Here is a 161,504-nt window from a genome sequence, read left to right as displayed (position 1 = left end):
AGCTGTGTGTGCAAATATGCGAAAGCTCATTCATATATGTTTTGGTGTAATAAAAAACCAAGAAGCGTTTAAGCTTCAAGAAAGTTAAATACGGCCTTGAAGCTTAAAATGAGAGATGGTATCTAATACTGCTCGACATGAACTTCTCGCGCGATACAACGTCTGGTAATGAAGGAATGGCTTTTTTACAGTATGTACAAAAAAAACAATTAGCGATTCCTGTTATAGCAATGACTGCCTGGTCAAGCGTTGACTTAGCTGTACGTGCAATGCAACAAGGGGCATGTGACTTTATTGAAAAGCCTTGGCAAAATCAGCGGCTATTAAAGTTACTTCAGCAACAGCTAACACTTAATGATCTCACTAAGAAAAATAAAAAGTTACAGCAGCAATTAAACGATCATCCCTCGCAGCCTTTTATTTATAACTCAACAGCAATGCAACAACTGATTGAGCAACTAGAAAAAGTAGCCAAAACTGATGCTAATATATTACTAACCGGAGAAAATGGCACAGGTAAAAGTCAGTTAGCCCAATGGATACATCTACAATCAGCTCGTAAAACTCAGCCTTTTATTGCAGTAAATATGGGCGCAATTGTAGAGTCGTTATTTGAAAGTGAAATGTTTGGACATAAAAAAGGGGCGTTTACAGATGCTAAAAGTGAACGTATTGGTCGCTTTGAACTCGCTGAAAATGGCAGTTTATTTCTAGATGAAATTGCTAATATTCCGCTACCCCAGCAGGCTAAATTACTGCGAGTACTTGAAAGCCAAGAGTACGAAATGGTAGGTGCAAGTTACACTAAAAAAGCTAATGTTAGGCTGATAAGTGCTACCAATGGGGATTTTAGTAGGCTCATCGCTACTAGCGCATTTAGGGAAGATTTATATTACCGATTAAATACGCTTGAATTTGTTATTCCACCATTACGAGAACGTGTAGAGGATATAATCCCGCTATGTGAGCACTTTATAAGTCATCACGCCAAAAAGTATAACCATAATTTAATAAAGCTTACTGATTGTGCCAAACTTGCATTATTACACTACTCTTGGCCAGGCAATGTACGTGAGTTAAGCCACATTATTGAACGTGCTGTTTTATTAGCAACTACAGATACTTTAAGTGCGAGTCACCTTAATCTAAATAGTAATCAAGCTAATAATACGCTACCGTTAATGACCCTAGAAAGCGCTGAACGCCAACTTATTGATTTAGCATTAAAACAAACTCAAGGTCACATTCCTAACGCAGCAAAGTTATTAGGGTTAGGTAAATCATCTATGTACCGTCGTCTTGAAAAGTACGGCATTACGGTATGAAAGCACGCTGGCTTTTTAGCTCTTCATTAGAGCGCAGTTTAATAAGCTTTGCTGCACTAAGCGGTTGTTTATCTGCACTTGGTTGCTACTTCATTTGCCAATACTTTACCTTGTCGACAGCAACTTCAGCAGCAATTACAGTGCTATTTTTAATTATTTATTTTAAGTTATTTATGAGTACTTATAACAAAGTTATAAGTAGCTTTAATCGTAACCATGCTCACCTAGATGCTATTTTGAATGAGGATTACAACCAACTCGTTAAACCAAGTTATCAAGGCGGAAGCATCAAGCAATTACAACAAAGCTTAATTACTTTGAGTGAAGAATTATTTAAAAAGAAATCACGCTATGATCAACATGTATTTTTGGTTTATCAGCTAATTGAGCACTTTAATGTGCCAATAATGGTGCTCGATCAAAACAACAAACTAAGTTATGCCAACAACGCATATAGCGAATTTAAAAATACGCCATGGCAAACTCTGCGCTACTCAAGCGCAGAGGCATTAGGACTTATAAAGCACGATGCTCATTGGCAACTTAGCGATGCGATTACTGCGCAGCAATGGCAAATACGCCACAGTGAATTTATAGAGCAAGGCAGTTGCCATCAACTTATTGTAATGATTAATATCACCTCTGCTCTTCGCGAAAACCAGCTACAAGCATGGCAACAAATAATTCGCGTACTTGGCCACGAAATTCGTAATTCGCTCACTCCGGTGATTGGTATGGCCGAAAACCTCGCGATAAAGCTTACCGAGCCACGTCAGGCCCAAGCGTTAAACGTAATAAGTGAGCGTTGTAATTACCTAAATGAGTTTGTAACCCGCTACGGTGATATAAATAAAGCCCTTTCACTCAATATTGTTACGATAGACAGTAAGGCTTTTTTTAATCAAGTTTGCGCTATTTACCCTAATGTTGAGTTTACTCGTAGCATTAACTGCCCAACTTTTAATGCCGATCGTACATTTTTACATCAAGTAATTATTAACCTGATAAAAAATGCCATAGAAGCCAGTTCCTGCCCGGTTAAAATAGCATTGAAAATTGACACTCAAAACACGGTGAACTGCATTACTATTTCTGACAACGGACATGGCCTTGCAAACCCGGATAATATATTTGTGCCGTTTTACACCACTAAACAACAAGGCCAGGGCATTGGTCTCAGCTTTTGTCGTAACGTAATTGAGCAACACCACGGCAGCTTGAGTTTAGTAAACAAAAGTAATGGCTTAGGTTCTGTAGCAACTATTTTGTTACCGGTATAATTAATTTTAACAAGAGTTTGCGGGTATTTGTGGGTATAAGTTTTGGTATGTAAAACTTAAAACCTAATAACACAAGTATTAGAGCAGGTTAAAGTTTGAAGTACATAATCGATACGTTTTTCCATTATACAAACTAGTTTAGTGTTTAATGCCTTAACCACAACTATAAACGATTAATTATCAACCAGTTGTTTGTGCAAATAAAAGAAAAGGCTTGCCGCCCCCTCTTTTGTTTGTATAATGCGGATACAGAATAAGAGGTATATAAGTATCCTTTTTATTTTAAGTGGTTTTTCTTTATCTTTTTATGCTTAAAAGATTAAAGAAAAATTATGCCAGCGTGATGAAATTGGTAGACATGGGGGATTCAAAATCCCCTTCCGAAAGGAGTGCCGGTTCGAGTCCGGCCGCTGGTACCACTTTTTGAACCTCAGCTAATTATTGGCTGAGGTTTTTTTATGCCTAAAATTTAACTAGTAATCTATACCAATTCGCTTTACTAAGTGAGCTACTTTTAGGTAAAAACGGTTTCGATAACAAGATCAAACCTAGATGAGCTTAAGCAAAAGCTACAAGCCTTTCATTAAAGCCGTCAACGTAATTAGGAAGGTACATAAATCTAATTAGCATGATAGTTATGCGTCTTGCTCTTGATTTGTTATATTCCCAATTCGATTATTTAACTCTTCGTCACTAACATCTTCTTTGTGTGTACCAATGATCCATATATGACCAAATGGGTCTTGTAGCGTGCCGGTCCTATCACCATAAAACTGATCATGTACGGGTCTTATTTCTGTTGCACCAAGCTCAATTGCTTTTTTAAACACTGTATCAACATCTTCAACATAAAGCATAAGGCTTAGCGCTGTACCACCGAGCTCTTTTGGGTTTTTTAAATGCTCTTCAGAACCATTATCTGAAAGCATAATATGCGAATCACCAATTATTATTTCTGCATGTGCTATTCCACCATCAGGTAAAGGCATCTGCATTACGTGTTCAGCACTAAATGCATCACAATAAAAATCTATCGCTTTTTGTGCGTCATTCATAATTAAATAAGGTGTAACTGAATGAAACCCTTTTGGTATTGCTGAGACTGCCATAATATTCTCCTTTACTTACGCGGTGATTTTTAATATTTAATTAACTAAATATGCGCTTAATTGCCCCTAAATTTAAGCTTAGCTCATACAAAAAATTGCGTTACTTTTCGAGGTTTAGACGTTTATGCCAAGCAGCAATACTTTCATCAGGGTATTCTTCAAACTGCTTGTCACCTTCATTAATGGGCGCATTTACCCAATTTGCTTTACTACCAAGCATTAAATGAGTGCGCTCTGGCGGTATGGGTAACTCACTATCTATTGCACCAGCAAAGGGATGAACTTGCTCGGGCCAACGTGCATCGTATAACCACAAGTTAGCACTACAATGCTTACAAAAATGACGCTCTGCAGGGCTGATTTTATCGCCTATTTTTGCATGATAAATAGTTATGTGTTCACGCCCTGTAACCTCAAGCGTGCTGTATTGCGCGTTTAAATTAATAACAAACCCGCCGCTCCCTGCGGTTTTACGACATATAGAGCAGTAACATAAATTGTAAGGATAAGGGTGTTTTGAGTTGACCGTAAATACCACTTTGCCACAGTGACAAGCGCCATTAAGCTTTATAATATATCCAATTTTTTATTGTTGGCTTGAACTAATACCTTAACTAGGTGAGCTAAAAAAAACCACAACTATTACATGCTGTGGTTTTTTTAATTATTGAGCTTACTAACGCTCCCAATATCTTAAATTACGCAATGTATTTATAAATTTATCGCCTGAATGTGCCTCTAAATCTATCCAACCATCATCTACTTTTCCATCAAGGCCTGCCGCTTTAAATAAAGGCTTAGCCTCATTTGTAAAGCCTATAAATTTCATATGTGCGTACGCATCACTTACAAAGTCTTTAGCTTCTGCTATGGCAGCTAGTTTTTCAGCTCCATCTTCGGTGGTGAGTACAAGTACCGCATCGTATAAAACCGATGGACCACCATTAATAACCTGATCAGCTTTAAAATGCTTACCTTTACTGCATTTAGCACCGCCAACTTGCGGGGCAATAATTTCAAAGTTTGCACCTTCACTTTTAAGTGCATTGGTAACCGATTCAAAAATTTCTGCATTAAAGCCATCACTTACTAAAATACCTAATTTACGGCCTTTGAAGGTGTTGGGCGCATTTTTCAAAATACTTAACGCATCAGATACAGGTAAGTCTTTACGTGTTGGCATTGCAGCTTCAGCTGGAGCTGGCATTTCTTGCAAGCCAAGTCCTTCGGCAACTTTATTTGCGAGGGTTTCGTCAATATTTAACAAGTGCGATACCAAACGTTCTCGTATTGGCAAATGCTCAACTTTAGACAGCTCAAACACGTACGCAGATTGAATATGCGCCTGCTCTACCTCTGTTTGACTTAAATAAAATTGACGAGCTTGACTGTAATGATCGCTGAATGTTTCTGAGCGATAACGCAGTTTATCACCGCCATTTACTTCAGGTTCCTTTGAGCTTTTAAAGCCATGTACTGGGCATTCGCGCGGGTTGTTTTCGTCGCCGCTCCATGAGTTTGGCTCATAATTAACACGCCCTTTTGGATTGTGCATTGCCATGTGGCCATCTTGCTGAAAATGACGCATTGGACATTTAGGCGCATTGACCGGAATATGCGTAAAGTTAGGACCACCTAAACGCTTGGTTTGAGTATCTAAGTATGAAAAGTTACGACCTTGCAGTAGCGGGTCAGGTGTAAAGTCGAGCCCCGGTACAATGTTTTGAGTACAAAATGCTACTTGCTCTGTTTCTGCAAAAAAGTTGTCTACAACACGGTCAAGCACCATACGGCCAACAATTTGCACTGGTACTTGCTCTTCAGGTATAAGCTTGGTGGCATCAAAAACATCAAATTCAAATTCATCAGCAAATTGCTGATCAAACACCTGTACACCTAGTTCCCACTCAGGGAAGTCGCCGTTGCCAATAGATTCCCACATGTCTCTGCGATGAAAATCAGGGTCCGCGCCGTTTAGCTTAAGTGCTTCGTTCCATACTACAGATTGCATTCCGCCTTTTGGTTTCCAATGAAATTTAACAAATTTCTCATCACCTTTGGCATTAATAAATTTAAAGGTATGAACACCAAAACCTTCCATAAAGCGTAAAGAGCGTGGAATAGCTCTATCAGACATTGCCCACATAACCATGTGCATTGACTCAGGCGATAAACTTACAAAGTCCCAAAAGTTATCATGTGCTGTTTGCGCTTGGGGGAAACCACGATCTGGCTCGGCTTTAGCTGAATGAACTAAGTCTGGAAACTTCATTGCATCCTGAATAAAGAATACCGGTATATTGTTACCCACTAAATCCCAGTTTCCTTCTTGGGTATAAAATTTCACCGCAAAACCACGTACATCACGTGCTAAATCTGGAGACCCTTTATTACCTGCAACCGTAGAGAAACGAGTAAATACTGGGGTTTTTTCACCTTTTCGCTGAAAAATATCTGCACAGGTTAAATCTTCAAGCGTGTCGTAAGTTTCAAAATATCCGTGTGCACCATAGCCTCTAGCGTGCACTACACGCTCAGGAATGCGCTCGTGATCAAAGTGAAAGATCTTCTCGCGCATTATGTGATCTTCTAATAATCCTGGGCCACGCTTTCCTGCACGTAATGAATTTTGATCGTCACTTACAGGGCAGCCCTGCGCGGTGGTCATGGTAGGGTGTTCATTCGATGCTTTTTGATGCAATTCACCGCCATGCCCTTTATTACCTGAGTATTTAAATGATTCAGCCATGTTTAGTCCTTCATACAGTTTGATTTAATGGGTCAATAGTTTTTATGAGCTTTAAAGCTAAAAGCGACTATGCAAATGCAAAATAAAGACCAGCCATCCAACCTAGCAAAAAAGGGCTGTACAGATAACAATGTAGTATTTGAAGTGGTTTATAAAAGAAAAGGTTACACAGGTATGTAACTTTTTCACACAAAAAAAGAGCACTTAAAAGTGCTCTTGCGTTTAAACCGTTTTAAATTTAGTTAATCTTTGCTTTCGTTAACTAAAATAACTTTACGATGTGGGAAAGGTATTTCGATGTTGTTTTCATCCAGTGCTTTTTTAATTAACTCTGGCACAGTGTAAAGAATATCGAAGTAATGCTCGCCCTTACAAAAAGGTCTTACTAAAAAGTCTACTGAGCTGCTGTTAAGTGTTTCTACTTCAACAAAAGGCGCTGGATCTTTTAGTATGTGTGGGTGCGCTGCAAGTACGCCATCTATAACTTTACGTACAGCCGTTGTATCTTCACCGTAAGCAACACCAAAATGCATATCAACACCACGAATTGGATGATGTGAATGGTTTATAATTTGCGCGCCCCAAATTTGACTATTTGGTATAATAACCTGTTGGTTATCGAACGTTTGTAAAATAGTAGTAAACATATCTACTTCTGTTACTTTACCAAAACGCCCTGCAGCCTCAATAAAGTCATTCACTTTATAAGGTCTAAATATTAGCAACATAACGCCTGCGGCAAGGTTCGACATTGCACCTTGTAACGCCAAGCCTATAGCAAGTCCCGCAGCACCGAGTAAAGCAATAATAGAGGCTGTTTGAACACCAAAGCGATTTAACACAGCAATAATAACGAACGCTAATATGATGTAGCGAGCCATGCTGCCTAAAAAGCGAAAAAGCGTATCGTCAAGATGAGTGTATTTATGACACAAGCCAATAATTAAATTGCGTACTTTGCCCGCTAACCATAAGCCCGCAAGTAAAATTGCAATTGCTAGTAATATGTTGGTTGCCCACGTAATTGCAGCGGGTAAATATTGATTAATATCAATGTTGTTTATTATGTCTTCCATTGTTTTTCCTGTTTTAAAAACTTTTAGCTAGTTTTGCTATACCAAGCGCAACAGCTTAACAAAAAATTAACTAAAGTACGGATATAGGAGTATTTTAAAACATAACGAAAGAGCGTTCCCCTCAAAACATGTCATCGCTCATGTAAATCTTTCAACACATAATTTTGCTTTACCCTTTGGTTTATAGCTTAAATAATTAAACTTTAACTAGTTCATAAATAAAGCTAATACCCGAAATAAACCTCGGTTAACTCTCTTAATTTTCTAATTATTGCTGGCACTCATCTATAAATTTACCGATAATCTCACCTAAGCGCGCATATATTGGCGAGACATCACAATTGGATGAAATTAAAACAAAGGATTATTATGAAAAAGTACTCAATTTTAGTTACAGCGGCAGCACTTACTATTCTTGCTGGTTGTTCAACATCTGTTGCAGTAAGAGACTTTGAACAAAACCCTATTCCGCAAACATCAACAATTACCAACAGTGAAGCTGACGTAGAAAAAGGTATTATAAAGGCATGTATTCAGCTTGGTTGGAAGTGTACGCCTTTGAGTGAAGGTAAAATAAAAGGTGTACTGGATATTCGCACACATCAATTAACTGTCGATATTGCGTATGACAAAACGGCATACTCAATCAACTATAAAGACTCTATTAACTTAAACTACAACGGCAAAAAAATTCACCGCCAATATGTTAATTGGGTATCAAACCTAATACGCCATATAGATGCTGAAATGATTTAGCAGCGCGTTAACCTGCTTTACATATTATAAAAAAACACTAAATATGAATAATAAAAGTGGAGAAGTTACCTATAGCTACTCCATTTTTTAGTTGAGATTTAAACAGTAATAATTACGTCAAAAATATTACTAACTTTCAACCAGCTAAAAGTCAAAAAGTACCAAACCTTATACTATTAGTAAAAGTACTCTCCCATCTTTCCACTCTTTAATGAATGAGTAATTTTTTACTTATCCCCCTTCGTAAAAGCATATTTTATATCTTGCTATAACGCAGTTTGGCTCATATAGTCAGCAAATTATCACACCTTATTTTGAACATCTTTGTTTATGAAACCTTCTGCTCCTGCTAGTGATTTTGGTACTTTATTAGGTTATGCACCTGGTAATGTTGCTGTTTACTCATCTGATTATGATACGGCTGATGAAAGCATTTATCCTAATCGTAGTGCCTATCGTAGTTACCTAGACGGTATTTACATGGGCTATAAATGGCAATGCGTTGAATTTGCCCGAAGATGGATGTACCTCAATCATGGTTATATTTTTGATGACATAGCTATGGCTTACGATATTTTTGAGTTGCGTTCAGTGCGCGATGTAAATAGCCAAAATAGACTGCCACTAAACGCGTTTAAAAATGGTGCTAAACATCATCCTCAAGTAGGTAGTTTACTTATTTGGGAAGAAGGCGGCGAGTTTGAAGAAACAGGCCATGTTGCTGTCATTGTTGAAGTGCATGAAGATAAAATACGTCTTGCTGAGCAAAATGTAGGGCATCAAATATGGCCAACAAATCAAAACTGGTGCCGTGAACTAAAAGCAAAAGTAACTAAAGATGGCGACTATTGGATTGAGTGCTCTTACAGCGACGCCACTATTTTAGGTTGGATGACACAAACTGATGAAACAGAATATGCTGAGCCAACGTTTGAGCTAAACACTGACTTATTTACTATAGAAGCCCATAAAGCAGCAGATACAGGCCAAGCAAACAAGTCATGGTTAAATATTGCGAATGACGATGAAGCTGCCTACGTAGAAATGATGCAAGGCCATAAACTTACATCCGTAGATGAAGATCAGCATAATTACTTTGCAATATCTCAAACGGCGCAGCAAAGCATTGAGCATGCAACAAATGAGCTGCATGGTTTATTTATGCATGCAACCGACTATGTACTGCAGCACCCTGAGTTATTAAAAAAGTTTAATTTACCCGATGTTGTGCTTAATAAAATTCGCCAATCGTGGGATAACCGCTTAAACCAATTAATTACCAGCCGGTTTGACTTTGCCTTAACAGCAGCAGGTTTAAAAGTTTACGAATACAATTGCGATTCGGCATCGTGTTACATGGAAAGCGGCAAAGTTCAGGGAAAGTGGGCAAAACACTTTGGTGTTAAAACAGGTGTAGATGCAGGCCAAAATTTATTTAAAGATCTCGTAAAAGCATGGCGCAAAAGTGAGGTAAAAGGTCTTGTTCATATTCTGCAAGATGATGAACCAGAAGAACATTACCACGCATTATTTATGAAAGAAGCTATTGAAGCCGCAGGCTTTGAGTGTAAGCTAGTAATTGGCTTAAGCACACTTCGCTGGAATGAGTCAGGCAACATAGTAGATACAGATGGCGCACAACTGAGTTACGTATGGAAAACCTGGTCGTGGGAAACCGCACTTGATCAAATTCGTGAAGAATGCGAAGCCGACCAATCATTAGGTGATAACTTTGAACCACAATTCAAAGCTGGTGAAATGCCACGCTTAGTCGATGTATTACTGCGTAAAAATGTCATGGTGTTTGAACCGCTGTGGACATTAATTCCTAGTAACAAGGCTATTTTGCCAATACTGTGGAGCTTATTCCCTAATCATAAATATTTACTTAATACCGCGTTTGAGCTTAACGACGAGTTATTACAAACCGGATATGTAGTTAAACCAATAGTGGGACGCTGTGGCGCTAATATTCAACTTGTTGATGAACAGCAGCAAGTTATAGAAAAGACAATGGGGCACTTTGCCGAGCAAGACCAAATATACCAACAACTATTTGCACTGCCTAAAGTAGATGACTACTTTGTACAAATATGTAGTTTTACAGCCGCCGGTAAATACTCCGGTGGTGGCGTGCGTGTTGATAAAAGCATGATCATAAACGGCCATAGCGATTGTATGGCGCTGCGTATGAAATAATAAACAATACTAAGCCCGCAATTTGCTGCGGGCTTAAGTTTGTGTAGACCCCCTCCCTCTTTTAAGTTTTATAGCTATCTCAAGCGAGTTACTCCTGATAGAGTAAATTTATTAAACACCACAAACTAAGGTATTTCATGGCGAATCAATTTAATGTACTTGGCACACGTTTAAAACTATGTTGCGGTAATGGTGGCTACACACGTGAAGGGTTTTGTTATGTACCAGAATCAGATCTTGGCAATCACAGTGTGTGTGCAATTATGACTGATGAGTTTTTACAATTTTCAAAATCACAAGGTAACGATTTAATAACCCCGAACCCTCTTTACGATTTCGAAGGTTTAAAAGCCGGTGATAAATGGTGCTTGTGTTCAGTAAGATGGCTTCATGCTATTTCAGCAAACGTTGCGCCACCAGTGGTACTTGAAGCCACAAATAAAAAATCATTAGAAATAGTGCCGCTCGATGTTTTAAAAGCGCACGAATATAAAGCCAACGTTTAAATACACCTAAAAGTAACTAAATCGAAGTCTGCATATTTTACAAATATATGCAGGCTTTTCAAAAATCCAATCTCCTCTGCAGCCTTAAAAACTTTAATTTAAAATATAACCAATTGTTTTTTAATCACTTTAAAAATAAAGCAACTTACGGCATAGCAGTTGCTTTATTAAGCTTAAGTCACGCTCATCACGCAACACATTATATGAGCTACACATTACTTAAGTAGGAGAAATTATGAGTAACAATAACGAATCAAACAAAACAACTAAATTTACCGCGCCAGGTATGAGTGACGAATCAGCCCAAAAAACAATAGCTACGTTAGATAACCGCATGGTTGCATTGATAGATTTACAGCTTACTTTAAAGCATATTCACTGGAACGTAGTGGGACCTAACTTTATTGGCGTACATGAAATGATAGACCCGCAAGTAGACATTGTACGCGAAATGACAGATACAATTGCAGAGCGAATTGCGACACTTGGTGCAGTACCTGTTGGCACACCAAAATCAATTGTAGATCGCCGTACTTGGGACGAATACTCTGTAGGCAAAGGCCTAGTCACCGAGCATTTGGCTGCGCTTGATAAAGTATATAACGGCGTTAATGCCGATCACCGTAAAGCAATTGAGACTCTTTCTGAGCTAGATCCGGTCTCTGAAGATATGATCACCAGCCAACTAGCCGATTTAGAGCAATTTCAGTGGTTCATACGAGCACATTTAGAATCATCTACAGGCGAATTACAGAGCTAATACATCTAAAGTAAGAAAGCCCAGCATTATTATGCTGGGCTTTTTTTTTGCGTAAAAATCTATTTATCGCTACCTAGTGTATCGCCCCCACCCCAGCTAGTACAAAATCAATATAAAAACAATAGAAAATTGGTATTACCAAAATAATTTTTAATTATTTTAACCTCTCCACTATTTCGCAAATTTATAAATCATTTAGAACTTTTAATGGTCGCTCTTCCAAGTCAATATCACTTAAAAAGTAAACTAAACACGTATAAAAGTACGCATAAAATTTAAAAATAGTACAAATAATATATAAAAATGCCTTTGGTAAAGATACTTCAATAAAATTCATTCAAAATACAAAAAATAAAAACACACTATAAGCCTTTAAATTTATTAAATATAAGAAAAATAAAAGAGGTTTTTGTAATACACATTGTGAAATTTTGGTAAACAAAGGTTGTAAATAAAGTTGAATTGGATTAATTTCAACCATACCACCTGTATGACACACCACAGGAAACAAACAGTTAAATTGGTTAACCAAACCAAGTAACAACACACACAATGACGCAAGTCGTACCCAAACGGGAGAGATACATGAAACTCAATCAAATTACTTCAACATTAATTAATAAACATAAAAGAAGTAACTCTACAGCAATCAGTGCCGCAGCCCTTTTATTAATGGCTTCTTCAAATATTGCAGCGCAAGAGGCTCCCACAGCTTCAGAAACGGCAGCTGCAGACATTGAAGTTATTGAAGTAAAAGGCATGCTAGGTAGTATGAAAGCCGCCGCTATGCTTAAGCGTACTGACGGACGTATTGTAGATGCAATTGTTGCTGAAGACATTGGTAAGTTACCTGATAATAATATTGCAGAAGCACTGCAACGAATTACTGGCGTATCTATTAATACCGATTTTGGTGTGGGTGACAGTGTTTCGATTCGTGGCTTACCTCAAAACCGTGTTGAATTAAATGGTCGCTCTACTATTGGTGACTCTCGTGACGGCATTAGCTTGCAAGATTACCCATCAAGCTTCTTAAAAACAGTAGAAGTAGTTAAGTCTCCTACTGCCGATATGATTGAGGGTGCATTAGGCGGAACAGTTAGTTTAAAGACAGTTCGCCCACTAGAGTTAGATAAACTAACTGGCGCAGTTTCATTAGATGGCGAATACGCTGATAAAACAGAAAATGTAGCTCCTATTTTTAGTGGTTCAATTGGTAACAACTGGGACTTTGATGAAATGGGTACCTTTGGTGCCATTGCTATGTTTTCATTCCAAGATCGCGAAATTCGCCAAGATGAAACATCTAGCCGTGTTAAACCTCAAGATATCGAAATTAATGGCCAAGAAGGTAATACACCTAGTGGCAACGCTATCGTAAGAGACGAGCACAGTGTTGAACAATATGTAGAACAACGTAAACGAACTGCTGTAAATTTATCTCTTCAATGGGCACCACAATCAGGTAATGGCATGGTGTATCTTGATTTAAGCGGCACAAAGCGCTCAGGTGAACAAGCTGGTAACTCTATTTTAGGTGTCGCAGGTTCACTATCAACAGATGCAAATACAACTCAAGATGCTAACGGCGTAAATAATTACACGTTAACAAACGAATTTGGTATTCCTAAAACATACAGTGACTTTCGTGAAACTGACTCGTTTTCAAATGCACTTGGTGTAGAGTGGAACCTTACTGACAGCATCAAAATCTCTGGTGAAATTGCGGTAGCATCATCAGAAAGCGTAAGACCTGATTCTGAATTTACACTTCGCCCAATCGAAAAATCAACATTTGAAGCAAGTGGTGGAACTCAGCTAACAAATCATTTATATGATGGTGCATTCTCTCAAGACGGTAATAAATTACCAAGCATCATTCATTCAGATCCTAATGCATTTACTGACCCACAAAACTTAGCACTTCGTACGTTTAAAAGTGAAGATAGAAGAACAGACAATGACGAAACAGCTATTCGTTTTGATGTTGAAATGTTTGAGCCACTCAGCAGCTTAAGCTGGGTATCTAAAGTAAAAGCGGGTGTACGTGTTACTAACCGCGATTACGAATATGAGCAATACAAAGTAGAAATTAAAGACATTTATAAAAATGCATTTAACGACTCAGACGGTTCGTTAGCCACTTTATGGGTTGATGACTACAACGCTGCTTTTTCAAATAGCTTTACAACAGTTAGCCACGACAACTCTTTTGACCAACTAGATCATTCGGGACAAAATGACCTACTAACCTTTTTAAGCTACAACGGTTTATCTAACCCGGCCAATACTTACGCTCAACTTCAGCAGTTACTTGCAGGTACGAACTTAGCGTCAACAGGTAGTCTTTCAGATAACCAAGAGTTCCAAGAAAGCGCATACCGTAACGTAGTTGAAGATACAGCTGCCGTGTATATATCAGCCTACTTAGACTTTGATAACATCACTGCAATTGTGGGTGGTCGTTATGTAACTACGGATTTAGAATCAAGCGTATTTCTTAATGGCGAAAAAGTAACTGGCGACAATGACTACAGCGACTTTTTACCAAGCTTAAACGTAACGTATAACTACTCAGACGAAACATTATTCCGCTTTGCTGCTGCAAAAGTTATGCGCCGCGCTGACTTTAGCGAACTAAGCCCTGCATTTGACGTTAATAACGACATTACAGGTGCAACGCAAGGCTCTATTGATTTAGAACCATATCGTGCAACGCAATACGACTTATCTGTAGAGCATTACTTTGACCAAGGTAACGTAATTTCTTTCGCAGTATTTTATAAAGATGTTGAATCTTTCTTAAGTAACGAAAGTAGCTGTGTGGCGGCATCAAGCACTTCAACAGGCCAAAACGTAACTCAATGGAACCAAGTATGTCAGCTTGACGTTGCAGGTGTTTCACAAGATAACCTAGTTTACTCGGATGCAACTGACTTCCCAGTAGATGCTGATGGCTTTAACCATGTAGCAGGCTTACGTGACGCAGGACTAACGGGTATCGATACTGTTAAAAATGTAAACGGTGAAAACGGCTCAGTACAAGGCTTTGAAGTTGGTTATCAACAGTTCTTTACAGACCTACCTGGCGCATTTTCTGGCTTAGGCATTAACGCAAACTACACATACGCAGACAGCGAGCAACCAAACGGTAACCCGTTATTAGATATTTCTAAAAATACGTATAACTTACAAGTATTTTGGGAATACGAAGGTTTCTCTACTCGTCTAGCTTATAACTACCGTGACACTTTCTTAGATACTGAAAACGAGAAACGTGTAGAAAATATTAACTCAGACGGCAGTATTTCAGCAGAAGGTACTGTTTACGGTAATAACTACCGTGACGACAGAGGCCAGTTAGACTTCTCTGCAAGCTGGGATATTAACGAAAACGTGACCTTAGTAGGTAATGCGACCAACTTAACGGGTGAGCCTTCTATTTACCTATCTGAACTAGGTGGTGCTTGGAAGTACACTGAAGCGGATCGCCGTTACAGCTTTGGTATTCGCGCTAAATTTTAATTTTCCCTAAAAACTAAAGCCTGCTTTTATGCAGGCTTTTTTACGTCTATAAAAAAGTGGCACTTGTGTTAAAACATCGCACAATTTTTATAACTAAATATTTAATTAAAGCAATAAAATTATCATTGAATAATACTTCAAACTAAAATTTAGATACCGCGTAAACAATATCAACCTCCTGCACTTCACTTTTAGCGCACAAACTAAGCACCATACATTGCACTAAAAACCAGCAACCTTGCAGCTTGGTTATAAAATGTCTAGTATTCTAAAGCCGTACTTATAATTGGTACGAAAAAAGGATTAACAATGTTTCTAAAATACATAACAACAATATCAATCACATTATCATTACTATTATTAACAGCATGCGGCTCTGGGGGAAGTAAAACAAAAGAGGCTGAAAGCATTGAAATACCAAAATCAAAAGCGGTTATTAATAACAGTCCCTTAAGTGACTACAAAATAATTATCTATGGTAATAGCCATAGTTCACAGTTAGGGGGCTTATTAGAAATAATTATTACAAGTCAGTTACCTAGCACTTCAGTCAAAATAACGACTGTTAGTGGTCGATTTTTAGATGAAATAGTCGCAGTAAATGCGAATGTCGATAAATTAAAAAGTGATAACTGGAGTCATGCAATTTTTCAAGGCCAAAAGTACTCACAATCAGGTTCGACTGACTACCCTACAAGCGCAACTGAGCGATTAATCTCGAACGCAAAAGAGCATAAAATTACACCTATTTTATTTCCAGAGCATCCTCAAAAAGGGGATCCCGCAGAAGCAAAGCAGGTTTACGACCTCCATTTAGCAATCAGTCAAAAACAACCTAGCTGCATAGCGCCTGTTGGCTTTGTATGGAATCGAGTATTAGAAATAATGCCTAGTATAAACCTTCATAGTGCCGACGGTAATCATGCATCCTATGCTGGGAATGTCCTTACAGCGATGACCTTTTATCAAATCATTACCTCGGAATTAACAGACACAATGCCATTTATTCCTGCTATAGATTTAACACAGCAAGAACAAGCTTTATTTGGACAAGTAGTAACAGAAGTACTTGAGTTATATCCGGCATGTGGTGCTAAATAATCTTAAAAAATTTAAAACTAGATTTTAGATTTAGTGATTTCCTGAGGTGCTCAATATCAGTACATTAATACTACGCACATAAGCTGATTAAAAGACACCTCAGGAAAATTCAATTTTCACTTTTTTGCCAAATTATAAATTTAATATCTTGATAAATAATCACCTGCAATTTATTAAAATAACCGCCGTCCTAGCTATACTTATTTGAATATTAAATTTACTATCAAAACGTTGTAACTATTAGCAGGAAAACTAAAGTGCTGTCGCGTTTATATAATTTTATGCCCGGTTTAAATACATTGCTGCACTATGAACGCCAATGGTTTGCTGATGATGTAAGGGCGGCGCTATCAGTAGCGGCAGTGGCTTTACCTGTTGCCATTGCTTACGCACAACTAACCGGTGTTAACGCCGCCGTAGGGTTATACTCTTGCATACTGCCAATGATGCTATATGCACTTTTTGGTACTTCAAAACAATTAATAGTCGGCCCTGATGCCGCAACCTGCGCCGTTATTGCCGCTGTAGTAACACCTCTTGCTGCAGGTGACAGCTTTAAGCATTGGCAACTTGTTGTCACCATGACCGCTATGACCGGCTTTTGGTGCTTTATAGCCAGTAAATTTAAGTTAGGTGTATTAGCCGACTTTTTATCTAAACCTATTTTAATGGGCTTACTAAACGGCGTAGCCATCACTATTATTGTTGGTCAATTTTCTAAAGTATTTGGTTTTACTTTTGATGAGCGCTACTTACTTGAACGGCTCGGTGGTGTGCCCACATACCTAGCGCAAACACATGCTCCCACCTTATTAATGGCTTTGTTTACACTGGCGATCTATTTTGCCATGAAGCGTATAAGACCCACGTGGCCTGCATCTATGTTCGCCATTGCATTTGGTGCGCTTTTGGTATGGATTTTTGATTTAAAACAGTTTGATATAAAAACCATTGGCACCGTAACTGGCGGGCTTCCCGTTTTTAATACCCCTGTTTTTGATTTAGGGATTATTCGTGAGCTGGTGGTACCCGCACTTAACTTAGCCATCGTGAGCTTTGTTAGTATGATGCTAACTGCCCGCAGCTTTGCTGCTAAAAATGGCTACGACATAGACGCCGATAAAGAATTTAGAGCGTTGGGTATTGCCAATATAGCGTCAGCTCTATCGCAAGGTTTTGCAGTCAGTGGCGCCGACTCACGCACCGCGGTTAACGATGCAACCGGTGGTAAAACACAGTTAGTATCAATAATTGCAGCAGCTATTATTGCGCTCATAGCTGTATTTTTAACAGCCCCACTTGAATTTATTCCAAGCGCAGCGCTAGGTATTGTACTTATTATTGCCTCTGTACACTTACTCGATTTAAAAGCTGTTTGGCAATTAAAACGAAAAGACAAACACGCATTTTATCTCGCCTCAGCCACCTTACTTGCGGTGTTATTTATTGGCGTTATACCAGGGATCACACTTGCTGTATTACTGGGGTTATTTCAATTTATTCGCACTGTTATGCGCCCAACAGACAACATATTAGGCGTAGATGTTAACGGTGTAGTAAGAAGTTTAGACGCCACAGATAAAGCAAAAGCAGTGCAAGGTGTGTTCATCTATCGCTTTAATTCACCTTTAACTTACTTTAATGCCAGCTACTTTAAACGCAGATTACTTGAGCAATACGCAAGGCAAAAAGACGATACACAATGTGTAATAATTGACGCTGTGCCCTGCTTTACTCATTTAGATTTAAGCGTAATGGCCATGCTTGCAGATCTCGACGTTATATTTAAAAAGCGTGATATAAGGCTTGAGCTTGCAGGTAGAAAACGTCAGTTACTTTCGTGGTTTGATATTGCAGGAATGAAGTCAGGAAAAGAAGGTATATATATTCACTCAGACTTATACATCGCCCTAAAAAGAAATAGCGTAAGGCAGCACACGCAAGAGGTTAGCTTGTTTGAGTCAGACGAAAATAAAGAACCGCTCACACAGCAATAAAATACAATAAGCAGATCAGCTAACTGATCTGCTGTTTAGTATTAATTACTTTTTATACTTTTGGGTAGTTTGAAGGAAAAAACGCTTTTTTAGCGTCTTCATCAAACTCTTTTTTAAAGGCTATATCAGTACCAATTGCGCGTGCACGTGCAACCGCTGGGCGGCTATCAATGCTTTCAAACCAACGCTTAAGATTTGGGTATGGTGCTAAACCCTCTTCACCTAATACAACCGGTGCTTTATCAATCCAGCCCCATGCAGATACATCAGCAATGGTATATGTATCACCCACTATAAAGTCACGACCTTCAAGGTGAGTATCAAGTACTTCGTAATGGCGCTGCGCTTCACGTAAATAACGATTAACCGCGTAATCAAGCCCTTCTGGCGCCATGTGTCTAAAGTGAACACTTTGCCCTGAATACGGACCTAAACCCGATGCGATAAACATTAACCACGACAGCATTTCAGCGCGGTCCTCGCCCTTGCCTTCAAGCTTCCCATACTTTTCAGAAAGGTACATTAAAATAGCATTCGAATCGAACACACGTGTTTCACCATCAACAATTGCTGGCGCTTTAGCGTTTGGATTAATCGCTTTAAATTCAGGTGTATGTTGCTCACCTTTTAAAGTATCAAGAGGAACAAGTTCAAACGGTAAGCCTGTTTCTTCTAAAAAGAGCGCAACCTTCATTGGGTTAGGCGTATGGTGAAAATAAAATTTAATCATGTAAAGTTCCTCAATAATTGAGCAACGATTAAAGCACAACTTGAGCGGGTGTTCAAATTAAGTTTTAACTAAGTAAAATACACAGTTAAAACGTGATTTAACTGTAAGTATTTCGTGATACTTCAATCTTTAAAATTACTTATGCTAAAGAAAAAATAAACTTTTGTATGAAGTAATATGCTTAAAAATTAATTGCAGAAGCAACAAACTAAAAGCATGGCAAGTATTAGCACTACTCATATTTGGCCCATTAAATAAAAAGCCGATATTGAGCAACGCTCAATATCGGCTTTATTAATCATTTAATTTTGTCTAAATTAATCGGCTAAAGTTGGAACTGTAATAGGAATTACAACCCTTCTTACAACTGCGCTACCATCACCTCTTATCCAAAGTATCACTTCGTAATTTAATTCCTCAAGAGAGGCATTTTTAATCCCTTTCAAATTAATTTCAAAGGTCACTTCTTCATTTGGTTTAACATTCTCAATTAATACAGGGGTAATAGTTTCAACCCACTGCTCTCCTGAAATCACTTCAATTGAGAGATCGATTTCTTTTAAAGCCTCATCAAGAGCTGAAGAAATAGCCGCTGCAATTTCGTTACTATCATACGACAATAAAAATGTTTGTCCTTTGGTAGCTAACACAATTGAATCTAAATCATCTGTAGCTAAGCCAATTGAGCCGCTTTGCAATCCAAATACCGTCACACCTTTTTCTTGTAATACATTGATGACCTCAGTTTTGCCCGCACCCGGGTAATTCTCATCTATATCTGAATCATGAAATGGCGCGTCTGTCGCTAATAAAATAACTTTTAAAGCACCTTCACGCCAACCAATATTCATAGGTTCAATATCACCTAAACTAGTATAATTTCCATCGTTGTCTATATCTCTACCAGCTCCAGTTACAGCTTGGTACAAACCTTCTAACTGTGATTCTTGATAATCATTACCTGAATAAATGGTTAAATTATTGATTCCTGTTTTTGCGGCATCTATATCTGTAGTCACCGACTGTAATAAATAGAACGCTTCATCACCATCGTATTCATGGCCGTATCCATCAATAGGAAAGTCTGAGAAAGCAGAAACCCCAAAAGCAACATTAATTCCACGACCAGATAAGTTTTCTAATATATTGTCAGCTTGCTCTTTTAAGCTGGCTATATCATCAGTATAACTACCGCTAACATCAATTAAAAACATGACATCAATTGCTGTCACAGTAGTCTCAGGTAAGGTAAAGCTTAACTGCGAAGTAGTTTTATCCCCTTTAGGTAAAGCAATTGGTGCCTTAACATCTAAAACAGAATCAACAGTTAAATCGGCTGTTTGTATTGCAGAGTGAATATTTAGTAACTGCGTAGGACCGGTTGTGCCTAGCGCTTTTGACTCTTCAGAAAGCGTTAAATTAGAAGATGTAGCAACTAAAATATCTTTAATCTCCGCTGCTTTTAATGAACTATTAATTCCTTTCACAATCCCTGCAGAGCCTGTTACTAAAGCAGCTGAAAATGATGTACCTACGCCTAAGCTACCATCAGTATTCCCCCACCCCATTTGATCACCAGGAGCCGCAATATTTACGACGTTACCCATACGTGTAAAATCAGTTTCTTTATCATCTGCATCTGTTGCCGCTACAATCAATGTATTTGTTTGCCAAGCATCTTGGGCGATATCATTGATATCAACTAAAAGTTGATCATCATTTTTTTCACAGTTATTACCAGCCGAATAAACTAGTAATACATCTTTTTCTTTTGCGTATTCCACTAAGTTAGTTTGTTGTAGACGCCAATTTCTATTACTTTTTAATCTAACTTGTGAGTCGTCAGCACAAGTGCTTGTATCACCCCAAGATATATTTACAATGCTCGCACCGCTATCTATAGTCGCCTTAGTTCCTGCTATTAAATCTGTTATATAAGTTTTAATAGGAGATTCAGATGAACACTCTTCAGTAGTTGATCCATCCTTACAACGCTTAACATAAATATCGGTATGTATTAAGTTGGCACTGTGATCAACACCATACACAGCACTGCCTTCACTCGTGTTATGTCCAGCAATAAAGCTAGATACCCACAACCCATGAGAACTATCAGTTTCTGTATCATCACCTTCAACAACACCAAATTGGCCATTCTCTTGTGCGCGTAGACGAGTTAAGCGAGAGCTTTCAATGCTAATTTGTCCCGCACCTATACCGGTATCAACAACACCTAATGTCACTGGCGCTAAAGTACGTTCTTGTAATGCATCCCATGCTTTATCTGCGGCTACAGCTTTAACCCAATAATCTCCAGAAAAAAGAGACTCATCAGTGCTTTCCTCTGCAATATATTGTATTACAGTGTTTTTATTTTTGATTACATGATTATAATTACTAATCAGACTTAAGTTTTTTGACTCTATAACAGTATTTAAACCTGCATGCCTAACGCCACCCATTTCCCCAATTTTTGTTATCAAGCTATTTTCAGAAGCGCCTTCTCTAACTCTTATCTGTAATACTTTTAATGCATCATCAAAACTTGCGATTCCAGCATCATTATTACTAATCTCATCAAAAACAGCTTCTAATTCAGCTTCTGTAACATCATCGTTTAAATGTACTAATACTTCATTCAGCGCTGCTTCAACGGTTTGCCCATCTATAACAATATTTTCACTACCACCAGGTATAGACATAACACTTGCGGCAACATTAGTCACATCAACAAAAACACTACTTGTAGCTGTTTGACCATCATTATCTGTCACTGTTAAGTCAAAAGTTAACGTTGTATCAAAATCAACTTCTGGAGCAATAAATTTTAAAGAATCATTAGTTAAGTTATCAATTTCAATGATAATGCCGTCAGTTTGTTGCCAAGCATACGACACTATTGAGCCATTAGAATCTTCTGCTATGCTTGTAATTTCTACTTCTGTATTTTCTTCAACAGTGACTCTTTCGTTTAAGCTCAATGTTGGTTTTACTAGTACATTTTTAATAGTAATTGAAATAGAGTCAGATGCAGTCAAACCACCATCATCAGTAGCAACTAATTCAAATACAACAACTTGCTCTTCATCTACTTCTGGCGCTGTAAAAGAAAGGGTGCTTGTATCTAAGCCGCTAAGCTCTAAATAAATCCCAGAGGTTTGCTGCCATGCATAGCTTACTATTGTACCGGTTGAGTCTTCAGCTGTTCCTGTAAATGAAATAGATTGATTTTCATCTACGATAAGATCAGCTCCTGCATTTACTGAAGGTGCTGTATTGGCTACTACTTTAGGTGTTTCACTAGTACTAGATGGGTCTTTATCACTGCCACACGCAGTTAAAATAGAGGTTGCGATTAAACACAATGCAAAGCACTTTGTCTTTTTCATTTAATAAATCCTTTTGAAATTTACTGATTTTTAGTAAATCAAACATCCGTTTAAAACTAAAATCGGGTGTTTTGACCCAATAAAAAGTTATACTGAAACCTTATTTTAACTAAATGACACTTAAAGGCAACAATTAAAAGTCAAATAAAACAACAGGATAGCAACTTAAGCAACACAATACCGTACCACTTATCAGAACAATAAAAAATAAAACACAAATAATTAACTTAATTAAAATAATAAAACGAAGCGATACTTCCTAAAACAACTCACTCCCCCCTTATTTCTAGATAAAAAAGGCTAAAAAACTAATTAGCATAATATTTATTAGGTAAATATAACCTTGATAAATATCGCAACTTTTATTGCCAATAACTAAATAAAAACTCAAAATTTGATAACCTCTATATAAAAAAAACACTTACACACTAAAGGTTGACGCTTTTAACTAACAAACCATCAAATTAAGTATAATATTTCCTAAAAATAAAATTTAGTCATGTAAAGTATTTCAATAATTGAGCAGCTAAATAAAATACACAGTTAAAACGTGATTTAATTGTGAGTATTTCGTGATACTTCATTCGTAAATATCATTTAGGCTGAATGCAATATCAGCCTTTGCGAGAAGTAACATGCCTTTTAAAGCACTATCCCATCCATTTTTAATCTCACTTGTTGGGTTAATAATTTTTTGCTTTCAAAGCCAAGCTGCTGAGCAAGTAACTATTTCCAGTACAGCTAATCCGACTACCTTTTTAGAGCTTTACACATCGCAAGGTTGCAGTAGTTGCCCACCAGCAGAGCGCTGGATTTCAACGTTTACAGATGATGAAAAACTATGGACTGATTTAATCCCTATTAATTTTCATGTTACTTATTGGGATTATTTAGGATGGAAAGACCCGTTTGCCTCTGCTGTTTTTAGTAAAAGACAACGCACGTATAAGGCACTCGGTAAAAGTAGGATTGTAGCTACTCCAGGATTTATGGTTAACGGCAACGGGTGGCAAGGTTGGTTTTATAAACAAGCTATTCCTGTAGCTAAAGCCCGTTATTCAGGTAATTTAAAAGCGACTATAAACAACAGTAAAATTAATCTCGAATACGATACTGTTAATACCGAAGATAATACTAACCAAAACTTAATAGCCCATGTAGCTCTATTAGGCTTTGGCATAGAAACACAAATACACAGCGGCGAAAACGCAGGCCATAAGTTAAAACACGACTTTGTTGTTATTGGCTACGAGCAAAGTGACATGCAGACCAAGCAGCAATTATCATTAACTGACTTAACCATGCCTCGCGCTAAAAAAATATCGCCAACAAAGCAAGCCTTAGTGTTTTGGGTATCTAAAAAAGGCGACCCTACTCCACTACAAGTTGCAGCCGATTGGTTTTAAAAATTAAAGTTAATTGAATAAAATTACTAATTAACAACTCAGCGCGCAATAAATGTCCTTGTATATCAACTATAGAAAAAGGCTTTCAATAATTTAAAAACTAATGAATTAGCATTGTTATTACAAAGAATTTATTCTTTTTTATTGTGTGCATCTGTATAAAACATAAATAACATTGTATTTACATCGACTTTTGTTTATAAAGTAAGTTGAATGGACTCTTGAAATAAGTAATTGACTTATAAGTATAAAAATCAAGCGCCTATCAATAAAAACTTCTGCAATTATCTATATGGACAAAAATTTATGCGAATTAACCAAAGCCACATTAAAACAATTGTAATCGCTGCAATTACAGCTTCGTCTTTAGCTGGGTGTGCTACAACATCATCAAAAGTAGTAGAAACACCAACTGTTGCTAGCTATAACACAACCTACTCAGGTACAAAAAGCAAACTAGTCGTAGGTCAGTTTGTAAACCGTTCGAGCTTTCAAAATGGTATATTTTCATCAGGCCAAGACCGTTTAGGCAGCCAAGCAAAAACAACACTAATGAGCCACTTACAACAAACAAATCGCTTTAGTGTGCTTGATCGCGACAATATGGCAGCCCTTGCAGAAGAAGCAAAGTTAACAGGTACAAAACAAGTTCTTAGCGGTGCTAAATTTGTTGTAACTGGTGATGTAACAGAGTTTGGCCGTAAAGCCATTGGCGATCGCCAGCTTTTTGGTTTATTGGGTAAAGGTAAATCGCAAATTGCTTATGCTAAAGTAACGCTTAATGTTGTTGATGTTACTACATCAGAAGTTATTTATTCAGTGCAAGGTGCTGGTGAATACAGCCTATCAGAACGTGAAGTTATTGGTTTTGGTAGCACAGCTTCATACGATGCCACATTAAATGGCAAAGTACTTGACCTAGCTATTCGCGAAGTCGTTAACAAGTTAGTTACTGGTCTTGAAGCTGGCCAATGGGGCAATAAATAATGAAAAAGCTAATTACCTTAGCATTTGTTTGTATAGCCCTAACGGGTTGTAACTCAACGAAAGAACCTATTTACTATTACGGCGACTATAGCACTGCCGTATACGCCTATTTAAAAGCAGATGACGTAACAGCCGAAGAGCAAATTAGTATGCTTGAGCAAATTATTGCCGATGCCGCAAACAAAAGTAAGAATGTTGCACCTGGCCTACATGCTCACCTAGGTATGCTGTACTTTGAAACGGGTAATCCTTCATTAGGCACTACTCACTTCGAAACTGAGAAATCACTTTTCCCAGAATCAGTTCATTACATCGACTTCCTTCTAAAATCTGCGAAAGGCGCTTAATATGCTTAATTTAAAATCATACACAGCGATCGCATTAGTCGCATTACTCGCTGGTTGTGTTTCACCTCCACCAGCACATGACTACACAGCATTTAAACAAGCAGACCCTCACTCAGTTATTATTTTACCTCCGCTAAATAATACACCTGAAGTAATTGCACCATACAGTGTGATGACTCAAATGGTCGCGCCTATAGCTGAGTCGGGTTTTTATGTTTTTCCTGTAGCTTTAGTTGATCAAACCTTTAAAGGTAATGGCCTCACTGTTGCAAGCGACGTACACCAAGTACCGGTGAATAAATTACATGAAATTTTTGGTGCAGACTCTGCGCTTTACATAACTATTGAAGAATACGGCACTAGCTATGTTGTAATTTCTAGCGAAACAGCTGTAACTGTGTCAGCCTCACTAGTTGATTTACGCACTGGCGAGCAATTATGGCAAGGCAAAGCAAGAGCCTCTTCAGCTGAACAACAAAGTAATGGCGGTGGTGGCCTTGTAGGTATGCTTGTTATTGCAGCAATCAATCAAATTGCTGAAACGGTAACCGATAAAGGCTTTGAAATCGCAGCAATGACTTCAACACGCTTACTTTCTTCAGATGTTTACAACGGCTTATTATATGGACCTCGTTCACCTAATTATGGCCAACCAGCACCAAGCGAAAAGAAAAAATAACTCTTATTGTTATTAACCTAAATCTTAAAAAGGCCGAATCATTAAATGGGATTCGGCCTTTTTAATAAAAGCTTACCTAGCTAAAAACCTTAGCAAAGTTACTTTTAAGTATTTAGAGCAGATTTTAAAAACTAAAATTAATAGCAACAGAAAAAATAGTTTTTATAATAATACTAACTAAAAAAGCCACCATAAAAAACATAGCAAATGCAGAAACAGCCCCGCCACCGGTATACCCTGCTTTAGCTTTTTCCACCATCAATACATAAATTCCTAATCCTACGCTTACCTTAAACCATAGCCAGTAATCGTTGCTAAAAAGAGGAATTGCAGCAAAACCTATTATGGGCACTAATATTTTGCCCTCTTCGTTTTTGTGTAATAAATAAAAAGCCATAATCGCAATATAAAATAGAGCCGTTATATCAGGCATATAAATAACTTCCTTGTAAGAAAATAATAAAAACCAATAAACGCGGCGATTATACCTATTACTGAGTCCCTATAAAATCTGATAATTGTGTTTACTTTTTAGCTGTGCAATATTAATTCACTAATAAGTACAAGGATTGCTAAACCTATTTACAGGTTTGGTATAAAAACTAAAAGGATGAATATGATTAAGCCATTTTACGCTAGCTGTTTGTTAGCCCTCTTGCTATTAACACCCAGCCTTGTAAAAGCAAACCCGACGGCCTCGCAGTATCAGGAAATTCTTAACGAGAGCCTAGTTGAAAACGAGCCTGGGGTATCGGTAATTATAAGCAAAAATGGCAAAGTACTTTTTAAAGGAGCGCGCGGGCTTACCAACCTCGAACATAACATTGCACTTAATGAGCAAAGCGTTTTACGTTTAGGTTCTATTTCAAAACAATTTACTGCAGCTGCAATTATGATGCTGCAAGAGCAAGGTAAGCTAGCGGTTACCGATGATATTCATAAGTATGTTGCAAGCTTTCCTACGGAGGGCAACCTCGTCACAATCGAAAACTTATTAACCCACACCTCAGGCATCGCCAACTACACAGATGACGACGATCTCTTTGATAAAGAAATACAAGTACCCACCAGCGTTGACGATGCGCTCACGAGATTTGCCAAACACCCAATGGTGTTTAAACCCGGCGAAGCGATGGCTTATTCAAATACCGGCTATTCACTGCTTGGTAAAATAATTGAAGTGGCAAGTGGCCAGTCTTACAAAGACTTTATTGAACAATACATATTTAAAAAGCTAAAAATGAACCAGAGTAGTTATGAAGGGCAAGAACTTGTTGCCCATCGCGCATCTGGCTATGAGCAAACAGAGCAAGGATTTATCAACACCAGCTACATTAATATGGATTGGCCATATGCCGCTGGTGCGCTTATATCTACTCCAACTGACTTAAACATTTGGTTTAGTGCCCTATCGTCTGGCAGGCTCATTAGTAAAGCAAGTTATGAGAAGATGGTCAGCCCTTTTAAACTCAATGACGGCAGCTTTTCATCCTATGGTTACGGATTAATTATTAAGCCTTTGAATGAATACACCGTAATTAAACACACTGGCGGAATAAATGGCTTTTTAGCACATGCACGCTATATTCCAGAGCAAAAGCTATATGTTGCAGTACTGGCTAATTCAAACCACATAAACCCTATTTTTATCAACGAAAAACTCACAGCCAAAGCACTGGGTATTGCGCTCCCCGAGTTTAAAAAAGCAGATGTAACAGCGCAGCAGTTAGCGCCCGTATTGGGTGATTACCGTATTGATAAAAACACCTTACGCAGCCTAATTTTTGAAAATGACGTTTTGTACTCTAAGCGCACCGGTGGCGATAAAACAAAACTTATTACGATGTCTAAAAATAGCTTTTACTATCCTAATTCAAACAATTACTTAGTAATAGAAAAAGATAGCCAAGGCCAATTGGTAATGAAGTATTTTAGTGGATTATCAACAACGCCCACTGAGGCGATTAAAATTTAGCGACAAGTTTGAGCGAGGCACACAATGCTTCGCTCTTGCTAAATAGCTCTCTCTAAAGCTACTTTGATTTATTAAGCATCGCTTTTAAATCGGCAAATGGAGAATGTGTTGCAGCCTCAACTTTTCGCTCTGTAGTCGACCCGCCATACATAATATGTTCGTGGTATTTATTGTGCTCATTGTCGTGGCAATAAATACACAATAACTCCCAGTTACTGCCATCCTCTGGATTATTACTATGGTTATGATCTATATGATGCACCGTTAACTCTCGTAAATTAGAGTACTCAAACTCACGGGCACAACGCCCGCATACCCAAGGGTATAATCTTAAGGCTTTAATTCGGTAACCTTCCTCTTGCTTCACATAAGCCTGAGGTACTGCGTTATTCTTACTCATAGTATTCCTGGTAAATTTACTATTTCGGTGATCAATACTAAAAAAACTTAATTACTGACAAATCACCAAAAGACGTATCTATATGCCGGCCTGTTTGCTCCCACGCACGTAGTACGACCATAAGTTTTTTATTGTCGGAAGCCCAAGAAATTCCACCGCCGTATGCTTCAACTTTTTCGGCGCCCGAATCTTTTAACCCCAACCCAGGGTTTGTGTTTTGAATATGCCCTTTACCTACTTTGTATTCAGCAAATACGTGAACATTATGCGGTAACGAAAATGATAAAAGCGAGCCAATACTCGCCCCGTACGAATTAGAAATTAACTTAGTGACCTGTGGTGCAGACGAATTTAAAAAATCAGCCTGAAACACAATATTATCTTTATTCTCAAGAGATACATGCTTGAAAGACCACGCGCCAACAATACTTAACGACATATCAAATTTGTTACTTAGCTTTGGCCTATTAAGAAAAAAATGCTCAAACAAAGACTCTTTATTATTAAAGGTATAAAAGTTGTGTTGGCCAGATAGCTCAAACTTGGTTGAACGTGTATTTTGCGAGAAAATTTGATCCGTTTGATTGCCGCTTAAATTGCTAGCCGTGCTTTGCAGCCCTTCAAGCGTTTGATAGTTAAATGTGATTTTAGAATTTTTAAATTTTCTATACGAGAGCAGTATATCTTGTGTTTTTGTTTCAACATCATCTTCAAAAATATCGGCAGAGTAACCAATTTCAATGTCGTTAATATCAAAAAATACACCCACACGCTGGTTATTTATGGGCTCTAACGAAAACAGTGTTTTTTGATTACTGCCCGCCAAGTCATCATATATTAGCGCGTGGTTAGTGCTTGGGTTTGAAATAGTTGTGCGTACTGATTTTAGGTCAAAGTCGAAAGCCAATACAGCACCAGATTGAAATGCCGCTAAAACAGCAAAGCCCACAATAACCAAGTAATTGCGATTCATTAAAAACACTCAAAAATTAATTTGTATTAGAGTAGCGTTTTTTTTACCTTAAATTATCACAAAAGGTTAACAATTGATGAAAACTTTAAATAATGCGCTTTATGCCATTTTTTGAGGTGCTTTCAAGGTCAAACTCACTTACATGCTTAATTAGCTCCGGGAAGAACGTTAAAAACACGTTTTCTAATTCATTGTAATTACGCTTTATATCATCAGCCGCGCCCGCAAAAGTGTTCGTAAAACGAATGCGTTTGGCTATGTTATCGAGCGCAAGCCCTACTCCCTCAACGGTTTCGTATTCTTTAAACCAATCGTTTTTAGTCATACTTGTTACAACATGCTGCATTCGCGCTGGCATAACAGGTATACGGTTATTTAAAAGCTGATAGCTGGTGTACTTAAAATCACTTAAAGGTTGCTTGCTAAATCGTTGCCAATGCACAATTAAAAAATGATCAAACACCACATCAATAGCTACACCAGCAAAGCGCTTACGCTTAGGTGAAAAGTACTGTTTAGCGTGTTTTACTGCGCGGTGAGAGTCGGTAAATTTATCGACTAAATAGTGGTTATCGAGCCCGTTTATAACCGTGTTTGGTAAGTGTTCTATATGCCTTTTACCACCAAAGTCGCCCAACAAGTTCCCAAAGTGAGAATCGGCTGTAGGCTGTGCTAAATAAAGGTGAGCTAAATAATTCAAAGTGTTCTCTGATTGGCTAATACAAATAAATAATAACGCAAATTTAAACCAAACTCACATTCGTGTTTAAAGCAGTACTTATGGTTTTGCTTACCAGTTTTTACTCTAACATAATGCAAAGTATTGTATAAACAGCGCAACTATAAAACGAGTATATAAAAAGCCGCTATATCAGCTACAGCGGCTATTTAATGCGTTAGCTTTGTTATTAGTTTGATCAAAGCTAGTTACTCGACTTTACCCAATTTCCATTATCATTTTTGCTATAACTATTTTTAACCGCCGACCAAGCTACTTTGTGCGCTGTTGTTTCGCGGCCATCATCGTTTTTTCTATCGCTTGGGTCTTCATAGGTATCCCATGCACTATTAAACGCCTCTTGATATATCTCTTGAGCATGTTTAGGTAAGTTACTTTTTACCGACTCAGGTAATTCATCACGATTTTTATATGGCATAACTTTCTCCTTATATTTACTCAATTACACCACAAGCAACACGTTTGCCACCGCCACCTAATGGCTTTGGCTTATCTGCATAGTTATCACTTCCTTCATGAATCATTACTGCGTGTTGTTTAAGTTTTTCAAGCGTGAGCCTTGGCGCTAAAACGGGCGATTTAGCTTGGCCACTTTCATTTACATACAACGCCGGTAAATCGCCTAAATGGCCATCCCCCCAAGGAGAATCGTGATGCTCGCTAGCTTTTGGGTCGAAATGCCCACCAGCGGCGCCTCCCGGTACAACCTTATCGCCTTTTTTCTTGGGTTCACAACTAGCAAATTGGTGAACATGAAAACCATGCTGCCCCGGTGTTAAACCTTTTAAACTTGGTGAAAAAACAACACCGTTATCATTTTCTGTTAGTGTAATAGTACCTAGTGATTGCCCTTGGCCTGATTTAGTAACTTGGTGCATTTGAACTTTTACATTAGCCAGTGCGCTATTTTGTAGTAACACGCCAGTAAGTAATATTGCAAAAGTGGGTTTTAAAGCGCGGGTTAAAGATCTTTTAGCGTTTGAATCAAACTGTAAACAACTCATCATCATCTCCTCGTTTAGTATCAAATTAATAAAACAATAACGCTAAATTAAGCGACTATTAGACAAGTAGTTTCAATGTATATACCAGCCCTACGCGAAAACATTATTTATGAATAATTTATTTTTAATTTATTGATTAGAAAGTAAATTTATAGTTTTTATTAAACTTAAATAAGTAGCTAATTAACTAACAAAACTGACTTTCAGCCAAAGATTGAGCAAAAACCAAGGCATATTTACAAACAAAATGGCAACTTTACAAAACTCATAAAAGGAGATTACCAACGATCCAGCTCAAAAAACCAAGTTAAAAAAACGAAAAAAAAGGTGAAACTAAGTTCCACCTTTATAATTAATTTTGAAATTAATTAGTTAGCGTTAAGCCGTAGAAACGTTACTTGCGCCTGCATTGTTAAGTATTTCTTCAATAGCGTTTTTGTTGTCACTATCGTACTTAACACCAATTAATATAGAACCCTTTTCAATGGCATCTTCATAATATTTAATTTCGTGCTCAGGAATAAACGCACCAATTGCAGCACCTAAAGTACCACCAACTGCGGCGCCTGCGCCACCAGCTGCAAATGCTGCGACTAATGGTCCGGCAACTAATAAGCCAGTACCACCTGTTGCTACAGTCCCTACGGCAGTGAATCCGCCAATAATTGCAGCAAGAATACCACCCGAAGCCGCGCCAATAAGGCCACCTTCAGAAGCCTTAGTACCTTCGTCTACAGCAAAATCTTCCTTTGCGTATGAGTCGTTGGCTACAATACTAATATCAGCTTCATTAATACCTAAAGCTTCTAATCTATAAATTGCGAGTGTTGCTTGTGATGCACTTTCGAATAACCCAGTAATAACGGTACTCATAATAACTCCTTTATTTATTTAAGAAAATACACTTACTACCAAGCAAAACTCAAACCAAATAAATTATCATTTAAAATCAATGATATAAAATAAAACCAGTACTAACACTCTTATTGTTAGAGTAAAAATTGCTAAATTTTGTAAAAAACTCCTATCTACATAAACAAAATTTCTTGCGAAATAAAGAGTGGTTTTTATCACTCTCTTGTTTATGGTTATTACCGTGCTTACCAATAAATTAAAAATACCAACCGAGAATTATTTTTCATGCGATTTGAAGGTTAAAACAAAGACGCTTATCCTCTTCAATTCCCCTACCCAGTTACAATTGTGTTTTATTAATTCAGTAAAGAGTCAGTCTAATTTTGTTATCACTGTGGTTCATTTTTCGGTGCGCATGAATCGTAAAATACTGTGCTAAATCTTCTTTTTATATTGCCCTGCTATCAGCAGATATAGGCTGCCCATGGATTACGAAAACAACTTTTTAAGTCAATCACAGCAAGCTGCACTGCAACAAGTGATGGTCAATACCAAGCTTTTAAACAGCTCTTTAATAAATACTAACAACATGCCAACACCTGAACAGCAAGCTTATGGTGTTATTGCTGTCGCGCTTTACCGCTTTAATTTACAAAAAATAAAATGGTCATCATTTTTAAAAACAGCAATAAATACAGCTAGCAACGCCTGCCAATGGCTAGCCACCGAGCTTACAAGATGCCAACAAGAATACAAAGCCCAACCTAATGACACTATAATAATTGAGCAAAACGCTTTTTTGAATGGCATTTTTAGCGAAGAGCTCGCCTATATTGACGCCTTACTAGGTACTGAGTTATTAACTTAAGAAATACCCTAACAACAGTAGAGTAATCTTTAACCTAATATTCTAACTAATGCCACGGTATTGGTTGCTCTGCAACCACCAACCCTCAACTAAGTTAGCATCAGGCTCATGCTTCAAATTGATTAGTATTATTGCGGGTAGATATAAATGCTTTGTGTTTCTCGTAATACCTATTTTGAGCCTATCGGTATATAAATTGCTGTTACTACTGTTCTTACTTAAAGAGTTACCTATTAATAACTCAAGTTACAACTAAATAATCGAGGATAATATGAGTAATAAACAGCTAATTACGACAATAGGTATAGGTCTCGCCGCTGCATCTGCAGGTATGTTAACAAGGAAAACTTTACAAAAATCGTGGGAAAAGGTTACCAACGAACCAGCCCCAAAAGATAGACCAAGCGAAGAAACAGATCTTAAAGAGGCCGTTACATGGGCTGTAGTCTCAGGTATTGGTGCGGGTGTTGCAAGAATGGCCGTACGCTACGTACTAGACAAGCGCCGCTCCAAATAAACCGTCCCTATTGATACCTCTTATAAGTATTAAACGTAATACGGAGAGGCTCAAAAGGCGGCTTGCGACAGCTAATCCTGTATTGTCGCAAGCTACTTAAAAAAACCTCAAACAAGGTTATTTAACCATAGAGTTAAAATACATTAATATTAATGTCCAAATTAAGGTCCTGCGATGAAGTTTGAAATGTCGGATGGCACGGCTACGCCGCTTATACGACCTACATAAGTTAGAAAAGCCGAAGGTGCCTTGCGACATGCACTCCTAAATTTTAAGCAGATACACTCTATTAAATATTAACTCCCTTTCAAAGTTGTTGCCTGCCTACAAGCTTGCGTATAATGCCCGCATTCCGGCTGCATTTTTTAGCCGCTAACTTGGATTTTAATAATGAAAAAACTCTCTGCAGTGCAAATAAAACAGCAAGCACTTGTACTTAATACTGCTGAAAAATTAGAAGAGCAAGGCCGCGCTGAGCTCCCTGGTATGTTGCAATGCTGGTTTGATGTGGAATATCACTTATTTCCAAGTTCACTACTGCTGTGCTTTCAGTTTGAAAACGAGCAAGCCTTAGCAGCCGCAGAGCCAGATTTATTAAAATGGCAAAAACGCTTAAGCGGCGCAATGCTTAAAAAAGGCGTGATTTTAAAGGATATGCGTAAACATTTAGTGTTTACCTTAAAAGGGCCAGATGATTAATAGAGGGTTTTAAAGGACTATAAAGCCTTTCGCTCGTATCGTCGAAGCGCATAAAACCATAATGAAAAGCCGTTGCATTGCTGTAACGGCTTTTTACTTTTATTAGAACTTAAAGTAGAACCTATAAAGATCAATTTTTGACTCAGGGATTTTTATTAGCCGATGATACTAATTGGCCGTTAAACAATACTAATGCACGGCAAAAGCAAATTTCAGTCGATTCAACGTTAATTGGTTGCCCTAAGTTAGCAATAGTAGGATAGTAAATTACATATAAAACAATAACCTTATATTAGGAATATTATGATCAAAGTATTATTAGCGACCAGCTTAATTGCTTCTTCATTCGCTGCTTTAAGTAATCCTTTAACTGTTGAAGAACAGCGTATCAACAAAGCCCAATCAGCAATGCCAAATGTTTTAAAAGCATTTACCCCACAAGTATCAAATTTTGAGCAACAATTTAAAGAGCTTAACAACTTTAAAAGTGCAAAAACATTAGTACAAAGCTTTAGTTTTGAACTGTGGGAAAGCGCCAAGCAACGCATAATAAAAACCAATAACTACGACGACCGAGAGCTTTACTGGGCGCGCCTACTTTCAAGCAAAGTAATACGCACAACATCGCCTAAGTTTTCAATTACGCAGGCTCAACTAAATACTTTACTAACCCTACTTGAGGAAGGCAGCAGAGGCCGCACCGACCTTGCTTTTTCATCAGGCAGCACTAAAAAAATATTACTTACGGGCTTTGACCCATTCTTACTCGATAGAAACATAAACCAAAGTAACCCCTCAGGTGTTGCAGCGTTATTACTCGACGGCCAAGTTATTAATTACAACGGCGTGAGCGCCGAAATTAACACCGTTATGGTGCCTGTGCGCTACGAAGACTTCGATCAAGGTATAATAGAATCACTACTTGCCCCCTACTACGCACTTAATAATGTAGACATGGTAGTAACCGTAAGTATGGGCAGAACAGAATTTGATTTAGAGCACTTTCCGGGTAAACGCCGCAGTGTAACCGCCCCCGATAATGCCAATATTGTGTATGGTGGAACGCAAACAAACCCAGTAATACCAAAGCTTAATGGCCGACCGCTCCCGGGCAACGAGTTCGTAAAATTTAGCTTGCCTGTAAGTTACATGCAACAAGCCAAAGGCCCTTATAAAGTTATCGACAATCACGAAGTCACCACGCTTGAAAAAACCTATAAAGCGCCTTCGTACGGGGATCTTAAAAATAGTATTGCGGTAAATGGCGGCGGCGGTGGTTACTTGTCTAACGAAATATCGTACCGAAGTATTCGCCTGCGCGATACGCTTAATTCAAGTGTACCTACAGGGCATATTCATACCCCACGTATACAACAATTCGAACCTGAAACAGAAGCTAAAATAGTAAAACAAATAAAGGCAATGCTAGAGCAAAGCTTAGTAGCGCTATAGTTTAAAACTACCAATTTAAGCACATAATAAAGGGCAATAACATTGCCCTTTATTTAAATGGGGTTACTAGGGGCTGGCTTTGCATTTTTCCTTAATCACAAAAGGCAAAAAGAAAGACCTGGCCTTGCTGATTTTTATTGCTCGTAATCGAATTAAGTTAAGCCCAAGATAAAACATTTCACTGAAATTTTTTTATCAACTGATTTGCATTATTTATATGTATTTGGCACTTTTCTGTAGTTAATAAGCTTTCATCTAAAGATTTATCTTTATCTGCATTTTCAAATGAATTTATGAAATCAACCTGCGCACTATAAAATCGATTACTTAAGTCAGAGTTTGACTCTAACTCAGAGCTTAAATAACTATTGAGCTCATTATATAACTTGCTATATTTTTTTGTGTTTTCGACAGTGGCTTTATTATTTAAATTTTCACAAAGTATTAAGCCTGCCGAAGTTTTTCCAGCAAGATGAAAGTCCGCACTTAGCGAAGCTATTAGAAAAAAGCTAAGCATCATTTAAAACTCCTTTTTAAATATATAAAAATAAATTGTGATAAACTCGGATAATATAGCAAGAAACATAACGAGCAATACAAGCCATTCAGAAACAGGAAACATAGCTATTATTGGTAGTATAAAACCCAAACCTAAGGCTATTCCATTATGAATACCATAAAGAATTAAAGTTTTATTAACCCCAAATTTAACAGCTTCGCTTGTAGGCTTAAAAAGCTTAATTCTTCCATAGTAAATTAATAGAACTGCGCCTAATATTATAAGCCCTATCATTTTGGTTCAATTAAACCTCTGAGATATAATTCATTTAAAGCTTTTTCTTCATCAACCATAGCCATAGTTCGTACTCCACTTGCAAGTACTGTAACTAAAGCTGCGAACATACCGAGCTTAGCAGCTGTTGTGGTTCTAATTTTTGCTTGAGCAGCTATATCAGCAGTTAACTTACTATTTGAAACAGAATTAAAAGCAGCTTTTCCTCCTGCTTTAACTCCATTTTTAGAGATCTCCAGTAATATTCCTCCAATTACTGGGGCTTGACCAACAAGTGTTCTCATATCTAAACCAATAAAACTTAAAGCAGATGATACTCCATTGCTACTTTCGTAATGTGCTTTTAACTCCGAATTACTTAATGACCATTTAAATTTATACTTATCAGCAACTAGCTGCGGAGGTATTGAAAACAATGTACCATGTAGCTTCGGGTTTTTTTCTCGAACACTAGCGATTGCCTTCATAACTTGCATGCGCTCTATATGGTTTAATTGGTTATATACTACTATGCCTGTCAATATATAATAAATATTATCAACTTTACGTAGCTCTTTTTCTTGCGACTTCAACCCTATTAACTTGATGTAAAAGCCTAATGGATCTGATTGTGCTAATTTAGTTGCGTAATTCCTTTCACTCATGTTTATCCCTAGATTATTTTAAGATGCTTCATTAAACTATAAATTACCTTATATAAAATAAAACTACAACATCAATGTAAGCTAATAAGTTCAATATGATAATTATTAAAACCTGTGGGAAATAGAACTTCCAAAAAATCTTTTTAACATTAACAATCTGTATTATTCCCGAATTCAGATAGTAAGTTCACCAATCATGGTTTAACGAACCGAAAGGGGTCCAAGCGATGGGGTCGGTCCGGGGTGTAGTGACATAGTTAATTTGGCCACCCATTAATAAAGCGTGAAACACGAGGTCAGGCCTTGTATCTTGCCAAGACCAAACAGCAATCTCACGTTTAACACCCTTCCCCGTCATCACGCCCTGAAAATAAGCAATTGATGAATAATTCATTTCATGGATGAAATGTAAGCCATGCTTGCACATGGACGTGCTTTCATGGTGTTTACGTTCACATCGATTGTGGTTTGAAGGATTAAGCGTGATGCTCGGGTGCGCTGAGAGCGTCCAGAGAGGGACCAGCGGCAGCCCCTCTTTGGCTGCTGTCGCCAGCGCGACAAAACCTAGAATAAGGTTTCTAATCATTAGAAAGTACCAAACGTATTCGCGTTATCTGTAATAGTAACCTCAAACACCTATTCAAATACTTATTCGGGCTGTCGCCCGCGCGTCAGCAAGCTGTACGCCTACAATAAATAATACATATTCCTGGTTTGTGAGCGAGTAAGTATATTTGTGATTTGTTGAGTTTCGTTTCCCTCTACCCAGCCTAGGGAAATAAAGAGAAAATGCAGAGAGTCAGGTCTTGTTTCTTACCAAGACCAAACACCAACCTCACGTTTAACACCCTTCCCCCGTCATCACGCCCTGAAAATAAGCAATTGATGAGTAATGTCGCGCATGGATGCGCGATAAGGCGAAACTAGGCCATGGATGGCCTATCTTCGCCGTTTACGTTCACATCAATTGTGGTTTGAAGGATTAAGCGTGATACTCGGGTGCGCTGAGAGTGTCCAGAGAGGGACCAGCGGCAGCCCCTCTTTGGCTGCTGTCGCCAGCGCGACAAAACCTTGAATAAGGTTTCTAATTTCTAGAAGTACCAAACGCATTCGCGTTATCGGTGATGATAACCTCAAACACCTATTCAAATACTTATTCGGGCTATCGCCCGCGCGTCAGCAAGCTAAACGCCTACAATAAATAACACATACTCTTGGCTTTTGAGCGAGTAAGTATATTTGTGGTTTGTTTGATTTCGTTGCACTCTACCTAGCCTATGCAACTTGTGTTGTAAGGCGAAAGTTCAGTGCTTTCATCACTTTAAAAATAGTTTCCCAACGTGGCTTGGTTTTACCGTTAACTGCTTTATATAAGCTTTCACGGTTTAATCCCGTTGCTTTAGCAATATCACTCACGCCATGCTTTTTAACTAATAAGCCAAGTGCTTCAATAAAGGTATTTGGATCATCATCAGCTAAACACTCTTCTAAAAATGTATTAATTTCTTGCTGTGTTTCCATATAATCAAACGGATTAAAATCTGATGTTTGTAGCGCCATAATAATTACTCCAATTTATTCAACTTGCCAAATAAATGTAGCCTAAAGGCTACGAGTGCACAATGTTATTTATAACTTTAAGGCTATCGCCCGCGCGTCAGCAAGCTAAACGCCTACATTAAATAACACATACTCTTGGCTTTTGAGGGAGTAAGTATATTTGTGATTCGTTGGGCTTCGTTGCACTCTTCCCAACCTACGTTCATATGATTAATGGCGAATCACCACACACAAAAAAGCCGTTACATTACTGCAACGGCTTTTTTAATTTTGATAAATTCCCAAACAATAATGGAACTTACTACCCATTAAAGTTCAAAGATTAATCGCAACTCTTAGTCACGGTAAGTCTCTACTGCTGGGCATGAACATACTAAGTTACGGTCGCCGTACACGTCATCAATACGTGTAACGGTTGGCCAGAACTTGTTTTTAGCTACTGCAGGCACTGGGAATGCAGCGTAAAAACGGTCGTACGCGCGGTCCCATTCGTTACCTAACACATCGCCTTGTGTGTGCGGTGCAAACACTAGCGGGTTGTTTTCGATTGACCATTCGCCAGAGATTACTTTTTCAATTTCGCCTTTAATCGACACCATTGCTTCGATAAAGCGGTCAATCTCACCTTTTGATTCAGACTCAGTTGGCTCAATCATTAATGTACCAGCTACTGGGAACGACATAGTTGGTGAATGGAAGCCGTAATCTTGCAAGCGCTTAGCTACGTCCATTTCAGTAATGCCTGATTGCTCTTTAAGCGGGCGTAAGTCAACAATACATTCGTGAGCAACACGGTTGTTACGACCACGGTATAAAATTGGGAAGTGCTTGCTTAGCTCATGCGTTAAGTAGTTAGCATTAACGATTGCCATTTCAGTGGCTTGTTTTAAGCCCTCTGAACCCATCATGGTGATGTAAGCCCATGAAATAGGTAAAATAGCGGCTGAGCCGTAAGGCGCTGCCGATACCGCACCGTTACCAATGTTAGTACCTGGTACGTTAATTACGCTGTGGTTTGGCATAAACGGCGCAAGGTGCGATTTAACACCAATTGGGCCAACACCTGGACCACCGCCACCGTGTGGAATACAAAACGTTTTATGCAAGTTTAAATGCGATACGTCTGAGCCAATAAAGCCTGGGCTTGTTACGCCCACTTGTGCGTTCATGTTTGCGCCGTCCATGTAAACTTGGCCGCCGTGCTCATGAATAATGTCACAAATTTCGCGAATTGTTTCTTCGTATACACCGTGAGTAGACGGGTATGTGATCATAATGCACGATAAGTTTTCAGACACTTCCTCAGCTTTCGCTTTAAGGTCTGCCATGTCTACGTTACCGTTTTTGTCGCAGTTAACTACCACAATTTTCATGCTCGCCATTTGCGCTGATGCAGGGTTAGTACCGTGCGCAGAGCTTGGGATTAAACATACATTACGGTGTGCATCCCCTCGTGATTCGTGGTATTTACGAATCGCGATTAAGCCTGCATATTCACCTTGCGCGCCAGAGTTTGGCTGTAGTGATACTGCATCGTAACCGGTAATGTTTACTAGCCAGTCGTGTAGCTCGCCAATCATTATTTGGTAACCTTCTGCTTGATCTAGCGGGCAGAATGGGTGAAGGTTTGCAAACTCAGGCCACGTAATTGGGATCATCTCGGCGGTCGCGTTTAGTTTCATGGTACATGAGCCTAACGAGATCATTGAGTGATTAAGCGATAAGTCTTTGCTTTCTAGTCGCTTAATGTAGCGAAGCATGTCTGTTTCGCTGTGGTAGCTGTTAAAGTTTGGATGCGTTAGTACTTCGTCGTCACGTACTAAACTTGCAGGAATTGACTCGCTGCCGTTTGCTTCAACGTCGGCGGCAATAGCGTCAACACTTAGGCCATGACCTTCGCCTAAAATAATATCGAATAACTGTGCAATATCGGCACGTGTTGTTGTCTCTGATACCGAAATTGAGTACTCGCCTTCGTGGTTTGTTGCAAAGTTTACGCCTTTTGCAATTGCACGTGCTATTACGTCGTCTTTGCTATCGCTTACTACTGTTAGCGTATCAAACCAAGTGCTGTGCTTAAGTGCGATGCCTTTAGCTTTAAGGCCACTTGCTAAAATATCAGCAAAGCGATGTATACGCTGCGCGATAGTTTTTAAGCCTTGTGGACCGTGGTACACCGCGTAAAACGCTGCCATGTTGGCAAGTAATACTTGCGCTGTACAAATGTTTGAGTTGGCTTTGTCGCGACGAATGTGTTGTTCGCGCGTTTGCATTGCCATACGTAGTGCGTCGTTACCTAAACGGTCTTTAGATACACCAATAATACGACCTGGTAATGAACGTTTGTATGCGTCACGTGTTGCAAAAAATGCAGCATGTGGGCCGCCGTAACCCATAGGTACGCCAAAACGCTGAGCCGAACCAAGTACTACGTCTGCACCTAGCTTACCCGGTGCTTTTAATAGTAATAAACTCATTATGTCGGCAGCAACACAGGCAATGGCCTTTTTGCTTTGTACGCCAGCAATTAGGTCAGTTATGTCGACCACTTCGCCTGATGTAGTTGGGTATTGGAACAATGCGCCAAAAATATCAAAGTTAACGGCATCTTCTGCTTTACCTACAATTATTTCAAAACCAAACTGCTCGGCACGCGTTGTTACTACGTCGATTGTTTGTGTGTGTACGTCGTCTGCAATAAAAAAGGCATTGGCTTTTTTTGCTTTTGATACGCGTTTTGCAAGGCCCATAGCCTCTGCAGCCGCTGTTGATTCGTCAAGTAGTGATGCACTTGCTAAATCAAGACCTGTTAAATCTAGGGTCATAGTTTGGAAGTTTAATAATGATTCTAAACGCCCTTGAGCAATCTCTGGCTGATACGGTGTGTACGCTGTATACCAACCTGGATTTTCTAGTACGTTACGTAAAATTACGTGCGGTACGTTAGTTGGGTGGTAGCCTTGGCCAATGTACGATTTGAAAACTTTATTTTTGCTTGCTACTGATTTTAAGTAGCTTAGTGTTTCAACTTCAGTACGGCTTTGCCCAACTGTTAGCGGTTGTTCTAGACGAATGCTAGCCGGTACAGTTTGGTCAATGAGCTCTTGCACACTCGATACTTCTAAAGCACTTAGCATATCGCTTACTTGTGCTGGGCTTGGCCCAATATGGCGGCGAATAAAATCTTGCTTTTGCTCTAGTTCTTCAAGAGATTTGGCGTTTGACATGAATCCAGATTCCTATGATCCTAAATGCTAATGGGTAACTAGCATTAATTAAAATATTTGACGATTTAACAGTTCACTCAGTATGGGGTTGTGAGCTGTAAAATCATAAAAGCCCCATTTTTATACATTAAACGGGGCTTTTAGTTATCTACAAAGAATAATTATTCTTCGTCGATAGTGTGCGAGTAACCTTCAGCGTCTAATAAGTTGTCTAGCTCAGACTCGTCAGATGCTTTAATACGGAATAACCAACCGTCGCCGTAAGCGTCGTTGTTTACTGTTTCTGGTGAGTCTTCAAGTTCTTCGTTAATAGCAACAATTTCGCCACTGATAGGTGCGTAAATGTCTGATGCTGCTTTAACTGACTCTGCTACTGCACAGTCTTCGCCAGCGTCTACTTCGTCGCCAACTTCTGGTAATTCAACAAATACCATGTCGCCAAGAAGTTCTTGTGCATGCTCAGAAATACCAACAGTAAATGTACCGTCGCCTTCGTTACGAACCCACTCGTGTGAAGGTGCGTATTTTAACTCGCTAGGAATGTTGCTCATTTTATTTGTCCTTTGGTTTATATTGGGAGGATATCAATCACTGTAATTACACTGATTGATATAACCAAATTATTTAAATTATTGATTTACCGTTACGTACAAAGCTAGGCTTTACTACTTTAACGTTTACTAATTTTTTACGCATTTCTACTTGAGCTGTATCGCCTGTTGAACGTGGTACACGTGCAAGGGCTACACTAAAACCAAGTGTTGGTGAGAAAGTACCTGAGGTAATAACCCCTTCACCACCATCAACAATTACTTTAGAACCGCTACGCAAAACGCCTTTTTCTTCAAACACTAAGCCAACTAGTTTGTCAGTGCTTTTTTCTGCGCGTTGCTTAACAAGTACGTCACGGCCAATAAAGTCACGATCTTCTGGTTCCCATGCAATGGTCCATGCCATGTTAGCTGCAAGTGGTGATACGCTTTCGTCCATATCTAGGCCGTAAAGGTTCATACCTGCTTCTAAACGTAGCGTGTCGCGTGCACCTAAACCAGCAGGCTTAACACCTGCGTCTAGCAGTTGTTGCCATAAATCGGCTGCTTGGTCGTTCGGTACTACTATTTCGTAACCGTCTTCGCCAGTATAACCCGTTGTGGCAATAAATAAATCACCTACTTGAACACCAAAAAATGGCTTCATACCTTCAACAGCGGCTTGTTGCTCAGCATTTAAAAGAGTGGCTGTTTTTGCTTTAGCGTTAGGGCCTTGTACTGCAACCATTGCAAACTCTGGGCGCTCTGTAACAGTTACGTCAAAGTCGCTCGATACGTTAGCTAAATGCGCTAGGTCTTTTTCGCGCGTTGCTGAGTTAACAACTAGGCGGTAAAACGTTTCACTAAAGAAATAAATAATTAAGTCGTCTATTACACCGCCTTGCTCGTTAAGCATGCCTGTGTAAAGCGCTTTGCCTGGTACGGTTAATTTTGCAACGTCGTTAGCTACTAGCTTACGTAAAAATGCTTTTGCTTGAGGCCCTTCAATATCAACAATAGTCATGTGTGATACGTCAAACATACCAGCGTCGGTACGCACGCTATTGTGCTCTTCTATTTGTGAGCCGTAGTTGATTGGCATTTCCCAGCCATGAAAATCAACCATTTTTGCGCCCGCTTCTAGGTGCTTAGCATGTAGTACAGTTTTAGAAGTCATAACATTCCTTCACGTTTAAATTAACCCTGTTTAGGGCGTGGCTTAAATAGATATAAAAACAGGCAAGCATTGTTATGCTTACCTGTTGTTTGTATTCGTTATGCGGCTTCACTATGCATAAGTGCAAAACCTTGCGCTTGCATGTAGCTTTGCCATTTTTGTAATTTTTGTTGTTTAGCTACTAATACAAAGTGTTGTTCGTCGTTTTTATCAATGGCGGTAATAAATACATCACCGCTTTGTGCACCGTAGCAAAGTTGCGCGTCAGAAAGGCGCAAACCTGGTGTTAATTTAAAAGCATTAACTAGGGTATCAAATGCGTTGTCGCCACTTAAAATAAAGCTTGCCAGATCGGTGCGTACTACATAATCAATATCAAAACGTAATTGCTGCTCGTTTATAAGCGCTTGTAGTTGAAGGCTTGCGTTGTGTGGTAGTACGAATCTAAAGGCGGTTTCGCTAAAGTAATAAACAGCAAAACTGTAGTCAGAATTATAGTCGCCATCAAGCGTGCCTTTTAAGCCTAAACCGCTGGCGGTAAGCTTAGTTAAATCAAGGCCTAAAATAGTGCTTAAAAATACACTGGTTTCGGTGCCGCTAAAATCCATTACAACGTGATTGTTGTTAGTTTGCAAAGCGTTAGTAACCGCACTACTTGCGTTGCTGTGGCGGGCAAACATTATTGGGTTAAAAGTCATAACAAACACCTATGTATTTTCGATTATAAAAGTATATTGCCCACGCCTATCAACAACAAATTGTAATTATTTATCAATTGATAAATAATACTTATATATATAGCCATATAAATTGTAATTTTAAATATGAAAAACATATCAACAGACGGTTTACGTACTTTTGTGATGGTAGTTGAGGTAGGTGGTTTTGCTAAAGCAGGCGATTTACTTGGCCTGTCGCAACCTGCTGTAAGTTTGCAAATAAAGCGCTTAGAAGACGTGCTTGGCTATAAACTATTTAAAAAACAAGGGCAGCGCCAAGTATTAAACCAGTACGGCGAGCTATTATTGCCTATGGCAAAACAAATGATGCAACACAACGATGCTATTTTGCAGCAGTTCACCTCAGAAAACATTGCAGGTAAAGTGCGCTTGGGTATTCCGAGCGAATTTGCAGCGCGTATTTTACCTTCTATTATTGGCGACTTTGTGGCGCTCTACCCTGAGGTGTCGTTAGAGGTTAAGTCGCGTTTAAGTAAGCATTTGCTTTCGGCTTCTCGCCAAGATCAGTTCGATTTAGTACTTGCGCTAAATGAGCGACTCAACTCAGATAAGTTCCCTATTTTTATGCAAGACGAACTAGTGTGGGTGGGCGACCTGTCACTTGCGCATAATGAGGTGGTTACCCTAGTTACCGCACCAGAGGGGTGTATTTATCGTCGCCGTGCTACTGATGCATTAAAAAGTGCAGGCATTAAATACCGAATAGTTTATAGCAACGCCGATTTAACCGGCCTTATTGCTGCATTAAAAGAAGGCTTAGGTATTACGGTACTTGCCAAAAGTACAGTACCGAGTGAGCTTAACTATCAGGTTCAAACCAAGCATTTACCAGCTCTTGGTAATATTGGTATTAGCTTGGTTAAAAGTTCGGGTGAGTCGGAAAATGCGGTAGATAAACTCGCTGAATTTATAGCTCTACGCTTGGGCTAGCGCTTACGTAGCACATATAATTCGTTCAGCCTTTATAGTTAGTAAAGCAATTACAAAATAATACAAAAGAAACAATTTAGTTAATTAAGTTGCATAAGCAGGTGTTTTTAGTTCTATTAAACTGAATAATTAAATAGTTAATAACATTGATTCGTATTCGTTAACGTGTTCAAATTGCGCCAATTAAGATAATTGACATGATTAGGAACACAATGAACCCTAAGTTTTTAGTATCTACTTTGGCAACTGCGGTTGCTTTGTCTTTTAGTGCTACTGCAATAGCAAAAGACACCAGCAATAAAGAACAACGCTTTGAACAAATTACTGTTATTGGCTCTCAGCAGGCAATTAACGATATCCCTGGTTCGGCTACGTTTATTTCTGAAGAAGAGCTTCAAAAATTCCAGTTTACCGATATTTCTCGCGTTTTAGCGTCTGTTCCGGGCGTTTACGTGCAAGAAGAAGACGGTTATGGCCTTCGTCCTAATATTGGTATGCGCGGTACAGGTACTGGCCGTAACGATAAAATATCAGTAATGGAAGACGGTGTATTAGTTGCACCAGCACCATATTCAGCACCTTCTGCATACTACTTCCCTACTATGGGTCGTATGGAATCTATTGAGGTATTAAAAGGCGCAGCCTCAGTTAAGTACGGCCCGCGTACTACGGGTGGTGTTTTAAACTTACTTTCGCGCAGCTTACCAACTGAGCCAAATAGCTCAAAAGGTATGGTAGATGCAGCCCTTGGTAGCGACGGTTACTACAAAGGCCACGCTTACTTTGGTAAAGAAAAAAATAACACAGCAGGTTTAATTGAAGTATTTACTTACGGCGCAGACGGCTTTAAAGAGCTGCCAGTAGGCAATGACAACACCGGCTTTGAAAAAACAGATTTACTATTAAAGTTTGGCCATACGTTTGGTCAAAACGATGCGCATAATCTTGAGCTAAAAATTAAGTACTCTGACGAAACATCAGACGAAACATACATGGGCTTAACTGACGAAGACTATAAACAAAGTCCTTACCGTCGTTATGCTGCATCGCAAAACGATGAAATGAATACGCGCCACAACGCATACCAACTTAACTATGCATACCGTTTTGGTGATGGCTATGAGTTTTTAGCTACGGCTTACTTAAACGATTTTCATCGTAACTGGTATAAAGCCAGCAAAGTAAGCGAAAGCTACCTTGAGCAATACAGTGAATTTGAAGCAAACCCAACAAGCGAAGGTATTGAAGGTATTGGTATTAAAGCTAATAACCGCGATTACCAAGCCAAAGGTATTCAGTCTGAATTACATATTCCGGCAGGCGATCACTATGTGACTGTTGGCGTACGTTACCACGAAGACGAAATGGATCGTTTTCAATGGGAAGACAAATACACACTTAATCAAGACCTAAGCTTAACGCTTACAGAGCAAGGCGTTCCGGGCTCTGATAGCAACCGCGTAGATAGCGCAGAAGCAAGCACCTTGTTTATTCAAGATGAGTGGACAATTGATGCATTAGTAGTAAGTGCAGGCCTTCGTTATGAAGACATTACTATTACGCGTGAAGAGTGGTCTAAATCAGATCCAACACGCAGCAACGGTTTAACTAAAGATGTGTCGAACGACGCTGAAATTTTAGTCCCGTCACTAGGTGCTACTTACACGCTTAACGAAAACGTAACGCTACTTGCGGGCATTCAAAAAGGTTATGCACCAGCAGCACCTGGTAATGCAGACCAAGAAGAAGAAGAAAGTGTAAACATTGAGTTTGGCTCTCGCTTTAATATGGATGGCTTTAGCGGTGAAGTAATTGCCTTTTACTCAGACTACGACAACATGCACGGTAACTGTACTGCAGCGGTTGGTTGTAGCGACGACAACATTGGCGACCAATACAACTACGGTGAAGTAGAAGTAGCGGGTTTTGAATTTAGTGCAGCACGTACTTTTGCAACTGATACAGCGATGTTCCCAGTTAAATTAACGTACACCTACACAGACTCTGAGTTTAAAAACGATTTTGATTCAGAAATTTGGGGCGCGGTAGAAAAAGGCGATGCAATGCCTTACGTACCAGAAAACCAAGTAGCGTTATCGTTAGGTGCTGAGTTTTCTGCGTTTGTAGTTAACAGCCAAATACGTTACGTATCTGATGCGCATGCTAACTTAACTGAGGCGGGCTTAAACGCAATTGATAGCCGCGTAGTATGGGATTTAGCTGCTAAATACTTAATCGATGAGAATCAAAAAGTATACCTAAGCGTTGATAACTTGTTTGATAAAACATACGTTGCTAACCGCTCAAACGGTGGCATTCAACCAGGTAAGCCGCGTACTGTACAGATGGGCTACACTTACTCATTCTAAATTGAAAGCTGGTTAAACGGTTCACTAACAGCGTTAATAATTTTTTATGTAAGAACACTACACGTCTAAATTATTGCCTTGTTATTAAACCGTTTACCTGCGCTTTATATAGGAGAAATGGTTCACTAACAGCGTTAATAATTTTTTATGTAAGAACACTACACATCTAAATTATTGCCTTGTTATTAAACCGTTTACCTGCGCTTTGTATAGGAGAAATCGTTCACTAGCTGCGTTAAAAATAACTCATATAAGAACAACTATATTGCGTTATTTTTGCCTTGCTATAGAGTTATTTTCCTATCGCTATAATAGAGTATCAATTGGTGCAAAGTTAAAAGCGTAAATTACAGACACAAAAAAGCCGAGATTGAATTTCAATCTCGGCTTTTTAATACATAAAACTTATCGTTTTATATATTAGTTATTTGCGTTACGTTGGCGTAATACTTCAAACAAACAAATACCCGTGGCTACCGATACGTTTAAGCTTGAAACAGTACCCGCCATTGGGATTTTAACAAGCATATCGCAATGCTCACGCGTTAAGCGTCGCATGCCCTCGCCCTCTGCGCCCATAACAATAGCCATTGGCCCCGTTAAGCTTGCATCAAATACGTGGTTATCAGTTTCGCCAGCGGTACCTACAACCCATACGCCTGCATCTTTAATTTCGCGAAGCGTACGCGCAAGGTTAGTCACTTGAATAAGCGGTACTGTTTCGGCTGCGCCACAGGCCACTTTACGTGCGGTACCGTTAAGCTTAGCCGACTTATCTTTAGGTACAATTACAGCGTGAACACCTGCCGCGTCTGCACTACGTAGGCATGCGCCTAAGTTATGCGGATCGGTAATACCATCAAGCACAAGTAAAAACGGTGTGTCTTCACGAGCGATTATCGCATCAAGATCTTTTTCGTTAAACGTTGGCGCTGCTTTTACGTTGGCAATAATACCTTGATGCTGCTCACCTTTTGATTTGCTATCAAGGGCTTTACGCTGCATAAACTGTACTGAAATACCAAATTTACGTGCTTCATCAATAATCGGAGTTGAGCGTTTGTCGTCACGACCTTTAAGGGCGTAAATTTCTACAAAGCGCTCTGGTTCGCTTTCTAAAATTGCTTCAACAGAATGAAAGCCAAAAATTAATTCATTACTCACGTATTGTCTGCTCCTGGGCTAGTACGTTTGCGGGCATTTTTGCCTGCTCTTTTAGGCTTTTTAACGGCCTTCTTCTTTGGTTTTTTCTTTACGGCAGAGTCTGCTGCTTTTTTATCTACGGGTTTAGTTGCAGACTTATTTGCAGGCTTGCCTTTATTTTTATTTGCTGGCTTTTTTTTACCTTTTGGTTTGTCATCGCTGTGCGACTTTTTACCTGGTACTTTGCCTGCTTTTAATTGCGAACGCACACTTGCTGGCGCATGCTCAGACTTACCTGAGCCTTTTTTTGGTGCACGACGACGTGAGTATCTGTCTTGTGCAACATCGCCTTTAAGCGTTAAGTTTATACGGCGATCGTCTAAACTAACCGACGCAACTTTTACTGTTACTTTATCGCCAAGGCGATAAACTTTGTGAGAGTGCTCACCTATTAGGGTGTGTTTTGCAGCATCATGCGCAAAAAACTCGTCGCCTAAATTAGTAACGTGAATAAGCCCATCAATTTGTAAATCATCTAAACGAATAAACAAACCAAAATTGGTAACCGATGAAATAACACCATCAAACTCTTCACCTACATGGTCTTGCATAAACTCACATTTAAGCCAATCAGCTACTTCGCGAGTTGCATCGTCAGCGCGACGCTCTGTTGTAGAACACTGCTCACCTAGTTGATCAACTTCGTCGTCGGTGTAAGCATATTCGCCAGACGTTTGCTGACCTTGTGCTTTTATTACTGCTTTAATAGCACGATGCACTACTAAATCTGGGTAACGACGTATTGGCGATGTAAAATGCGCGTAAGCCGATAACGCTAAACCAAAGTGACCAATGTTATCTGGCTGATATACAGCTTGTTTCATTGAACGCAGTAACATAGTTTGAATAAGTTCAGCTTCTGGGCGCTCACCCAATCGCGCTAATACTTGCGTTATTTCTTTTGGTGTTGGCTCGTCGCTTAATGTACTTTCAATACCTAACTCGCCTAAAAACTTAGTAAAGTTACCTAGTTTTTCTTGGTCTGGTTCGTCATGCACGCGATAAAGCGCGCTTGCTTCGTGCTTTTCAAGAATTTTAGCCGCTGATACGTTGGCTAAAATCATACATTCTTCAATGAGTTTGTGCGCGTCGTTACGAATAACAGGCACTATTGATTCTATTTTACGCTGAGCGTTAAATACAAAACGTGTTTCTAGGGTTTCAAACTCTATGGCACCACGGTCTTGGCGTGCAGCTTTAAGTGCCATGTACATTTGCTGTAAATCAGTTAAATGTGGCACAACGGCTGAGTATTCTTCGCGTAGTTTTTCGTCGTTTTGTAAAATGGCATTTACTTTGGTGTAAGTTAAACGTGCATGCGAGTTCATTATCGCTTCGTAAAACTTATAACCCGAAAGTTTACCCGCACTCGACACGGTCATTTCGGCAACCATACATAAGCGATCTACTTTTGGATTAAGCGAACATAATCCGTTAGAAAGCACTTTTGGTAGCATCGGAATTACTTGCTCAGGGAAATACACTGAGTTACCACGCAAAATTGCTTCTTTGTTAAGCGGCGTGTTCATTCCTACGTAATGCGATACATCAGCAATAGCAACCCATAAGCGCCAGCCACCTGATTTTTTAGGTTCACAATATACGGCGTCATCAAAGTCGCGTGCATCTTCGCCATCAATAGTTACAAGTGGTAAATCACGTAAATCTACGCGACCTTGTTTGTCGGCTTCTTCAACAAATTCCCCTAGGTGAGCAACTTGTGCTTCAACTTCTTCTGGCCATACATGTGGAATATCGTGATTGCGAAGTGCAACTTCAATTTCCATACCTGGGGCTAAATGCTCACCAAGTACATCTATAACTTTACCTACCGCGTTCATGTTACGGCTTGGGTTTTGCGTAATTTTAACCTGCACCATTTGGTTATGGCGGGCACCGTTTTCGTTGCCTGGTAAAATCATTATATCTTGCGTTATGCGCGGGTCTTCAGCGACTACAACAGCAACACCGTGCTCAACAAAGTAACGGCCAACAATTGGCGCGCGCTCGTTAGTAAGCACTTTTATAATACGTGCATCGCATTTTGAGCCAGAACCACGTTTAGTGCCTTTAGCTAGTACAATGTCGCCATGTAACACCATATTCATTTGGTGCTTAGCAATAAACCAATCTTTACTCTCGCCTTCAACTTCTAAAAAGCCGAAACCGTCTCTGTGGCCTATTACTTTGCCTTTGGTTAAACCGGCTTCGTCAATTAGGGCGTAGCATTTAAATTTATTAAAATACAGCTGTCCGTCACGCTCCATAGCGCGAAGGCGGCGTTTAAATGCTATTTGGCGTTCGTCATCATTTACTGCTAGTTCTTCACATAATTGCGCGTAGTTAGCAGGCTTTGAACGCTCTTGAAGGTGAGTAAGTATAAACTCACGACTAGGGACTGGGTTTTCGTACTTTTCTTGTTCTCGACTGAGATTTGGATCTTGGTTTGACATTCACTATCTTGTTAGTTGGTTATGTAGGTATTTTAACCCATATAGTTATAATGAGACAGGTAAAAGCTATTAAACTTTTAAGAAAGCACTTTTACCTTGCTGTTTACCTTGGTGTATAGTTTAAAAATTTAGCGCATTGGGGCTTAACGATCCCTTAACTGCAAAGTGTTTTCATCTGGTAGCAATACTAAGACTTATACTATTTTTTTTGTAGATTTTTCCACAACAGTTTACTTATATTATCAATAAAGCTTGGATCTTCTTCTTTCATAGTAAGTAAAATCTGCTTATTCATTTGTGTTTTATTTTGAGCGTAAATCCAACGATTTTTATTAAACTGCTGAGCAAACTCAAGTACACCTGCTTGCAGTTCGTCGTTATTTGCAAACACAGCTTCAACTACTTTGTTCTCTAGCAACTGCTGTGCACCTGCACGCTCTCCTGACATAGCTAGGCGATTAAAGAAGGTTTGCGAAATTGCCTTATTAATTATAGGAAACATCGACGGAACAAACGGCACCATTACATCCACTTCAGGAAAACAAAAAAAGCCTTTGTCTGATTTCATAAATCTAAAGTCGCACGCACACGCAAGTACAGAACCATTACCATAGGTATGCCCGTTTAACGCAGCAATAATAGGCATAGGAAAAGTAACTATACGTTTAAATAAGTTACTTATTTGAATCATAAAGTCTGAAATTGCTGCAGGTAAAATACTTGGATTAGACATCCATTGAAGGTCGATACCCAATGACCAGTTTTTATCACTTGAAGACGTTAAAATAACTGACTTAATGTTTTGATCTGCTTCAATGTGGTCTAGGTGTAAATTAAACTCAGCCAAAAACGCTGGGTTATGGCGGTTTTCAGCGGTATTCATGGTGAGTATAGCGATATTATTTTTAGTTGTTAGTTCTATTAAATTTGCCATTAAAACCTCTTTTAGCGCTTTTTAAGCTAATTTTAAGCGCTGTTCGTTACTTTTATGCATAACATAATAATACTTTGCTTATAATTTATAAACCCACTAATTAAAGCCACCCTTTTTGTTTAGCTATACGCGCAGCATCTATGCGGTTAGTGGCATTTAATTTTGCAATAGCGTCTGATAGGTAGTTACGCGTAGTCCCTTCGCTTATAAATAGCTGCTTGGCTATGTCGCTTGTTTTAAGGCCGTCGCTTGCAAGTTTAAGCGCTTTGCGTTCTTTATCAGTAAGCGGATCGGCGTCGTCTAATGCATTAATAGCAAGCTCTGGGTCTATCACTTTTTGCCCCTGCATTACTTTTTTAAGCGCATTTATTAACTCTTCACTGGGTGCTTCTTTTAAAATAAAACCTTTAACACCTGCCGTAAGCGCTCGCCTAATATAACCTGCACGAGAAAATGTGGTCATAATAACCATTTTTATAGCAGGGAACTTAGCGGCTATTTTTTCGCTAAGCTCTATACCATTCATGGTCGGCATTTCTATATCAGTTAAAATTATATCGGGGTGTAAATCACTATCAAGCGCCTCAATTGCATTGAGTGCATCTTGCCCGTTACTTGCTTGCCCAATAATCTCAATATTAAAATCAAGCCCTAACAATGCTGCTACTGCGTCGCGCACAAGCGCCTGATCTTCCACTAAATACACTCTGATCATTATAAATCCTTAGCTGTAATTGGCAGCACTACTTTTAAAGTAAAATTATCGCCACAGGTAAATGCTGCACTGCCATTTAGTTGCTCTGCTCGCTCTTTAATACCATTTAGACCATTGCCCGAATTCAATGTACTGCACGGACCATGGTCAATTACGGTTATAAGTAACTGCTGCGCTGTTTGTTCTATATTTATTTCGCAATTTTTTGTATTGCTATGGCGTAATAAGTTAGTTACTGCCTCTTTAATTATAAGGCCTGCTATACCCTCTACTTTAGCGGGCAGAGCATTTAAAACCACATTAAATGAAACGTTAAACCCTTGCTCTATTAACCTTTGCTTTAACTGTGCTACTTGGCTGACAAGATTAAGCTGTTTTAAATCACTTACGGCGCTTCTTACATCGCTAAGTAACTGCCTTGCCAAATCGGCCACTTGTGCAATTTCGCTATTTGCTTGAGCGTAGCGCTCTCCTTGGTTTAACTTATTAGCAAGCTCAGCCTTTAGAGCAATAGATGAAAGTGAATGGCCTAAAATATCATGCAAGTCGCGAGCTATTCGTTCTCGCTCTGCAATAGCTGCTAGTTGCTCTAGTTGGTTAGCGCTTTCTTGTTCGCGCTTTTTGTATAAGCTTTCTCTTTTTGCTGCAATACCGTAACTAAATAATGTGGCGCAAAGAATCAAAGCAACGCCTAAAAAGTATTGAACCTTACCTATATCTCCAATATATGTGCTTAATAAAACCGTGAATATAATTGCGATCGCAGCATAAATTCTTTGACGGTAGCTGTAAGAGTAGCCTGCTATATAGGCTACGAAACCAAATAAAGTAGGAGTACCTGTGGTGTAAAAAGTAGCGCAAAAACAAATTAAGAGCATGGCTACAAATAACTTAGTCACCCCTGCGCTTTTACAGTTTATTGCTTTTATATACAAAAGAATAAAAGCAATATAGAAGGCTAAAGACATAACAATTTGGTTAACTGTAAAGCTCGCAAAATTAATTATTAGCGGGAGTAAATAAAAGCCGGTAAAAATTAAATGTCCATATTTCCAAAAACCTTTATCGCTTTGTTGAGAAAAGCTGCTTAACGAGCTCATACTAATACCTCAGGTATATTATTTTTACTTATAGCACTATTTTTATTAATAAATATAAATAACATAAAAATGCATACCAGCATAAAGCAATCTGCGTACGTAATCGTAAAACTTAACGCCTCTAGCACTTCATTAATAGTTAAGCTGGTTAAAATTAAAGAATTCATAATTACCTCCTGTTGAGTAAGGTAACTATGCCCGCGTACAAAAATAATAAGAGTGTGAAGTGTCATCAACTTTAATGACTTTTGTCATGCGGTAAAAAATTCATCTTAAGAATTTTTAAGCAATGTTAATATATTCAAAAAGTACAACAAGGAAACTAAATGCAGCCTCAGCAACAAAGTTTAATTTATTTACACATAGCGGTATTACTTTTTGGCGGGACCGCTCTATTTGCCAAACTTATTGGTTTAAATGCTTTAGATATTACCGTTTACAGAACTGCAATTGCAGGAATGGCTATTTTAGCCATGCTTTATTTTCAAAAAAAACAAATTAAACTCAACAAACCTAAAGACTATCTTATTGCGTTATTTTTAGGTGTTGCGGTGGGTATTCACTGGGTTACCTATTTTGCTGGTATGCAAATGGCCGGTATAACTATTGGAATGCTGGCATTTTTTAGCTACCCCGTAATGACGGTGTTTTTAGAACCCTTATTTAATAAAAGCAGGCCAAAAGCAAAAGATATAATAAGTGCAGCGGTGGTTGTTTTAGGTATTTACTTATTAGTACCAAGTGCAAACTTGGGCGATGATGTAACCCTAGGTGTAATAACAGGTGTGATATCAGCATTGTTTTTTTCAATAAGAAACATTACTCATAAGCGCTACTTTAGCCAATATGGCGGGCCGCAAACGATGTTTTATCAAACCTTAGTGGCAAGCATTATGTTGTGTGCATTTATAGAAGTACCAGTGTATGAGGTTAGTAATCACGACCTGATTTTAATTGCTGTAGCGGGTGTTATATTTACAGCTACACCGCACTCGTTATTTGCAGCAAGTTTAAAGCATTTATCAGCGGCAACCGCGGGGTTAATTTCTTGCTTGCAGCCACTTTATGGCACCATACTGGCTATAGTAATTATTCATGAACGTCCTACTATTATGACGTTAGTTGGTGGTGCACTCATAGTGAGTGCCGCTTGTTTTGAAACGTGGTCAATCACTAAAAAGGCTCGACAATGAAAGTATTTGCACACCGTGGTGCCAGTGGGGATTTTCCTGAAAACACCAAAAGCGCTATTTTAGAAGCGTTAAAAGTAGGTGTTGATGGTATTGAAGTAGATATTCAAAGTTCCTTAGATGATTACATGGTAATACATGACTCATGGCTTGATAGAACCACCAGCGGTCAAGGTAGGGTGAGTAACTTTACCGCTCATGAGCTCTCTAAGCTTGATGCTGGAAATGGTGAAAAAATTCCTACTCTTCAACAGCTGTTTGATTGGAATAACAATAAATCTTTATTAAATATAGAGCTTAAACACACGTTTGCACTAGAAAGGTTTGTGGCTCAATTAGAACAAAACATTGAAGCTAAAAAAATATCGAAAGCCAATATTTTAGTATCATCGTTTGATCATCATCAACTACAGTGGCTTAAAAACAAGCTACCATGGCTTAAAATAGGCGCCCTTACTTCTTCTATTCCAATTAACTATGCAAAGTTTGCTAGTGATTTAAACGCTTTTAGCGTGCATGTAGATAAAACCTTTATAAATAAGGCTTTTGCAGATGATGCAAAAAAAAGAGGCCTAAAGATTTATGCTTATACAGTCGATAGGGAAGAAGATATAGCGCTAATGATTGAGTATGGCATAGACGGAATTTTTACAAATTACCCAGCGCGAACCAAAGCTTACTTGTTGTCGTTACAAAAGAGCTAACTTACATTCCCCTCACTTAAATAACAATCGTAGGGCTTGAGCATAATGAGTGGTTTTATGAAAATTTATAACTATATAGAGCAAACATTCTTTTTTACGTTAACGCGTAAAATAGTCGGTAATTTAAGTTTTGTATTATTGTTCCAAGCAATTACGTTATTTTGGCTGCATCAGAGTTTAAGCGAACAACAGCAAAGTACAGGGCTATTTTGGCTGCTTACGCTTGTGATCATATCTGGTTTTATTTTTACTCTTTTTTATATGCGTTTTTTAATTGTTCGCCCTGTTACTGCTATGCGCGATACTTTGATAGATATAAACCAACAAGATGCAAATTTAGCAGCAAAACTTCCCCACTTTTCGTATGACGAATTTAAAGATTTAAGTTCACAATACAATATATTTACTGCCCATTTAAGTGAGTTACTCAGCACAACATATAACAGTGCTCAAGCTAGTGCACACAGCAATACACAAGTCACTGAATCAATGAAAAATACTGAGCAATCAAGTGAGCAACAAATACAGTTAAGCCACAGTATTATTAATGCCAGTATGCAAATAACCCAAAGCTTACAAGACATAGTAAATAATACAGATAGCGTACATAACGTTAATAATGAACACCTTAACTTTGTAAAACTATCTGCATCAGAACTCGCTGCTTTAGTAGAGCAGGTGAAACTTATTACTAATATGCTAGGTAGCTTTTCAAATACAATTGCGGGACTAAAAGAGAACAGTGAAAACATTCGTAGTATTTTAAAAATGGTTGAAGAGTTTTCTGATCAAACTAATTTGTTAGCCCTCAACGCCGCAATAGAAGCAGCTAGAGCGGGTGAAGCTGGCAGAGGATTTGCCGTAGTTGCAGACGAAGTACGCACGCTTTCAATAAAGGTAAGTGGCGCAACTAGGCAGATTAGCGACTTTATAAATCAGATGAATCATTTGGTAAACGAGACAAATAAAGAGTCAGAGCAATTAATGACTCACTCTAATAACGCACAAAGCTCAATTAGTGCAACCTGTGATGGCTTTACTAAAATGCTTAGTGAGTTTGAGCACAACCAGCAGCAGCTGCAACAAATAGCCAGTGCTGTGCATTTGCTTGAGGGCACCCAAAGTACGACTCACCAATCGGTAGAGCAAATCGTAGCTTTAGGGGAGCAAGCTAAACAGCAAATAGATACGGCATTAGCCGATAGCGAGCAATCTCAACAGCTAAGCTTGCAAACCCAACAACAGTTAAAACGCTTTGTGCACTAAGAAGCGTTTTCGGGCTCAGAGAAATATGGTAAATTACGCAGCTATTAATTTAAGTGTGTAAAGCGTGTGAGCAACCCTACCCCAGACTATGAAAAATTAGCCCTGCAAATAAAAACCTGGGGGCAAGAGCTTGGCTTTAGCGAAGTGGGCATTACTGATATTGACTTATCTAAGCACGAAGCCCAATTGCAACGTTGGCTTGATGCAGGCTACCACGGCTCGATGGATTATATGGCTACCCACGGTATGAAACGCGCCCGCCCTGCTGAATTAGTACCTGGTACACAGCGTGTTATATCTGTAAAAATGAATTATCTGCCTCCCGATGCTGGCTTTGCAAAAACCTTAAAAAATAAAGAAAAAGCATATATAAGCCGCTATGCATTAGGTCGCGATTACCATAAATTAATGCGTAATCGTTTAAAAAAACTCGGCCAAAAAATAGAGCAAGAAGTTGGCGAGTATGGCTTTAGACCCTTTGTAGATTCAGCCCCTGTACTTGAGCGTCAACTTGCCGAAAAAGCCGGTTTAGGGTGGCGTGGTAAGCATTCGTTATTAATTAACCAAGAAGCGGGGTCGTGGTTTTTTTTAGGCGAGCTATTTATTGATTTACCTCTACCAATTGATGCAGAAAACAGCTTTGAAGGCTGCGGTAAATGCGTTGCTTGTATTACTCTTTGCCCAACAGGTGCAATTGTAGAGCCCTACGTTGTTGATGCACGTAAATGTATATCGTATTTAACCATAGAACACCAAGGGCCAATACCAGAGCAGTACCGTTCTTTATTAGGCAATCGTGTTTATGGTTGTGATGATTGTCAGTTGGTATGTCCTTGGAATCGTTATGGACAAATAACTGACGAAAATGACTTTCATCCTCGCACTCAATTAAAAGATAAAGATTTACTTGAGCTGTTTGCTTGGGATGAGCCTACATTTTTAAAAAATACCGAAGGCAGCCCTATTCGTCGCATTGGCCACGAACGTTGGTTACGTAATTTAGCAGTTGGTTTAGGTAATGCAGAGTTTAGTCCCGCTATTATTAATGCCCTACAAGATAAAAGCCAAATATGCAGCGAACTTGTTTTAGAGCATATTGAATGGGCACTTGCTCAGCAAAACGATAAACAACGATTACAAATTCGTAAAACAGCTAGGTTAATTAGAATTGTAGAAAAAGGCTTACCAAGGGATGCATAGCACCGCTTAAGTAAACCTTTATATTGCGAAGTAACTAGTTTTTCAAAAGTAACGATAGATCTTGTTCTATCTCTGTAAAGGCTGCTTTGACTTGTTTAACAGACTCTTCTCTTGCTACTGAGTTTTGGATAGTTTCATCTACTTTTTTATAAATAAACACCTCCTGATCTTCATCCAGTCCCATTGATGGGATACGTTCTTCGAGCTCTTCTTGTAACTGTTTAAACACTTTTTCGTTGTTTTGACGGTTTTCATTCAACAAGCTAATTAAGCTATGAAACTTACTATGAACAGTACTTGCTACGGCATTAAGTTTCGCTCGTTGTGATTCAAGCATTTTCTTGGTCATGATGGCGCGTAGCTGCTGCTCGGTAACACTGACAATAAAACATACGTGGTCGCGTATACGACCATGCTTATCAGGGTCATGATCGGGCATATTTAAAATAAGTAAGCTAATCAATTCATAGTTAACTAAAATTCGGTGCGAAAACTCATGTAAGCGCCCTTTGTTTTTCAGCATTTCAAATAGCTCCACCACAATAGGTGAACACACGCCGTTTAGCGCAAAGTGGCTAATTTCATTATTTTCTCTAAATTCTACATTGCTTTGTAAATCAAAAGACTGCAGGCAATCTACAAGCGCTTTACCTAGCTCTTGAGGATCGTTAATAAAGCCTATGTTTTCAACGTAGTTAACTATTTGCCCCATTTCACTGCTATTGGCCATTGCATTAAATGCAGTTGATGTTGCATCTTCAACTTGCTTTTCTAGGCTTTGTTTTTCAACGAGTACTTGATTTAAATTTTTAAGCTTTGACTTAAGTTCATCATGGCCAAAGGGTTTTACAATATAGTCTTCTGCACCAACCGAGTAGCCTTCCATGCGCTCTTCAACTGTGCCACGAGCAGACACAAACATAACAATAATGTGTGCTGTATTTGGGTTTGCTTTAAGTGCCTTACATACTTCATAGCCGTTCATTTGCGGCATACTTACGTCGAGCAATATAACCTGAGGCATATAGCCCTCAACCATGTTTAAACACTCAGGACCATTCGTTGCTACTTGTAATTCAAAATCAAGATCCTCTAAAATTTCCTCAATAATTTCAAGGTTAAAGGGTTCGTCATCAACGGCAAGTATTTTAGTTAAGGCCATAATTTATCATCCATTTAAATTCTTTAAAAAGTTACTTGGTATGCCAAAAAACAATTAATTAGTGTGTTGTATTAACTGATCTTCAGCTAAATGCTCGTCTAAGTTTATTTCTAATGGCACTTGTATAGATATAGTTGCACCACCATTTTCGTTGTTACGTGCAGTGATTTCACCTTGGTGTAAAGATACAAACTCTCTACACAATGCAAGGCCTAACCCTGTGCCACCAGCACCACTATTTGTTTTACTGCTTTGCACAAACTTAGTAAAAATATGCTCCAACTCATCTTCTGGTATACCGACCCCATTATCGGTAACCTCTATAGTAGCAAGCTTATTATCTGACTCTAAATTTACCCGTATTTTACTTTTAGGTTCGCTAAATTTAAGTGCGTTACCTAGTACGTTTCGAAGTAACTGGTTTATTTGCTCTTCATCACATTGTGCAATTACAGGTAATGGCTGTGCGGTAAATATAATCTCAATTTCTTTTTCCATTGCCGTACCAGACACATCATCAATACTTGTTTTAATAATATTCGCTAAATTATAGGGACGAGGGTTAAATGGAAACTTGCCTACATCTAGCTTAGATAGGTCGAGTAAATTATTTAGTAACGACAGTAAACGCTCACCACTACTCTCTATTCGCGATAAATACTTAATGAGTTTTTCTTTTGCAAAATCTCCAGCTTCTAATTTACTTAAACCAAAACGAGAAAAGCTTAAAATAGAGTGCATAGGTGTTCGAAGTTCATGCGACATGTTTGCTAAAAATTCTGATTTACTTAAGTTTGCAGCCTCAGCCACATTTTTAGCATGCTCGAGTTGTGAAGTACGTGCTCTTACTTGCTCTTCAAGAACATCTTTTGCTTCAAGTAATAAATCCTCTTTTTGCTTAAGATGGGTTACATTTTTAAATATGACCGCAAGTGCTATTTCGCCATGGTGATCTATCTCATTAAAAGAGCCAACTAAGGGTATATAACCTCCTGCTGTTTTAGATAAACGTAAATCGCAGCTAAATTGTCGATTACTATTTAATGTCGAAATTTTATTTTTAATACCTAACGTTGAATCATCATCTAAAAAGCTAAATACTGATTTACCTTCTAGTTCGTTAAACGGTAAGTTAAATAGTTTTAAACAAGCATCATTAGCTTCTATCACTCTACCGCATTTCTCAAACAACATAATTGCATCGGGCGTATGCTTATAAATAACCTGAAGTAGGCTGTCTTTTTCAATCAGGGCATCAACTGTATCTTGTAGCCTTTCGACAAGTTCTGCGTTATGGCGTTTTAATAGCTCTGTTTGCCACAGTTTATGTATTGATTGTAATAGTGAGCTGTCGTTCAATGGCTTAATAAGTACGTCTTCTACACCTTGACGAATAGCTTCAATCATTGAAACTTGATCGGGACGTGAGGTAAATAATAAGCAACGGCAATGTGGTTGCATTATTTTTAAGTTTGAAAAAATTTCTAAACCGGTTCCGTCATCTAAAATAAAATCGCTTATCAGTATATCTATTTGCTTTTCTTTCGTAATTTCTAAAGCTTCTGCAGAGGTGGTTGCTGTATGGGTCTCGATATGAGCACCGATTAAGCTATTTTTCATTTTTTCGAGACGCTCAGGAACATGATCGACGAGTAAAATAGCGGGTAATTGCAAAATATGATTAGAGCCTAATTCTAGTAGGCTCTCTAAAAGAGAAGTAATTTCTTTATTAGAAAAAAATGGATATATCACGGTTGCGTCAGGCGCAACATGATTTAGCTCACTAAACGCAGTTAGTTGCTCACCACTTTGTGCTTTTGGAGCAAGCAGCATAAAACGCTCTTGCGCTACTTCGCTTACAAGCGGTTTTATAGAATCAACAGGCACACCATTGGCAACAACAACTAAGTCGTAGTCGCCTATATTGGTATACATGTCTAGCATGCTGAAATGAATTAATTCGACTTCACATCCTATTAATTCTAAAAGCACTTTCACACGCATTGCGATGACACTGCTACTATCAACAATTAATATTTTTCGAATCATCAAGCTACACTTCAAATTAATAAACTTAATATGTTAATAGCGTAGACTATTTTTATTTAATTGGCATAAACCCTTCGTCTTATTTTGTAAAAAAATATTACAACATTATGAAAAATAATTTATTCCAGATGTTTTCCAAAAATAGTAAGGCTATACGCCTTATCATCCATTATGGCAACGCTTGGCAACTCACCCCATATTGCAAAATCAAAATGCTTAAACAATTTAACACTCGGTAAGTTATGACTAAAAATAAAACCAAGCAATACTTTAATATTTAATTGCTTAGCTTGTGTTTGAGCAAATATCATTAGCTTTTTACCAAGCCCTTTACCTTGTGCTTTACGGGTAATGTAAATGCTCATCTCTACTGTGCCATCGTAAGCAGGACGCCCATAAAACGATTTATAACTTACCCAAGCAAGTACTTGGTTATTTTCGCAGTAAACATAAATAGGCCTTTTATCGTTATGGCTATTAAACCAGTCACGCTTTTCGTCAACAGTAACTTCTTGCGTATCTGCAGTTACCATTCGCCCTGCAATGGTTTCGTTATAAATGGCTACAATTTCACTAAGATCATCAATAGTTGCTAAACGGGTTGTCATAGGTCATTCAAAGGTTGATCAATTTGTTTCATATTAGCGTATGATTATCCAATCAAACAATTGAAAAGTTTAGGTAATGTAATGCTAAAAAAAATTATAATAGGATTAATGGCTTTATTTACTAATGCCCCACTCCACGCTGAAACATCATCAACTATAAACCAAACCTCTACCCAAGACTGTCAAGATTTTACCAATGTCGATATTCGAAAGCTGCGCTCAAAAGAATCTATTAATTTATGCCAATTTAAAAATAAGCCTTTATTAATAGTAAACACGGCAAGCAACTGCGGTTTTACACCCCAATTTAAAGGCCTTGAAGCGCTATATCAGCGATACAAAGAACAAGGTTTAGTCGTATTAGGCTTCCCTTCTGATGATTTTTTTCAAGAAGAGGATAGTGAAAAAGAAACTGCAAAAGTATGCTTTGTAAATTATGGTGTAACCTTCCCTATGTTTGCTACAAGCGAAGTGCGTGGTAGTAAAGCGAATCCAATTTTTAAATATTTGAATGAGCAAACTAGCTCTCCAAATTGGAACTTTTATAAGTATTTAGTGTCTGCTGATCGTGAGACGGTTTTACGGTTTAACAGCAAAGCAGCACCTGATTCAGAACAAATGATTGCTGCAATTGAAACTGTGCTTTCTGATAAATAAGTTTATACTGGTACAATTAGTTCAAACTAACTAGAATGATATTTTAACTCGGTTAAAAAAACACCACACTATACTCGGGAGATTTTATGACAGTAGCAAGCGCACGACATATACTTGTAGACAGTGAAGCACAATGCTTAGACTTAAAAACAAAAATTGAGCAAGGCGAAGACTTTGCTGAATTAGCCAAAGCGCATTCAAACTGCCCATCAGGTCAAGATGGCGGTGCTCTTGGTGAGTTTGGTCCTGGTATGATGGTTCCAGAGTTTGATAAAGTTGTGTTTTCAGCTCCAATTAACCAAGTACAAGGCCCTGTGCAAACTCAATTTGGTTATCATTTACTTGAAGTTACTAGCCGTTCAGAATAAATTTAACTGTATCGTAAGTAACGTTTTATAAAAGCCGCTTATGCGGCTTTTTTATGGAGTAATTATGCAATTAATTGGTTCTGTACCTTCACCTTACGTGCGCCGAATTAGAATTTGGGCACAACAAAACAACTGTAAACTAGAGCTTGTGAGTCTTGATATATTTTCTGAGCAAGATCGCCCTACTATGGCCAGTAAAAATCCAGCTCGAAAGATTCCCATTCTGGTAGATGGCGACTTAACACTTAGTGACTCTAATTCTATATTGCGCTATTTACTTGAAAAAACAGGACAACCAAAACTAACGTGGCCGCAAGAGCACTTACTTACGACTATAAATGCCTGTAACGATTCGCTAGTAGAAATGCTGCTATGTGAACGCTCTGGATTTGACACCAAAAGCGATAAACTCTTTTTTAATTTGCAAAACGAACGAATTGAACAAACATTAAGCTTTTTAAATACCCATTTAAGTGATGAAGAATTTAAAAGCTGTGAATACCTCAACATCAGTTTATACTGCCTGCTTGATTGGATTTGCTTTCGTGAATTAACTGACTTTAGTCAGTATTCAGAGCTTGTTGCTTTTCATAAGCAATATGGCAAGCGTCAAGCAGCAATAGATACTAATCCTCGTCACTAATTTAAAAAGGTAAACACATGAGCGATATCGAAATTGAATCACAACTAGTTAACTTTGTAGAAAAAGTACGTGTTAGCGAAGTAATTTGGGCACTTGGTGCAGAAGATAATGGCTTTGTAGTGTGCGATTCTAACCAATTTGACGAAACTGACGTACTACTGCTTTGGGAAAGTGAAGAAGCAGCTAAAGCGCAATGTAAAGAAGAGTGGAAAGACTACAGCCCTGTAGAAATAAATCTTGATGAATTTTTAGATGCATGGGTTGAAGATTTAAATGAAGATAACGCACTTGTTGGCATTAACTGGAATGATGACCAAGTATGTACAGAGATTGAACCTACTGGTTTAGCTCGCGCATTAAGTGAGTAATACTTTATACGCTTTATTTTAAGAGCGGATAAAACCCGACTAGCATCTACTGCTAGTTGGGTATAAAATAAAACACATCATTATTTTCAAGGTATTACGTTGAAAACCCATCTTGGTCGCCGACCCTTTTCAGCCATGGAACTGCACACTCTTTATAATGGATATATATACGGTGATTTTAAAGTTGCACGTGAGCAACCAAAACACTGGCATTTTTGGCTTCCTTTAATTGCATATTACAGTGGTGCTTATAGCGATGAAATTGGCTATCTAACGCTTGATGATCTGTCTCTTGAAAAAGATGTCTTATGTTTTAATTTTCATACTCACGGTAAGATAAAACCTCGCTTAGTTCCAGTGCATCAGGCACTTATAGATGCCGGGTTTAATGAATACTTAGCATTCATGAAATCACAAAATCAACAACGATTAATGTTCGACTTACCCGCTAAAACTGGCAGATACAGTGAAAAAGTCCGTATTTGGTTTTCAGGTGAAGGTGAGCGAGCCGGCTATTTACAAAAGTGTGATATACCAAACGTTGATCAACTCGGTATGAAAACAGCCATAAGCAGCCTTCGTCTTAACTTTGAGCAACAAGTGCGTATACATGCTCTGCAAGCCAACTCTAAAGACGCCTTTAATTACCTCATGGGATTTAACGAATACCCACACAATGAATTTAAGGACGTGCTTTTATTAAATAACGTGATCCAAAAAATACGTATTATTAACTCACACCTGCATTGGCAGCGTTTTATAACACGCGAAAGCCACTGACAAACTTTGTTACTATTTCCCCTTAAAGTCACCGTTATAATCAATTACTCTATTAAAAAAAACTGTTAGGATATCTAACCCCCTAATAATATGAGCATAAAAGCCTATTTAGGGTAGTTTCTAACAACAACAATCTAGGGATCACTATGTTTCTTAAAAGCCTCTTAACAGTGAGCGTTGCTTTGGCAATGGGTGCTGCAAACGCTAACGAATTCGTTATTGAAAAACTCGCAAAACCAAGTTCTCAACAGGTATCGTTAACACTCGATCCGAGCCAAGATACATTCACAGGGATGACTGAGATTTCCCTAGAAGTACTAAAACCAACAAAATACATTGAGTTAAATGGCGTAGCTTACGCTGTTAAAATGGCGCAGCTGCTTGGCGACGAAAACTGTGACTTAAACAACGAGATGCTTAAAACAGGTAAAGTTAAATTTAGCTGTGATGAGCAAATTCAACCAGGTAAATACACCCTTAAAGTTGATTTTTCAGCGCCATATAATCGTCAAAGCGTTGGTTTATACAAAACGTTAGATCAAGGTACACCTTACTTATTTACTCAATTTGAAATGAGTGATGCACGACGTGCATTTCCTGTTTTTGACGAGCCAAGTTACAAAATCCCATTTCAGCTAACAATCACTGCGCCTACATCACAAAAAGTATATTCAAATACGCCTGAGCTAAAAACAACAGTTAATGGCGATATGACCACACACTATTTTGATAAAACGCCGCCAATCCCTTCATACTTAGTCGCTATGGCTGTTGGCCCGTTTGAAGAATTAGATATTAAAGGCATGCCAATTCCTGGCCGTGTAATTACCCCTCAAGGTAAAATTCACTTAGCTGAATATGCAAAAGAAAACATGCCAAAAGTACTGGGCGCACTTGAAGCGTATTTTGGTATTCCTTACGTTTACAAAAAATTAGACTCAGTAGCAGTACCAGAGTTTCCCTTTGGCGCAATGGAAAACTCCGGCTTAGTAACCTACCGAGAAGATATTTTATTAGTTGATTTAGCTGCCGCAACCCGCAGTAAAAAACAACGTAATGTATCAATTATTGCTCACGAACTTGCTCACCAATGGTACGGTAATTTAGTAACCATGAAATGGTGGAACGACTTATGGTTAAACGAAGCATTTGCTAGCTGGATGGCTGCAAAAATTACTAAGCAGCTTAACCCTGAGTTTGAATCGCACTTAGACCTGCCACAAAACAACGTAATGGCACTTGATGCACGTTTAAGTACTAAGCCTATTCGTAAGCCAATTAAAACCGAAGCCGACATTATGGATGGTTTAGGTCTTGCTTACAGTAAAGGTAGCTCAGTACTTGCTATGGTCGAAAATTGGATTGGCGAAGATGCATTTCAAAAAGGTATACAAAGCTACTTAAAAGAGTTTTCGTATAAAAATGCGGAAGCGGCCGACTTATGGGAAGCACTGGGTAAAGCGTCAAATAAAGACGTAGCGAGTGTTTTAAAATCGTTTATTGAGCAATCTTCTTTTCCGCTCGTTAAAGTAACTCAACAAGGTAGCAAAGTAACTATTTCACAAAGCCGCTTTGTAAACGCAGGCGTTGATGCGCCAGAGCAGTTATGGAATGTACCAGTTGCAATTAAATATGGTGCTGGCGATAAAGTAAAAACAGCAAACGTATTACTTAATAAACAAAGCCAAACACTAGATTTAGACTTTGAACCAGAGTGGATTTATCCTGACCAAGGTGCACTAGGCTACTATCGCTGGGTAATGGATGATGCACAATTTAGCGCACTTGTTAAAAAGGCGCCAAGCGTACTGAGTGACCGTGAACGCTTGGCGTTGTTATCGGCTACTGACGCACTACTTGATGCTGGTGTTATATCTGCAGCTAAATTAATGCAAACTCTTGAAGTATTCATAAGCGATAGCCATCCTCGCGTAGCAAATACCGCGCTAGGTTACTTAGTATCGCAACAACGTACTTTTAAAGACGATAGCAATAAAGACCTATGGCCAGAATTTATTCGCGGTGCAGTAACGCCTGCGGCTAAAAAATATGGCCTAGAAGCTAAAGCTGGAGAAGACGGTGCTGTTGCACAACTTCGAGCAGCCGTGGTGTCACTATTAGGTTTTGATGGTGAAGATCAAAATGTAATCAAAAAAGCGAAAGAACAAACACAAGCTTATTTAAATGATCCACAAAAAGTAGACCCTTACTTAGCGGGTACGTACTTAACTCTTGCTGCTTTTCATGGCGATAAAGCACTGCTTGATCAATTCATGACTACGTTTAAAACGACTAAAGATCCACAAGTACGTACTAACATGCTTGCAGCTATGGGCTTTTTTGGTAAACCTGAATTACAAAAAGCGGTATTAGCTTACAGCTTAACGGATGAAGTAACAGCATCTGACATGCGTACTATTTTATCGGGTCAAAGTTACACAGATGAGCGCCAAGCATTATTTATTGATTGGGTTTACAGTAACTACGATAAAGTAACAGCAAGCTTACCGCCGTTCTTTATACCTAACTTACCGTACTTTACAACGGCGAGTTGTAATGCAGAAAGCTTAGCTAAAACGAAGACCTTCTTTAACGAAAAAGTAGCAGATGTAGCTGGCTACGCGCGTACATTAAGTAAGCTTGAAGAAAGCACAAACGATTGTATTGCGCTTAAAACACGCGAACTTGAATCGGTTAATAGTTTCTTAAAAAGTAAGTAATTATTAGGCTTATTAAGCTATAAAAATACAAAAGCCGCTGAATATAAATTCAGCGGCTTTTTACGTTTATGTTTACGTTTATATTTTTGCTTTATTAATTACCAATAATCATCGTAAGTTTAGCTATAAAATCTTTTGCTGCTTGCTCAGAGTTTATTTTAAACGCAACACCGTAGTGAATAGGTTGAGCGCTTTTAAAAATGCGCGTAGGAAAACGTGTCATCTCACTGCTATGAAAATACCCTTGCGCACGCGTTACGCCATCAATATCATTAAAATCATCGCTAAATACTTCAAATGCCGGGCGAATTACTATTTTACCCTTGCCGCTTTCGCTGTGAGTATAAAATGCTTCTTTAGAGTTTACTAACATGTACTCTGCAATGTTTTTAATTTTAAAATTACTTCTACACTGTAATTTAATAAGCTGTTCTGTCAGCTCGTCTGCACTATAAGCCACGTGTAATCCCTATTAGTTAATTTGCGTATTAGATTAACGCATACACACAATAAAATCTGAATTTATTTGTCTGCTTTACTTTGTTATATCACATACAAAAGCGAGTTTTTCATTGTTGTAACTCATTCTTGTTATATTTGCTTCGCAGTAGGTGCTTAAATTAAGCCATTGCGATACTTCATCACTTCCATCAAGTTTACGCTGATAAACGCGGTTTTTAATAGCATAAGCAATGGTCGTATTATCTTTTAAAATAAAATCTTGAACTTGAGCCGGTAACCTTAATAGGTCTTCAACTTGTTTATCTTGTGGATTAAAACTCGCTAAAATATGTTGCTCGTTTTTAGTGTAAGTAAATAAAAATGCAGCCATTGAGTTGTTATAAATAAGCGTTCGGCCAATATTACTGGCAGCTATTTCCCCCTTCGCTTGTGCAACAGAAGTATATTGAAGAGTGTGAGGCTTTCCTAAAATAAACATCACTAAATCATTTTGAACACCCCATGCATGGTATCCAACAGGTTCAATCCAATCAAAAATACGACTTGGCGCATCTTCATTTTTGAGTGGGTATTGCCACAATTTTTGCTTACCGTCAGCTTCTACAACAATCGCTGATATCGCATCACCACTTGGCATAACTGTTGGTGAATATTCGCTTACGGGAGAGTTAGTTATATTGGTAACTTTTTTTGACGTGAAATCATAATAAGCAATATCAGTTTGGCTTTGCCCTTTATTAATTACTTCATGAGTAAAGTATAGACCTGTACTTGTTAAGTGCGGTTGGTTGTTATAACTATTTTTATCGCTCACTATACTAACTTGTACCCCGAAAGGTGTATTTAAATCAGCAAGTAATACTTGGCTTTTTGGCATGCTAGCCTGCACCACTATTGGGTTCAGCGCTGCTATAGAAAATAATCCAAGTAATGGTTTAATAAGTTTCATGCTTTCTCTCGTTTTAATTTTAAGCACCTCATGATAACGTTATTTGCTGATGGCGTCACTTGAGCTAAGTCAGTCAACTCTTAAGATACCCAAACGACTTAAAATAATGTTAAGTTTAGTCTGGTTATAAAACCTGGTCCTAAAAAAGAGAATTAACATGTCAGCTAAAAATCCTATTATTGCGATTACGGGTTCATCTGGTGCGGGTACAACCACCACAACGAATGCAATTAAACATATTTTCCGTAGCCTTAATATTCAAGCGGCTTTTGTCGAAGGAGATAGCTTTCATCGTTACACTCGCCCCGAAATGGATAAAAAAGTTCGAGAAGCACAACAAGAAGGTAAACATATTAGTTACTTTGGCCGAGAGGCCAATGACTTTGGCGCTTTAAAAACGTTGTTTGAAAACTATAGCGAAACAGGTCAAGGAAAGTTACGCCGCTACTTACACACCTTTGATGAAGCCGTACCGTACAATCAATTACCAGGTACATTTACACCTTGGCAAGATCTTGATCATAATACTGACATTTTGTTTTATGAAGGATTACACGGTGGTGTAGTTGATCAAGATGTAGACGTTGCAAAGCATGTCGATTTATTAATAGGCATGGTTCCAATTATTAACCTTGAGTGGATTCAAAAATTAATACGCGATACATCCGAACGAGGCCATTCTCGCGAAGCGGTTATGGGCTCTATTGTGCGCAGTATGGATGACTATATAAATCATATTACCCCACAGTTTTCTCGTACCCATATTAATTTTCAACGCGTGCCGACTGTTGATACATCAAACCCATTTAGCGCCAAAGATATTCCATCGCTTGATGAAAGCTTTGTAGTTATTCGCTTTAGGGGTATTGATGATGTTGATTTTCCTTATTATTTACGGATGATCGAAGGCAGTTTTATGTCTCGTATTAATACGCTTGTAGTTCCAGGGGGCAAAATGGGCTTAGCTATGGAGCTGGTTCTTACTCCACTTATTAAAGATATTATTTTGAAAAAGCGTGCACTGGAAAACTTAGCACCTTTGGATATACCTATTTAACTCCTCTTCTAAGATTGAGCTCTCTCACGTACACTGCTGATTTTAGTAACAATAAGGGACATTGTGTTGTACTCATTAAAAATTATTGTGGGTTCTAAAAACCCTGTCAAAATTAACGCGGCTAAACATATTTTTGCAATGTATTTCCCTGAACATGAAATTGATTGCCAAGGTGTTGATGCTCCATCCAATGTGCCAGATCAACCTATTGGCGAAGAAGAAACACGTGTTGGCGCACAAAACCGTGTTAATTATTGCAAAGAGCATTACCAAGCTCACTACTACGTGGCAATGGAAGGCGGTGCAGAGCAATTTAGCTATGGTGCAGCAACCTTTGCTTACGTAGTTATTGATAATGCCTTAAATCAGGTTGTAGGGCGCAGCAGCAACCTCCCCTTGCCTCAAGTGCTTTTTAACGCCTTACTTAATGGCGAAGAGCTTGGCGATGTAATGGACAAAGCATTTAATACCACCAACGTTAAACAAAAAGGGGGCGCTATTGGGTTACTTACAAACAATCACGCCACGCGCGAAAGCACCTACACACAAGCACTCACTTTAGCTATGGCGCCCTTTCTACACGTAGATCTCTACAGCCAAACAAATTAATTTAGGAAGTTTAATGAAATACAACTATGTATTGTTTGATGCAGACGAAACCTTATTTAGGTTTGATATTTTAGCGGGCATGACTCGCATGTTTAAAGCTTACAACGTAGATTTTAGCCAAGACGATTATGTTCATTATCAAAAAACCAATAAGCAGCTGTGGGTTGATTATCAAAATGGCACTATTAGCGCAGATTACTTACAAGTAACACGCTTTAATGAGTGGGCTTCAAAACTTAATGTGCCCGCAAAAGAGCTAAACGATGCTTTTTTAGATGCTATGGCGCAAATTTGCGAGCCATTACCTGGTGCTATTGAGCTTTTAAATAAACTTAAGCCAAATGCTCGATTAGGTATTATTACTAACGGATTTGCCCGCTTACAAACCGTACGCCTTGAGCATACTGGCTTAAAAGATATGTTTGAATGGTTAGTAATATCTGAACTTGTGGGTATAGCAAAACCAAATAAAGCGATTTTTGAGCACACATTTGAGCTAATGGGTAACCCAGATAAAAGCGAGATACTTATGGTGGGTGATACTGCTGCAAGCGACATACTTGGCGGCAACAATGCAGGTATTGATACTTGCTGGTTACAACACCCTGGTGAACAATTAGCCGATGGAATAAAACCAACCTATACAGTAACTCATTTAAATCAGTTACAAGATCTTTTAGAGTTATAATAGAGTAAATTTTACGCAAAAAAAAATGACGCTAATTAGCGTCATTTTTTATAACTGTTTGTGAGCTGTTCTTTTACTGCTTTTAGGCTGGAGCTAACTCAAGACCGGGTGCAGGCATCGTCACAGGCGTTTCAAATGTTGCCCACTCCCATGCTGACTCTGTAGCCATAATTTTACGAAGTAATTTATTATTTAAATCATGACCCGATTTAAATGCTGTTACTTTACCTAAAAGGTTATGACCTGTCATAAACATGTCACCAACACAGTCTAATATCTTGTGCTTAACAAACTCATCGCTATAACGTAAGCCATTAGGATTTAAAACTTTGAATTCATCAAGTACCACAGCACTATCCATGCTACCACCTAGCGCTAGGTTGTTTGCATGCATGTATTCAATATCTTTCATAAATCCAAAAGTACGCGCACGGCTAATTTCTTCAATAAAGCTTTGCGTTGTTATATCCAACCCAATACGTTGGCGACTTTCATTGATAGCTGGGTGGTTAAATGCAATCTCAAAGTCGATATGAAAACCATCATATGGTTCAACTTCAGCCCACTTACCATCTTCTTCAATGCGTACTTTTTCTTTAATACGGATAAAGCGTTTAGCAACGTTTTGTTCTTCAATTCCGCCTTTTTGTAACAGATATATGAATGGTAATGCACTACCATCCATAATCGGCACTTCTGAGCTGTCCAATTCTACAATTAGATTATCAATGCCCATTGCAGCAACAGCTGCAATAAGATGCTCAGTAGTTGATAAGCGAACACCATCTTTGTTAATTAAACAGGTACACAACTGCGTATCACCAACGGCTTCAGGTGTTGTTTCAAAATCAACAACCGGATCAAGGTCGACACGACGAAATACAATCCCAGTATTTGCGCTCGCAGGTCGGAGAGTTATTGTGACCTTCTCACCTTTATGAAGTCCAATTCCTATGGCTTTGACTACTTGTGCAATCGTACGCTGTTTAATCATAGGTATGCTCACTTTTAAATCAGTTACAGTTAGACGGCGGAGTTTAACATAAATCCTTTTGCCTTTCAATATTTGTACATATTTCAAACAAAAGTATTATTAAATGTTAATCTGCCTGCTTACGTAAAAAAGCGGGAATATCAAAATAATCACCACCTTCTGATTTATCTGCTTTTTTACTATTTTGCGCTGAAGAACTTGAACTACTTGAACTCGTTGAAGGCGCTTTTTCTTTGCTTTGCGCTTGCTCTTTAGTCGTGTTTTCTTCAGCGTTTGTATCTTGGCTTGCAAAGCTTGGTACGTACATGCTGCTCGTTTGGTTTGATGTGCTTGCAACATCAGAACCTGATGCTTTTTTAAAGCCGTTATCAACAATACCAAACTGTGGACGGCGATCGCCGCCTAAACCAGTTGCAACAACCGTTACACGTAGCTCATCAGTCATTTCTGGGTCGATTACCGCACCAACAACAACCGTTGCGTTTTCTGACGCAAGTGCTTTAACGTGATTACCAACAATTTCAAATTCTTCAATCGCAATGTCCATACCAGCGGTAATATTAACTAAGATACCTTTAGCACCTGTTAAATCAACGTCTTCTAGTAGTGGGCTTGAGATAGCGGCTTCTGCAGCTTCTTGTGCACGATCAGGGCCTGACGCAGACGCCGTTCCCATCATTGCAGTACCCATTGCAGACATTACAGTTCTAACATCGGCGAAATCCACGTTAATTAAACCAGAACGTGTAATTAGCTCTGCTATACCTTGTACCGCACCAAATAATACGTCATTAGCTTTAGCGAAGGCATCTAGAAGTGTAGTCCCTTTCCCTAAAACTTTAAGCAATTTATTGTTAGGAATTGTAATAAGTGAATCTACAATTTCTGACAATTCATTAATGCCTTGTTCAGCGGCTGCTGCACGTTTTTTACCTTCAAAATCAAAAGGACGTGTTACAACTGCAACAGTTAAAATACCGAGTTCTTTAGCAATTTTAGCAACTACCGGTGCTGCACCAGTACCTGTACCACCGCCCATACCGGCTGCAATAAATACCATATCGGCGCCTTCAAGGCTGGCACGAATTGTATCTGCATCTTCTTCAGCCGACTTACGGCCTACTTCAGGGTTTGCGCCCGCACCCAACCCAGAGGTTATTTGCGTGCCTAGTTGAACTGTGATATCGGCAGCAGAGTTACGTAATGCTTGCGCATCCGTATTAGCGGCTATAAAACGCACGCCTTCTATTTGTTGTTTTACCATGTGCTCAACAGCGTTACCGCCACCACCGCCCACGCCGATTACTTTTATTACAGCTTCTTCGCTGTGTTGTTCCATTATATCAAACATGTTTACTCTCCGACTTGAGTCTTAAAACTCGCCTTGGAACCATTTAGTAATGCGGTTCCACCAATTATTGTTATCCTCTGCTTTCGACTTTTGTGCATTCATCGATTGCATGGTACGCCCGTATTGTAACAAACCAACAGCGGTTGCGTACGAAGGATCATCTACATAGTCTGTCAAACCAACCATCCCGATTGGTTTGCCTATTCTTACTGGCATTTGGAAGATGTCTTCTGCCACTTCCATAGCGCCAGTCATTTTAGCAGTTCCGCCTGTTATAACGAGACCTGCCGCAATTTGGTCTTCTAAGTCTGAACGACGAATTTCTTCCATCGCAAGCTCAAATAACTCTCTAAAACGAGGCTCTACCACCTCAGATAATGTATGGCGCGACATTAACCTTGCTGGTCGTCCGCCTACACTTGGTACTTCAATTGTGTCTTCGCTACTTGCCATTTGGCTACTAGCACATGCGTATTGTACTTTGAGTGACTCTGCATGTGATATAGGTGTGCGAAATATTTTTGCAATATCACCAGTAACTTGGTTACCCGCCACTGGAATAACCGCAGAGTGACGAAGTGCGCCATTGATATAAATGGTGATATCCATAGTACCGCCACCAATATCAAGTACTGCAACACCTAGCTCTTTTTCGTCATCAGTTAGTACAGAATAGCAAGACGCAAGTGCAGTAAAGATAAGTTGATCGACTTCAAGACCACAGCGTTCTACACATTTTTCGATATTTTTTGCCATATCGTTTGAGCACGTAATGATATGTGCACGCGCTTCCATACGAACGCCGCTCATGCCTAGTGGGTTTTTAATGCCCTCTTGCATATCAATGCTGTATTCTTGCGGCAATGCATGCAGCATTTTACGCTCTGCTGAAATAGGCACAGAACGCGCAATATGTATTACGTTTTCAATATCTTCGTCAGTGACTTCGGTGTTATTGATTGCCACCACACCACTTTCGTTTTGACACTGTATATGTTTGCCAGAAATACCCAAATACACAGAGCTTATACGACAATCAGCCATTAACTCGGCCTCGTCTATTGCTCGTCGAATAGACTCAGACACTAAGTTTAAATCGTTAACGCCGCCTTTATCCATACCATGAGATACTTGGCTGCCCACACCAACAATGCTGAGCTTGTTATCTGCGGTGATTTCACCTACCGTGGCAACCACTTTCGAGGTGCCAACGTCTAATCCTATTACTAGGTTTCTTTCTGCTGACTTAGTCATGCCTTACTCTTATTTTGTAATTGTTCTTCTTGCATTGGCTTAAAGCTTACTGCAAGGCCGGTATCATACCGTAAATCGATTGTATCTACTTGTGCATCTGCACGTTGTTCCATTCGTGGATAAACGTCTATAAAACGTTGTACACGCTTGGCTTTATCTTTACGCCCTAAATTTAAGCGAATCCCGTTATCTAGCCAAAGTTGCCACGAAAAACGTTCCGATAATGCCAAACTTGTTAATGTTAAACCATTAACTCTGAGCATTTCATCAAATTGCTTAAAAGCAACCCACGCCTCTTCTTCGCTACCTTCTGGGCCATATAACTGTGGTAAGTTATCATCTAACTTATCGCTGCTGGCTTGAAATGCTTGGCCACTTTGGTTGAGCAACAAGTCGCTATTCCAGTGAGCAACTACTTCATGTTCAACTACATACACCTGTATAGTATCAGGCCATTGTTTACGTACCGAAGCGGTAGCAACCCAAGGCAAGTCTTGAACTAGCTGCTGCACGTGCTTAACATTAAGTTCAAAAAAACTACTTAAATCGGCTTTTTTAATTGCTTTTATAATTGCCGTTTCATCTGTGTATTTGGGATGCCCTTGCACTGTAAGGTGCTTAATTTGAGCATCTTTATTTTCAACTAACCAATCAGATACACCTGTGGTTATTTGTACTAAGCCTATAACCACAACCAGAAAAAAACTCACTCCAAAAATCAGCGACCAATTAAAGTTAAGTTGCTGTTTTAGTTGTTGAGCTTTTTCTAAAAGGGGATGCATATTAAAGCGTTTGCTCTAAAATGCGAACAACTAATTGCTCAAAAGTTGCCCCGTTCGCTTTTGCAGCCATCGGTACTAGTGACTTTTCAGTCATGCCTGGTACTGTATTTACTTCAAGCAGGTAAAAATTCCCTTGCTCGTCTTGCATAGCATCAACACGACCCCAACCACTTGCACCCACTAAATCAAACGCATCTAGCGATATGGCTTGTAAGTACTTAGTATCTTGCTCTGATAAATCTGCAGGGCAATGATACTGGGTTGTATTTGATTGATACTTAGCTTGGTAATCGTAAAAACCATTAGGTGTCGTCATCTCAATGACTGGTTGTACATCGTCGCCAAGCACCGTAATTGTAAACTCACGTCCCGTGATCCACTGCTCTACAAGTACTTGGTTATCAAACTTAAATGCATTAGCTAGTGCATCTTCAAGCTCTTGTGTTGTACTTGCTTGCGCCATACCTATGCTTGAACCTTCATGCGATGGCTTAACCATTACCTTTTTAAACTCATCCATAATGGCTTTAGCATCAAAGCCTTTTTTAGCATCAACTACGGTATAAGGTGCAGTGCTTAAACCCGCTGATTTAAATAAGTGCTTACAACGTACTTTATCCATAGCAAGTGCTGAACCTAGTACATTACTGCCCGTGTAAGGCAAGTTCATAAATTCAAGTGCACCCTGCACTGTGCCGTCTTCGCCACCACGGCCATGCAAAGCAATAAAAACGCGATCTACATTTAATTCTTTTAACTCCCACAAAGAACGACTTTGTGGGTCAAATGCAATTGCATCAATACCACTATTTTGCAGCGCATTTAAAACAGCCTGACCCGATCGTAAAGACACTTCACGCTCTGCTGAGTTACCACCTAGCAGTACCGCTACTTTACCAAATTGTGTGTTTACCTGAGTCATACTTCACCTTGCTTAAGTTTTTCTATCGACATACCCGTTGCAGCTAATGTTTTAACTAACTGACCTATATTACCAGCGCCTTGGGTTAATACTAAATCATTGTTTTGTAAATTTGCGGCCAAAACACCTGCAAGCTCAGCATTTGTTGCTACGTGCAGCGGCTCTTTGCCACGTTGGCGAAGGCTACGGCATAAACTTTTGCTGTCGGCCCCTACAATAGGATCTTCACCAGCGCTGTACACATCAAGTAATAGCAACTGATCTACATCAGCAAGTACTTTTACAAAATCTTCGTATAAGTCGCGTGTACGAGAAAACCTATGAGGTTGATATACCATTACTAAACGCTTATCAGGCCAACCTTCACGCACTGCTGCAATTGTTGCTGCAACTTCTGAAGGGTGATGCCCGTAATCATCAACTAACATCACATTGCCCCGCTCGTTTTCAAATTCACCATAGTGCTGAAAACGACGACCAATGCCTTCAAACTTCTGCAGCGCTTCTAAAATTGCATGATTCGCAATGTTTTGATCTTTTGCCACAGCAATCGCAGCGGTTGCATTAAGTGCGTTGTGTCTACCTGGCATATTCAATGTGGCAGTTAAACACTCACCTTGTTTGTTAGTTACTGTAAATGTGCACGTATTAGCTGATTGGCTAAAGTCGCTCATGCGATAATCAGCATCTTTCGATTCGCCATACGTAATAACTGGGCGACCAAAGCGAGGAATAAGCTCAGCTGCAACTTCAGAATCAATACATACAACAGCTAAACCATAAAACGGCAAGTTATGAATAAAATCGACATACGTGTCTTTCATTTTTTCAAGACTGCCGCCATAAGTATCCATGTGATCTTCTTCAATATTTGTGATCACCGAGACCATTGGCTGCAAGTGTAAAAACGACGCATCGCTTTCATCAGCTTCTGCTATTAAAAAATCACTTTTACCTACTTTTGCGTTACTACCTGCGCTATTTAACAAGCCACCAATAATAAAAGTTGGATCAAGTCCTGCTTGTCCATAAATACTTGCAATTAGGCTTGTTGTCGTTGTTTTACCATGCGTCCCCGCAATCGCTATACCGTGGCGAAAACGCATTAGCTCTGCGAGCATTTCTGCGCGGCGCACAACAGGGATTCTTGCGGCTTTAGCTGCAATAATTTCAGGATTTGTTTCATCAATCGCGCTTGAAACAACCACTACATTGGCATCTTTCACGTTATTTTCATGATGGCCAATAAATACCTCAGCACCGGCTTTAATTAAGCGATCTGTCATAGCGCTATGAGCAATGTCAGAACCTGTAATACGGTAGCCTTCAAAAGCGAGTACTTCAGCAATACCGCCCATACCGGCTCCACCAATACCAATAAAGTGAATGGTTTCTATTCGGCGCATTGCTGGGCGCGTGTGTTTTTCTTGTACTGACGTTTCTTTCACTTATTTTCTCTTATTTGTTACTTGCTCACAGTGCGTTGCTACGCTTGCTGTGGCATCTAAAATGGCTTGTTTTTTTGCATTTGTAGCCATTTCAGTAATTAATGAAGGTTGGGCTAAATATGGGCTTAATAGTTCAACAATTGATTGTTTATTAAACTGCCCTTGTGGCATTAATAATGCGCCATTAGCCATCACTAAATATTGTGCGTTTGCTGTTTGATGGTCATCCACGGCATGTGGAAAGGGAACAAAAACAGCCATTTTACCTGCTGCTGCAATTTCGCTAACAGTTAATGCACCAGCGCGGCAAACAACAATATCAGCCCAGCTATACGCCGCGTCCATATCATCAATAAATTCAGCTATTTTTGTATTACCATCCGCAAAGCCATGCATTTTATAAGCTGTTTCTACAGTAGATAAATGACCTTTACCTGTTTGATGCCATACGCTTATAGGAGCTGTATTATTTAGTACTTTAAATGCTTCTGGTAATGTTTGATTAAGCACTTGTGCACCGAGCGAGCCCCCTACCACTAAAATATTAATAGGGCTTGATACATCGCGTTTGGCTATATTCATAACGCTTTGGCGAACTGGGTTACCTACTAGCTCGGCTTGACCCTGTGCAAAAGCACTTGGAAATGCTGCTAATACACGTGTAGCCACCTTAGCTAGCAGTTTATTGCTCATACCCGCTACAGCGTTTTGCTCGTGAATAACCAGCGGAATACCTAAACTCTTTGCGGCAATTCCCGTGGGTCCCGTAACATAACCGCCCATTGCGAGTACTACATCAGGACGCTGTTCTTTCAATACCTTACGCGCTTGCAATACTGCATTAACTACCATGAATGGGGCTTTAATAAGACGTTTTAATCCGTTACCACGAACACCTTTTACATTAATAAAATCAATATCTATATTATGCTTAGGTACAACGCTTGCTTCCATTCGATCTGGTGTGCCAATCCAGCTAACTTGCCAGCCCTGCTGTTTTAAATAATCAGCCACTGCAATACCAGGAAAAATGTGTCCGCCAGTTCCACCAGCCACTACTACTAATTTTTTACTCATCGCTTGCCTCCACGTGAGGTGGCTTGTTTGGTTGCCATTTTGGTTTCAAAATCAACACGCAATAAAATGCCCGTGGCAATGGTCATAATTAACAAGCTTGAACCACCATAAGAAATAAATGGCAGGGTTAAACCCTTAGTTGGCAAAATACCCGCGCTCGCACCTACATTCACCATGGTTTGAAATGCAAACCAAATACCAATGGCAAACGAAAAATAGCCTTCGTATTCTTTGCCACACTTAAGCGCTTGTTGGCCTATTAATAACGCTCTAAATACTAAAGTAGCTAATACCATTAAAATACTTACAACGCCTATTAAACCAAGTTCTTCACCTATTACAGCAAAAATAAAATCGTTATGCGCTTCAGGTAAATATTGCAGTTTTTGTACACTGTTACCTAAGCCTTGGCCAAACCAACCACCTTGGCTATAAGCCATTAGCGATTGAACCAACTGATAACCTTTACCAAAAGGATCATCCCAAGGGTCTAAAAAGCCGACAACACGCGCCATTCGATATGGTTCAACAATAATCAGTAATACAACCAAACCGACGCCAGTTAGAATAAGTACAAAGAACTGCCATAATTTAGCGCCAGCTAAAAACAGTAAACCAACTGTTGTTACAAACATAACAACCACTGTTCCTAAATCAGGTTGCAGCAAAATAAGCAGCGCATACACTGCAAATACAGCTATTGGCTTTGCAAAGCCTTTAATATTTTCTTGTACTTCTTCGCGTTTTCTTACCAAATAACCCGCAATATAACTAAAAAAGTATAATTTAGCGGCCTCAGCCACCTGAAAACCAACAGGTCCAATAGGTATCCATCGTTTAGCACCATTCACTTCACGCCCAACAATCAATACCGCTATTAACAGCACCATGCCTAGTATTAATAAATAAGGGTTGGATCGCTTCCACCAATCCATTGGCACACAAACACTTATCCAAAAAAGCACAAAAGACATTGCCAAAAACATGCTGTGGCGAATAGTAATATGGTATGGGTCATCAAATAACCGCTCAGCGGTCGGCATTGAAGCGCTGGTTACCATGATAAAACCAACACCAATTAACATAATTACGCAGTACAGCAGCGGTACATCATACAACTGACCTGAAGGTTTTGGTGTTAATGCATCTCTTATATCGGCAAAAGCAATCATAGTTGCCCTGCCATAACACATTGAATAAAGTCATCACCGCGTTGCATATAGTTGTTATACATATCAATGCTGGCACATGCAGGTGCTAACAAAACAACATTGCCTGTACTACTAAGTACGTTGGCCAAAGCAACGGCTTCTTCCATGTTGTTAGTTAAATAGCTCTTATTGGTAATCGCAGCTAAGTCACTTGCATCTTTACCAAAACAAATTAATGCTTTTACATGCTGTTCTATGTAGGGTTTAAGTGCGTTTAAATCAGCGCCTTTAGCATCGCCACCTGCAATAACAATCAGGTTTTCACCATTACTAGCCAAACTATCTATTGCAGCAATGGTCGCTCCAACATTCGTTGCCTTTGAATCGTTAAAATACTTTACACCGTTAAGCTCAGCTACAAATTGGCAGCGGTGAGCCAATCCATTAAATTGACCTAACGCGTTCTTATATTGCTCTTTACTTACTTCAAACGGACTTAAAAGCGCCATTACTGCAAGCGTATTTAAATAATTGTGTTTACCCACTACTGCAAGCGTATCAACAGGTAAAAAGGTATCGCCTTTAAGCATAAAATGAGTTTCGCCATTATGCTGCGCTAAATGGTAATCACCTTGTTGAGCACCAAAGCTGATTAGGGGGGTTGTACCACGCTCAACTGGATGTGTTTGAATATCGTCGGCATTGACAACAATAAGCTCTGCACCGTCATAAATACTTAGCTTTGAGTCTATATAAGCTTGGTAACTATCGTATCGGTCAAGGTGATCTTCTGACACATTTAATACCGTTGCACTTACAGGTTTTAAACTCGTTGTGGTATCTAGCTGAAAACTAGATAACTCAAGTACATACACATCAAAATCATCGTTGAGTAAATCAAGCACCGCTGTGCCAATATTCCCACCCAAAGCAACTTTATAGCCGGCTTCTTTTAATACTTCATAAGCGAGCGTAACCACGGTTGATTTACCGTTAGAGCCCGTAACAGCAACAACCGGTTTTGTATTAATACGTGCAAATAACTCAACGTCGCCAATCACTTCAACACCTGCGTTAATTGCATTTGCAACAGCTGGTATTTTTAAGCTAAGCCCAGGGCTTATAATAATCACATTGCTTGAACAAAGCTCAGCGTCATCTAAATTACCAAAGTGGGTATCTAGATTTGGCGCATGCTCTTTTAACCAATCAATCCCCGGCGGGGTTGCTCGGCTATCAACGACCTTGGGGGCGAGGCCATGAGATAATAGAAAACGCACAATGCCCAGACCGGTTACACCGAGTCCGAGCACTGTTATTTGTTTGTTTTTTATCTCGTTTAAATACTGCATTTATCGAATCTTTAAAGTAGCTAAGCCAGCAAGCACTAGCACAACAGAAATAATCCAAAAGCGCACAATAACCCGAGGCTCTGGCCAACCTTTTAATTCATAATGATGATGAATCGGCGCCATTCTAAAAATGCGTTGTCCGCGTAATTTATACGACCCCACTTGTAATATTACCGATAGTGCTTCCATTACAAATACACCACCCATAATAATAAGTAGTAACTCTTGGCGTACTAAAACAGCAATAATACCTAATGCGCCACCAAGTGCTAATGAGCCAACATCGCCCATAAATACTTGTGCTGGGTAAGTGTTAAACCATAAAAAGCCAAGCCCTGCGCCCACAATGGCAGTACACACAACTACAAGCTCACTCGCCAGCGGTAAATGTGGAATATGTAAGTAAGCCGAAAAATTAATATTACCTGTTAAGTAAGCAATAATTGCCAATGCTGCAGCCACCAAAATAATTGGCACAATCGCCAAGCCATCTAAGCCATCGGTCAGGTTTACTGCGTTTGATGTACCTACTATGGCAAAATACGTAAGCACAATATAAAACAAACCTAATTGCGGTAATACGTCTTTAAAAAATGGAACAACAAGAGATGTCTCAGATGCTTGAGCACTAGTAAAGTACAAAGCAGTAGCTACAACTAATGCAATGACCGATTGCCAAAAGTACTTCCACTTAGCAATTAAACCTTTTGGGTCTTTACGAATAACTTTACGGTAATCATCAACAAAGCCAACAATACCTAATGAGCCAATTACAAACAGTGTTGCCCACACATATTTATTTGATAAATCGGCCCAAAGTAGCGTGCTGGTAAAAATAGCCGCTAAAATAAGTAAGCCACCCATAGTCGGTGTACCCGACTTAGACAAATGCGATTGCGGACCATCGTCGCGAACTGTTTGACCTATTTGCATACGTTGCAAACCACGAATTAACTTAGGCCCCAAATAAAGAGACATAATTAGCGCAGTTAAAATACCTAAAATGGCACGTAGCGTTAAATACGAGAAAACATGAAAACCACTAAAATACTGTGTTAAATACTCTGCCAGCCAAACTAACATTATGATACTCCATTGATGGCTTGTTGCTGGCCATTAACTAAATCGGTTACTAATAATTCCATGCGAGAACTGCGCGATCCTTTCACTACTATTGTTGTTTTTTTATTCACTTTATTAATGCTTTCTTGAATTTTTTGCTGCATCTGTTCGCGGCTCGAAAAGTGACGATTAGGGAGTTCAAACACATCACTTGCGTATTTACTTAACACGCCTAATGTAAATAACTCATCAATCCCTTGTTCAAGTGCATACTCGCCAACTTCTTTATGGTACTTACGTGCATCTTCACCAAGCTCACCCATATCTCCGAGTGCTAAAATGCGGTGACCTTGCATATCACTTAACAAGTCAATCGCAGCCTTTACCGACTTAACATTGGCATTATAGGTGTCATCAACCACGGTAAGTAAATCAGACACTTCAATTAAATTAACGCGCCCTTTTACATCACCCATTGTGGCAAGTGCATTGGCTATTTCTTCAAGGGTTACATCAAATTCACTGGTCAGCGCCGCAGCGATAAGTGCATTACTAATATTATGCTTACCAGGTAGTGCCAAAGTAACAGGCACTTGCTTGTTTTTAGTGCAAAGCGTAAAGCTTGCACGTGCATTGGCATCAAGCGTGATGTTCTCTGCCCAAATGTCTAGTTTTTCGGTTGTAGAAAAGCGTTTAACATTACGCCCTTCAAGTTTATCTAACCAATACTGGCTAAATTCACTATCGCAATTAACAATGGCAACACCGTCATCTTTTAGGCCATCAAAAATCTCACCTTTAGCTTTTGCAACGCCCATTAAGCTACCAAAACCTTCCAAGTGAGCTGCTGCAACATTACATACAACGGCCACATCTGGTTTTGTCATTGCAGTGGTGTAGGCAATTTCACCTAAGTGGTTGGCACCTAGCTCAATAACAGCAAAACGATGTTGAGGCTCTAAGCGCAATAACGTAAGAGGGACGCCAATATCGTTGTTAAAATTACCTTTAGTAGCTAATACATCACCGTGAACCGACAAAATTGCCGCACACATTTCTTTTACGGTGGTTTTGCCTACACTCCCTGTAATTGCAATTGTTTTAGGCGCCACTTGGGCCATAACAGCGGTGCCAATTGTACCTAGTGCAATACGTGTATCGCTTACTATAAATTGTGGAATATCCACATCAACTTTGTGCTGAACAATAACGCCTATAGCGCCTTTTTGTTTAGCCTCAGCTATAAATTTATGGCCATCAAAATTTGGCCCTTTAAGTGCTAAAAACACTTCGCCATCGCACACTGTGCGAGTATCAGTATTTATATTAAGCACGTGTTGATTATCACCTTGATAATCGGTTGTTAGCACATTAGCTAACCAATCAAAATCCATTGGGATCATTGTGTTATCCCTCTTACTGCTTTTTTTAGTTGTTCTTGTACATAGCGGCGATCGCAAAAGTTGATGCGCTTATCGCCTATAATTTGATAATCTTCGTGGCCTTTACCTGCAATCAAAATAACATCATCAGCTGTAGCGTTTTCTATAGCAAAACGAATTGCAGTTGCTCTATCAGCCTCTAAATGTGCATTTTGAGGATGGGTTAGACCGCCTGCTACATCTGCAATAATGTCATCAGGATTTTCTGTTCGAGGGTTATCGCTGGTAATAATCACTTTATTAGCGTTTTGCTCTGCAGCTTGCGCCATTAATGCGCGCTTACCTTTGTCTCTGTCGCCACCGCAACCAAATACACAACTTACACCACCTGGCACATGCAACTGCAATGCTTGTAATGCAAGTGCAAGTGCATCGGGTGTATGGGCGTAATCAACAACACACGTTGGCATGCCAGCTTGACTAAAAGCTTGCATTCGACCAGCGACTGGCTGTAACTGCGCACAACCAGCAACTAGCTGCTCAAGCGGATAACCTAGCCCTAGTAATGTAGCGAGCGCTGCCGTTAAGTTATATAAGTTGAATTCGCCAAACAGAGGCGATTTAATTGAAATATCACCCCAACTCGTCGATAACTGTGCTGAAATACCTTCACTTGAATATTCAACATCAGAAAAATAAACATATCGGGCATTCTTAGGAGCCAAGTTTTTGCGGCCATAACAAATTAGGTTATTAAAATCATACTTTTCAAGCCATTGCTCAGCTTGAAAGTCATCTTGATTGAGCACTACAACTTGCGGTTCAAAATCACGGAAAAGCATTAATTTCGCATCACCGTAACTTGCCATATCACCATGGTAATCTAAGTGATCGCGCGAAAGATTAGTAAACACAGCCGCTTTAAACTGACATTTAGCAACGCGTTGTTGCACTAGCCCATGAGATGATACTTCCATGGCTACCAGCTTTTTATGCTGCGAATTTAAATCGCTTAAAATATGCTGTAAATCAACTGTTGAAGGAGTAGTATTTATCAGTGGAATTAAGTTATCAGGATGGCCATAACCTAAAGTACCTATAATAGCCGACTCAGTACTACAAAATTGTGCTAAGTGGGCAATCATTGCTGTGGTGGTAGATTTACCATTTGTACCTGTCACACCAATTAAATCAAGAGTCTGACTTGGTTGGCTATAAAAGCGACTAGCTAATTCTGGAAGCTTTTTATCAAGCTCTGAGACTAAATACAGTGGCTCAAAACTGCTTTCAAATTCACATAATCTGTCAGCAATGATAGCTATTGCGCCATTTTCAATTGCTTTAGCAATAAATTGTCCGCCATCAAGTGTATGGCCTTTAATAGCAACAAATACATCACCTGGCGTTACTTCACGGCTATCAAGGCGTAAATGCTTTACCAGTTGCGAGGGCGCATCTATTTCGATGTATTTTAAAATATCCTTTAAATCACGCATCGTTATCTTTACCTTGTACGTACGCAACCTCTTCCTTGTCAGGCGCTACGTTTAATATTCTTAATGCGTTAGAGATGATTTCTGCAAATGCAGGGCCAGCGGTGGCACCTCCATAGTACACATCACCACCTGGTTCATTAATCATAACTACCACGGCTAAACGAGGATTACTTGCCGGTGCTACACCTGCAAAGTAACCTACATATTCATCACCATAACCACCTGCTACGGCTTTTTTAGATGTACCTGTTTTACCGGCAGCACGATACCCATCAACTTTTATGTTGCGAGCAGTACCGTCTTTTTCAAATACACTTTCCATCATGTGGACTACGGCTTCTACGTCTTTTTGTTTAAAAATACGTTCGCCTTCAGGTATATTATCTTGCTTTAAAATAGTCAGTGGTCGATTAACTCCACCAGCGCCTAACATGGTATAAAAGCGCGCCATTTGCGCAGTACTTACCGAAATTGCATAACCAAATGATAAAGTTGCAATTTCAAAGTCAGACCAACGACGATTTGGATAAAACAAACCGCTGCTTTCACCTACCATTCCAGTACCGGTGTCACTGCCAAAGCCTACTTTTTGATATAAGCCAACAAGGTAATCTTTAGGCACTAACTGAGTAACCTTCGCAACCCCCATATTTGAGGAGTACTTTAGTATTTCGCGCAGTGTTAGTTCGCCGTGATTACGAGTATCTCTAACTAAACTACCACCTAAACGCATCCAACCTGGGTAGGTATCAATCGTGTCATCTGCCTGAATGGCGCCGTAGTCTAGCCCAGCTAAAATGGCTAGAGGCTTAACAGTTGAGCCTGGTTCAAACAAATCTGTAATTGCGCGATTACGACGCTTATGAGGTGCAGCATCGCTTAAGTTATTTGGATTAAATGAAGGACTATTTACCATTGCCAGCACTTCACCGGTTTTAACATCAACTACCATAGCTGAGCCCGATGTGGCTTTGTAAGTCAGTACAGCTGATTTTACAGCTTTGTAGGCAATAGCTTGAATTCGTTGGTCGATACTTAATTCTATACTTTCTGGCTCTACGCGCTCACGCTCGTCAAGCACTTCTACTTCACGCCCTTGTGCGTCTTTACGTATAGTGCGGCGGCCTTCCTCGCCTGTTAAAGCATTTTCGTATAGCTTTTCAATGCCTTCAATGCCTTTACCGTCTATATTAGTAAAACCAATAACATGCGCGGTAACCTCACCGGCGGGGTAATAGCGTTTAGATTCATCTAGTAAATGAATACCTGGTAGGCGTAAATCGCCAATATAATTTGCTACAGCAGGAGTAACTTGGCGCTTTAAATAAACAAAGCGACGCGAGGGATCGTTTAAAAGTCGAGAGTTAATCTTCTTAGGATCAATACGCAGCACATCTGCAAGCTCACGCCAGCGTAAATCGTTTTTATAATAAAGTGCAGTACGCTTATCAAGCTCGGCGGTATTTTCAGCTAAAGATAAATGATCTTCGCCGCTTTTACGTGCTTGTTTAATTACTTTAGAGACTAGCGACTTGTGCAATGCTTTAGGATCAGCATATACACTTACAACAGGCACACTTACCGCTAACTCTTTACCATTACGGTCAAAAATCATCCCGCGTTGCACATGTAGTTTTTCAACGCGCACGGTACGTTTGTCACTTTCTGAACGTGCTTTATCAGGTTCTATTACTTGTAAATAAGCAGCGCGAGATACGAGTGTTACAAACACCATAAACACAACTGCACACACCAGCATAAAGCGCCATGTGATTAAATTAGTGACTGGTTTTTTGCCTCTATTTCTCATTGTACTATTATTACCTGCTCATCTTGACTCGTAGGTCTTTTCATTTTCAATTGTGATGTAGCTACTTCTTCAATGCGTGCATGTTGCGAATAAAATTCTTCTTCAACAAGTAAGTAGCGCCACTCTAAATCGAGCTCATCGCGTTCTTGTAATAATTGATCTTGCTGTATAAGTTGGCCACGAGCTAAGTGGGTTGTTTGCACAACAGCTAAACTAGAAGCGAATATCACAACCAACAAGGCCGAGGTTAGCTTATTAGCTCCTAGGCCTTTTAATATTTCAAAGAATAAATTAGGTTGCCGATAGCTCGCTTTTTTACTCATCCCAACCTCTGTGCAATCCTAAGTACAGAACTACGAGAACGTGGATTACGCTCTACTTCTGCAGCACTTGGCTTAATAGCTTTACCCACTGCTTTTAACGTCAGATTTTTATTTATTTGTGCATCAGTTAAAGGCAGACCTCTGGGTAATGCTTCTCCCTTACTCTGTTTTCTAATAAACTGTTTTACAATACGGTCTTCTAAAGAATGAAACGAAATCACCACTAAACGTCCGCCTGGCTTTAGCACTTTAACTGCAGACTGAAGCGCAGTTTGAATTTCTTCAAGCTCACTATTAATGTAAATACGAATAGCCTGAAAAGTACGGGTAGCTGGGTGTTTAAACTTATCTTTTACCGGTACAGCTTCATCAACAAGGTCAGCAAGCTGCTTGGTAGTTGTGATTGGCGTGTGCTCACGAACTTCAAGTACTTTGTGTGCAATGCGTTTACCAAACTTTTCTTCGCCCAATTTTTTAATTACGTGGGTAATATCATCCAACTCAGCCTCTGCTAACCACTGTGCTGCACTGCGACCTGTTGTAGGGTCCATACGCATATCGAGTGGGCCGTCTTTCATAAAACTAAAGCCACGCTCAGCGTCATCTAGTTGTGGTGACGAAACACCAATGTCTAATAAAATGCCATCGACTTTACCAATTAGATCGTTTTGCTGTGCTACTTCGTATAAGTTTGAAAAGCGAGTGTGTGCAATTGCAAAACGTGGGTCATCAGCAAATTTTTCAGCTGATTGTATTGCTTGTGGATCTTGGTCAATTGCTTGCAGGCGACCTTCATCACCAAGGCGTGCTAAAATTTGCCCAGAGTGGCCACCACGTCCAAATGTACCATCCATGTATATACCGTCTGGCTTAATTGCAAGAGCATCGATGGTCTCATCCATTAATACGGATACGTGTTCAAATTGAGCTGTCATTAGCTATTGTGTGCCTTTTTTTGTGCCGTTAGAGTGTAAAATTATCTAAATCTTGGTTAGGTTCAAAATCACCAAGCCTTTCAAGCTCAGTATCTTGCTGCATTTGCTCGTGCCAACGCGCCTCGTCCCAAATTTCAAACTTATTCATCAAACCAACCAGCATGATTTTTTTGCCAAGAGATGCATGGGCACGTAATGACGGCGCAAGCAAAATTCGACCATTTTTATCAAGTTGATACTCTGTAGCGTTACCTAGCAACATACGTTGCATTCGTCGAGCTCGTGGATTCATATTAGATATTTTCGCTAAACGGCTTTCTATTTCGAGCCACTCAGCTAATGGATATAACCATAAACACGGTTCATTTAATGCGACGGTACAAATAACTGTCCCCTGATCTTCAGACAACAGAGATTCTCGGTACTTTGTCGGTACCGCAAAACGCCCCTTATCATCCAAACTCAGTGAACTCGCGCCACGAAACATAAAAAACCTACTTTGAAATTGTTTTATTCAATTTTTTGTTTATTTTATCCAATGAGATCCACTAAAAACCACTTTTTACCACAGTGCTCCAGTTTAGGGCTTGACAAGCCATTTTGTCAAGTAAGCTGACCAGCTTTAGTGAGTCTCAAAGCTAGAAAAAATAAGGGCTCAAGCGAAGCGTTTGAATTACGTGGGAAAAAGTGGGATTGAGGTAAAGAAAAATATCAGCTTTGCTTTTATAACTTTCTGTTTACATGCATTGCTTACTGAATAACCAATGAATATTTACAATTTTTAAGGCGTTTTTATCCTCTTTGTAAAATTTACCTAGCCGTGTAGTAATAGTTACTGTTTATTTTAAAATACTAATTATCAAAAATTAAAAAACACAAACAAAACCTATCAAATTCAGTAAGTTATAATGAATAACAAGTTTGGTTTAATCATTGCATCATCTAAATCACTATTTAAATTTTTAACTTATTAAGGATTGATTATGGCTACTGCAACGAATACGAAACCAAATACAACTTCAGATGTTAAGCCTGACGTTAAACTAACAAATACTGAGTCTCCTCTTACAGAGAAAGCAACATCAGCGGCGCACGATGCTGTAGATGCACTTTCTAGCAAAGCTGCAACAGCTGAAAGCAGTGTGCGTAAAGGAGCTTCTAGCTCAGCAGATGCATTAAGCGAAAAACAACTTATTGCACGTGAAAAATTAAGTGAATGTACTGCAAAAACTCGCGCTTTTGCTTCTGAAAACCCATTAGCAACGGCGGGTATTGCTTTTGCTGCGGGTATGCTAATCACATCACTACTTCGCCGTAAGTAATTAGTGATGAATAACCCACAAACAACAGCAACCAAGGATGGTAATGTGCAAGACCAAACTACTGAGCAACATAGCCAAAAGGACGATTGGCAAGATCATGTTGCAATGCTTTTAGAGTATTCTAAGCAGCTCAAGGATGATTACCAAACTCAAGGAAAGATCACCCACCAGCTTGCTAAAGCTGAATGGCGGTTATCGCTTAGATCGCTTGCATTGATCACTATATTTTTAGGATGCTTTGCCAGTGGTTTGGTTTTGTTGTGGGCAGGATTTCTAGGTGCTGTTGGATACGGTGTATACGATGTTTTTGGGTCGGTATGGCTAAGTATTGCAACAGCTACTTTGCTACAAGTTGCTTGTTTAATATGGCTTTGGAAAAATACAGTTTACTTAAGCAATAAAATTGGCTTTAGTAAAACGCTTAAAAGTTTAAAGCAGCTATTTAACCTACAAGGAAATTAGTATGTTAGTTAACTACTTAATTAAAGCACCTAATGAAAACGTTGATGCTCTAAGTAAGCAAATGGATACGCGCAGTGAATTGAAACGCCAACATCATGCAGCGTTCCAATATAGACTAAAGCGTTTTGCCGTAACCAAAGTTGGGCTTTCAAGTGCCTTTATCGCAGGTGCAGCAGTACAAGCGGGTAAAAGCGAAACCAGCTTCGTAAGAAAATACGGCTGGCTAGTGAACTTGATAGCTTAAGCGCTAAACATTTCTACCGTGATCAGATAAGTAATCAATACTTGGACCCCTTGGCACAACTTGTGTTGGGTTGATCATTGTGTGACTAAAATAGTAATGACGCTTAATATGATAAAAATCAACTGTTTCAGCCACTCCTTTAACTTGATATAGCTCCCTAAGGTATCCACTTAATGCAGGATAGCTTTCAATTGTGCGTAAATTACATTTAAAATGGCCAACGTACACACTATCAAACCGAATGAGTGTAGTGAATAGTCGCCAATCTGCCTCGGTGAGCCTATTACCTGTTAAATAACGCTGCTTGCTCAGTATCCCTTCTACTTTATCGAGTGCTTTGAATAAATCGTTAAACGCCTCTTCGTATGCATCTTGAGTTGTTGCGAATCCCGTACGATAAACACCATTATTTATATTTGGATAAATCAACGCATTTAATTCATCAATTTTTGGTCGTAGTGCCTCTGGGTAGTAATCATCGTTATTACCTGTTAATTCATTAAATGCACTATTGAACATACGTATAATATCGGCAGACTCATTACTGACAATTTTATTTAGCTTTTTATCCCACAATACGGGTACGGTAACTCGCCCGGAATACTTAGGATTATTTTTTATATACACTTGATGTAAGTAGTTACTATTAAATAAAGCATCACCAGTACTGTGGTTTTGCGTATCAAAAGCCCAACCACTATCAAGCATATCAGGGCTAACAACCGACACCGTAATTAAATCTTGCAACCCTTTTAACGCTCTAAATATAAGCGTTCGATGCGCCCAAGGACACGCAAGTGACACATATAAATGATACCTGTTCGCTTGTGCTTTAAATCCGGCCTCGCCCGTTATTCCAGCGCTACCATCAACAGTTACCCAGTGACGTAACTGCGCCGTTTCGCGTTCAAACTTACCGTTACTTGAATCTGTGTCGTACCATTTATCTTGCCATTGGCCGTTAACTAATAATCCCATAAAACTCTCCTAAAAATACCGTTATATTTTGCCAAACTCACCGTTTTGATAATCACGCACTGCTTGCTGTACTTCTGCTTGCGTCGTCATTACAAACGGCCCCATATGAGCAATAGGTTGATTAAGTGGATCGCCTGCTAAAACCAAAACACCAGCGCCGTGCTCAGAGCTAATATTAATATCACTGCCTGGTTCTAAAATAAGTAACTTACCCGCTGGTATTGTTTGATTGTCGCTCATTATTAGTGAGCCGCTATGAATATAAAGCATTACTTTTTGTTGGCTAAAAGGCTCTAAATAAGTGCTTTTACCAGCAGGTAATGTAATATCAGCGAGCGCCGCATTAGCAGCTAAACTTTGCAGCTCGCTTGCAAGCGTTTCACTTTCGAACTGCCACGATCCCGCAAGTGCTTTTAACGTCACGCCTTGCGTATTTGTAAAACTAGGAGCTGGGTTTTTAGTCGTATCTTGATAACGTGAATCACGCATTTTTTCTGCGCTTGGCATGTTTATCCAAATTTGAAAGCCATGCAGACCATCTATAGCATCAGCGAGTGGCATTTCACTGTGCATGACGCCGCGCCCTGTGCTCATCCATTGCACATCGCCTGCTTTAATTGCTTCTTTGTTACCCATTTGGTCACGATGTTCAAAGCCACCTTTTAGAATATAAGTAAACGTTTCAATTCCTCGGTGCGGATGCTCAGGAAAGCCTCCCATATAATCTTTTTTGTCATCTGACTTAAGTTCATCAATCATCAAAAATGGATCTAAATATTTACCATCAAACCCAGGTATACGGCTAATGTTCACGCCATCGCCATCTTGAGTTGCATAAGCTGTAAGTATTTTTGATATTTTCATTTTTTAATTCACTCTAAAGAATAAGTTTATGAGGCTATTAAATCATTCATTAAACAAAACAACTATGTCTTTAAATCGAGCTTAAGGTTCTAAAAAATAGAACGACATTGATTCATTGGTTACATTTTCAACCTTATAATTACTATGGTTATTTGGAGTGAATTTGGCTACAATTGTTATTGCAAAATACGAAACTAAGGAATGGTTATTTTTACTTATTCTCTCAAACATCAGCTTTATCGTTTGCTTATATTGCTAAGTATTCCGGGCACCGCTGTAATTATTTTTACTCTGCTGCTTGAACGCCACCACTCTATTGAGCAAAGTGAAAAAAAAGTAGAAAACATTGCTAAGCAATTAATTTTACAGCAAAAGCACTTAGTCGATGATATTGACCGTTTAGCGCGTTATTTGGCTAAAGAGGAAAGTAAGAAAGAAAATTTAGCAACGTCCTGCCCTTATTATTTTAATCAATTTAGAGCTATTTATGCCCATGTTGCCAATATCGGGATTATAGATCCAAATGGCATTGTTATGTGTACAACAAGCGGATTAACCAAAACAATAAGTATTGCAGATCGTGCGTATTTTCAAAATGCCTTAAAAAGTAACCAATTGTCAGTAGGTTATTTTCAGCACGATAGAAACTTGCAAAAAAACACCCTTAACTTTGCGTTACCTATCATTAATAAAAAAAATGTAATTCAGGGCGTTGTAGTTATCGTTGTTGCGCTTGACTGGTGGAACAATGCTTTTAATAATATTGAATTGCCACCTGGCTCTATTGCTGCAATCGCTGATTCTAATGGAAAAATTTTAGCGCGTTACCCACCAACAACTGCAGCCCTTGGCGATAATATTGCAAAGACTTTATTAGCAACTGATTCTTCGATTGATAATGAGGCATCAACAAAAATAAAATCTATTAAGGGTGAAGATCGAATGCTTCATCACTCTATTATTTATAAAGATCCAAGTAATAACAGCTTAAATATACATATTGCACTTCCTATTACACATGCTTTAAAGCAAATAAATAATAATTTTTTTATAGCGATTGGTGTGTTTATTTTATCACTGCTAGTGCTATGTTTAATTGCACGTAAGCTGCTTAAAACCAGCATTATCGACCCAATTAATAATCTAACAAATGCAACAAACGTATTGGCTAAGGGCGAAATGCCGTCACAAAAAATACAGCCAAATAATCCAGAGCTCAATACTCTCTATCAGCGTTTTAAATCAATGGCGCAAACTAGGTTAACCGCCGAGGCCAATTTAAAAAACAAGCATGATGAGCTTACCAGCTTGCTTAATACTCTACCCGACAGTTACGTTAGAATTAACATCCATGGCGATATTCTCAACATAACGGGGCAATTTAAGCCTCAAGTAAACCCAAACAGCACTGCAGCACCTCATTTATCATCAATACTTTCTCACAACAATGTGCAGCTTTTGTTATCGCAGTTATCTAAGCTTGATGTTTCGAGTAATTTAGAATTTACACTCGAAAAATCAGATCCTAAACGTAGCTTTGAAGCACGTATTAGTGCAATGCAAAGTAAAAATGAATACGTTGTTGTGCTAAGGGATATAACACAACGAAAAATAAATGAAGAAGCACTTCACCTTGCCTTGCTAGTGTATAACAACAGTAGTGAAGGCATGGCAATCACCGATCCAGCGGGTATAATATTTGATGTAAACCCTGCGTTTTGCAAAACGACTTTATATAATAAAGAAGAAGTTATTGGGCGCTCCTCTTCAATTCTTTCATCAGGAAAACATGATAAGAATTTTTACAATAAAATGTGGTCTGAATTACAGCAAACGGGCCGCTGGCAAGGCGAGGTTATTAACCGTAAAAAGAACGGGCAGCTATACTCTGAGTGGCTCACAATCGATACGGTTTATGATACAAACAACGCACCTATTCGTCGAATCGCGATATTTACAGACCTCACTGAGAAAAAACAAGCCGATGAAACAATTTGGCGACAAGCCCACTATGATCACCTAACTGACTTACCAAATCGTTTAGAGTTAAAGGAGCGATTAAATCAACGATTTTCAAATGTTGTTACTCCCGACAATCAATTGGTTGTCATGCTTTTAGATATTGATCACTTTAAAGATATTAATGACACATTAGGCCATCACTATGGCGATAACTTATTAAAACTCGTATCGCAACGCATAGTCCAGTCGGCAAAAAATGCTGAGTTTGTGGCACGTATTGGTGGTGATGAGTTTGTTATTGTGTTTAATCGTATAAAAAGTACGCGTCATATTAATCAAATTGCCAGTAATATTTTGCTTAGCCTATCGTCGGCTTTACATCTTGAAAACGAAGAGTTATTTATTAGCGCCAGCATGGGCATAGCATGCGCCCCTAATGATGGTGAAAATACTGAACAGCTTTTAAAAGCAGCCGATCAGGCTATGTATAAAGCAAAAAGTAATGGTCGTAACTGTTTTGAGTTTTTCTCTGCTGACATGCGCGAATATGCACACGCACGCATGGTGCTATTAAAAGACTTACGAAGTGCCATAGAACTTGAGCAGTTTGAGTTGTTTTATCAGCCCATTGTTGCTTTGAATGATTTACATATTCATAAAGCTGAAGCACTTATTCGTTGGCAACATCCCGAAAAAGGCCTAATTAGCCCTGTCGTATTTATTTCACTTGCTGAGGAAACCAGGCAAATAAATGCAATTGGCCAATTTGTATTTGCTCAAACCTTGCAAACGCTTAAAGATATAAAAACCCTAACCGATGACACTTTTCAAATAAGTGTAAACGTGTCGCCAGTGCAGTTATCCACGCCAGAGAGTGGTATAGATGAATGGTACGATATGCTTAAAGCTGCAAAATTACCTGCATCCTCAATTGTGGCAGAAATAACTGAAGGCCTAATGATTAACCCCGAAGCATTAACGCAACGTCGCTTAAAAGAAATAGTAAAATCAGGTATGCAGCTTGCCCTTGATGATTTTGGCACCGGATATTCGTCGCTCGCTTACTTACAAGAAATGGATACCGATTATTTAAAAATAGATAAACGTTTTGTTGATAATATCCAAGTAGGCAGTCAAGAACTTGCACTGTGTGAAGCAATAATTGTTATGGCGCATCAACTGGGCTTAAAAGTAATCGCTGAAGGAATTGAAACTAAATTACAAATGCAGCTATTACTTGAAGCAGGATGTGATTACGGACAAGGTTATTTATTTTCAAGACCTTTAAATAAAAGCAGTTTTATGGCACTTCTAGCTGATAAAAAAGTCGCTTTATTAAAATAAATAAACAAAAAATTACTGTTACGCAATAAATAATGCGTCTGCGCGGTCAAGTTAAACAATCAGATATAAGTAGTAACAGGATTTTAAAATGGCAAAAGCAACATTAGAGCAATGGCGAATGTTTAAAGCGGTTGTGGATCACGGCGGATTTGCAGGCGCAAGTGCGGCTGTACATAAAAGTCAGTCAACCGTACACCATGCTGTTCAAAAACTTGAAGCCGCCTTGCAAATTAAGTTGCTTGAAGTAAAAGGTCGTAAAGCATTTTTAACCGATAGCGGTAAACTAATTTTACGCAGAGCTGAATTTTTAATTGAAGAAGCAACTAAAATAGAATCGGTAGCGAGCACACTAAGCGAAGGCGTAGAAAGCACATTAAAAATAGCTGTTGATGAAGTTTTTCCACACACCATTTTATACCAGGCACTTGCTAAAACGAGTGAACTTTACCCGCTTTTAAAGATTGATTTAGTAGAAAGCGTGCTAACCGGTGCAAACGAATTACTACATAACTCAGTGGTTGATTTAGCCATTTCATCAATTCCTATCTATGGAATTAGTTGCAGTACGTTATGCGATATAGAGTTTATAGCCGTTGCGCATAAAGACCATGTATTACACCAACAAACTGAACAACTCAACTTTCGCGATTTAAAGCTACACCGGCAAATAGTAGTTCGCGACTCAGCAACCCACACCAGTCACAATGATGGCTGGTTAGGTGCTGATATGCGCTGGACAGTCAGCCATTTACGCAACTCTATTGATATGGTTAGTCAAAATTTGGGTTACGCTTGGCTGCCAAAAACACAAATAGCACATTTAATTGAAGATAAAACGCTCATCCCACTTAATTTAGACCAAGGTACAACCCGCACCCTTAATTTACATTTAATGTGCAACGACAACGACAGGCTTGGTCCTGCAGCACAAGAGTTTAAAGAGCAGCTAACGGCTCTCACTAACTTAGCTAGCTAATGGCTATTCATTTTTTACATCGAGGTGATCTGCCACATAGGCGCCTCGCTGCCCACGCTCTTTAGCTGGGCCTATAGTACTGTCTTTACCTGTTTGCTGCTCAGTAGCTGCATTAATAACAGCACCTAATGTGATTATATAAGCGCTGATATACAACCACATCAACATGATCACTACACCACCTAGTGAGCCGTAAGTTTCGTTGTAACTAGAAAAACGCGACACATAAAAAGAAAAACCTATAGATGCCAAAATCCAAAGTACAGTAGCAATAGACGAACCCATCGTGATCCAACGCCATTTGGCCGGTTTACGGTGTGGGGCATAACGATATAAAAGTACCAATGCAAAATTAAAGGTAAAAGCTAATAATGGCCAAGAGATGAGTTTAATTAATAAATCTATACTTTCTTTTAGCCCCACTAAATTAAGCACAATAGGTAAAATACCAATAATTAATAACGCAAAAATTGCGACAACAATCGCCCCTACCGAAAATAAAAAGCGTACTAATTGAGCTTTAAAAAATGAACGTTTTTCATATTCACGATAACTAATATTACACGCAGTAATAAGTGCTTGGCTGCCCTTAGAACTACTCCAAATAGTAAGTATAAGCGTACCGATTGCACTTAAGCTCAAGCTGGCACTTGATGTTTTTGCAAGGCTAGAAACCTGAGATAAAATTAGTTCACTGGTACTTGGTGGGAGCAAAGTAACTATTTTACTTAAATGATCACTAATATCTGCAGGGGATGAAAAGTACGCATACACAGATACCATCGCCGCAATGGCCGGAAAAATAGCAAGTAACGCATAAAATGCCACACCCGCTGCCACTATAGATAAGTTATCTTCACTCATTTGCTTAAAAATGCGCTTAACAATATCCCACCAACCTATAAAAGGTATATGTGCAGGCTGCTCAGCTTGCTGTCCTCGTTTAGCTTCTTTCATTCTGAACCTCAATATTTGTATTACATTACTACAGCAAAATGTTTGCCAAGTTAAATAAAGTATTTGGTACTAAACTTGCTATTACCTAATATTAACGATTATAAAAACCAAACACGGACGATAAGCCATGCCTAGTAGCCAATCAAACATTATAGCTTTAAACAATACGCCTCCCAGCACGCAAAGTTTTCAAGGCGATGTGTTTACGTGGCAGTTTTTTCATGAACAAGCTGTGCAATTACTTCATGCAACAGCGCAAATATTACCCACACTATTACTCGGTATAATACTTTTAGCATTAAGCTATTTAATTGCAGGGCCACTTTCTCGATTGCTTATAAAGCCTATTGACTACATGACTGACAGTAAACTAGTTCATCTAGTTGTTAGGCGCAGTATAAGCACTTTAATTATTTTATTTGGCGTGTACTTATTCCTGCGCTTAGCAGGGCTTACCGAGTTTGCTGTTGCCATTATGAGTGGCACGGGACTAATAGGACTTATATTAGGTTTTGCCTTTAGAGACATAGCTGAGAACTTTATCGCTAGTTTATTACTGAGCATACAAAGGCCTTTTAAAATCGACGATGTAATTGAAGTAGACAATCGTTTAGGTGTTGTTAAAAAAGTAACCGCAAGAGCAACCACACTTGTTGATTACGATGGCAATCATATTCAAATACCAAATGCGACGGTATATAAAAATACTATTAAAAACCTGACTGCCAATCCAAAAATGCGCGGAAAAGTAGAAATTGGTATTGGCTATGATAATGATATACGCAGCGCACAGACCCTCGCCCTAGATATTGCCAATCAACAAAATGCGATGCTTAGCGATCCACCTGCGCAGGTTTTAATAAAAAACTTAGGCTCATCTACTATTAACTTCGTTTTGTATTTTTGGGTTAATAGCGAGCAACACAGCCCATTAAAAGTAGCTTCCCAGCTTATGCGCAAATTAGTCAATGAGTTCACAAAACAAAACATCAGCATGCCTGATGACGCACGAGAAAGAATTATACTCACCGACCCTAGTAAAAATGTTTCTAGTTTAGAGGAAAAACAACCATCGCAAGTACAAAGCGAAAAAAATGAAACGGTTGATCAAACTAAAACACTTGATGATGTAAGCAGTGATACCGACGAAATACGTGAACAAGCAGAACAATCAAGAGACCCAGAACAAGGTAAAAATATTATTTAATAATGCTGAAGTTGTATTAACTAAAATTTAGACACAAAAAAGCCCGCAGCGTTAACTGCGGGCTTTTTATTGAATGAGTGAGTCAGCCGGTAAGCCGGGTTTTGTCCTTTCCGAAGAAAGTGATAATCATTCGTCTAGGCCATAAATCGCTCTATGGCTCAAGCAACCTACCCGGTTCTCACGTGGGCCACGCGTTCATTATTTAAAATGATAGAACCCTATTTGGTCTTGCTCCGAGTGGAGTTTACCTTGCAACCGACTATTACTAGCGGCCCGGTGCGCTCTTACCGCACCCTTTCACCCTTACCAATCGAGATTGGCGGTCTCCTCTCTGCTGCACTTGTCGTGGGCTCACGCCCCCCAGCCGTTAGCTGGCACTCTGCCCTATGGAGCCCGGACTTTCCTCCCCCTGATCATTTTCGTCACAGGCAGCGATCATCTTGGCTGACTCGGCGCGCAGTATACATGAGGCTAATACCAAGCGCAGTAAAATTTACTCTTTTTCTTCAATAATTGTTTTATATAAAGCGTTTTTCTTCATACCAAAGTATTCGGCTACAACGCCACAGGCTTTTTTCATTGGCATTTCACTCTCAAGCAGTGCCAACATTTTGCGCGCTTCAGGCGGAACATCGTCTATTTGCTTTGGTTTGCCCGCAAGCATCAGCACTATTTCGCCGCGCTGCTTGGTAGGATCATCTGTTAAAAACTGTTTAAGCTCACTTACACTACCATTAAAAAATGTTTCAAAGGTTTTGGTTAGCTCTTTAGCAAACACGACTTGCTGCTCATCACCAAGGGCTAGTGCTAAATCATCAAGGCTTGCCATAATACGGTGCGTACTTTCGTACATTATGCTGGTAATGCCTGAGTTAACAGCTTCGGTAAAAAAGTCTTGGCGAGCTTTGCTTTTAGCTGGCGTGAAACCAATAAACTGAAAGCGGTCAGTTGGTAAGCCTGAACAACATACGGCTGTAATTGCAGCACATGCACCTGGAACAGGTGTAACATGAGCGCCTTGTTCGCGACATAGATTTACCACAGCGTAGCCTGGATCACTAATTAGCGGTGTACCAGCGTCAGATACTAAAGCAATATTTAAACCTTGATTAAGTTGATCAATAATTTGCTGTGCTTTTTGCTTTTCGTTGTGGTCGTGTAATGCAAACGTTTTTGCCTTAATTCCAAAGTGGCTAAGTAGCTTGCCGGTATGGCGAGTGTCTTCAGCAGCTATTAAGTCAACTTGCGATAATGTCGCAATGGCACGGTGACTTAAGTCGTCATAATTGCCAATTGGGGTGGCAACAATGTAAAGAGTGCCAATTTTCTGTGAATTCTCCTCATTTAACATTGAGGTCTCCTGCGTCAGTCAGTAATATAAGCAAATCGCGTTAACGTATTGGGAAATCATTGTGCGACTTAAACTAGTTAGTCTATTAATTATATTGTCAGGGTTATCGGCGTGTAGCACAACCGAAAAACCAACTAAAAACAGAGATAACGTAAGTAACCGCACTAATGCACCGCAAAATCAGGCAACCAGTGCGCAATCTATCTACCAATTGGCGCAAAACCGCCAAGGTGCCGATAAAATACAGTTATTGTATAGCGCCCGTGATGCCGCAATTAGTGAGCAAAACTGGCCTTTGTTAGAGAAAATAGGTAATGAGCTTGAATTAACCGCAAGTGTTGATCAAATCCAAAACCGTCTTTATATAGCATTTGCACAAAAACAACAGAATAAGAATGATCAAGCTTTGGTGATTTTACAATCGCTAGACGGACAACTTACTCAACCTGAGCATTTTGCTTGGCATCAGTTTTTAACAGCCAGTATTTATGCATCGCAAAATTTTCCAAAAAAAGCTGCCCCTTATTTCTTTAGAGCTTCTGAGACAGCCACAAAAAATAATATAGAAATCCCTCAGCTCAATCAAAATTTGTGGGATAACTTAAAACAGCTCTCTTCATATGCGCTTGAACGTTTTAACCGTGGTTCGGTTATCCAGCAAGGCTGGGTAAACCTTGGTCTATACTATCAAGTATATGCAAGTAGTGGCGTGGAGCTAGACCAAGCAATTAATAATTGGCGCAGGCGCTATATTGGGCATCCGGCTTCTTCTGTATTACCTGAACAAGACGAAATGCTTACTGAGCTCGCCCCTATTAATATAGAGCGTTTAGTTGTGTTGTTTCCACAATCAGGCCCTAACGAACGCTTAGGTGATGCGCTTAAAGCCGGTGTGTTAGCTGCACTTGATACGCAAACGATCAACGACACTATTTTTATTGATGAAAACCTAAGCACTGAGGAAATCGCAGCGCAACTTGAAGAAATAAAGCCTGATTTTGTAATTGGTCCTCTACTTAAAGCAAATATTGATAAACTAGCCAATGCACAAACTCTTATTGATACTCCGGTACTGCATTTAAACACCTTTGATGGTGAGCGCATTTCGCTTCAGCATTATTACTTTGCATTGAACCCTGAGCACGAAGTACAACAAGCTCTGGAACACTTTTTAACTAAGGGCTATCAAAAGCCTATGCTGCTTGCGCCAAATAATGCAAATGGCCAACGTTTAGTTGATTATTTTAACCTACAGTGGCAACGCTACAGCGAAACCAAGCCGCAAATCGGTTTTTATAACGATAAAAAAGATATGCCGAACACAATTACCAGCTTATTAGAGGTTGATAAGTCAAAAGATCGCATACAAACAGTTAAAGCATTATTTAAGCAAGAAGTAGAAAACGAAACGCGTTCACGCAGTGATATAGACGTTATTTATATTTTGGGTGATGCAATAGAAACTCGCTTAATTAAACCTTACCTTGATGTAAACGTCAGTACATTTGCTGATCGCATTCCACTTTATGCAAGCTCTAAAAGTCATAGTAAACAAATTGACAGTACAGACAAAGGCGACTTAGACGGCCTATACTTCACTGAATTACCGTGGATGCTTGATTCACAAATTAAACAACATAATTTACGCCAGCAGTACAACTCTCTATGGCCAGAGCAAATTGATATTAGCCAACGCTTATTTGCAATGGCATACGATGCAGTATCAATATTACATGACATTAGACAGTTAAGCGTAATGCCAGGCAACCAATATAGTGGTTTAAGCGGTAAGCTATCTGTTAATACCAGCGGCCATATAGAACGTATGCTCGACTGGGCTCAATATACAAACCGTCGCATTAAGCCTGTGCAATTAGAAACACAACGCCCGGTACCATTGTTTATGCAATCAGCGGGTGATATACAAACTATAAATTAAACTTTATTAAGTTAAGGGGGCGGCATGTCGTGGTTTAAAGAGCTGTGGCACAATAGTCGCGAAAAAGGCCAGTATTATGAGCTTGAAGCGCAAAAATACTTAGTTACTCAGGGCTTAACACCCATTGAACGTAATTATTACTGCCCCTTTGGCGAGCTTGATGTCATTATGAAAGAAGGCGACACCCTTGTATTCATTGAGGTCAAGTTTCGCAAAAATAATGCCCGTGGCGGTGCCAACTATGCACTTAGCCCACAAAAACAAGCTCGATTGAAACGTAGTATTTATCATTACTTAGCAGCTAAAAATTTAACTAACCAAGCACTAAGAATTGATTATGTAGCCATTACAGGAGAAGCATCTCCTAATATTAATTGGCTTAAAAATGTATTTTAAACGCAAATACAAAGATAAATTATTGGTAGGCTATGCAAGACACAATTAAAGAAATTTTTACAGAAAGCATTCAAGTTCAAATCGCTGCTGGTGAAGTGCTACCTAGTGCGCTTGAGTCAGCTGCATTTACTATTGCACAAAGTCTGATCAACGGAAATAAACTCATTTGCTGCGGTACTGCAAATTGCCACATGCTCGCCCAGCACATGGCGGGTGTATTGGTTAATCACTATGAAACCGAGCGTCCTTGTTTACCCGCAATTGCTCTATCGCAAGAAAACGTTAACCTTGGACAAAGTACTCAAGTAGACGATCACGATACATTTGCTCGTCAAGTCCGCGCTTTTGCCCAGCAAGGCGACTTATTGCTCGTACTGGCTATTAACGGTAACGAAAAACATGTTATTTCTGCCGTTGAAGCTGCACTAACTAAAGATATGAAGGTCATAGTTATGGTTGGTGATGATGGTGGTGAGTTGGTTGGCCTACTTGGCCCTAACGATGTTGAAATTAGATCCCCATCTAAACGCCCTAGCCGCATTATCGAATCCCATTTAGTTAACTTACATTGTTTAAGCGAACTTGTTGATTTAACGCTTTTCCCTCAGGATGAAAATTATGTTTAAACGCTCTCTTATTGTTTTAGGTACTGTTGTATTACTACAAGGCTGCGCAGCTGCTGTTGTTGCAGGTACAGCCAGTGCAGTAACTGCAGCGAACGATCGCCGTACCATTGGCTCTCAAATTGACGATAACAATATTGAAATAAAAGCCAGTATTGCACTTAGCGAAGTAGAACGCCTTGAAAAGTTTGCCAATATAAGCGCTGTAAGCGTTAACGGTATTGTTTTACTTGTAGGCCAAGTATCTAATGAAGAAATGAGAAACGAAGCACAGCGTACCATTGAGGGCGTTTCAGGTATTCGTAAGATACATAACCAAATTCGTATTGGCTCAAATATTGGTATTACTACACAAACGCATGACTCTTGGTTAACTTCTAAAGTAAAAGCTCAGCTACTAACAGCAAAAGACATTAGCAGTAATAACATTAAAGTAGTTACTGAAAACGCTGAAGTATTTTTAATGGGTTTAGTATCTGACTCTGAGTCTACTCAAGCTGTAAACATTGCCCGAAATGTATCTGGCGTAGAGCGTGTAATTAAAGTATTTGAATACTTGTAAACACAAAATACAGACATAAAAAAACCGCTTATTAAGCGGTTTTTTTTTCGCATTTACTTATTATTTAATAACGCGTAAATGAGAGCCTTTTTTCTTCTGTGGCTTTTCTGGTGGTGTTTCATCAATAAATTCAGCTGATGAATCAACACTTTCAAGCTCAGGCACAAAATCGTCTTCGTCCTCTAAAAACTCATCTGCAGTAAAGACTGTTCCTTCGCCATTTTCACGCGCGTATATTGCAAGCACAGCACCTAGAGGCACATACACTTGCATTGGCTGACCACCAAAGCGCGCATTGAAGCTAAGTTGGGTTAAGTCTAACGAAAACTGTGTGACCGCTGATGGACTTATGTTTAAAACAATTTGTCCGTCTTGAACAAACTGTGTTGGCACTTGTACATTTGCAAACCCAGCGTCTACCACTAAATGCGGTGTACACTCGTTATCGACTATCCAATCAAAAAAAGCACGTAATAAATAAGGACGATTAGGCGTCATTATAAACGGATCTCACGCTCAGCTTCAGTTAAAGAGGCTTGGAATGACTCACGTTCAAATAAACGGATCATATACTCTTTAAGCTCTTTAGAACCTGCACCATTAAGCTCAATACCAAACTCTGGTAAACGCCATAATAGTGGAGCTAAATAACAATCTACTAAGCTAAACTCTTCACTCATAAAGTAAGGTGCTTCGCTAAAAATAGGTGCTACAGCAAGTAATGCTTCTGTTAGCTCTTTACGAGCTTGAGCAGCATCTGACGTGTTGTTACTGATTTTGTCAGCTAGGCTGTACCAATCAGTATCAATACGATGCATCATTAAGCGGCTACGACCACGCATTACCGGGTAAACAGGCATTAGTGGAGGATGAGGAAAACGCTCATCAAGGTATTCCATGATGATGTTTGCCTGGTATAAACCAAGCTCACGGTCAATCAGTGTTGGCACTGTGCCGTAAGGGTTAATTTCGTGAAGTGCTTCTGGCAAGTTATCTTTTTCAGCCAAATGAATATCTACACTTACACCTTTTTCCGCAAGTACAATACGTACTTGGTGGCTATACATACAGTTAGCACCAGAAAAAAGGGTCATTACAGGGCGCTTATTGGCAGCTACGGCCATGCCTATACCTCCATTAAATAACTAAAACAGCAAAAGGGGCTTAAGCCCCTATTGCAAAATTACCTTTAAAAATGTTCAACTTAATGAACATCTCTCCAGTATTCTTTCTTAAGCATAAATGCCAAGATAAATAGAATTATTAAGAATCCTATTACCTTAATACCTAGCGCTTCCGATTCAAGACGTGAAGGTTCACCCACGTACTCAAGGAAGTTTGTTAAATCACGAGCCGCTTGGTCGTATTCATCTACGCTTAATTCACCCGTACCATCAGTTTCAGTAGCAATAACTTTGGTCACAGTGTGGCCATGTTCTTCTACTTCTTTAGTGATAGGCGTTGGTAAACCTTGTAGTTCTTGAAGAACATGAGGCATACCTACCGATGGAAAAACAATATTGTTAACTCCAAACGGGCGAGATTCATCTTTATAAAACGATTTTAGGTACGTGTAAATATAATCTGGTGATTTTACACGTGCAATAAGAGTTAAATCCGGCGGAGCCGCACCAAACCATTTTGCTGCATCGTCTTTTGTAATTGCGTTTGTGATATGGCTACCGACTTTAGAGCCGTCAAAAATTAACTGCTCTAAACCAACTTCTGTTGGGATACCGATATCACGAAAAGTACGCTCATAACGTTGATACTGCATTTGGTGACAACCAAGACAGTAGTTCATGAACAACTTTGCACCGCGTTGTAAAGATGGTTGATCAGTAAGGTCGTTATTCGCTTCCATTAAAGGAACCGACGGACCTGCTGCCATAACCATGTTAGGCAACAAGTTTACTGATAAAGCAAACAAACCAATAATAAGCTTCTTCATCATTTCGTTAACCTCTCTGGCAATGGCTTAGTTTTTTCGTTCTTACTGTATACAAACAACAGTACGAAGAACATAAAGTAAGTCACAGTACAGATTTGAGAAATAATCGTTTTCATATCAGTTTGTGGAGTTGCACCCACCCAACCAAGAAGAACGAAAGTTACAACAAAGCCTGCAATGTTCCATTTATGGATACCACAACGGTAACGAACCGATTTAACTCTACCACGGTCTATCCAAGGTAGTAATGCAAGTACTACAATCGATGCACCCATCGCCGCAACACCGATTAACTTATCAGGGATTGCACGTAAGATTGCATAGAATGGCGTAAAGTACCAAACCGGGAAAATATGCTCAGGTGTTTTAAGTGGGTTAGCTGCCTCGAAGTTTGGACCTTCTAAAAAGAAGCCATTCATCGCCGGCATAAAGAACACAACCCAACAAAACAGTATTAAGAAACCAACCACACCCACAATATCTTTAACTGTGTAGTAAGGGTGGAACGGTATCGCATCAACAATGTCTTTTTTGTTAGTGTAATACTCGTGGAATTTAAATTTAGGCTTATCTTCTTCAGCTACTGAGCCTTTCTTACGTTTAATCTCAATACCTTCAGGGTTATTTGAACCCACTTCATGTAGAGCAACAATGTGTAAGAAAACTAAGATTACAATAACCAGTGGTAGTGCAATTACATGTAATGCAAAGAAGCGATTAAGCGTTGCACCTGATATTACGTAGTCACCACGGATCCAAAGTGTTAAGTCATCACCAATAACCGGAATAGCACCGAATAATGAAATGATTACTTGTGCGCCCCAGAACGACATTTGGCCCCATGGTAATAAGTATCCCATGAATGCTTCAGCCATTAGCGCTAAGAAAATGAACATACCAAATAACCACAGTAATTCACGCGGCTTTTGGTAAGAACCGTAGATCATGCCACGGAACATATGCATATATACAACGATGAAAAACGCTGATGCACCTGTTGAGTGCAAGTAACGTAGTAACCAGCCATATTCTACATCACGCATGATGTACTCTACCGAGGCAAAAGCACCTTCAGCAGACGGAACAAAGTTCATCGTCAACCAAATACCTGTTAGGATTTGGTTTACTAGTACTAACATGGCTAGTGAGCCAAAAAAGTACCAGAAGTTAAAGTTTTTAGGTGCTGGATACTGTGCAATGTGCATGTTCCAAACACGTGTCATTGGGATTCGGTCGTCTATCCAACCAATAATCTTACCAAACATTAGGCTACCCCTCTTTCTTCGCCCACTAAAATAGTGGTGTCATCTAGAAAAGTATAAGGTGGTATTTCTAAGTTTAATGGTGCAGGTACCGATTGAAATACTCGACCAGCCATATCAAATTTAGAACCGTGGCACGGGCAGTAGAAACCGTCATCAGTCCCTTCTACTTTCTCACCAAAATTACCTTGTAAAAAGCCTGGTGAACATCCTAAATGCGTACAAATACCTACAGCCAAAAATATTTCTGGACGTAATGAACGGTAATCATTTGTTGATGATTCTAATTGTTGTGGCTCTTGCGATTGCGGATCACGAAGTTGACCTTCATGTTCTTTCATCTGCTCAAGCATTTTTGGGGTACGTGATACAACCCATACAGGTTTACCACGCCACTCGACACGTATTAATTGTCCAGGCTCAAGTTTGCTGATATCTACTTCTACAGGCGCACCCGCAGATTTAGCTCGCTCACTTGGATTCCAAGACGCAATAAAAGGAACAGCAGCCCCAGCCGCACCAACACCACCTACAACAGAGGTAGCTATGGTTAAAAAGCGACGTCGGCCATTGTCTACAGGCGCATTGCTCATCCACTTATCTCCACTATGATTCTCAACACTTGCTATATTGAGAACATCAGTTACAGCAGGTTAATTATTCGAAATTTTTAAAATAGAAGCGATCATAATTAAAACCCTTGATTAAAACAAGGTTATTCAAAGCCCCATGCTCGAATAAACCTGACTTGATCAAAAATTTGATTAAGCTAGCTCGAGAATAAAGCCGAACGACTATAATAACGCTTCTGTAAAAACAATATACTGACCGAGATCAACACCACTAAGAGGAAACAGTAAAAACTGTACATAGTGTCGTTAAACTCACTCATTTTACTTCCACGCCAATTGTAGCAAAAAATTCCATCAATTAACTGATGGATTTAAACTAATTACGATAATTATTTAACTTTTTTGCAGCTATCTGAGTGTTTTTTAACTTTCGTTCGATTAATACGCAGTTATTAATAAATTTGATCATCATTAATTACAGCAATACCAAGTATGGCGACCGCTATAAACAAATTTAAATTAAGTAGCAAATGTAAACTTTTTGATTTGAAAACAAAAAACCCAGCATAAGCTGGGTTTTTGAATTCTTGATAACGTATAGATTAACGTTTTGAGAACTGTGGACGCTTACGCGCTTTCTTAAGACCCACTTTCTTACGTTCAACTTTACGTGCATCACGTGTAACAAAACCTGCTTTACGAAGTTGTGGACGTAGTGACTCGTCAAACTCCATAAGTGCACGAGTGATACCGTGACGGATAGCACCAGCTTGACCAGTTGTACCACCACCAGAAACGGTGATGTAAAGGTCAAATTTTTCAGTCATATCAACTAGCTCAAGAGCTTGATGAACAACCATGCGTGCTGTTTCGCGACCAAAATACTCTTCTAGAGAGCGTTTGTTGATTACGATGTTACCAGTGCCTGGGCGTAAGAATACGCGAGCACTTGAACTTTTACGACGACCTGTACCGTAGTATTGATTTGCCATGATGGTGCTCCTTAAATGTCTAGAACCTGAGGCTGTTGTGCAGCATGGTTATGCTCAGTACCTGCGTAAACTTTAAGTTTACGGTACATAGCGCGGCCTAAAGGACCACGTGGCAACATGCCTTTTACAGCTTTCTCGATGATCATTTCAGGCTTTGCAGCTTGAAGTTTATCAAAAGTAGTAGACTTAAGGCCACCTGGAAAACCAGAGTGAGCGTAGTACACTTTATCTTTGAATTTGTTACCAGTTACAGTAACTTTTTCAGCGTTGATAACGATGATGTAATCACCAGTATCTACGTGAGGAGTGTATTCAGCTTTATGCTTACCGCGTAGGCGGTGAGCGATTTCAGTAGCGATGCGACCTAAAGTTTTACCTTCAGCGTCAACTACGTACCAGTCACGTTTTACTGTTTCTGGTTTAGCAACAAACGTTTTCATTTATAAAAATCCAATGTTTTTCAATTAAAACCACAAGTAGTTAATATTAACTACTGCTCTAAGTTTGCTATAACCCCTTCGAGTTTTAGACTTTTGCGCCGCTCACAAGTGGCTAGACTATATGAGGACATAGAACGCAACGTGGCAGACGCGGGAGTATACCAGCACTTAAAACACATTGCTACTCGCCGGTTGTTTTTTCCACAAGAAATTTCAGAAATAAGAAGTACTATATATGTACCTCTTTTTTTATAGTTGCCCTATTACACATTTACTTACTTATTTAAACTAAATGCTCTCTAGCTAAATATTCTAAGGATTGCATTTCTTGTAAACGACTAATACAACGCTTAAATTCAAAGTTTAAATTACCTTGGGTATAAAGTTCGGTAATAGGTTTTTCAGCCGATATAATTAAAGTTACATGGCGCTCATAAAATTCATCCACTAAAGCAATAAAGCGTCTAGCAGCATCATCATTAGTTTGCCCTAGCTGTTTTACGTTAGAAATAATCACCGTATTGTATAAGCGGCTAATCTCCATGTAATCGACCTGGCTACGTGCTGTTTCGCACAATTCACTAAACTCAAACATCACAACGCATTTAGCTACTTTACGCGTTTTGATTTTTCGCCCTTCTATCTCTATCGGCTCATCTAATTGCCCTGGCTCTGGCGATAACTTATCGAAGTACTCAAATAGGTTCTTATCCGCATCTTCATCTAACGGGCTATGAAAAATTTCAGCTTGCTCTAAAGTACGTAATCGGTAATCAATACCTGAATCTACATTAACTATCTCGGTATTTTTTTTAACAAGCTCAATTGCTGGCATAAAACGCGCTCGCTGTAAGCCATTTCTGTAAAGTTCATCTGGCACTATATTAGAGGTTGCTACAAGTACTATGCCCCGTGCAAATAGCGCTTCCATTAAGCCACCTAATAGCATGGCATCAGTAATGTCTTGTACAAAAAACTCATCAAAGCAAATAATGTCTGTTTCTGCTTTAAAAGTGTCAGCAATTTTTTCTAATGGATTAGCCGTATTATTTAGCTTTTTAAGCTCGTTATGCACTCGGTGCATAAATCGATGAAAATGCACACGCATTTTACGTGTGCCCGGTAATGATTCGTAAAAAGTGTCAACTAAATAAGTTTTACCACGCCCTACTCCCCCCCAAAAGTACAAACCTTTTACAGGCGCAGGTTCTTCTTTACTAAATAGCTTAGCAAAAAAGCCTTTTTGTTTTGGCTTTGTCTGAGTTAGGTCATCGTATAGACGTTGTAAATGGCGCACAGCATTTTCTTGTGCTGCGTCGTGTACAAAGTCATCTCGCTTTAAGTCTTGTTGGTATGTTTGCCAAGGAGTCATATCTATTTACAGTTAAAACACAGTTTAATTTGCAAAGCATATTAACACGCATCATAACTCGGGGTATATTACACTTAGTATGATTTATAATTGAATCGGCATTCGTTAGTTATTTTCCCAAAGGGGTAGTTTTTATGGGCACAGTTATGTGGGTAGGTTTGATTGTTATTGTTGCTGTTGTAGCATTTTTTATTGGCGCATTTGTTACTAAAAAACAGTTCAAACAAGATGAATTAAAAGAGCAAGCAGAGCAAGCTGAAAATGCGCTTGAGCAGTATCGTCAAGATGTCGCTGATCATTTAGCGAATACTGGTAAGCTCGTAAATAAAATGAAAGAAAACTATGATCAACTGCTTAGTCACGTTGAAGAAACAAACCAGCTTCTTCTAGAAGATAGAAATAAAGCACCAGCTGAACCATTCTTTTCAAAAGAAACAACAGAACAACTGCAGGCTTCATTAAAAGAGCGTCAATGCGATCGTTCTACAGCCGCAGCACAACCAGCTGATTATGTATCAGGTGAATCAGGTTTATTTGCTGGTCAAAATAAAGTTTCAGAACATTCTAAAGCATCTTGATGAACTTTTTTTTGACCCCATAGTCTTTAGATATAACAGCTTTGTTGTTTTATCTTAATAAACCGAAAAGGGCTGCTGTAAAGTAGCCCTTTTTGTTTTGCTTTATCTTAAGTGGAGTTACCCCTGACTATGAAAATGAAATTATCACTTATCAGCGCAGCTATTCTATCTACAAGCTTGTTAATGAGCCCAGTAGCGTCTTATGCAAAAATGCCAATTGCAGTAAATGGTCAACAACTACCAACTCTTGCCCCCATGCTAGAGAAAATATCTCCAGGTGTTGTAAGTATCCAAGTTTCAGGCTCAAAAGAAGTACGCCGCCGTGCAGATCCGCTTGAATACTTTTTTGGACAGCAACAGCCTCGCAGTCAAAAGCGTCAATTTAGTGGATTAGGCTCTGGGGTGATTATTGATGCTGATGAGGGTTATGTAGTCACTAATAATCACGTAATCCAAGATGCCGAAAAAATGGTAGTAACCCTCGAAGATGGCCGTGAATTTGAAGCAACTAAAATTGGTACTGATACAGAATCAGACATCGCTCTTTTACAAATAGACGCTGATGACTTAACTGAAATAAAACTCGCAAATTCAGATAGTTTACGAGTGGGCGACTTTGCTGTCGCTATTGGTAACCCATTTGGACTTAGCCACACAGTTACATCTGGTATTGTTAGTGCTCTTGGCCGTAGTGGTTTAAATATTGAGGGCTACGAAGATTTCATTCAAACCGATGCTGCTATTAACCAAGGCAACTCTGGTGGTGCATTAGTTAACTTAAACGGTGAATTGATTGGTATTAACACTGCGATTTTAGGTGCTTCTGGCGGTAACGTGGGTATTGGTTTTGCCATTCCATCAAACATGATGAAAAACTTAGTTGATCAAATTGTTGAACACGGTGAAGTACGCCGAGGTTCGCTGGGTATCTCTGGCCGCCCACTTGATGCAGGCCTTGCTAAAGCGCAGCAACTTGACGTTAAACAAGGTGCTTATGTAATGCAAGTAATGGACGACACTGCTGCAAGTAAAGCAGGTATAAAAGCAGGTGACGTAATTGTTAGCATTAATGGCGGTGATATTAGTGGTTTCCACGAGCTGCGCAGCAAAATTGCTACGCTAGGTGAAGGCCGCGAAATAAAACTTGGTATTTACCGCGATGGTAAAATTAAAACGGTAAAAGTAACTCTTGATGGTGCATCAGGTGTTACAGCGACAGGCGAAGAGCTGCATCCTGCCTTCCAAGGCGCGACACTTGAAAACGTGCAAAAAAATAGTAATAAAGGTATTGAGGTTACGTCTGTAGACCCTCGCTCACCTTCTGCCCGTGTTGGCCTTGAAGAAGGTGATATTATTATGCAAGTGAATCGTCAACGAGTAGAGACTATTCGTGATATGAATAAGATTATCGAAAACACCAAAGGTAATATCGTACTTGGCGTGCAACGTGGTCGTGAGTCTATATTTATTTTAATTCAGTAGTAAATAGCACTATTAATGTAATAAAAATAACAGTGGCACTTGCCGCTGTTATTTTTTTTATGTCATCATAAAGAGATTGCTCACTTAAATAATAAGAAAACTGTGCTGAAATTAATAAAATTTATTCTTCCCCCTTTATTTGCAGGTCTAAGTATTGCTTTTTTAGTGGTTTTTTTCAGCCCTAATATGCGAGCCGCCTTACTCCCTAATGTTCCCCTTCCAAGCGCGATGAGTGCGAGTCACCTGAGTTTTTCTGATGCAGTTAAACGAGCAGCTCCTTCTGTAGTTACTATTTTTTCAGAAAGCATTTCCAAAGAACCTCGTTATAAAAGAAAAAACACGGTACAAGAGCTAGGCTCTGGCGTCATTATGTCGCAAGACGGTTATATTCTTACTAACTACCATGTTGTGAATAATGCAGACCAAATTATGGTTATCTTAACCGATGGCAGACGTTTTTTTGATGTGCAACTAATTGGTTTTGATACCATTACTGATTTAGCCTTACTTAAAATCAATGCAGATCACCTCCCAGTGATTCCCGTAAACGATAGCTATGTATCAAATGTAGGCGATGTTGTACTTGCTATAGGCAACCCGCTTAATTTAGGGCAAACAATCACTCAAGGCATTATTAGTGCAACGGGTAAGCAAAAAATTACAGATAGCCCTTACAATAACTTATTGCAAATGGATGCAGCTATTAACGTGGGCAACTCCGGCGGCGCATTAGTTAACTCCAATGGTGATTTAGTCGGCATTACTTCTGCACAATTTAAAACGCGTGAGAACTTGAATATTCAAGGAATATTTTTTGCGGTTCCTTACTCACTTGCTAAAAAAGTGATGGGTAAACTCATTCGTCACGGTCGGGTTGTGCGCGGCTATTTAGGCTTTGAAGGCACAGCAGTAGATAGTACGGGTAAAGAAGTAAACGACAGCCTAACGCCGGTTACCGGCATGCGTATTACTAATTTAGACCCTTTGGGGCCAGCATGGCAAGCAGGTATTGAAGAGCAAGATATCGTCATTAAAATTGCAGGGCTTTCGGTAGCAAACCCACAAAAAGTGCTTGAAAAAATAGGCAATACGGAGCCCGGTAAAGAAATAGAATTTGAGCTATACAGAGATGGGAAAATAGAAAAAATCATGGTGGTGGTAGCTGAACTTGAAACAAAGCTTTAATAAATAGTAATACCAATCGTCAATAAAAAAGTCGGATAGCAATTTGCGTATCCGACCTTTTTAAAATAGCTTAACTAGTTATCTACTTAGCTACTTCTACGTTTAATGTTTGCACCCAACGCACTTAGCTTATCTTCAATGCGCTGATAGCCTCTATCAACGTGATAAATACGGTCAACAACCGTTTCACCCTGTGCCACTATACCCGTTAAGATTAAGCTAGCTGAAGCGCGTAAATCGGTTGCCATCACTTGCGCGCCCGTTAAGCTTTCAGTCTCACCACAAATTGCGGTATGCCCTTCTAAACGAATATTAGCGCCCATACGCTGCAACTCTGGTACATGCATAAAACGGTTTTCAAAAATCGTTTCTGTGATCGTTGCACTACCATTTGCTACTACATTTAATGCTGTAAACTGAGCTTGCATATCCGTAGGAAAACCTGGGTGTGGAGCTGTTTTAATATTCACGGCTTTAAGTTCTCGGCCGCGCATATCAAGATAAATACTATCGTTATGTACTTCTAGGTGCGCATTCGTAGCACGTAGCTTTTCAATCACAGGCTCAAGAGAATGAAAATCTGTATTTTTACAAAGTACTTCACCGCCAGCCATTGCTGCTGCGACTAAAAACGTCCCAGTTTCAATTCGGTCAGGTAAAATACTGTGCTCGCAACCAGCTAAACGCTCAACGCCCTCAACTTCAATGCGGCTAGTACCTGCACCTGTGATTTTAGCGCCCATAGCAATTAGGCAGTTAGCTAAATCAATTATTTCAGGCTCGCGTGCCGCATTATCAAGTATGGTTTTACCATCAGCGAGGGCCGCTGCCATTAATAGGTTTTCGGTAGCGCCTACGCTTACCATTTCCATAAAAATTTCAGCGCCTTTTAAGCGACCATTTACCTTGGCATTAATATAACCATTTTCAACGTTTATTTGTGCGCCCATGCGCTCCAAACCTTGAATATGAATATCAACCGGGCGAGCACCAATAGCGCACCCACCAGGTAAAGACACTTGAGCCTCACCAAAACGTGCAACTAGAGGGCCTAATGCAAGCACAGAGGCACGCATTTGCTTTACTAAGTCGTAAGGCGCTAATGTTTTATTAACCGTAGCACCGTCAATTACTAGCGTATCGCCCTGCCAATTAACATCTGCACCTAAAGTTTTTAATAAGGCTTCAGTGGTCACTATGTCGCGAAGACGCGGTACATTAGTAAATATACTTTTACCATCAGCTAATAGTGAAGCAAATAAAATAGGAAGTGCGGCATTTTTAGCGCCCGAAATAGTCACTTCACCAGCAAGTGAAGTGCCACCTTGAATTACAAATTGATCCATTAGGAGGCCCTAGTTATTGCGGTAAAATGAATTTTTGTTCACGCTTCCACTCTACAGGAGTAAATGCACGAATAGATACTGCGTGAATTGTCCCATCTGAAATTGTATTCATTAATGGACCATAAACTAGCTGCTGCTTTTTAACTCGGCTTAAACCGTCAAAGCATTCGCCTACTGCAACAACTTCATAATGACTACCATTGGCTTTTACATGTACTTCAGCTAATTGAAGTTCTTCGCGTAATAATGTTTCGACTTGGCTAGTTTCCATAACTCTCACTCAAATAGGGTTGTAACCTGACCCAATTGCATTAAATTTTGCAATTGCTCAGGTAGGTTTTGCAATTCAAGGCGAATGCCTTGCTGCTTTAATTCTGCAAAAGAGTGAATTAACCAAGCTAAGCCTGCTGTGTCAACCCTTGATACTCCACTTAGGTCGAAATAGATGATTTTATGCTTAGTTAATAACTTATTGTTCAGAAGCTGTTCATCGCCAATTGAATTTCGAGTAAGCTCACCGCTTACTCCAAAATGTTGTCCATCAACTTGGCTTATTGCCAATTTAGTCATTCGAGTTACTGCCTCTAAACTGAACTGGTAGCTGACTCTTTTGCTCTAAAAGGTTACTTACATTATCAATACCTTGCTGGCGCAAAATACCTTGCAGCTCACTTTGTTTTGCATCTAGTAAGCTAATACCTTCGGCAATCATATCGTACGCGCGCCATTCACCGTCGCGGTCTTCGCGTACTTTAAAATCGATTCTGATATCAGGTTTACCGCCTTCAATAATTTTAGTCTTAACAACAACAACGTCTTTACCTTTAAACGCTTGCTCTGCACCAAACTCAACTTTCTGGTTTGTGTATTGAGTAAATACACCTGCATAAGTAGCAACTAAGTACTCTCTAAATACACCAATAAAGCGTTGAATTTCTTTAATTGCTTTGGCCTTTTCAGCCTCGTCGGTAATTGCACGAACTTTAGATACTTCACTACCAAGTACACGAAGTGCTGCATATTTATAGTCGATATAAGGCATTAATTCTTCTTCGACTATTACGCGAAGGTATTCTTGATCTTTAACAATTAATGGCTGATCTTTTTTAATGCGCGCAAATGTATTATCAGCAACTTGGCGTACCATTTTATTAGGATCGACTAATTTCACATCTGCTGCACTTACGCTTTGAGTTAGCGTCATTGTGCCAATTGCTACAATAGCTAAAAACTTTTTCAACATAATAATTACTCACTACCTTGGTTGAATAAAAACTGCCCGATTAATTCTTCAAGTACAATGGCAGACTTAGTATCAGTGATTGAATCGCCATCACCTAGTGCTTTACTTTCCACACCAAATAAATCGTCAATTGCTTCATCTTGCTTGTTTTCTGTCACTGTTTCGCCTAGACAACGTTGCTTAGCAGAATCTGGAGAAATTACAGGGTGAATACCTAAGTACTGCTCACCTAAAATACCCGACGTTAAAATAGAGATTGAGCTTGTGTCTGAAAAACGGCATAAGTACTGTGCATCAATGGTCATATTAACGACTGGTAAAAACTCTTGTGGGTGAACATAAATTGATTCAACACGACCAATTACAACACCACCTACTTTTACCGGCGCACGCGCTTTTAACGAGCCGATGTTTTCAAACTTGGCATTAAGCGTATATGTTTCGCCAGAGCCACTAATACCTGAATTGGCAACTTTAAGCGCAAGCATCGCAAAAGCTAAAATGCCAAGTGCTACAAAAAAACCAACTAAAATTTCTAATTTCCGTGAATTCATTATCTATACCCTATTAGCTGGTAAACATTACCGCTGTCAAAATAAAGTCAAAACCTAAAACTGCTAATGACGAATGAACAACCGTTTCGGTGGTTGCTTTGCTGATCCCTTCTGAGGTCGGCACACAGTCATATCCTTTATAAAGCGCAATCCAGGTCACCACTATGGCAAATACAAAACTCTTAATAATACCGTTTAGTATGTCTTGCTGAAACGACACTTGCGATTGCATGATTGACCAAAAACTACCTGTATCAACACCCAGCCAATCTACACCCACTAAATGAGCGCCTATAATTGCTACAGCTGAAAATATCAATGCAAGCAATGGCATGCTTATAAAACCCGCCCAAAAGCGCGGTGCAATAATACGTTTTAGCGGATCGATTGCCATCATCTCAAGTGATGAAAGTTGCTCTGTTGCTTTCATTAAGCCAATTTCAGCGGTCAAAGCGCTACCTGCACGTCCTGCAAATAGTAATGCAGTAACAACCGGGCCCAACTCTCGCAATAAACTCAGTGCCACTAACGGCCCTAAACTATCTTCAGCGCCATAACCAACCAATACGGTGTAACCTTGTAAAGCCAACACCATACCGATAAACAAACCCGACACCATAATAATGAGTAACGATTGCGAACCAACCATATAGAGCTGGCGAACAAGTAACGGTGTGCCTTTTTTAAAATTAGGAACATGCGCTAATGCACTAAACAGCATATAAGCAGAACGACCAAGGGCCGCAAAGCGTCCTAGCGTTTTATGTCCTAGCTTTTGAAATAAATCCAACATTATGCTTTTTCTCCAAGTAGTTCGTCTGCATAAGCCTGAGCCGGAAAATGAAATGGTACAGGACCATCCGACAAGCCTTTTAAAAACTGTTGAACTAAAGGAGATTCATGATTACGCATTTCATCTGGAGTACCAGAACCAATTACCCCTTGATCGGCGATAATTATAACGTGTTCGGCAATACTCATTACCTCTGTTACATCGTGCGTCACGATTAAAGACGATAAACCTAATACTTCGTTAAGCGATTTAATTAGCTTAACCAATACGCCCATCGAAATAGGATCTTGTCCTGCAAATGGTTCATCGTACATGATTAGCTCTGGATCAAGTGCTATAGCGCGTGCAAGTGCAGCACGCCTTGCCATACCGCCGGATAACTCAGATGGCATTAAATCTTTAGCGCCACGTAGTCCAACCGCTTGCAATTTCATTAACACAACTAATCGAATCAGGTCTTCACTTAGCTTTGTGTGCTCTCTTATAGGAAACGCGATATTGTCAAATACCGACATATCAGTAAACAACGCACCACTTTGAAAAAGCATACTCATTTTAGTACGTGCTTCGTATAACTCTTTACGAGACATTTTAGGAATGCTGCCACCTTCAAATAAAATATCACCTGAATCTGGTTTAAGCTGACCACCAATTAAACGCAACATAGTGGTTTTGCCAATTCCGCTTGGCCCCATAATCGCAGTAATTTTACCTTTAGGAACGCTAAAACTCATATTTTTATATATGGTTCTATTGCCTCTCGAAAAGCTAACATCCTTGACTTCTACTATTGATTGCGACAAGTCGCTCTCCATAAAAATGTTCACTAGTGCCCCTATTTTAAAGCTTTTTTGTCAAAGATGGAAAAAACAATTCGTAAGATTTTGTAATACACCCATGAAAAGGATTATAAGACTCGCTTAAAACAGCTTAACCCCGGCTTAAATTTTTAAATTAGCTGTTTAAAAGCAGCATTGTTACCTAGTTGACCTTACTCTTTTATTTATACTTTCATCTTGGCTTTTGTTACTATTCGCGCCATCCGTATTTTGTATAACTGGCTTAACACAATGGTTACCTCGTTTGTTATTTTAATTCTTGGTTTTGCAGCTCTTGTTTGGAGTGCCGATAGGTTTGTTTATGGGGCTGCGGCTCTTGCTAAAAACTTTGGTGTACCTACACTTATTGTTGGTTTGACCGTTGTAGCCATGGGCTCTTCAGCCCCTGAAATGATGGTTTCAGCCTCTGCCGCTTTAGCTAACAAAACCGACACAGCCGTTGGCAATGCTGTTGGCTCTAATATTACAAACATTTTACTTGTGTTAGGTATCACTGCTCTATTTCGCCCTCTTTCAGTTTCATCTAGTACGTTAAAACGTGAAATGCCATTAGTGATGCTCGTATCTTTAGCTACTTGGTATGTGTTCTCAGATAACTACTTTTCATTTAGTGAAGGTGTTGCGCTTTTAGTTGGCTTCATCGTATTCATCGGTGGGTTAATCATTGTATCTATGCGTGCAAAAAACCAAGATGACCCATTTGTCTCAGAAGCCTGCGACGATGTACCAAACGATGTACCTACTAAAAAAGCGGTATTTTGGTTAATTGTCGGCATGATACTCTTGCCGGTTAGTTCTCATTTTTTAATCGGCTCAGCTGTTGATATTGCTAAATACTTCGGCTTAAGCGACTTAGTCATTGGTTTAACAATTATTGCCATTGGTACTAGCTTGCCTGAACTTGCCGCCTCGGTTGCAGGTGTACTTAAAAATGAAGATGATTTAGCACTAGGTAATATCGTTGGCTCAAACATATTTAATATTTTAGCTGTATTACCTCTAGCAGGTATTATTAATCCTTCAGCAATTGATCCATCGTTAGTAAGCCGAGATATATTAATTATGATTGGTGCAACACTTGCTCTTATTATTATGTCATTGAACTTTAGAGGCACCCAGCGTATCAATAGGGTAGAAGGCGGCTTATTGCTAATAGCGTTTTTGGGTTACCAAGGGTATATTTTTAGTCAAGTAGGGTAAATGATGGCAACGCTAAACTTTATTGAACAAGGCCTTCGCGTTTTAGATGTTGAGCGCCAAGCACTTAGTGATATTGCACAATATGTAGATGAAAATTTTCATAACGCGTGCCAATTAATGTACGACTGTGAAGGCCGTATTATTGTTATTGGCATGGGAAAATCAGGCCATATTGGCAATAAAATAGCGGCAACCCTTGCAAGTACTGGCAGCCCTGCGTTTTTTGTTCATCCTGGTGAAGCAAGTCATGGTGATTTAGGTATGATCACTAAAAATGACGTGGTTATGCTTATTTCTAATTCAGGGGAAACCAGCGAAGTTTTAAATATCATTCCGGTTTTAAAACGACTTGGTGCCAAAATGATAGCGATGACTGGCAATACGCAATCAACCATGGCAACCCTTGCTAATGTACATGTGTGCATTAAAGTAGAAAAAGAAGCTTGTTCATTGGGCCTAGCCCCTACATCAAGTACCACTGCAACGCTTGCGATGGGCGATGCCATGGCAGTTGCATTATTAGAAGCTCGCGGCTTTACAGCTGATGACTTCGCGCTATCTCACCCAGGTGGTAGTTTAGGCAAGCGCTTATTACTTACTTTAAAAGATGTTATGCACAGCGGCGCAAATACACCTATTATTGATGTTTCACAAACAGTTAAAGATGCCCTAATAGAAATGTCAGCTAAAGGGTTAGGTATGACAGCCATTGTTGATGAAAATCAGCAACTCGTAGGGTTATTTACCGATGGTGACTTACGTCGCATTTTAGAACAAAGAATTGATATTCATACAACACAAATAGATGTTGTTATGACTAAGTCATGCACTACAGCTACGCAAGATATTTTAGCCGCTGAAGCGCTCAATATTATGGAACGTAAACGTATAAATGGCCTAATCGTCGTCAATGAGAAAAACCAACCTATTGGCGCATTAAATATGCAAGACCTATTAAAAGCAGGAGTGTTATAAATGCAATTTGAAGAACTCTATCAACCGCTGAGCGATGATGCAAAAGCACGCGCTAAAAAAGTAAAACTACTTATATGCGATATTGATGGTGTATTTTCTGATGGCCGTATTTACCTTGGCAATCAAGGTGAAGAGCTAAAAGCATTTAATACAAAAGATGGTTTTGGCATTAAAGCACTTATAAACAGTGGCTTTGAAGTAGCTGTTATTACTGGTCGTCATTCACAGATAGTACAACAACGTATGAGCAGCTTAACCGTACAGCATATTTATCAAGGCCAAGAAAATAAGCTCATTGCCTATCAAGAATTAAAAGATAAACTCAACCTTAGCGATGAACAAATTGCTTATATTGGTGATGACGGTCCTGACATGCCTGTTATGGAGTTAGTAGGCTTTGCCGTTGCAGTAAATGATGCCCACCCGCTTATTAAGCGTTTGTCACATTATGTAACGCAAATGCCTGGCGGTTTTGGTGCTGTGAGAGAACTCACCGATTTGCTCATGCTTGAAAATGGTAAAGCATTGACTACACAAGGCACTAGTTCATGAATGCAGCGCGCATAATATTAAGCGTTTTATTCATTAGCTGTATGGTTTGGCTTTGGTACCCTTATTTTACACAAACAAATATTGTGCCTCAGGCTGAGCCTGAAGTTGTTGCTAAGCCTGATTACATAGCTATTGAGCTCAAACAGACAGCCTATGATGAGCAAGGTAAAATTAGCCACAAAGTCACTGCGGCTAAAATGGAGCTATACCAGCAATTAGGTTTCACGTTTTTCGAAAAACCCATTTTCACTTTATATAACGAACAACAAACGTGGCAAATAAATGCAGACGAAGCAACATTATACGAAGATAAACAATTAATTTTAGAAGGTAATGTGGTTGCCAAAAATTTAACCGATAACGCCATGATAGACAAAATCAATGCTGATAATATTCAGGTTGATATAAAGTTATTAACAATGCGTTCGGAGCAACCCGTCATTATCACTGGACCCAATTTAAAAATCACCGGTAAAGGCCTAGAAGCCGACTTAAAAACCGAAGTGATAAAACTAATTAACCATACGCGAACCATATATTATGACCAATAAAATATTAAAATCACTTATAATTCCTACACTTATACTAGCGTTTAATAGTAGTGCTGCAGAGCAAAACACGCAACCTGCTGCCAATCAAATTTCAATAAGTGCCGACAAGCAAGAAGGTCAATTAAAAGCTAATGTGGGTATTTTTGAGAAAAACGTTGAGATTATTCACGGTAATCGCCGCATTACAGCCGATCGCCTAGAAGTACACAAACGTGATGAACTTGGTGATAATAAACAATTATTAATTGCCACAGGTAGCCCTGCGCACTTTGAAGAAAAGCAATCAGACGGCACGACTATGAGCGCCAGTGCTGATGAAGTACGTTATGATGTATCTAAGCGTTTTTTAACGCTTGTTGGTAATGCACAAGTATCGCAAGCCGGACAAAAAATAAATGCTAAAAGCATTACCTACGACATAGAGCAGCAGCTCATCAGTGCCGAAAAAGATGAAAACTCAACTGACCGCGTTCACACAATTTTAGTACCGATCGAAACTAAAAAAAGTAAAAAAGGCGATAAAGGTCAACCATGAGCACATTAAAAGCAGAACTATTGGCAAAAAGCTATAAAGGTCGTGAAGTTGTAAAAAACGTCGGCCTTGAAGTACAAGCTGGCAGTATAGTTGGCTTACTTGGCCCTAACGGTGCTGGTAAAACAACGACTTTTTATATGATTGTAGGGCTTGTTCCTAGCGACAAAGGTAAAATATCTATTGATGATAACGATATTACTCTTTTACCTATGCATAGTCGTGCTAGATTAGGCATAGGCTACTTACCGCAAGAGTCATCAATTTTTAGAAAGCTGACTGTTTATCAAAACTTAATGGCCATTTTAGAAACGCGCAAAGAACTAAATAAACAAGCCAGAGAAGACACGCTCAATAACTTATTAGATGAATTTAGCATACAACACATTCGTGATAGCCAAGGTATGGCATTATCGGGTGGAGAACGTCGTCGTGTAGAAATAGCACGAGCGCTGGCAGCAGATCCTAAATTTATATTACTGGATGAACCGTTTGCCGGTGTTGACCCTATTTCGGTATTAGATATAAAGAAAATAATAGAACATCTTAAAAATCGTGGGATTGGAGTATTAATTACCGACCATAACGTAAGAGAGACCCTTGATGTTTGCGAAAAAGCCTACATTGTTTCTCATGGGGAGCTGATTGCATCAGGTACTCCAGAACACGTATTAAATGATAAAACAGTACGCGATGTTTATTTAGGCGAGCAATTTAGGCTGTAACATTTACGCCATGTCTTTAAGCATCTGCTAGTATTAATTATAACAACATAAAAGGATTGTTAGAGATACATGAGGCAATCACTACAGCTGCGCATGGGCCAGCAACTTACAATGACTCCACAGCTGCAACAAGCTATTCGTTTGTTGCAACTCAGTACATTGGATCTCCAGCAAGAAATACAAGAAGCTCTCGACAGTAATCCACTATTAGAGGTTGAAGAGGCAGACTATTCTGAAGACGCTGCTGGTAAAAACGAGCAAAAAGCTGATACCGATGACATAACTGTTAGCGCATCTGCTGATGATGCTCCGAGCGAATATGAACAAGATACTGGTGAAGCACTTGCAAAAGACACGCTAAGTGACGACATGGCTATGGATGTCAGTTGGGATGAGTACATGAGTGCCGCTCCTGCAGCCTCATCAGGTCCAATGCCTGAAGACGAATCAATATACCAAGGCGCCTCTACTGAAACGCTGCATGAGTATTTAATGTGGCAATTACAACTAACGCCATTTAGCCCTACCGATGAAGCCATCGCTATTGCGATTGTAGAGGCCGTCGATGATTCAGGTATTTTAACATTAAGCTGCGAAGAGATTTTAGAAAGCTTTAATCAAGAAAACGAAGATGATAACGAAGTCGAACTTGATGAAATTGAAGCGGTATTAAAACGCATCCAACTGTTTGATCCTGTTGGTATTGCTGCACGTAGTTTACAAGAGTGTTTGTGTATTCAGCTTAATCAATTTGATAAAGAAACACCTTACATTAATGAAACGAAAATGATTTTAACCGAGCATATTGATCTATTAGCAGCTCGCGACTATCGTACATTAATGAAAAAAACTAAGCTTAAAGAAGAAGAGCTTAAAGAAGTGATGACACTAATACATACTCTCAACCCAAAACCTGCAGATACTATTGTAAGGGAAGAATCTGAGTATGTTGTTCCTGATGTGTCAGTTAAAAAAATTAAAGGCCGCTGGGTTGTCGAATTAAACCCAGATAGCATGCCTAAAATTCGTGTTAATAGCCAATACGCGGCAATGTCTCGCACTGTAAAATCAAGTGGCGACAGCCAGTTTATTCGCTCACATTTACAAGAAGCTAAATGGTTTATTAAAAGCTTAGAAAGTAGAAACGACACGCTATTAAAAGTTACTAATTGTATTGTTAAGCAACAACAAGGCTTTTTTGAACATGGCCCTGAAGCCATGAAACCAATGGTTTTAAATGATGTCGCTGAAATGGTAGAAATGCACGAATCGACAATTTCGCGTGTGACTACTCAAAAGTACATGCATACACCCCGTGGTATATTTGAGCTTAAATATTTTTTCTCAAGCCATGTAAGTACTGAAAACGGTGGTGAATGTTCATCTACAGCAATACGTGCGCTTATCCGAAAATTAATCGCAGCAGAAAACTCAGCAAAACCATTGAGTGATAGCAAAATAGCGGATATATTGGCTGAGCAAGGAATTAAAGTAGCGAGACGTACAATCGCAAAATACCGCGAATCTCTTGCTATTCCACCGTCAAATCAGCGTAAAAGTCTGATTTAAGACGCTAAACTAAAAGGGTAATGCTTATGCAACTAAACTTAACTGGTCGTCACGTAGAATTAACCGATTCACTAAGAGACTATATTAATACTAAATTTGCGAAGCTTGAAAGACACTCTGATCATATTAATAATGTTCATGTCATTCTCGATGTAGAAAAGTTAAATCAAAAAGCAGAAGCCACAATACACGTAAGCGGTGCTGAGCTATTTGCCTCTACAGAACATCAAGATATGTATGCCGCTATTGACTCGTTGATCGACAAGCTCGATCGCCAAGTAATCAAACACAAAGAGAAGCTTGCTCGACACTAATATGATGAAATTAAGTTCACTTATATGCCAGGACTGCAGCAAAGCTGCGGTCCTTTTTAATAGCAAAAAAAGAATTTTAGAGTTCATTAGCGAACTTGCTCACGACAAACTTCCGTATTTACCGCAACAAGATATTCTTAATGCTTTAATGAGCAGAGAGAAATTAGGTAGTACAGGTATAGGGCGTGGCATTGCTATTCCTCATGGAAGAATGAGCGGTGCAGAAGAGCCTTTGGCTTTAGTGCTCGTTAGCGAAACTCCAATAAACTTTGATGCAATCGATAATCGCCCTGTTGATATTTTTGTCGCACTCATCGTACCAGATGGCGATAACCAGCAGCACTTAAAGACTCTAGCAACCATTGCTGATAAACTAAACAACAAAGATTTTTGTAAACAGTTACGCAGTGCAAAATCTGATACTGAGCTTTACCAAGTTATTGTCGATCAATCATAGTTTTATAAAGGGTGTTAAATGGAGTTAATTATCATAAGCGGCCGTTCTGGTTCTGGAAAGTCGGTTGCTTTGCGCGTTGTAGAAGATTTAGGTTATTATTGCGTAGATAATATTCCAGTAAACCTACTACCTTCATTAGTTCGCAGTGTATCTGATAGCTACGATAAAATTGCTGTTAGCATAGATGTGCGCAACATCCCTAAAGAACAAGATGAATTTAACGATATTCTTGAATACTTGCCTGGCTTTGCAAACCCTACGTTGTTTTATTTAGATAGCGACGATCAGACATTGATCAAACGCTTTTCTGAAACACGCAGATTACACCCACTATCAATAGACTCGTTGCCCCTTGATTTAGCCATCAAAAAAGAAAAAGAATTACTTGATGTATTAACCACTCGCGCCGACTTTATGATAGATACGACTGATTTAAGTGTTCATCAACTCGCTGAATCTATTCGTGAAAAGATTTTAGGTAAAAAAGATAAGCAACTGATTGTCACATTTGAATCATTTGGTTTTAAACACGGTATACCAAAAGAAGCAGACTACGTATTTGATGCACGCTTTTTACCAAATCCACACTGGGAACCTGAGTTGAAGCCTTTAAATGGGTTAGATCAACTGGTTAAAGACTATTTAGCTAATCACAGCATAGTGCAAAAATTCACATGGCAAATTCAAACATTTGTGCAAACGTGGTTACCGCATTTAGAACGAAATAACCGCAGTTATTTAACCATTGCTATTGGGTGTACAGGCGGGCAACATCGCTCTGTGTATTTAGCGCAAACTATCGGTGAAAGTTTTGCAATGACACATCCCAATGTAAAAATTCGCCATCGCGAGCAAGAAAAATAATATAGCTGAATAATCACCTGTTCAGCTTAGGTAGAGTAAGTTATGCATTGTGAAGATACCTTTTTAATAAAAAACAAATTAGGCTTGCACGCCAGAGCAGCTACTGTGCTTGCGCAATTAGCAGTACAATTTGATGCGACAATCACATTATTCCAAGATGACAAAGAAGCAGCAGGCGATAGCGTACTTGCACTAATGTTACTTGAAAGTAGCCAAGGAAAAGAAGTTAAAGTTGTTTGTAAAGGCCCTGATTCTGAGCAAGCTTTACACGCTGTTGGAGAATTAATAGCACAACGCTTTAATGAACAAGAATAACCTGTTTTATAAAAACAATATTCGCATTACTAATGCTTCAATTAAAACAGATATATAAAATAGATAGGTTAGTAACGCCAGTTAACTCACCTCCCCCCCCATAAAGTAATATAACAATTTATAAAGGACGCCAATGCCTGAAGCTTTTGAACAAGATTACCCACTACAGCAACTAAAACAGGTGACGAAGTCACTCAATAGTGGTCAATTTGTTCAAGTTAGGCGCATGCTCGCAAAAACGGCTCCTTGTGATACCGCATTATTATTAGAATCATCACCGCATAAAATTCGCCGACTGCTTTGGCAATTGGTCGATCCTGATGTGCAGGGTGATGTTCTTGAAGAATTATCTGAAGATGTTCGTTTAGGCATTATTGCCCAAATGGAACCTAAGCACATTGCCGCCGCAACTGAAGATATGGGCCACGATGACTTAGGTGAAGTATTACGTAGCCTGCCAGATACCGTCTATAAAGACGTTGTTAGCGCGATGGACATTCAAGACCGTGAACGTGCCACGCAAGCACTGTCATATCAAGAGCGTTCAGCAGGTGCGCTAATGAACACCGATACGGTGACCATTCGCCCTGATGTAACACTCGATGTTGTACTTCGTTATATTAGACTGCGTGGTGAGTTACCAGAGGGTACAGATGATTTATATGTTGTTGATAAACATAACTGCTTTATAGGCGCTTTATCGCTGAGTACATTATTAACTAATCCGCCAGAAAAAATTGTGCGCGATTTAATGGATGAAGATTGTGAGTCTATCCCAATCTCAATGGATGAAAGTGAAGTAGCGCAATTATTTGAGCGCCATAATTGGATATCGGCCCCTGTGGTGGACGATAACGACCAACTCCTCGGTCGTGTTACTATCGATGACATCGTTGATGTAATCCGAGAAGATGCCGAGCATAGCTTATTAAGCCTAGCCGGTCTTGATGATGAAGAGGATACATTCGCGCCTGTACTAAAAAGCTCTAAAAAACGCTCAGTTTGGCTAGGAGTTAATTTACTAACCGCACTTGCAGCTGCTTTTGTAGCTAGCTTTTTTGAAGGCACTTTAGATGTGCTCCCTATTTTGGCTGTGCTTAACGGTATTGTCCCTTCTATGGGTGGTGTTGCTGGTAGCCAATCATTAACGCTTGTTATCCGTGGTATTGCTGTAGGTCATATAAACCAAACAAACCAACGTTTCTTGATGATGAAAGAACTGGCCATTGGCGCGCTAAACGGTATTTTGTGGTCACTATTAATTGCGGGTGTTATTGCGCTATGGCAATGGGATTTTATGCTTGGTGGCGTACTCGCCTTCGCTATGTTTATGAACTTAGTGGTGGCAGGTGTTGCTGGTGCAAGTATTCCAATAATTCTTAAAAGAATGAATATAGACCCTGCTCTTGCAGGGAGTGTGGTGCTAACCACGGTGACTGATATTGTTGGTATATTCGCCTTTTTAGGTACTGCTACATGGTTGCTGATATAAATTAAACGCTTTAAATGTAAAGAACTAAAGCAAAAAAATACTTAGGGTAAATCAGTAGCTATGGCAACGGATACCAAACATAAAAATGACATACCTAAAAAAACGCTAAAACAAAAAAGCGTATCCATATTAAAAAGTGTACTGGTATATAGCTCTATATTTTTCGTCATTTATACCGCCGTCAATTGGTGGCGGCAACCTGTCATGCCAGCAAATCCTCAATTACAATTAATCGACTATGAAGGGCAAAACATTAATTTAGCAGCAATGAGCCAAGATAAACCCACGCTTGTGTATTTTTGGGGAACTTGGTGTCCAATTTGTAGTATTACCTCCCCTGCCATAAACGAACTCGCAAACGAGAATAAATACCCCGTCGTGAGCATCGCGATAAAATCAGGCTCTGATCAAGAGCTGCATGATTATTTAAATGAGCAAGGCTACAGCTTCAGTACTGTTAACGATCAACACGGGGAGATATTTTCCGATTGGCAGGGACAAGTCACGCCATCTTATATAATCTTAAAAGATAATAAAATGACGCAAGGACTCACCGGCATTCAGCCGTTATGGTCACTTAAATTGCGTTTGTGGTTATCATCAATGCTTTAAAAAAAAGCTAAACTTAGCACAGGATATCTAAAGAGAGGGGCTCTAAAACCTCACTCTTTATCACCTACAATAATATAGATAATAAAGAGCAAGGCTTACTTAATTTGCGTATGAAAAAGCGCGTACCGCAATTAGCCTTATCTATTAGCAAATAAAATTACTAACGTGTACTTTGACGATTACCGCCTACTTTTGGCTTAGTGTTTGCCTTTTTAAATTGGCTAAAACCAGTATGTCGCGTTAGTGCCGGACGCCCACTTTTTTTACCACCTTTACCTGCTTTTTCATCGCGCCCTTCTTCTGGCACTAAACAGTTAGGCCCTTTACCAATTAAATTAGCTTTACCCATTTTACGTAGAGCTTCACGTATCATTGGCCAACCAGCTGCATCGTGGTAGCGTAAAATAGCTTTATGTAATCTACGTTGGCGTGCGCCTTTAGGTACAGGAACAACTTCTGAGTTGTTTTTTATATTACGCAAAGAGTTCATCTCTGTATGGTAAATAGTCGTCGCATTAGCCATAGGTGATGGGTAAAAATTTTGTACCTGATCAAGCTTAAAGTCGTTTGATTTAAGCCATAAAGCCATGTTTACCATGTCTTCATCTTTTGTACCTGGGTGAGCAGATATAAAGTAAGGAATTAAATACTGCTTTTTACCAGCTTCTTTAGAGTACTTATCAAATAGTTCTTTAAATTGATCGTACGCTCCCATACCTGGTTTCATCATTTTTGATAATGGACCATCCTCTGTATGCTCTGGCGCTATTTTTAAGTAACCGCCTACATGGTGCGTTACTAATTCTTTAACGTAACGCGGGTCGCGTACAGCTAAATCGTAACGTACACCTGAAGCAATCAATACCTTTTTAATACCCTTAACTTCACGTGCTTTTTTATACAAATCTATTGTTGGCGTATGATCTGTATCCATGTGTTTACAAATATCTGGATACACACATGATAAGCGTCTACAGGTACTCTCGGCCTTTTTACTAGTACAGCGCAGCTTATACATATTCGCCGTTGGGCCACCTAAATCAGAAATAACACCAGTAAAGCCGGGAACTTTATCTCTAATTTGTTCAATTTCTTCAATAATAGATTCTTGCGAACGACTTTGAATAATGCGCCCCTCATGCTCTGTAATTGAGCAAAACGAACAGCCACCAAAACAGCCACGCATAATATTAACTGACGTTTTAATCATATCGTAAGCAGGTATTTTAGCATCACCATAACTTGGGTGAGGAATACGCTGATACGGCAAACCAAATACAGCATCCATTTCATGTGTTTCTAATGGATATGCTGGCGGGTTTACCCAAATAGAGCGATCGCCATGTCGTTGGTAAAGCGCTCTTGCACAACCAGGGTTTGTTTCTTGATGTAAAATTCGCGAGGCATGGGCGTATAAAGGTTTGTTAACACTTACTTGCTCATAAGCAGGTAACTTAACATAGGTTTTTTCCCACGGCTTAGGACGTGCAGGCTGAACCATGATTGGTTTTGCCGCTTCTGCTTTTAAATCAATACCCGCTTGTTTAAATTCAGATTTACTACAGCCAACATCATCCGCGCCATATGGGTTTGGAATAGGGTCTATTTTACCAATTTTATCAATAGCGGTAGAATCACTGCCACGCCAACCAGGTAGAGGCTCTTTTCGAATAACAGCCGTGCCGCGAATATCCTGAATCGTATCCATCGTTTCACCCGCCGCAATACGGTGTGCAACTTCAACTAGCGGGCGCTCTGCGTTACCGTAAATTAAAATATCGGCTTTTGCATCAAACAAAATACTACGACGTACTTTTTCCTGCCAATAGTCGTAATGAGCAATACGGCGAAGGCTGGCTTCAATACCGCCAATAACAATTGGGATACCTTTGTATGCTTCACGGCATTTTTGCGAGTAAATCATCACGGCGCGATCTGGGCGCTTACCGCCAACGTTGTTAGGCGTGTAAGCATCATCGTGGCGCATGCGTTTTTCCGCTGTATAGCGGTTGATCATCGAATCCATGTTGCCGGCTGTTACACCAAAAAATAAATTCGGTCTGCCGAGCTCCATAAATGCATCTTTAGAGTCCCATGCAGGTTGGGCAATAATCCCCACTCTAAAGCCTTGCGCTTCAAGTACACGGCCAATTACAGCCATACCAAAACTAGGATGGTCAACATACGCATCGCCACTAATTATTATTATGTCGCAGCTATCCCAGCCAAGTGCATCCATTTCTTCACGTGTAGTTGGTAAAAATGGCGCGGTGCCATAACATTCAGCCCAGTATTTCGGGTATGAAAATAAGGCGCGCTTAGCTTTGAGTGTGCTCATAATTGTGGCCGTAGAATAACAAAAGGCGCGAATTATACCCTACTAAATTCTTTATATATACAAAGTAGTCAAAGCATATCGCGCTTTAAATTCTAAATCGTTCATTAGCTTAAATAATAAGTTAATCTTTTTTAGCGTTTATTTATAAATTCTATCAATTCATGCTCAGGCATGGGTTTAGCATACATAAAACCTTGTACCTCATCACAGCCTAAGTTTTTTAAGAACTGAGCTTGTTCTTGTGTTTCAACGCCTTCAGCAATCGTTTTTAAACCCAACTTAGCACCAAGAGAAATAACTAAGGCAGCAATAGCGCCAGTGTCATCATTTGGCAGATCCTTAATAAATGCACGATCTATTTTCAACCTATCCAAGGGTAAACTTTGTATATAACTAAGCGATGAAAAGCCAGTCCCAAAGTCATCAATAGCAACCTCCATCCCTAACTCTTGAAGCTCTCTAAGTGTGTTAATAACAGTTTCGAGTTCATCCATTACTACGCTTTCAGTGACTTCTAATTCTATATTTTTTGGCTTAACACCATATTTTAATAATGTATTTTTAACGTTTTGCGCATAGCCTTTTACCTTAAACTGCGGAACAGACACATTAACAGCAATACATATTTCGGTGCCCATATTTTCTAGGCGCTTTTGTTGTTGGCAAGCTTGCTCTAAAACCCACTGCCCTATATCAACAATCAAGCCCGCATCTTCTGCAAGTGGAACAAATACCGCTGGCGATATATATGATCCATTACCGGTGGGCCACCTAAGTAATGCCTCACACCCAATTAAAGACAAGTCTCCTAATGAAAGTTGAGGTTGGTACCATACCTCTAACTTGTTTCGAGCAAAATCATGGCGTAATTGCCTAATAATTCCTATGCGCCAAGCCATTTTATCTTGCATGTCTACACTGTAATAAATTCCCTCTTTGTGTTTTGTTTTTTTAGCTTGATTAAGTGCAATATAAGCAACTTTAAGTGTATCAATCCCGCTACTTTGAAAGTCTTGCTGTTGGCATAAACCCAATCTAAAATCGATAGGCAATGTATGCTCTTCTGCGCAAAATGGAACACCTAACTGCTCATTCAATTTTTTTAAGTCGAGTTCATCACGGCGAATAATAAAACCAAAAACATCAGCACCAATACGAGATAGTAACTTAGCTGTTGGGTAGTTTTCTTTTAACCTTTGCACAATGCCAATTAATACTTTATTGCCGACCTCTTGCCCTAAGCCATTATTAATATCTGCAAAATTAACTATATCAAGTAGTACAAATACATAATCATTCACGTGCGGCTTTTGATAACGCTCTACCCGTTCAATAAAATTGGTACGATTTGAAATACCTGTAAGCACATCTTTATAAGCTGCATCTCTTAACTTTACAAACAGCCTTATATTATCCAGGGCAACACTCACATTTGTTAAGAAGATTTCAGCGAACTGCAATTGTGCTTGCAAAGGAACATGGTCACATTCTATATATAAAGCCGCTTTTCTATGCTTACTTTTTAATACAAATGTTGCACTTGAGTCTGTATGTTGATGCTTTGATAAATCAAAACACGACTCAACTTGTTTAAATACTTTGCTATCAACATTAATTAATTTTTCACCAAAGTAGTTTTCGTAATGCCCACAACCACCTAATACTTGAATAAAGTCATCGCCGTCTAATTTGCTGCACACAAGCCCTCGAGGTGAACACTTTAAAATAATACTCATGTGCTTGATGATTTCTTTGCATAGTTGCTTAATATCAGTAAGCCCTAAAATAGACTTTGATGCAGAAACAATCGTGTTCATTGCATCACTTTGATATTCAAGCTGGCATACCTGCTCGTAAGAGCGAATAGCGGTTATGAGCGATGTTACTAATTTAGAGCGAGTGAGTTCTGTTTTAGTTTTATAATCATTTATATCGTATTCACGTATTACTTTTTCTTCTGGTATATTACCAGCTTGCCCTGTTCTTAAAATAATTCTTACATGTTGATTATTTAATTCGTCACGCACCCTTTTTACAACCTGCAAGCCAGCATCGTCAGTTTCCATAATAACGTCTAAAAAAATAACTGAAATATTGTTATTTTTAGCTAAAATCTCTATTGCTTCAGCTCCCGAATAGGCATCATGAAATCGCAAGCCTGCCCCCAAAAACTCAACCCCAGACAAAGCTAACTTTGTTACAGAGTGGATCTCAGGTTCGTCATCAACAATTAAAATATCCCAAAACTTAGTCGGCTCAATTACTGCATCATCTTCATAGTCTTGTTCAAAAAATAAAAAATCGTTTTGATCTGACGACATTCGCTCTCCTAGGTAGCAATTTATAAATTATTTTTGGTTTATAATCTAATTCATACTATAGTCGATTAATAAAAAGTTGTTGTATTTCAACTCAAAAAACTAATAAAAGGTGTGCTTATTAAACCATTAAAAATATTGATCAAAGGCGTACTGTTATTGCTATTGGTATTAGTACTGGTAGGGCTGATACTTCCTCAAAGTTATAGTGTAAATAAAACAATAGAAATTAATGCAAACATTGACGCAGTAAAACCGCTTATTACTGACTTTAATCAATGGCAAAAATGGTCTCCTTGGGAAAAAGTAGACCCCAGTATACGTTTTACCTTGGGCGAACCTAGCTCTGGCCTAGGTGCTCATCAGTCTTGGAAGGGAAAATGGGGGTATGGTGAAATGATCATAACTTCGGTGAGTCAAAATAAGGTCAGCTTTAATATACTTTTAAATGCTGAGCATATTATTAGAGGGACTTTTAATTTTAATGAGCAAAACGGTATCGTCACTTTAATATGTAAGATTAACGGACAAACAACCGCTCCTTTAATATCTGGTTACACTGCAATTTTGAGCGAATATGTGCTCCGTAATACAGTTTCATTGGGGTTAAATAACCTTAAAACTGTTGCTCAGCTTAGCCATTCACAGAGGACAATGCACAGCCATGACAGTCAAGACAGCACAAGCGAGAATTAACCTTGCTAACATTATCGAATCCTTACTTGGTTACCCTATAACAAAAATAGGCAGTAACGGAGTACTGCCTACCCCCGAACAAAGTTACGATATTAAAGGCCAAGTTAAGCCGCTTTATCATATTAACAGTGAAAACTCTGTTTTAGCTCGTGCCCAAAAGCGCCAAGATTTACTTCTAATAAAACAACAACAAAATATAGAGTCAATTTTGGCGATGGCTATGGGGTTTTGCCCCGATGTAGCAAGTAGTAAACAACCTGATGTTGATTGGGTAGAGCATTTTATCGCACTGTGCGAAGATACTTCAAATGCGTCAATGCAAACTTTATGGGCGAAAATTTTAACGGGAGAAACACTCAACCCTGGTACGTTTTCAATTAAAAGCTTGCAAACGTTAAAGCATATGACACAGCGAGAAGCTGACTCTTTGCAAAAATGTGTGTCGCTCTCAGGCTATAACGAAAAAGACGACAGCCACTTTATTCTACTAGGCTTTTACAAAAAACCGTCATTGTTTGATTTGCTACGAAAAGGCAATAAAGTGTCTCTAAATCTAGGAAAAACAGGTATTAGTTTTCCTGACATTTTAACACTTATGGATCTTAATTTACTGTATAGAAAAGAAATTGAATCTGCAGTGCTTAAAGCGGGGCAAGAACTTACCCTTTTATTTTTATCGCAAAAAGTAACGTTAAAAGCAAAAAGTAGTGATTTGGTATTGAGCTATTATAAATTCACGCAAACAGGTGATGAGTTATCTAAACTCATTAATTTTCCTGTAAATAAAATTTATAAGCAGTTAATTAATAATGCGCTGGAGGGAGAGTTTGATTTAGCGTGGCACGCAATAAAATAATATGCCACGCTATGTTTAATTAGAAAATACTAATTAAAAGTGAACCTGAATACCCGCAAATGGGCCAGATGCATCAATATCAGTAGTAATATCATCTACATCATCAAGTTCTAATACCATAGAGCGGTAACCGGCTTTAACAGCAACATCTACTGCTAGGTTATCAATAAGTTCCCACGCTACGCCTACTTGGTAATCTTGTACTTTGCTATCGTCAATAGCCAAAAAGCTACCTTCAAAAAATACACTTAAGCCAGTAAAAGGTAAGCCTGCTTCAGCACGGCCATACGCAAGAGGAACAAAACCTGAGAAATCAACGGTTTCAGTAAAGTTAGTGTTGCCACTTTGAGTAGTACCTGTTACAGCAATCTCACCATCAAACTGTTTCGCATTCAAACCTAAATCAATAGAGATTAAGTCGTTATCAAAAATTTCGTAATACAGAATATAATCAATGTGTGTTAGATCGCTAATTGAATTAACTGTCGTACCAACCACATAGTCTGAACCATTAAAGCTAAATGTATCAGTTAAAACTGCAGAACCGTTTAGTTCAAGTTCGGTATACTTTAATTTAATATTTGGAACTAATGGTACAGGGTGCTCAAGTGCCGCGTAGTAACTTACAAACGTCTCATCTTCAAAATTAAAATCTTGAGATGCATTATTTTTATAAGAAAATTGACCATCGTTATCTGACTTCCACCCATCAACACCTACGTATAAACCTAGTAGAGTGTCAGCTTGCGCTGCTGGTGCTAAACATGCCATTGAAAGGGCTGCTGCTAAACAATACTTTTTCATTTTTTATCCTTGAGCTAGTAGTTCGCTGAGTTCGATTAAAGCCGCATTGGCTCTAGAAATATAATTTGCCATAACTAAAGAATGGTTTGCCACATAGCCAAAACCATTGCCGTTTAAAATAAGTGGGCTCCATACTGTTTCTTGAGTTGCCTCAAGTTCACGTATGATTTGTTGCAAGCTTACACGTGCATTTTTCTTTTCAAGAACGTCATTAAAGTCATACTCTATCGCTTGTAAAAAATGCAGTAATGCCCAAGTTGCACCGCGCGACTCGTAAAACACATCGTCAATTTCTAACCACGGGGTTCTTACTTGCTGCTGCAGTGGCGCAAGCGTTGCTTGTTTATTAGATGAATTACCCGCTAAATCTGTGTTCACTTTTTCCTGACCTACGCTGGCACTTAAGCGCTGACTTAGGCTACCTAAACGTTTTTCAGCTTCTTTAAGCCAACTACGTAAGTTATCTGCTCGTGCGTAAAATTGGCTATCGCGCTCATGCTCATTAGCAATTTGTCCACGATATACCATTAAGTAGTCAATACCTTTTTGGTACTCACCTTCAGCACTTGGCCACGCCCATGCCTCAGAGCTTATATTAAACTGCGGCTGCGCCTTTTTAAGAGCTTCATGTTCCGTAGACTGTGATTGCGAACGGCTAAAATCTTTTCGCATAGAAAGCGATAAATCACGTACCATTTCTAGTGCGCCATATTCCCACGCTGGCATATCATCCATAATAATACTTGGTGGTATTACATCATTTGATAAGTAGCCACCCGGTTTATCTAGTAAGGTATTGGCTACCGTAATTAATGTAGAAGTAGTTACATAACCCGTTACTATTTTTTCATTACGAAGCTGCGCTTGCTCTTTCGCGTTTGCTACAACGTCAAAACGTGAAGGTTCTGTGCTCCAATAAACAGCAATTGCGTAAAAAATGATAAGCAGTAAAACAATTATTCCTGCTATTTTTCCTTTATGTTGCGACATGTGTACTCCTAATGATGAGCGTGTTGAGTAGATGGTTTTGACTGCTTAGCTTGCGCTTCAAGCGACACGACTTGAGCATTAGTAAATAAGCGATTACCGTCACTAAAATATAGTGTGAGTTTACGATCTTGTCCTACTTTTAATGGCTCTTGTGGTTCAAATGCCATTAAATGATAACCGCCAGGCTGAAAGCTAACGCTTTCGTGCGCCTTAATTTCAACCGATTCAACTTGTTGCATTTTCATCATGCCGTCTACATGTGAATGCTCGTGTATTTCAACACGCCCTAAGCCATCAATAGTTGCCTTAGTTAAAGTTGCTGCGGCTCCACTGTGATTAATAAGGGTTAAATAACCTACAGTTGAAGTACTGCCAGGTAAAAACTCTCTAACTTGCGCGTTAGTTACTTCGAGCACAGCCACATCAGAACCATGCTCGTGCCCTGAGTGCGCCGCCAACGATGACGAAAAAAAACTAAATATTAATGCAGAAGCCATCGAAAAACATAGTTTCGTCATCATTCTTATCCTTATGAAAACTTTAAATTACAGGCTAAATTTAACATAGTTAACCTATAATAGTCAGTCAAATTAAGGATTAAGAGGCTACTTTTTTGTTATCGGCAACAAGCCAACACAACACTGCAACAAATAGTAACGGCCATGCAATCATTATAGATCCGAATAAAAGCGCTAAAACAGTCCCTGCTAATGCCACTACACCCGCACCAACTAATCCCATAGTAATTAAAGCCACTACCGCAACTACAGCAATAATTGCGGCCAAAGCACCTACAAGCTCGAGCCCAGCCCAACTAATATCAGCAATCCATAACGGCAACTGCCAAGAATCAATCTGCACAAACGTTATTAAATCAGTAAACAGTAATAAATAGATAATTACACATACTGCCAAAGCTTTCATAATAACTCTCCTTATACCAACCGGCTTATATATGAGGCCTATTTAACGATAAGAAAATTGCGCTATAACTAGGCAAAAATTTTTATACTTAGCTGTTCTAAATTAAAATTTTTAACAACGTTATAGGGTGATTTAATTCGTTAAATTGTTTAAATATTTATGCCTATTGGTATTAATACTCTTTATTTTCAAGGCAGCAATGCGCTATAAAATAGCCAAGTGCAACTGCAAACGGAAAACTCAAAAATAATAAAATAGTAACTAGGCGTGTTGCCCATACCGGAAAGTCCAATCTATGGGCTAAACCACTACAAACACCCGATATTTTTTTATTCAGAGTATCTTTATACCAACCTCGTTGACGATTAAAGCTGTTCATAGCAATCTCCTAAGCAGTGTGTTTTAAATTAGTATTTAAGTTCGCTTTTAAGCGAGCCAACTCAGCATCAATTTTTTCATTTTTAAATAACGACTCAATTTGGGCACTGGTAGAGCTTGCTGTATCAGTCAGCTCATAAGCCTCTACTTGAGCTTCAATACCTTCAACACGCTGCTCTATTTGTTCAAAACGAGACAACGCATGAGCTACTTTATCGCTTTGTAGTTGCGTACTGATTCGCCCTCTAGCAATAGCAACATTATGGCGTTGCATTAACTGAGCTTGCTTAGTTTTAGCCATAGCCATTTTTTGCTGCAAGCGCTCACAATCAGACTTAATTTTTGCAATAGACTCTTGCAAAGTTTCTAGTTGAGTTTGCTTATTTTCAATGCTTTCGTTAACGCGTTGCTTCTCAAGTAAAGCTGATTTAGCAAGATCATCACTGCCCTTCTCAACCGCACGTTCTGCTTTAATTTGCCAAGCTGCTAATTCTGTTTTTTTAGTATCAATTTGGCGATTAATTACTTTCTCTTCACACAATAAAGCGGCTGCTGTACTACGACACTCATTCAATGCATCTTGCATCTCGCTAAGCATTAGGTTTAAAAGCTTTTCTGGATCTTCTGCTTTATCAAGCATGGCGACAATGTTTGATTGAATTACATCATTTACGCGGTTAAATATTCCCATGGTATTCTCCTGTTGATTTTTAATTAATTTCAACAAGAAGATTCCAAGAGTTGTGCCAAGTCCATCAAAACGAAAATAAAGCATTTAAAATCATAACATTAAATAAAAACCACTCTAAATTTTAGTGACTTTAAGCTGAACAACATAGAGTGTAATTGGCCAATAAATTATGATTTTGACTAATTTTTAGGATCAAAAAAGCCACTCGAAAGTGGCTTAAATTTAGAATTTTTAAAGCTTAGTTTTATTCTGGTACAAAGCTTAATGCTTTATCCATTACCGATAAATCAGCTTGCTTACCGTGACCACTTTCAGAAAGGTGGCGTCTAAAACCTCGCGCACCAGGCTGCCCCTGAAAAATACCGAGCATGTGACGTGCAATATGCCAAAAATTAGCACCCAAACGCATTTCTTCTTCAATGTAGTCATACATTGAACGCACTACATCGTGGCGTGACTGCGTATTTGCAGCATCACCATAAATTTTCTCATCAACGTCATTGAGCATAAATGGGTTGCTATAAGCCTCACGCCCAATCATTACACCATCAATATGTTGCAAATGTTCTAGGCTCTGCTCAATTGTTTTAACACCGCCATTTAGGCTTAAATCTAGCTGCGGATAATCTTTTTTAAGTTGATAAACACGTGGGTAATCAAGTGGCGGAACCTCACGATTTTCTTTCGGGCTTAAACCATTAAGCCATGCTTTACGAGCATGAATAATAAAATCATCACACCCTACTTTATGAGACGCTTCAATAAGCGCACATAAAAACTCATACGAATCTTGCTCATCAATACCAATACGCGTTTTAACGGTAACAGGAATGCTTACTTCGTTTTTCATTGCTGCAACACACTCAGCAACTAATTGAGGTTCAGCCATTAAACATGCGCCAAATCGGCCATTTTGAACTCTGTCTGACGGGCAACCTACATTTAAATTTATTTCGTCATAGCCACGCTCACCTGCGAGCTTTGCACATTGCGCAAGCGCTTTAGGATCAGAGCCACCAAGTTGCAGCGCAACTGGGCCTTCGTGTTTATTAAAATGTAAGTAGTCGCCTCGACCAAATAAAACAGCCCCTGTGGTTATCATTTCAGTATAAAGCACAGTATGTTTAGTCATTTTGCGATGAAAAGTACGACAATGGCGATCAGTCCAATCAAGCATTGGGGCCACAGAAAAGCGTCTATCCAAAGTACATTTATTCAAAGCAAACCTCAGGGTATTAAAGTTATTAAGCACAGCTTAAAAGGCGCTGCATTTTACACAAAAGCCTAGCGAGCATCAATGTTAAGAGAAAACCTGCAAGCCAAAATAATGGGCTATACCATTTAAAATATTGGTAACCGCAACCGAGCTTAAAATAAGCCCCATAATTCTACTTATTATACTTGCACCACTATCACCAATTAATTTATGTACATGTGTTGCAAGCAGTAACAAAACCAGTACAACCGCTAATACAGCAAGCATCATCGAAGACGTTAGTAACTGCTCAACCCAAGTATATTCTTCATTACGAGTCATTAATACGGCGCCTAACATAGCGCCAGGGCTCGCGATAGAGGGAATCGCAAGCGGAAAAATAGCGGTTTCAGTGCTGTCGCGTACACTTTTAATTTCGGCTTCTGGTTTACTTTCACCAAATATCATTGAGAGCGCGAAAATAAGTAATATGATACCGCCGGCTATTTGAAAAGCCGAAAGCGGAATTTCAATTGCGTTAAGTAATTGCTCACCTGCAAGTACAAAAAATAAGAGCACTAATGCAGATACGCCTACCGCTTTATATATAACTTTACGTTTAAATTTCTCATCATCACCACGTGTGACTGCAATAAATACAGGTACAGTACCAATGGGGTCAATAACCGCAAAAAAGAAAATAAATATAGCTAATAGTTCGTGCATTACTGGGTTTCCTAGGTAAAAAGCGCTTAATAAAAACGCTGCAACTACAACACAGTATGTTAGTATATCACGGTAGCATAAGGATAAGAGTAATGATGAATATAGAATCACTCGTAAGTAAAGCAAAACAAGTTTGTGACAACCGTGGTGCGCGTTTTACGCCTATCCGCGAGAAAGTATTTCGCCTATTAGCCAGCGCACAAGGTGGTGTTGGTGCATACGATTTGCTTGAGCAATTAAAAATAACTGAAACGGGTGCTAAACCTGCAACTATTTATCGTGCATTAGACTTTTTAGCTGAGCTAGGTTTTATTCATAAAATTGAAAGCACAAATGCATTTATGCTGTGTCATCATTTTGATCATATACACCCAGTACAATTGTTAATTTGCGATACCTGTGGTTTTGTCAAAGAATTACACTCGAGTGTAATTTCGCATGAGCTAAATAATTTAGCTGCCGAAGGTGGGTTTGTTGTATCAGGGCAGACAATAGAAGCACATGGTAAATGTGAATCTTGCAGAGCATCATAATCCTTCAAAGTTATCCTTAGTGACTATACTCAAACTATATAGTCATTTCACAGAACAAATTTAAGAGTAGCCACTATGAATGTAGAATTCATCAATCCCTTTTTATCTTCTTTAATTAATGTTTTGAGCACTATGGCTCAAACTCAATTGAAGCCAGGTAAACCTCGCATTAAAACTGATGAGATAGCCTGTGGTGATGTATCAGGTTTGATTGGCATGGTTGGCCCGCAAACGCGAGGATCATTTTCAATTACATTTGATGAAGAACTAGCATTAACCATCATGGAGCGTATGCTTGGCGAACGCCCTGATGCTATAGATGAAGAAGTTACTGATATGGTTGGCGAAATAACCAACATGGTAACAGGTGGTGCTAAAAATTTACTTGGCGAGAAAGGCTTCGACTTTGATATGGCAACGCCTATTGTGGTATCGGGTAAGGGTCATACAATTACTCACAAAAGCCAAGGTAAAAAAATCATCATGCCATTTAGCTGTGATGCTGGTAATGCAAACATTGAAGTTAGTTTCGATAAATTATGAGTTGGCAGCAAAAGCAAATTACATTAAAGCCTCGCCCGCGAGGTTTTCATATAATCGATGACGAAATATTGTCTCAGCTTCCTGAACTGGCGAGTTACAAAATAGGCTTGTTACATTTATTTATTCAGCATACCTCAGCGAGCCTTACAATAAACGAAAATGCAGACCCCACTGTTCGTATGGACATGGAGAGCCATTTCAATAAATTCGTTCCTGAGCGTCAACCTTATTATCGCCACGATTATGAAGGTGACGACGACATGCCTGCACACATAAAAACCAGTACGTTAGGCTGCGAGTTAAGTATTCCTATTTCAAATGGTTATTTAGCGTTAGGTACATGGCAAGGTATTTATTTAGGTGAACATCGTGATTCTGGTGGCTCTAGACGAGTTATAGCAACTATTCAGGGGGAGCTATTTTAATAAAAAATCTCGGTTTCAAAGTATTGACTCCTCTGTACCTCACTCATACCTCATAACTTCAAAGTACAACAGCTTTATTGTAGGCGCAGAGCTCACGCAAGAAGCGATAGCTTCTAACAACCAAAACTTTAATGCTGAATATTGCACAAAGAATAAAGTAGATAAGAGAGGTTTTAAATTATAATTTTATTTATGATTTTTAATACAGAGAATTTTGAAAGGATATAAAAAGATTGGAGCGGTACACGAGGCTCGAACTCGTGACCTCGACCTTGGCAAGGTCGCGCTCTACCAACTGAGCTAGTACCGCATAACTAAATTTACTATCACTACAATTTCTTTTGGTTAGAAATTGGAGCGGTACACGAGGCTCGAACTCGTGACCTCGACCTTGGCAAGGTCGCGCTCTACCAACTGAGCTAGTACCGCATTATATTTTCATTCAACACTACAATTTCTTTTGGTTAGAAATTGGAGCGGTACACGAGGCTCGAACTCGTGACCTCGACCTTGGCAAGGTCGCGCTCTACCAACTGAGCTAGTACCGCATTTTTTATTTCTTCAGTTATTTTACGCTTAAGCGCGACGGGTCGCGTTCAACATTCTAGCAACTGAGCTAGTACCGCATTTTAATTATGGATGTAAAACGACCACAATAAAAACAACCCAAACACACTAACCCCGCGTGGGTTATCGTCTTGAGCGGGGCAGGATTCTACAATAATCCGATGTGTTTGCAAGTGTTTTTTACAAATTAAAGAAATTTTCTCTATAGACTTTTAATTCCATAATCGAATCTTTAATGTCATCCAAAGCAAGGTGCGAACCTTTTTTGTTCACTTTTGCAAGCACTTCAGGTTTCCAGCGACGTGCTAATTCTTTAATGGTACTCACGTCAAGATTGCGGTAATGAAAAAAATCTTCAAGTTCACGCATGTATTTATTCATAAAGCGGCGGTCTTGCCCAATTGAATTACCACACATTGGTGATACACCTGCAGGCACCCACTGTTTTAAAAAATCTAACGTTTGTGCCACGGCATACTCTTCATCGAATGTACTTGCTTTACAGCGCGCTGTTAAACCCGACTTACCATGCTGCGTAGTACACCACTCGTCCATACCATTTAGTAATTCATCACTTTGATGAATAGCTATGGTTGGCCCTTCAGCTAATATATTCAGGTCTGCGTCAGTGACAACCGTCGCAATTTCGAGTATTTTATCGGTCTCTGGTTCGAGTCCTGTCATTTCAAGATCGAGCCAAATTAAATTTGATTTATTAATAGTCATAATTACCTAAGCGGTGCTTTCCTTTAGATCCAACGCATTTCGATATATCATATTAGCATCAACCGTCGAGCTAAAGCTTTTTTTAGGAAAAGCGACATTTAACTAAGGTTATAGGCCTCCAGTGGCAAAACAGAAAAAATTAAGTAAAGGCCAATCGCGTCAGATCAAGGCCAATCACCAAAAGCGCATTAATAGCGCAGACTCAAGACCAGCTAAAAAAGGCGCGCAAGAGTGGCAAACCGATAATTTAGGTCAGGTCGAGAGCGCAATTGTGATCAGTCGTTTTGGCCAACACGCCGATGTCGAAACTGAAAATGGCGATGTACTTCGTTGTAATATACGACGTACCGTGTCAAATTTAGTGTGTGGTGATGAGGTATTGTTTCGCCGTGCCAAAGTAAGTGAAGGTGATTTAGCCGGAGTAATTGAAGCCACGCAAGAGCGTCGCTCGCAACTTACCCGCCCTGACTTTTACGACGGCGTAAAAGTTATTGCGGCTAACATTGATCAAATACTCATGGTATCGGCGGTATTACCTGAGTTTACCCCAAGTATTATCGACCGCTATTTAATAGCCTGTGAAGATATGGGTATTGAGCCAATTTTAGTACTCAATAAAATAGATTTAATTGATGACGCAGGTCTTAGCGAAATACAAAAAGTTCTCGATATCTATCGTAAACTTGATTACCAAGTACTCCTTGTTAGTAATATATCGGGCAATGGTATTGATGAATTAAAAGAAGTACTTGTTGGTAAAAATAACATTTTTGTTGGCCAAAGTGGTGTGGGTAAATCCACCCTCGTTAATACTGTATTACCTAACGCTGAAATATTAACTAAAGAAGTATCTGAAAACAGCGGCTTAGGACAGCACACAACAACTGTTTCACGCCTTCACCATTTACCAAGTGGTGGTAACCTAATCGACTCGCCAGGAATTCGTGAGTTTGGTTTATGGCATTTAGATGTTGAGCGTGTAACCTGGTGCTTTAAAGAGTTTAGAGAATTTATAGGCGGGTGCCGCTTTAGAGACTGTAAACATTTAAACGATCCGGGCTGTATAGTTAAAGAAGCTGTAGCAGATGGCAAAATTTCTCAATTGCGCTTTGACAGCTACCACCGAATTTTAGAAACAATGGCCGATGGCCGTGCAGGCGCCCGTGCGCCTCGCGTATAATTTAGGATAAATACTGTGAGTTTAGACAAATTTAAAATCGCAATGCAGTACGCAATGCCAAAACATTTTATTTCACGCGTAGTGGGTAAATTAGCCGCAGCTAAAGCAGGCGCTTTAACAACGACTTTAATTAAACTATTTATTAAGCAATATAAAGTAGATATGAGCGAAGCCCAATACCCAGATCCGGCTCACTATAAAAGCTTTAATGAATTTTTTACTCGCCCTTTAAAAGACGGCATGCGCCCAATGGTAGAAGATAGCAATATCATCATTCATCCAGTGGATGGCGCAATCAGCCAGCTAGGCGATATTGTTGACGGACAGCTAATACAAGCTAAAGGTCACGATTACAGCTTACAAGCGCTACTAGGCGGCTCACAAGATGATACAACACCATTTTTAGGCGGTAAGTTTGCCACTATTTATTTAGCACCTAAAGATTACCACCGTATTCATATGCCAATTGATGGCACACTAAGCAAAATGATTTACGTGCCAGGTGATTTATTTTCAGTAAACCCACTTACCGCGCAAAACGTGCCTAACTTGTTTGCGCGTAATGAACGAGTAGTAGCAATTTTTGAAACTGAAATTGGTCCGCTTGCTATGGTACTTGTTGGCGCAACAATTGTAGCCAGCATAGAAACTATTTGGGCAGGTACTGTCACGCCACCAGCAGGTAGCGATGTATTTAGTTGGAAATACCCAACCACTGGCGATAACGCCATCACGCTTAAAAAGGGTGAAGAAATGGGTCGCTTTAAGTTAGGCTCTACTGTGGTACTAGCATGGGGTGCTGATAAAGCTGAAATACTGGATGACCAACTACCAGAAGTGGTTACTCGCTTAGGTACTGCGTTTGCAAAAATTAACGACTAAATCAATCGTTAATTAGAAATCAAAAAACCGCGTTATTTAAACGCGGTTTTTTTATTTTTGTAGGTGTGAAGCCTGCTTACACGAAAAGCGCCGCTTTTAATATTTATAACTAATACTTTACTTACTTATTGGCTTCTCTAAAGTGCAGCGCCCTCTTAGCCTCTTTGTGAATAAATCACTTAAAATCTTATTGCACAAAGAGAAGCAAAAGAGGAGTAAATGAGAAGATATTAAACATAGTAATTATTTATTTTTACTTCTCTAAAGCGAAGCGCCCTCTTAACCTCTTTGTGAATAAATTACTTAAAATCTTATTGCACAAAGAGAAGTAAAAGAGGAGTAAATGAGAAGACATAAAACATAGTAATTATGTATTTTACTTCTCTAAAGCGCAGCGCCCTCTTAACCTCTTTGTGAATAAATCACTTAAGATCTTATTGCACTAAGAGAAGCAAAAGAGATGTAAATGAGAAGACATCTGGTATAGAAATTACGAGCTTTGCTCGTCACGCCAGCAAGCTGTGCGTATACAAGTTTGGTGTAAGAATTTTGATGTACTGTAGGCGTGAAGCTTGCTCACGCGAAAAGCGCAGCTTTTAATTCTTTAACGCTACATTTAATAACAGGCACAAGCCCCTCAAAAACTATTTACCACACTCTTTACACTCTGAATCTTTAATCACTTTGAAATGCTGCTGCTTTAAAGTAAGCGCATCAAAGGTTATAAACACACTTCCCTCTGAATGCCCCAGTAATAAGTTGAGCGTAAGTTGCGCCTGCATAGAGCCTATTACACCAAGTAACGGGCTAATAACCCCTGCGTTACTGCAATTGATAACTGGTGTAGCTTCGCCCTGTGGAAAAACGCAGCCATAACATGGGCTATCACTTTGCCTAAAATCAAAGCCCATTAACTGCCCTTTGGTTGCGAGTGCAGCACCCGAAATTAACGGTGTTTTATTAGCAATACAATAACGATTAACACTATAGCGAGTGCTAAAGTTATCAGAGCAATCAAGTACTATGTCAGCATCTTTTAGCATGTTAGCTGCGTTACTCTCATCTAGCTTTTGGCAATGCGTTACAATGTTTATTTGATTATTAAGACTCGCTAATACTTTACCCGCTGCAGCGACCTTGTTTTGTCCTAAGTGATTTATTTTATAAAGCACTTGGCGCTGTAAGTTTGAAAGCTCAACCTCATCATCGTCAATTAAAATAAGCGTTCCAACACCCGCAGCGGCTAAATATAAAAGTGCGGGGCTACCTAAACCACCAGCCCCCACAACTGCAACCGTTGAGGATTTAAGTGTTAATTGCCCTTCAAGCCCAACTTCTTCAAGCAATAAATGGCGGCTGTAACGCAGGGTTTCTTTATCGCTTAGCTCATTCACGTTTACCGGCCTTGTTAGTATTACCCTTGTTAGTTTTAATTGGCAATGCTTATGGCCACTTGCAGAGCGCTTATAGCCTCTACGTAATTATCAGCTTCGGTAATCGCACGCACTACAGCAACACTGCCTACGCCAGTTTTCGCTACCTGCTCAGCACGGCTTAAATCAATCCCGCCTATTGCTATTGTTGGGTAGCTTTGCATCAGTGGTACAAACTTAATCAGCTTTTCAAGGCCTTGTATTTGACCTGTCATATCTTTTGTTGTGGTTGGGTAAATAGCGCCAAATGCCATATAACTAGGGCGATAATTATGCGCACGCAACATTTCATAAAAACCATGAGTAGAAAGCCCAAGCCTTAACCCTGCGTCTTTAATTGCCGCTAAATTAGCAATGTCTAAATCCTCTTGCCCTAAATGCACGCCATATGCACCGTGCTTAATAGCTAACTGCCAGTAGTCGTTTATAAATACCTGTGCGTTGTATTGCTTGCCCAGCTCAACAGCTTGCTTAATGAGCCCATCAAGCTCGTCTTGCGTTTTATTTTTAACGCGTAACTGCGCTGTTTTAATGCCTTGTTGTAAGCACTTTTCTAACCAATCTATACTATCTACAACTGCATACAAGCCAAGCGATTTACTTTCACAAGGTGCAAAATCAGCAGCCATATTAAAATCAAGCGGCACATCAAAATCTAGTTCATCACCCAGCCAGCTCCCCGGCTCAATCACTTGTGGGTAGTCAGCTAAATTAGTGGGGAACGATGTATGAGCAACCGGTCCAATCCCTTCGCCATAACGTACCGACTGTTTTAGCCCTTGGTTTATATATGCCTTAGCTAAAATAAAGGCATCTTTTAATGGATAGTCTTTAGCTAAACATGCAGCAATTACCGAAGCCATGCTACATCCGGTGCCGTGGTTATGCGGGGTTTGTATTTTTTGATTGCCTAACCAGTATTCTTCACCACTTTGCGTATTACTATCAATACAATAATCAATGCAGTAGCCACTTGGGTAATCCCAATGTCCGCCTTTAACAACAACGGCTTTTGCACCCCAGCTTAATAGCTTATTAGCCGCTTCTTTTATTGCAGCCGGGCCAATTAAATACACACCTGTTAATAACTGTGTTTCGTGGGTGTTTGGGGTTATTACATCCACCAGCGGCAGTAAACATTCTTTTATTGCACTTACTGTGTCCTCTTCTGTTAGTAAGTCACCGCTTGAGGCAATCGCAACAGGGTCATATACAATAACGGGAGGCACAGGCCACTTAGCTTTATAGTGACTTATATGTTCGCTGATCAACTGAATTTGCTGCACATTGGCAAGCATGCCAATTTTTATCACTTTGGCTTTCATGTCTTTTTCAAGCGCAAGTAACTGCGATTCAATAATATCGGTAGACACTGCATTAATAGCCTCTACACCTAAACTATTTTGCGCAGTAAGCGCCGTAATTACCGTGCAGCCATGCACACCAAAACTTTGCATTGCTTTTATATCTGCTTGAATACCGGCACCGCCGCCAGAATCAGATCCGGCAATTGTCCACACTACGTTATTCATATTCTTTCCTTCACTGCTGATGCCAAAATGGCATACCCATTGTTGGGGTTGATGGGGCTGCAACGTCTTTTTCAGGCATTGCTTTTGCTTGATATGCAAAGCGCCCTGCTTCAACTGCGGCTTTAAATGCGCGGCTCATAGTAATTGGGCAGCCCGCCCCTGCAATGGCTGAATTTAATAATACCGCATCATACCCCATTTCGAGTGCTTGGCAGGCATGCGATGGCAAACCTAAACCGGCATCTACTATTAATGTGGTATCGGGTAAACGCTCTCGAATAGTTTTTAAATTATAACTATTTAACAAGCCTTTACCGGTGCCTATTGGCGCCCCCCACGGCATAAGCACCTCACACCCTAGCTCATTTAAGCGCTGGCAAAGTACTAAGTCATCGGTGCAATAAGGCAATACTTTAAAGCCATCATTAATTAATATTTTTGTGGCTTCAAGTAGCGCAAAAGGGTCAGGCTGTAAATTGTAATCATCGCCAATCAGCTCTAGCTTAATCCAATCGGTGGCAAATACCTCTCGGCACATTTTTGCAAGGGTTGTCGCTTCTTTAACACTATGGCACCCTGCGGTATTAGGCAGTATTTTTAAGCCTGTATTTTTTATTAACTGCCAAAAGTCATCACCGGCTGCTGCACTTTGTTGGCGCCTAAGCGACACGGTTACAATTTCAGCGCCAGAGGCGACTATCGATTGGGTCATAATGTCGGGCGACGGATAAAGCGCAGAGCCTATTAATAAACGGCTATTTACTTGCTCACCATAAATAGTTAAACAGTCTTTAGTTTGCATGAGCTTTATCCGCCTTGAATGGGTGACAGCAACTCAACACTGTCGCCTTTATTAAGTACATAGTTACTGTGCCGACTTTGTGGAATAAATTCGCCATTAACAGCCACAGCAAAAGGCGCAACCGCACCAAAACTTTGAAGTACCTCAACGAGCGCTTTGCTATTAACATTAAGTAGCTCGCCATTAATTGTAATGTTCATTTTATTCTCACTCTATTCGTGAAACTACTTGCGCCACTAATGCCGGTGCCAGCATATAACCATGACGATATAAGCCGTTAATGCTAATTACATTGCCAACTTGTGATACTTCTGGGCGGTTATCGCTAAATGCAGGGCGTAATCCGGTTTGAATATTAAGTAGTCGTGCTTCGGCAAATCCGCTGTGTACGGTATAAGCCGCTGAAAGTAACTCAAGAGTTGATCGCACTGTTGCGGCGCCGCTATCTTGCGATTCTATTTCGGTCGCACCAATTACATATTCATGATTCGGTTTAGGCGCTATATAAATTGGGTAACGCGGATGCATTAAACGCACAGGTCGCGTTAAATTTACTTCAGGTGCATATAGCCTTGCGACTTCACCGCGCACACCTCTAAGCGGTTTATCGCTTTTAGCACCAAGCCCACGACAATCTATAATGTAGTCAAATGGTCGATTATTTATTTCACCGTTTTTAATGGTTACGCGCTGGTTAAACACACACTTAACTTTGCGCTTGTTGAGCATGGTAAAACTTGCTTTATAAAAGGCTTGGTTATCTATTTGCCCCTCGCAGGGTAAAAATAGACCTTGGTTAAACCGATTAGCAAGCTCTGGCTCTAACTGCGCTATTTGCTGAGCATTCAATGCCTGAGCGCTGTGCCCTGCTATGGGCTTTATTCTCTGGGTAAAGCTTTGTAAATCGCCTTTATCTTGCTGATGCGCAACAACCAATGTGCCTTGCTGCTGAAAAAACACATCCCCCTCAAGTTCACTCACTATTTCTGGCCAGCGCTTCATTGAATCAAGCCCCATTAAAGCTAAATCAGCCTCGCATAACACCGACTCAGCCAGCGGTGCCAGCATGGCTGCTGCCACTTTACCGGCGCTATTTGGGGTTTGCTCATCGTCTGCTTCAAACACCGTTACATGATGCAACTTACTTAGCTCAAGGGCAGCTAAGCGCCCTGCTAAACCAAAACCCACCACAGCAATGTTATAAAACATAAAACCTCCAAAAGCAGTTATTAGTAGGTGCGAACTCACTCGCACTTCTTCAATGTTTAAAGAAGCGAGGTATAAAACCTCACCTACATCTGCATCTAACTTCTTGCTATACCGCTTTGTGGTAAATTTCTGAGCCTGTTTGCTTAAACTGGGCAGATTTAGCTTTCATTTCGGCTTCTACATCAATCATTTTTATTTCAATAGCCTCGCCAGCGTCATTTGGATCAATACCGCGTGTTTCTAAATCTTTAGCGTAATCGCGTACTTCTTGGCTAATTTTCATAGAGCAAAATTTAGGGCCACACATAGAACAAAAGTGAGCCACTTTGCCTGACTCTTGCGGAAGGGTTTCGTCGTGATATTCGCGAGCACGCTCTGGATCTAAACCAATATTAAATTGATCATGCCATCTAAACTCAAAACGTGCTTTTGATAGCGCGTTATCGCGCTCTTGCGCGCCTGGGTGCCCCTTTGCTAAATCGGCGGCATGTGCAGCTATTTTGTAGGTAATTAAGCCTTCTTTAACATCTTCTTTATTTGGCAGACCTAAATGCTCTTTAGGTGTTACATAACAAAGCATTGCACAGCCGTACCATGCTATTTGAGCTGCCCCAATACCTGAGGTGATATGATCGTACCCTGGTGCAATATCGGTCGTTAGCGGGCCTAAAGTATAAAAAGGCGCTTCGTCGCAATGCTTTAATTGCTCATCCATATTGGCTTTAATCATGTGCATTGGCACATGCCCTGGGCCTTCAATAAATACTTGTACGTCGTGCTTCCACGCAATTTTAGTCAGTTCACCTAATGTGCGCAGCTCACTAAACTGCGCTTCATCGTTGGCATCAGCTATAGAACCTGGGCGAAGGCCATCACCGAGTGAAAAACACACATCGTATTGTTTTAAAATTTCACAAATGTCTTCAAAGTGCGTGTATAAAAAGTTTTCTTTGTGATGCGCTAAACACCACTTAGCCATAATTGAGCCACCGCGCGACACAATACCGGTTACACGTTTAGCCGTCATTGGTACGTAGCGAAGCAGTACACCGGCATGAATAGTAAAGTAATCAACGCCCTGCTCAGCTTGCTCTATAAGCGTATCGCGGAAAATCTCCCACGTTAAATCCTCAGCCACACCGTTTACTTTTTCAAGCGCTTGATAAATCGGTACTGTGCCAATAGGTACAGGCGAGTTACGTACAACCCATTCGCGCGTTTCGTGAATGTAACGCCCCGTTGATAAGTCCATCACGGTGTCTGCGCCCCAGCGGGTAGACCACACCATTTTTTCTACTTCTTCTTCAATAGATGAGCTAACCGATGAATTACCAATATTGGCATTAACTTTTACTAAAAAGTTACGACCTACAATCATAGGCTCTGTTTCTGGATGGTTTATATTATTTGGTAAAATAGCGCGACCGCGGGCTATTTCGTCGCGTACAAACTCTGGGGTAATAAATTCAGGAATACTCGCACCAAACGACTCGCCTTTATGCTGCGCGGCAAGTAATTCTTTACGAATTTCTGCACGCCCCATATTTTCGCGAACAGCTACGTATTCCATTTCAGGGGTAATAATCCCTTGGCGTGCGTAGTGCATTTGCGTTACGTTTTTACCAGCGACACCACGGCGAATTTTTGGAAGGTGATCAAAGCGAATATGATCCAACCCTTCATCTGCCATGCGCTGCTGCGAAAACTGCGACGTCACTGATTCTAAAATTTCAGTGTCACCACGGTTTTCAATCCATTGTTCACGAAATTTTGGTAAGCCTTTGCGCACGTCTAGTTCAAAATTAGGATCGGTATACGGGCCCGACGTATCGTAAACACGTAGCGGATCGTTTGACTCATAAACAGGGTTTTCATCTGTGCCGCCAATAAACGTATCACTTAACGTGATTTCACGCATACCAACGCGCACGCCTGGTTGAGTACCTTCAACGTATACTTTATGAGAATTTGGGAACGGTTGACCCGTTAAGTTATAAATATATTCAGACGCGGCAGCACGAGTTTCTCGGCGTGACGCTTTATTTGTAGTATTTGACATGACTTGCCTCATTGCTTAAGGGTTGTCTTGTCAGATATTCCGAGGAATAGAGAAAGATCGTAAAGTAGCGTACATGCTACTTTGCAGCCTAAAATAAACAAAATCACTTTATTGTGCGCATAAAAAAAGACGCACAAGCGTCCCATTTTAGGCAGCTTGTTCCCTACGCAGGTATTAACCTGATCAGGTTCACGGATCCCGCTTTCGCGATCTCAGCCAAAAACTAATTACTTAGCTTTGGCACTCCGACAAGTATTGATATATAAATTTTGTTCGTCGATTCGAAGATATTATTCAACAAATCTGCGCTGAGTGTACGTCAGTTAAAAACTGCCCGCAAGGGGCTGTTTTTCAAAAACTTAAAATTATTTAGGGATAAACACAAATGTTTGCTCGCCTTGCATGACTAATTGCTGGTCTTGCATTTTAAGCTCTGCACCTTGCTTTAAGGCTTGTAATAACTGCTGCTCAAACTCATCAAGCTCTTCGCCGCACGACTTGCGCGTCATTCCTAATTTACTTACGGTAAGGTTACTTTCTTCAAGCGAGCCCTCACCAAAAAATTTGTTACAGCCAGCAAAACCGTTTACTTGCAGCGCTTCAATAAAGCTCATTGATGCATTAAACGAAGGTGGAATTGCTAAACCATCAACACGTGATAATTGCCATTGGGTGTATTTAAGCTGCTCACTGGTAACCGTCCCTGTTGATGCGCAACCAACACATAAACCGACTATAAGCATCGGTATTGCTGCTAATTTCATGTTACTACTAACTAATTGTCTAATTAATGTAATAGTAACAATATTTATGCCCTTTATCCGTTAAAAATGCATGTTTTAAATGTAAATTTTTGTTCTATGATAGTTTAAAAGTTGTCCGATTAAGTACTAAGTAGTAGTTTTGAATACGCTATCTATTTGCTCTGGTAAAAATGGCCTACCTTTTTCATTAACAGATGTCCCTATAACCAGCGCATTGAGCATTACTTTTTCATCGCTTTTACGTATAACTGTTTGCTTAAAGGCAAATTTTAAACGGCTGATACGCTGCGGCTCTACAGCTACATAAAATTCATCACCTGGTAATAGTGAATGTTTATAGTCCATTTCGCTGCGCATCACGACTAGGTTAATTTTATCTTTTGCTAACTGAGCAAAATCAATACCGTGTGCGTACAAGAACTCATGTCGAGCATGCTCTAAATAATTAAAATAGACGCTGTTGTTTACAATACCTTGTAAGTCACATTCGTAATCACGTACCTTGAAGTCAACTTTAAAGGTCATATTAGTAATCCTGATTATTTAACGTATAATTGCCGCGTTTATAGCACATGTGTTTAAATAATTGCTACCATACGAGTCCCTAAAATGGAGTTAAGTAACCCAATGAACTTACGTTTGTCTTTAATTACTGCCGCACTTTTACCGCTGCTTGGTGCACCAATTGCAGCTAACGCTGATGATAGCGACCTAGAAAGAATTGTTGTAACTGGCGATTTTCAGCGCGAAAGCATTCAAACTCTAAGCGCGAGTGCGAGCTTATTTAGCGAAGATGAAATTAATCAACGTGGTGCAAGTTACTTAGACGAAATGTTAGGCAGTACCGCCAATGTAAATTTTGCATCTGGTGCGTCGCGCGGTCGTTATATTCAAATTCGTGGCGTGGGACTTCGCTCACAATTTGTAGACCCTATTAATCCATCTGTAGGCTTAGTTATTGATGGTATTAACTATTCTGGCCTTGGTGGCAGTTCATTATTATTTGATATAGACCAAGTAGAAATTTATCGTGGCCCACAAGGTACACGCTTTGGCGCAGACGGCATGGCCGGTATGATCCAAATGGGTTCAGCTAAAGCCACAAGCGATCCAAGCTTAAAATTACAACTAGGTGCTGGCACATACAACACCCGCGAAGCAGGTATTGCAGCAAGCACAGGCTTAACAGATGACACTAGCGCACGCGTTAGCTACTTTCGTAGAAAGTCAGATGGTTACGTAGATAACTTGTACTTAAATGACGAAACACAAAATCAAGACGAGCAAGTAGCGCGTTTTAAATTAAACAGCCGGCTTACAAAGCATTTAAATACTGAGCTAAACCTGCACTATATTGATATAAACAACGGATATGATGCGTTTACGCTTGATAACAGCCGCAATAGCGTTGCCGATGAACCAGGACAAGATAATCAACAAAGCTACGCAATAGGCGTTAATAATACTTACACGGGTTTTGACGCTTTTGATGTAAATTTAAACCTGTCGGCTATTGATACCGAATTACTTTACAGCTTTGATGAAGACTGGGTATGTAACGATACAAGTGAGCCAAAGTTATGTGCTGCTGGCTTACATCCAGATGGATACAGCTCAACTGATTTATACAGCCGCGATCGCGACGATCAGTCTGTAGATTTACAGTTTAATTCTAAAACGGGTAACTGGGTTGCGGGTATTTATTACCAAAACCGTGACGTTGATTTAGAGCGCCAATACACATGGTTAGCAAGCCCGTTTTCTTCAACTTACGAAACGAGTAACGTTGCAGTATATGGTCAAGTAGCGACTCCAATTGGCCCTAAAACAACATTAATTACAGGTTTACGTGTAGAGCAATACCAAGGCGACTACACCGATAGCAATGGCTTTATACAAGACACCGACGACGTAATGGTTGGCGGTAAAATAGCACTTGAATATCAAGTGATTGATCGCACTATGATCTACACCAGCATTACGCGTGGCTACAAAGCTGGCGGTATTAACTCAGAAGCGCTTGCTAAAGCCAAAGATGAAGGCTTAAACCTAAGCGCTGATTTTTTCCAGCAACACACCAGTTTCGACCCTGAATATTTATGGAGTGGCGAATTTGGTGTTAAAGGTTCATCACTTGATGACAAATTTACGCTTCGCTTAGCTGCATTTTACATGCACCGCGACGATATTCAGTTAAAAGCATGGCAAGTAGAAGGTCAGCAATTTACCGGTTATGTTGATAACGCAAGTTCTGGTAGCAACTACGGACTTGAAGTTGAAGGTAGTTACCAACTAACTGATAATCTATTTTTAACAGGTAGTGCTGGTTACTTAAACACTGAAATTGACGACTTTGTAACACAATCAGGCTTAAATCAAGACGGTCGCGAACAAGCACAGTCACCTAAATACCAGTATGCGTTTACTGCACGTTACAACTTTACTAACGCATTTTACGGCATGGTTGGTATTGAAGGTAAGGACGATTACTACTTCTCAGATAGTCACAATTCACAAGCACCAAGCAGCAACTTAGTTAACTTAAGCTTTGGCTACGAAGCAGACATGTGGGCAGTTCGCGCGTGGGCTCGTAACGTGTTTGACGAGACAGTCCCTACACGTGGTTTTGAGTTTGGTAACGATCCACAAGATGGTTACTCAACGCATACCTACACACAATTAGGTGAGCCTCGTGTTGCAGGTGTTACGTTTACACTTAATCTGTAAAGCACAGCCGTTGGCTTTCAAATGAAAGCTACAGCAAGCAAATAAAAACACCGCGTTTAATTTAAACGCGGTGTTTTTATTTGTAGGTGAGGTTTTATACCTCGCTTTTTTATAAAGTTAAATTACATGAGCGCGAAATAAATTCGCACCTACAGGTTTGGCGTATGTTGTTGGGGTTGATGTTTATTTGTAGGTGAGGTTTTATACCTCGCTTTTTTATAAAGTTAAATTACATGAGCGCGAAATAAATTCGCACCTACAAATATTCCACCTACGCCTACAAGCTAAGCATTACGCTCTTTGCACATCAAACGCGATTACGTCTTTAATTTTTTCTTTATTTGTTGCGAGCATTACAAGCCTATCTATACCCAAAGCCACCCCTGCGCACTGTGGTAATCCATGCTCCAGCGCTTTAATTAAACGCGTATCCATTGGCACTTGCTTTAAACCGTTTTCAGCGCGATATGCGTTATCTTCATTAAAACGTTTAGCTTGCTCGCTGGCATTTGTGAGTTCGTTAAAGCCGTTAGCCAATTCCATATTTTTGTAATAAAGCTCAAAGCGCCCTGCTACGCGTGCATCATGTTCACAAATTTGTGCAAGTGCCGCTTGAGAAGCTGGAAAGTGATACACAAAACATGGCTTATCTTGTCCTATTGTGGGCTCCACTTTCATACAAAATAATAATTGCAGTAAGGTATCTTTATGCGTTTCATTTTGGGCTATATCAGCAAATCCATGCTCACACGCTAGTTGCTTTAATTGCTCTATGTTCGTTGTTAGCGGATCGAGCCCAAGTGCTTGTTCAAACGCTTGCTGATAAGTAAGCCTTGTTGCCGGCTCAACATCTAAAACAAGCCGCATTAGTTCATCCATTTCATCCATAAGTGCAAACTCATCAAAGCCTGGGCGATACCATTCAAGCATTGTAAATTCAGGATTATGATGACTACCTGCTTCTTCATTTCTAAATGCTTTACAAAGCTGAAAAATAGCGCCTGAGCCTGCTGCTAACAAGCGCTTCATAGCAAACTCTGGAGATGTTTGTAAAAAAAGAGGAAGCCCACCTGCGTGCCCTGGACCTACAAATGTGGTGTTAAAACTGGCCAAATGCACATCGGTTACACTGGCACTGCTTAAGCTCGGCGTTTCTACTTCCATTACATCACGTGCATAAAAAAACTCACGAATGCTACGTAATATCGCTGCACGTTGTTTTAGTGTTTCAATGCTTGCGCTTGGGGCCCAAAGATCTGCTGACATATTTTCTCCAAAAAAAATCCCAGCTTAAGCTGGGATTTTATAAACAATGTTAAAGCTTACTTAACACGGCTTACGTATTCACCGTTACGAGTGTCTACTTTAATTACTTCGCCAATTTGTACGAATAATGGAACTCGTACTACAGCGCCTGTGCTAAGCGTTGCTGGTTTACCACCAGTACCCGCTGTATCACCCTTAAGGCCAGGATCTGTTTCAGTGATCTCAAGCTCAACAAAGTTAGGTGGTGTAACAGCAATAGGGCTGCCGTTCCATAATGTAATTGTACATAAATCATTTTCAACTAACCATTTAACTGCATCGCCTAGTGCTTTTTCGTCAGCAGCAATTTGCTCAAATGTTTCGTTGTTCATGAAATGCCAAAATTCGCCGTCTGTGTATAGATACGCTAAATCGGTATCCATTACATCAGCACCTTCAACTGATTCACCCGATTTAAAGGTTTTTTCAAGCACCTTACCAGAGATAAGTTTACGGATACGAACACGGTTGAACGCCTGGCCTTTACCAGGTTTTACCATTTCATTTTCTAAGATACTGCAAGGCTCGCCGTCCATCATAATTTTTAGGCCGCCCTTGAACTCGTTGGTGCTATAATTCGCCATCGTTTCCTCTATTTATATTTTTTCGAGTAATCTACATGCCAATGATACAAAGAAATGAAGCAAATTTGCATAAAAACTGGCAAAAAGAATTAGCAAATGTAGTTACCTGCCCAAAAACCTTGCTTGAAATGGTCGGTTTATCGAGCCAAGTCCATGAAAACGACCTAAAAGCCCGTAGTTTATTTCCGGTACGCGTGCCTATCCCTTTTATAAAAAAAATACGCAAAGGCGATCCAAACGATCCTCTTTTATTGCAAGTCATGCCACGCCATCAAGAATTTTTAACTAAGTCGGGTTTTAATAAAGATCCCCTACTTGAGCAAGACAACTCCCAACCTGGGCTTTTACATAAGTATAAATCGCGTGTTTTAGTAATGTTTAAAACCGGCTGTGCAGTCAATTGTCGTTACTGCTTTAGAAGGCATTTTCCGTATCAAGAAAACCAACTTAATAAAAAAAGCCTGCTTGAAACACTAAGCTACATAAAATCTGATGCCAATATAAACGAAGTGATTTTAAGTGGTGGCGATCCGCTGATGGCCAAAGACGATGCAATAAGTTGGTTTTTAGATGAGCTTGAGCAATTACCACAAATTAAACGAATGCGAATTCATAGTCGTTTACCAGTAGTTATACCCACGCGGGTTACCGATGAGTTATGTGAGCGATTAGCAAAATCGCCATTAAAAATTATTTTTATTAATCACATAAACCACGCCAACGAAATAGACGCTGACTTTAAAGCTGCTATGCAAAAGCTTAAACAAGCAAACGTAACGCTTTTAAATCAAGCTGTAATTTTAAAAGATGTGAACGATACGCTCGATGCGCAAATAAATTTAAGCGAAGCGTTATTTGACGCAGACGTATTGCCGTATTATTTGTATTTGCTAGATAAAGTTGAAGGGGCCAGCCACTTTGATATTAATGAAGCGCAAGCAATTGAAATAATGGCAGAGCTATTAAAAGCTCTGCCTGGATTTTTAGTGCCTAAATTAGTGAGAGAAATAGGTGGTCAAAAAAGCAAAACACCTATCGATCTTAAGCTAATTTAAACATATACATTTACGTTGTTACCTAATGATGCAGTTACCGACTTAGCCGGTGTTTGTGCACTTGACGATTGTGCAGCACCTTCAATAAGTGCAAGTGCTGCTGCGCCATCTGCTAGTTGCTGCTTTTTAGATAAAGCAGCGCTATAAAGCTCACTGCCTTGGCCTGAGCCAGAAACAGCGGGTAAACTTGTGCCTGATATATTCATATAACAAACCTGACTTTTAAATGTAATCCAAGTATTATGTCGGCCATGCAGTACAAAGCTTTAGGAAAACCATGGATTCAATTATTGAACAACTCAATACTAATTTAAAAATTGTTTATCGTCAGGCGCTTGATGCCGACAAAAAACTCGATGAACTACAACAGCAAGGCCATGGCAAATTTAAAGCCTTATTTGCACAAGATGCTGGTTTTAGCTTTGAAGCTAAACGCTTTAAGCCGTATGTTCTTGACGTAGCCGCTGACGTTGAAAGCTTATCTAACGATGGTTTTGATGAAGAAAAACTTAAAACAACCGTTATTAAGTTACAACAAATACTGACGCTGTTATCTACTTTTAAGTAAAGCTTAAAAATAAAAATGCCGCTATTTAGCGGCATTTTTATTTTAAGTTAATCTAAACTTGGTAATATTTGCTCACCAAACCACTGCGTTAATAAGCGTTTTTCGTAATATAGTGATTCGTCGCGGCCCATTTTAATTTTATCCATAAAGCCCATATCTTTGAGCTCCACATCAGTATCTTTACTAAGCACTGTACCGTCGTTATCGGTTAACGAATAATTAAGCTTAATGCGTGGAAAGTATATTGGTTTTACTACACGAATTTCCTCCATACCACCATAACGCACATCTCCCGCTAAATCTAAATCAGTAAACTCTACGTTTAACTTATAATCTTTTGGTAGTTGCTCAGCTAATTTAGACATATGTTTTTCAAAACTTGCCGCAATACTTTTGTGATACGAGCCCTTAGCTTGGTTAGACGCTCGCACATCACGATAATCATTAAAGTCATTCCATTTAACAACAGACTCACCAGCATGGGCAAGCGCAGGTAATGCGATACACATTGTTGTTGCTATTTTTTTAACTAAATTCATATCTTTCTCCAAAGAGGTAACCAATCACAAAAGTGTGGATTGGAGTAAACCTAGCATTAGTTATTACTAGAGCTATTTTAGCACTTGTTTATTAACTATAACTTAATCTTACGAATCAAGTGTTACTTGTTTCGCACAAAATGTAATCAAAAGTATTTAATGTTCTGATATCAAAAAAATACGATTAAAATAATATAAATTACAGATAAAACATGTAAATCACCTCTATTTATGGTGAAATTAACTTAATTGATAAAAGGTACCCACGGAGCTTTCATGACTATTTTAGTAACCGGTGGCGCAGGCTATATTGGCTCGCACACTGTTTTAGAACTTTTACAGCAAGGTAACGATGTTGTTGTTATTGATAATTTAAGTAACTCATCACAAGAATCACTTGCGCGCGTAAAAAATATAACAGGTAAAGAAGCCACTTTTTACCAAGGCGATATTCTCGATAAACCCTTTTTAGATTCTGTATTTGCAAAGCACACGGTTGATAGTGTTATACATTTTGCGGGTTTAAAATCAGTGGGCGAGTCGGTTGCAAAGCCAGTTGAGTACTATCAAAACAACGTTCAAGGTACGCTTACGCTTGTTGATGCGATGCGCGATGCGGGTGTATTTAAATTGGTATTTAGCTCGTCAGCCACGGTTTACGGCGACCCAGCAAGCTTACCAATCAAAGAAGATTTCCCTGTAGGCGGCACTACTAACCCTTACGGCACATCTAAGTTAATGGTTGAAATGATGCTACAAGATATCGCTAAATCAGATGAGCGCTTTGCGTTTGCTATTTTGCGTTACTTTAACCCAGTGGGTGCACATGAGTCGGGCTTAATTGGTGAAGATCCTAATGGTATTCCAAACAATCTTTTACCGTTTATCGCACAAGTAGCGGTAGGTAAATTAAAGCAACTCGCTGTATTTGGTGATGACTACGACACAGTTGATGGCACTGGTGTGCGCGACTATATACATGTTGTAGATTTAGCGATTGGCCATTTAAAAGCGCTTGATAAAATTGCCAGCAGTACGGGTGCATTAGTTTATAACCTAGGTACTGGTAATGGTTACTCTGTACTACAAATGGTTAATGCATTTATTAAAGCAAGCGATCAGGCTGTACCCTATCAGGTTTCACCTCGCCGCCCTGGTGATATTGCAGCATGTTATGCAGCGCCAGAAAAAGCACTTAATGAACTTGGCTGGGAAGCAGTGCGCGGTATTGATGAAATGATGCAAGATACCTGGCGCTGGCAGTCAAATAACCCTAACGGTTATAAGGGTTAAGCAAAAACGGCAAGTGAGAAAACATAGTAATTATGTAGTTTTGCTTCTCTAAAGCGCAGCGACCTCTTAGCCTCTTTGTGAATAAATCACTTAAAACCTTATTGCACAAAGAGAAGAAAAAGAGGAATAAATGAGAAGAAACCAAAACCTAGAAATTACGAGCTTCGCGCGTCGCGCCAGCAAGCTGCGCGTCTTGTATCTCTCATTGATAAATGATTAGCTATCATTTATCACATCGAAGTCAGTGAGCTTGCCTGTGCGTCTAGTATTTCATACTGCTCCGTAGATAAAGCCCTGGCTTTCTATTCTCA

Annotated in this window: 160 protein-coding genes, 4 tRNA genes, 1 other RNA gene and 1 riboswitch; of the genes, 71 read left to right on the top strand and 94 right to left on the bottom strand. The window is 39.4% G+C overall.

Annotation, left to right across the window (positions count from 1 at the left end; translation table 11 throughout):
• Positions 1-125 precede the first annotated feature (125 nt).
• From H5115_RS07390 to H5115_RS07380, 3 genes are all read left to right on the top strand, one after another.
• Complete coding sequence (locus H5115_RS07390; protein WP_404936122.1) at positions 126-1,325, top strand: sigma-54-dependent transcriptional regulator; 1,200 nt, start codon at positions 126-128, stop codon at positions 1,323-1,325.
• Positions 1,322-2,605 carry a PAS domain-containing sensor histidine kinase gene (locus H5115_RS07385; protein WP_182754528.1) on the top strand — a complete coding sequence of 428 codons (1,284 nt, stop codon included), beginning with the start codon at positions 1,322-1,324 and terminating at the stop codon, positions 2,603-2,605. Before H5115_RS07390 ends, H5115_RS07385 begins: the two co-directional genes overlap by 4 nt.
• A gap of 334 nt (positions 2,606-2,939) precedes the next feature.
• Positions 2,940-3,024 (top strand) — tRNA-Leu (locus H5115_RS07380).
• A 216-nt stretch (positions 3,025-3,240) separates the two neighbouring features.
• On the opposite strand, the gene H5115_RS07375 is transcribed toward H5115_RS07380, so the two are convergent.
• The 4 genes from H5115_RS07375 to H5115_RS07360 form a co-directional block, all read right to left on the bottom strand.
• Positions 3,241-3,714 carry a VOC family protein gene (locus H5115_RS07375; RefSeq protein WP_182673298.1) on the bottom strand — a complete coding sequence of 158 codons (474 nt, stop codon included), beginning with the start codon at positions 3,712-3,714 and terminating at the stop codon, positions 3,241-3,243.
• A 100-nt stretch (positions 3,715-3,814) separates the two neighbouring features.
• Complete coding sequence (locus tag H5115_RS07370; RefSeq protein WP_058154198.1) at positions 3,815-4,285, bottom strand: GFA family protein; 471 nt, start codon at positions 4,283-4,285, stop codon at positions 3,815-3,817.
• A gap of 105 nt (positions 4,286-4,390) precedes the next feature.
• Complete coding sequence (locus H5115_RS07365; RefSeq protein WP_182754526.1) at positions 4,391-6,463, bottom strand: catalase; 2,073 nt, start codon at positions 6,461-6,463, stop codon at positions 4,391-4,393.
• A gap of 242 nt (positions 6,464-6,705) precedes the next feature.
• Positions 6,706-7,539, bottom strand: coding sequence for a mechanosensitive ion channel family protein (locus tag H5115_RS07360; protein ID WP_182681756.1), 834 nt, complete (start codon positions 7,537-7,539; stop codon positions 6,706-6,708).
• Positions 7,540-7,908: 369 nt separating this feature from the next.
• Here H5115_RS07360 and H5115_RS07355 point away from each other — a divergent pair, with 369 nt between their 5' ends.
• From H5115_RS07355 to H5115_RS07325, 7 genes are all read left to right on the top strand, one after another.
• Positions 7,909-8,295, top strand: coding sequence for a hypothetical protein (locus H5115_RS07355; protein ID WP_182754524.1), 387 nt, complete (start codon positions 7,909-7,911; stop codon positions 8,293-8,295).
• A 330-nt stretch (positions 8,296-8,625) separates the two neighbouring features.
• Entirely contained in the window at positions 8,626-10,494 is a 1,869-nt protein-coding gene (gss, locus tag H5115_RS07350) for a bifunctional glutathionylspermidine amidase/synthase (protein ID WP_182754522.1), read from the top strand.
• Positions 10,495-10,631: 137 nt separating this feature from the next.
• Positions 10,632-11,000 (top strand): DUF2237 family protein, encoded by a 369-nt coding sequence (locus H5115_RS07345; RefSeq protein ID WP_182754520.1) that lies wholly within the window; start codon positions 10,632-10,634, stop codon positions 10,998-11,000.
• Positions 11,001-11,235: 235 nt separating this feature from the next.
• Complete coding sequence (gene dps, locus H5115_RS07340; RefSeq protein WP_024595435.1) at positions 11,236-11,760, top strand: DNA starvation/stationary phase protection protein Dps; 525 nt, start codon at positions 11,236-11,238, stop codon at positions 11,758-11,760.
• A gap of 585 nt (positions 11,761-12,345) precedes the next feature.
• Positions 12,346-15,285 carry a TonB-dependent receptor gene (locus H5115_RS07335; protein WP_182754518.1) on the top strand — a complete coding sequence of 980 codons (2,940 nt, stop codon included), beginning with the start codon at positions 12,346-12,348 and terminating at the stop codon, positions 15,283-15,285.
• 309 nt (positions 15,286-15,594) lie between these two features.
• A complete protein-coding gene (locus tag H5115_RS07330; protein WP_182754516.1) occupies positions 15,595-16,386 on the top strand; it encodes a hypothetical protein in 792 nt (263 codons plus the stop codon).
• Between the two features lie 257 nt (positions 16,387-16,643).
• The gene (locus tag H5115_RS07325; RefSeq protein WP_182754514.1) at positions 16,644-18,383 is read left to right on the top strand and encodes a SulP family inorganic anion transporter; all 1,740 of its coding nucleotides are present in this window, start codon (positions 16,644-16,646) and stop codon (positions 18,381-18,383) included.
• Between the two features lie 52 nt (positions 18,384-18,435).
• Here H5115_RS07325 and H5115_RS07320 read toward each other — a convergent pair whose 3' ends face one another.
• Together H5115_RS07320 and H5115_RS07315 are read right to left on the bottom strand one after the other, a co-directional pair.
• The gene (locus H5115_RS07320) at positions 18,436-19,113 is read right to left on the bottom strand and encodes a glutathione S-transferase family protein (RefSeq protein ID WP_154903450.1); all 678 of its coding nucleotides are present in this window, start codon (positions 19,111-19,113) and stop codon (positions 18,436-18,438) included.
• Positions 19,114-19,430: 317 nt separating this feature from the next.
• The gene (locus tag H5115_RS07315; protein ID WP_182754512.1) at positions 19,431-22,502 is read right to left on the bottom strand and encodes a PKD domain-containing protein; all 3,072 of its coding nucleotides are present in this window, start codon (positions 22,500-22,502) and stop codon (positions 19,431-19,433) included.
• Positions 22,503-23,137: 635 nt separating this feature from the next.
• Between H5115_RS07315 and H5115_RS07310 the strand changes: the two genes are divergently transcribed.
• The 4 genes from H5115_RS07310 to H5115_RS07295 all read left to right on the top strand — a co-directional run bounded on the left by H5115_RS07310 (position 23,138) and on the right by H5115_RS07295 (position 25,921).
• On the top strand, positions 23,138-23,908 hold the full coding sequence (locus tag H5115_RS07310; protein WP_182754510.1) for a DUF1223 domain-containing protein: 771 nt from the start codon (positions 23,138-23,140) through the stop codon (positions 23,906-23,908).
• A gap of 306 nt (positions 23,909-24,214) precedes the next feature.
• Positions 24,215-24,895, top strand: coding sequence for a CsgG/HfaB family protein (locus H5115_RS07305; RefSeq protein WP_008165259.1), 681 nt, complete (start codon positions 24,215-24,217; stop codon positions 24,893-24,895).
• Positions 24,895-25,242 (top strand): DUF4810 domain-containing protein, encoded by a 348-nt coding sequence (locus H5115_RS07300; RefSeq protein ID WP_008165258.1) that lies wholly within the window; start codon positions 24,895-24,897, stop codon positions 25,240-25,242. The genes H5115_RS07305 and H5115_RS07300 overlap by 1 nt, the downstream gene beginning before the upstream one ends.
• Position 25,243: 1 nt before the next feature.
• The gene (locus tag H5115_RS07295) at positions 25,244-25,921 is read left to right on the top strand and encodes a DUF799 domain-containing protein (protein ID WP_008165257.1); all 678 of its coding nucleotides are present in this window, start codon (positions 25,244-25,246) and stop codon (positions 25,919-25,921) included.
• 124 nt (positions 25,922-26,045) lie between these two features.
• Here the strand turns inward: H5115_RS07295 and H5115_RS07290 are convergent, their stop codons facing one another.
• Complete coding sequence (locus H5115_RS07290; protein ID WP_238719403.1) at positions 26,046-26,318, bottom strand: hypothetical protein; 273 nt, start codon at positions 26,316-26,318, stop codon at positions 26,046-26,048.
• 219 nt (positions 26,319-26,537) lie between these two features.
• On the opposite strand from H5115_RS07290, the gene H5115_RS07285 reads away from it, so the two are divergent.
• Positions 26,538-27,896, top strand: coding sequence for a serine hydrolase (locus tag H5115_RS07285; protein ID WP_182754508.1), 1,359 nt, complete (start codon positions 26,538-26,540; stop codon positions 27,894-27,896).
• 58 nt (positions 27,897-27,954) lie between these two features.
• On the opposite strand, the gene H5115_RS07280 is transcribed toward H5115_RS07285, so the two are convergent.
• The 6 genes from H5115_RS07280 to H5115_RS07255 form a co-directional block, all read right to left on the bottom strand.
• Positions 27,955-28,296 carry a YajD family HNH nuclease gene (locus H5115_RS07280; RefSeq protein ID WP_024604747.1) on the bottom strand — a complete coding sequence of 114 codons (342 nt, stop codon included), beginning with the start codon at positions 28,294-28,296 and terminating at the stop codon, positions 27,955-27,957.
• A 37-nt stretch (positions 28,297-28,333) separates the two neighbouring features.
• The gene (locus H5115_RS07275; RefSeq protein ID WP_182754506.1) at positions 28,334-29,269 is read right to left on the bottom strand and encodes a hypothetical protein; all 936 of its coding nucleotides are present in this window, start codon (positions 29,267-29,269) and stop codon (positions 28,334-28,336) included.
• A gap of 85 nt (positions 29,270-29,354) precedes the next feature.
• Entirely contained in the window at positions 29,355-29,969 is a 615-nt protein-coding gene (locus H5115_RS07270) for an ACP phosphodiesterase (protein ID WP_182754505.1), read from the bottom strand.
• Between the two features lie 223 nt (positions 29,970-30,192).
• Complete coding sequence (locus tag H5115_RS07265) at positions 30,193-30,426, bottom strand: ChaB family protein (protein WP_182754503.1); 234 nt, start codon at positions 30,424-30,426, stop codon at positions 30,193-30,195.
• A 16-nt stretch (positions 30,427-30,442) separates the two neighbouring features.
• Entirely contained in the window at positions 30,443-31,012 is a 570-nt protein-coding gene (gene sodC / locus H5115_RS07260) for a superoxide dismutase family protein (RefSeq protein WP_182754501.1), read from the bottom strand.
• Between the two features lie 378 nt (positions 31,013-31,390).
• Positions 31,391-31,885 carry a hypothetical protein gene (locus H5115_RS07255; RefSeq protein ID WP_169044172.1) on the bottom strand — a complete coding sequence of 165 codons (495 nt, stop codon included), beginning with the start codon at positions 31,883-31,885 and terminating at the stop codon, positions 31,391-31,393.
• A gap of 466 nt (positions 31,886-32,351) precedes the next feature.
• Here H5115_RS07255 and H5115_RS07250 point away from each other — a divergent pair, with 466 nt between their 5' ends.
• The 4 genes from H5115_RS07250 to H5115_RS07235 all read left to right on the top strand — a co-directional run bounded on the left by H5115_RS07250 (position 32,352) and on the right by H5115_RS07235 (position 35,403).
• Entirely contained in the window at positions 32,352-32,735 is a 384-nt protein-coding gene (locus H5115_RS07250) for a hypothetical protein (protein ID WP_182754499.1), read from the top strand.
• A 271-nt stretch (positions 32,736-33,006) separates the two neighbouring features.
• Positions 33,007-33,252, top strand: coding sequence for a DUF4235 domain-containing protein (locus tag H5115_RS07245; protein ID WP_002958040.1), 246 nt, complete (start codon positions 33,007-33,009; stop codon positions 33,250-33,252).
• Positions 33,253-33,642: 390 nt separating this feature from the next.
• Positions 33,643-33,951: a hypothetical protein gene (locus tag H5115_RS07240; protein WP_024596321.1), complete on the top strand. Its 309-nt coding sequence runs from the start codon at positions 33,643-33,645 to the stop codon at positions 33,949-33,951.
• A gap of 303 nt (positions 33,952-34,254) precedes the next feature.
• Complete coding sequence (locus H5115_RS07235) at positions 34,255-35,403, top strand: hypothetical protein (protein ID WP_182754497.1); 1,149 nt, start codon at positions 34,255-34,257, stop codon at positions 35,401-35,403.
• Positions 35,404-35,581: 178 nt separating this feature from the next.
• Here H5115_RS07235 and H5115_RS07230 read toward each other — a convergent pair whose 3' ends face one another.
• The 8 genes from H5115_RS07230 to H5115_RS07195 all read right to left on the bottom strand — a co-directional run bounded on the left by H5115_RS07230 (position 35,582) and on the right by H5115_RS07195 (position 44,032).
• Positions 35,582-35,923, bottom strand: coding sequence for a hypothetical protein (locus tag H5115_RS07230; protein WP_182754495.1), 342 nt, complete (start codon positions 35,921-35,923; stop codon positions 35,582-35,584).
• Positions 35,924-36,196 carry a hypothetical protein gene (locus H5115_RS07225; protein ID WP_182754493.1) on the bottom strand — a complete coding sequence of 91 codons (273 nt, stop codon included), beginning with the start codon at positions 36,194-36,196 and terminating at the stop codon, positions 35,924-35,926.
• Positions 36,193-36,840: a hypothetical protein gene (locus H5115_RS07220; RefSeq protein ID WP_182754491.1), complete on the bottom strand. Its 648-nt coding sequence runs from the start codon at positions 36,838-36,840 to the stop codon at positions 36,193-36,195. The genes H5115_RS07225 and H5115_RS07220 overlap by 4 nt, the downstream gene beginning before the upstream one ends.
• Before the next feature lie 1,275 nt (positions 36,841-38,115).
• Positions 38,116-38,400: an addiction module antidote protein gene (locus H5115_RS07215; protein ID WP_007579952.1), complete on the bottom strand. Its 285-nt coding sequence runs from the start codon at positions 38,398-38,400 to the stop codon at positions 38,116-38,118.
• A gap of 335 nt (positions 38,401-38,735) precedes the next feature.
• Positions 38,736-41,627, bottom strand: a complete 2,892-nt coding sequence (gcvP, locus tag H5115_RS07210) for an aminomethyl-transferring glycine dehydrogenase (protein ID WP_182754489.1) — start codon at positions 41,625-41,627, stop codon at positions 38,736-38,738.
• Between the two features lie 161 nt (positions 41,628-41,788).
• On the bottom strand, positions 41,789-42,178 hold the full coding sequence (gene gcvH, locus H5115_RS07205; RefSeq protein ID WP_002958029.1) for a glycine cleavage system protein GcvH: 390 nt from the start codon (positions 42,176-42,178) through the stop codon (positions 41,789-41,791).
• A 73-nt stretch (positions 42,179-42,251) separates the two neighbouring features.
• Positions 42,252-43,334, bottom strand: coding sequence for a glycine cleavage system aminomethyltransferase GcvT (gene gcvT / locus H5115_RS07200; RefSeq protein WP_182681722.1), 1,083 nt, complete (start codon positions 43,332-43,334; stop codon positions 42,252-42,254).
• 98 nt (positions 43,335-43,432) lie between these two features.
• Entirely contained in the window at positions 43,433-44,032 is a 600-nt protein-coding gene (locus tag H5115_RS07195) for a hypothetical protein (RefSeq protein ID WP_058154172.1), read from the bottom strand.
• 126 nt (positions 44,033-44,158) lie between these two features.
• Here H5115_RS07195 and H5115_RS07190 point away from each other — a divergent pair, with 126 nt between their 5' ends.
• Together H5115_RS07190 and H5115_RS07185 are read left to right on the top strand one after the other, a co-directional pair.
• A complete protein-coding gene (locus H5115_RS07190) occupies positions 44,159-45,004 on the top strand; it encodes a LysR family transcriptional regulator (RefSeq protein WP_058154171.1) in 846 nt (281 codons plus the stop codon).
• Between the two features lie 212 nt (positions 45,005-45,216).
• Positions 45,217-47,373: a TonB-dependent receptor domain-containing protein gene (locus tag H5115_RS07185; RefSeq protein ID WP_182754486.1), complete on the top strand. Its 2,157-nt coding sequence runs from the start codon at positions 45,217-45,219 to the stop codon at positions 47,371-47,373.
• Positions 47,374-47,793: 420 nt separating this feature from the next.
• Here H5115_RS07185 and rlmB read toward each other — a convergent pair whose 3' ends face one another.
• The 6 genes from rlmB to H5115_RS07155 all read right to left on the bottom strand — a co-directional run bounded on the left by rlmB (position 47,794) and on the right by H5115_RS07155 (position 53,945).
• Positions 47,794-48,537, bottom strand: coding sequence for a 23S rRNA (guanosine(2251)-2'-O)-methyltransferase RlmB (gene rlmB, locus H5115_RS07180; protein ID WP_002958023.1), 744 nt, complete (start codon positions 48,535-48,537; stop codon positions 47,794-47,796).
• Positions 48,534-51,029 (bottom strand): ribonuclease R, encoded by a 2,496-nt coding sequence (rnr, locus tag H5115_RS07175; RefSeq protein ID WP_182754484.1) that lies wholly within the window; start codon positions 51,027-51,029, stop codon positions 48,534-48,536. The genes rlmB and rnr overlap by 4 nt, the downstream gene beginning before the upstream one ends.
• 199 nt (positions 51,030-51,228) lie before the next feature.
• The gene (locus H5115_RS07170) at positions 51,229-51,963 is read right to left on the bottom strand and encodes an enoyl-CoA hydratase/isomerase family protein (RefSeq protein WP_182754482.1); all 735 of its coding nucleotides are present in this window, start codon (positions 51,961-51,963) and stop codon (positions 51,229-51,231) included.
• Positions 51,964-52,063: 100 nt separating this feature from the next.
• Positions 52,064-52,678 carry a DNA-binding response regulator gene (locus tag H5115_RS07165; protein WP_058154167.1) on the bottom strand — a complete coding sequence of 205 codons (615 nt, stop codon included), beginning with the start codon at positions 52,676-52,678 and terminating at the stop codon, positions 52,064-52,066.
• Positions 52,678-53,778: a sensor histidine kinase gene (locus H5115_RS07160; RefSeq protein ID WP_182754481.1), complete on the bottom strand. Its 1,101-nt coding sequence runs from the start codon at positions 53,776-53,778 to the stop codon at positions 52,678-52,680. The genes H5115_RS07165 and H5115_RS07160 overlap by 1 nt, the downstream gene beginning before the upstream one ends.
• Positions 53,775-53,945, bottom strand: a complete 171-nt coding sequence (locus H5115_RS07155; RefSeq protein ID WP_182754479.1) for a hypothetical protein — start codon at positions 53,943-53,945, stop codon at positions 53,775-53,777. Before H5115_RS07155 ends, H5115_RS07160 begins: the two co-directional genes overlap by 4 nt.
• Before the next feature lie 159 nt (positions 53,946-54,104).
• Between H5115_RS07155 and H5115_RS07150 the strand changes: the two genes are divergently transcribed.
• The 4 genes from H5115_RS07150 (at position 54,105) to queG (ending at position 58,138) form a co-directional block, all read left to right on the top strand.
• A complete protein-coding gene (locus H5115_RS07150; RefSeq protein ID WP_002958018.1) occupies positions 54,105-54,971 on the top strand; it encodes a DMT family transporter in 867 nt (288 codons plus the stop codon).
• Positions 54,968-55,672, top strand: coding sequence for a glycerophosphodiester phosphodiesterase family protein (locus H5115_RS07145; RefSeq protein WP_182754477.1), 705 nt, complete (start codon positions 54,968-54,970; stop codon positions 55,670-55,672). The genes H5115_RS07150 and H5115_RS07145 overlap by 4 nt, the downstream gene beginning before the upstream one ends.
• A 45-nt stretch (positions 55,673-55,717) precedes the next feature.
• Positions 55,718-56,938: a methyl-accepting chemotaxis protein gene (locus H5115_RS07140; protein ID WP_182754475.1), complete on the top strand. Its 1,221-nt coding sequence runs from the start codon at positions 55,718-55,720 to the stop codon at positions 56,936-56,938.
• 66 nt (positions 56,939-57,004) lie between these two features.
• Positions 57,005-58,138, top strand: a complete 1,134-nt coding sequence (queG, locus tag H5115_RS07135) for a tRNA epoxyqueuosine(34) reductase QueG (RefSeq protein WP_182754473.1) — start codon at positions 57,005-57,007, stop codon at positions 58,136-58,138.
• A 34-nt stretch (positions 58,139-58,172) separates the two neighbouring features.
• Here the strand turns inward: queG and H5115_RS07130 are convergent, their stop codons facing one another.
• From H5115_RS07130 to H5115_RS07120, 3 genes are all read right to left on the bottom strand, one after another.
• Positions 58,173-59,300, bottom strand: coding sequence for a PleD family two-component system response regulator (locus tag H5115_RS07130; RefSeq protein WP_058154163.1), 1,128 nt, complete (start codon positions 59,298-59,300; stop codon positions 58,173-58,175).
• 54 nt (positions 59,301-59,354) lie between these two features.
• Entirely contained in the window at positions 59,355-61,349 is a 1,995-nt protein-coding gene (locus H5115_RS07125; RefSeq protein ID WP_182754471.1) for an ATP-binding protein, read from the bottom strand.
• Between the two features lie 119 nt (positions 61,350-61,468).
• A complete protein-coding gene (locus H5115_RS07120; protein ID WP_058154161.1) occupies positions 61,469-61,957 on the bottom strand; it encodes a GNAT family N-acetyltransferase in 489 nt (162 codons plus the stop codon).
• 81 nt (positions 61,958-62,038) lie between these two features.
• Here H5115_RS07120 and H5115_RS07115 point away from each other — a divergent pair, with 81 nt between their 5' ends.
• The 6 genes from H5115_RS07115 (at position 62,039) to H5115_RS07090 (ending at position 67,493) form a co-directional block, all read left to right on the top strand.
• Positions 62,039-62,614, top strand: a complete 576-nt coding sequence (locus H5115_RS07115) for a glutathione peroxidase (protein ID WP_182754469.1) — start codon at positions 62,039-62,041, stop codon at positions 62,612-62,614.
• A gap of 86 nt (positions 62,615-62,700) precedes the next feature.
• On the top strand, positions 62,701-62,982 hold the full coding sequence (locus tag H5115_RS07110) for a peptidylprolyl isomerase (RefSeq protein ID WP_002958009.1): 282 nt from the start codon (positions 62,701-62,703) through the stop codon (positions 62,980-62,982).
• 64 nt (positions 62,983-63,046) lie between these two features.
• A complete protein-coding gene (locus H5115_RS07105; protein ID WP_024605976.1) occupies positions 63,047-63,625 on the top strand; it encodes a glutathione S-transferase family protein in 579 nt (192 codons plus the stop codon).
• A 17-nt stretch (positions 63,626-63,642) separates the two neighbouring features.
• The gene (locus H5115_RS07100) at positions 63,643-63,993 is read left to right on the top strand and encodes a DUF2750 domain-containing protein (protein ID WP_002958007.1); all 351 of its coding nucleotides are present in this window, start codon (positions 63,643-63,645) and stop codon (positions 63,991-63,993) included.
• 99 nt (positions 63,994-64,092) lie between these two features.
• Positions 64,093-64,773, top strand: a complete 681-nt coding sequence (locus tag H5115_RS07095; RefSeq protein WP_024605975.1) for a hypothetical protein — start codon at positions 64,093-64,095, stop codon at positions 64,771-64,773.
• Between the two features lie 146 nt (positions 64,774-64,919).
• Complete coding sequence (locus H5115_RS07090; protein ID WP_182754467.1) at positions 64,920-67,493, top strand: M1 family metallopeptidase; 2,574 nt, start codon at positions 64,920-64,922, stop codon at positions 67,491-67,493.
• A gap of 94 nt (positions 67,494-67,587) precedes the next feature.
• On the opposite strand, the gene H5115_RS07085 is transcribed toward H5115_RS07090, so the two are convergent.
• Together H5115_RS07085 and H5115_RS07080 are read right to left on the bottom strand one after the other, a co-directional pair.
• On the bottom strand, positions 67,588-67,953 hold the full coding sequence (locus tag H5115_RS07085) for a hypothetical protein (protein ID WP_007376965.1): 366 nt from the start codon (positions 67,951-67,953) through the stop codon (positions 67,588-67,590).
• Between the two features lie 75 nt (positions 67,954-68,028).
• Positions 68,029-68,904 (bottom strand): hypothetical protein, encoded by an 876-nt coding sequence (locus tag H5115_RS07080; protein WP_182754465.1) that lies wholly within the window; start codon positions 68,902-68,904, stop codon positions 68,029-68,031.
• Positions 68,905-69,061: 157 nt separating this feature from the next.
• On the opposite strand from H5115_RS07080, the gene H5115_RS07075 reads away from it, so the two are divergent.
• The 3 genes from H5115_RS07075 to yjjG all read left to right on the top strand — a co-directional run bounded on the left by H5115_RS07075 (position 69,062) and on the right by yjjG (position 71,258).
• Positions 69,062-69,961, top strand: a complete 900-nt coding sequence (locus H5115_RS07075) for a phosphoribulokinase (protein ID WP_002958002.1) — start codon at positions 69,062-69,064, stop codon at positions 69,959-69,961.
• 63 nt (positions 69,962-70,024) lie between these two features.
• Positions 70,025-70,570 (top strand): inosine/xanthosine triphosphatase, encoded by a 546-nt coding sequence (gene yjjX, locus H5115_RS07070; protein ID WP_182754463.1) that lies wholly within the window; start codon positions 70,025-70,027, stop codon positions 70,568-70,570.
• 13 nt (positions 70,571-70,583) lie between these two features.
• Positions 70,584-71,258, top strand: coding sequence for a pyrimidine 5'-nucleotidase (gene yjjG, locus H5115_RS07065; RefSeq protein ID WP_182754461.1), 675 nt, complete (start codon positions 70,584-70,586; stop codon positions 71,256-71,258).
• A gap of 82 nt (positions 71,259-71,340) precedes the next feature.
• On the opposite strand, the gene lpxC is transcribed toward yjjG, so the two are convergent.
• The 16 genes from lpxC to mraZ all read right to left on the bottom strand — a co-directional run bounded on the left by lpxC (position 71,341) and on the right by mraZ (position 89,084).
• The gene (lpxC, locus tag H5115_RS07060) at positions 71,341-72,252 is read right to left on the bottom strand and encodes a UDP-3-O-acyl-N-acetylglucosamine deacetylase (RefSeq protein WP_002957999.1); all 912 of its coding nucleotides are present in this window, start codon (positions 72,250-72,252) and stop codon (positions 71,341-71,343) included.
• A gap of 106 nt (positions 72,253-72,358) precedes the next feature.
• Complete coding sequence (gene ftsZ / locus H5115_RS07055; RefSeq protein ID WP_058154155.1) at positions 72,359-73,603, bottom strand: cell division protein FtsZ; 1,245 nt, start codon at positions 73,601-73,603, stop codon at positions 72,359-72,361.
• Positions 73,604-73,624: 21 nt separating this feature from the next.
• Positions 73,625-74,857, bottom strand: a complete 1,233-nt coding sequence (gene ftsA, locus H5115_RS07050) for a cell division protein FtsA (RefSeq protein WP_182754459.1) — start codon at positions 74,855-74,857, stop codon at positions 73,625-73,627.
• Positions 74,854-75,639 (bottom strand): cell division protein FtsQ/DivIB, encoded by a 786-nt coding sequence (locus H5115_RS07045; RefSeq protein WP_182681711.1) that lies wholly within the window; start codon positions 75,637-75,639, stop codon positions 74,854-74,856. Before H5115_RS07045 ends, ftsA begins: the two co-directional genes overlap by 4 nt.
• A 1-nt stretch (position 75,640) precedes the next feature.
• Positions 75,641-76,561, bottom strand: a complete 921-nt coding sequence (locus H5115_RS07040; RefSeq protein WP_039485318.1) for a D-alanine--D-alanine ligase — start codon at positions 76,559-76,561, stop codon at positions 75,641-75,643.
• Positions 76,558-78,009, bottom strand: coding sequence for a UDP-N-acetylmuramate--L-alanine ligase (gene murC, locus H5115_RS07035; RefSeq protein WP_039485322.1), 1,452 nt, complete (start codon positions 78,007-78,009; stop codon positions 76,558-76,560). The genes H5115_RS07040 and murC overlap by 4 nt, the downstream gene beginning before the upstream one ends.
• Positions 78,010-79,086, bottom strand: a complete 1,077-nt coding sequence (gene murG / locus H5115_RS07030) for an undecaprenyldiphospho-muramoylpentapeptide beta-N-acetylglucosaminyltransferase (protein ID WP_024596376.1) — start codon at positions 79,084-79,086, stop codon at positions 78,010-78,012. It lies immediately after the preceding gene.
• The gene (ftsW, locus tag H5115_RS07025; protein ID WP_024606332.1) at positions 79,083-80,258 is read right to left on the bottom strand and encodes a cell division protein FtsW; all 1,176 of its coding nucleotides are present in this window, start codon (positions 80,256-80,258) and stop codon (positions 79,083-79,085) included. The genes murG and ftsW overlap by 4 nt, the downstream gene beginning before the upstream one ends.
• Complete coding sequence (murD, locus tag H5115_RS07020; RefSeq protein WP_182754457.1) at positions 80,255-81,589, bottom strand: UDP-N-acetylmuramoyl-L-alanine--D-glutamate ligase; 1,335 nt, start codon at positions 81,587-81,589, stop codon at positions 80,255-80,257. Before murD ends, ftsW begins: the two co-directional genes overlap by 4 nt.
• Positions 81,590-82,672 (bottom strand): phospho-N-acetylmuramoyl-pentapeptide-transferase, encoded by a 1,083-nt coding sequence (mraY, locus tag H5115_RS07015; protein WP_002957990.1) that lies wholly within the window; start codon positions 82,670-82,672, stop codon positions 81,590-81,592. It lies immediately after the preceding gene.
• Positions 82,672-84,054, bottom strand: a complete 1,383-nt coding sequence (gene murF, locus H5115_RS07010) for a UDP-N-acetylmuramoyl-tripeptide--D-alanyl-D-alanine ligase (RefSeq protein WP_182754455.1) — start codon at positions 84,052-84,054, stop codon at positions 82,672-82,674. Before murF ends, mraY begins: the two co-directional genes overlap by 1 nt.
• A complete protein-coding gene (gene murE, locus H5115_RS07005; protein WP_182754453.1) occupies positions 84,051-85,529 on the bottom strand; it encodes a UDP-N-acetylmuramoyl-L-alanyl-D-glutamate--2,6-diaminopimelate ligase in 1,479 nt (492 codons plus the stop codon). Before murE ends, murF begins: the two co-directional genes overlap by 4 nt.
• Complete coding sequence (locus H5115_RS07000; protein WP_002957987.1) at positions 85,522-87,339, bottom strand: peptidoglycan glycosyltransferase FtsI; 1,818 nt, start codon at positions 87,337-87,339, stop codon at positions 85,522-85,524. Before H5115_RS07000 ends, murE begins: the two co-directional genes overlap by 8 nt.
• Positions 87,336-87,662 carry a cell division protein FtsL gene (gene ftsL, locus H5115_RS06995; RefSeq protein ID WP_002957986.1) on the bottom strand — a complete coding sequence of 109 codons (327 nt, stop codon included), beginning with the start codon at positions 87,660-87,662 and terminating at the stop codon, positions 87,336-87,338. Before ftsL ends, H5115_RS07000 begins: the two co-directional genes overlap by 4 nt.
• The gene (gene rsmH, locus H5115_RS06990; RefSeq protein WP_024606338.1) at positions 87,659-88,597 is read right to left on the bottom strand and encodes a 16S rRNA (cytosine(1402)-N(4))-methyltransferase RsmH; all 939 of its coding nucleotides are present in this window, start codon (positions 88,595-88,597) and stop codon (positions 87,659-87,661) included. The genes ftsL and rsmH overlap by 4 nt, the downstream gene beginning before the upstream one ends.
• A gap of 28 nt (positions 88,598-88,625) precedes the next feature.
• Positions 88,626-89,084: a division/cell wall cluster transcriptional repressor MraZ gene (gene mraZ, locus H5115_RS06985; protein ID WP_007582904.1), complete on the bottom strand. Its 459-nt coding sequence runs from the start codon at positions 89,082-89,084 to the stop codon at positions 88,626-88,628.
• Positions 89,085-89,580: 496 nt separating this feature from the next.
• Here mraZ and H5115_RS06980 point away from each other — a divergent pair, with 496 nt between their 5' ends.
• Genes H5115_RS06980 through H5115_RS06970 form a run of 3 tightly spaced genes read left to right on the top strand, consistent with a single transcriptional unit; the run spans position 89,581 to position 90,625 of the window.
• A complete protein-coding gene (locus tag H5115_RS06980) occupies positions 89,581-89,919 on the top strand; it encodes a hypothetical protein (protein WP_002957982.1) in 339 nt (112 codons plus the stop codon).
• Positions 89,920-89,925: 6 nt separating this feature from the next.
• Positions 89,926-90,381, top strand: a complete 456-nt coding sequence (locus H5115_RS06975; RefSeq protein WP_182719886.1) for a hypothetical protein — start codon at positions 89,926-89,928, stop codon at positions 90,379-90,381.
• 1 nt (position 90,382) lies between these two features.
• Entirely contained in the window at positions 90,383-90,625 is a 243-nt protein-coding gene (locus tag H5115_RS06970) for a hypothetical protein (protein ID WP_024596383.1), read from the top strand.
• A 3-nt stretch (positions 90,626-90,628) separates the two neighbouring features.
• On the opposite strand, the gene H5115_RS06965 is transcribed toward H5115_RS06970, so the two are convergent.
• Together H5115_RS06965 and H5115_RS06960 are read right to left on the bottom strand one after the other, a co-directional pair.
• Complete coding sequence (locus H5115_RS06965) at positions 90,629-91,603, bottom strand: glutathione S-transferase family protein (protein WP_182754451.1); 975 nt, start codon at positions 91,601-91,603, stop codon at positions 90,629-90,631.
• A 21-nt stretch (positions 91,604-91,624) separates the two neighbouring features.
• Positions 91,625-92,467, bottom strand: coding sequence for a pirin family protein (locus H5115_RS06960; protein WP_182754449.1), 843 nt, complete (start codon positions 92,465-92,467; stop codon positions 91,625-91,627).
• Between the two features lie 201 nt (positions 92,468-92,668).
• On the opposite strand from H5115_RS06960, the gene H5115_RS06955 reads away from it, so the two are divergent.
• Both H5115_RS06955 and H5115_RS06950 read left to right on the top strand, forming a co-directional pair.
• On the top strand, positions 92,669-95,773 hold the full coding sequence (locus H5115_RS06955; protein ID WP_182754447.1) for an EAL domain-containing protein: 3,105 nt from the start codon (positions 92,669-92,671) through the stop codon (positions 95,771-95,773).
• 88 nt (positions 95,774-95,861) lie between these two features.
• A complete protein-coding gene (locus H5115_RS06950) occupies positions 95,862-96,749 on the top strand; it encodes a LysR family transcriptional regulator (protein WP_182754445.1) in 888 nt (295 codons plus the stop codon).
• A 3-nt stretch (positions 96,750-96,752) separates the two neighbouring features.
• Here the strand turns inward: H5115_RS06950 and H5115_RS06945 are convergent, their stop codons facing one another.
• A complete protein-coding gene (locus tag H5115_RS06945) occupies positions 96,753-97,706 on the bottom strand; it encodes a YihY/virulence factor BrkB family protein (RefSeq protein ID WP_182754443.1) in 954 nt (317 codons plus the stop codon).
• 127 nt (positions 97,707-97,833) lie between these two features.
• On the opposite strand from H5115_RS06945, the gene H5115_RS06940 reads away from it, so the two are divergent.
• Entirely contained in the window at positions 97,834-98,913 is a 1,080-nt protein-coding gene (locus H5115_RS06940; protein ID WP_182754441.1) for a mechanosensitive ion channel family protein, read from the top strand.
• A 74-nt stretch (positions 98,914-98,987) separates the two neighbouring features.
• Here H5115_RS06940 and rnpB read toward each other — a convergent pair.
• Positions 98,988-99,365, bottom strand: an RNA gene (gene rnpB / locus H5115_RS06935) — RNase P RNA component class A.
• 41 nt (positions 99,366-99,406) lie between these two features.
• Positions 99,407-100,264, bottom strand: a complete 858-nt coding sequence (rsmI, locus tag H5115_RS06930; protein ID WP_024595588.1) for a 16S rRNA (cytidine(1402)-2'-O)-methyltransferase — start codon at positions 100,262-100,264, stop codon at positions 99,407-99,409.
• A gap of 61 nt (positions 100,265-100,325) precedes the next feature.
• Between rsmI and H5115_RS06925 the strand changes: the two genes are divergently transcribed.
• The 4 genes from H5115_RS06925 to dolP are packed head-to-tail and all read left to right on the top strand — an operon-like array spanning position 100,326 to position 103,784.
• Positions 100,326-102,203, top strand: a complete 1,878-nt coding sequence (locus H5115_RS06925) for a penicillin-binding protein activator (protein WP_182754439.1) — start codon at positions 100,326-100,328, stop codon at positions 102,201-102,203.
• A gap of 24 nt (positions 102,204-102,227) precedes the next feature.
• On the top strand, positions 102,228-102,599 hold the full coding sequence (locus tag H5115_RS06920; RefSeq protein WP_002957970.1) for a YraN family protein: 372 nt from the start codon (positions 102,228-102,230) through the stop codon (positions 102,597-102,599).
• A 32-nt stretch (positions 102,600-102,631) separates the two neighbouring features.
• Positions 102,632-103,225 (top strand): SIS domain-containing protein, encoded by a 594-nt coding sequence (locus tag H5115_RS06915; protein ID WP_002957968.1) that lies wholly within the window; start codon positions 102,632-102,634, stop codon positions 103,223-103,225.
• Positions 103,218-103,784, top strand: coding sequence for a division/outer membrane stress-associated lipid-binding lipoprotein (gene dolP, locus H5115_RS06910; protein ID WP_002957967.1), 567 nt, complete (start codon positions 103,218-103,220; stop codon positions 103,782-103,784). The genes H5115_RS06915 and dolP overlap by 8 nt, the downstream gene beginning before the upstream one ends.
• A 60-nt stretch (positions 103,785-103,844) precedes the next feature.
• On the opposite strand, the gene H5115_RS06905 is transcribed toward dolP, so the two are convergent.
• The 8 genes from H5115_RS06905 to zapE all read right to left on the bottom strand — a co-directional run bounded on the left by H5115_RS06905 (position 103,845) and on the right by zapE (position 110,373).
• Entirely contained in the window at positions 103,845-104,282 is a 438-nt protein-coding gene (locus H5115_RS06905; RefSeq protein ID WP_002957966.1) for a ClpXP protease specificity-enhancing factor, read from the bottom strand.
• Positions 104,282-104,908: a stringent starvation protein SspA gene (gene sspA, locus H5115_RS06900; protein WP_002957965.1), complete on the bottom strand. Its 627-nt coding sequence runs from the start codon at positions 104,906-104,908 to the stop codon at positions 104,282-104,284. The genes H5115_RS06905 and sspA overlap by 1 nt, the downstream gene beginning before the upstream one ends.
• An 80-nt stretch (positions 104,909-104,988) precedes the next feature.
• Positions 104,989-105,738, bottom strand: a complete 750-nt coding sequence (locus tag H5115_RS06895; RefSeq protein WP_002957964.1) for a cytochrome c1 — start codon at positions 105,736-105,738, stop codon at positions 104,989-104,991.
• Positions 105,735-107,000 (bottom strand): cytochrome b N-terminal domain-containing protein, encoded by a 1,266-nt coding sequence (locus H5115_RS06890; RefSeq protein WP_182754437.1) that lies wholly within the window; start codon positions 106,998-107,000, stop codon positions 105,735-105,737. The genes H5115_RS06895 and H5115_RS06890 overlap by 4 nt, the downstream gene beginning before the upstream one ends.
• The gene (petA, locus tag H5115_RS06885; RefSeq protein ID WP_002957962.1) at positions 107,000-107,590 is read right to left on the bottom strand and encodes a ubiquinol-cytochrome c reductase iron-sulfur subunit; all 591 of its coding nucleotides are present in this window, start codon (positions 107,588-107,590) and stop codon (positions 107,000-107,002) included. The genes H5115_RS06890 and petA overlap by 1 nt, the downstream gene beginning before the upstream one ends.
• A 581-nt stretch (positions 107,591-108,171) precedes the next feature.
• Complete coding sequence (gene rpsI, locus H5115_RS06880; RefSeq protein ID WP_024595789.1) at positions 108,172-108,564, bottom strand: 30S ribosomal protein S9; 393 nt, start codon at positions 108,562-108,564, stop codon at positions 108,172-108,174.
• 8 nt (positions 108,565-108,572) lie between these two features.
• A complete protein-coding gene (rplM, locus tag H5115_RS06875; protein ID WP_002957960.1) occupies positions 108,573-109,001 on the bottom strand; it encodes a 50S ribosomal protein L13 in 429 nt (142 codons plus the stop codon).
• A 283-nt stretch (positions 109,002-109,284) separates the two neighbouring features.
• Positions 109,285-110,373, bottom strand: a complete 1,089-nt coding sequence (gene zapE, locus H5115_RS06870; protein ID WP_002957958.1) for a cell division protein ZapE — start codon at positions 110,371-110,373, stop codon at positions 109,285-109,287.
• Positions 110,374-110,507: 134 nt separating this feature from the next.
• Here zapE and H5115_RS06865 point away from each other — a divergent pair, with 134 nt between their 5' ends.
• The 3 genes from H5115_RS06865 (at position 110,508) to H5115_RS06855 (ending at position 113,618) form a co-directional block, all read left to right on the top strand.
• On the top strand, positions 110,508-110,951 hold the full coding sequence (locus H5115_RS06865) for a YhcB family protein (protein ID WP_002957957.1): 444 nt from the start codon (positions 110,508-110,510) through the stop codon (positions 110,949-110,951).
• Between the two features lie 129 nt (positions 110,952-111,080).
• The gene (locus H5115_RS06860; RefSeq protein WP_182670943.1) at positions 111,081-112,433 is read left to right on the top strand and encodes a Do family serine endopeptidase; all 1,353 of its coding nucleotides are present in this window, start codon (positions 111,081-111,083) and stop codon (positions 112,431-112,433) included.
• 102 nt (positions 112,434-112,535) lie between these two features.
• The gene (locus tag H5115_RS06855; protein WP_024595792.1) at positions 112,536-113,618 is read left to right on the top strand and encodes a trypsin-like peptidase domain-containing protein; all 1,083 of its coding nucleotides are present in this window, start codon (positions 112,536-112,538) and stop codon (positions 113,616-113,618) included.
• An 86-nt stretch (positions 113,619-113,704) separates the two neighbouring features.
• Here the strand turns inward: H5115_RS06855 and murA are convergent, their stop codons facing one another.
• The 7 genes from murA to H5115_RS06820 are packed head-to-tail and all read right to left on the bottom strand — an operon-like array spanning position 113,705 to position 118,369.
• Positions 113,705-114,964, bottom strand: a complete 1,260-nt coding sequence (gene murA, locus H5115_RS06850) for a UDP-N-acetylglucosamine 1-carboxyvinyltransferase (protein ID WP_002957954.1) — start codon at positions 114,962-114,964, stop codon at positions 113,705-113,707.
• Positions 114,965-114,977: 13 nt separating this feature from the next.
• Positions 114,978-115,235, bottom strand: a complete 258-nt coding sequence (locus H5115_RS06845) for a BolA family protein (RefSeq protein ID WP_002957953.1) — start codon at positions 115,233-115,235, stop codon at positions 114,978-114,980.
• A gap of 5 nt (positions 115,236-115,240) precedes the next feature.
• The gene (locus tag H5115_RS06840; RefSeq protein WP_002957952.1) at positions 115,241-115,534 is read right to left on the bottom strand and encodes a lipid asymmetry maintenance protein MlaB; all 294 of its coding nucleotides are present in this window, start codon (positions 115,532-115,534) and stop codon (positions 115,241-115,243) included.
• Positions 115,527-116,207 carry a phospholipid-binding protein MlaC gene (locus H5115_RS06835; protein WP_182754435.1) on the bottom strand — a complete coding sequence of 227 codons (681 nt, stop codon included), beginning with the start codon at positions 116,205-116,207 and terminating at the stop codon, positions 115,527-115,529. The genes H5115_RS06840 and H5115_RS06835 overlap by 8 nt, the downstream gene beginning before the upstream one ends.
• Before the next feature lie 5 nt (positions 116,208-116,212).
• Positions 116,213-116,761: an outer membrane lipid asymmetry maintenance protein MlaD gene (gene mlaD, locus H5115_RS06830; protein WP_002957950.1), complete on the bottom strand. Its 549-nt coding sequence runs from the start codon at positions 116,759-116,761 to the stop codon at positions 116,213-116,215.
• A 13-nt stretch (positions 116,762-116,774) separates the two neighbouring features.
• Complete coding sequence (gene mlaE, locus H5115_RS06825; RefSeq protein ID WP_002957949.1) at positions 116,775-117,554, bottom strand: lipid asymmetry maintenance ABC transporter permease subunit MlaE; 780 nt, start codon at positions 117,552-117,554, stop codon at positions 116,775-116,777.
• Entirely contained in the window at positions 117,554-118,369 is an 816-nt protein-coding gene (locus H5115_RS06820; RefSeq protein ID WP_080945050.1) for an ATP-binding cassette domain-containing protein, read from the bottom strand. Before H5115_RS06820 ends, mlaE begins: the two co-directional genes overlap by 1 nt.
• Before the next feature lie 255 nt (positions 118,370-118,624).
• On the opposite strand from H5115_RS06820, the gene H5115_RS06815 reads away from it, so the two are divergent.
• The 13 genes from H5115_RS06815 (at position 118,625) to H5115_RS06755 (ending at position 128,551) form a co-directional block, all read left to right on the top strand.
• Positions 118,625-119,593, top strand: a complete 969-nt coding sequence (locus H5115_RS06815; RefSeq protein WP_002957947.1) for a calcium/sodium antiporter — start codon at positions 118,625-118,627, stop codon at positions 119,591-119,593.
• 3 nt (positions 119,594-119,596) lie between these two features.
• Positions 119,597-120,568: a KpsF/GutQ family sugar-phosphate isomerase gene (locus H5115_RS06810; protein WP_002957946.1), complete on the top strand. Its 972-nt coding sequence runs from the start codon at positions 119,597-119,599 to the stop codon at positions 120,566-120,568.
• Positions 120,569-121,120 (top strand): 3-deoxy-manno-octulosonate-8-phosphatase KdsC, encoded by a 552-nt coding sequence (gene kdsC, locus H5115_RS06805; protein WP_007580311.1) that lies wholly within the window; start codon positions 120,569-120,571, stop codon positions 121,118-121,120.
• Positions 121,117-121,671: an LPS export ABC transporter periplasmic protein LptC gene (lptC, locus tag H5115_RS06800; RefSeq protein WP_002957944.1), complete on the top strand. Its 555-nt coding sequence runs from the start codon at positions 121,117-121,119 to the stop codon at positions 121,669-121,671. The genes kdsC and lptC overlap by 4 nt, the downstream gene beginning before the upstream one ends.
• Positions 121,661-122,206 carry a lipopolysaccharide transport periplasmic protein LptA gene (lptA, locus tag H5115_RS06795; RefSeq protein WP_002957943.1) on the top strand — a complete coding sequence of 182 codons (546 nt, stop codon included), beginning with the start codon at positions 121,661-121,663 and terminating at the stop codon, positions 122,204-122,206. Before lptC ends, lptA begins: the two co-directional genes overlap by 11 nt.
• Positions 122,203-122,928 carry an LPS export ABC transporter ATP-binding protein gene (gene lptB, locus H5115_RS06790; RefSeq protein ID WP_002957942.1) on the top strand — a complete coding sequence of 242 codons (726 nt, stop codon included), beginning with the start codon at positions 122,203-122,205 and terminating at the stop codon, positions 122,926-122,928. The genes lptA and lptB overlap by 4 nt, the downstream gene beginning before the upstream one ends.
• Before the next feature lie 69 nt (positions 122,929-122,997).
• The gene (locus H5115_RS06785) at positions 122,998-124,497 is read left to right on the top strand and encodes an RNA polymerase factor sigma-54 (protein WP_182754433.1); all 1,500 of its coding nucleotides are present in this window, start codon (positions 122,998-123,000) and stop codon (positions 124,495-124,497) included.
• A gap of 26 nt (positions 124,498-124,523) precedes the next feature.
• Positions 124,524-124,811, top strand: coding sequence for a ribosome hibernation promoting factor (gene hpf / locus H5115_RS06780; RefSeq protein ID WP_007580301.1), 288 nt, complete (start codon positions 124,524-124,526; stop codon positions 124,809-124,811).
• A gap of 4 nt (positions 124,812-124,815) precedes the next feature.
• Positions 124,816-125,268, top strand: coding sequence for a PTS IIA-like nitrogen regulatory protein PtsN (gene ptsN / locus H5115_RS06775; protein WP_024595797.1), 453 nt, complete (start codon positions 124,816-124,818; stop codon positions 125,266-125,268).
• An 18-nt stretch (positions 125,269-125,286) separates the two neighbouring features.
• On the top strand, positions 125,287-126,132 hold the full coding sequence (gene rapZ, locus H5115_RS06770) for an RNase adapter RapZ (RefSeq protein WP_182754431.1): 846 nt from the start codon (positions 125,287-125,289) through the stop codon (positions 126,130-126,132).
• A gap of 42 nt (positions 126,133-126,174) precedes the next feature.
• Positions 126,175-126,447 carry an HPr family phosphocarrier protein gene (locus H5115_RS06765; protein ID WP_002957937.1) on the top strand — a complete coding sequence of 91 codons (273 nt, stop codon included), beginning with the start codon at positions 126,175-126,177 and terminating at the stop codon, positions 126,445-126,447.
• 133 nt (positions 126,448-126,580) lie between these two features.
• Complete coding sequence (mgtE, locus tag H5115_RS06760) at positions 126,581-127,939, top strand: magnesium transporter (protein ID WP_002957935.1); 1,359 nt, start codon at positions 126,581-126,583, stop codon at positions 127,937-127,939.
• Positions 127,940-128,143: 204 nt separating this feature from the next.
• Positions 128,144-128,551: a protein disulfide oxidoreductase gene (locus H5115_RS06755; protein ID WP_259395015.1), complete on the top strand. Its 408-nt coding sequence runs from the start codon at positions 128,144-128,146 to the stop codon at positions 128,549-128,551.
• A 160-nt stretch (positions 128,552-128,711) separates the two neighbouring features.
• Here H5115_RS06755 and H5115_RS06750 read toward each other — a convergent pair whose 3' ends face one another.
• Together H5115_RS06750 and H5115_RS06745 are read right to left on the bottom strand one after the other, a co-directional pair.
• The gene (locus tag H5115_RS06750) at positions 128,712-130,889 is read right to left on the bottom strand and encodes a YgiQ family radical SAM protein (RefSeq protein ID WP_149602129.1); all 2,178 of its coding nucleotides are present in this window, start codon (positions 130,887-130,889) and stop codon (positions 128,712-128,714) included.
• Positions 130,890-131,020: 131 nt separating this feature from the next.
• On the bottom strand, positions 131,021-133,210 hold the full coding sequence (locus H5115_RS06745) for an EAL domain-containing protein (protein ID WP_182754429.1): 2,190 nt from the start codon (positions 133,208-133,210) through the stop codon (positions 131,021-131,023).
• Between the two features lie 111 nt (positions 133,211-133,321).
• Here H5115_RS06745 and H5115_RS06740 point away from each other — a divergent pair, with 111 nt between their 5' ends.
• Positions 133,322-133,903 carry an SRPBCC family protein gene (locus H5115_RS06740; protein ID WP_182754427.1) on the top strand — a complete coding sequence of 194 codons (582 nt, stop codon included), beginning with the start codon at positions 133,322-133,324 and terminating at the stop codon, positions 133,901-133,903.
• Positions 133,872-134,759, top strand: a complete 888-nt coding sequence (locus H5115_RS06735) for a TIGR03899 family protein (protein WP_182754425.1) — start codon at positions 133,872-133,874, stop codon at positions 134,757-134,759. Before H5115_RS06740 ends, H5115_RS06735 begins: the two co-directional genes overlap by 32 nt.
• A gap of 33 nt (positions 134,760-134,792) precedes the next feature.
• On the opposite strand, the gene H5115_RS06730 is transcribed toward H5115_RS06735, so the two are convergent.
• The 8 genes from H5115_RS06730 to H5115_RS06695 all read right to left on the bottom strand — a co-directional run bounded on the left by H5115_RS06730 (position 134,793) and on the right by H5115_RS06695 (position 140,467).
• Positions 134,793-135,563 carry a TIGR04219 family outer membrane beta-barrel protein gene (locus H5115_RS06730; protein WP_182673258.1) on the bottom strand — a complete coding sequence of 257 codons (771 nt, stop codon included), beginning with the start codon at positions 135,561-135,563 and terminating at the stop codon, positions 134,793-134,795.
• Positions 135,564-135,566: 3 nt separating this feature from the next.
• On the bottom strand, positions 135,567-136,553 hold the full coding sequence (locus H5115_RS06725; protein WP_024603343.1) for a DUF2333 family protein: 987 nt from the start codon (positions 136,551-136,553) through the stop codon (positions 135,567-135,569).
• A gap of 8 nt (positions 136,554-136,561) precedes the next feature.
• The gene (locus H5115_RS06720) at positions 136,562-137,071 is read right to left on the bottom strand and encodes a copper chaperone PCu(A)C (RefSeq protein WP_404936121.1); all 510 of its coding nucleotides are present in this window, start codon (positions 137,069-137,071) and stop codon (positions 136,562-136,564) included.
• Positions 137,072-137,150: 79 nt separating this feature from the next.
• Positions 137,151-137,477 (bottom strand): hypothetical protein, encoded by a 327-nt coding sequence (locus tag H5115_RS06715; RefSeq protein WP_002957925.1) that lies wholly within the window; start codon positions 137,475-137,477, stop codon positions 137,151-137,153.
• 172 nt (positions 137,478-137,649) lie between these two features.
• Positions 137,650-137,856, bottom strand: coding sequence for a PspC domain-containing protein (locus tag H5115_RS06710; RefSeq protein WP_024599243.1), 207 nt, complete (start codon positions 137,854-137,856; stop codon positions 137,650-137,652).
• 9 nt (positions 137,857-137,865) lie between these two features.
• Positions 137,866-138,546 carry a PspA/IM30 family protein gene (locus tag H5115_RS06705; protein ID WP_182754422.1) on the bottom strand — a complete coding sequence of 227 codons (681 nt, stop codon included), beginning with the start codon at positions 138,544-138,546 and terminating at the stop codon, positions 137,866-137,868.
• 244 nt (positions 138,547-138,790) lie between these two features.
• On the bottom strand, positions 138,791-139,723 hold the full coding sequence (gene dusA, locus H5115_RS06700; protein ID WP_259396340.1) for a tRNA dihydrouridine(20/20a) synthase DusA: 933 nt from the start codon (positions 139,721-139,723) through the stop codon (positions 138,791-138,793).
• A gap of 123 nt (positions 139,724-139,846) precedes the next feature.
• Positions 139,847-140,467, bottom strand: a complete 621-nt coding sequence (locus tag H5115_RS06695) for a MarC family protein (RefSeq protein ID WP_002957920.1) — start codon at positions 140,465-140,467, stop codon at positions 139,847-139,849.
• Positions 140,468-140,562: 95 nt separating this feature from the next.
• On the opposite strand from H5115_RS06695, the gene H5115_RS06690 reads away from it, so the two are divergent.
• The 3 genes from H5115_RS06690 to H5115_RS06680 all read left to right on the top strand — a co-directional run bounded on the left by H5115_RS06690 (position 140,563) and on the right by H5115_RS06680 (position 141,968).
• Complete coding sequence (locus H5115_RS06690) at positions 140,563-141,000, top strand: transcriptional repressor (RefSeq protein ID WP_002957918.1); 438 nt, start codon at positions 140,563-140,565, stop codon at positions 140,998-141,000.
• 75 nt (positions 141,001-141,075) lie between these two features.
• Positions 141,076-141,543, top strand: a complete 468-nt coding sequence (locus H5115_RS06685) for a chemotaxis protein CheX (RefSeq protein ID WP_024595807.1) — start codon at positions 141,076-141,078, stop codon at positions 141,541-141,543.
• Positions 141,540-141,968 (top strand): secondary thiamine-phosphate synthase enzyme YjbQ, encoded by a 429-nt coding sequence (locus H5115_RS06680; protein WP_024589772.1) that lies wholly within the window; start codon positions 141,540-141,542, stop codon positions 141,966-141,968. The genes H5115_RS06685 and H5115_RS06680 overlap by 4 nt, the downstream gene beginning before the upstream one ends.
• A gap of 234 nt (positions 141,969-142,202) precedes the next feature.
• Here H5115_RS06680 and H5115_RS06675 read toward each other — a convergent pair.
• The 4 genes from H5115_RS06675 to orn all read right to left on the bottom strand — a co-directional run bounded on the left by H5115_RS06675 (position 142,203) and on the right by orn (position 143,261).
• Positions 142,203-142,278, bottom strand: a tRNA-Gly gene (locus H5115_RS06675).
• A gap of 43 nt (positions 142,279-142,321) precedes the next feature.
• Positions 142,322-142,397: transfer RNA gene (locus H5115_RS06670), tRNA-Gly, on the bottom strand.
• Positions 142,398-142,440: 43 nt separating this feature from the next.
• Positions 142,441-142,516, bottom strand: a tRNA-Gly gene (locus tag H5115_RS06665).
• A 199-nt stretch (positions 142,517-142,715) separates the two neighbouring features.
• Positions 142,716-143,261, bottom strand: a complete 546-nt coding sequence (gene orn, locus H5115_RS06660; RefSeq protein ID WP_004336052.1) for an oligoribonuclease — start codon at positions 143,259-143,261, stop codon at positions 142,716-142,718.
• A 121-nt stretch (positions 143,262-143,382) separates the two neighbouring features.
• On the opposite strand from orn, the gene rsgA reads away from it, so the two are divergent.
• On the top strand, positions 143,383-144,441 hold the full coding sequence (rsgA, locus tag H5115_RS06655) for a small ribosomal subunit biogenesis GTPase RsgA (protein ID WP_004336055.1): 1,059 nt from the start codon (positions 143,383-143,385) through the stop codon (positions 144,439-144,441).
• A gap of 15 nt (positions 144,442-144,456) precedes the next feature.
• Positions 144,457-145,323, top strand: coding sequence for an archaetidylserine decarboxylase (asd, locus tag H5115_RS06650; RefSeq protein WP_004336058.1), 867 nt, complete (start codon positions 144,457-144,459; stop codon positions 145,321-145,323).
• Positions 145,324-145,967: 644 nt separating this feature from the next.
• Here the strand turns inward: asd and H5115_RS06645 are convergent.
• The 8 genes from H5115_RS06645 to H5115_RS06610 all read right to left on the bottom strand — a co-directional run bounded on the left by H5115_RS06645 (position 145,968) and on the right by H5115_RS06610 (position 153,647).
• On the bottom strand, positions 145,968-146,717 hold the full coding sequence (locus H5115_RS06645; protein ID WP_182754417.1) for a HesA/MoeB/ThiF family protein: 750 nt from the start codon (positions 146,715-146,717) through the stop codon (positions 145,968-145,970).
• 35 nt (positions 146,718-146,752) lie between these two features.
• Positions 146,753-148,288 (bottom strand): thiamine phosphate synthase, encoded by a 1,536-nt coding sequence (thiE, locus tag H5115_RS06640; protein WP_182754414.1) that lies wholly within the window; start codon positions 148,286-148,288, stop codon positions 146,753-146,755.
• Between the two features lie 10 nt (positions 148,289-148,298).
• A complete protein-coding gene (locus tag H5115_RS06635; protein ID WP_182754411.1) occupies positions 148,299-149,090 on the bottom strand; it encodes a thiazole synthase in 792 nt (263 codons plus the stop codon).
• A gap of 5 nt (positions 149,091-149,095) precedes the next feature.
• The gene (gene thiS, locus H5115_RS06630; RefSeq protein ID WP_182673251.1) at positions 149,096-149,290 is read right to left on the bottom strand and encodes a sulfur carrier protein ThiS; all 195 of its coding nucleotides are present in this window, start codon (positions 149,288-149,290) and stop codon (positions 149,096-149,098) included.
• A 7-nt stretch (positions 149,291-149,297) separates the two neighbouring features.
• A complete protein-coding gene (locus H5115_RS06625) occupies positions 149,298-150,299 on the bottom strand; it encodes an FAD-dependent oxidoreductase (protein ID WP_149602118.1) in 1,002 nt (333 codons plus the stop codon).
• Positions 150,300-150,405: 106 nt separating this feature from the next.
• Positions 150,406-152,358 (bottom strand): phosphomethylpyrimidine synthase ThiC, encoded by a 1,953-nt coding sequence (gene thiC / locus H5115_RS06620; protein WP_008135783.1) that lies wholly within the window; start codon positions 152,356-152,358, stop codon positions 150,406-150,408.
• Positions 152,359-152,501: 143 nt separating this feature from the next.
• Positions 152,502-152,616, bottom strand: a riboswitch (TPP riboswitch).
• A gap of 107 nt (positions 152,617-152,723) precedes the next feature.
• A complete protein-coding gene (locus H5115_RS06615; RefSeq protein WP_032826923.1) occupies positions 152,724-153,122 on the bottom strand; it encodes an META domain-containing protein in 399 nt (132 codons plus the stop codon).
• A gap of 126 nt (positions 153,123-153,248) precedes the next feature.
• Positions 153,249-153,647 (bottom strand): thioesterase family protein, encoded by a 399-nt coding sequence (locus tag H5115_RS06610; protein WP_182754408.1) that lies wholly within the window; start codon positions 153,645-153,647, stop codon positions 153,249-153,251.
• 84 nt (positions 153,648-153,731) lie between these two features.
• Here H5115_RS06610 and H5115_RS06605 point away from each other — a divergent pair, with 84 nt between their 5' ends.
• Positions 153,732-155,849 (top strand): TonB-dependent receptor, encoded by a 2,118-nt coding sequence (locus tag H5115_RS06605; RefSeq protein WP_182754405.1) that lies wholly within the window; start codon positions 153,732-153,734, stop codon positions 155,847-155,849.
• A gap of 291 nt (positions 155,850-156,140) precedes the next feature.
• Here H5115_RS06605 and epmA read toward each other — a convergent pair whose 3' ends face one another.
• Together epmA and efp are read right to left on the bottom strand one after the other, a co-directional pair.
• Positions 156,141-157,115: an elongation factor P--(R)-beta-lysine ligase gene (epmA, locus tag H5115_RS06600; protein WP_182754402.1), complete on the bottom strand. Its 975-nt coding sequence runs from the start codon at positions 157,113-157,115 to the stop codon at positions 156,141-156,143.
• A 56-nt stretch (positions 157,116-157,171) separates the two neighbouring features.
• On the bottom strand, positions 157,172-157,738 hold the full coding sequence (gene efp, locus H5115_RS06595) for an elongation factor P (RefSeq protein ID WP_024596699.1): 567 nt from the start codon (positions 157,736-157,738) through the stop codon (positions 157,172-157,174).
• Positions 157,739-157,779: 41 nt separating this feature from the next.
• Between efp and epmB the strand changes: the two genes are divergently transcribed.
• The gene (gene epmB / locus H5115_RS06590) at positions 157,780-158,793 is read left to right on the top strand and encodes an EF-P beta-lysylation protein EpmB (RefSeq protein ID WP_182754530.1); all 1,014 of its coding nucleotides are present in this window, start codon (positions 157,780-157,782) and stop codon (positions 158,791-158,793) included.
• Here epmB and H5115_RS06585 read toward each other — a convergent pair.
• Positions 158,790-158,999, bottom strand: a complete 210-nt coding sequence (locus H5115_RS06585; protein ID WP_182754399.1) for a hypothetical protein — start codon at positions 158,997-158,999, stop codon at positions 158,790-158,792. The genes epmB and H5115_RS06585 overlap by 4 nt on opposite strands.
• 71 nt (positions 159,000-159,070) lie before the next feature.
• On the opposite strand from H5115_RS06585, the gene H5115_RS06580 reads away from it, so the two are divergent.
• A complete protein-coding gene (locus tag H5115_RS06580; RefSeq protein ID WP_182754396.1) occupies positions 159,071-159,361 on the top strand; it encodes a prephenate dehydrogenase in 291 nt (96 codons plus the stop codon).
• A gap of 47 nt (positions 159,362-159,408) precedes the next feature.
• Here H5115_RS06580 and H5115_RS06575 read toward each other — a convergent pair whose 3' ends face one another.
• On the bottom strand, positions 159,409-159,900 hold the full coding sequence (locus tag H5115_RS06575; RefSeq protein ID WP_182754393.1) for a DUF3016 domain-containing protein: 492 nt from the start codon (positions 159,898-159,900) through the stop codon (positions 159,409-159,411).
• A gap of 276 nt (positions 159,901-160,176) precedes the next feature.
• On the opposite strand from H5115_RS06575, the gene galE reads away from it, so the two are divergent.
• Entirely contained in the window at positions 160,177-161,193 is a 1,017-nt protein-coding gene (gene galE, locus H5115_RS06570) for a UDP-glucose 4-epimerase GalE (RefSeq protein ID WP_002960801.1), read from the top strand.
• Positions 161,194-161,504 lie beyond the last annotated feature (311 nt).

This window comes from Pseudoalteromonas sp. SR44-2 (assembly GCF_014163745.1).
In the GTDB taxonomy this organism is placed as follows: Bacteria; Pseudomonadota; Gammaproteobacteria; order Enterobacterales; family Alteromonadaceae; genus Pseudoalteromonas; species Pseudoalteromonas distincta.
The sequence above is the reverse complement of the archived record's forward strand: the minus strand, read 5'-3'. Positions and strand labels throughout refer to the sequence as shown.

Bases quoted from the DNA above. Each gene is read 5' to 3' on its own strand.
- H5115_RS06635 (WP_182754411.1), bottom strand. From the start codon at position 149,090: ATGCAAACTAAAGACTGTTTAACTATTTATGGTGAGCAAGTAAATAGC.
- H5115_RS06955 (WP_182754447.1), top strand. From the start codon at position 92,669: ATGGTTATTTTTACTTATTCTCTCAAACATCAGCTTTATCGTTTGCTT.
- H5115_RS07115 (WP_182754469.1), top strand. From the start codon at position 62,039: ATGCTAAAAAAAATTATAATAGGATTAATGGCTTTATTTACTAATGCC.
- H5115_RS07250 (WP_182754499.1), top strand. From the start codon at position 32,352: ATGGATTACGAAAACAACTTTTTAAGTCAATCACAGCAAGCTGCACTG.
- thiC (WP_008135783.1), bottom strand. From the start codon at position 152,358: ATGTCAAATACTACAAATAAAGCGTCACGCCGAGAAACTCGTGCTGCC.
- murA (WP_002957954.1), bottom strand. From the start codon at position 114,964: ATGGATCAATTTGTAATTCAAGGTGGCACTTCACTTGCTGGTGAAGTG.
- H5115_RS07330 (WP_182754516.1), top strand. From the start codon at position 15,595: ATGTTTCTAAAATACATAACAACAATATCAATCACATTATCATTACTA.
- galE (WP_002960801.1), top strand. From the start codon at position 160,177: ATGACTATTTTAGTAACCGGTGGCGCAGGCTATATTGGCTCGCACACT.
- H5115_RS07130 (WP_058154163.1), bottom strand. From the start codon at position 59,300: ATGGCCTTAACTAAAATACTTGCCGTTGATGACGAACCCTTTAACCTT.
- H5115_RS06750 (WP_149602129.1), bottom strand. From the start codon at position 130,889: ATGAGCACACTCAAAGCTAAGCGCGCCTTATTTTCATACCCGAAATAC.
- H5115_RS07385 (WP_182754528.1), top strand. From the start codon at position 1,322: ATGAAAGCACGCTGGCTTTTTAGCTCTTCATTAGAGCGCAGTTTAATA.
- H5115_RS07275 (WP_182754506.1), bottom strand. From the start codon at position 29,269: ATGAATCGCAATTACTTGGTTATTGTGGGCTTTGCTGTTTTAGCGGCA.
- H5115_RS06815 (WP_002957947.1), top strand. From the start codon at position 118,625: ATGGTTACCTCGTTTGTTATTTTAATTCTTGGTTTTGCAGCTCTTGTT.
- H5115_RS07240 (WP_024596321.1), top strand. From the start codon at position 33,643: ATGAAAAAACTCTCTGCAGTGCAAATAAAACAGCAAGCACTTGTACTT.
- H5115_RS06915 (WP_002957968.1), top strand. From the start codon at position 102,632: ATGCAAGACACAATTAAAGAAATTTTTACAGAAAGCATTCAAGTTCAA.
- rplM (WP_002957960.1), bottom strand. From the start codon at position 109,001: ATGAAAACGTTTGTTGCTAAACCAGAAACAGTAAAACGTGACTGGTAC.
- H5115_RS07220 (WP_182754491.1), bottom strand. From the start codon at position 36,840: ATGAGTGAAAGGAATTACGCAACTAAATTAGCACAATCAGATCCATTA.
- ftsW (WP_024606332.1), bottom strand. From the start codon at position 80,258: ATGATTGCTTTTGCCGATATAAGAGATGCATTAACACCAAAACCTTCA.
- H5115_RS07335 (WP_182754518.1), top strand. From the start codon at position 12,346: ATGAAACTCAATCAAATTACTTCAACATTAATTAATAAACATAAAAGA.
- H5115_RS06945 (WP_182754443.1), bottom strand. From the start codon at position 97,706: ATGAAAGAAGCTAAACGAGGACAGCAAGCTGAGCAGCCTGCACATATA.
- thiS (WP_182673251.1), bottom strand. From the start codon at position 149,290: ATGAACATTACAATTAATGGCGAGCTACTTAATGTTAATAGCAAAGCG.
- dps (WP_024595435.1), top strand. From the start codon at position 11,236: ATGAGTAACAATAACGAATCAAACAAAACAACTAAATTTACCGCGCCA.
- H5115_RS06920 (WP_002957970.1), top strand. From the start codon at position 102,228: ATGTCGTGGTTTAAAGAGCTGTGGCACAATAGTCGCGAAAAAGGCCAG.
- H5115_RS06895 (WP_002957964.1), bottom strand. From the start codon at position 105,738: ATGATGAAGAAGCTTATTATTGGTTTGTTTGCTTTATCAGTAAACTTG.
- H5115_RS06685 (WP_024595807.1), top strand. From the start codon at position 141,076: ATGAATGTAGAATTCATCAATCCCTTTTTATCTTCTTTAATTAATGTT.
- H5115_RS06695 (WP_002957920.1), bottom strand. From the start codon at position 140,467: ATGCACGAACTATTAGCTATATTTATTTTCTTTTTTGCGGTTATTGAC.
- H5115_RS07045 (WP_182681711.1), bottom strand. From the start codon at position 75,639: ATGCATCCCCTTTTAGAAAAAGCTCAACAACTAAAACAGCAACTTAAC.
- H5115_RS07145 (WP_182754477.1), top strand. From the start codon at position 54,968: ATGAAAGTATTTGCACACCGTGGTGCCAGTGGGGATTTTCCTGAAAAC.
- orn (WP_004336052.1), bottom strand. From the start codon at position 143,261: ATGACTATTAATAAATCAAATTTAATTTGGCTCGATCTTGAAATGACA.
- H5115_RS07125 (WP_182754471.1), bottom strand. From the start codon at position 61,349: ATGATTCGAAAAATATTAATTGTTGATAGTAGCAGTGTCATCGCAATG.
- H5115_RS07215 (WP_007579952.1), bottom strand. From the start codon at position 38,400: ATGGCGCTACAAACATCAGATTTTAATCCGTTTGATTATATGGAAACA.
- H5115_RS07040 (WP_039485318.1), bottom strand. From the start codon at position 76,561: ATGACTCAGGTAAACACACAATTTGGTAAAGTAGCGGTACTGCTAGGT.
- H5115_RS07225 (WP_182754493.1), bottom strand. From the start codon at position 36,196: ATGATAGGGCTTATAATATTAGGCGCAGTTCTATTAATTTACTATGGA.
- H5115_RS07155 (WP_182754479.1), bottom strand. From the start codon at position 53,945: ATGAATTCTTTAATTTTAACCAGCTTAACTATTAATGAAGTGCTAGAG.
- H5115_RS06970 (WP_024596383.1), top strand. From the start codon at position 90,383: ATGTTAGTTAACTACTTAATTAAAGCACCTAATGAAAACGTTGATGCT.
- H5115_RS06965 (WP_182754451.1), bottom strand. From the start codon at position 91,603: ATGGGATTATTAGTTAACGGCCAATGGCAAGATAAATGGTACGACACA.
- H5115_RS06865 (WP_002957957.1), top strand. From the start codon at position 110,508: ATGGGCACAGTTATGTGGGTAGGTTTGATTGTTATTGTTGCTGTTGTA.
- H5115_RS07375 (WP_182673298.1), bottom strand. From the start codon at position 3,714: ATGGCAGTCTCAGCAATACCAAAAGGGTTTCATTCAGTTACACCTTAT.
- H5115_RS06680 (WP_024589772.1), top strand. From the start codon at position 141,540: ATGAGTTGGCAGCAAAAGCAAATTACATTAAAGCCTCGCCCGCGAGGT.
- murG (WP_024596376.1), bottom strand. From the start codon at position 79,086: ATGAGTAAAAAATTAGTAGTAGTGGCTGGTGGAACTGGCGGACACATT.
- H5115_RS06810 (WP_002957946.1), top strand. From the start codon at position 119,597: ATGGCAACGCTAAACTTTATTGAACAAGGCCTTCGCGTTTTAGATGTT.
- H5115_RS07110 (WP_002958009.1), top strand. From the start codon at position 62,701: ATGACAGTAGCAAGCGCACGACATATACTTGTAGACAGTGAAGCACAA.
- lptA (WP_002957943.1), top strand. From the start codon at position 121,661: ATGACCAATAAAATATTAAAATCACTTATAATTCCTACACTTATACTA.
- H5115_RS06860 (WP_182670943.1), top strand. From the start codon at position 111,081: ATGAAAATGAAATTATCACTTATCAGCGCAGCTATTCTATCTACAAGC.
- ftsZ (WP_058154155.1), bottom strand. From the start codon at position 73,603: ATGTTTGATATAATGGAACAACACAGCGAAGAAGCTGTAATAAAAGTA.
- lpxC (WP_002957999.1), bottom strand. From the start codon at position 72,252: ATGATTAAACAGCGTACGATTGCACAAGTAGTCAAAGCCATAGGAATT.
- H5115_RS07365 (WP_182754526.1), bottom strand. From the start codon at position 6,463: ATGGCTGAATCATTTAAATACTCAGGTAATAAAGGGCATGGCGGTGAA.
- H5115_RS07310 (WP_182754510.1), top strand. From the start codon at position 23,138: ATGCCTTTTAAAGCACTATCCCATCCATTTTTAATCTCACTTGTTGGG.
- H5115_RS06625 (WP_149602118.1), bottom strand. From the start codon at position 150,299: ATGTTTTATAACATTGCTGTGGTGGGTTTTGGTTTAGCAGGGCGCTTA.
- H5115_RS06835 (WP_182754435.1), bottom strand. From the start codon at position 116,207: ATGTTGAAAAAGTTTTTAGCTATTGTAGCAATTGGCACAATGACGCTA.
- H5115_RS07355 (WP_182754524.1), top strand. From the start codon at position 7,909: ATGAAAAAGTACTCAATTTTAGTTACAGCGGCAGCACTTACTATTCTT.
- murF (WP_182754455.1), bottom strand. From the start codon at position 84,054: ATGATCCCAATGGATTTTGATTGGTTAGCTAATGTGCTAACAACCGAT.
- H5115_RS06705 (WP_182754422.1), bottom strand. From the start codon at position 138,546: ATGGGAATATTTAACCGCGTAAATGATGTAATTCAATCAAACATTGTC.
- H5115_RS07195 (WP_058154172.1), bottom strand. From the start codon at position 44,032: ATGACTTTTAACCCAATAATGTTTGCCCGCCACAGCAACGCAAGTAGT.
- H5115_RS07170 (WP_182754482.1), bottom strand. From the start codon at position 51,963: ATGGCAAATTTAATAGAACTAACAACTAAAAATAATATCGCTATACTC.
- rapZ (WP_182754431.1), top strand. From the start codon at position 125,287: ATGGAGTTAATTATCATAAGCGGCCGTTCTGGTTCTGGAAAGTCGGTT.
- H5115_RS06725 (WP_024603343.1), bottom strand. From the start codon at position 136,553: ATGTCGCAACATAAAGGAAAAATAGCAGGAATAATTGTTTTACTGCTT.
- H5115_RS06715 (WP_002957925.1), bottom strand. From the start codon at position 137,477: ATGAAAGCTTTGGCAGTATGTGTAATTATCTATTTATTACTGTTTACT.
- dolP (WP_002957967.1), top strand. From the start codon at position 103,218: ATGTTTAAACGCTCTCTTATTGTTTTAGGTACTGTTGTATTACTACAA.
- ptsN (WP_024595797.1), top strand. From the start codon at position 124,816: ATGAAATTAAGTTCACTTATATGCCAGGACTGCAGCAAAGCTGCGGTC.
- epmB (WP_182754530.1), top strand. From the start codon at position 157,780: ATGATACAAAGAAATGAAGCAAATTTGCATAAAAACTGGCAAAAAGAA.
- H5115_RS06785 (WP_182754433.1), top strand. From the start codon at position 122,998: ATGAGGCAATCACTACAGCTGCGCATGGGCCAGCAACTTACAATGACT.
- mraY (WP_002957990.1), bottom strand. From the start codon at position 82,672: ATGTTAGTTTGGCTGGCAGAGTATTTAACACAGTATTTTAGTGGTTTT.
- H5115_RS06960 (WP_182754449.1), bottom strand. From the start codon at position 92,467: ATGAAAATATCAAAAATACTTACAGCTTATGCAACTCAAGATGGCGAT.
- epmA (WP_182754402.1), bottom strand. From the start codon at position 157,115: ATGTCAGCAGATCTTTGGGCCCCAAGCGCAAGCATTGAAACACTAAAA.
- H5115_RS07295 (WP_008165257.1), top strand. From the start codon at position 25,244: ATGCTTAATTTAAAATCATACACAGCGATCGCATTAGTCGCATTACTC.
- H5115_RS06950 (WP_182754445.1), top strand. From the start codon at position 95,862: ATGGCAAAAGCAACATTAGAGCAATGGCGAATGTTTAAAGCGGTTGTG.
- H5115_RS06575 (WP_182754393.1), bottom strand. From the start codon at position 159,900: ATGAATTTAGTTAAAAAAATAGCAACAACAATGTGTATCGCATTACCT.
- H5115_RS06735 (WP_182754425.1), top strand. From the start codon at position 133,872: ATGACAGTCAAGACAGCACAAGCGAGAATTAACCTTGCTAACATTATC.
- H5115_RS07100 (WP_002958007.1), top strand. From the start codon at position 63,643: ATGAGCGATATCGAAATTGAATCACAACTAGTTAACTTTGTAGAAAAA.
- mraZ (WP_007582904.1), bottom strand. From the start codon at position 89,084: ATGTTTCGTGGCGCGAGTTCACTGAGTTTGGATGATAAGGGGCGTTTT.
- lptC (WP_002957944.1), top strand. From the start codon at position 121,117: ATGAATGCAGCGCGCATAATATTAAGCGTTTTATTCATTAGCTGTATG.
- murE (WP_182754453.1), bottom strand. From the start codon at position 85,529: ATGCGTGATTTAAAGGATATTTTAAAATACATCGAAATAGATGCGCCC.
- gss (WP_182754522.1), top strand. From the start codon at position 8,626: ATGAAACCTTCTGCTCCTGCTAGTGATTTTGGTACTTTATTAGGTTAT.
- H5115_RS07320 (WP_154903450.1), bottom strand. From the start codon at position 19,113: ATGATTAAATTTTATTTTCACCATACGCCTAACCCAATGAAGGTTGCG.
- dusA (WP_259396340.1), bottom strand. From the start codon at position 139,723: ATGCTTGATTGGACTGATCGCCATTGTCGTACTTTTCATCGCAAAATG.
- H5115_RS07185 (WP_182754486.1), top strand. From the start codon at position 45,217: ATGAACCCTAAGTTTTTAGTATCTACTTTGGCAACTGCGGTTGCTTTG.
- H5115_RS07255 (WP_169044172.1), bottom strand. From the start codon at position 31,885: ATGAGTACCGTTATTACTGGGTTATTCGAAAGTGCATCACAAGCAACA.
- H5115_RS06840 (WP_002957952.1), bottom strand. From the start codon at position 115,534: ATGACTAAATTGGCAATAAGCCAAGTTGATGGACAACATTTTGGAGTA.
- H5115_RS06755 (WP_259395015.1), top strand. From the start codon at position 128,144: ATGCCAGCAAATCCTCAATTACAATTAATCGACTATGAAGGGCAAAAC.
- mgtE (WP_002957935.1), top strand. From the start codon at position 126,581: ATGCCTGAAGCTTTTGAACAAGATTACCCACTACAGCAACTAAAACAG.
- H5115_RS06580 (WP_182754396.1), top strand. From the start codon at position 159,071: ATGGATTCAATTATTGAACAACTCAATACTAATTTAAAAATTGTTTAT.
- yjjG (WP_182754461.1), top strand. From the start codon at position 70,584: ATGAAATACAACTATGTATTGTTTGATGCAGACGAAACCTTATTTAGG.
- H5115_RS07090 (WP_182754467.1), top strand. From the start codon at position 64,920: ATGTTTCTTAAAAGCCTCTTAACAGTGAGCGTTGCTTTGGCAATGGGT.
- H5115_RS06905 (WP_002957966.1), bottom strand. From the start codon at position 104,282: ATGACGCCTAATCGTCCTTATTTATTACGTGCTTTTTTTGATTGGATA.
- H5115_RS07000 (WP_002957987.1), bottom strand. From the start codon at position 87,339: ATGAGAAATAGAGGCAAAAAACCAGTCACTAATTTAATCACATGGCGC.
- H5115_RS06980 (WP_002957982.1), top strand. From the start codon at position 89,581: ATGGCTACTGCAACGAATACGAAACCAAATACAACTTCAGATGTTAAG.
- H5115_RS06615 (WP_032826923.1), bottom strand. From the start codon at position 153,122: ATGAAATTAGCAGCAATACCGATGCTTATAGTCGGTTTATGTGTTGGT.
- gcvT (WP_182681722.1), bottom strand. From the start codon at position 43,334: ATGACTTCTAAAACTGTACTACATGCTAAGCACCTAGAAGCGGGCGCA.
- H5115_RS06710 (WP_024599243.1), bottom strand. From the start codon at position 137,856: ATGAACAGCTTTAATCGTCAACGAGGTTGGTATAAAGATACTCTGAAT.
- H5115_RS07280 (WP_024604747.1), bottom strand. From the start codon at position 28,296: ATGAGTAAGAATAACGCAGTACCTCAGGCTTATGTGAAGCAAGAGGAA.
- H5115_RS07160 (WP_182754481.1), bottom strand. From the start codon at position 53,778: ATGAGCTCGTTAAGCAGCTTTTCTCAACAAAGCGATAAAGGTTTTTGG.
- efp (WP_024596699.1), bottom strand. From the start codon at position 157,738: ATGGCGAATTATAGCACCAACGAGTTCAAGGGCGGCCTAAAAATTATG.
- H5115_RS06940 (WP_182754441.1), top strand. From the start codon at position 97,834: ATGCCTAGTAGCCAATCAAACATTATAGCTTTAAACAATACGCCTCCC.
- H5115_RS07140 (WP_182754475.1), top strand. From the start codon at position 55,718: ATGAGTGGTTTTATGAAAATTTATAACTATATAGAGCAAACATTCTTT.
- H5115_RS07120 (WP_058154161.1), bottom strand. From the start codon at position 61,957: ATGACAACCCGTTTAGCAACTATTGATGATCTTAGTGAAATTGTAGCC.
- H5115_RS07360 (WP_182681756.1), bottom strand. From the start codon at position 7,539: ATGGAAGACATAATAAACAACATTGATATTAATCAATATTTACCCGCT.
- zapE (WP_002957958.1), bottom strand. From the start codon at position 110,373: ATGACTCCTTGGCAAACATACCAACAAGACTTAAAGCGAGATGACTTT.
- H5115_RS06690 (WP_002957918.1), top strand. From the start codon at position 140,563: ATGAATATAGAATCACTCGTAAGTAAAGCAAAACAAGTTTGTGACAAC.
- H5115_RS07105 (WP_024605976.1), top strand. From the start codon at position 63,047: ATGCAATTAATTGGTTCTGTACCTTCACCTTACGTGCGCCGAATTAGA.
- H5115_RS07150 (WP_002958018.1), top strand. From the start codon at position 54,105: ATGCAGCCTCAGCAACAAAGTTTAATTTATTTACACATAGCGGTATTA.
- H5115_RS06845 (WP_002957953.1), bottom strand. From the start codon at position 115,235: ATGGAAACTAGCCAAGTCGAAACATTATTACGCGAAGAACTTCAATTA.
- thiE (WP_182754414.1), bottom strand. From the start codon at position 148,288: ATGAATAACGTAGTGTGGACAATTGCCGGATCTGATTCTGGCGGCGGT.
- mlaE (WP_002957949.1), bottom strand. From the start codon at position 117,554: ATGTTGGATTTATTTCAAAAGCTAGGACATAAAACGCTAGGACGCTTT.
- sodC (WP_182754501.1), bottom strand. From the start codon at position 31,012: ATGAGTTGTTTACAGTTTGATTCAAACGCTAAAAGATCTTTAACCCGC.
- H5115_RS07300 (WP_008165258.1), top strand. From the start codon at position 24,895: ATGAAAAAGCTAATTACCTTAGCATTTGTTTGTATAGCCCTAACGGGT.
- gcvP (WP_182754489.1), bottom strand. From the start codon at position 41,627: ATGTCAAACGCCAAATCTCTTGAAGAACTAGAGCAAAAGCAAGATTTT.
- murD (WP_182754457.1), bottom strand. From the start codon at position 81,589: ATGCAGTATTTAAACGAGATAAAAAACAAACAAATAACAGTGCTCGGA.
- H5115_RS06605 (WP_182754405.1), top strand. From the start codon at position 153,732: ATGGAGTTAAGTAACCCAATGAACTTACGTTTGTCTTTAATTACTGCC.
- H5115_RS07165 (WP_058154167.1), bottom strand. From the start codon at position 52,678: ATGATCAGAGTGTATTTAGTGGAAGATCAGGCGCTTGTGCGCGACGCA.
- H5115_RS06610 (WP_182754408.1), bottom strand. From the start codon at position 153,647: ATGACCTTTAAAGTTGACTTCAAGGTACGTGATTACGAATGTGACTTA.
- rnr (WP_182754484.1), bottom strand. From the start codon at position 51,029: ATGTCAAACCAAGATCCAAATCTCAGTCGAGAACAAGAAAAGTACGAA.
- H5115_RS06585 (WP_182754399.1), bottom strand. From the start codon at position 158,999: ATGAATATATCAGGCACAAGTTTACCCGCTGTTTCTGGCTCAGGCCAA.
- H5115_RS07265 (WP_182754503.1), bottom strand. From the start codon at position 30,426: ATGCCATATAAAAATCGTGATGAATTACCTGAGTCGGTAAAAAGTAAC.
- petA (WP_002957962.1), bottom strand. From the start codon at position 107,590: ATGAGCAATGCGCCTGTAGACAATGGCCGACGTCGCTTTTTAACCATA.
- H5115_RS06720 (WP_404936121.1), bottom strand. From the start codon at position 137,071: ATGACGAAACTATGTTTTTCGATGGCTTCTGCATTAATATTTAGTTTT.
- sspA (WP_002957965.1), bottom strand. From the start codon at position 104,908: ATGGCCGTAGCTGCCAATAAGCGCCCTGTAATGACCCTTTTTTCTGGT.
- H5115_RS07290 (WP_238719403.1), bottom strand. From the start codon at position 26,318: ATGGCTTTTTATTTATTACACAAAAACGAAGAGGGCAAAATATTAGTG.
- H5115_RS07305 (WP_008165259.1), top strand. From the start codon at position 24,215: ATGCGAATTAACCAAAGCCACATTAAAACAATTGTAATCGCTGCAATT.
- H5115_RS06975 (WP_182719886.1), top strand. From the start codon at position 89,926: ATGAATAACCCACAAACAACAGCAACCAAGGATGGTAATGTGCAAGAC.
- ftsA (WP_182754459.1), bottom strand. From the start codon at position 74,857: ATGACTAAGTCAGCAGAAAGAAACCTAGTAATAGGATTAGACGTTGGC.
- gcvH (WP_002958029.1), bottom strand. From the start codon at position 42,178: ATGAGCAACATTCCTAGCGAGTTAAAATACGCACCTTCACACGAGTGG.
- kdsC (WP_007580311.1), top strand. From the start codon at position 120,569: ATGCAATTTGAAGAACTCTATCAACCGCTGAGCGATGATGCAAAAGCA.
- H5115_RS07245 (WP_002958040.1), top strand. From the start codon at position 33,007: ATGAGTAATAAACAGCTAATTACGACAATAGGTATAGGTCTCGCCGCT.
- rsmI (WP_024595588.1), bottom strand. From the start codon at position 100,264: ATGTTAAATGAGGAGAATTCACAGAAAATTGGCACTCTTTACATTGTT.
- H5115_RS06765 (WP_002957937.1), top strand. From the start codon at position 126,175: ATGCATTGTGAAGATACCTTTTTAATAAAAAACAAATTAGGCTTGCAC.
- H5115_RS07235 (WP_182754497.1), top strand. From the start codon at position 34,255: ATGATCAAAGTATTATTAGCGACCAGCTTAATTGCTTCTTCATTCGCT.
- H5115_RS06745 (WP_182754429.1), bottom strand. From the start codon at position 133,210: ATGTCGTCAGATCAAAACGATTTTTTATTTTTTGAACAAGACTATGAA.
- H5115_RS07190 (WP_058154171.1), top strand. From the start codon at position 44,159: ATGAAAAACATATCAACAGACGGTTTACGTACTTTTGTGATGGTAGTT.
- H5115_RS06890 (WP_182754437.1), bottom strand. From the start codon at position 107,000: ATGTTTGGTAAGATTATTGGTTGGATAGACGACCGAATCCCAATGACA.
- hpf (WP_007580301.1), top strand. From the start codon at position 124,524: ATGCAACTAAACTTAACTGGTCGTCACGTAGAATTAACCGATTCACTA.
- H5115_RS07315 (WP_182754512.1), bottom strand. From the start codon at position 22,502: ATGAAAAAGACAAAGTGCTTTGCATTGTGTTTAATCGCAACCTCTATT.
- H5115_RS07075 (WP_002958002.1), top strand. From the start codon at position 69,062: ATGTCAGCTAAAAATCCTATTATTGCGATTACGGGTTCATCTGGTGCG.
- H5115_RS06730 (WP_182673258.1), bottom strand. From the start codon at position 135,563: ATGAAAAAGTATTGTTTAGCAGCAGCCCTTTCAATGGCATGTTTAGCA.
- H5115_RS07230 (WP_182754495.1), bottom strand. From the start codon at position 35,923: ATGATGCTTAGCTTTTTTCTAATAGCTTCGCTAAGTGCGGACTTTCAT.
- lptB (WP_002957942.1), top strand. From the start codon at position 122,203: ATGAGCACATTAAAAGCAGAACTATTGGCAAAAAGCTATAAAGGTCGT.
- H5115_RS07285 (WP_182754508.1), top strand. From the start codon at position 26,538: ATGATTAAGCCATTTTACGCTAGCTGTTTGTTAGCCCTCTTGCTATTA.
- mlaD (WP_002957950.1), bottom strand. From the start codon at position 116,761: ATGAATTCACGGAAATTAGAAATTTTAGTTGGTTTTTTTGTAGCACTT.
- rsmH (WP_024606338.1), bottom strand. From the start codon at position 88,597: ATGACAGCTCAATTTGAACACGTATCCGTATTAATGGATGAGACCATC.
- H5115_RS07345 (WP_182754520.1), top strand. From the start codon at position 10,632: ATGGCGAATCAATTTAATGTACTTGGCACACGTTTAAAACTATGTTGC.
- ftsL (WP_002957986.1), bottom strand. From the start codon at position 87,662: ATGAGTAAAAAAGCGAGCTATCGGCAACCTAATTTATTCTTTGAAATA.
- H5115_RS07080 (WP_182754465.1), bottom strand. From the start codon at position 68,904: ATGAAACTTATTAAACCATTACTTGGATTATTTTCTATAGCAGCGCTG.
- H5115_RS06820 (WP_080945050.1), bottom strand. From the start codon at position 118,369: ATGGAGAGCGACTTGTCGCAATCAATAGTAGAAGTCAAGGATGTTAGC.